This is a genomic window from Variovorax sp. GW822-FHT04E09 (assembly GCF_058800845.1).
In genome coordinates, this window is sequence record NZ_JBXAMR010000002.1 from 395,372 (window position 1) to 615,140 (window position 219,769).

The following is a 219,769-nucleotide window of genomic DNA, read 5'->3' on the forward strand; positions in this document are numbered from 1 at the left end:
CACCGACAAGATCCAGCTGAAGCAGCCGCTGGCGGCGCTGGGGCTGGGCAAGTCGTACGTCAACTGCCAGCAGGACACGGCGCTGCCGCACAGCCTGCCGTGGCATCCGCGGCTGTCGGAGCGGCTGGGGTTGTTCAGGCTCGTGGAGTGCCCCGGCAGCCACGAGATGTTCTTCTCGAACCCGCAGCGGCTGGCGCAGGCGATCCTCGAAGCGGGGCGCGACTGAGGGCGGAGGTTCAGCCGTTCGGAAAGAGCGCGTCGAACACGCGCAGCGACGCATAGGCATCGTTGGCCGCGTAGCGGATCTGCGATTCGCTGAGCTGCTTGTGCGCCCAGTTCGAGGTGGTCGCCTTGCGCGACTTGGCGAAGCGGCGGTTGAACATCAGCGCCACCGCCGTCTTCACGCCGACCGAGCGGCGGTAGCCGCGTCGGCGGAACTCGTCGTCGATGTCGAACACGGCCTGCGGCGCAATGGCCAGCCGCAGGCGGATCAGCGACAGGTCGCTCGAAAGGCCGAAGCCGACCTTGCGCAGTTCGGTGGACGCGAGCAGGCCCGCGACCACGGGGTTGCATTCGTCGCGGTGCAGCTGGAACAGCCAGGCCGTGTCGCGCGTGGCGAACTGCACCACGTGCGGGCCGGTCGACACTTCGTTCTTTGCAAAGGTGGGGCGCGACTCGGTGTCGAAGCCTGCCACGCCGGCGTCGAGCAATTCGTCGGCGGCGCGCTCGGCTTCGGCGAGCGAGGTGACGACCACGATGTCTTTCAGGTCGAGGCTGTCGAAGGGATCGAGCAGTGCGATCTGTTCGCGCTCGGGAAGCGGAGGGAGTCGGTGGCTGTGGGTGTTGTTGTTCTGTTCGTTCACCGGGTCTTCGCTTTCGCGGCCTTGGGGGTTGTCTTGGGTTTGGGTTTCTTCGGCTTCGGCGGCTGGCCCGAGCGCAGCGCGGCTTCGTAGGCCAGGCGGCCCCAGCGCGCGGCTTCCTCGCGGTCTTCGAACAGGTCGGCCGGCGCGAGGCGGTACGACATCGGCATCTCCTTGCCCTCGCGCACGTAGGTGAAGGGCGGCAGGTTCAGCGCGTCGAAATGCGCGGCGCTGCCGGCATCGGACTTGAGGTACAGCGTGTCCTTGGCGACGAGCGCGATCATGCGGCCCTCGTGCCACACGCCGTGGCCGCCGAACATGCGGCGGGTCTCGATGCGGCCGAGGCGTTCGAAGGTCTCGTGCAGGCTCTGGACAAAAACGCTCATGACGTGATCTCGATGCGGTTGCCGTCCGGGTCGAGCACCACGCTCTCGTAGTAGCCGTCGCCGGTGCGGCGCGGGCCGTCGAGCAGCGGGTAGCCGTCGGCCTTCAGCCGCTGCGTGAGCGCATCGACCTCGGCGTCGGAGCCGACCGAGATCGCCAAGTGCGTCCAGCCCATGCGCTGCGCGCCGGCCTCGGCGACCACGGGCGAGAGGGTGCTCGTGGTCATGGCCTCGATGCGCGCGCCGTCGCCCAGGCTCAGGAAGCACGAGGCGAAGCCCTTGGCTGGGTTGGCGTAGCCGGCGCCGGCGGTGGCGCCGAAGTAGTCGACGTAGAAGCGCTTGCAGCGTTCGAGGTCGGTGGTCCAGAGGGCGATGTGGTCGATGCGGATGCGCATGGGGCAGGAAGGAGGTGCGGAGGGTGTCAGCCCGTGCGCCAGGGCGCGCGGCTGGGCGACCAATGGTAGGCGATGCGTTCGCGCCCGCTGCCCGGGTGGCGGTCGACCAGGCCGCGCACGAGGCCGTAGCGTTCGTAGAAGCGCTGCGCCTCGGTGTTGGTGACGGCCACGTGCAGCCGCCAGCCGTGCGGCATGCGCACGCAGGCCTCGTCGAGCAGCGCCTTGCCCAGGCCCTGGCTGCGCAGGTGCGGTTCGACGAAGAGCTGGGCCACGTACTCGCGCGCCGTGAGCAGCACCATGAAGGCCAGCACCTGGCCGTCGCGCTCGGCCAGCACCACGTCGGCGGGCGGGATGAATTCGGTCTGCACGCGCCGCAGCCAGTGGCCGATGGGCTCGACGTGGACGGCGCTGCGGTTGGCCGACACCCAGGCGCGGCGCCAGATGCCCGCGAGCACCATGTTCTCTTCGGCGCCGCCATCGCGCGAGCGCAGCTGGAAGGCAGGAATCTGGGCGGCAGACATGCGGACCATGATAGCCACGCCGGGTGCGAACCGCACCCCCTTGTAGTCAGGCGTTCAGCGTCTGCGCGTGGTGCGCGATGTGGTCGGCCATGAAGCTCTGGATGAAGTAGTAGCCGTGGTCGTAGCCCGCATGGCGGCGCAGCGTGAGCGGCTGGCCGGCGGCGAAGCAGGCGGCCTCGAAGACGTCGGGGTGCAGCTGCTCGGCGAGGAATTTGTCGGCCAGGCCTTGGTCGATGAGGATGCCTTGCGGATAGGGCGCCACGGTCTGCGATTGCATCAGCGCGCTGGCGTCGTGCGCGAGCCACTGCGCGCGGTCGTCGCCCGGTTCGCCCAGGTAGCCGGCGAAGGCTTTCTGGCCCCACGGGCACTGGGTGGGCGCACAGATCGGCGCGAAGGCCGAGAGCGACTTGAAGCGCCCCGGATGCCGCAGCGCCAGCGTGAGCGCGCCGTGGCCGCCCATCGAGTGGCCGAAGATGCCGATGCGCTCGCCGTCGACCGGAAAGTGACGGGCCACCAGCGGCAGCAGCTCGTGCACGATCCAGCTTTCCATGCGCCAGTGCGTGGCCCAGGGCTCGGCGGTGGCGTCGAGGTAGAAGCCGGCGCCGATGCCGAAGTCCCAGCTGTCTTTTGCGCCCGGCAGGCTTTCGGGTTCGGCGCCGCGCGGGCTGGTGTCGGGCGCGATGAGCGCAACGCCCAGGCTCGCGGCCATGCGCTGCGCGCCGGCCTTCACCGCGAAGGTCTCTTCGTTGCAAGTCAGGCCGGCAAGGTAGAGCAGGGCGGGCACGCGCGTGTGTGCGGCCTGCGGCGGCAGGTAGACCGAGAAGCGCATCGGCAGGCCGATCTCGTGCGAGCGGTGCTCGACGAAACGCTGCACGCCGCCGAAGGCGTGGTGTTCGGAAAGGAGGGTGGGGGCGGTGTCGGTCATGAAGAAGAGGTCGTCTGGCTGCGCAGTGCGGGCACGAGTTCGAGCACGGCGTCGGCGAAGGTGCGCGGCGCTTCCTGCGGCAGGTTGTGGCCCGCGCCGGGCACGAGGCGGTGCGAGCGCGGCCCGCTGAAGCGGTGCGCGTGGGCCGAGGCATCGGCGGGCGGTCGCACGCCGTCGTCGATGCCGTCGAAGGTGATGGCGGGCACGGTGATCGTCGGCTGCGCGGCAAGGCGGCGTTCGATGTCGGCACAGGCCGGGTCGCCGGGCACGAGGCCGAAGCGGTGACGGTACGAATGGATCACCACGTCGACGAAGTCGGGGTGGTCGAAGGCGGCGGCGCTGCGTTCGAAGGTGGCGTCGTCGAAGCGCCAGGTCGGCGACCACAGCTGCCACAGCAATTTGGTGAGGGCCTTGCGGTCCTTCGCAAGGCCGGCGCGACCGCGTTCGCTGTGGAAGTAGTACTGGTACCAGAGGCTGTGCTCGTTGGCGGGCGTGTCGGGTTCCATCGCCTGGGCGATGTTCTGGATGTTGTAGCTGTTGAGCGAGACCAGCCCCGCGCAGCGTTCGGGCCACAGCGCCGCCACCACGCAGGCGGCGCGGCCGCCCCAGTCGTAGCCGGCGAGCACGGCGCGCTCGATCTTCAGCGCGTCGAGCAGCGCGAGCAGGTCGGCGCCGAAGGCCGCCTGTTCGCCCGAGCGCGGCGTGGCGTCACTCAGGAAGCGCGTGGCGCCGTAGCCGCGCATGTACGGCACGATCACGCGGCAGCCTTGGGCGGCCAGCATCGGCGCGACTTCGGCGTAAGTGTGAATGTCGTACGGAAAGCCGTGCATCAGCAGCACGGGCGGGCCGTCGGCCGGGCCGGCTTCGTAATAGGCGATCTCGAGGACGCCCGCTTCGATGGTGCGCAATGGTTCCATGCGGTTCATGGCGGGCGCCTCCTCGGGCTCAGTACAGGACCACGCCGCGGATCGATTCGCCGCGCTTCATGAGGTCGAAGCCCTTGTTGATGTCTTCCAGCGGCATGGTGTGCGTGATCAGGTCGTCGATGTTGATCTTGCCTTCCATATACCAGTCGACGATCTTCGGCACGTCGGTGCGCCCGCGCGCGCCGCCGAAGGCCGAGCCTTCCCACTTGCGGCCGGTGACCAGCTGGAACGGGCGCGTGCTGATCTCGGCGCCGGCCTCGGCCACGCCGATGATGATGCTGCGGCCCCAGCCCTTGTGCGTGCATTCGAGCGCCTGGCGCATCACCTGCGTGTTGCCGATGCACTCGAAGCTGTAGTCGGCGCCGCCGTCGGTCAGCTGCACGATGGCGTCGACCACGTTCTCGGTGGTCTTGGGGTTGATGAAGTGGGTCATGCCGAACTGGCGCGCCATGGCTTCGCGCTCGGGGTTCAGGTCGACGCCGATGATCTTGTCGGCGCCCACCATCTTGGCGCCCTGGATCACGTTCAGGCCGATGCCGCCCAGGCCGAACACTACGACGTTCGCGCCGGCTTCGACCTTGGCCGTGAAGATCACCGCGCCGATGCCGGTGGTGACGCCGCAGCCGATGTAGCAGACCTTGTCGAAGGGCGCGTCTTCGCGGATTTTGGCCAGCGAGATCTCGGGTGCCACCGTGTAGTTGCTGAAGGTGCTGGTGCCCATGTAATGGAAGATGGGCTTGCCGTCGAGGCTGAAGCGGCTGGTGGCGTCGGGCATCAGGCCCTTGCCCTGCGTGCCGCGGATCAGCTGGCACAGGTTGGTCTTGCGGCTCAGGCAGAACTTGCACTGGCGGCATTCGGGCGTGTACAGCGGAATGACGTGGTCACCCTTTTTCAGGGTGGTGACGCCGGGGCCGACGTCGACCACGATGCCCGCGCCTTCATGGCCCAGGATGGCGGGGAAGATGCCTTCGGGGTCGGCGCCCGAGAGCGTGTAGTAGTCGGTGTGGCAGATGCCGGTGGCCTTGATCTCGACCAGCACTTCACCGAACTTCGGGTCCTGGAGGTCCACGGTTTCGATGGTCAGGGGTTGGCCTGCTTGCCAGGCGACGGCGGCTTTGGTTTTCATGGGATTCGGTTCTTCAGAGAGCGGAGGGGGACAAGGATACTCAGGCGAGCCTTCAGGCGGGGCCAGCCGGGAAGATACCCGACATGCCCACAAAGCCCGGCAGGTGACGAAAGTCCCAGACCCAGCGGCGCAGCGCGGGAAACTCGTCGAGCGAGATGCCGCCTTCACCCGCCAGCGCCACGTACGGGAAGCAGGCGAGGTCGGCAATGGTCGGCTCGGGCGCCGCCACGAGCCAGCGCAGGCCGGTGGCGGCGTGCTGCTCGGCCAGGTGGTCGTCGAGCACGCGGAAGGCCGCGCGCGCACCGCGCCGGCAGGCCTCGATGTCCAGGTGGGTGTAGCCCAGCGCGTCGTGCAGCCGGGCGGCCGAGGCGGTGCGCGTGATCTCGTCGGCCATGGCGAGCCACATCGCGACCTGGCCGCGCAGCTTCGGGTCGGCGGGGTACCAGCGCTGCCGTGGGTCGTCGTAGCGGCTCGCGAGGTAGACCAGGATGGCCTGCGCGTCGCGCAGCACGAAGCCTTCGTCGTCGATCACCGGGAGCTGGCCGAGCGGGTTGACCTGCTCGAGGAATCTGGCGGACTTGTGTTCGCGGCCCGGATGGAAATCGACCGGCACGCTCGCGTGGTCCACGCCGAGCCACAGCAGCATCTGCCGCACCTTGAAGCAGTTGCCAGAGAGCGGGTAGTCGTAGAGCTGGACGGTCATGCGGCGGCCCTCGCGGTGCCGAAGCGCATGCCGCGCTCGCGCAGCCAGCGGCGGTAGGTGACGGAGGTGGTGTCGCCGCGCGTGGGCGTCTCGGCGCGGCCTTCGAGCGGCATGCGCTTGAAGGCGTGGTTCTCCAGGATTGGCTTGTCCTGCCCGAAGATCGTGTGCTGGAAGGCGATGAGCTCGGCGTCGCTCGACACGTCGTCGAAGTAGGCCAGCAGCGTGTGGGCGATGACGTGCTCGTCGTCCACCGGTTGCAGGAAGAGGCCGATGGCGTCGAGCTTGTCGGGCCGGTGGCTCGACTTGTAGAGCATGGCCGAGAAGGGCTGCATCACGCGGTACTTGTAGAACACCTCGCTGCCCGTGTCGTGGGCGGCGGAGGCGCGGGGTTGCCAGAAGCGGCAGTCGGTGGCCCAGATCTCGTCGGTGGCGGCATCGACCTCGACGTTGTACTTGGCCACTTCGGTGTGCGGCACCTTGCCGAGGTAGTCGGGGTGCACGAAGGGAAAGTGCGCCATGTCCAGGAAGTTCTCGATCACGCGCAGGCCCGACACGGCCACGCCGAGCCCGCCGCAATCGACGATGCGGCGGCCGGGTTCGTCGTATTCGGGGAAGGCGAACAGCGGGCGCGCCGGGCGGCCGCTGGGGCAGACCCAGAGGCAGCCGTAGCGCGATTGCACGGTCAGTTCGTCGGTGCCGAGAAGGGCGTGCGGCACGCCGTCGGCATCGGTGTGCAGGTGCAGGGTTTCGCCAAGCAGCCGCGCCGTGCGTGGCAAGCCGCCGGCGGGGCCGACGACGAGCCAGTCGTCGAGCATGTTGGGATCGTCGGTGACGAAGGGCATGTTGCTTCTTTCTTCTTGTTCAGTGCGATGCAGCGGCTTCGATGTCGCTGCGCAACTGGCGCGCCGCGCGATGCACCCGGGCCATCGCGTCGGAGCCGGGGGCTGCGTCGGTCCACAGGTGCAGGAAGCTCAGCTGCGGTTGGGCGTCGAGCAGCAGCGCGGCGACGGGCGATTCGCCCAGCGTGCCTTGCCATGCGTCGGGCGTTCCTGTCGACGCGAAGCCATGCGGCGCCAGCGCAGCGCGCACCTCGGAGGCGGCCACGCGCAGGGTCAGCGTGCGGGCGAGGTGCCAGCCGGCGGGCACGGCGTCGGCCAGCTCGGGCGGCGCATCTGCGCCGTCGGCCGCGAGGCGCACCCACAGCATGCCCGCCGCATCCGCCGTGGCGAACACCTTCGCGCAGACATTGCGCGGCGCCGGCATGGCCGGGTGCGCCGGGATGCGCACGCAGGCGCCGCTGCCGGCCTCGTACTGCCAGCCGTGGTAGGCGCAGGCCAGGCGGTCGCCGCCGGTCACCTGGCCGAGCGTGAAGCGCACGCTGCGGTGCGGACAGCGGTTCTCCCAGGCCTGCGGCGAGCCATCGGCTGCGCGCCACAGCGCGAGCTCCTGGCCTTGCGCAAAGCCGGCGACGATGTTGGCGCCGGCGCGCACCTCGGCGGAGGGCGTGACGGGATGCCAGGTGGCTGAGGGATTCATGGGTCTTGATCGTGGGGGCGGCGGGAAAGGGCGCCACAAATCGGCATAGCATCGGCCATGCCCTTGTTGGCGGTGCCGCCTACCGTAGCGTGTCCGCCGCACCGATGAAAGCCCCATGCCAAGACGCTCCTTTTCATTCCTGCAACGACGACTTCCACAGCGGGGGCATTCATGAGCGCAGGGCGCATCGACCTCGCGCTGGTCGAGGCCTTCGTGCTCGTGATGAAGAGTGGCAGCCTGACCAAGGCCGAGAGCCTGTCGGGCGTGTCGAAGGCCACGCTGAGCCGGCAGCTCACCCGGCTGGAGGAACTGCTGGGCGCCCAGCTGCTGCTGCGCAGCTCGCGCCGCATCGCGCCCACGGAGGCCGGGCGTGCGTTCTTCGCACGCTGCGAGGGGCTGCTCGGCGAGGTGAGCGGCCGGCTGGAAACGGCGCGCACCGAGGTGCAGGAGCTCACGGGCGGGGTGTCGGGGCGGCTCACGCTGCTGTCCGACACGCAGTTCAGCACCTCCTTCGTCTGCCATGTGGTGCGGATCTTTCTCGAATCGCACCCGAACGTGCGCTGCCAGCTCGACGTGGCGAACGGCGCGCAGGCCCCGCAGATCGGCGAGGTCGACTGCTATGTGGGCTCGGCGCCGCCCGACCTGCCGGACCTGGTCGCCAAGCTGCTGGGCCGGCTGGCCTACGGCCTGTACGCCAGCCCGCAGTACCTGGCGCGGCACGGCACGCCGCAGACGCCCGAAGCGCTGGCGCAGCACCGGATGATCGCGATGCGCGAGCCGTCGGGGCCGCCGTCGCCGCTGCGGCTGGTGTCGCAGCAGGCCTCGGGGCGCCACGTGGTGCGCACGGAGCCGGCCTTCGAGACCAACGACCACTGGGTGATGAAGACTTTCTGCATCGACGGCCTGGGCATTGCGCCGCTGCCGGTGTTCTTTGCCGGCCCCGAGGTGGCGCAGGGCGTGCTGGTGCCGGTGCTGCCGCAGTGGCCGCCGGAGGCGCGGCGGCTGTACTGCGCCTACCAGCGGCAGCGCTACATGGGGCAGAAACTACGGGCCTTCGTCGACCTGATGGCGCGCTGCGTGGCGGACATCGGGTCGTACAACCACTACGTGGGGTCGACGGCGGCGGTGTCGTCTTCGGCGCGTCGGGCGCGGTCTGCAGCGCGACCATAATCGGCCTTCTTCCTGCATCCGTCTGCTTCCTTCACCGATCCATCATGAAGAAAATCCTCGTTCTCAACGGCCCCAACCTCAACCTGCTCGGCACGCGCGAGCCCGAACAGTACGGCCGCGACACGCTCGCCGACGTGGAGCGCCTGTGCAAGGAGACGGGCGCGAAACTCGGCGTCGAGATCGAGTGCCGCCAGTCGAACCACGAAGGCGTGCTGATCGACTGGGTCCAGGAGGCGGGCCGCGAAGTGGCGGCCGGCAACATGCTGGGCGTGGTGATGAACCCGGGGGCCTACACCCACACGTCGATCGCGCTGCACGACGCCATCAAGGGGGCGAGCGTGCCGCTGATCGAGCTGCACATCTCGAACGTGCATGCGCGGGAAGAGTTTCGCCACCACTCGTACATCTCGCCTGCGGCGCGCGGGATCATCGTGGGGCTGGGGGTGAAGGGGTACACGCTGGCCATCGCCGCGCTGGTTCCCTGAGGTTGCCTTTCGGGGGCGTGCGCAGGGCACCGGGTACTTCCCTCCGCGAATGTCCCCCGCCTTCGGCTCCTCCTTGATTTCGCTGCGGGAAGCACCCAGTGCCCTGCGCACGGGGGCACGCTTCGGGTGGACGGCTGATCAACAGCCGCTCTGAGCAGCAGGTTTCTCAGTAGGTTTGCTTCGGCGCCGCGGCCTTCCAGCTGCGGCTGACCCGGCCTGCGCTGTCGACGCTTTCCAGGTGCACGTCGAAGCCCCAGAGCCTTGCGACGTGCTTCAGCACTTCTTCGGCGTTGTCGTTCAGCGGCAGGTTGTTGCGCTGCGTGTGGCGCAGCGTGAGCGAGCGGTCGCCGCGCGTGGCCACGCTCCAGACCTGGATGTCGGGCTCGCGGTTGCCGATGTCGTACTGGCGTGACAGCGATTCGCGCAGCGCCTGGTAGCCGCTGTCGTCGTGGATGGCCGACACCTCGAGCTCCGATTCGCTCTGGTAGTCGCGGATCGAGAACAGGCGGAAATCGCGCATCGTCTTCGGGCTCAGGAACTGGCCGACGAAGCTCTCGTCCTTGAAGTTGCGCATCGCGTAGTCGAGCGTCTTGACCCAGTCGGTGCCCGCGAAGTCGGGGAACCAGCGGCGGTCTTCGTCGGTCGGCTTTTCGCAGACGCGGCGCAGGTCGGTGAACATCTTGAAGCCCAGCGCATACGGGTTGATGCCGCTGTAGGCGCGGTGGCCCACGGGCGGCTGGAACACCACGCTGGTGTGCGAACTGAGCCATTCCATCATGAAGCCGTCGTCCAGCTGGCCGCGGTCGTACATGGTGTTGAGCAGCGTGTAGTGCCAGAAGGTGGCCCAGCCTTCGTTCATGACCTGGGTCTGGCGCTGCGGGTAGAAGTACTGCGCGATCTTGCGCACGATGCGCACCACCTCGCGCTGCCACGGCTCGAGCAGGGCGGCGTTCTTCTCGATGAAATAGAGCAGGTTCTCCTGCGGCTCGGGCGGAAAGCGGCGCGCGGCTTCCGACTCGGCGGCTTGTTCGCTCTTGCGCGGCAGCGTGCGCCACAGGTCGTTCACCTGCTGCTGCATGTGGCGCTCGCGGTCGGTGCGCTGCGCGCTCTCTTGCGCCAGCGAACGCTTCTGCGGGCGGCGGTAGCGGTCGACGCCGTAGTTCATGAGCGCATGGCAGGAGTCGAGCAGGTCTTCCACCGCATCGAGGCCGTGGCGTTCCTCGCACTCGGCGATGTAGTGCCGCGCGTAGACGAGGTAGTCGATGATCGACGACGCGTCGGTCCACATGCGGAACAGGTAGTTGCCCTTGAAGAAGCTGTTGTGGCCGTAGGCCGCGTGCGCGATCACCAGGGCCTGCATGGCCATGGTGTTTTCTTCCATGAGGTAGGCAATGCACGGATCGGAGTTGATGACGATCTCGTAGGCCAGCCCCATGTGACCGCGCTTGTAGTTCTTCTCGGTGGAGATGAACTGCTTGCCGTACGACCAGTGCCTGTAGATCATGGGCATGCCCACGCTGGCGTAGGCGTCCATCATCTGTTCGGCCGTGATCACCTCGAGCTGGTTCGGGTAGGTGTCCAGGCCGAAGCTCCTCGCGGTCTTGGCGATTTCGGTGTGGTACGTCTCGATGAGCTCGAAGGTCCAGTCGGACGGGCTGGGCAGGCGCTCGAGGCGGGAGGTGGGCAGGTCGGTGCTGCGCGGCAGGACAGGGGCCCCGGGAGGGCGTTCGGTGGTGATCATGTGGGCACCCCTTCCTTCTTGAACAGGTCGCGGAACACCGGGTAGATGTCCTGCGCGTCCGATACCTTGCGCATGGCGAAGTTGGGCGCCACGCCTTCGAGCTGCTGGTACTCCTGCCACAGGTTCTGCTCGGTCTCGGCCACCTGCACGTAGGCGTAGTAGCGCACCACGGGCAGGATGTTGTCGACCAGCAGTTCGCGGCAGCGGCCGCTGTCCTGGTGCCAGTTGTCGCCGTCGCTGGCCTGGGCGCCGTACACGTTCCATTCGCCGCTGGCGTAGCGGGCCTTGATGATCTCGTCCATGAGCACCAGTGCGCTCGACACCACGGTGCCGCCGGTTTCTGTGGCGTGGAAGAACTCTTCTTCGGTCACTTCCTGCGCCTGCGTGTGGTGGCGCAGGAACACGAGGTCGATGCGCTCGTAGTGCCGCGTGAGAAACAGGTACAGCAGCATGAAGAAGCGCTTGGCCATGTCCTTGCGCGCCTCGTCCATCGAGCCCGACACGTCCATGAGGCAGAACATCACGGCCTTGGCGCTGGGCACGGGCGTCTTCACGCGGTTGCGGTAGCGCAGGTCGATCGGGTCGATGTAGGGCACGTGCCGCATGGTGCGGCGCAGCTCGGCGATGAGGTCCTCGGTCTCGCGGATTTCCTTCTGGATCAGTGCAGTCTCGACCTGTGGATGCGCTTTCAGGACCAGGAGGTGCGCCTCCAGGCGCTTGAGCTCCTTGCGCGGTTCGCCGCCCAATGCAATGCGCCGCGCCAGCGCGCCGCGCATGGAGCGCACCACGTGCAGGTTGTTGGGCGAGCCGTCGCTGGTGAAGCCGGCGCGGTGGCTCTTCCACTCGGGCACTTCGGCGATCTGGGTGCGCACGAGGTGGGGCAGCGCAAGGTCGTCGAAGAAGACGCGCATGAACTCCTCGCGCGTGAGGCGGAAGACGAAGTCGTCCTCGCCTTCGCCGCTGTCGCTGGCCTCGCCGCTGCCCGAACCACCGCCGCCCTGGCCCTCGGGGCGCGCGATGCGGTCGCCCTTGAGGTATTCCTGGTTGCCGGGGTGCACGTACTCGCGGTCGCCGCCGCGCGCATGGCCGAACACCGGCTCGGAGACATCGTGGCGCGGCAGGGTCACGTCTTCGCCTTGCTCCAGTTCGCGGATGTTGCGCCCACTGACCGCGCGCCGCACCGCCTCCTGGATCTGCCCCTTGTAGCGCCGAAGGAAGCGCTCGCGGTTGCCGATGGACTTGTTCTTGCCCGAGAGCCGACGATCGATGATCTGCTGCAGGATGGCCACGATGTTTTCAAAGCTCCTTGCAAAACGGTGGGTGGTGCGCTGGTTAGGTCCTGCGCACGCGCCCGTTGTTCCCGCTGTCCGCTATGAACTCTTGCGCACCCGCAGGTACCACTCGCACAGAAGCCGGACCTGCTTGGCGGTGTAGCCCTTCTCGACCATGCGGGTCACGAAGTCTTCGTGCTTCTTCTGCTCGTCGGCGCTGCTCTTGGTGTTGAAGCTGATCACCGGCAGCAGCTCTTCGGTGTTGGAGAACATCTTCTTCTCGATCACTGCGCGCAGCTTCTCGTAGCTGGTCCACGCCGGGTTGCGCCCTGCGTTGCCGGCCCGTGCGCGGAGCACGAAGTTGACGATCTCGTTGCGGAAGTCCTTCGGGTTGCCGATGCCGGCGGGTCGCTCGATCTTCTCGAGCTCGCCGTTGAGCGAGGCCCGGTCGAACACTTCACCGGTGTCCACGTCGCGGAACTCCTGATCTTGAATCCAGTAGTCGGCGTAGGTCACGTAGCGATCGAAGATGTTCTGGCCGTACTCGCTGTAGCTTTCCAGGTAGGCGGTCTGGATTTCCTTACCGATGAACTCGGCATAGCGCGGTGCCAGCAGCTCCTTGATGTAGCTGATGTACTTCTGCTCGGTTTCCGGCGGAAACTGCTCGCGCTCGATCTGCTGCTCGAGCACATACATCAGGTGCACCGGGTTGGCGGCCACCTCGGTGCTGTCGAAGTTGAAGACCTTGGAGATGATCTTGAAGGCGAAGCGCGTGGAGACGCCGCTCATGCCTTCGTCGACGCCCGCGTAGTCGCGGTACTCCTGGATCGACTTGGCCTTGGGGTCGGTGTCCTTCAGGTTCTCGCCGTCGTACACCTGCATCTTGCTGAAGGTGCTGGAGTTCTCGGGCTCCTTCAGGCGCGTGAGCACCGACAGCTGCGCCATCATGCGCAAGGTGCCGGGCGCGCACGGCGCCTTGGCCAGCGAGGAGTTGCGCACCAGCTTCTCGTAGATCTTGATCTCTTCGGAGGCGCGCAGGCAGTACGGCACCTTCACGATGTAGATCCGGTCGAGGAAAGCCTCGTTGTTCTTGTTGTTGCGGAACGCCTTCCACTCGCTCTCGTTGCTGTGGGCCAGCACGATGCCGTCGAAGGGAATGGCGCCGAAGCCTTCGGTGCCCTTGAAGTTGCTTTCCTGCGTGGCCGTGAGCAGCGGGTGCAGCACCTTGATGGGCGCCTTGAACATTTCCACGAACTCGAGCAGGCCCTGGTTCGCCAGGCACAGACCGCCGGAGTAGGCGTACGCGTCGGGGTCGTCCTGGGCGTAGGTCTCGAGCTTGCGGATGTCGACCTTGCCGACCAGTGAAGAGATGTCCTGGTTGTTCTCGTCGCCGGGCTCGGTCTTGGCGACCGCGATCTGGCGCAGCACCGAGGGGTAGCGCTTGACCACCTTGAACTGGCGGATGTCGCCGCCGTACTCCTCGAGCCGCTTCACGGCCCAGGGCGACAGGATGCGGTTCAGGTAGCGCACGGGGATGCCGTACTCTTTTTCGAGGATCTCGCCGTCTTCGAGGGTGTCGAAGAGCCCGAGGGGCGATTCGTTCACCGGGGAGCCGTGGATCGCATAGAAGGGCACGTGCTCCATGAGCTGCTTCAGGCGCTCCGCGATCGAGCTCTTGCCGCCGCCGACGGGCCCCAGCAGGTAAAGGATTTGCTTCTTTTCTTCCAGTCCCTGCGCGGCGTGGCGGAAATAGGACACCACCTGCTCGATGGCATCTTCCATGCCATAGAACTCCTTGAACGCCGGATAGATCTTGATGACCTTGTTCGCGAAGATCCGCGAAAGACGGGGGTCATTGCGGGTATCTACCAGTTCCGGCTCGCCAATGGCCTGGAGCATTCGTTCGGAGGCCGTTGCATATGCCGTCGGATCGCGTTTGCAGATATCCAGATATTCCTGCAGCGAGAGAACTTCCTCGCGGGTGCGTTCGTAGCGGGCTGCAAAGTTGCTGATCACGTCCATGGTCGCGCCTCCTTCAGGTCGGCGGGGCTTTTGACCCCGATGCCTACAGCCAGAGACTGCGTCGCTCCTCTTGGAAGAGGGGCCCCGCCCATGGCCGTATGCCGTGGAAAACTCCCTTACACACTATCTACACAATCGGTTCAATCAGCATAAAGCAAAGAATGAACCGGGCAAATGTTTTATTTATTCTGAACCCCTCTGCCGAGTAAAGTTCCTCGGAAAACAAGGAACTTCTATTCGTGTTTCTGTTAAATTGAAAAGCTCGCGCTCGCGTAATTGTCCCCGGATGAAATGACTATGCCGAATGGCTATCGTCCTCATTGAAATTCTGTGGCGAACACCTTTCCTAATTGAACCCGGGTTCAATAAAGCCGATGCCTTTCAGCAATAACGCGCGACCTGTCGTTTGGTTTATTGCATATCCAAAAAAACATTAAAGCAATCCCCGCGCCACTCCTGTGGCGAGTGGCTGGCGCATGGCAACGTGGGAAGACAACGCGGGCGCCGGTCGGCGGCGTTCCGCAACGGTGCGGGGAGCACCGTTCGCGTGCCTGGCGCGCCGCCACAGGGCGGCAGCGGCCGAAAGAGGGCACGCTGCGGGCCGACAGGGCGTCGGCCCGGCGCTGACGAAGGCCGTCAGCGCGTCAGCATCATCAGCTGAAGAATTCCTTGGCCTTGTCGAACCAGCCCTTGTCGGTCGGGCTGTGCTTCTCGCCACCCTTCTTGAGCGATTCGTCGAGCTCCTTGAGCAGCTTGCGCTGGTGCTCGGTGAGCTTCACGGGCGTTTCCACGCGCACGTGGCAGTACAGGTCGCCCGGGTAGCTCGAACGCACACCCTTGATGCCCTTGCCGCGCAGGCGGAACTGCTTGCCGCTCTGGGTGCCGTCGGGAATGTCGATGGCGGCCGCGCCCTTGAGCGTGGGCACGTTGATCTCGCCGCCGAGCGCCGCCGTAGTGACGCTCACGGGCACCACGCAGTGCAGGTCGTCGCCGTCGCGTTCGAACAGGTCGTGCTTCTTGAGGCGGATCTCGATGTACAGGTCGCCGGGCGGCCCGCCGTTGGTGCCGGGCTCGCCGTTGCCGGTGCTGCGGATGCGCATGCCGTCGTCGATGCCGGCCGGAATCTTCACCTCAAGGGTCTTGTTGTTCTTGATCTTGCCCTGGCCGTGGCACACGGTGCAGGGCTCGGGAACGATCTTGCCGCTGCCGTGGCAGGTCGGGCAGGTCTGCTGCACGCTGAAGAAGCCCTGGCGCATCTGCACCGCGCCCGCGCCGTGGCAGGTGGTGCAGGTGATGGGCTTGGTGCCGGGCTTGGCGCCAGAGCCGTGGCAGGTGCCGCAGTCGTCCCAGCTCGGGATGCGGATCTGCGCGTCCTTGCCGTCGGCGGCTTCCTCGAGCGTGACTTCCATCGCGTAGCTCAGGTCGCTGCCGCGGAACACCTGGCGCCCGCCGCTGGTGCGGCCGCGGCCGCCGCCGAACACGTCGCCGAAGATGTCGCCGAAGGCCTCCGCGAAACCGCCGAAGCCTTCCGCGCCGGGGCCGCCGCGCATGTTGGGGTCGACGCCGGCATGGCCGTACTGGTCGTAGGCCGCGCGCTTCTGGCCGTCCGACAGCATTTCGTACGCTTCCTTCACCTCCTTGAACTTGGCCTCGGCGTCCTTGCTGGTGTCGCCGTGGTTGCGGTCGGGGTGGTGCTTCATCGCAAGCTTGCGATAAGCCTTCTTGATTTCTTCCTCGCTCGCGTTCTTGGGAACGCCGAGGGTTTCGTAGTAGTCGCGTTTGGTGGCCATGGCAGCAGATTCGGTCGGGCGGCGGGAACTCGTCGGGGAACTGGAAGCGAGAAAGGCTGGAGCACCTGTTCAGGTGTTCCAGCCTTGCATGAAGGGCAGGGGATCAGCCCTTCTTCACTTCCTTGACTTCGGCGTCGACCACGTTGTCGTCAGCCTGGGCATGCGCCGCAGCTTCCGCGCCTGCCGGGCCGCTGGCTGCCGAGGCGCTGGCCGCTGCAGCCTGCGATTCGGCATACATCTTCTCGCCGAGCTTCTGGCTCGCGGTCATCAGCGTGTTGGTCTTTTCCTCGATCGCGGCCTTGTCTTCACCCTTGAGGGCTTCTTCCAGGTCCTTGATCGCGGCTTCGATCGCGTCCTTCTCGGCAGCTTCGAGGCTGGCGCCATGCTCGCCGAGCGACTTCTTCACGCTGTGCACCATGGCTTCGCCCTGGTTGCGCGCCTGCACGATTTCGAGCTTCTTCTTGTCTTCGTCGGCGTTGAGCTCGGCGTCCTTGACCATCTTCTGGATCTCGTCTTCGCTCAAGCCCGAGTTCGCCTTGATGGTGATCTTGTTTTCCTTGCCGGTGCCCTTGTCCTTGGCGCCCACGTGCAGGATGCCGTTGGCGTCGATGTCGAAACTCACCTCGATCTGCGGCGTGCCGCGCGATGCCGGCGGAATGCCTTCCAGGTTGAACTCGCCCAGCAGCTTGTTGCCCGAGGCGATCTCGCGCTCGCCCTGGAACACCTTGATGGTCACGGCCGGCTGGTTGTCTTCGGCGGTCGAGAAGGTCTGTGCGAACTTCGTCGGGATCGTGGTGTTCTTCGTGATCATCTTGGTCATCACGCCACCCATGGTCTCGATGCCCAGCGACAGCGGGGTCACGTCCAGCAGCAGCACGTCCTTGCGGTCGCCCGAGAGCACCTGGCCCTGGATGGCGGCGCCGACAGCCACGGCTTCGTCGGGGTTCACGTCCTTGCGCGGTTCCTTGCCGAAGAAGGCCTTCACCTTTTCCTGCACCTTGGGCATGCGGGTCATGCCGCCGACCAGGATCACGTCGTTGATGTCGTTCACGCTGATGCCGGCGTCCTTGATGGCCAGGCGGCAGGGCGCGATGGTGCGCTCGACCAGCTCGTCGACCAGGCTTTCCAGCTTGGCGCGGGTGAGCTTGATGTTCAGGTGCTTCGGACCGGTGGCATCGGCCGTGATGTACGGCAGGTTGATGTCGGTCTGCGCGCTGTTCGACAGCTCGATCTTGGCCTTTTCAGCGGCTTCCTTCAGGCGCTGCAGGGCCAGCACGTCCTTGCTCAGGTCGACGCCTTGTTCCTTTTTGAACTCGCCGATGATGTAGTCGATGATGCGCTGGTCGAAGTCTTCGCCGCCCAGGAAGGTGTCGCCGTTGGTCGACAGCACTTCGAACTGCTTCTCGCCGTCGACGTCCGCGATCTCGATGATCGACACGTCGAAGGTACCGCCGCCCAGGTCATACACGGCGATCTTGCGGTCGGCCTTGTCCTGCTTGTCCAGGCCGAAGGCCAGGGCTGCAGCGGTGGGTTCGTTGATGATGCGCTTGACGTCCAGGCCCGCGATGCGGCCGGCGTCCTTGGTGGCTTGGCGCTGTGCGTCGTTGAAGTAGGCCGGCACCGTGATCACGGCTTCGGTCACGGCTTCGCCGAGGTAGTCTTCGGCGGTCTTCTTCATCTTGCGCAGGATGTCGGCGCTGACCTGCTGCGGGGCCATCTTCTTGCCGCGCACTTCCACCCATGCGTCGCCGTTGTCGGCCTTGGCGATGGTGTAGGGCATCAGGTCGATGTCCTTCTGGACTTCCTTTTCCTCGAACTTGCGGCCGATCAGGCGCTTGATCGCGTACAGCGTGTTCTTGGGGTTGGTGACGGCCTGGCGCTTGGCCGAGGCACCGACCAAGACTTCACCGTCTTCCTGGTACGCGACGATCGACGGCGTGGTGCGCGCACCTTCCGAGTTCTCGATCACACGCGTGGTGTTGCCTTCCATGATCGACACGCACGAGTTGGTGGTGCCGAGGTCGATGCCGATGATCTTTGCCATGTTCTTACTCCTGAAATTCGGAAAAATATGTTGTTATGAACTTGTGGATAACCCGGTGCGATTCAAGGGACGACGCGGGGATTTCCTGTGGGAATCTTGTGGGGCAGTGCCGATTTACTTCGGGGCGGCCACGGTGACCAGCGCCGGGCGCAGCACGCGCTCGTTGATCGTGTAGCCCTTTTGCAGCAGGCCGACCACGGTGTTGGCGTCCTGGTCGGCGGGCACCATCGAGATGGCCTGGTGCAGGTGCGGGTCGAACTTGTCGCCGGCAGCGGGGGCCACTTCGATCACCTTGTTGCGTTCGAGCGCGCTCTTGAGTTGGCGCAGCGTGGCTTCGGCGCCTTCGCGGATCTGCTCGGGCGTGGCGTCCTTGACGGCCAGGCCGGCTTCGAGGCTGTCGGTCACCGGCAGCAGGCTCTCGGCAAAGGCTTCGACCGCGAACTTGCGGGCCTTGGTGATCTCGTCGTCGGCGCGGCGGCGGGCGTTCTGCACGTCGGCCTGGGCGCGCAAATACTGGTCGGCCAGTTCGGCATTCTTGGTCTGAAGGGCAGCCAGTTCGCCTTGCGCCACGGCCAGGGCGTCGAGCGCCTCGGCTTCGTTGGCGGCTTGCGCGGCCTCCAGTTCTTCGGGACTGGGCTCGCCTTGCAGCATTTGAGAATTCTGTGCGGATTGTTGCGGGTCAGACATTTTTCAAAGAACCGGCGTGCGCCGGAAAACAAACACAGCCAGCCACTTGGGGCTGCTCTAGGGCTTTTCAAGCGTAAAAATGCGGCCAAAGCGGCCGCAAGAGGGGTGCGAAGTGGCTTTCGCGAGAGACACCGCGGAACCGGCTTCGCCGGGCCGCAGGTGTCGCCCCCGCTAGGGGGGTGGCGAAGCGGACACGAAGTGCCGCGCAGCCTGGGGGCGAGCCTCAGTGTGCGTCGAGGAGCTCGACGTCGAACTTCAGGGTGGCGTTCGGGGGAATCACGCCGCCGGCGCCGCGGGCACCGTAGCCCAGCGAGGCGGGGATGATCAGCGTGCGCTTGCCGCCGATCTTCATGCCGGCGACGCCTTCGTCCCAGCCCTTGATGACCTGGCCGGCGCCCAGCGAGAACGCGAAGGGGTCGTTGCGGTCGCGGCTGGAGTCGAACTTGGCGCCTTGCACGCCGTCGTTGTAGAGCCAGCCCGTGTAGTGCACGTGCACGTGGTGGCCGGCCTTGGCTTCGGCGCCGGTGCCGACTTCGGTGTCTTCGTATTGCAGGCCGGAGGGGGTGGTGGGCATGGGAAACGCTCCTTGCGTCGATGAAATGGGAGAGGAATCGGAGGCGCGGAGTTTACCGAGGCCCGCGAGGACCCCGCTTCAGCCCTGGCTGTCGGAGCCGGGCGGCGTGGTTGCGGGAGGTGCTGCGTCGGGGGCAGAAGGCGTCGGCGCCGCAGGCGCCACGGGCGCGGAGGCATCGGCCGATGCGGGCTGCGCGGCGGCCGGCCCCGCGGCCTTCTTGCTCTGCCCGAGTTGCCACTTGGCGGCGAAGGCCTGCAGGTCGGACAGGCGCTTGAGCAGGTCCTGCCCGCTCAGCGTGAGGCAGTAGCCGTCGCTGCCGTGGCTCACGACGCCGGCTTCGCGCAATTCCTTGATGCGGGTGTTGAGGGTGTTGGGAGTGATGCCGCCGACGCTGTCCTGCAGCAACCGGAAGGTCTGGGCGTGGCCGTCGCGCAGGGCCCACAGCACACGCAGCGCATAGCGGGCTTCGAGCAGGGCGAGCAACTGGCTGATGGCTGCGTTTTCCTTGGTACTCATCGACATCATCTCCTCGAAGCTGGGCGGACCGTCGGCCGGGGGCGGGCCGGGGCGGCGCACTCTTGTTTGTGATTGGTCGTCATGGACCGTCTGGCTGGCCGACGACTATAGCGCGAAGGATCAGGATGCTACTGGTTTTATAGCTGTACAGGCATGCAGCATGCGGGTTTCGAGACAAAGCTTCACAAATCAGGCGTAGTTGGCCATGGCTTCGCCCAGGCGGATCGCGCGGGTGGGCGACCAGTCCGGGTTGAAGGCCAGCGCGGGCGCCGGGAACAGCATGACGACGGTGGAGCCCAGCAAGAACCGGCCCATCTCGTCGCCTTTCTTGATGTCGATCTGCTGGTCGTTGTAGTGCCACTCGCGCAGCTCGCCCACGCGCGGCGGGTTGACCACGCCGTGCCACACGGTGGCCATGCTGCCGACGATGGTGGCGCCCACGAGCACGAGCACGAAGGGGCCGTTGGCTGATTCGAAGACGCACACCACGCGTTCGTTGCGCGCGAACAGGCCGGGCACGCCGCGCGCGGTGGTCGGGTTGACCGAGAACAGGTCGCCGGGCACGTGGATCATGCGCACCAGCCGCCCGTCGCAGGGCATGTGGATGCGGTGGTAGTCCTTGGGGCTCAGGTACAGCGTGGCAAAGCTGCCGTGCGCGAACTTGGCGGCCAGCGCCGCGTCGCCGCCGACCAGCGCGGTGGTCGTGTAGTTGTGGCCCTTGGCCTGGAAGATCTGGTCGCCCTCGATGGCACCGAACTGGCTGATGGCGCCGTCCACGGGGCAGACGAGGTCGGCCTGTGCGAGCGGGCGCATGCCGGGCTTGAGGGCGCGCGTGAAGAACTGGTTGAAGCTCTTGTAGTGATGGATGTCGGACTCGAGCGCCTCGCCCATGTCGACGTTGTACTTGGCAACGAAGCGGCGAATGATCCAGGTGGTGACCGCGCCTCGTTCCTTGCCTGCGACCCAGCCGGCGAAATTGGTCAGGGCCTGCTTGGGGAACAGGTATTGGGGCAGAACTGCGGAGCGATCGGACACGTTGTGGAAGGCCTGGAATGCGGAATCGGACGGGCATTCTATAAAGCGCTTCTCCTTGGGGACGTAGGAAGCTTCCCTTGGTTGCTTGCTTGTTCTTTACCTGTGTGGATGCGCGCCCGGCGGGCGGTGCGGCGCGGGCGGCCCCACTGTGCCGGCCGCTTCGCGGCTGCCCTGCGGTGCTCGCGTTTCGCGGGGTCTCGCAGAACTCGCTTCGCTCAAACAGCTGCGAGCCCTGATCCGCGAAACGCTGCGCGCCTCGGCGGCACAGAGGGGCCGCCCGCACCACACCGCCCACCGGGCGCTTGTGGGGGTGTGGATGTTGTCGGATTCGGGGTCAGTCCGCTTTGATGCCTGCAGCCTTGATCACCAGCGCCCACTTCTCCACTTCCGTCTTCTGGAAGGCGGCGATCTGCGCGGTCGTGAGGTCGGCGGGCTCCATCCCGAAGCCCTTGAGCTTGTCCTGCATCTCGGGCGTTGCAAGGATCTTGCGGATCTCGGTGTGCAGGCGATCGACGACGGGGGGCGGCGTGCCCGCGGGCACGAAGATCGCCTGCCACGACACCACCTCGAAGTCCTGCAGGCCGGGCACGCCCGACTCGGCCACCGTGGGCACATCGGGCATCGAGGCCAGTCGCTTGGCCGAGGTGACCGCGATGGCGCGCAGCTTGCCGCTCTGGATGTGCGGGCCGGCCACCACGGTGGTGTCGAACATCATGTCGACCTGCCCGCCGATCACGTCCTGGATCGCGGGGCCGCTGCCCTTGTACGGGATGTGCGTGAACTTCACGCCCGACTTGTAGCCCAGCAGTTCCAGCGCCAGGTGCTGCGAGGTGCCCGTGCCCGCCGAGGCCGACGAGAGGCCGCCGGCCTTGGCCTTGCTCGCGGCGATCACGTCCTTCAGCGTCTTGTAGGGGCTGGCCTGGTTCACCACCAGCACGACCGGGTTGGTGCCGATGAGCGTCACGGGCGCGAACGACTTCTGCGGGTCGTAGCCCAGCTTGGGGTACAGGCTCACGTTGATCGCGTGCGAGCTGATCGTGCCGCCCACCAGCGTGAAACCGTCGGGCGCGGCGCGCGCGCCGATCTCGGAGCCCACGCTGCCGCCGGCGCCGCCCTTGTTGTCGATGATCACGCTCGTGCCCAACACGGTGCCGAGCTTCTGACCGATGAGGCGGCCCAGCACGTCGGTGGTGCCGCCCGCGGGGAAGGGCACGAGGTAGGTGATGGCCTTGCCCGTGGGCCAGGCGGTGCCGCCCTGCGCGAAGGCGGGCAGGGCCGCGGCCAGCGAGGTGGCGAGGGCGGACTGGATGAGTGTGCGGCGTTGCATGGTCGTGCTTCCTTGTCGTGTCGCGCTCACGGCTTGATGTTGAGCTTGGTGATCAGCGCCTTGAAGTAGGCGTTGTCCTTGGCCAGCGTTTCCTTGAACACCGCACCGTCGGTGTAGACGTAGCCCAGGTTCTGCTTGTCCATCACCTCGTGCATCAGCGGCTCGGCGGCGGTCTTGGCGGTGATCTCGCGCAGCTTGGCCATCACTTCGGGTGGCGTGTTCTTCGGTGCGCCGAGGCCGCGCCAGGTGCCGATCGACAGGTCGATGCCGCGCTCCTTGGCGGTCGGGATCTTCTCGAAGCCCTTCACGCGCTTGTCGGCCATCACCATCAGCACCTTGAGCTTGCCGCCCTGCACATGCGTCGTGACTTCGGCGGGGCTCACGGCCACGGCCTCGATGTGGCCGCCCAGCAGCGCCAGCACGGCGGGCGCGGCGCCCTGGAACGGGATGTGTCCGAACTTGGTACCGGTCTTGTCTTCGAGCGCGGCGGCGGCCAGGTGCCAGATCGAGCCGTTGCCCGAGTTGCCCACGCGGATGCTCTCGGGCGACTTCTTTGCGGCGGCGAGGAATTCTTCGATCGTGTTCCACGGCGCATCGGCCTTCACGGTGATCGCGGCCGGGTCGGCGTTGAGCTGCGCAATGGGCTGGAAGTCGTCGTAGTTGAACTTGGCCAGGCCCAGGTGCGGCAGCGTGAGCAGCTCCACCGTGAGCACGGCGAGCTTGTAGCCGTCGGGCTTGGCGTTGATCACCTCGGTCCAGCCGATGGCGCCGCCCGCGCCGGGGCGGTTGACGATCACGATGCTCTGCGAGATGTGCTTGCGGCTGGCTTCGGAAAACGCGCGCGCCAGCCCGTCGGTGCCGCCGCCGGGCTGGTAGGGCACGAGCAGCTCGATGGTGCGGTTCGGGAAGTCGTTGGCTTGTGCCGCGGCGGGCGCGGCCAGGCCGAGCGAGAGGGCGGCGGTGGCCGAAAGGGCGGCAAGGCCGCGGACGAACTGGCTTCTTTGCATGGTGTCTCTGTCTCCGTTGTTGATCTGTTGTGTGGTGTGGCGCAGGCGCAGGCGTCAGGGCATGTACTGCCCGCCGTTCACCTCGAGCACCTGTCCCGTCACGTAGCCCGAGAGCTGTTCGGAGGCCAGGTACAGGAAGGCGCCCACGCATTCGTCGGCCGTGCCCAGGCGCCCCATCGGGATGCCGGTCCTGAAGGTCTCGAGCATCGCGGGCGTCGAGAAGCGGTCCTGGAACGGCGTCTGGATCACGCCCGGCGCGACCGCGTTCACGCGGATGCGGTCGCCCACGAGTTCCCGTGCCAGGCCGTGTGTCGCGGTACTCACGAAGCCCTTGGCGCCCGCGTACAGGTAGGCGCCGGGGCCGCCACCGGTGCGCGCGGCCACCGAGGTCACGTTGATGATGGCGCCGCCACCTTGCTTGCGCATCTGCGGCACGGCTTCGCGGCAGAAGGCCAGTACCGAGCGCGCGTTAATGTGCATCACCTCGTCGAACAGCGCATCGTCGAACTCGGCGATGGGCATGCGCTTGACGAGGCTGCCGGCGTTGTTCACCAGCACGTCGATGCGGCCGAACTGCGCCGTCGTTTCCTGCACGCAGGCGCGGATCGCGGCGGTGTCGCGCACGTCGGCCTGCAGCGCGAAGGCCGTGCCGCCGGCCGCGCGGATGGTGTCGACCACGCGGGCCGCCGCATCGGCCGAGCTGTTGTAGTGCACGGCCACGCGCATGCCGCGCGCGGCGAACGCGATGGCCACCGCCGCGCCGATGCCGGTGCTGGCACCGGTGACGAGGGCGGTCTTGTCCTTGAGGTCTTCCATGGCTGTGCTCCGTGAGGGTGGTTCGATCAGGTGACCGGTGCCGGGTTGAACAGCACCAGCGCGTTGTGCAGCTTCCAGTGCTCGGCCCAGGTCTTCTTGCGGCCGCTGGCCACCTCGAGCATCAGGCGGAACATCTCCCAGCCGATGTCCTCGATGCTGGCCTCGCCGTCGGCGATGCGGCCCGCGTTCACGTCCATCAGGTCGTGCCAGCGGCGTGCGAGGTCGCTGCGTGTGGCGACCTTGATCACCGGCACCTCGGCCAGCCCGTAGGGCGTGCCGCGGCCGGTGGTGAACACGTGCAGGTTCATGCCGGCGGCCAGCTGCAGCGTGCCGCAGATGAAGTCGCTGGCCGGCGTGGCGGCGTAGATCAGGCCCTTGTGCGTCAGCTTCTCGCCGGGCGCGAGCACGCCGGTGATCGGCGCCGAGCCTGATTTGACGATCGAGCCCATCGCCTTCTCGACGATGTTCGACAGCCCGCCTTTCTTGTTGCCCGGCGTGGTGTTGGCGCTGCGGTCGACGCGGCCCTTGTCGAGGTAGGCGTCGTACCAGGCCATCTCGCGGATCATCGCGTCGGCCACTTCGGGTGTGGACGCGCGCGAGGTGAGCTGGTCGATGCCGTCGCGCACCTCGGTGACTTCCGAGAACATCACGGTGGCGCCCGCGCGCACCAGCAGGTCGGTGCAAAAGCCCACGGCCGGGTTGGCGGTGACGCCCGAGAAGGCGTCGCTGCCGCCGCACTGCACGCCCACGACGAGCTCGCTCGCGGGCACGGTCTCGCGCCGGCGCTGGTTCAGGCGCGCGAGGTGCACGTCGGCCTGGCGCATCACCGAATCGATCATCGACATGAAGCCCACGTGCGCGTCGTCCTGCAGGCAGACCACGTCGAGATCATCGGCGGGCGCGCCGCGCTGGTCGGTGATCGGGATGGTGCCGGGCGGCAACAGCCGCTCGGGCTGCAGCTTCTCGCAGCCCAGGCTCACGACCATCACCTCGCCGCCGAAGTTGGGGTTGAGGCTGATGTTGCGCAGGGTGCGGATCGGCACGATGGCGTCGGGCGCGTCGATGGCCACGCCGCAGCCGTAGCTGTGTTCGAGCGCCACCACGTCGTCGACATGCGGGTACTTCGGCAGCAGCTCGGCCTTGATGCGCTGCACGGCGAACTCGGTCACGCCGGCCACGCACTGCACGGTCTGCGTGATCGCGAGGATGTTGCGCGTGCCCACCGAGCCGTCGGCGTTGCGGTAGCCCTCGAAGGTGTAGCCCTCGAGCGCCGGTAGGGCAGGGGGCTTGACCGTGGCGATGGGCAGGCCGTGGAGCTCCGGCGCGACCGGCATGCGCATCACGCGCTCGTGCACCCAGCTGCCGCGCGGCAGCGCCTTGAGCGCGTAGCCGATCACCACGTTGTAGCGGCGGATGGCGTCGCCTTCGGCCAGGTCGACGAGTGCCACCTTGTGGCCCTGGGGCACGGTGTCGACCAGCACCAGGCCGTCGTCGAAGGCCGTGCCGGCCTTCAGGCCGCCATCGTTCGCGACGATGGCAACGTTGTCGGCCGCGTGGATGCGGATGTACAGCGGCGGTCGGGTGTTCGCATCGGCCATCGGGAGGCCCTTTCTCTTTTCTTTACTTCACCACCATGAACAGGCTGGGCAGCCAGGTGGAAAACGCGGGCACGAAAGTGACCACGCCGAGCGCGAAGATCAACGCGCCGTAGAAGGGCCAGATCGTGCGCATCACCGTGCCCACCGACACCCCGCCGATGGCGCAGCCGACGAACTGGGTGGTGCCCACCGGCGGCGTGTTCAGGCCGAGCGCGCAGTTGATGAGCATCACCACGCCGAATTGCACCGAGGTCATGCCGTACTGCTGTGCAATCGGCAGGAAGATCGGCGTGCACAGCAGGATCGTCGCGGCCATGTCCAGGAAGGTGCCCAGCACGAACAGGATGATGTTGATGAGCAGGAAGATCATCCACGGCGTGGTCGTCACCTGCGACAGCATCTGGCCCGTGAGCTCGGCCACGCCGTACAGGCTGATGAGGTAGCCGAAGGTGCTCGAGATGCCGATGAGCAGCAGGATCACGCCCGTGGTGCGCACGGCCTTCGAGGCGGCCTTGATGAAGTGCTCCCACTTCAGAGTGCGGTACACGAAGATCGTGAGCGCCAGCGCATAGAGCACCGCCACCGCCGCCGATTCGGTCGCCGTGAAGATGCCCGACAGGATGCCGCCGAGGATCAGCACCACGATGAACAGGCCCGGCAGCGCCGCCGCGAACGAGCGCGCCACGATGGCCCAGCCCGGGAAGCTGCCGGCCGGGTAGCCGCGCTTCACGGCCACGAGGTAGGCGGCCGCGAGGTTGCTCAGCGTGAGCACGGCCGCTGGCAGCAGCGCCGCCAGGATCAGCGCCGCGATCGACACTTTGCCGCCTGCTGCGAGCGAATAGATGATCAGGTTGTGGCTGGTCGGCATCAGCGCGCCCACCAGTGCCGCATGGGTCGTCACGTTGACTGCGTAGTCGGCGTGGTAGCCCTCCTTCTTCATCATCGGGATCATCACGGCGCCCATGGCCGAGACGTCCGCCACGGGCGAGCCCGAGACGCCGCCGAACAAGGTGCAGGCCACCACGTTCGACATGCCCAGGCCGCCGCGCACGTGGCCCACGAGGTTGCGCGCGAAGTTGACGATGCGGTCCGCGATGCCGCCGTAGAGCATCAGCTCGCCGGCGAAGATGAAGAAGGGAATGGCCAGGAACGAGAAGATGCCCATGCCCGAGGTCATCTGCTGGAAGCCCACCGCGAGCGGCAGCCCTTCGTACAGCAGCGTGGCCAGGGCCGAGAGGCCGATCGAGAACGCCACCGGCACGCCGAGCAGCAGGAACAGCGTGAACGAGAGGCAAAGAATGAGAAGAGGGGTCGTCATGATGAGGTTCAGCCCCAGGCGGGTTCGACTTCGCGGCCTTGAGCGAGCGCGATGATGTGTTCGATCGAGAACATCACGATGAGGACGCCCGACACGGCGGCGGGCACGTACTTCCAGCCTTCGGAAATCCACAGCGTGGGCAGGCGGTAGTCCCACACCGATTCGGCGAGCGAGGCGCAGTTCCAGGCCATGGCCAGGCCGAACAGCAGGATCAGCGCGTGGATGAGGTATTCCATCTTCAGGCGCAGCCAGTCGGGCGCGAGCACGAGGAACGATTCAAGTCCGATGTGGCCCGCATCGCGCACGCCCACGGCCACGCCCAGCATGGTCACGTAGAGCACCAGCAGCAGCGCGAGGCTCTCGGCCCAGGTGGGGGTGTTGTTGAGCACGTAGCGGCCGAACACCTGCCAGCTCACGGCGCAGATCACCGCGACGAGACCGAGGATGCCCAACCACATGCAGGCACGGGCGAGCGTGCGGCAAAGTTTGGTGTACATATTTCCAGCGCGAAAAATGGAGAGGCTCCGCCTCTTCGTGGCCCCTGGCAGGGGTGCAGGGTCACGAAGTGCGCGAAGCCTGGGGGCGAGCCCTGTTTACTTCGTGTCCTGGACGCGCTTCACGAGGTCCTTGAGCTTCGCGTCCGTGATGAACTTGTCGTATACCGGTTTCATTGCGGCCTGGAACGGGGCCTTGTCGACGTCGATGATCTCGGCGCCGCCGGCCTTCACCGTGGCCAGCGACTTCACTTCACGCTCCTGCCATTGCTTGCGCATGTAGGGCACCGATTCCTTGGCGGCCTGGCGCAGCCAGCCCTGTTCTTCGGCGGAGAGCTTGTCCCACGCGCGCTTGGAGAACAGCAGCATCTCGGGCGCCATCGAGTGCTCGGTCTTGCTGTAGTACTTGGCGACCTCGAAGGCGCGCGCGCTTTCGTAGGTGGGGTAGTTGTTTTCGGCGGCGTCGATGAGGCCGGTCTTCAGGCCCGTGTAGACCTCGCCCATCGGCATCGGCGTGGCGTTGGCGCCCATGGCTTCGAGCATCGACACCCACAGGTCGGACTGCTGCACGCGCACCTTCAGGCCCTTCATGTCGGCGAAGTTGCGCACCGGCTTCTTGGCCGTGAACATCGAGCGCGCGCCGCTGTCGTAGTAGGCCAGGCCCACGAAGCCCTGCTTCTCGCACGACTTCAGGATTTCTTCGCCAACCGGGCCGTCGAGCACCTTGTGCAGGTGCTCCACCGAGCGGAACAGGAAGGGCATGGTCGGCACCTGCGTTTCGGGGCAGATGTTGTTCATGGGCGCGATGTTCACGCGCACCATCTGCAGCGCGCCGATCTTGGTCTGCTCGATCGTGTCCTTCTCGTTGCCGAGCGCGCTGTTGTTGAAGACCTTGATGCTGTGCTTGCCCCCGGACAGCGCCTTGAGCCGTTCGCTCATGAACTTCACGGCGGTCACGGTGGGGTAGTCGTCGGGGTGGATGTCGGCCGAGCGGAACTCGGTGGCGCCGGCGGTCAGCGTGGTCAACGCGGCCGCCGCGCCGGCAGCAAGTGCGATGAGTGTCTTGTAGAGCTTCATTTGTCTCGTCCTCTTGGTGGTTGTCGTAAACAGAAAGAAAAGGGTCAGCCGAACGCCGGCTCGGGCACGCCCGCCACGCCGGGGCGCAGCGCGAACACGCCGCCGGCCAGCGGCTGGTCCGACAGGTCGATGCCGCCGGGGCGGATCGAGGTGACGAACAGCGTGTCGAGGTTCGCGCCGCCGAAGGCGCACATGGCGGGCTTCTTCACCGGCACGGCGAGCGAACGGTCGAGCCGGCCGTCGGGCGTGAAGCGGTGCACCAGGCCGGCGTCGTTGCCGCAGATCCAGTAGCAGCCGTCGACGTCCATGGCCGCGCCGTCGGGTCGGCCGGGCAGGGGATTCATGTCGATGAACAGGCGCCGGTTGTGGGGCGTGCCGGTGTCGGTGTCGTAGTCGAAGGCCCAGACGGCCTGCACGCTCGGGTGCGAGTCCGACAGGTACATCGTGCGGCCGTCGGGGCTGAAGGCCAGGCCGTTGGGCACGATCAGGTCGTCCAGTTGCAAGGCCGCGCCGTCGTCGCTGGGGCCGTGGCGGTACAGGCGTCCGACGCGTGCACCCGCGGCCATGTCCAGCAGCATCGTGCCGGCCCAGAAGCGGCCTTGCCGGTCGCAGCGACCGTCGTTGAAGCGCATGCCCGGCGCGGCGTGCGCCACCGGAGCGAGCGGCGTGGCCGCGAGCGTGCCGTCGGCGCGCTCGCGCAGCGAGAACAGGCCGCTTTCCATGCCGGCGATCCATTCGCCGGGCCGGTCGGCGCGCGGTGCGATGCAGGCGATCATTTCGTCGGCGCGCCACTGCGCATGGCCTTCGCCGGCGTGCCAGCGGTTGAGCGTGCGTGCGGGGATGTCGACCCAGTACAGCGCCTGCTGCGCGGCCAGCCACACCGGGCTTTCGCCCGTGCCGTTGCGCGCGTCGAGAACGAGTTCGGCTTGCATGCGGTGCGGCCCGTTCAGTCGCCGAACGGGCCTTGCGCGGTGAAGGCGCCGCCCTGGTAGATGGCGTTCGGGTCGGTGGAGGCCACCGGCGGCTGTGCCTCGACCTTGTCGCGGAACACCTCGGAGCTGTCCTGTGGCACGAAGCCCAGGTGCGCGGCGGCGGCGTTGTCCCACCACAGGTCGCGGTTGGCCGACATGCCGTAGACCACCGTGTGCTTCACGTCGGGCGTGAAGAGCGACTTCTGGATCAGCGCCGTGAGGTCGCGGTAGCTGAGCCAGGTGCTCATCATGCGGCGGTTGAGCGGCTCGGGGAACGACGAACCGATGCGGATGCTCACCGTCTCGATGCCCCAGCGGTCGAAGTAGAACTGCGCCATGTCCTCGCCGAAGGACTTCGACAGGCCGTAGTAGCCGTCGGGCCGGCGCGCGGCGTGCGCGTCGATGTGTTCGTCCTGCTTGTAGAAGCCGATCACGTGGTTCGAGCTGGCGAACACCACGCGCTTCACGCCGTGGCGGCGCGCGGCCTCGTACAAATTGAACACGCCCTTGATGTTGGCTTCGAGCACTTCCTCGAACGGGCGCTCGACCGACACGCCGCCGAAATGGGCGATGGCGTCGCAGCCGGCCACCAGCGCGTCGACCGCGGCCTTGTCGGACAGGTCGCAGGGCACGACTTCCTCATGCGCGCCCGTGGCCGGCGCGATGTCGGCGATGTCAGAGAGGCGGATCACGTTCGCAAAAGGCGCGAGCCGTTCGCGCAGCACGTGGCCCAGGCCGCCGGCGGCGCCGGTCAGCAGCAGGCGGCCGAGCTGGGGGGAGGGGGCTTCAGGCGTCGACATGTCTTCGGATGTGTGAGGGGAAGCAGAGGAGGTGGACAACGTCGTCACCGTTTTTAGGTGATAAGTTATCTGTTGTCGTACAACTGTGAGGGGATTATGATCGTCGTCATGGCCTCAACGACTGCGGGTAATCCCGAAGTTCAGACAACGACCGCTGACAACCCGGCGGGCAACGCCGCTTTCGTGGGGCGGCCGCGCCAGCGCGCGCGCGGCCTGGCGAACGGGCTGGTGGAAGACCTGGGCGAGAAGATCCGCAGCCAGTCGCTGCGCCCCGGCGACAAGCTGCCGACCGAGTCGGCCATCATGCAGGCCTACGGCGTGAGCCGCACCGTGGTGCGCGAGGCGCTGTCCAAGCTGCAGGCGGGCGGGCTGGTCGAGACGCTGCACGGCGTGGGCACCTTCGTGCTGCAGCCGCGTCCGGGCGGCATGGGCGGGGTGTTTCGCCTCGATCCCGGCGAGATCGCGACCTCGGTCGACGTGCTCGCCGTGCTCGAGCTGCGCATCAGCCTGGAGACCGAATCCGCCGGGCTGGCCGCGAGCCGGCGCACCGACGAGCAGCTGGTGGCGATGCGCCAGGCGCTCGACGCGTTCGAGCAGAACGTCAAGGTGGGCGGCGACACCGTGGCGCCCGACTTCGCCTTCCACCTGGAGATCGCGCAGTCGACCGGCAACCCCTACTTCGCCGACATCATGCGGCACCTGGGCACGACGATCATCCCGCGCACGCGCATCAGCGCGATTCGCGTGCAGGACGGCAGCTACCTGAGCCGCGTGAACCGCGAGCACGAGGAAATCTACGCGGCCATCGCGCGCCGCGACCCCGAGTCGGCACGTGCCGCGATGCGCATCCACCTGACCAACAGCCGCGAGCGGCTGCGCATGGCGCAGGAAGCCGCGCAACAGCAGAAAGCCAGGGCGGAGGCGGCCGGCCACGGCACCGCCTCGTCCGACAACACCCCTTCGCGCTGAGTTCTCCCCGGGTTTTCGGGGTTCAAGTCTGGACAAGCTGATTTTCTAGTTGTACGATGACTGATAACATGCGGCGCCATCGCGGCCCCGCATGCCTGCATCGAACTTCAGGAGACAGCCCCCATGACCGTCAACCGACGCGGCGCGCTCGGCGCCGCCCTCGCCACCACACTGGCCGCCAGCCTGCCCTTGCACGCGTTCGCGCAAGGGGCGGGCGGCACCTGGCCTTCCAAGCCCATCCGTCTCATCGTGCCGTACCCGCCGGGCGGCTCGTCGGACATCATTGCGCGCGCCATCGGCCAGCCGCTGTCCGAAGCGCTGGGCCAGCCCGTGGTCATCGAGAACCGCGCGGGCGCCAACGGCAACCTCGGCGCGGACATGCTGGCCAAGGCGCCGGCCGACGGCCACACGCTCATGCTGTGCGACCTCGGCGCGCTGGCCATCAGCCCGTCGCTGTACCCCAAGCTGCCGTTCGATCCGTCGAGGGACCTGCGCAGCGTGGCCATGCTGGCCTACTCGCCGCACCTGCTGGTGGTGCACCCGTCGGTGCAGGCCAACACGCTGAAGGAACTGGTCGAGCTGTCGAAGAAGAGCGACCTCAACTTCGCCGTCACCGCCAGCGGCAGCACCGCGCACCTGGCCGGCGTCGAGCTGCAGCGCAAGAGCGGCGCCAAGTGGGAGTACGTGCCCTACAAGGGCGGCGTGCAGGCCGTGCTCGACACCGTCGCGGGCCAGACGCAGGTGCTCATGAACGGCATGCTGGCCACGTACCCGCATGTGCAAAGCGGCAAGCTCAAGCTCATTGCTGTTTCGAAATCGACGCGCATGCCGCTGATCGGCAGCGTGCCGACCATCGCGGAGCAGGGCGTTCCCGGCTACGAGTCGGGCACATGGCAGGGCATGGTCGCGGCGCGCGGCACCCCTGACGCGGTGATCGCCCGGCTCAACAAGGAACTGGTCCGCATCATCCGCACGCCCGACATCCGGGCGCGGCTGGCGGGGCAGGGCGCCGAGGTCGTGACCATGACCGCGCCCGAGCAGGACCAGTTCTTCGCCAAGGAACGCGCGCGCTGGGCGCAAGTGATCCAGCAGGCCAATCTCAAGCTCGATTGAGCGGCCCCTTCTTCTTCTCTCTTCTTTTCCTCATTTCTCTTTTTTCACTGGACGACTTCCGATGAACCCGCAAGAACTCAAGACCATCATGGGCTCCGGCCTGCTCTCGTTCCCGCTGACCGACTTCGACAGCAACGGCGACTTCAACAAGAAGGGCTACATCGAGCGCCTCGAATGGCTGGCCCCCTACGGCGCGAGCGCGCTGTTCGCCGCGGGCGGCACGGGCGAGTTCTTCTCGCTGACCGGTGACGAGTACCCCGGCATCATCCAGACCGCGGTCGACACCTGCCGCGGCGTGGTGCCGATCATTGCCGGCGCCGGCGGCCCGACGCGCTTTGCCATCCAATGCGCACAAGCCGCAGAGAAGGCCGGCGCGCACGGCATCCTGCTGCTGCCGCACTACCTCACCGAAGCCGGCCAGGAAGGCCTGGCCGCGCACGTCGAGGCCGTGTGCAAGAGCGTGAAGTTCGGCGTGATCGTCTACAACCGCGCCAGCAGCCGCCTCAAGCCCGACACGCTGGCCCGCCTGGCCGAGCGCAACCCGAACCTCGTCGGCTTCAAGGACGGCGTGGGCGACATCGAAGCGATGGTCGCGATCTTCCAGAAGATGGGCGACCGCTTCGCCTACCTGGGCGGTCTGCCCACGGCCGAGGTGTATGCCGCGGCCTACAAGGCGATGGGCACGCCCGTGTACTCGTCGGCGGTCTTCAACTTCATTCCGAAGACGGCGATGGATTTCTATCACGCAGTCGCCAACGACGACATGGCCACGCAGCACCGCTTGCTGAAGAACTTCTTCATGCCTTACCTGGAGCTGCGCAACCGCGTGCCCGGCTACGCCGTGAGCATCGTGAAGGCGGGCGCCAAGCTCGTCGGCCACGACGCCGGCCCCGTGCGCGCGCCGCTGACCGACCTGAAGCCCGACGAGATGGACGCACTGAAGGCGCTCATCGACACGCTCGGCCCGCAGTAAGCCGGCACTGATCGCAGTAGTCGCCAGCACCACAGAACAACAGGAGACAACGACATGCTCATCAGGAAATTCCTGCTCGCCGCCGCAGCGACCGCCGTGTTCGCGGGTTGCGCCGCCAGCGGTGGCAGCAGCAGCAGCGGCGCAGCGGCCGAACCCGCAGTTGCGGCGGCCGCCGAGCGGCTGCGCGTCGCCATGGTCGACCCGACGCCGGCCGCGCTGCGCGCGCTGGTGGCCGACGACCTGAGCTACGGCCATTCGGGCGGCAAGGTCGACACGCAGGCCAGCTTCATCGCCGACCTGCTCGACCGCAAGTCGGACTTCGTGACCATCGCGATCACCGACCAGACCATCAAGGTCGTCGACGGAAACACCGCCATCGTGCGCCACACGCTCACGGCCGACACCAACGACTCAGGCAAGCCCGGCAAGGTCGCGCTGAAGATCCTTGGCGTCTGGCAGAAGCAGGGCGGCGAATGGAAGCTGCTCGCGCGCCAGGCTGTGCGCCTTCCTTCCTGATCGGACCACCGCGCATGAAGAGAACGCAATTCCTGGCGACGGGCCTCGCGCTCGCCGCCACCGCGCTGCTGTCGCCGCTGCACGCCTCGGCGCAGGCCGATGCATGGCCGCAGCAGAAACCCGTGACGATCATCGTGCCGTTCCCGGCCGGCGGTTCCACCGACATGGTGGCGCGCGCGCTGGCGCAGCAGCTGCAGGGCAAGCTCGGCGGCAGCTTCGTGGTCGACAACCGGCCCGGCGCCACCGGCACCATCGGCACCGGTTTCGTGAAGCGCGCACTGCCCGACGGCTACACGCTGCTGGTGTCGTCGCTGGGCGCCTTCGTCGTCACGCCGCACCTGCAAAAGAGCGTGCCCTACGACGCCACCAAGGACTTCGACTACATCAGCGTGCCCGTGCAGGCGCCCAACGTGCTCGTGGCGAACGTCGCGCGGCCTGAACACACCGTGGCCGACGTGCTCGCGCTCCTGCGCAAGACGCCCGGCAAGGTCTCGTTCGCGAGCTCGGGAAACGGCTCGTCCGACCACCTGTCGGCCGAACTCTTCTGGCAGCAATCGAAGACCGAAGGCGTGCACGTGCCCTACAAGGGCGGCGCGCCGGCGGTGAACGACCTGCTGGGCAACCAGGTCGACTTCTCGTTCCAGAACGTGAACGCCGTGCTGCCGCACATCCGCGCCGGCAAGCTGCGCGCGCTGGCCGTCACCGGCGACAAGCGCTCGCCCGTGCTGCCCGACGTGCCCACACTCGCCGAGGCCGGCGTGAAGGGCGCGGAGGTCTATTCGTGGCAGGGCATGGCCGCGCCCAAGGGCCTGCCGCCCGCCACGAAGAAGAAGCTGAGCGACGCGGTCATCGCCGCCATGCAGGACCCCGAGACGAAGAAGCGCATGCTCGACCAGGGCCTGGAAATCGTCGCCAGCACGCCCGAGGACTTCACCGCCTTCCAGTTGCGCGAGTGGGCGCGATGGAAGACATTGATCGACACCCGCCACATCACTGCCGATTGAGGCCACAGCCCGAAGATGACAAGTCCTGAATCCGTTTCCCATGTCGTGTCGGGCGCGCCCGTCGTCACCGCCATGCGCGTCGTGCCTGTCGCGGGCCACGACAGCATGCTGATGAACCTCAGCGGCGCGCACGGCCCGTTCTTCACGCGCAACCTGCTGATCCTGACCGACAGCGCCGGCCACACTGGCGTGGGCGAGGTGCCGGGCGGCGAGAAGATCCGCCAGACGCTCGAAGATGCGCGCGACCTCATCGTGGGCCAGCCCATCGGCAACCACAACGCCGTGCTCAACCGCATGCGCAACGCGTTTGCCGCGCGCGACAGCGGCGGGCGCGGCCTGCAGACCTTCGACCAGCGCGTGACCATCCACGCCGTGACCGCCGCCGAAGCCGCGCTGCTCGACCTGCTGGGCCAGCACCTGGGCGTGCCCGTGGCCGCGCTGCTCGGCGAAGGCCAGCAGCGCGATGCGGTGCAGATGCTCGGCTACCTCTTCTACGTGGGCGACCGCACCAAGACCGACCTGCCGTACGAGACCGACCCCGGCGCCGACAACGACTGGTTCCGCCTGCGCCACGAAGAAGCCATGACCCCCGAGGCCATCGTGCGCCTGGCCGAGGCCACGCACGCGCGCTACGGTTTCACCGACTTCAAGCTCAAGGGCGGCGTGCTGCGCGGCGAGGAAGAGGTCGAAGCCATCCGCGCGCTGCACGCGCGCTTTCCGCAGGCGCGCGTCACGCTCGACCCCAACGGCGGCTGGCTGCTGGCCGACGCCATCCGCCTGTGCCGCGACCTGCACGGCGTGATGGCCTATGCCGAAGACCCGTGCGGCGCCGAGGGCGTGTTCTCGGGTCGCGAGGTGATGGCCGAGTTCCGCCGCGCCACGGGCCTGCCGACCGCCACCAACATGGTCGCCACCGATTGGCGCGAGATGGTGCACAGCCTCTCGCTGCAGTCGGTCGACATTCCGCTGGCCGACCCGCACTTCTGGACGATGCAGGGCTCGGTGCGCGTGGCGCAGCTGTGCCAGGCCTGGGGCCTGACCTGGGGCTCGCATTCGAACAACCACTTCGACGTGTCGCTCGCGATGTTCACGCACGTGGCCGCTGCGGCGCCGGGCAAGGTCACGGCCATCGACACGCACTGGATCTGGCAGGACGGCCAGCGCCTCACGAAGGCGCCGCTGCAGATCGAGGGCGGCCTCGTGCAGGTGCCCACGCGCGGCGGCCTGGGCATCGAGCTCGACATGGCCGAGGTCGAGAAGGCGCACCAGCTGTACCTGAAGCATGGCCTCGGTGCACGCAACGATGCGCAGGCAATGCAGTTCCTCATTCCGAACTGGACCTTCGACAACAAGCGCCCCTGCATGGTCCGCTGAGCGCCCGGTGCCTTCGTGCGCTGACGGCTGAAACATCCCAGGAGACCGTATGAACAAGCACATGGATCGCCGTCGCCTGCTGCAGGCAGCCGCCGGCTCGGCACTCGGCGCGGTGGCCGCCGCCGCGGGCGCCCAGTCGTTTCCCTACAAGCCGCAGCAGCGCTACCCCGACCCGTCGGTGCTGATCCTCGACCCCAGCTTTGCGAAGTACCGCATCTACAGCAGCACGCTCGAGCAGGTCGGCACCGGCATGCGCTGGGCCGAGGGCCCGGTGTACCTGCCGCGCGAGGGTTATCTCGTGTGCAGCGACATTCCGAACAACCGTCTGATGCGCTACGAGGAAAAGACCGGCGAGTTCAAGGTCCATAAGGCGAACGCCGGCTACTGCAACGGCAACACGCGCGACCGGCAGGGCCGCCTCATCAGCTGCGAGCACTCGGTGACGCGGCGCGTGGTGCGCACCGAATCCGACGGGCGCGTGACCGTGCTGGCCGACCGCTACCAGGGCAAGCGCCTGAACTCGCCGAACGACGTGGTCGTGAAATCGGACGACACCGTGTGGTTCACCGACCCGCTCTTCGGCATCTCGGGCACGTGGGAAGGCGAGAAGGCCGCGTCCGAGCAGGCGACGACCAACGTGTACCGCCTCACGCCCGACGGCCAGCTCTCGGCGGTGATCACCGACCTCGTGAATCCCAACGGCCTGGCCTTCTCGCCGGACGAGAAGAAGCTCTACGTCGTCGAATGGAAGGGCACGCCCAACCGCAGCCTCTGGAGTTATGACGTGGCGGCCGATGGCAGTGTGTCGAACAAGCTGAAGCTCATCGATGGCACGGGCGCCGCGGCGCTCGATGGCTTTCGCGTCGACCGCGACGGCAATCTCTGGATGGGCTGGGGCTGGAACGGCGCCGTCGCTCCCGAACCCATCGATGCCGGCAACGGCATGAAGGTCTATCAGCCGCAGGCGAAGTCCGAAGACCTCGATGGCGTCAAGATCTTCAATGCGCAAGGCAAGCCCATCGGTTTCATCCGCCTGCCCGAACGCTGTGCCAACCTCACCTTCGGCGGCCCCAAGAACAACCGCCTCTACATGGCGGCCAGCCATTCGCTGTACGCCCTCTACGTGGAGTCCGAAGGCGCCACCTAGCCTTGGGACTTTTCCAACCTCCTCACCGCAACACGCACACAAGGACATCGACGATGACTGAATTCAACAACCTCATCAACGGCGAATGGCTGGCCGGCAACAGCTACAGCCCCAACATCAACCCCAGCAACCTGGCCGACGTGCTGGGCCAGTACACGCAGGGCGACAAGGGCCAGGTCGACACCGCCGTGGCCGCCGCCACCGCCGCCTTTCCCGCCTGGGCGACGGGCAGCATCCAGGCGCGCTCCGATGCGCTCGACAAGATCGGCACCGAGATCCTGGCGCGCAAGGAAGAGTTGGGCACGCTGCTGGCGCGCGAAGAAGGCAAGACCAAGGCCGAAGGCATCGGCGAGGCCACGCGCGCGGGGCAGATCTTCAAGTTCTTCGCGGGCGAGTGCCTGCGCCTGTCGGGCGAGGTGCTGCCGTCGGTGCGCCCGAACATCGGCGTGGAGATCACGCGCGAGCCGGTCGGCGTGGTCGGGCTCATCACGCCGTGGAACTTCCCCATCGCGATTCCCGCCTGGAAGATCGCGCCTGCGCTGGCCTTCGGCAACTGCGTGGTGCTCAAGCCCGCCGACCTCGTGCCGGGCTGCGCGTGGGCGCTGGCCGAGATCATCAGCCGCTCGGGCATTCCGGCCGGCGTGTTCAATCTCGTGATGGGGCGCGGCAGCGTGATCGGCGATGCGCTGGTCAACCACCCGGGTATCCACGCGATCAGCTTCACCGGCTCGGTGGGCGTGGGTCGCAACATCGCCATCCAGTGCGTCACCAACCACAAGAAGGTGCAGCTCGAAATGGGCGGCAAGAACCCGCAGGTGGTGCTGGACGACGCCGACCTCGCGCAGGCCGTGGAGCTCAGCGTGCAGAGCGCGTTCTACTCGACCGGCCAGCGCTGCACGGCGTCGAGCCGCCTGATCGTGACCGAGGGCATCTACCCGAAGTTCATCGAGGCGATGAAGGCGCGCATGGCGAAGATCAAGGTCGGCGATGCGCTCGCGCAGGGCACCGACGTGGGCCCGGTGTCGTCGAAGTCGCAGCTCGACCAGGACATGGAATACGTCGCCATCGGCAAGGGCGAGGGTGCGACGCTGGCGGCCGGCGGCGAGTTGCTCAAGCTGGAGACGGACGGTTACTACATGTCGCCGGCGCTGTTCAGCGAGTCCGCCGCGAACATGCGCATCAACCGCGAGGAGGTGTTCGGGCCGGTGGCGAGTGTGATCCGCGTGAAGAACTACGAAGAGGCACTGGCGACGGCGAACGACACCGAGTTTGGTCTCTCGGCCGGCATTGCGACGACCTCGCTGAAGTACGCGACGCACTTCAAGCGCCACAGCCAGGCGGGGATGGTGATGGTGAACCTGCCGACGGCGGGGGTGGACTATCACGTGCCGTTCGGTGGTCGCAAGGGATCGAGCTATGGACCGAGGGAGCAGGGAAAGTACGCGCAAGAGTTCTTCACGACGGTGAAGACGGCTTACACGTTGGCCTGACGCCTCTTTCTGAATTGTTGGAAGCCCCCAGTCGGGGGCTTTTTTACGCCTGTGTTTTTCGGGGCGCGTGCGCAGGCCACCGGGTACTTCCCTCCGCGAATGTCCCCCGGGGCTTCGCCCCTCCTCCTTGATTTCGCTACGGGAAGCACCCAGTGTCCTGCGCACGGGAAGCGGCGGTGGTGCGCAGCCCATCAACGACCGCACTGAACACGCTCACGTCGATGCGGTGCCTTGCGCAGCGAAATCAAGGAGGAGGGCGAAGCCCGGGGGACATTCGCGGAGCAAGGCACCGCGTCGGCGGGAGCGTCGCCCTGAACAGCTCAGGCGAGCGGCGCCCTGCGACTGCGACGCATCAGAAATTCGATCAGCTCGAAAACCCCTTCGCTGATCAACGCCATGGCAGCAGCCGGCAACGCACCTGCCATCAACAGCTCGCGATCGTTCAGCGCCAGCCCCGTCACGATGCGCTCGCCAAAACCACCCGCGCCGATGAAAGCCGCGATGGTGGCCGTGCCGATGGCAATGGCTGTCGCGGTGCGAACGCCCGCCAGTAGCGTGGGCAACGCGAGAGGCAGCAGCACCAACTGAAGGCTCTGCGGCGGCGTCATGCCCAGCGCGGTGCCGGCCAGCCGAAGTCCATTCGGCACTTCGGCCAGCCCGGTCACGGTGTTGCGCATGATCGGCAGCAGCGAATACAGCGTGAGCGCGATCAGCGCGGGCAGGGCGCCGATCGCGCCGAGCAAAGAGATCAGCACCGCGAGCAGCGCCAGCGAGGGCACGGTCTGCATCACGCTCGCGAAGCCCAGCACCACGGCGCGCAGCCGCAGGTGCGGAAACACGAGGATCGCGAGCGGCACGCCGATGAGGATGGCCACGCCGACGGACACCGCCACCAGCAGCAGGTGCTGGCGCGCCAGCGGCCAGAGGTCGGGCCCGAAGAGCTTGGCCGTAAAGCCGCGCGTGGCGCTCGGCGGCGTCTTGCCGTCCTTGGTGGCGCCCGCGAGGAAGTCGCGCGCGATGGTGTCGAAGCGCACGCCCTGCAACTCGGCGCGCGCGTTCATCGCGATCATCGCGTGCTCGTCGATCTTGCCTTCGAGCGCCTGCAACGCAGCCCACGCCTTCGGCAGCCGCGCAGGCAGGTCGAGCTTGTAGAGCACCACCGCGTCGTAGCGCGGAAAGTACTGCTTGTCGTCCACCAGCACGCGCAGGCCGAGGTGTTCGATCTTGGCGTCGGTGGTGTAGATGTCGATGGCGTCGATCTGCTTGGCCGTCATCGCCTCGTAGGCCAGGCCATGGTCGAGCCCGGTGGGCGTCTGCGTGAAGCCGTAGCGCGCGGCCAGGCCCTTCCAACCGTCGGCGCGGCCGATGAATTCGTTCGACAGTCCGATGCGCAGCTCGGGGTGTTTGGCCAGGTCGCTCAGCGTGCGCAGCCCGAGCTTGTCGGCGTCGGCGGCGCGCACGGCCAGCGCATAGCCGTCGTTGAAGCCCAGCGGAATCGCCACGCCCAGCCCGAGCGGCGCGAGCGCGGTGTTCATGGCCTCGCGCGTCTCGGCGGGCGAGCCCTTGAGGATCTCGAGCGCGATGGTGCCGGTGTATTCGGCGTACAGGTCGATGGCGCCCGAACGCAGTGCCTCGTACACGATGGCCGTGTTGCCCAGCCCCTGCCGCACGACGGGCGGCGACGCGGTGTGCGGCGCGGCGGTCTGCGCCAGCACCTCGGCCAGGATGTACGACTCGGTGAAGCGCTTGGAGCCGACGCGCAGCGTCTCGTCGGCGGCCTGCGCGCGGGGCGCGGCGGCGGCCAGCCAGAGCATCGCGAAAAGCCACAGGGCGGCGCGCCAGAAGCTGCGAGGCAGGTGCATCCGGGTCAGTGTATCGGCATCGCCGCGCCAGCCGTACCCGTCCGTCTCCTACACGCCGTGGTGCGCGAAGCCGATGCGCCACGGGCGCGCAGCGGCCCATAGTGGCCGTCATGAAAAAAACCAGGCACGCGCCCCCCGGTCCCGACATCCACGGCCTGCGCGAGCTGCCCGGCCTGCGCGTGGACGGCTACAGCCTGCAGCTGCGCGACAAGAATGGATTCGTCGGCGACCAGGCCAGCCAGACGGCGTTTCGCGAACTGCTCGAGCGCTGGCGCAAGCGGCGCCGCAAGACCGGCCGCGACCCGCTGGGCGCGGCCCACTCGCGCGACCTGAGCAAGAAGCAGCTCGACCGCGCGCTGCAGGGAAAAACCGCCACGGCCGCCGGCGACGTGATGCATGGCGCCATCGAGGAGTTCGCGCAAGAGCTGGCCTTCGTGGTCCAGCGCTTCGTGCGCCAGCCCTCATGGCGCAAGGTGCAGCGCATCGTGGTCGGCGGCGGCTTTCCCGAGAGCGACGTGGGCGAGCGCGCGATCCTGGAGGCGGGCGCAATGCTCGAAGACCTGGGCGTGCACGTTCAGCTGGGCCGGCTGTCGCACAACGTGGACGACGGCGGGTTGATCGGCTGGGCGCACCTGACGCCGCCGCCGCTGCTGAAGGGGCACGACGCCATCCTGGCGGTGGACATCGGCGGCACGAACGTGCGCTGCGGCATCGTGAAGACGCGCCACCGCAAGGCGTCCGACTTCTCGCGCGCGAAAGTGGTCAAGCGCGAGAAGTGGCGCCACGCCGACGACGGCCCGAACCGCAGCCACATGGTCGAGCGCATCGCCGACATGCTCGAGGACATGGTGATCTACGCCGAGCGCCGCAAGATCCGGCTCGCGCCCTTCATCGGCATCGGCTGCCCGGGGTTGATCCGCTCCGACGGCTCGATCGCGCGTGGGGCGCAGAACCTGCCGGGCGATTGGGAGAGCCGCGCCTTCCACCTGCCGGCCGCACTGTGGCGGCGCCTGCCGATCATCGGCTCGGGCGCGACGCTGGTGCTCATGCACAACGACGCGGTGGTGCAGGGCCTGAGCGAGCTGCCCTTCATGCGCGACGTGCGCCACTGGGGCGTGCTGACCATCGGCACCGGGCTGGGCAACGCCAGCTTCACGAACCGGCGTTGAGCGCTACCTCTTACAGGTCTTCGGGCCGCAGTTCCGCGCCGACGCGCGCGGTGGCCGAGGTGGTGGCGACGTTGCCCGCTGCATCGGTGGCGCGCAGTTCGATGTTCGCCAGGCCGGCGCGCGCGGGCGTCCAGCTGCAGGCGTAGGGCGCGGCGCGCAGCGCGCAGACGGTCTTGCCATCGACGATGAAGGCCAGCTCGGCCACGCCGGTGTCGTCGGTCGCGCTGCCCGACAGCCGCACCGGCAGGCCGGCGGCCGACGAGGCCATCGGCGGCGCGTTCAGCGTGACGGTCGGCGCGGTGGTGTCGGCGGGCGCGCGCACGATCACCTGCGCCGACGCGACCTCGGCATTGCCCGCGGCGTCGATGGCGATCACGCGGACGATCTGCACGCCCGGCGCGGTCGGCGTCCAGTGGCAGGTGTAGGGCGGGGCGGTGAAGGTGCAGATCGGCAGGCTGTCGGTGCCGATCACCTTCACGCCGAAGACGCCGACGTTGTCGACCGCCACGGGCGCCAGCGCCACCGGTTGGCCCACGGTCGCCATCGCGGGCGCGGCCAGGGACACGGCCGGCTTCTGGCTGTCGGGCACGCCCAGCGGCAGGTCGATGGTGAAGGCTGCCTGCCCCTGCACGGCCTTCTGCTCGAAGGCGTCGAAGATGGTGAACCAGGTGGCGCCCGGCGCGCGGCCCGGGGCCTGCGCCTTCACGAGCAGCGTGGTCTTGCCGACGGCAAAGCAGCTGAAACCGCAGCGCCAGTCGAAGACGAAACGGCCGTCGGTATTCGTCGTGCCCTGCGCGATCGGCTCCAGCGGCTTGCCGGCACCCGGGTCGCGCCACACCGACACCGGCGCGCCGGCCAGCGCGGCGCCGCTCTCGCGTTCGGTCACGCGCACCTGCGTGGCGGTGGTCGCGGCCATGAATTTCGAGCTGCCGAGCTTGGGCCAGTCGCGCCAGTCGGTGTTGATCTGCGCCTTGGTGCCTTCGGTGAAACGGATCAGGCCGAGCGTGGCGACGCGGTTCGCGGCCGGGTCGTAGCGCTGCTCGAACACGGTGCCCAGCAGCGGGTCGAGGCGCCAGTGCTGGCGCGTCCACCAGTAGCGATCGGTGTGCTTCACGAGCGCGAGGTCGCTGGCGGGCGCGGTCTCGGTGGTGTCGGCGACGGCGATGGCGTTGTAGTACTCGCCGGAGCCGGCGCCGAACACGTGCTCCAGCTCGTGCAGCAAGGTCTTGAGCTGGCGGCCGAGGTAGTCCTTCTCGGTGGACTCGGGCGCGGCCGGCGTGATGGCGCGCGACAGGCGCAGCGGGTCGTGGATGGCGGTCCAGTTCAGGTTCCAGGTCACGCCGGTGGGTGGGAAGGTGGTGCTGGTGGTCAGGCCGCCGTGGCTGTAGCCGCGCTTCGAGGGGCCGACGCACAGCACGATCTCGCCGCCGGCCACGCCGTTGAAGCCGCAAGGCGGCGCCGCGCCGGGCGCGACGAGCTGCAGGTCTTTCGCGGGGTCGAAGGTGAAGCTGCGCACGGTCTCGCGCTGGAACACGGTGTTGAGGTCGGCCACGTACTGCGCGAGCCGGCGGCCGGCCTCGGGCGCGCCGATGTCGGCCGCCAGTTGCGGGTCGATGAAGAAGCGCAGGCGGTGCACGCTCGGCGTGGCGCGGCCGACTTCGTTCAGGGCCGCCCAGGCGGGAGCGGCGGACAACGGCAGCAGCACGGCCAAAACGACAGGCAAGGCTGCGCCCAGCCGGCGCGCGAGCGCCAGCAGCGAATCAATGAAAGGCATCGATTTTTCTCCCCGTGCTCAGGGGAATCCGGCAGTGATCGACAACAAAGGGGATCGCTTCGGGCCGCGCGAAGGTGTCGCCCGGCGCCCAGCACTCAAACCCCGCCGCGACCGCCTTTGCCGGTCACGCTCCTGCATCGCATCGAGGTCGCCGAAGGCGATACGCCCTGACGGGCGCCGATGCTTCTGAAGTGCGGGGGACTACTGGTTGCTCATTCAGTGCAGAGGGCGGGCGGACCGCTCATTCCTCCCCACGATGTGGCAACAATCAGTGAACCTTTATCTTAATTTCTGGGCTCGTAGGAAGGGAACTTGCTTCGCTGTAGTGGTGCCTGTTATTTGGGCACTTTCTCACGACAACGGCGGTACGAATGGCGCTTCGGTGGGCCCCATGAGGCCGGGCCGGAGCGGGCTGCCCCGCAATGCAGGGGGCTCCGGAAGAACGGTCATCCACCGGAACCGGTGGCGATTCTAGTGCGAATGTTCAATTGGTTGCAATTGTGTTGCATTCGTGCATCTTGGGCGATGCGCCGCCCGCCTACAGCTGGAAGGCGACGGTCAGCAGCAGCCCTTCGGCCACGTCGCGCAGCAGCCCCGGACGCCGCGCGCGGTAGGGCTCGCCGGCCGAGGCGGTGGTCTCGATCCATTCGGCCAGCCATTCGATGTCGTCGTGGCCGTAGAACACCACCGCCGCCTCGTGGTTCAGCAGCAGGCTGCGCAGGTCGAGGTTGATCGAGCCGCACATCGCCAGTTCGTCGTCGACCACCACGGCCTTGGCGTGGGCCATGAAGGGCAGCATGCGAAAACTCACGCCGGCGCGCGCGAGGTCGCGCATGGCGCGTGCGCGCACGAAGTCGGCCAGCCGGTGGTTCGACTGCGCCGGCATCGCGATCGTCACCTGCACGCCGCGCCGCGCGGCGAGGCGCAGCGCATCGCGCAGGCCGTCGCCGGGCACGAAGTAGGGCGTGATCGCGAGGATGCGGTGCTCGGCGCGAAAGCAGGCGTCGATGAGCAGCGCGTGCGCCGTGTCCTCGGTCTGGTCGGGGCCGCTCGGCAGGAACTGGGCCATGGCGCAGCCGGGCCCAGCGGGCACGTCGGCGGCGGTGATGGCGCGCGCCTTGCGCCCGCGCACCGAGCTCCAGTCGTGATCGAACTGGCGCGCGGCGGCGGCGGCCACGCTGCCCTGCAGGTCGAAGGACAGGTCGTGCCAGGCTTCGGGGTGCTTGTCGTTGCCGGAGAAGTACTCGCCCGCGAGGTTGCGCCCGCCCGACCACAGCCAGCGGTCGTCGGCGATGGTGAGCTTGCGGTGGTTGCGCAGGTTGCGCGGCCCGATGCGGCGCAGGCTGAAGAAGGGGCGGAACACCGCCACCTCGCCGCCGGCCGCGCGCAGCCGGTCGAAGTGATGGCGCGGCAGCGACAGCGCGCCGAAGCCGTCGAGCAGCACGCGCACCTTGACGCCCTCGCGCGCGCGCTGCGCGAGCCGCGCCAGCACGGCGTGGCCGAGCGCGTCGTCGCCGATGATGAAGGTGCACACGTCCAGGCGCTGGCGCGCGCCGTCGATCACCTCGAACAGCGCCTCGCGCGCGGCCTCGCCGTCGGCGTGCATGCGGATCGCGCAGCGCCCGGGCGGCGCCAGGCCGAAGCTCTCGATCAGGTCGGCCGCCCAGTGGCCCGGCGGCAGCGAACGCGGCGGCCGGGGCGCACCGGCCGGGCGCAGCTTGCGCTGGCCGAACAGCAGGTACATCGGCAGGATCGCGTAGGGCATGAGCACCAGCCCCATGACCCACGCGATGGCGGTGGTGGGGGCGCGCTGCTCGCGGCGCGTGCGCGTGGTCAGCACATAGACCAGCAACGCGAAAGTGACGGCAAGAAAATGCTGCGAAGGGGAGGGCAGCCAGTCGAAGAGGGTGTCCGGCATGGGCGGGTGATGCCTCGGTGCCCGCTCAGCGCTGCAGGAAGGCCGGCACGCCGCGCCCTTGCGAAGCCAGGAACCGCATCATCGGATCGACCACCGCGCGCACGGCGGGCCGCGCGCCCACGCGCTCGCGCCAGGCCACGAGGCGCGGCGTGGCGTCTGTCATGCCGGCGCCCTTGCGGTCGGCGAACACATGCGCCATGTAGAAGGCGATGTCGGCGAAGGAATAAGGGCCGGCCAGGTATTCGCGCGTGGCGAGCAGGCCTTCCATCTCTTCGTAGAAGCGCGCGCAGCCGGCGCATGCGGCCACGGCCGGCGCGCTCTGCATGGCGTCTTGCAAGCCGAAGAGCTTGATGACGTTGGGGAAGAACACCTCGTCCGACTTCTGCTCCAGCTGCCGCGCGCGGGCCCGGTCGGCGATGCCCTCGGGCCACAGCGCGGGCTGGGGGTAGCGGTCTTCGAGGTACTCGAAGATCTGCGTCGAGTCGAACAGCGCGACCTCGTCGTCGACCAGCACCGGCACCTGCTGCTTCACCGGGTTCACGCGCAGCACCTCGGGGTGCTTGGGCTCGTAGGCGTCGTCGGTGGTGAACGGCACCATGGTGAGCTCGAAAGTGATGCCTTTTTCGTACGCGGCGATCTGCACCTTCGCGCCGAACATGCTGAGGGGGCCGGAGTAAATCTGCGTCGTCGTCATGCCCCCGACTTCAACAGAAACCGCGCGTCAGGTCGAGCCCCAGACTTCCTGCGCGGTTTCGACGACAAGGCGCAGCTTGTTGCGCTGTGCTTCGACGGCGATGTTGTTGCCGTGCACCGTGCTGGAGAAGCCGCACTGCGGCGACAGCGCGAGCTGGTCGAGCGAGGCGTACTTGCTGGCGTCCTCGATGCGGCGCTTGAGCTCGTCCTTGTCTTCCATCTCGCCGAACTTGGTGGTCACGAGGCCGAGCACCACGGTCTTGCCCTTGGGCAGGTAGCGCAGCGGCTTGAAGTCGCCCGAGCGGGCGTCGTCGTACTCCATGAAGTAGGCGTCGAGGTCCATCTCCTTGAGCAGCGCCTCGGCCACCGGCTCGTAGTTGCCGGCCGCGGCGTGCGTGCTCTTGAAGTTGCCGCGGCACAGGTGCATGGCCAACAGCATGCCCGGCGGCTTCTGCGCCACCACCTTGTTGATGAAGGCCGCGTAGCGGTGGGGCAGCTCGTTCGGGTCGTCCCCGCGCTTGCGGGCGGCTTCGCGCATGTGCTCGTCGCACAGGTAGGCGAGGTTGGTGTCGTCCATCTGCACGTAGGTGCAGCCGGCCGCGGCCAGCGAGCGCAACTCGTCGCCATAGGCCTTGGCCACGTCGTCATAGAACACCGGGTCGAGCTCGGGGTACGCGTCCTTGCTGATGCCAGCGCGCCCGCCACGGAAGTGCAGCATCGTCGGCGACGGGATCGTCACCTTCGGCGTGCGGCCGGCCGACACCTGGCTCTTGAGGTACTGGAAGTCGGCGAGCTGGATGTCCTTCACGTGGCGCACCTTGTCGATCACGCGCATTGCGGGCGGCGCCAGTTCCTCGGTGCCGTCGGGGCGGCGGATGGTGACCGGGATGTCGGTCTTCACGCCGCCGAGCTGGTCGAGGAAATCGATGTGGAAGTAGGTGCGGCGGAACTCGCCGTCGGTGATGCTTTTCAGGCCGATGTCTTCCTGGAAGCGGACGATCTCGGTGATGGCCTTGTCTTCGACCTCGCGCAGTTGCTCGGGCGTGATCTGGCCCTTGGCTTTCTGCTCGCGTGCTTCGAGCAGGTACTGCGGACGCAGGAAGCTGCCCACGTGGTCGTAGCGGGCGGGCAGGGCGGCATGCTGGGACATGGAATGAACTCCGTCGTGACTGTGAACGAGCGGAATCCTAGCGCCTTCGTGAAAAGCCTGTTTGTATACGTAGACGTCAGTGTTTACCCTCGAATAAGGGGTTCAACTCTGGAATGTCTCTCTGTTCTGTATACATTGCGTATTCATGAAGACGCCCACGACCGCCTTTCCGCTCAACGCCTGGTATGCCGCCGCCTACGACGTCGAAGTGCGTCACGCGCTGCTGCCACGCACGATCTGCAACCAGAAAGTGGTGCTGTTCCGCCGCACCGACGGCCAGGTGGCCGCGCTCGAAGACGCCTGCTGGCACCGGCTGATGCCGCTGTCGCTGGGCCGCCTCGAGGGCGACGAGCTGGTCTGCGGCTACCACGGCCTGGTCTACAACAGCCAGGGCCGCTGCACCCACATGCCGAGCCAGGAAACGCTCAACCCCTCGGCCTGCGTGCGCAGCTTTCCGGTGGTCGAGAAGCACCGCTTCGTGTGGATCTGGCCCGGCGACCCGGCCAAGGCCGACCCCGCGCTGGTGCCCGACATGCACTGGAACGACGACCCGGCCTGGGCCGGCGACGGCAAGATGATCCGCGTCAACTGCGACTACCGACTCGTGGTTGACAACCTCATGGACCTCACGCACGAGACCTTCGTGCACGGCTCGTCCATCGGCAACCGCGAGGTGGCCGAAGCGCCCTTCGTGGCCACGCACGGCGACCGCTCGGCCACCGTCACGCGCTGGATGGAGAACATCGACGCGCCGCCGTTCTGGGGCAACCAGATCCGCCATGCGCGCGGCTACACGGGCAAGGTCGACCGCTGGCAGATCATCCGTTTCGAGGGGCCGTGCACGGTGAACATCGACGTCGGCGTGGCCGAGGCGGGCAGTGGCGCGGTGCCGTCGAACGACAACGCCGGCGACCGTAGCAAGGGCGTCAACGGCTACGTGCTCAACACCATCACGCCCGAGACCGACAAGACCTGCCTGTACTTCTGGGCCTTCGCGCGCAACTACTGCCTGGGCGAACAGCGCCTCACGCACGAACTGCGCGAGGGCGTGTCGGGCATCTTCCGCGAGGACGAGATCGTGCTCGAGGCGCAGCAGAAAGCGATCGACGAGCACCCCGACCACCAGTTCTACAACCTCAACATCGACGCAGGCTCGATGTGGGCGCGGCGCCTCATCGACCGCATGATCGAGAAGGAACGGCCCGCGCGCGCCGCGATCCCGATCCGTCCCGCCCCAGAGAGCCAGGCCGCGTGATGAAGGTCGCCACCGTCTCTCCCGCCGAGCCCGGCGACAGCGGCAGCTCGCAGGCCGTGAAGGCGCAGCTGCGGCTGCGCGAGATGATCCTGGCGGGCGAGCTGCCCGGCGGCGCGCGCATTGCCGAGGTCGCCATTTCCGAACAGCTCGGCGTATCGCGCACTCCGGTGCGCAGCGCGCTCATGCGACTCGAACAGGAAGGCCTGCTCGAAGCGCTGCCCAACGGCGGCTATGCGGTGCGCACGTTCTCCGAACGCGACGTGGCCGATGCCATCGAGCTGCGCGGCACGCTCGAAGGCCTCGTGGCGCGGCTGGCGGCCGAGCGCGGCGCGGCGCCCGTGGTGCTGCGCGAAGCGCGCGCCTGCCTCACGCGCATCGACGAGCTGCTGCGCGAGCCCGCGCTCGACGACGCGGCCTTCTCGCGCTACGTGACGCACAACGAGAAATTCCATGCGCTGCTGTGCGAGATGGCGGGCAGCCCCGTCATCGCGCAACAGCTCGAACGCGTGGTCAACCTGCCGTTCGCCTCGCCCTCCGGCTTCGTCATCGTGCAGGCCAATTCGCCGGCCGCGCGCGACATGCTCGTGATCGCGCAGGACCAGCACCTGCAGGTGCTCGACGCCATCGAGTCCGGCGAGGGCTCGCGCGCCGAAGCGCTGATGCGCGAGCACAGCCGCATCGCGCGGCGCAACCTGCGCGAGGCGCTGCACGGCACGCCGAGCGCCGAACAGCGTCCGCTGCCGGGCGTGCAACTGATCCGCCGTCGCGGCTGATCGACGACTTCTTTTTCTTCTCTTTCCCTGCTGGTGTTCCCCGATGAAAAGCGATCTTCAATGGATGCAGGCGCAGGTGGTGGCGCTGCGCGACGTCACGCCCACCGTGCGCGAGTTCACGCTGCGCCCCGACACCGACTTCGTTGCCGCGCATGAACCCGGCGCCCACCTGCAGGTGCAGGTGATGACCGAGCAGGGCCGCGTGCAGACGCGCTCCTACTCGCTGGTGGGCGAGGGCGACGGCAATTGCTGGCGCATCGCCGTCAAGCGGCTGGACGACGGCCGTGGCGGCTCGCGCGCGATGTGGCGGCTGGCCGAGGGCGACCGGCTGCAGGTGAGCGCGCCGCAGAACCACTTTCCGCTCGACCTCGCGGCGCCCGGCTACCTGCTCGTGGCCGGCGGCATCGGCATCACGCCGCTGGTGTTGATGGCGCAGCGCCTGGGCGCGCTGGCCCGACGCCGCGGCGTGCCGGTGGCCATGCTGTACGGCGCGCGCCACGCGGGCGAGTTCGGCTACCTCGACACCCTGCGCGACGCGCTGGGCGAGGCCGGCGTGCAGGCGCACGAAGGTGCCGCGCCCATCGACTTCGACGCCGCCATCGCCGCGCTGCCGCCCGGCGGCCAGCTCTACACCTGCGGCCCGGTGCCGATGCTCGAAGCCGTCAAGCGCGCCTGGGCCGCGGCGGGCCGGCCGCTCGCCGACCTGCGCTTCGAAACCTTCGGCAGCAGCGGCCGGCTTGCGACGCAGGCCTTCACCGTGCGCATTCCGCGCCACGACCTGTCGATCACCGTGCCGGCCGACTGCACCCTGCTCGACGCGCTCGATGCGGCCGGCGTGCAGACCCTGTCGGACTGCAAGCGCGGCGAGTGCGGCCTGTGCGCCATGGACGTGCTGGCTGTGGACGGCGAAGTCGACCACCGCGACGTGTTCCTGAGTCCGCACGAGAAGCAGGCGACCACGCGCATCTGCGCCTGCGTGTCACGCGCCGTGGGTACGCTCACGCTCGATTCCGCGTACCGCCCCGACCACTGAAAACATCGGTTGCGCGATCATCGCGCAACCATTCGACTGATCGCGCAACAAAGACCCGTGCGGCGGGCGGGTAGGTGGTTGCCTGCTCCGTCAATTGTTGCGAATTGTTCAAAATACGCCCCGTTTCGCGTTCCGTCCCTCAAAGGAAAAATTCCATGCAAAGACGCCATCTCATCCAGACCGCGGGCCTTTCGGCGATTGCGCTCGCCACCGCGCTGTCGCTGCCTGTGGCCAGCGCCCAGGACAACAAGTTCAAGATCGGCCTGATCCTGCCGATGACGGGGCAGTCGGCCTCCACCGGCCGCCAGATCGAGGCCGCCGCGCGCCTGTACATGGCACAGAACGGCGACACCGTGGCCGGCAAGAAGGTCGAGCTGATCGTGAAGGACGACACCGGCCTGCCCGACGTGACCAAGCGCCTGGCGCAGGAGCTCATCGTCAACGACAAGGTCAACGTGATCGCCGGCTTCGGCATCACCCCGGCCGCGCTGGCCGCCGCGCCGCTGGCCACGCAGTCGAAGACGCCGCAGGTCGTGATGGCCGCCGCCACCTCGAGCATCACCGAGGCCTCGCCCTACATCGTGCGCAGCAGCTTCACGCTGCCGCAGGTGTCGGTGGTGATGGGCGACTGGGCGCCCAAGAACGGCGTGAAGTCGGTGGTCACGCTGGTCACCGACTACGGCCCGGGCAACGACGCCGAGAAGTTCTTCAGCGACCGCTTCCAGCTCAACGGCGGCAAGGTGCTCGAGAAGCTGCGCGTGCCGCTGCGCAACCCCGACTTCGCGCCGTTCCTGCAGAAGGTGCGCGACGCCAAGCCCGACGCGCTGTTCGTCTTCGTGCCCTCGGGCGCGGGCGCGGCGGTGATGAAGCAGTTCCTGGAGCGCGGCATGGACAAGGCCGGCATCAAGATGATCGCCACCGGCGACGTGACGGATGACGATCAACTGAACGACATGGGCGACGGCGCGCTGGGCGTGGTCACCTCGCACCACTACTCAGCCGCGCACCCCTCGGCGCTGAACAAGAAGTTCGTCGAGGCCTTCCAGAAAGCCAACCCCAAGATGCGCCCCAACTTCATGGCCGTGGGCGGCTATGACGGCATGCGCGTGATCTACGAAGCCCTCAAGACCACCAAGGGCCAGGGCGGCGGCGAAGCGCTGCTGGCCGCCATGAAGGGCCAGGTCTTCGAAAGCCCGCGCGGCCAGGTGCTGATCGATGCGCAGACGCGCGACATCGTGCAGGACGTGTACCTGCGCAAGGTTGAAAAGAAGGACGGGCAGCTCTACAACATCGAGTTCGACGTGTTGAAGGGCGTGAAGGACCCGGGTAAAGCCAAGTAATTTCGCTTCGCCGGTGGGAGCGCTGCCGTTCAGGGCGGCGCTCCCGCCGACGGGGTGCCTTGCTCCGCGAATGTCCCCCGGGGCTGCGCCCCTCCTCCTTGATTTCGCTGCGCAAGGCACCCCGTCGACGTGAGCGTCATCAGTGCGGTCGTTGATCGGCCAGCACCACGACAGCGCTCAGTGTGCGCAGGGCACTGGGTGCTTCCCGCAGCGAAATCAAGGAGGAGGGCGAAGCCCGGGGGACATTCGCGGAGGGAAGTACCCGGTGGCCTGTGCACGCACCCCCGAATAGCAGCATCCTGAACGACCGCACCAGACCCAGACAACCGACATGCTGACCATTCTTTTCGACGGCATCGCCTACGGCATGCTGCTCTTCGTCCTCGCCGTGGGGCTGGCCGTGACGCTCGGGCTGATGAACTTCATCAACCTAGCGCACGGCGCCTTCGCCATGGCGGGCGGCTACCTCACCGTGTTCGCGATGCAGAAGTTCGGCGTGCCGTTCCTGGCCTGCCTGCCGCTCGCGTTCATCGTCGTCGCGCTGGCCGGCGCGCTGCTGGAGCGCACGCTCTACCGGCCGATGTACGGCAAGCCGCACCTGGACCAGGTGCTGTTCTCCATCGGCCTGGCGTTCATGGCCGTCGCGGCCGTCGACTACTTCGTCGGCTCGTCGCAGCAGAACCTGCAACTGCCCGAATGGTTGCGCGGGCGCAGCGAATTCGGCGACGGTGCGTTCCTGCTGGGCATGGGCCACTACCGCATCTTCATCATCGCCGTGTGCGCCGTGCTCACCGTGGTGCTGCAGCTCATCCTCTCGAAGACGCGCTTCGGCAGCCGCCTGCGCGCCGCCGTCGACGACCCGCGCGTGGCCGCCGGGCTGGGCATCAACGTCAATGTCGTGTTCCTGCTGACCTTCGCCGTGGGCTCGGGCCTGGCCGGGCTGGGCGGCGCGCTGGGCGCGGAAATCCTCGGGCTCGACCCGACCTTCCCGCTCAAGTACATGATCTATTTCCTCATCGTCGTCTCGGTCGGCGGCACCTCGTCGATCACCGGGCCGCTCGCCGCCGCGCTGCTGCTCGGCATTGCCGACGTGGCCGGCAAGTACTTCATTCCGAAGATGGGCGCGTTCACCGTCTACCTGCTCATGATCCTGATCCTCATGTGGCGGCCGCAAGGCCTGTTCACGCGCAAGGGAGGCCGCTGAGATGAGCGCGCCTGCCTATGAATCGGCCCTGCTGCGCACCGCGCGCTGGCGGCCCTGGGAGTTCGTGGTCTGGGCCGTGGCCTTCGCGCTGCCGCTGGCCATGCCCTCGCACTCGCTGCTGGTCAACGAGATCGCCATCGTCGCGCTGTTCGCGATGTCGCTCGACCTGATCCTCGGCTACACCGGCATCGTGTCGCTCGGCCACGCCGCCTTCTTCGGCTTCGGCGCATACGCCGCCGCGCTGTTCGCCAAGCTCGTCATGCCCGACCCGACCGTCGGCCTCGTGTTCGCCACCGTGCTGTCGGCCGTGCTGGGCCTCGTGGCCAGCGTGACCATCCTGCGCGGCAGCGACCTCACGCGGCTCATGGTCACGCTGGGCACCGCGCTGCTGCTGCTCGAACTCGCCAACAAGCTCGACTGGCTCACCGGCGGCGCCGACGGCCTGCAGGGCGTGGTCATGGGGCCGGTGCTCGGCCTCTTCGAGTTCGACCTGTATGGCCGCACGGCCGCCTGGTACTCGCTGGCCGTGATGCTCGTGCTGTTCCTCGTGATGCGCCGCATCGTGCATTCGCCCTTCGGCGCCACGCTCAAGGCCATCCGCGACAACCGGCTGCGCGCCATGGCCATCGGCATCCCGGTGGTGTCGCGGCTCGCCGTGGTCTACACCGTGGCCGCCGGCATCGCGGGCGCCGCGGGCGCGCTGCTGGCGCAGACCACCGGCTTCGCTTCACTCGACGTGCTGGCCTTCGACCGCTCGGCCGACGTGCTGCTGATGCTGGTCATCGGCGGCGTGGGCTGGCTGTACGGCGGCGTGGCCGGCGCCATCGTCTTCAAGCTGCTGCAGACCTGGCTGTCGTCGGTGACGCCGCAGTACTGGATGTTCTGGATCGGCCTCATCCTCGTGCTGCTGGTGCTCGTGGGACGCGACCGCCTGCTCAAGCCGTGGACATGGTTCGGCACTGCGAAGAAGAAGGGCGGTGCGGCATGACGACCGACACCGTGCTCTCGACCCAGGGCCTCGTGATGCGCTTCGGCGGCATCACGGCCACGAACAACGTCACGATGGAACTGAAGCGCGGCGCGCGCCATGCGCTCATCGGCCCGAACGGCGCCGGCAAGACCACGCTGATCAATTTGCTGACGGGCGTGCTCACGCCCACCGAAGGCCGCATCTCGCTGCTCGGCGAAGGCATCACCACGCTCGCGCCGCACAAGCGTGTGGCGCGCGGGCTGGTGCGCACCTTCCAGATCAACCAGCTCTTCGATTCGATGACGCCGCTGGAAACGCTGGCGCTCGTGGTGTCGCAGCACAAGGGCATCGGCGCGCAGTGGTGGCGCCCGCTGGGCGCGGACAAGCGCATCGCCGAGCGGGCCGGGCAACTGCTGGAGCAGTTCCACCTCGCCGACGTGGCGCAGCAGCAGACGAAATTCATGGCCTACGGCAAGCGCCGCCTGCTGGAGATCGCCATCGCGCTGGCCTGCGAGCCGCGCGTGCTGCTGCTCGACGAGCCCGTGGCCGGCGTGCCCGCCGGCGAGCGCGAAGAGCTGCTGCAGACCGTGGCCGCGCTGCCGGCCGACGTGTCGGTGCTGCTCATCGAGCACGACATGGACCTGGTGTTCAGCTTCGCCGACCGCATGACGGTGCTGGTCAACGGCGCGCTGCTGACCGAAGGCGACCCCGAGACGATCGCCAACGACCCGAAGGTCAAAGAGGTCTACCTGGGCCACGGAGAACATGCCCATGTCTGAACTGCTGCGCATCGAGAACCTGAGCGCCGGCTATGGCGAGGCCGTGGTGCTGCACGACGTGGCGTTCACGCTCGGCGAGGGCCAGACGCTCGCGCTGCTGGGCCGCAACGGCACGGGCAAGACCACGCTCATCAACACGCTGGCCGGCGCCACGCGCCAGCACGGCGGCACCATCGCGCTCGGCGGGCAGGCGGCGCTGCACAAGTTGCAGCCACACCAGCGCGCGGCGGCGGGCATCGGCTGGGTGCCGCAGGAGCGCAACATCTTCAAGTCGCTCACGGTGCACGAGAACCTCACGGCCGTGGAGCGCCCGGGCCAGTGGAACCCGCAGCGCGTCTACGAGATGTTCCCGCGCCTGGCCGAGCGCAAGACCAACCTGGGCACGCAGCTCTCGGGCGGTGAGCAGCAGATGCTGGCCGTGGGCCGCGCGCTGGTGCTCAACCCGAAGCTGCTGCTGCTCGACGAGCCGCTCGAAGGCCTCGCGCCCATCATCGTGGAGGAGCTGCTGCGCGCCATCCGCCGCATCACGCGTGACGAAGGCCTGGCCGCGATCATCGTGGAGCAGCACCCGCAGGCGATCCTCGCGATTTCCGACCAGGCCGTGGTGCTCGACCACGGGACCATCGTGCATGCCGACACCGCGGCGGCGCTGCGCGCGCAGCCGGAGGTGCTCGACCGGCTGCTGGGCGTGGCGCGGTAGCGGCGGCCGATCACAAAAAACAACCAGGAGACAGACAGATGGCGATCCCCCACACAGTGTTCAGCGGGGGCGCCATGCTGGCGACCGCCGCGTTGCTCGCCGCATGCGGCACAGCCCCGAACGGCCCCATGCGCCTCGGCCTCGGCGCCGATCCGGCCCAGTCTTGCGCGGCGCTCAGCGCGCCGGTGGCGGCCAGCGCCATCGGCCTGCCCAGCGGCGCGGCGACGATCGACTCGGCGGCGCTGGTGCCGGCGTCCGCGCTCGCCGTGGCCGAGCGCGGCCCCAGCCCCGCGTCGCGCATCACGCCGGCAATGCCTGCGTACTGCAAGGTGCTCGGGCGCATCGCACCGCTCGACGCGAGCGCGCCGCCGATCCTGTTCCAGGTCAACCTGCCGCTCGCATGGAACGGGCGCAGCGTGCAGTACGGCGGCGGAGGCTTCAACGGCACGCTGATCACCGGCCTGGCACTGGTGCCTGCCGCACGCTTCGACCTGCCCACGCCGCTCGCGCAGGGCTACGTGACCTACGGCACCGACTCGGGTCACCAGAACGTGCAGGGCCAGCCGCCGCAGGCCTTTGCGCTCAACGACGAGGCGCTCGTGAATTTCGCGCATGCCTCGTACAAGAAGGTGCGCGACGTGGCGGTGGCGCTGACGCAGCGCGCCTACGGCCACGCACCGCAGAAGCTCTACTTCATGGGCAGCTCCGAAGGCGGGCGCGAGGCGCTCACGATGGCGCAGCGTTATCCGCAGGACTTCGACGGCATCTTCAGCCGCGTGCCGGTGATCAACTGGACGGGGCTGCAGCATGCGGGCACGCGCAACGGCATCGCCACCTTCGGTGAAGGCTGGCTGCGGCCCGCGCAGGTGCAGCTGGTGCACAACGCGGTGCTCGCGTCGTGCGACGCGACGGACGGCGTGGCCGACCGCATCGTGTCGAACCCGGTGGCCTGCCTGCAGCGTTTCGACCCGGCCACCTTGCGCTGTGCGTCGGGCACGAGCGGCGACAACTGCCTCAACGACGCGCAGGTGCAGGCGGTGCGCACGCTGCGCTCGCCGTGGCGCTCGCCCGTGCCGCTGGCGCATGGCGTCACCGAGTACCCGGGCTGGGGCATCGGCGGCGAAGGCACGCCCGCCTTTGCGTCGATGGGCGGCTGGAACGCGTGGTGGACAGGCACTGCCGCACCGACCGTGCCGCCGCAGCCGAGCAACGGCATCGCGTGGTTCTACGGCAGCGGGGCGCTGCAGTATTTCTACGCGCGCAATCCGTCGCTCGACGTGCGCAACTACCGCGCCGAAGATTTCGCGGCGCGCATCGCCACCGTGTCGCAGCTGATGGACTCGACCAACCCCGACCTGAGCGCCTTCCATGCGCGCGGCGGCAAGCTGCTGATGCTGGAGCACATGGCCGACTACGCGCAGAGCCCGTTCGCGGGCATCCGCTATTACGAGTCGGTGGTGGCACGCATGGGCCGCGAGAACGTGGATCGCTTCATGCGCCTGTACACCGCGCCCGGTGTCGACCATGTGGGCAGCGGCGCACCGGCCAACGTCGACATGCTCGGCGCGCTGGCCGACTGGGTCGAGCGCGGGCGTGCGCCGGCCGGGCTGCAATTGCTTGAACAGGAAGTGCAGCCGCCATTCAAGACGACCCGCGCGCGTCCGCTGTGCGAGTGGCCGCTGTGGCCGCGTTATGTGAGTGGGGATGCGTCGCAGGCTGCGAGCTTCCAGTGCAGCCGGTAGCGCTCGCTTGAAGCGGTCGCGATCTTCAAGGAGCGGTTGAAGGAGTTTCGGGGCGAGGGGGCTTTTTCATGTGCGAGGGGCGCCGCAGACTGCAGGCTTCCGAACTTCACAACGCACCGACCCATGAGCACCACGCCCCTTATCAGCATCGCCGTCCTGAAGGCCAAGACCGGCCAGCGCGAGGCGCTGCGCGATGCCTTGAGCGCGCTGGTGACGCCCACGCGGCAGGAGCCCGGCTGCCTCGACTACACCTTGTTCGAACTGCGCGACGAGCCCGGCAGTTTCTACATGCGCGAGTCGTTCCAGGACCAGGCCGCGCTGGACGCGCATTTCGCCACGCCGTATTTCCAGGCCTTCGAAAAGCGGTTCGACGCGCTGCTGGACGCGCCGATCCGGCTGGTGTTCCTGGAGAAGGTCGCCTAGGCGTTGCGCCTCAGAACTGGTACTTGGCGCTCGCGACCACCGCGCGGTCGCTGCCGGGGTAGTACTTGCTGTACGCGCGCGATGCGGCGTACTGGCGGTTGGCCAGGTTCGTGGCGCTCAAGGCGAAGCGCCAGGGCCCGCGCTTGTAGTGCACCGTGGCGTCGAGCAGCGCGACGCCGCCTTCGGACGAGGTGTTGCCCACGTCGTTCCAGCGCTTGCCGATGTAGCGCACGCCGCCGCCGAAGCCGAAGCCGTTGCCCATCGTGTAGTCGAGCCAGAGCGAGGCCGTGTTGCGGGGCACCTGGATCGGTGTCTTGCCGCGCTCGGTTTCATTGGCGCTCTCGCGCACCTGGGTGTCGAGCCAGGTGTAGGAGGCCGTGAGGTTCAGGTCGCGCGCCAGCTCGGCCTTGGCTTCGAGTTCGAGCCCGCGCGAGCGGATTCGGCCGATCTGGCGCGCCTCGAAGGTGTTCTGGTCGTAGGTCACCACGTTGGATTTGCGCAGGTCGAACACGGCCGCGGTGAACAGCGCGCGCGTGCCCTCGGGCTGGAACTTGACGCCGGCCTCCACCTGCTTGCCACGGCTGGGCCGGAACGGCGTGCTGTTCAGGTCGACACCGCTGGTCGGCATGAAGGATTCGGCGTAGCTCAGGTACGGTGCCCAGCCGTTGCCGACGAGGTAGCTCAGGGCCGCACGGCCGCTGAACCTGTCGTCGGTCTGTGTCGTGCGCTCGCTTTTCAGCCGGTCGTAGGTGGCGGACTTGACGTGGTCCTGCCGTCCACCGAGCGTGAGCAGCCAGTGGGGGCCGAACTTGATCTGGTCCTGTGCGTACACGCCGAGCTGCTCGGTGGTCTGCGTGAAGTTGCTGTCGGGCCGGAACGGTTCCGCCACCGGCAGGCCGTTGACGGGAAAGCGCAGGTCCAGGCTCGGCGCCGGCCCCGAGAACTGCTTGGCCGTGTACCGGACGCGCGACCAGTCGACGCCGAACAGCAGCGTGTGCTCGACGTCGCCGGTGCGCACGCGGCCCTGCAGCTGCGTGTCGGCGGTCCATTGGTTGACCCACTCGGGGGCGAAGCGCGCGGTGCGCCGCAGCGTGTAGCCGTCGGGTGCGAGGTTGACGACCACGTGGTGCTTGTCGGTGTCGAAGCTGAAGTAGCGCGTGTTCTGGCGCACCGTCCAGTCGTCGTTGATGTGGTGTTCGAACAGGTAGCCGAGCGACGATTGCTGCTGCTTGATCCGGCTGTAGTTCGGTTCGCCCTGGATGAGCCCGGTGTCGCGCCCCTTCGCGTCGGTCACGTTGAAGGTGTCGTCGCTGGCATCGCTCTTCAGGAACTCGCCGAGCAGGGTGAACGAGGTGGCGGCCGACGGCTGCCAGCGCAGCGAAGGCGCGAGGTAGCTGCGCTTCACTTCGGCGGGGGCGCCGTTGGGATAGCGCTGCTGGCTGTTGCTGTCCAGCTCGACGCCCACGAGGCGGTAGCTCAGCGTGTCGCTCAGGGCGCCGCCCAGGTCCACGGCCAGCTGCTTGCGCTGGAAGCTGCCGTACTGCACTTCGATCTCGCGCGTGGGCGTGCTGCTCGGCATCTTGCTGACGCGGTTGACGATACCGCCCGCATCGCCCAGCCCGAACATCACCGACGACGGGCCGCGCAGCACCTCGACGCGCTCGACGCCGTAGGGCTCGGTCAGCGAGTAGGCGGGCAGCAGCAGGCCGTCGCGGTACATGGCGTTGCCCGCGGTGGCGTCGAAGCCGCGCAGCAGCAGCCAGTCGATGCCGCGTGCGTCGTAGCCCCAGTTGCCGGCGACCACGCCCGGTGCGTAGCGCACGGCTTCCATCACGGTCTGCACGCCGCGCGCTTCGAGTTCTTCGCGGCCGATGACGGAGATCGACTGCGGCACTTCGAGGATCGGCGTGTCGGTCTTGGTGGCGCTCTGGCTGCGCCGGGCGACATAGCCCGGCACCGGGCCCAGGCTGGTTTCGAGTTCGGCCGTGGCGCTCACGGTCACGGCCGGCAGGGTGGCGCCTGCGGCGCTTGGCGCTTTCTCGATCACCAGCGTGCTGCCCGCTACGCGCCCGGCCAGCCCGCTGCCCTGGAGCAGTTGCGCGGCGGCGGCCTGCACGCTGAGGCTGGCCTGGACCGGGCGGCCCTGCAATCCCTGCAGCAGGCCCGGCGCCGCCAGCAGCTGCACGCCGGCCTGGCGCGCAAGCTGGTTCAGCGCCTGGTCCAGCGGCTGGGCGGGGATCGAGAAGGCGATGGCTGCGCCGGCGGCGGGCGGTGTCGCGCTCTGGGCCCAGGCGGTCTGGCTGGCTTGAGCGACCAGGCACAGCACGGCCGCCGCGATCAGGTGGCGCCGGCCGGCGGGGAGAAGAAGGTGGCGGGAGGGCATGCGGTTCTCTCGGTTCAGGTCGGGGTCATGAAAATTCCGGGATGTCCGCAGGGCGGTTGTTCCGGGCTCCATGGACTGATACGACCGAGCGAGCGCAATCCCTCAAGCAGATCGCAAGAAAGACAAGGCAAGGCCAGCGGGCGGATGCCGGCGTCAGGAGATCGGGCGGCGCTCGATGACCAGGGCGCGTTCCGCCCCGTCGTCTTCGCGCACCCGCACCGGCAGGCTGTTGGGCAGCAGGCGCAGCCAGGTGCCCGCTTCGGCAATGCGCACGCGCCCGAACACCGGGAGTTGCGCGGCCTCGGGCGCCACGCGCAGGGGGCGCGGGCTGTAGCGCGCCAGGCGCTCCACCACCTCGCCGAGCGGCTGGTGATGAAAGTCGAGCCAGCCGTCGCGCCACGGGGCCACGGCGCTGTTCACAGCGTTCGCGGCCGGTTGGGCCGCAGACAGCTGCAGCGCCGTGTCGATGAAGGCGCGGTCGCCCGCGCCGAGCACGCGCGCGTCGCCGCTCGCGCTGCGCACCCGCACCCGCACCTGGCCCGATTCCACCGCGACGCGCACGCCGCCGTCCTGCAGCGCAACCTCGAAGCGCGTGCCCAGCACCGTGATCTCGTGGCCCAGCGCGCTGACGATGAAGGGGCGCGCCTCGTCGCGCGCCACGTCGAAGAAGGCGCTGCCGGCCAGCAGCCGCACGGTACGGCGCGTGGCGAAGTACTGGACCTCGGCGCGGCTCGCGGCGTCGAGCGTGAGACGGCTGCCGTCGGGCAGCGCCTGCGCCTGGATGCGTCCGATGGCGGTCGCCAGGGTGGCGCTGTAGCCGGGCATCCACTGGCGCCAGGCCTGCCAGAGCGCGGCGCTGCCGACGCTGAGGCCGCCCACGCCGAGCAGGGCCGACAGCGCGCGGCGCCGCCCGGTGCGTACCGGTGCCACGTCGCCGCGCCAGCGGTGCAGCGCGGCCTCGACGCTGTCGAGCGCCCGCATCACCTCGCGCTCCACGGTCTTGATCGACACGCCGTGGCGGCGCGCCAGTTCGGCATGGCAGGCGCCGTCGAGCCGGTCGGCCAGGAAGATGTCGCGGCTGCGCGGCGGCAGGGCCCGCAACGCGGCATCCACCGCGTCGAGTGCCTGCCGGTGGGCGACGCCGTCGGCCACGTCCCGTGTGCTGTGGTGGTCGTGTCCCGTCGTCAGCCCGGTGTCGAGGTCGACGGGGGCGGGGCTGAAGCGCTCCGCGCTGCGCTGGCGGCGGCGCAGGTGGTCGATGGCGAGGTTCTCTGCCACGGTGTAGACGTAGGCGCGCACGGCGGCCTCGGGCGGGGCGGGGTCGGCGGGGGTGTCGTCCCGCGCTTGCGCACGTTCGGCCAGCCGGACCCAGGTGTCGTGCGCCAGCTCCCGCGCCTCGTGCGGGCTGCCGGTGCGGCGCGCGATGAAGCGCACCAGTTCCTGGTAGCTGTCCTGGAAGGCTTTCAGCAGCGGGCTGGAGGAGAGTTGGGCGGACATGGGCTGGGGTGTGGCGCGCGAATCGCAGGAGAATTATTGTCGAGAATAGTTCTCATTTGATGGCGGCATACCCGAATCGGCCCCGTTCTGTGGTGAACGGGGCCACCGCCGGCCCAGACCGGCGATGCGGCTAGATCGCGCAGCCGTCGGGGCCGCAGGCTTCCGGCGCAGTTGCAGAAGGCGCCGGCGCGACGAAGGTGGCGAGCTGTGCCTTCCAGTCGTCCGCACGCCCCAGCCAAGGCCCGATGTCGATGCGCCCCGCGCTGCCATCGGCCTGCGCCAGCACGAAAGTCGGGAAGCCCTGGCCGCCCGCGCGCTGCAGCAGGTCGCGGCTCGCGGCGATGTGCCGCGCGGTGGCGTCGCCCGTGTGCTGCTGGAAAGCCGTGGCGAAAGCGTCGGCATCGAAGCCGAGTTCGACCGCCAGTTCGGCGAGCACGCCGGCCTCCGCGATGCGCCGGCCTTCGACATAGTGCGCCTGCTGCACGCGGTGCGCCATGTCCAGCCCGCCGCCTGCGCGCAGCGATTCGGCGGCGAGGATGGCGGTGATCGGCGGTTCGGAGTCCATCACCGCGCCGGTGTCGCGCAGCAGGCCTTCGAAGTAGGCCTCGCCGAACGGCTGGCCCGTGAGTTCGGCGATGCGCTTGTCGTGCGGGATCACGTAGTCGCGCCACTGCGGCGTGATGGGGCGGCGGTTGGCGCCGGTCATCATGCCGCCGGCGTGGAGCTCGACGCGCAGGCCCGGCACGGTGCGCGCGGCCTCGACCAGCGGCGCGGCGGCGTAGCACCAGCCGCACAGCGGATCGAAGATGCAGTGCAGCGTGGCGGAGTCGCCGTCGTTGCTGGTTACTGCGGCCACTTCATTTCTCCCTTGATGACCTTGGCGCCCAGTTCGAGCGACGAGGCGTCTTCGAGCTTCGGGTAGCGCTGCTTCATGGCGGCGATCAGCGCGCCCGAGTCCTTGGCCTTGGTGGCTTCGGTCTCGAAGGCCTTGAGGTAGTCGCGCGTGAACTTCACCGAGGCCACGCTGTAGGGCGCCGAGCCGTCGGCGTTCGGCAGGTAGTGGCCGGGCACGACGGTCTTGGGGTGCAGCGCGGCGATGCGGTCGAGGGTCTTGAGCCAGTCGCGGCGCGACTGCACCGTCTGCGTGTCGGCCACCCAGACGTGGATGTTGGCCGACACCGGAATGCCGCCGACCACCGCCTTCAGCGAGGGAATCCACGCGAACGTGCGCGCGGGCGAGGGGCCGTCCAGGCCGACGACCTGGATCTTCTTGCCTTCGAGCACGAGGCTGTCGCCGGCCAGCGGCTCGGGCACGACCAGCGCCTGGGGCGCGTTGTCCTTGAGGATCGGGCCCCAGTGCGCGAGCTTGCCGTCCTTGGAGGCCTGGATGGCGGCGACGGTCTGCGGCGTGGCGACGATCTTGGCGTCGGGGAAGGCGGCGCGGATCACGTCCAGGCCGAAGTAGTAGTCGGGGTCGCTGTGGCTGATGTAGACCGTGGTCAGCTTCTTGCCGCTGTCCTTGATCTTCTGCACCAGCGCCTGCGCGTCGTTGCGCTGGAACTGGGCGTCGACCAGCACGGCGTCGGTGGCGCCGGCGACCAGCACCGACGACACGGGGAACATCGACTTCGTGCCGGGGTTGTAGACGTCGATCTTCAGCGGCTGGGCGGCCTGGGCGGCGAAGGGCGCGAGGGCGAATGCGGCGGACAGGGCGGCGGCGGCAACGAGGGTTCTGCGGAACATGGCGGTGTCTTTCGGTCGATGAGGTTGAGGGTGACAGCGTGAACAGAGCGGATGTTAGGTTGCGCGAAACGAAACAAAAACCACCGCCAGCACAATGGATCGTTTCTGATATCGGACGAATCAGGTGGCTTCCGAGCGGTCCGTGGCACAGCGCTCGAGGTGCGCGACCAGCAACTGGGCCGAGGGCGACAGCGCCGCCTCCCTGCGAAAGCAGATCGCGAAGCGCCGGCGCGCCCAGTCGTCGGTGAGCGGCATCAGCCGCAGTCCGAAGGCCTCGGTGAAGGGCCGGGCGACCTCCGCCGGCACGACGCTGATGGCCAGCCCGGCGCGCACCACGCGCAGTGCCGCATCGAAGTTCGATACCAGCACGCGGTACACGAGCGGCTTGCCGGCCACGGCCGCTTCGCGCGCCAGCATCAACTGCACGGCGCTGAGCGCGGGCATGCCGACGAATTCGTGGTCGAGCACCTGCTCGAAGCGCACCGCGTCATGGCGGGCCACGGGGTGCGACGGGTGGGCCACGATGGCCAGGTGGTCGGAGCGGTAGTCGCGCCGCTCCAGCCCGTCGAGGTCGGCCGCGTCCCAGCACAGGCCGATGGACGCGATGCCCTCGCGGATGCCGCGCACGATCTCGGGGCTCACGCGCTCTTCCATGTCGACGCGGATGTTGCGGTGCGCCGGGTCCTGCAGAAAGCCCGCCACGTCCTCGGCCAGCGATTCGGCCATGACCGAGGCCGACGCCAGGATGCGCACATGTCCGCGTGCGCCGCCCGCGTAGGCGGCCATGTCGCGCTCGATGCGGGTGGCGCTGCCGAGCATGGCGCGCGCGTGTTCGAGCAGCGTTTCGCCGGCCGGCGTGGGCACCACGCCACGGCGCTTGCGCAGCAGCAGCGGCGTGCCGACCGTGTCTTCGAGCTGGGCCAGGCGCTTGCTGATCGCCGAGCCGACGATGTTCGCTTGCTCGCCCGCGCGCGCGATGCTGCGGCTGTCGCAGACGGCGACAAACAGGCGCAGGGTGGTCAGGTCGAGGTCTCTCATGAAGTTCCAATCTGGAAGCAAACGGCTTCCAAAATATACCTTCAGGACTGAATCGGAACTTCTACGATCGGCGTCATTCCCTCACGACGGAGACACGCTCTTGATTCATGCCTTCCTGCCGCCGCGCGCGGTCGTCCGCGAAGTGGGCCTGCGCGATGGCCTGCAAAGCATTGCCCGCGTGCTGCCTACCGCACGCAAGCTCGAATGGATCCGCGACGCGCACGCGGCCGGCCAGCGCGAGATCGAGGTCGGCTCGTTCGTGCCGGCGCACCTGCTGCCGCAGCTGGCCGACACGGCCGAGCTGCTGGCCTTTGCGAAGACGCTGCCAGGGCTTTTCGCCTCGGTGCTGGTGCCCAACCTGAAGGGCGCCGAGCGCGCCATCGCGGGCGAGGCCGACCTGATGATGGTGCCGCTGTCGGCCAGCCACGCGCACAGCCTGGCCAACCTGCGCAAGACGCCCGACGAGGTGGTGGCCGAGGTCGGCCGCATCCGCGCGGCGCGCGACGCGGCGGGCTCGAAGACGCTGATCGACGGCGGCGTGGGCACGGCCTTCGGCTGCACGCTGCAGGGCCATGTCGACCCCGACGAGGTGCTGCGCCTGATGCAGGCGCTGCTCGACGCCGGCGCCGACCGCGTGAGCCTCGCCGACACGGTGGGCTACGCCGATCCGGCCATGGTGCGCAGCCTGTTCGAGCGCGCGCTGCGCATCGCGGGCGACCGCTTGTGGTGCGGGCATTTCCACGACACGCGCGGGCTGGGCCTGGCCAATGTCTACGCCGCGCTGGAGGTCGGCATCACGCGTTTCGACGCCTGCCTGGCCGGCATCGGCGGCTGTCCGCATGCGCCGGGCGCGAGCGGCAATGTCGACACCGAAGACCTCGTCTTCATGCTCGAGAGCATGGGCGTGCAGACGGGTGTCGATCTGTCGAAGCTGCTCGATCTGAGGAAGCGCGTGGCCGGCTGGCTCGACGGCGAGACGCTGCAGGGCACGGTGTGGCGCGCGGGCTTTCCGAAGACCTTTGCACCGGTGGAGGGCGTCGCCGCATGAGCACCGAAGCCAAACGCCTGCCGCTCGCCGGCATCCGCGTGGTCGAGTTCACGCACATGGTCATGGGGCCGACCTGCGGCATGGTGCTGGCCGACCTGGGCGCCGAGGTCATCAAGGTCGAGCCCATCGACGGCGACCGCACGCGGCACCTGCTGGGCGCGGGTGCGGGCTTCTTCCCGATGTTCAACCGCAACAAGAAGAGCATCGCGCTCGACCTGCGCCATCCGCAGGGGCTCGAGGCCGCGCTGCGCCTGTGCGCCACGGCCGATGTGGTGGCACAGAACTTCCGGCCCGGCACCATGGACAAGTACGGCCTGGGCTACGCCGCGCTGGGCAAGCTCAATCCGTGCCTCGTGTACGTGAACCACACGGGCTTCCTGCCCGGCCCGTACGAGCACCGCACCGCGCTGGACGAGGTGGTGCAGATGATGGGCGGGCTCGCGTACATGACGGGGCGCCCCGGCGATCCGTTGCGTGCGGGCACCAGCGTGAACGACATCATGGGCGGCATGTTCGGTGCCATCGGCGCCATCGCCGCGCTGATGCAGCGCGCCGAGACCGGGCGGGGGCAGGAAGTGCAGTCGGCGCTGTTCGAGAACAACGTGTTCCTCGTCGGCCAGCACATGCTGCAGTACGCGATCACCGGGCAGGCGGCCGCGCCGATGCCCGAGCGCATTTCGGCGTGGGCGCTGTACGACGTGTTCACCGTGAAGGACGGCGAGCAGATCTTCCTGGCGGCCGTGAGCGACGCGCAATGGAAGACCTTCTGCGACGCGCTGGGCTTCGACGACCTGAAGGCCGACGCCACGCTGCAGACCAACAACGACCGCGTGCGCCTGCGCCCGACCTTGCTGGCCGCGTTGCGCACGCGCCTGGCCGACCGTTCGGCCGCCGAGCTGTCGGCGATCTTCGAAGCGCGCGGCCTGCCGTTCGCGCCGATCACGCGGCCCGAAGACCTGTATGCCGATCCGCACCTGCAGGCCACCGGCGGCCTCGCCGACATCCGCCTGCCTGATGGCGAGCGGGCCGGCGAGATGGCGCAGACCACGCTGTTCCCGATCACGCTCGGCGGCGAGCGCCTGGGCGTGCGCCTGCATCCGCCGACGCTGGGCGAGCACACACGCGCGCTGTTGGCCGAGCTGGGCTACGCGCACGAACAGGTCGAGGCGCTGCATGCCGAAGCGGCCGTGGCCTGATCCTTCAAGCACCGACAAAGACAAAGAGAGACAAGACCCATGAGCCCGATTCCGTTTTCCTCTTCTTCATTCAACCGCCGTGCGTTGCTCGGCTTGGGGGCGTCGGCGGTCGTGCTGTCGGCCGCCCGCCCGGTGTTCGCGCAGGGCGGCGACAAGCCCGTGCGCTTCATCCTGCCGATCAGCGCGGGCTCGGGCGTGGACGCCATCGCGCGCGCCGCCTCGGTCGCGCTCGGCAAGGCGCTGGGCCAGCCGGTGGTGATCGAGAACCTGCCGGGCGCCGGCGGCATCACCGGCACCTCGGCCGTGATCAAGGCGCCGCCCGACGGGTTCACGCTCGGCATGGTGTCGAACAACCATGTGATCAACCCGAGCGTGTTCAAGAAGATGCCCTTCGACGCCATCGCCGACATCACGCCCATCAGCGTGGTGGGCGCCACGCCGCTGGTGCTGGCCGTGAACCCGAAGCTGCCGGCCAAGAACGTGAAGGAGCTGGTGGCGCTGCTGCGGGCGAAACCCGAGGGCTACAACTACGCCTCGTCGGGCAACGGCACGATCATCCACCTCGCGGGCGAGATGTTCATGGACGAGGCCGGCGTGAAGGCGCGGCACATTCCGTACAAGGGCACGGGGCCGATGGTGACCGACATGATCGCGGGGCAGGTCGAGATGGGCGTGGTCGCGCTGCCGGCGGTGCAGCCGCATCTCAAGAGCGGCGCACTGCGCGCCATCGGCCTGTGCGGCCCGGCGCGTTCGCCGGCCGCGCCCGAGATTGCGACGATCGCGGAGCAGGGGCTGCCGAACTACGCGGTCGAAGGCTGGTTCGCGGTGATTGGCCCGCCGAAGATGCAGCCGGCCGACGTCAAGCGCGTGCACGAGGCCATCGTGGCCGCCTTTGCCGCGCCCGAGGTGCGCGAGGCGATGGACAAGCAGGGCAACATCGTCAAGCCCACGTCGCCCGAGCAGGCGGCGAGCTACTTTCGCAGCGAGGCCGCGCGCTATGCGGCGCTGGTGAAGAAGGCGAACGTGGTGCTGGAGTGAAGCCTTGCGCCTTCCCCTTCGGGAGAGGGGGAGGGCGACGTACGGGCGCTACGCCGGGCTCACCGCGCGGTACAGCGCCCGCACGAAATCCGACTGCGTGATCATCCCCGTCAGCCGCTTCTCTTCATCGATGATCGGAATGTGGTGATGCCCGCCTTCGGAGAACAGCGGCACCAGCTCGACCACCGGCCGGTCGGCGCTGGCCACGCGCACCTGGCGCGTCATGATCTGGCCGACCACCTCGGGCTTGTTCGACATCACCGTGCGCGTGGCGCGGATCAGGTCGCGCAGCCGGCCGGCGATGCCGTCGTGGTGCTGCAGGTCGAGCTGGCGGAAGAAGTCGGCCTGCGTGACGATGCCGACCACGCGGCGCGTGCGATCGGTGACGGGCAGGGCCTTGATGCGGTGCTGGTGCATCAGCGTCCAGGCTTCCTGCAGCGGCGTGCCGAACTCCACCGAGATCGGCGTGCGCGACATGATGTCGGCGCAGTGCAGCGTGCCCAGGCGGCGCTTGTACGACTCGAGCTCGGTCTGCTGGATGAGCGACTCGAGGTCGTCGCGGCTGATGTCGAGCACTTGGTTGTAGCGCGACAGCACGGCGTCGATGTCGGCCTGGCTGAAGCGCGCATCGGGCGAGGGCGGGCGCGCCACCTGCACGTGCGGATAGCGCCGCCCCGTGAGCGTGTTGTAGGCCACGCCGGCCAGCACCAGCAGCAGCGAGTTCACGAGCACCGGGAACAGCGCCGCCGAAAAATCGGTGGTGTGCGTGAGCACCGCCAGCAGCGCCGCCGCGCCGCCGGGCGGGTGCAGGCAGCGCGTGAAGAACATCAGGCCGATGGCCAGCGCCACAGCCACGGCAGCGGCCACGGCGGTGTCGGGAATCCAGCTGGCGCAGGCGATGCCCACCAGCGTCGACAGCGTGTTGCCGCCGATCACCGACCAGGGCTGCGCCAGCGGACTGGCGGGCACGGCAAACACCAGCACGGCGGTGGCGCCCATCGGTGCGACCAGCCACACCGCATGCTCGAGCGGGACGGCCAGCCAGCGGCACAGCAGGCCGGTGATCAGCAGCCCGATGCCTGCGCCGCCCACGGCGCGCAGGCGCTCGCGCGCGTTGACGTTGGAAGGGCCCGGGAGCCAGGCGCGCAGATAAGTCCACAGTGCGGCGAATCGCATCCCCCGTCCCCCTCAGGCTTCTTCGTGCGCCACCCGACGCCCGATGTCGGGCCAGCGGTGGTGCAGCCAGACCCAGGCGACCAGCCCGATCGTGAGCATCAGCGCGGAGGTGAGGGCCAGTGCCAGCGTGGAGTGCATCACCAGCGGCGCCACCGCGCCGGCCACCACGCCATTGGCGGTGGAGCCGATCACGGCCTGCAATGACGAGGCCATGCCGCGGCGCTCGGGGTGCAGGTCGAGCACCAGCAGCGTGACCACCGGCACCATCAGCGCCCAGCCGAAGGCGAACACCGCCAGCGGCCACACGGCCCAGGCCACATGCGCCTGGAAGAAGATGTTGGCCACCACGTTGACCACCGAGGTGACCATCATGATCAGGAAGCCGTCGCGGATCTGCCGCTTGGGCGCCACCTTGCCGGCCATGCGGCCGCTGGCGCGCGCGCCGAGCATGATGCCGCCGATGGTCAGCAGGAAGAACCAGAAGAACTGCTGCGGCTGCAGCGCCAGGTGGTCGCCCAGGAACGCGGGCGCGGCCAGCACGTAGAGGAACATGCCGTTGAACGGCACGCCGCTCGCGAAGGCCAGCAAGAGAAAGCGCGGGTCGGAGCACAGGTCGCGGTAGCCGCGCATCAGGTGGCGCACCTGGAAGGGCTGGCGGTGGTCCTTGTGCAGCGTCTCGGGCAGCAGCTTGTAGTTGGCGACGAACAGCACCACGCCCACGGCCACGAGGAACCAGAAGATCGAGTGCCAGCCCGCGTGCACGAACAGGAAGCCGCCCACGATGGGCGCGATGGCCGGCGCCACGCCGAAGTAGATCGTGACCTGGCTCATCACCCGCTGCGCCTCGGCCGGCGGGAACATGTCGCGGATGACGGCGCGCGACACCACGATGCCGGCGCCGGTCGACAGGCCCTGCAGGCCACGGAACAGCACCAGCTGCGTGATGTTCTGCGACAGCGCGCAGCCCAGCGAGGCCAGCGTGAACACCGCCAGCCCCCACAGCACCACGGGCCGGCGGCCGAAGCTGTCCGACAGCGCGCCGTGGAACAGGTTCATGAAGGCAAAGCCGAACAGGTAGGCCGACAGCGTCTGCTGCATCTCGGCCGGCGTGGCGCCGATCGATTTCGCGATGCCCGAGAAGGCCGGGATGTAGGTGTCGATGGAGAAGGGCCCGAGCATGCCCAGCACGGCGAGCAGCACGGCAAGCGCCCAGCGCGGGGCCTGCCAGAGTTTGTCTGCGTCGGGATTCATGGAAAGGCGGCTCCGTTGTACTTGTAGTGTGTCGGTGGAAAAACGAGAACGCCCGCCGCCCGGGTGAGGGGCAAGGCGGGCGCTTGGGCTTCAGCGAACCTGGATTACAGGGTGTCGATGAAGCTGCGCAGCTTGTCGGAACGCGACGGGTGCTTCAGCTTGCGCAGCGCCTTGGCTTCGATCTGGCGGATGCGCTCGCGGGTCACGTCGAACTGCTTGCCGACTTCTTCCAGCGTGTGGTCGGTCGACATTTCAATGCCGAAGCGCATGCGCAGCACCTTGGCTTCGCGCGGCGTGAGGGAGTCGAGGATGTCCTTGACCACATCGCGCAGGCCGGCTTGCATGGCGGCCTCGATGGGGGCCGTGTTGCTGCTGTCCTCGATGAAGTCGCCCAGGTGCGAATCGTCGTCGTCGCCGATGGGGGTTTCCATCGAGATCGGCTCCTTCGCGATCTTCATGATCTTGCGGATCTTGTCTTCCGGGATCTCCATCTTGGCGGCCAGGATGCCGGCGTCGGGCTCGAAGCCGAACTCCTGCAAGTGCTGGCGCGAGATGCGGTTCATCTTGTTGATCGTCTCGATCATGTGCACCGGGATGCGGATGGTGCGCGCCTGGTCGGCGATCGAGCGGGTGATGGCCTGGCGGATCCACCACGTCGCGTAGGTCGAGAACTTGTAGCCGCGACGGTATTCGAACTTGTCGACCGCCTTCATCAGGCCGATGTTGCCTTCCTGGATCAAGTCGAGGAACTGCAGGCCGCGGTTGGTGTACTTCTTGGCGATGGAGATCACGAGGCGCAGGTTGGCCTCGATCATTTCCTTCTTGGCATCGCGCGAGGACGATTCGCCCTCGTTCATGCGCTTGTTGATGTCCTTGAGCTCGGTCAGCGGCACCACCACGCGCGACTGGATGTCGGTGAGCTTCTGCTGCAGTTCCTGCACCGGCGGGATGTTGCGCGCGAGCACGGCGCTCCAGGGCTTGCCGGCCGCGGCCTGCTTCTCGACCCACTTGAGGTTCAGCAGGTTGGAGGCGATGCGGTTGCCGTTCTTGTCGAAGCCGCTGAAGTCGCGGATGAACTCGTCCTGCGGGAAGCCGCACTTGTCCACGATGATGCGGCGCAGTTCGCGTTCCTTCTTGCGCACGTCGTCCACCTGCGTGCGCACCAGGTCGCACAGCTTCTCGATGGTCTTGGCCGTGAAGCGGATGGTCATCAGCTCGTCGGACACGGCCTGCTGGGCCTTGGTGTACGCGGGCGTGCCGTAGCCTTCCTTCTCGTAGATCTTGTGGATCTTCTCGAACATCTCGGCGATGCGGTCGAAGCGCGAGAGGGCTTCGTTCTTGAGCTCTTCGAGCTTCTTGGTCAGGGCCTTGGAGCCGCCCTTGCCGTCGTCGTCGTCTTCTTCGTCGAATTCGTCGAAGTCTTCTTCGGCCACGTAGTCGTCGGCCTCGTTCGGGTTCGAGAAGCCGTCCACGATGGTCGAGATGACGACCTTGCCTTCACGGATGGTCGCGGCCATTTCGAGGATCGCGGCGATGGTGGCGGGGGAGGCCGAAATGGCTTCCATCATGGCCATCAGGCCGCCTTCGATGCGCTTGGCGATTTCGATTTCGCCTTCGCGCGTCAGCAGCTCGACCGTGCCCATTTCGCGCATGTACATGCGGACCGGGTCGGTGGTGCGGCCGAATTCGCTGTCCACCGTGGAGAGAGCTGCTTCGGCTTCTTCCTCGGCTTCTTCCACCGTGGTGGCGGTGGGCGCGGTGTTGTTCAGCAGCAGGGTCTCGGCGTCGGGCGTCTGCTCGTACACCGCCACGCCCATGTCGTTGAGCATGGTGACCACGACTTCCATGGTCTCGGCGTCGACCAGCTTGTCGGGCAAGTGGTCGGAAATTTCGCCGTGCGTGAGGTAGCCGCGGGTCTTGCCCAGCGTGATCAGGGTCTTCAGGCGCGAGCGGCGCTTGGCCAGGTCTTCTTCGGAGAGCACGGTCTCGTCGAGGCCGAACTCCTTCATCAAGGCGCGTTCCTTCGCCTTGCTGATCTTCATGCGCAGCGGCTTGACCTTCTCTTCGGTGGTCGCGACGGCCGCGGGCTCGTCACCGGCCAGGTCTTCCTCGATGTCCGACAGGTCGATGTCGCTCTCGCCGGCTTCCTTGGCGGCCTTGGGCTTGCGCCCGCGCTTGGCACCGGTGGCGGGCGCGGCGGCAGCGCCGGCGGCCTTGGGCGGACGGCCAACTTTCTTGGCGGCGGGGGCAGCCGTGGCAGTGGCCGCGGCTTTTTTTGGATCGTCGAGAGAGGTCGATTTCGTGGGCACGGTTTTCACTTTCGTTGCGGCTGCCGTTTTGGACGCGGCGGCAGCCGTCTTGGTTGCCGGTTTGGCACCGGCTTTCAGCGGTTTCTCTGCTGCGGGCTTGGTGGCAGCGCTCTTGGCGCTTTTGGCAAGTGAAGGAGCAGGCTTCTTTGAACTGGGCATACGACCTCGTTACGACAAGAAAAGACAAGCGGGATCACAGGCGCGCTGCCACGCGGACAGCACCACCATGCCCGTGCACAGGCACGGACAAAACAATTGGGAAACGAGGAATTAATTCCTCACCAGGCAAGATGTCGGGCGAACATTTGGTGTGCAGTCCTTGCGGTTATTGACCCTTTCCGCCGGAATTTACCGTTGGAGTGCGTTGCGCTAGGGGTCGGCCCGGAGGTGCTGCTGTCGCTCTTGCCTAATTTCGCCAGTTGCGAAGCCCTACATTATAGCCTGTTGCGCAAATTTCAAGCAGTATCTGTCCCCGACGCGCGAATGCGGTCACGCAATTCGAGCCGGCGGGCTTCCAGTGCCTTGTAGCGTTCCAGGGCTTTCGGGTCTTTTCCGACCGAAGCGATGGCCTCGCTCTGCTGGGCCTTGAGGCGGTCGTCGAGCATGAAGTCGAGCACGCTCCCCAGCTCCTTGGCGGCCTCGGCCAAGTGCTGTTCTTCCTCGCCCTCGGGCACCGGCCCGGCCTCGGAAACGCTCATGAGGCGCTCGGCCAGCGGCGCGAAATCGAGCCCGCGCAGGCCTTCGCGCAGCGCCGCCCAGGGTTGCACGCCGTGCTCGTGCAGCTGGCTGTCCAGCCAGGTGAAGAGGGCGCCGTGCTCGCCCGGCAGGTCGCACAGCATCACGTGCAGCTCGTGGGACAGCGCCTCCCACTGCGCCATGTTCGACAGCACCAGCCGCACCGCCACGTCGGGCCGGCTCGGCGGCTTGCCGCGTCCGCGCAGCGGCTCGATGGGCTCCTCGAACTTGCCGCCCCAGCGCTTGCCCTTGGTGAACTTGCGCGGCTGGAACTTGGGTTTGCTCTCGTTTTCGTAGCGCGGCGGCTCGTAGTCCTGCGTCGGCGGCATGTCCGGGTAGTAGTCGCCGGGGTCGTTGCCGTAGCTGTCGGGTTCGCTGTGGCGCTGTGGCGCCTGGGACGGTGCGCCGGCGCCCTTGCGCGGGCCGGGCGCGGCCGTGGCCGTGGCCCACAGGTCGGACAGCGCCGCGGCGTCGAGCTGCACCAGCGTGGCGATCTCACTGAGCAGCTGCCGCTTGAGCGCGCCGTCGGGCATGGCGCTCCAGAGCGGACGCACGTTGCTGGTCATGTGGGCGCGGCCCTCGGCGGAGCTCAGGTCGCAGCCTTCGCGGGCGGCCTCGAGCATGAAGCGCGACAGCGGCGTGGCCTCGGCCACGAAGCCCGCGAAGGCCTCGGCGCCGTGCGCGCGGATGTAGCTGTCGGGGTCATGCTCGGCCGGCAGGAACAGGAACTTGATGCTGCGCGTGTCGGTGGCGTAGGGCAGGGCGCCATCGAGCGCCTTGCGCGCGGCGCGGCGGCCGGCGGCATCGCCGTCGAAGCTGAACACCACCGATTCGGTGAAGCGGAAGAGCTTTTGCACGTGCTCCGTCGTGCAGGCGGTGCCAAGCGTGGCCACCGCATTCGGAAAGCCGAGCTGGGCAAGGGCGACCACGTCCATGTAGCCTTCGGTGACGAGCGCGTAGCCGCGGTCGCGGAAGGCGGCGCGGGCTTCGTACAGGCCGTAGAGTTCGCGGCCCTTGCTGAAGACGGGCGTCTCGGGCGAGTTCAGGTACTTGGGCTTTTCGTCGCCGAGCACGCGCCCGCCGAAGCCGATGCACTCGCCCTTGACGTTGCGGATCGGGAACATCACGCGGTCGCGGAAACGGTCGTAGCGCTTGGCCTCTTCGTCGCTGAGCTTGCCTTCCTCGTTGTTGACGATCACCAGCCCGCTCTCGGCGAGCAGCGGGTCGTCGTAGTCGGGGAACACGCTGGCCAGCGCGCGCCAGCCGGCCGGCGCATAGCCGATGCCGAACTGCTTGGCGATCTCGCCCGACACGCCGCGGCCCTTGAGGTAGTCGATGGCGCCGGGCGCCTGGCGCAGCGCCTTGCGGTAGGCGTCGCCGGCCTTCTCGAGCACGTCGGTCAGCGTGGCCTGCTTCTGGCGCTGGCTGGCGGCGCGGGCGCGTTCGGCGGGCGAGACGTCGTCCTCGGGCACGACCAGGCCGTACTGGCCGGCCAGGTCGTGCACGGCCTCGACGAAGCCCATGCCCGCATGTTCCATGAGGAAGCCGATGGCGTTGCCGTGCACGCCGCAACCGAAGCAGTGATAGAACTGCTTGGTCGGGCTGACCGAGAACGAGGGCGACTTCTCGCCGTGGAAGGGGCACAGCCCCATGAAATTGGCGCCGGCCTTCTTGAGCTGGACGTAGCGGCCGACGATTTCGACCACATCGGCGCGCGCGATGAGTTCCTGGATGAATGAAGCGGGGATGGTCATGGCTGCGGGGAGCGGCAAATCATACGCAAGCGCACGGGCGGCATACTGAACCCCGCCGCAAATCCACATCACGCATGAAGACGCCACTGCCTTTGCAACACGCCGCGCCGCTGCTGCGCCATCCGCTGCGCTTCGTCTGGGGCGCGCTCAAGGACTTTCGCGCCAACCAGGGCCTGCTGCTGGCGGGGGCGGTGGCCTACTACGCGCTGCTGTCCATCGTGCCGCTCCTGATCGTGAGCGTGATGGCGCTGTCGCACGTGATCGACCAGGCCGAGCTGCTGCGCACCATCGGGCGCTACCTCGAATGGCTGCTGCCGGGGCAGTCGAAAGCGATCGTGGCCGAGCTGTCGAGCTTCCTGGACCACCGCTCCGTGCTCGGGCCGGTGCTGCTGGTGACGATGATTTTCTTCAGCTCGCTGGCGTTCAGCGTGCTCGAAAGCGCGATGGCGGTGATCTTTCACCACCGCAAGGACGATCACAAGCGCCACTTTCTCGTGTCGGTGGCGATGCCGTACCTCTACATCCTGAGCCTGTGCGCGGGGCTGTTGCTGGTCACGCTGGTGTCGGGGGCGCTGCAGCTGGTGGGGCAGGAAAGCGTCGACCTGCTGGGGCGCAGCTGGTCGCTGTCGGGCATTTCGGGCCTGCTGCTGTACCTGCTGGGGCTGGGCGGCGAGATCTTCATGCTGACCTCGCTCTACCTCGTGATGCCGGCCGGGCGCATGTCGCTGCGGCATGCGCTGCTGGGCGGCGTCACGGCCGCGCTGCTGTGGGAGGCCACGCGGCGCGTGCTGATCTGGTATTTCTCGACGCTGTCGCAGGTGAACATCGTCTACGGCTCGCTCACCACGGCGATCGTGGTGCTGCTGAGCCTGGAAATCGCCGCCATGCTGGTGCTGATCGGGGCCCAGGTGATCGCGAACTACGAGCGCCTGGACCGCACCGGCAGCACGAAGCTGCCGGCGTCCGAGATCAGCGAGGGGCCAATCGAATCGCTCCGTCCAGACGAATCACCTCGCCGTTGAGCATGTCGTTCTCGATGATGTGCTTGGCCAGCTTGGCGTAGTCCTCGGGCGTGCCCAGGCGCGAGGGGAAGGGCACGCTGGCGGCCAGCGCGTCCTGCACTTCCTGCGGCATGCCGAACAGCATGGGCGTGCCGAAGATGCCGGGGGCGATGGTCATGTTGCGGATGCCGCTGCGCGCGAGGTCGCGGGCGATGGGCAGGGTCATGCCGACCACGCCGCCCTTCGAGGCGCTGTAGGCGGCCTGACCGATCTGGCCGTCGTAGGCCGCGACCGAGGCGGTCGAGATCAGCACGCCGCGTTCGCCGGTGGCTTCGGGCTCGTTCTTGCCCATGGCGTCGGCCGCCAGGCGGATCATGTTGAAGCTACCGATCAGGTTGACCGTGACGGTCTTGCTGAACACGGCCAGCGCGTGCGGGCCGTTCTTGCCCACGGTCTTCTCGGCCGGCGCGATGCCGGCGCAGTTGACCAGGCCCATCAGCTTGCCGAGCTTGACGGCGGCAGCCACCACGGCTTGGCCGTCGGCTTCCTGGCTCACGTCGCACTTGACGAACACGCCACCGATTTCCTTCGCAACGGCTTCGCCCTTGTCAGCCTGCATGTCGGCGATCACCACCTTGGCGCCGTTGGCGGCCAGCATGCGCGCCGTGCCTTCGCCGAGGCCCGAAGCGCCACCGGTCACGATAAAAACTTTGCCGTCGATCTGCATTGAGAGTCTCCTGAAATGAGACCCGCATTATCGAAGACGGCCGCCGGCCAAAAAAAAGGCCTCATCCGAAGATGAGGCCCTGAATTGGATCCGTGAGGACCCAAGGAGACAACTGGTGGTGGTCGGTGCTTAGCGCTTGCGCGAAGCGGTGGCCGTCTTGGCAGCGGCGACGGCTTGGGTCGACACGGCGTTGAAGTTGGCTTCGGCGACGTCCGACGCTTGCTTGACGGCCTTCTGGACCGATTCGAAAGCGTTGTTGGCGGCAGCCACGGCGCTCTTCAGCACGGCGACGGCGGTTTCCGAACCGGCGGGGGCGTTCTTGGAAGCGCTGTCGACGAGGCCGACGAAGGCTTGCTGGGCTTCAGCGGCCTTGGCTTCGAAAGCCTTCGAGAATTCGGTGCTGGTGCCTTGGGCGATGTCGTACAGGTGACGGCTGTAGGCAGCGGTCTTTTCGGCCAGGGGCTGGAACAGGCTGGCTTGCAGCGTCAGCAGCTCTTGGGCGTCCTTGACGTTCAGGGCAGCTTGAGCGGTGCTCTGAGCTTCGGTCAGGGCGGCCTTGGAAGCGGTCACGTTCAGTTCGACCAGCTTTTCAACGCCTTCGAAGGCCTTGGTGGTCAGGCCGAACAGGGTTTCGAGGTTGGCTTTTTGGGCGGCGAGGATTTGGTCAGCGGTCAGGGCCATTTGAGATCTCCAGAAAGGATGATGGGGTGGTCGATTCACGTTGCGCTGCGCCTCGTCGTCTATGTTGCGGTGCAGCATGGCCTCAAGTATAGGCAGCTGAACGCGGCGATCAAGTGGTTTTTGCTGCTCTGCAGCAATTTAGAAGCGGCCTTCTAAATCCGGCCTGCGCGGCCAGAATGCGGCCATGCGTGCTTTCTATTCCGGGCAGTTCGTCCTGCCCCTGCCGCCGGGCCACCGCTTTCCCATGTCGCGCTACGCGATGCTGCGCGATCGCCTGCAGGAGCAGCTGCCGGCCGTCGAGATGGACCCGGCCCCGCGCGCCACCGACGACGAGCTGGCGCTGGCCCACACCCCCGAATGGATCGCCGCCGTCAGCGAAGGCCGCGTGAGCCCGCAGGCCATGCGCGAGATCGGCTTTCCCTGGAGCGAGGCGATGGTCGAGCGCTCGCGCCGTTCCACCGGCGCCACCATCGCCGCCTGCCGGGCCGCCTTCGCGGGCGGCGTGGCGGCCAACATGGCGGGCGGCACGCACCACGCCTACGCCGAGAAGGGCAGCGGTTTCTGCGTCTTCAACGACGCGGCGGTGGCGGCCCGGCTGATGCAGGTCGAGCAGGCCCGTGCCGGGCGGCTGCTCAGGGTGGCCATGATCGACCTCGACGTGCATCAGGGCAATGGCACCGCCCGCATCTTCCAGGGCGACCCGAGCGTGTTCACGCTGTCGGTGCACGGCCAGAAGAACTTTCCGTTCCGCAAGGAGGCGAGCGACCTCGACGTGGAGCTGCCCGACGGCTGCGGCGACACCGACTACCTGGCGGCGCTGGAGCACGCGCTCGACGAGCTCGACCGGCGCTTCTCGCCCGGCCTCGTGATCTACCTGGCCGGCGCCGACCCCTTCGAGCGCGACCGGCTCGGCCGCCTCAAGCTGAGCTTCGACGGCCTGGAGGCGCGCGACCGCCGCGTGTTCGACTGGACCTGGCAGCGCCGCATCCCCACGGCCTTCGCGATGGCCGGCGGTTACGCCAGCGACATCGCCGAGACGGTGCAGGTGCAGCTGGGCACCTTCCGGGTGGCGCTCGATTACTGGCACCGCTGGCAAAATGCCGCGCGATGAGCGCTCCGACACCTACCCCCAAGCCCACGCCCCACACCCGCAGCGCCTACCGGGCGTTTCGCAGCATCCCGACGCGCTGGGCCGACAACGACATGTACGGCCACGTCAACAACGTCGTCTACTACAGCTGGTTCGACACCGCGGTGAACGCGCTGCTCATCGAGCGCGGCGCGCTAGACATCCACGGCGGCCAGACCATCGGCTTCGTGGTCGAGACGCAGTGCAACTACTTCGCGCCGGTGGCCTTCCCGCAGACGGTGGAGGCGGGCATCCGCGTGGCGCAGGCGGGCCGATCGAGCGTGCGCTACGAGATCGCGCTGTTCGCCGAGGGTTCCGACACGGCCGCGGCGCAGGGGCACTTCGTGCATGTGTACGTCGACCGCGCGACGCAGCGGCCGGTGCCGTTGCCCGAGGCGCTGCAGCAGGTGGTCGATTCGCTGCGCGCCTGAGCGCCCGCCCATGAAAAACGGCGCCCGCAGGCGCCGTTCGTGAGAGGGGCCGCAGCCCCGCTTACATCGTCTTCTTCATGGCCTTGATGTCGGCCTTGCCCTGGGCTTCATCAGCCTTGGCCTGCTTCACGCAAGCGTCCTTGGCTGCGCCATTCTGGTCGTCGCACTTTTCCTTCGCGACTTCATAGGCAGCCTTCACCTTCTCTTCGGCCACCTTGCGGGCATGGCTGTCGCTCGGCTGGTACTGCTGCTCCAACTCGGCCTTGGCCACTTCTTCCTTGCCCTTGGCGTCCTTCTGGCAGACGTCCTTGGCGTTGTCCTTCATCGTGTCGCACTGGGCCTTGGCGACCTTGTAGTCGGCCTCGACCTTTTCCTTGGCGACCTTGTACTCGTCCTTGGTCATCGCCCCGGCCTGGCCGGCGACGAAGAAGGTGGAGGCGAGGGCGAGCATGACGAGGTGTTGTTTTTTCATGGTGTGTGTCCTTTGCGGTGAATGACAGGGAAAGAGAAGAAAAGGGCGCAGGGCGCTTGCTTCTTTCTCAGTTCTTCTCGAACCAGAGTGCGTCCGGCGAGCGGCCGTCGCGAGATTCCCAGTCCTTGACCTGCTTCTCGGCCTCGTCGCGGCTGATGCCGTGGCGTTCCTGGATGCGGCCCAGCAGCTGGTCGCGCTTGCCGGCGATGACGTCGAAGTCGTCGTCGGTCAGCTTGCCCCACTGCTCGCGGACCTTGCCCTTGAGTTGCTTCCAGTTGCCTTCGATGGTGTCCTTGTTCATGCGAATCTCCTTGAGAAAGAGTGATGACCCGGCGGAACATGCCGCCGCCGTGAAATCAATGTCGCGTGAGTGATTCCCCCTGCCGGTAGGACGTGCAGGCCGGCCCTCGTAGGCACAGGCCGACGCAGGCCGTGATAATGGAACGGACGCCGACGACAGAGACCCGAGACACCGCGCACCGCACCATGATCATTCACAGCCTGCTCGACACCGACCTCTACAAGTTCACGATGATGCAGGTGGTCCTGCACCACTTTCCGGGGGCGCGGGTCGAGTACCGCTTCAAGTGCCGCAACCCGGGCGTCAACCTCGCGCAGTTCGCGGGACAGATCCGCGACGAGATCCGCAGCCTGTGCTCGCTGCAGTTCCGCGACGCCGAACTCGCCTACCTGCGCTCGATGCGCTTCATCAAGAGCGACTTCGTCGACTTCCTGGGCCTGTTCAGGCTCAACGAGAAGTACATCAACGTCATCCCCCAGCCCTCGGGCGAGCTCGAGATCCGCATCAAGGGGCCGTGGCTGCACACCATCCTGTTCGAGATCCCGGTGCTGGCCATCGTGAACGAGGTCTACTTTCGCAACACGCAGAAGAACCCCGACTTCGAGGAAGGCCGCCGCCGCCTCGACCTCAAGATCAGCCAGCTGCAGGAAGCCGGCCTGGGCGACCTGAAGATCGCCGACTACGGCACGCGCCGCCGCTTCTCGAAAGACTGGCATGAAGAGGTGCTGCGCACGCTGACGCAACGGCTCGGCGCCGTGGCCTCGCCGCCGGCGAAGTCGCCCGCCGGCGAGCACCTGCCACAGCTGGCGGGCACGAGCAACGTGCTGTACGCCATGAAGCTCGGGCTCATCCCGCTGGGCACCATGGCGCACGAGTACCTGCAGGCCTGCCAGGCGCTGGGCCCGCGACTGCGCGACAGCCAGATCTTCGGCTTCGAGAGCTGGGCCCGCGAATACCGCGGCGACCTGGGCATTGCGCTGTCCGACGTGTACGGCATGAGCGCCTTCCTGCGCGACTTCGACCTGTACTTCTGCAAGCTCTTCGATGGCGCCCGCCACGACAGCGGCGACCCGTTCCAGTGGGGCGAGCGCATGCTGGCGCACTACCACGCGAACCGGGTCGATCCGCTCACCAAGACGCTGATCTTCAGCGACGGCCTCACGGTGCCGCGCACCATCGAGCTGTACCAGCAGTTCCGCGGGCGCTGCCTGCTGGCCTTCGGCATCGGCACCAACCTCACCAACGACCTGGGCTACGAGCCGCTGCAGATCGTCATCAAGATGATCCAGTGCAACGACCAGCCGGTGGCCAAGCTGTCGGATACGCCGTCCAAGAACATGTGCGAGGACGAGAAATACCTGGCCTACCTGCGCCAGGTGTTCGAGATCGAACAACCCCCCGTTTGAAGGCTGTACTGACCTGTCTGGTACGGTACAGCCCCCATGAAGAAAACGATCCGACTGACGGCAGCCGCGGCGCTGCCGATGCTCTTTCCCGCCCTGGCCTTCGCCGCCGATTTCGACGGTGCCGCGCTCTCGCCGCTGTGGGGCGTGCCGTTCGCCGGCATCCTGCTGTCGATCGCGCTGCTGCCGCTGGCCACGCCTTCGTTCTGGCACCACCACTACGGCAAGATTTCCGCCGCCTGGGCGCTGGCCTTCCTGCTGCCTTTTGCCGCGACCTACGGCGCGGGGCTGGCGGGCGTGCAGCTGGTGCATGCGCTGGTGGCCGAGTACATCCCGTTCATCATCCTGCTCACGGCGCTGTTCACCGTGGCGGGGGGCATCCACATCCGCGGCAACCTGCACGGCACGCCCGGGCTCAACACGGCGATCCTGGCCATCGGCGCGGTGCTCGCGAGCTTCATGGGGACCACGGGCGCCTCGATGCTGCTGATCCGGCCGCTGATCCGGGCCAACGACAACCGGCAGCGCAAGGTGCACGTGATCGTGTTCTTCATCTTCATCGTGTCGAACGCGGGCGGCTCGCTCACGCCGCTGGGCGATCCGCCGCTGTTCCTCGGCTTCCTCAAGGGCGTGGGCTTCTTCTGGACCGCGCAGCACATCCTGCCCGAGACGATCTTCATCCTGGCCGTGCTGCTGGCGCTGTTCTATGCCATCGACCGCCACTTCTACCGCAAGGACGGCGTGCTGCCCGTCGACCCGACGCCCGACACCCCGCGCCTGGGCTTCGACGGTGCGGCCAACTTCTGGCTCTTGGGCGGCATCGTCGCGCTGGTGCTGCTGAGCGGCTTCTGGAAATCGCCCGTGGTGTTCGACGTGTTCGGCACCGAGGTCGGCCTGCCGGGCCTGGTGCGCGACGTGGGGCTGGCGCTGATCGCCATCGTCTCGTACAAGCTCACGGCGCCCAAGGTGCACGCCGACAACCAGTTCGAGTGGGGCCCGATGGCCGAGGTGGCCAAGCTCTTCGCCGGCATCTTCCTGACCATCATCCCGGTGATCGCCATGCTCAAGGCCGGCACGCAGGGCCCGTTCGGCGCCATCGTGGCGGCCGTGACGCGCGCCGACGGCCAGCCCGACCCGGCCATGTACTTCTGGGCCACCGGCATCCTGAGCTCGTTCCTGGACAACGCGCCGACCTACCTCGTGTTCTTCAACACGGCGGGTGGCGACCCGGCGGCGCTCATGACCACCTATGCCAGCACGCTGGCCGCCATCTCGGCGGGCGCCGTGTTCATGGGCGCCAACACCTACATCGGCAACGCGCCGAACCTGATGGTCAAGGCCATCGCCGAAAGCCGCGGCGTGCGCATGCCCAGCTTCTTCGGCTACATGGCGTGGTCGGGGGCGATCCTGGTCCCGCTGTTCGTCCTGTGCACCTTCATCTTCTTCCGTTGATCCTTCCAGCCCTTCAAAGAAAGAGACACGTTCCATGAGCAGCAGCAAGCCCAAGATCCTGGTCGCGCGCGCGGTGTTCCCCGAAACCCTCGCGCGCCTGGCGCAGCATTTCGAGGTCGAGTCGAACCAGGCCGACGAGACCTGGAGCAAGGACCAGCTGATCGCCAAGCTACAGGGCAAGCAGGGCGCCTTCACCACCGGCAGCGAGCGCATCGATGCCGCGGTGCTCGACGCCTGCCCCGAGCTGAAGATCTGCGCCAACATGGCCGTGGGCTACAACAACTTCGACGTCGACGCCATGGCCGCGCGCGGCGTGCTGGGCACCAATGCGCCCGACGTGCTGACCGAAACCACGGCCGACTTCGGCTTCGCGCTGCTCATGGCCACCGCGCGCCGCATCACCGAGAGCGAACACTTCCTGCGCGCGGGCAAGTGGGAAAAGTGGAGCTACGACATGTTCGCCGGCTCCGACATCCACGGCTCGACGCTGGGCATCATCGGCATGGGCCGCATCGGGCAGGGCATTGCCAGGCGCGGCGCGCACGGCTTCGGCATGAACGTGATCTATCACAACCGTTCGCGCCTCGATGCCGCGCTCGAGGCCGAATGCAAGGCCCGCTACGTCGGCAAGGAAGAGCTGCTCAAGACCGCCGACCACGTCGTGCTGGTCGTGCCGTATTCACCGGCCTCGCACCACACCATCGGCGCGGCCGAGATCGCGCTCATGAAGCCGACCGCCACGCTGGTCAACATCGCGCGCGGCGGCATCGTCGACGACGCGGCACTGGCCGTGGCGCTGCGCGAGAAGCGCATCGCCGCCGCCGGCCTCGACGTGTTCGAGGGCGAGCCCAAGGTCCACCCCGACCTGCTCACCGTGCCCAACGTGGTGCTCACGCCGCACATCGCCAGCGCCACCGTGCCCACGCGCCGCGCCATGGCCGACCTCGCGGCCGACAACCTCATCGCCTGGGGCACCGGCAAGGGGCCCTTGACCCCCGTCACGCCGATGCCGGCGGCCACGAAATAACCTGACAGCGAGAGCGACACGCCCCCCACCTTGGAACTGACGGATCTGATTCTTCTCGCACTGGCCGCACTCGCCGTGGTGCAGCTGGTGCTGGTCATCTGGCTGCTGGCCCGCCGGCCACCCCCACCTGATCACAGCGAAATGCTGGGCGTGCTCGCCGCCATGGGCCGCGCCAACGAACGCACCGAGCGCGAGCTGCGCCACGAGATCGGCGAAAGCTCGCGCGGCGCACGCCAGGAAACCGCGCAGGCCTTCGCCACCTTCCAGCAGTCGCTGGTGCAGCAGGGCGCCGAGGCCACGCGCACGCAGAACGCGCAGCTCGACGCCTTCGCGCTGCAGCTCGCCTCGCTGCAGAAGACCCTGGCCGACACGCTGAACACCCAGCTGCAGGGGCTGAGCGAATCGAACGCGCGGCGCCTTTCCGAGGTGCGCACGACCATGGAAACCCAGCTGGCCCAGCTGCAACAGAGCAATGCCGCCAAGCTCGACGAGATGCGCAAGACCGTCGACGAGAAACTGCAGAGCACGCTCGAGGCGCGCCTGGGCGAAAGCTTCAAGCAGGTGGCCGACCGGCTCGAGCAGGTGCACAAGGGCCTGGGCGAGATGCAGACGCTGGCCGTCGGCGTCGGCAGCCTGCAGCGCGTGCTGACCAACGTGAAGACGCGCGGCGTGTTCGGCGAGGTGCAGCTCGAGGCGCTGCTCGAGCAGGTGCTCACGCCCGAGCAGTACGCGCGCCAGGTCGAGACCAAGCCGCGCAGCGGCCAGCGCGTCGACTTCGCGATCCGCTTTCCGGGGCGCGGCGACGACGGCGCGCCGGTGTGGCTGCCGATCGACGCCAAGTTTCCGCGCGACGACTACGAACGCCTCATCGACGCCCACGAGCGCGCCGATGCCGCTGGCGCCGAGGCCGCGGCCAAGGCGCTCGAGACGCGCATCCGCGTCGAGGCCAAATCGATCGCCGACAACTACCTCGCAGCGCCGCACACCACCGACTTCGCGATCCTGTTCCTGCCGGTCGAAAGCCTCTACGCCGAGGTGCTGCGCCGCCCCGGCCTGATGGACGCGATCCAGCGCCAGCACCGCGTGACGCTGGCCGGCCCGACCACCTTGCTCGCCATGCTCAACAGCCTGCACATGGGCTTTCGCACGCTCGCGCTGGAGCGCCAGGCTTCCGAAGTCTGGAAGGTGCTGGGCGCGGTCAAGACCGAGTTCGAGCGCTACGGCGAATGGGTCGCGCGCATCAAGGAACAGGTGGCCAAGGCCTCCGACACCATCGACAAGGCCGACACGCGCGCCAAGCAGATGCGCCTGGCGCTGCGCAAGGTTGAGGCCCTGCCCGAGGCGCAGTCGCAGGCGCTGCTGCCGCCCACGGCCGACACTGACAGCGAGGCCGACGACACCCCGTGAAAGGTTCTGAACTGCTGCGCGTCATCGTGGCGCAGGTCTGTTTGCACGCCACGATGGCGGGCATGCGGCTCGCCACACCGCTGCTCGCGCTGCAGCAAGGCTACAGCGCAGCGGCCGTCGGCCTGCTGATCGCGCTGTTCGCGCTGACCCAGGTGTTTCTTGCGTTGCCGGCCGGGCGCTTCGCCGACCGGCATGGGCTCAAGCGGCCGCTGTGGCTGTCGGTGATCGCGGCCTCGGGCGGGGCAGGGCTGGCGCTGATTTTTCCGGTGTTCCCCGTCATGTGCATCGCCGCGCTGCTGACCGGCGGCGCCACCGGCGCGACCGTCATCGCGCTGCAGCGGCACGTGGGCCGCTCGGCCACCGACCCGACGCAGCTCAAGCGCGTGTTCAGCTGGCTGGCCATCGCGCCGGCGGCGGCGAACTTCGTCGGGCCCTTCCTGGCCGGGATGCTGATCGACCACGCCGGTCGCGCGCCGGCCGACCTGCTGGCCTTTCGCATCTGCTTCGCCGTGATGGCCTTTTTGCCGCTGCTGTGCTGGCTGCTGGCGCGCGGCGCGCACGAGCCGCCGCGGGTGGCGCCGGTGCCGGGCGCCGCGCCCACGCGCGCCTGGGACCTGCTGCGCGAGCCGATGTTCCGCCGCCTGCTGTTCGTGAACTGGCTGCAGTCGTCGAGCTGGGACGTGCACGCCTTCGTGCTGCCGGTGCTGGGCCACGACCGGGGCATCAGCGCCTCGGTGATCGGCTCCATCCTCGGCGCCTTCGCGATCGCCGCGGCAGTCATCCGCATCGTGTTGCCGCTGATCGCGTCGCGTGCGTCGGAGCGCAGCGTGATCCTGAGCTCGACCGTCGTCACTGCGGCCGTGTTCGCCATCTACCCGCTGCTGAATTTACCGTGGACCATGGGCATCTGCTCCGTGGTGCTGGGTTTCGCGCTCGGCGCGGTGCAGCCGATGGTGATGAGCATGCTGCACCAGATCACGCCGCACGCGCGGCACGGCGAGGCGCTGGGGCTGCGGCTCATGACCATCAACGCATCGAGCGTCGCGATGCCGATGCTGTTCGGCTCGCTCGGTGCGCTGATCGGCATTGCCGGCGTGTTCTGGGTGGTGGGCGGCGTGCTCGCGCTGGGCGCCAAGGCGACCTGGGGATTGAAGCTGTGACGGCGGTTTGAATCCCACGTTGCAAATGACAGTAATTCTCATTTGATTGACAAAATACTGACTCGAAGTCAGTATCGGCGCCTTCTTTCTTCCTGACCCGAAGGCGTCCATGGACTCCCATTCCCCGTCGGCGACTGCCGATCCGCGCCGCCGCCTGGCCCTGGTGGCGGCGGTCTACCTCGGCAGCTTCATCGCCACGCTCGACGTCAGCATCGTCAACGTCGCGCTGCCCACGCTGCAGCGCGCGCTCGCCACCGACCTAGCCGGGCTGCAGTGGGTGATCGACATCTACGCGCTGTGCCTGTCGGCCTTCATGCTGTCGGCCGGCCCCATCGGCGACCGCTACGGCCGCAAGCGCGCCTGGCTGGCCGGCGTGGTGGTCTTCACCGTGGGCTCGGCGATGTGCGCGATGGCGTCGGGCCTGCCGATGCTGCTCGCGGGGCGCGCGGTGCAGGGCGTGGCCGGCGCGCTGATGATTCCGGGTGCGCTGTCGCTGCTGGCGCACGCCTTCCCCGAGCCGGCGAGCCGCGCGCGGGTGATCGGCGGCTGGTCGTCGTTCACGGCGCTGTCGCTGATCCTCGGGCCGATGCTCGGCGGGCTGCTGGTGGACCACGCGGGCTGGCAGAGCATCTTCCTCATCAACCTGCCGATCGGCGTGCTGACCGTGGCGCTGGGCATGTGGGGTCTGCGCGAGTCCTCGCACCCCGAGCATGCGGCGCTCGACCCGGCGGGGCAGGTGCTCAGTGTGCTCTGGCTGGGCGCGCTGACCTACGGGCTCATTGCCGCGGGCGAACACGGCTGGGGCTCGCGCCACGCGGTGGTCGCGCTCGTCGCGGCGGGTGTCGGATTGGCGCTGTTCCTGGCCGTGGAGGCGCGCGTGGAACGGCCGCTACTGCCGCTCGCGCTGTTCCGCGATGCGCGCTTTTCGGTCACCAACTTCGCCTCGTTCGTGCTGGGCTTCTCGACCTACGCCAGCCTGTTCTTCTTCTCGCTGTTCCTGCAGCAGGTGCAGGGCTGGTCGGCCAGCGAGACCGGCTGGCGGCTGGTGCCGCAGTTCGTGGCGACCGGCCTCGTGGCCTCGCAGTTCGGCCGGCTGGCGCGCCGCTTCGAGGTGCACACGCTGATGGTCGCGGGCTACGGGCTGATCGGCGTGGCGATGCTGCTGCTGACGCTCTTCTCGGCCGACACGCCGTACCTGCCGCTGGCGCTGCTTTTCGTGGCGCTGGGGGCGGGCGCGGGCCTGGCCGTGCCGGCCACGAGCACGGCGGTGATGGCCTCGGTGCCCGCGCAGCGCTCGGGCATGGCCTCGGCGACCATGAACGCGCTGCGCCAGGGCGGCATGCTGATCGGCATCGCGTTGCTCGGCACGCTGATGCGCACGCGTGCCACCGCGCTGATGGCCGAGTCGCTTGCGCGTGCCGGCGTGGCCGATGCGCCGCAGGCGGCGGTGGCCGCGGTCTCGCGGCACGACCTCGGCGCGCTCGCAGCGCTCGACGCCGGCACCGCGCAGCGGCTGTTGAGCGATGCGCTCGCGGGCGGCTTCCATGCGGCGATGGCCTGTGCCGGCGTGGCGGGGTTGGTGGCGGCGGGGCTGCTGCTGCGCGTCAGGCCGCGTGCCGCCGCGCTGACCGCTGCCACGCGCGCCTGAGCTGTTTGCCATGCCCGCCGTCCGCATTCCCTTCCTGCGCCGCAGTGCCCGGCGCCTTCCGGTTATCTACAAGGAGTCTTTCATGATCCGTCACGAACTCAGTCAATGGCCGCTGGTCATCAGCGTGTCCGCAGGCCTGCAGACGCTGGAGAGCCTGCAGGCCTTCACCGAGGACTGGAACCGCTGGCTCGACCGCGGCGAGCCCTTTGTCTCGCTGCGCGTGTTCGCGGACGCCGACGCGCTGGTGCATCCCGAGGGCAGCGCCCAGAGTGCCAAACAGTGGCTGCAGGCGCGCGGCGCCGACATCCGCCGCCATATGATGGGCATGGCGAGCGTGGTGCCCGCCGACCAGTTCGAGAAGATCAGCAAGATGAACGTCGAAAAACTCTTCGGCATTCCCGCGAGCACCTTCGCCCGCACCGACGAGGCCCTGGCCTGGCTGCGCGAGCGCGTGCTGGCCCCGCGCGGCCTGCGTCTCGATGCCGCGGCGGTGCACGCCGCCATCGACACGGCACGCGCCGGTACCTGAGCATGACAAGCAGCAGCCCCGACGACGCTCCCGCCACCGCCGCACGCCGCCGCACCAAGGCGCCGCAGACCCGCGCCGTCGCGCTGATGGACGCCGCCGAGCAGCTGTTCATCGCCAAGGGCATCCCCGCCACCAGCATCGACGACATCGCCGCCGGCGCGCAGGTGGCCAAGGGCACCTTCTATCTGTACTTTCCGTCGAAGGAGGCGCTGCTCGGCGCGCTGCAGCAACGCTTCGTCGACACCTTCTGCGCCCGCCTGCAGGAGGCGATGGACCGCCACGCGCCGGGCAAGTACCGCGCGCGGCTCAAGGCCTGGGTGGAAGCGGGGCTGGAGACCTACCTGGACAACGTCGCGCTGCACGACGTGGTGTTCCACGAGTACCGGCCCGAGGACCGGTGCATGCGCAACGACAACGTCGTCATCACGCAGCTGGTCACCCTGCTGAAGCAGGGCGACGCCGCGGGCGTGTGGGAGGTCGAGGACGCGACGCTGACGGCCGTGATCCTCTTCAATGCGCTGCACGGCGTGGCCGACGATGCCGTGGCCATGGGGCCGCACGCGAACCCCGTGGCCGACCGCCGCCGCCGCGCCCGCGCGCTCACGCGCTTCTTCGAGCAGGCCCTGCGGCCCGACGACAGCGACGACGCCTGACCGGGGCGGTCAGAGTTTGTAGAAGCGCTTGATGGCATCCCACGCGTCTTCGGGCGCGTCGACGTATTCGAAGAGCTTCACGTCGCCGGGCGAGATCACGCCTTCGTCGACCAGGAAGTCGAAGTCGATCAGCTTCTTCCAGTAGTCCGAGCCGAAGAGCACGATCGGCACCGGCTTCGACTTCTTGGTCTGCACCAGCGTGATCACCTCGAACAGCTCGTCGAGCGTGCCGAAGCCGCCTGGGAACGCCACCAGCGCCTTCGCACGCATCATGAAATGCATCTTGCGGATCGCGAAGTAGTGGAACTTGAAACTCAGCGCCGGCGTGACGTAGGGGTTGGCTTCTTCTTCCATCGGCAGCGCGATGGCCAGGCCGACCGAGAGGCCGCCGGCTTCGTGCGCGCCGCGGTTGGCCGCCTGCATGATGCCGGGGCCGCCGCCGGTGCACACGAAGAGCTTGTCCTGCGGCTCCTTCTTCTCGCTGTATTGGGCGACCAGCTTGCCGAAGGTGCGCGCCTTCTCGTAGTAGTGCGAGTTGCGCGAGAGCCGGCGCCAGCGCTCGGCCAGGGCCGTGTCGCCGGCCGCCTCGGCCTGCGCGACCAGCGCGGCGGCTTCGTCTTCGCTGCGGAAACGCGCGCTGCCGAAGACCACCACCGTGTTCTCGATGCCGTGGGCGCGCTGCTCGAGGTCGGGCTTCATCAGCTCGAGCTGCATGCGGATGCCGCGCGTTTCGCGGCGCAGCAGGAATTCGGGGTCGGCAAAGGCCAGGCGCGAGGGATCGGGATCGAGGGGCAGGCCCCGGTCGGAATGGGACTGCAGCGTGGCCCAGGCATCGGCCAGGCGCTTGTCGTGAATGTTGTGCGTGTTGTTCATGAAACGGTCGTCGAACGGAATTGGCTTGGCATTGTGCGCCGATGCAACCCGCGTGCCCGCCAACGAAAAAGGCTCCTTGCGGAGCCTTCGTCGTGGTGGTGGTCAGCCGGGTGCAGACGCGCTCAGACGCGCTTGCGGTATTCGCCGGTGCGGGTGTCGATTTCGATCTTGTCGCCTTGCGACACGAACAGCGGCACGCCGACTTCGAAGCCGGTGGCGATCTTGGCAGGCTTCATGACCTTGCCCGAGGTGTCGCCCTTGACGGCCGGCTCGGTCCAGGTGATTTCGCGCTCGACGCTGGTCGGCAGTTCGACCGAGATGGCCTTGCCGTCGTAGAACACCACTTCGACGGCCATGCCGTCTTCGAGGTAGTTCAGGGCGTCGCCCATGTTCTCGGCTTCGACTTCGTACTGGTTGTACTCGGCGTCCATGCAGACGTACATCGGGTCGGCGAAGTAGGAGTAGGTGCACTCCTTCTTGTCCAGCACGATCTGGTCGATCTTGTCGTCGGCCTTGAAGACCACTTCGGTGTTGAAGTTGGCGATCAGGCTCTTCATCTTCATGCGCACGGTGGCGCTGTTGCGGCCGCCGCGGCTGTATTCGGTCTTGAGGACGACCATCGGGTCCTTGCCGTGCATGATGACATTGCCGGCGCGGATTTCTTGAGCGATTTTCATATCAGGTTCTCTGGATGTTGGCCGCTCGGTGCGCGGGGCCCTCGGCGCTGCATGCCGTCGTATCTGGCCCCGCCGTACATGTCCCGCGGCAGGTTTGGCGAAAGGCCTCCCCGACCGTGGCGGCCAGGGCTGAATTCCGCAAAGCCCGCTATTTTAGCTTTTTCCGGCGACCAACTGCTGCAACTGGGCCAGCAGATCGTCCTGCGCGAGCAGCCTGTCGCGCGCGGCACGGGTGGTGTCGCGCCAGGCATCCAGCGGGCCGAGCGCGGGCAGGGGCGCGTCGCCGAAGCCGTTCCAGGCGTGGTGAAAAAGCCGCAGCTCCGGGGGGGCGCCGAGCCAGTCGAGCCAGGCGTTGAGCTTGACGTGGTGCGCGTCGTCGTCCTGCGGGTAGATCTGCCAGACCAGCGGCGCGCCGGCCCAGAGGGCGCGCACCAGCGAGTCTTCGCCGCGCACGAAATTGAGGTCGCAGGCCCACAGCAGGTGGTCGAAATCCGCTTGGCTGAGGTAGGGGAGGTATGAAATTGATAGCGAACTTTGAACGTCCAACGGGCGATCTGGCATGCACGCCTGCACGGCACGCGCGGCCCGGCCTGCGGTGACCAGCAGCCGCGTGGGCACCGGGTCGGCGGCCAGCTGGGCGAGCAGTGCGGCCAGCGCGGGCGGCTCATAACAGAAGAGCGACACCAGGCGCTCGCCTTCCTGCCAGGGAATCTGCTGCGCCTCCAGCCAGCGCGCCCGGTCGAAGCGCGCCTGGCGCGCCATCAGGTCGGGCTCGCGCAGCAGGCCCCCGGTCGCGGGCGTGAAGCCCGGGTAGAAGAAACGTTTCGTCAGCCCGGCGCCCGGACCCTTGAACACGGGCGAGGGCAGCCGGTGGAGTTTCTCGACATAGGGCTCGGCCGACAGGTACTCGAGGTTGATCCAGGCCTGCGCGTGGTCCGGGGCTTGCGCGAAACGCGCGATGAGCTCGGGCTCCGGGTCGCAGCCGAAGGCCTCGACCAACACGTTTGGCGTCGGGTCGGCAACCGCGCGGCGCACGGCTTCGGCGTCGGACCAGTCGATCACCTGCACGCCGTCGCAGCCGGCCGGCGCCATCCAGTTCAGCGCCGTCGGGTCGTCGACCCACAGCCGCGCGCGCTTGCCCGCCGCCGCCAGCTGGCAGGCCAGGCGCCAGCAGACGCCCAGGTCGCCGTGGTTGTCGATGACCTTGCAGAAGATGTCCCATTGCATGCGCGTGCCCATGGCCGCGAGTGTGCCTGTCTTCGTGGTCGCTCAGGCGCGGGCGAAAACGTGGCCCGCTTGCTATGCTGCCCCTCGCCACGACAACCATCGGAGAGAGCCAGACCATGAGGATGCAGATCCGCCGCCGTTCGTCGTTTTCTTCTTCGCCCTTGAGCAGCGCCAAACGCGGCGTGCTCGCGCTCTCGCTGGCCCTGGCCGGCATCGCCGGCGCCCAGGCCCAGACCGCGCCGCTCACCGCGCAGCAGCAGCGCTTTCGCGAGATCTACAAGGAACTGATCGAGATCAACACCACCCACTCGGTGGGCGACAACACCGTCGCGGCGCGGGCCATGGAGAAACGCCTGGTCGATGCGGGCTTCGCGCCCGGCGACATCCAGATTTTCGAGCCCTTCCCGAAGAAGGGGAACCTGGTGCTGCGCTTCAAGGGCGACGGCAGCAAGAAGCCGCTCCTGCTGCTGGCCCACATCGACGTGGTCGAGGCCCGCCGCGAAGACTGGAAGACCGACCCCTTCAAGCTGCAGGAAACCGGCGGCTACTTCACGGCGCGCGGCGCCATCGACGACAAGGCCATGGCCGCGGCGCTGGTCTCCGTGCTCGGGCAGCTCAAGCAGGAAGGCTTCAAGCCCAAGCGCGACATCATCCTGGCGCTCACCGCCGACGAGGAGCGCGGCGACGCGCTGAGCAACGGCGCCTTCTGGCTCATCAACAACAAGCCCGAGCTGCTGCAGGCCGAGTTCGGCATCAACGAAGGCGGCGGCGGCGAGCTGCGCGGCGGCAAGCCGAACCTGCACCGCATGCAGGTGGCCGAGAAGATGTACACCACCTACATGCTCGAGGCGCGCGACGTCGGCGGCCACAGCTCGGTGCCCACCAAGACCAACCCGATCTATGCGCTCTCGGCCGGCCTGGAGCGCCTGGGCAACTACGCCTTCCCGATCAAGCTCGCGGACGTCACCAAGACCTACTTCGCGCGCAGCGCCCCCTTCGCCACCGGCCAGCTGGCCGACGACATGCGCGCCATCGGCAGCGGCAACCCCGACGCCGGCGTGCTCGAGCGTATGACGGCCAACCCGGCCTACAACGCGCAGCTGCGCACCACCTGCGTGGCGACGATGGTGCAGGCCGGCCATGCCGAGAACGCGCTGCCGCAATCGGCCAAGGCCACGGTCAACTGCCGCATCCTGCCGCACGACGATCCCGAGGAAGTCGAGCGCCTGCTGACCCAGGCGGTGGGCAACGACAAGATCGTGGTGCGCAACATGGGCAAGCCGCTGCGCAGCCCGGCCTCGCCGCTCAACGGCGATCTCGTGAAGACGGTCGAGACGCTCACGCAGCAGATGTGGCCCGGCGTGCCCGTGGTGCCCGCCATGAGCACCGGCGCCACCGACAGCCGCTTCTTGCGCAACGCCGGCATCCCGATGTATGGCGTGACCGGCATGTTCCTCGAGCCGGCCGATGCGCGCGCGCACGGGTTGGACGAGCGCATCGAGATCCAGCGCCTGTACGACGGGCGCGAGTTCCTGTACCGGCTGGTGTCGGAAGTCGCGAAGTAAATCAACAGGTGATCGGGCAAGGGGGCAGGCGCGGCGAAGGCGGCGCCAGCCCCCTTGTCGTTCAGGGCGTGAAGGTGTCGCCCAGCACGATGCCTTCGCGGCGTGGGTCTGCACCGCCGGTCAGCACGGGCTTGCCGCCGACGTTCGTGCGCAGGATGGTGCTCACGCCGCTGGACTGCGCCCCCAAGTTCACCGTGTGGCCGAGCGCGCGCAGGCCGGCAATCAGCGGGTCGTTGTTGCCCGAGTTGGAGGTGTCGATAGCCGGGTGCTCACCGCCCACGTTGGTGAGGCTGTAGGTGGCGCCAGGGGGCGTCGGTGGTGGGGTGTTGGTGGCACCGAAGTCGACCAGTGATGTGGCTTGTTGCGCATCGAGTCCCCAGTCGAGCGCGCCGACCAGTGTCTTGACCACGTACTGGATGATCGTGCCGCCGCCCGGCGAGCCGGTGCCCATCACGAACTCGCCCATGCTGCCGTCGGTGTTCTTCTTGAACACCAGCGTCGGCGCCATCGTGCTGCGCGGGCGCTTGCCGGGGGCGACGCGGTTGGCGAACTTCACGTTCGGGGTCACCGAGGTGTCGATCGGGTTGAGGGCGAAGTCGGTCAGCTGGTTGTTCAGCAGGAAGCCCTGGGTCATGTGGAACGAGCCCATGCTGCCTTCCACCGTCGTGGTCATCACGACCACGTTGCCTTGCTTGTCGACGACGGTGAAGTGCGTGGTGCCATGCTCTTCGGTCTTGTCAATGCCCAGCGGCACGTCGCCCCGATCGCCAGCCTTGGCGAGGTTCATGCTCTTCGTCAGGCTGATGAGGCTGGCGCGGCCCTGCAGGTAAGACTTGTCGATCAGCATGGCGGGGCTGCCGCCGGGCAGCGGCACGAAGTCGGTGTCGGCCACGTACTTGTCGCGGTCGGCATACGCCAGGCGCTCGGCCTCGCTCACCAGGTGCACGCCCATCACGCTCGGCCTGCCGCCTTCGAGGTCGATGGCGGTCGGCTTGTACAGGCCCAGGTTGAAGGTCTCGAGGATGCCGAGGGTCGCCACCACCGCGATGCCGCCCGAGGAGGGCGGCGACATGCTGCAGATGTAGTACTCGCGGTAGGTGCTGCAGACCGGGTCGCGGCGCTTGGCCTTGTAGTTGGCCAGGTCGGCCAGCGTGGTCTTGCCGGGGGTGATGGCCGAGCCGTCGCTGGCCGCCGTGGTGACGCCGATCTTGTCGACGATGCTCTTGGCGATCTCGCCCGTGTAGAAGGCGTTGGCGCCCTGTGTGGCGATGGTGTTCAGCGTCTTGGCGTATGCCGGGTTCGTGAGCCTGGTGCCCAGCGCCTTCGGCGTGCCGTCGGCGTTGAAGAAATAGGCCGTGGCGTCGGCGTCGCGCTTCAGGCTCGACGCGGAACCCGCGATGGCGGTTGCCATGCGGCCGCCGATCAGGAAGCCGTCGGACGCCAGCGTGATGCCATAGCCGAACAGGTCTTTCCAGGGCAGCTTGCCGTGGTCTTGATAAGCGATGTCGAGCATGCGCACGGCGCCGGGCGTGCCGATGGAGCGGCCGCTCGAGCGGGCGCCGCCGGGCTTGGGCGCGGTCTGGTCGTTCGTGTCGTCGATCCAGCGCAGGTAGTTCTCGGTGGCCGCGGCAGGCGCCGTCTCGCGACCGTCATAGGCCTGCACCTTCTTCGTCGCCGCGTCGTAGTGAAGCATGAAGGCACCGCCGCCCAGGCCGCTCGATTGCGGCTCGACCAGACCGAGCACCGCCTGCACCGCCACCGCCGCATCGACCGCGCTACCGCCGGCTTTCAGCACGTCGCAGCCGGCGCGCGTGGCCAGCGGGTGGTTGGCGACCACCATGTAGTTCTTGGCGTACACCAGCTTGTGGCCGGGCACGTAGCCCGACGCCGGCTCCGGCGCGGCCGGATCGCCCGGGTCGCCCGAGCCGACGACCACGGAGGTGCCGCTGCTCGGGATCTGGCAGCCGTTGTCGGCGGCGGGCGGGGCCGTGGGCGTGGGCTGGTTGGCCGCGTTGATCGCGGCAATGGCCGCGACCAGTGCGGCATTGTTCTGCGCGTTGTTGTTGCTGTTGCCGCCGCAGCCGGCCACGGCCAGGGAGAGCGCGAGGGGCGTCAACGCCCACCATGCGCGCACGGAGTTCTTCTTCATGAATATTTCCCTTTGCTGTTAATTTGAATGCCAAAAAAGACAATGGGCGCCCCCCGGCGCCCGCTGCGATCTTGAGCACATTCCGTTCCTGTCCGTGTCGCCTTTGCGTCGGGCCCAGCCGGCCCTCACGCCGCGCGCCACAATAGCCGCCATGTCCGACGTGCATTCCGATCAATTGCTCAGCGAAGTCGCGGCCCTGCCGCAGTTGCCGGGCGTCTACCGCTATTTCGACGCGGCCGGCGCCGTGCTGTATGTGGGCAAGGCGCGCAACCTGAAGAAGCGGGTCGCCAACTACTTCCAGAAGAGCCACGGGGGCACCCGCATCGGCCACATGATCTCGAAGATCGTGCGCATGGAGACCACCGTGGTGCGCTCCGAGGCCGAGGCGCTGCTGCTCGAGAACAACCTGATCAAGACGCTCAAGCCGCGCTACAACATCCTGTTTCGCGACGACAAGAGCTACCCCTACCTGAAGATCGCCTCGCACGGGTTTCCGCGGCTGGCCTACTACCGCGGCGCGGTCGACAAGAAGCACCGCTACTTCGGGCCGTACCCGAGCGCCTGGGCGGTGAAGGAATCGATCCAGCTGCTGCAGAAGGTGTTCCGCCTGCGCACCTGCGAGGACACGGTGTACGCCAACCGCACGCGGCCCTGCCTGCTGTACCAGATCAAGCGCTGCAGCGGCCCCTGCGTGGGCCTCATTTCGCCCGAGGCCTACGCGCAGGACGTGGCCAGCGCCGAGGCCTTCCTGCTCGGCGACACGCAGGGCGTGCTCTCCACGCTCGAACAGCGCATGACGGCGCACGCCGAGAAGCTCGAGTTCGAACAGGCAGCCGAGCTGCGCAACCAGATGTCGGCGATCTCGCGCGTGCTGCACCAGCAGTCGATCGAGGTGGTGTCCGACAAGGACGTCGACATCCTCGCGGTCAAGGTGCAGGGCGGCAAGGCCTGCGTCAACCTCGCCATGGTGCGCGGCGGGCGCCACTTGGGCGACCGCGCATACTTTCCGGTGCACGTGGACGACGCGGCGCAGATCCATCACGGCGAGCTCGACGCCGAAGAGGGCGCCGACCCGGTGGTCGCCGACCCGATCGAGGTGCAGGTGCTCGAGGCCTTCATCGCCCAGCACTACATCGACGTGCCGGTGCCCGCCACGCTGGTGCTGGGCCGGCAGGTGAGCCGGGCGCTCATCGAGGCGATTTCGCAGCAGGCCGGCGTGCGCGTCACGGCCGTGTTCCAGCCGCACGAGCAGCGCCGCCACTGGCTCGAGATGGCCGAGACGAATGCCGGCCTGCAGCTGGCACGGCTGCTGGCCGAAGAGGGCTCGCAGCAGGCGCGCACCCGTGCGCTGGCCGATGCGCTCGAGCTGGCGTCGGACGACCTGGACAACTTCCGCGTCGAGTGCTTCGACATCTCGCACACGGCGGGCGAGGCCACGCAGGCCTCGTGCGTGGTGTTCGCGCACCACACGATGCAGAACCGCGAGTACCGCCGCTACAACATCGAGGGCATCACGCCCGGTGACGACTACGCCGCCATGCGCCAGGTGCTGCACCGCCGCTACGGCAAGCTGGCCGAGGCGCTCGCGGCCGAGACGCAGGCGCTGGCCCCGGGCGATGCCGAGAGCGAAGGGGCCGAGGGCGTCGAGGCGCCGCCGCCCCGGACGCCGGCCGCGCGCATGCCCGACCTGGTGCTGGTCGACGGCGGCAAGGGCCAGGTGTCGATGGCGCGCGAGGTGTTCAGCGAACTGGGCCTGCCGCTGTCGCTGATCGTCGGCGTCGAGAAGGGCGAGGGCCGCAAGGTCGGGCTCGAAGAACTGGTGTTCGCCGACGGCCGCGAGAAGGTCTACCTCGGCAAGGATTCGGCCGCCCTGATGCTCGTGGCCCAGATCCGCGACGAGGCGCACCGCTTCGCCATCACCGGCATGCGGGCCAAGCGCGCCAAGGTGCGCGTGGGCGGCAGCCAGCTCGAAGACATTCCGGGCATCGGCCCGAAGCGCCGGGCGCGCCTGCTGCAGCGTTTCGGCGGCATCCGCGGCGTGGCGGCGGCGAGCGTCGAAGACCTCGCCTCGGTCGAGGGCATCGCCACCGAACTGGCCGAGGAAATCTATCGCGCGCTGCGTTGAAGCCGGGATTGCCCCCGTCCTTCCGGCGCTTCACGCGTGCATGACACAATCGCCCGCATGTTCTGGACCCTACCGACCATCATGACCTGGACGCGCATCGTCGCGATTCCGTTGATCGTCGGCGTTTTCTACCTGCCGATCAGCGAACCGACGCGCAACCTGATCGCCACGGTCATGTTCATCGTGTTCGCCGCCACCGACTGGCTCGACGGCTACCTGGCGCGCAAGCTCAACCAGACCTCTTCCTTCGGCGCCTTTCTCGATCCGGTGGCCGACAAGTTTCTCGTCTGCGCCGCGCTGCTGGTGCTGGTGCATCTGCAGCGTGCCGACGTGTTCGTGGCGCTCATCATCATCGGCCGCGAGATCGCCATCTCGGCGCTGCGCGAATGGATGGCGCGCATCGGCGCCGGCAAGAGCGTGGCGGTCCACATGATCGGCAAGGTCAAGACGACCGTGCAGATGGTCGCGATTCCCTTCCTGCTCTATGACGGGCACCTCTTCAAGGTGATCGACACCGGCCTGTGGGGCCAGTGGCTGATCTGGATCTCGGCGGTGCTTACCGTCTGGTCGATGGTCTATTACCTGCAAAAGGCCATTCCCGAGATCCGGGCCCACTCCAAATGACCGCGGCGGTCTCGGTCCGCAACGCAGGCTGGCTGCGGGCGATGCCGGCGGTCTTCGTGCTGATCTGGAGCACGGGTTTCATCGTTGCGCGCTATGGCATGCCCTATGCGCCGCCCCTCAAGTTCCTCGCCGTGCGCTATGCGCTGTCGCTCGCCTGCTTCGGCGTGTGGGTCATGCTCGCGCGCGTGGCGTGGCCGGCGAAGCGCGCGCAATGGGGGCACCTGGCGGTCACGGGCGTGCTGATGCAGGCCGGCTACCTGGGCGGCGTCTGGGCGGCGGTGCATGCGGGCATGGGTGCGGGGCTTGTCGCGCTGCTGGTCGGCATCCAGCCGGTGCTCACGGCGGTCTGGCTTTCTTTCAACGGTGGGCGCATTTCGGGACGGCAGTGGACTGGGCTGGCCCTGGGCTTCGCGGGGCTGGTCTTGGTGGTGTCGCGCAAGCTGGGGCAGGGCACCGAGGTCAACGCGCTGACGATGGGGCTGGCCGTGATGGCGCTGCTGTCGATCACGGCGGGCACGCTGTACCAGAAGCGCTTCGTCGCGCCCTGCGACGTGCGCAGCGCCAGCGCGGTGCAGATGGCCGCCGCGCTGCTCGTGACCTTGCCTTTCGCCGCGCTCGAGGCGCAGGCCATCGAATGGAACACGCACTCGATCGGCGCCATGGCCTGGTCGGTGCTGGCGCTGTCGCTGGGCGGCAGCTCGCTGCTCTATATGTTGATCCAGCGCGGCACGGCCACCGCCGTCACCAGCCTGCTGTACCTCGTGCCGCCGTGCACGGCGCTGATGGCCTGGCTGCTGTTCGCCGAACCGATCACCTGGACCACGGTGCTGGGCATCGGCCTGACGGCCGTCGGTGTGAGCCTCGTGGTGCGCGCAGAGCGCTGACGGCGCTTTCCTTCTTTCAGCGCCCGGCCGGCTTGGCCGGCTTCCAGGGCTCCGAGCGGAACTGCTCGACGAGGTGATCGACCAGCAGGCGCACGCGGCGCGGCGTCTTCGGTCGCCACGGCGCGACCCAGTGGATGTCGGCATCGGGCATGCTGTACAGCGGCAGCACGCGCACCAGTTCGCCGCTTGCGAGCTGCGGTGCGATGTCCCAGAGGCTGCGCAGCATGACACCGTGGCCCGCGAGGCACCAGTCGCGCACCATTTCTCCTGAATTGCTCGTGAGCGGACCCTGCACCCGCACGCGCGCCGTGCTGCTGTCGCGCGCGTGGCGCAGCGTCCAGAGCGCGAACTGGCGCGACTGCGCGGCGTCGCCGTTCTCGCGCGCGATCAGGCAGTCGTGCGTGGCCAGCGCTTCCACCGTGGCCGGCGTGCCGCGCCGTGCCAGGTAGTCGGGCGAGGCGGCCAGCACGCGCTGGTTGCGCGCGATGCGGCGCGTGGTCCAGTCGGCGGCGCGGTGCTGCTGCACCGCCCACAGCCAGACCGCGCCGTCGTAGCCTTCGGCGCCGAGGTCGGGCAGCTGCTCGGTCAGCAGCAGCTCGACCTGCAGGCCGGGGTGCTGCGCCTGGAAGTCCGCGAGTGCCGGGCCGAGCCAGTGTCGGCCGAAGCCGAAGGTGGCCGCGAGGCGGACCGTGCCGATCAGCGCGTTCTGCCGTTCGCCGAGTTCGCTCTCGAGCGCCGCGAAGCCTTCGAGCAGCGTGCGCGCATGCAGGCACACGGCCTCGCCTTCGGCCGTGACGCTGAGCCGCCGCGTCGTGCGGTCGAACAGCCGCTGCCCGAGCCGGGCCTCCAGCGCGCCGAGTCGCTTGGTGATGACCGAGGGCACCACGTCGAGCGTGGCGGCGGCGCCAGCCAGGCTGCCCTGGTCGCGGATGGCCAGCACCAGTTCAAGATCGCCGCGTTCCATCGCGTGGGGATTCATGCCAAAGTGGAAAGTATGAATTGGCTGATTGTTGCTTGATGGCCGCCGGGGTGCAACGCACAATCGCGGCGTGACGGCTTCCTTCCTCGACTTTCCCCGCTTCGACATCGCCCGCGATGGCGTGCGCATCCACGGTCGCATCGGCGGGCAGGGCGCGCCCTTGCTGCTGTTGCACGGTCATCCGCAAACGCACGCGATCTGGCACCGCGTCGCGCCCGCGCTGGCCGAGCGCTTCACGGTGGTTGCCGTGGACCTGCGCGGTTATGGCGACTCGGGCCGCCCGGCGGCCGACGCCGAACACGCGGTCTACAGCAAGCGGGAGATGGCGCGCGACGCGCTGGCCGCCATGCACCACCATGGCTTCGATCGCTTCGCCGTGCTCGCGCACGACCGCGGCGCGCGCGTGGCGCACCGGCTCGCGGCCGACCATCCCGGCGCGGTCGAGCGCATGCTGCTGCTCGACATCGCGCCGACGCTGGCGATGTACGAAGGCACCAGCGAAGCGTTTGCCAAGGCCTACTGGCACTGGTTCTTCCTGATCCAGCCGCCGCCGCTGCCCGAGGCGCTGATCGCGTCCGACCCGGTGCGCTACGTGCGCAGCGTGATGGGCGGGCGGCATGCGGGGCTCGCGCCGTTCGCGCCCGAGGTGCTGGCCGAGTACGAGCGCTGCATCGCCATCCCAGGCACCGCCGAATCCATCTGCGAGGACTACCGCGCCTCCGCCACCATCGACCTCGTGCACGACCGCGCCGACATCGCCGCCGGCCGCCGCCTCGCGCAGCCGCTGCGCGTGCTGTGGGGCGAGCACGGGGCGGTGGGGCGCGCATTCGATGTGCTCTCGCTGTGGCGCGAGCGCGCCGACGACGTGTCGGGCCGCGCGCTGCCATGCGGCCACTACATCCCCGAAGAAGCCCCCGACGCCTTGCTGGCCGAGGCGCTGAATTTTTTCGTTTCCCCCGAACACCCAGGAGCCATTTCATGAGCACCCACAGAATCGCAGTCATCGCCGGCGACGGCATCGGCAAGGAAGTCATGCCCGAGGGGCTGCGCGTGCTCGATGCGGCGGCGCGCAAATTCGGCATCGACCTGAAGTTCGACCACTTCGACTTCTCGAGCTGGGACTATTACGAGAAGCATGGCCAGATGCTGCCCGACAACTGGAAGGACCAGATCGGCGGCCACGACGCCATCTTCTTCGGCGCGGTCGGCTGGCCCGAGAAGATTCCCGACCACGTGTCGCTGTGGGGCTCGCTGCTGATGTTCCGTCGTGAGTTCGACCAGTACATCAACCTGCGCCCCGCGCGCCTGATGCCCGGCATCGTCGCGCCCGTGGTGCGCCGCGACGGCACGCCGCGCGAACCCGGCGAGATCGACATGTACATCGTGCGCGAGAACACCGAAGGCGAGTACTCGAGCATCGGCGGGCGCATGTACCAGGGCACGCCGCGCGAGATCGTGGTGCAGGAAACCGTGATGTCGCGCGTGGGCGTCGACCGCGTGCTGAAGTTCGCCTTCGAGCTCGCACAATCGCGGCCGAAGAAGCACCTGACCAGCGCCACCAAGTCGAACGGGATCTCGATCACCATGCCGTACTGGGACGAGCGCGTGGTGGAAATGGCCAAGGGCTACCCGGGCATCACGCTGGACAAGTTCCACATCGACATCCTCACGGCGCACTTCGTGCAGCGGCCCGACTTCTTCGACGTGGTGGTGGCGAGCAACCTGTTCGGCGACATCCTGTCCGACCTCGGCCCCGCCTGCACCGGCACCATCGGCATCGCGCCCAGCGCCAACCTCAACCCCGAACGCACCACGCCTTCGCTGTTCGAGCCGGTGCACGGCTCGGCGCCGGACATCGCCGGGCAAGGCGTCGCCAACCCGATCGGCCAGATCTGGTGCGGCGCGATGATGCTGGAGTTTCTCGGCCACAAGGACGCGCACGACGCGATCCTGGCGACCATCGAGAAGGTGCTCGCGCCCCAAAGCGGCGCACCGCGCACGCCGGACATTGGCGGACGGGCGGGCACGGCCGACCTCGGAAAGGCAATTGCCGAGGCCCTTTGAAAAGTACGTCGCGAAACGCCCCTAAAATCGCGCGCTCCGCTGGGCTGCAGTGCGTTGTGTCTTATTGACACCCCGCAGACCAGTGGTTGTAATCCTCGCTGGCAGTGCGCTGCCGAGGCGTCAGGCCTGCCATGTTCTTGAGTCGCTCCCGTCGCGGCCAGGTCGCAGCTGACGAAAGCCGACCAACTTTTTTTCGACAAGGGGCCCTTGTGAACAAGACCGAACTGATTGAGCACATCGCAAAGAACGCCGATATTTCCAAAGCCGCAGCGACCCGTGCGCTCGAATCCACCATTGGCGCCATTCGTACCACGCTCAAGAAGGGCGGTTCCGTGTCGCTCGTCGGTTTCGGCACTTTCGCAGTCGGCAAACGCGCAGCCCGCACCGGCCGGAATCCCCGCACCGGCGACGCGATTAAAATCAAGGCAGCCAAGATCCCGAAGTTCCGTCCCGGCAAGGCGCTCAAAGACGCGCTGAACTGAGGCTGTAGACTCGGAGAGTATTCCAGGTGGGGTGCTTAGCTCAGTTGGTAGAGCGGCGCCCTTACAAGGCGTAGGTCGGGGGTTCGAGCCCCTCAGCACCCACCACCACCCGATGCAAAGGCGAACACCGGTTCGCCTTTTTTATTGCCGTCCGGCGCCCGTCGAAAAAGAGTGTTCAAGCATGTTTGATACCTTCCGCAAGTACAACAAAGTCGTGATGATTTTCTTGTTCTTGCTGATCATTCCCTCGTTCGTCTTCTTTGGTGTCGAGCGCTACCAGGGCATGGGCGGCGACGAGAAGGTGGCCCGCATCCAGGGCCATGACATCACCAAGCCCGAGTGGGACCAGCAGCACCGCGTCGAGACCGACCGCATCCGCCAGCAGTCGCCCAACGTCGATCCGACACTGCTCGACTCCGACGCGCTGCGCTACGCCACGCTGGAACGCATGGTGCGCGATCGCGTGCTGGCGGCTGCGGCGGTCAAGACCAACATGTCGGTGTCCGAAGACCGCCTTACGCGCATGTTCGCGCAGGACGCCGGCCTGGCTGCGTTCCGCACGGCCGACGGCAAGTTCGACCGCGAAGCCTTCCTGCGCGCCACCGGCCGCACGCCCGAGCAGTACGAAGCTTCGGTGCGCGCCGACATGGCCTCGCAGCAGGTGCTGCTGGGCGTGACGGGCACGAGCTTCGCACCGGCGGCGCTGACCGCGGCCACCGTCAATGCGTTCTACGACCGCCGTGAAATCCAGGTGGCGCGTTTCGCGCCCGAGAGCTTCGCGTCGAAGGTCACGGTGAGCGACGCCGACATCGAGGCCTACTACAAGGACCACACGTCGCAGTTCCAGGCGCCGGAGCAGGCCAGCATCGAGTACCTCGTGCTCGATCTCGAAGCCGCGAAGAAGAACATCGTCGCGAACGAAGCCGACCTCAAGACCTACTACGAACAGAACACCGCGCGCTTCGGCACCAAGGAAGAGCGCCGTGCAAGCCACATCCTGATCACCGCGCCGGCCAGCATGTCCAGCGGCGACCGCGCCAAGGCGAAGGCCAAGGCCGAGCAGTTGCTGGCCGACGTGAAGAAGGCGCCGAACACCTTCGCCGACGTGGCACGCAAGAACTCGCAGGACCCCGGCTCGGCCGAGAAGGGCGGCGACCTCGACTTCGTCACGCGCGGCGCGATGGTCAAGCCTTTCGAAGACGCGATGTTCGCGCTCAAGAAGGGCGACATCAGCGACCTCGTCGAGACCGAGTTCGGCTATCACATCATCCAGCTGACCGACATCAAGCCGGCCGTGGTGCCGCCGTTCGAGAAGGTGCGCGCGACCATCGAGAACGACGTGCGCGCCCAACAGGCCACGCAGGAATTCGCGAAGGCTGCGGAAATTTTCACGGACACCGTCTATCAGCAACCCGAGAGCCTGAAGCCGGCCGCCGAGAAGCTGAAGCTCACGATCCAGACCGCCACCAACGTGCCGCGCACGCCCGCACCGGGCGCCACCGGCCCGCTCGCCAGCCGCAACTTCCTGCAGGCGCTGTATGCCTCCGACTCGCTCGACCGCAAGCAGAACACCGAAGCCATCGAAGTCGGTCCGAACCAGCTCGCATCGGGCCGCGTGACGCAGTACACGGCCGCGCATCCGATTCCGCTGGCCGAGGTGAAGGACAAGATCCGCGCACAGCTCATCACCGAGCGCGCCGCAGCACTGGCCAAGACCGAGGGCGAAGCCAAGCTCGCCGCCTGGAAGGTGAAGGCCGACGGCGCCACCTTCGGCGCGCCGGTCACGGTGTCGCGCATCGATGCGCAGTCGCAGCCCGCACCGGTGATCGACGCCGCACTGCGTGCCGACGGCGCCAAGCTGCCCGCGCTGCTCGGCGTGGACCTGGGCACGCAAGGCTATGCCGTGGTCCGCGTGACCAAGGTCGTGCCGCGCACGCCGCCGACGGCCGAACAGGCGCAGCAGGAAAGCATGCAGATCGCCCAGTCGGTGACTGCCGCCGAAGCCGCTGCCTACTACGAGCTGCTGAAGCAACGCTTCAAGGTGGAGATCCTCGTGCCGAAGCCGGCCGACACGCTGCCGACCGCTGCGGCGGCGCGCTGAGACAGACGGGCAACCGCTGCTCGCCACAAGCCCGGGTTCGACGACCCGGGCTTTTTTTTTGGTCGCACGAGGGACAAGCGCGTGTCGCGCTTCTTGCCAGAATCCGGCGCATGGGAACCCTTTACCTCGTGCGCCACGGGCAGGCCAGTTTCGGTGCTGCCGACTATGACAACCTGAGCGAACTCGGACACCGGCAGTCCGTGCGCCTGGGTGAATACTGGCGCGAGCGCGGCATGCGTTTCGATGCCGTCATCACCGGCACGCTGAAGCGCCACAAGCAGACCTGGGAGGGCATCGCGCAGGGGCTCGGGCTGCCGCGTGACGACGTGCTGCCATGGCCGGGGCTCAACGAGTACGACAGCGAGGCCGTCATTGCCACGGTGCACCAGGGCAAGCTCGAGAAGCCCGATTCGCCCGAGATGTACCGCCATCACTTCCGTCTGCTGCGCGATGGGTTGGGTGCGTGGATGCAGGGACGCACGGCGCCGGTCGGCATGCCGAGCTATGTCGACTTCCTGGCCGGCGTGACCACGGCGCTCGACCACGTGCGCGAGCGGCACCATGGCGCGAAGGTGCTGGTGGTGTCGAGCGGCGGGCCGATCAGCACCGCAGTCGGCCATGTGCTGGGCACCAGCGCCGAGACGACCATCGAACTCAACCTGCGCATCCGCAACAGCTCGGTGACCGAGTTCGCCTTCACGCCGAAGCGGCACATGCTCGTGACCTACAACACCTTGCCGCACCTCGACGGCCCGGCGTACGAGGACTGGGTCACCTACTCCTGAACCACGTCAGGCCTGCCAGACGCCGTAGCCGGCGCGGCGCAGGGCGATGCCCAGGTCGACCTCCATCAGCCGCGCGTCGTCGTACGGCATCGGGTTGTAGCGTTCATAGAGCGCGGGCAGCAGCCGCAGGCCGAATTCCTGCACGAAGCGGTTGGCCTGGATGCCGGCCTTGTGCTTGTCGAAACGGATGTCGGGGTCCAGGCCGGTCATGCCGACATAGACGAAGGGCTTGCCGAGCTGGTAGTCGGGGTTGGCGCGCCGGAAGCGGCCGTTGTTCCAGACGCGGTCGTCGAGTTCGACCACATAGACGTGGTGACGGGCGCGTGGTTTGCGGGGCATTGGCGGGAAGGCCTCGCGAGGCTGGCTGAAGAAGTGTGGGGCCAGGCAGCCGGAAGAACCGCCGGCCGTGTTGCGCGGCGCGGCGCCAGGGGCATCAGCTCTTGCGCTTGATGAGGCCGTAGAGAATCAGCAGCACGATCGCGCCCAGCACGGAGGCGATGAAGCCGGCGCCCTGGCCGGCGGTGTACCAGCCCATTGCCTGGCCGAGGTAGGTCACGCCCAGCGAGCCTGCAATGCCGATCAGCGTGGTCACGATGAAGCCGGCGGAATCGTTGCCCGGCTTGACGGCCCGCGCCACGAGACCCACGACGAACCCGATCAGGATAGTCCAGACGATGCTCATGAAGAAGTTCCTTTGATGAAGTGAAGTGGCGAAAGCCGGGCCCGGTCGGGCCGCTCGCATTCATGATAGCGGAGCCATTCGCGGCTCAGCGTCGACCAGGCACATCGAACGGGCGACTGCGAAGTTATGCCCATGGGGCAGGACGCATGTGTGGCGGCAGGCCATCGCGGACGGTCTCTGGAGGCGCTGGGTTGCATGTCAATGTGGCATTTCAGCGTCTTTGGTGATCGCGGGAGCGAAAGCCGCGATTTTTAACGCTACAATCAGAGGCTCTACGGTGGCTGTAGCTCAGTTGGTAGAGTCCCAGATTGTGATTCTGGTCGTCGTGGGTTCGAGTCCCATCAGCCACCCCAAAAAATTCAGTCCCAGCGCTATTTCTCAATAGCACCCAAGGGATTCCAACGCCGGGCTTGCCCGGCGTTGTCATTTCTGGCGTCGCCGTCGCTTCAAGCGCCTGGTTGCACGCCGCATTCTTTCCCCCACCGCCCCCGATTTTGAAAGTACCCAAAATGGTGCGCGTGTGTTGCGGGTTGTTGCATTCCGCCAATGCGCCTGCATTTTTCTGCTGAAAAGGCGCTTGTGGCAAAAGTGGTTTGAATTAGAATTCAGCCGTTTTCAATTCACAACAGGAGTCCAACAATGGCTTCGTCACTCGCCGATATCAATTCCCAGATCCAGAAGCACGACGAGCAGATTGCGCAATTGCGCAAGCAGGCCGAAGACCTGCGCAACCAGGAACGGGCCGGCGTGATCGAAGAAGTGCGCAGGAAGATTGCGGAATACGGTTTGACCGCTTCCGATCTGAAGCTGGGTGGCGGCCGTGCTGCTGCAACCAAGCGCAGCGCAGGTCCTGCAGCCGCCAAGGCCGCCGCCAAATACCGCGGCCCGACGGGCGAAACCTGGTCCGGTGGCCGTGGCCGCAAGCCGCGCTGGGTCACGGAAGCCCTGGCAGCCGGCAAGTCGCTCTCCGATTACGAGATCAAGTGATTGCCTGCAGAATCAGTTGGACATTCGCCCAATAAAAAAGCCCGCTTCGGCGGGCTTTTTTATTGGATGGCGCGCACGGCGATGCGCGAGCGTCCGATCAGTTCACCATCACCAGTTTTCCCTTGACGCCGCGCGATCCCATGTGCGCATAGGCAGCCTTCAATTCGGCCATCGGCATCGTGCTGTCGATCACCGGCTTGATTTTTCCCTGGCCGTACCACTGGGCCAATTCGGCCATCATCTGCGCATTGGCCTTGGGTTCGCGCTTGGCGAAATCGCCCCAGAACACGCCCACCAGCGACGCGCCTTTGAGCAGCGTGAGATTCAATGGCAGCGACGGGATCGGGCCCGATGCAAAACCGACCACCAAATAGCGACCGCGCCAGCCAATCGAGCGGAATGCGGGTTCTGCGAAATCGCCGCCCACGGGGTCGTAAATCACATCCGGGCCTTTGCCGTCGGTCGCGGCTTTGATGGCATCGCGGAAACCATTGGGCAGTGCGTGCGTCGTGTAATTGATCGTCGCGTCGGCGCCGATCGAGCGGCAGAGTTCGCACTTCTCGTCGGTCGATGCCGCTGCAATCACCTTGGCGCCTGCCGCCTTGGCGATCTGGATGGCCGCGGTGCCCACGCCGCCCGCTGCGCCGAGCACCAGCACGGTTTCTCCGGCCTTGAGCTGCGCGCGGTCCATCAGTGCGTGCCACGAGGTGGCGTAGATCATGATGAAAGCGGCAGCATCCACATGGCCAAAGCCTTCGGGCAGCGGCATGCACAGCGCAGCGGGTGCCAGCGTGTGGGTGCCGAAGCCGCCCGTGCCCGACAGGCACGCCACGTTCTGGCCGACCTTGAGGTGCGTCACACCTTCGCCCACCGCCTGGATCACGCCCGCATATTCCGATCCGGGAACGAAGGGCAGCGGCGGCTTCATCTGGTACTTGTTCTGCACGATCAGCAGGTCGGGGAAATTCAGGCTGGCCGCCTTGATCTCGATCAGCACCTGGCCCGGGCCCGGCGTGGGGGTGGGCAGTTCTTTCCAGGTCAGCGCGTCGACGCCGGTGGGGTTTTCGCAAAGCCATGCGTGCATGCTCGGGGTCTCCTTCGAATGAGTCGTGTGGGCAATGAATTCGGGGCGATGATAGGCGGCGCTGTGGTGTGGCGTTGTCCCTGCTGCGACGCACCCCGCACCTACAATCCGCTGCACCCAGAAGCACCATGAAGATACTTATTTCCAATGACGATGGCTTTCAGGCGCCGGGCATCGTCGCGTTGCACGACGCACTCAAGGACATCGCCGACGTCGAGGTGGTGGCACCCGAGCACAACAACAGCGCCAAGTCGAACGCACTCACGCTGGCCGCACCGCTGTACGTGCACAAGGCGCACAACGGTTTCCGCTACGTGACGGGCACGCCGGCCGATTGCGTGCACATCGCGCTCAAGGGCCTGCTCGACTACCGTCCTGACCTCGTGGTCTCGGGCATCAACAACGGCGCCAACATGGGCGACGACACCATCTATTCGGGCACCGTGGGTGCTGCGATGGAGGCCTATCTGTTCGGCATCCCGGCCATCGCCTTCTCGCAGATCGAAAAAGGCTGGGCGCACGTGGATGCGGCGGCCCAGGTGGCGCGACGGCTGGTGCAGCAGATCGAGCGCGAAAAGATGCTCGGCGGCCCCGCCTTCCTGCTCAACGTGAACGTGCCGAACCGCCCGTTCGACGAACTGAAACGGGTCAAGGTGTGCAGGCTCGGCCGTCGCCACGCCGCCGAAAAGGTGATCACGCAGGACAGCCCGCGCGGCGAAACCATGTACTGGATCGCCGGTGCAGGCAGCGCCAAGGACAGCGGGGAGGGCACCGACTTCCACGCGACCGCGGCCGGCCACATCGCGCTGACGCCCTTGCAGATCGACCTGACCGACCATGCCAACCTGGGCCAATGGCGCGAGACGGTGGCCCGTCTCGGCAATTGACGACATGGCGACCCCTCCACGGCCCAGTTTCCCGGTTCGACTGACCCCCACCGCTTCGGTCGCCACGCGCGGGCGCATGCCCGCCGTGCCGGTCAAGCCGATGGTCCCGTCCACGCCCTCGATGGCGTCCGACGCCGTGCGGGCGCGCATGGTGCAAAAGCTCGCGGCGCAGGGCATCACCGATGCGCGCGTGCTGCGCGCCATGGGCACTGTCGAGCGGCATCGCTTCGTCGACAGCGCGCTGGTCAACCAGGCCTATGAAGACACCAGCCTGCCGATCGGGCTGGGGCAGACCATTTCCAAGCCCAATGTGGTGGCCCGCATGATCGAGCTGCTGCTGGGCGCGCCGGCGCTGGTCGGCAAGCCGCAGGAGCGGCTGGGCCGCGTGCTCGAGATCGGCACCGGCTGCGGCTACCAGGCCGCGGTGCTGAACGAAGTGGCGGCCGAGGTCTACAGCATCGAACGCCTGCGCGGACTGCACGAGCGCGCGCGCACCAATCTGCGGCACTTCCGCCTGGCCACCGTCCACCTGATGTTGGGCGACGGCATGATCGGCTACGCGAAGGGCGCGCCGTACGCGGGCATCATCGCCGCGGCAGGCGGCGAGGCCGTGCCCGAGGCCTGGATCGCGCAGCTCGCGGTGGGCGGGCGCATCGTCGCGCCGACCCATTCCGCCACGGGTGGACAGGCCCTCGTCGTGATCGACAAGACCCCCCGTGGGCTCGAGCGGCGCATTCTTGAGGCGGTTCACTTTGTCCCCCTAAAATCGGGCATCGCTTGAAGGAATAATAAATGCAGGGTTTTGGCAATCGGAGTTTGTTCGCAGGCATCACGTTGGCTGTTGTGCTCGTGATCGCGGGCTGCTCCGCACCGCGCGGTCCCGCACCGGTCGAAGACCGGGGCACCATGACGCGCGCACCCGGGGCAACGACGCCCGGCGGTCCTCCCATCACGACCGACGCGTCCGGCAAACCGCTCCCCGGTATCGAGAACTACGGCAAGCCCGGCTACTACGCCGTGCGCCCCGGTGACTCCATCCGCCGCATCGGCAGCGAAACGGGCCAGCGCTGGCAGGACATCGTGCGCTGGAACAACCTCGACAACCCCGACCTGATCGAAGTCGGCCAGGTGTTGCGCGTGATTCCGCCGACCGGCGGGAGCACGGCGGTTGCCACGGCACCGTCCACCTCTGCGCCTGCCGCGGCCACCGAGGCGACGACCAAGCCGGTGGCCCCGCAGGCGTCCGTCACGCCGGCCGTGCCGGCCAGCGGCGCGAGCGGCACCACCAAGCCGCCGGTCACGGCCTCGCCTTCGGGTCCGAGCAGTTCGGGTGACGACGACCTGGGCTGGATCTGGCCTGCCAGCGGTTCGCTGATCGCCGGTTTCGACGAAGCCAAGAACAAGGGCTACGACATCAGCGGCAAGGCCGGCGACCCCGTGCTCGCCGCGGCCGACGGCCGTGTGGTCTACGCCGGTGCCGGCCTGCGCGGCTACGGCAACCTGATCATCCTGAAGCACAACAACACCTACCTCACGGCGTATGCGCACAACCAGACGCTGCTCGTGAAGGAAGACCAGTCGGTTCAGAAGGGCCAGAAGATCGCCGAAATGGGCAACAGCGACGCCGATCGCGTGAAGCTGCATTTCGAGATTCGCCGCCAGGGCAAGCCCGTCGACCCGTCGCGCTACCTGCCCAATCGGTGATGCCATGGCTGCCTCCCGCCCTCTTCGCACACTGCCCGTGCGTGGGCTGGCGGGGCAGGGCAGCCCTTCACCTCGAAGCAACGGTGGCCGCAATGGCCATCAGGACAGCGGCGACGAGCCGCTGAGCACGGACTCTCTTCCCGACGACCCCGCAGCGGACCCATCGACTCCCTCAGCAGCATCGGCGCCGCCCCACGGCACCGCCACCGAGGTCATGGGCGGCGAAGGCGCCGATGCCCTGACCATCTACCTGCGCCAGGTCCGCCGCACCGGACTCTTCACCCCGGCCGAGGAATACACCACCGCCTGCGCCGCACGCGCCGGCGACTTCGCGGCGCGGCAGTCGATGATCGAGCACAACCTGCGGCTCGTGGTCAACATCGCCAAGAACTACCTGGGGCGCGGCATGCCGCTGTCCGACCTCATCGAGGAAGGCAACCTCGGGCTGATGCATGCCATCACGAAATTCGAGCCCGAACGCGGGTTTCGCTTCTCTACCTATGCGACCTGGTGGATCCGCCAGTCGGTCGAGCGCGCCGTCATCACGCAATCGCGGGCGATTCGCCTGCCGGTGCATGTCGTGCGCGAGCTGCAGCAAGTCTTGCGGGCGCGCCGCACGCTCGAGGGCGACGCGGAGTTCCTCGCAAGCCGGCCGGACGGCGTGCGCGTCGAGGACGTGGCCGCGCTGCTCGGCCGCGAGGTGCAGGCGGTGGCCGACTTGCTGGCGCTGGCCGAGGCGCCGCGTTCGCTCGATGCAGGCGATGCGCGCGGCGAAGAAGGCTTCACGCTGGCCGACACCGTGGCCTCCGACGACGAGCAGGGCAACCCCGCCGGCGTGACGCACACGCACGAGGTGGAGCGCCTGCTCGACCAGTGGGTGCAGGCGCTCAACGCGCGGGAGCGCGAGGTGCTCGAAGGCCGCTACGGCCTGCACGACCGGGAGCCCGAGACGCTCGAGGTGCTGAGCGTGCGACTGGGCCTGACGCGCGAGCGTGTGCGCCAGATCCAGAACGAGGCCCTGGCCAAGATGCGCAAGCAGCTGGCGCGCTCCGGCGTCGGCCGCGACGCGCTGTTCTAGCGGTGTGAAGAAAAGAAGGTAACCCGTCGCGCCGGGACCGCCCCGGCCACGCTGAGACAATCGGGGGATGACGGAATCCATCGAAGAAAAGAAAGTCCCCGCGAGCCCCGCCGATGAATGGCTCCAGGTCGAGTCGCTCGACCTGGACGCGCAAGGCGTCTCCCACAAGTCCGACGGCATGGTCGTGTTCATCGAAGGCGCATTGCCCTTCGAGGAAGTGCAGTTCAACGTCCACCGCCGCAAGAACAACTGGGAGCAGGGCACGGTCACGCAGATCCGCCGCGAGTCCTCGCAGCGCGTGCGCCCCGGTTGCCCGCACTTCGGCCTGCACACGGGCGCGTGCGGCGGCTGCAAGATGCAGCACCTGGACGCCGCCGCCCAGGTGGCGGTGAAGCAGCGTGCGCTGGAAGACAACCTCTGGCACCTGGGCAAGGTCAAGCCCGAGAACCTGCTGCGCCCGCTCGAGGGCCCGGCCTGGCACTACCGCTACCGGGCGCGGCTGTCGGTGCGCCACGTGGTCAAGAAGGGCACGGTGCTGATCGGCTTCCACGAGCGCAAGAGCCGCTACCTGGCCGACATGCAGGTCTGCCCCGTGCTGCCCAAGCAGGTCAGCGCCATGCTGATGCCGCTGCGCGCGCTGATCGGTTCCATGGACGCACGCGACACCTGCCCGCAGATCGAGCTGGCCTGCGGCGACGCGCCGGATTCGACCGCACTGGGCACCATCGCCCTGGTGCTGCGGCACCTGGAGCCGCTGTCGGGCGCCGACATCGAGCGGCTCAAGGCGTTCGCGGCCGAGAACGAGGGTGTTCAATGGTGGCTGCAGGCCAAGGGCCCGGACACCGTGAAGCTGCTGGAAGAGGGCGGTACGCCGCTGGCTTATCGCCTGCCCGCGTTCGGTGTGACGATGCCGTTCAAGCCCACCGACTTCACCCAGGTCAACCCGCACATCAACCGTGCGCTGGTCGGCAAGGCGCTGCGCCTGCTCGATGTGCAGCCCGAGGAGCGCGTGATCGACTGGTTCTGCGGCCTGGGCAACTTCACGCTGCCGCTGGCCAGCCAGGCGCGCGAAGTGCTGGGCATTGAGGGCAGCGACACGCTGGTGGCACGCGCCACCGACAACTTCCAGAGAAACCAGCCTGCAACGCCCGAGCGGCGTGCGCTGTCGGCCACCCGGTTCGTGGCGCGCAACCTGTTCGACATGACGCCCGAGATGCTGGTGGCCGACGGCAGCGCCGACAAGTGGCTGGTCGACCCGCCGCGCGAAGGCGCCTTCGCGCTGGCCAAGGCCATGGCCGACCTGCACCAGCAGCCTGAACTGCGCACCGGTGGCTGGACGCCGCCCAAGCGCATCGTGTACGTGAGCTGCAACCCGTCGACGCTGGCACGCGACGCCGGCCTGCTGGTGCACCAGGCGGGCTACCGCTGCACCTTCGCGGGCGTGGTGAACATGTTCCCGCACACGGCGCACGTCGAGTCGATCGCGGTCTTCGAGCTGGAATGAAAAAAGGCCCCTCGGGGCCTTTTTTCCTGGGGTCGGAGCAAGCCGCTCAGTCGCGCTCGCCGCCGAAGATGCCCAGCAGGGCCAGCAGGCTCTGGAACACGTTGAACATGTCCAGGTACAGGGCCAGCGTGGCGCTGATGTAGTTGGTTTCGCCGCCGTCCATGATCTGCTTCAGGTCATAGAGCATGTAGGCCGAGAAGATGCCGATGGCCGCCACCGAGATCACCAGCATGCCGGTGCTCGAGCCCACGAAGACGTTGATGACCGCGCCGAGCATCAGCACCAGGGCGCCGACGAACAGGAACTTGCCCATGCCCGACAGGTCGCGCTTGATGACCGTGGCCAGCGAGGCCATCACGAAGAACACGCCGGCGGTGCCGCCGAAGGCCGTCATGATCAGTTCGGGGCCGTTCTTGAAGCCCAGCACCATCGCGAGCAGGCGCGACAGCATCAGGCCCATGAAGAAGGTGAAGCCCAACAGCACCGGCACGCCGGCGGCGGAGTTCTTGGTCTTCTCGATCGCGAACATGAAGCCGAAGGCGCCGCCGAGGAAGACGATCAGGCCGAGTCCGCCGGTGAGCGAGCGGGTGATGCCGGTGCTCACGCCGATCCAGGCGCCCAGCACGGTGGGCAGCAGGCTCAGCGCCAGCAGCCAGTAGGTATTGCGCAGCACGCGCTGGCGTTCGGCCTGCGGCAGTGTCTGGCCGTAGCCGGTGGAAGTGTCGAGGGTGGTCACACGGTCGTTCATGGCCGAAGCTCCTGAGGTTGCTGCATGCAATGACACGCAGTTGGGCGCATTCTAGGGGGCTGCAAGAGGGGGCCTTGCAAAGACCGTATGCCCGTTGTTCTTAAGCCCCCGTGGGACGCTGCGGCGCCCCGCCGTTATGCTGTCGGGTTTCGACGCAACCTGAGCCTATCCATGAAGACCAAATCATTCCTCGAACTCGCCGACGTCAAGGCCATCGCCGCTGCAGCGGAAGCCGAGGCCCTGAAGAACAACTGGGCCGTGACCATCGCCATCTCCGACGACGCCGGCAACCTGCTCTGGCTGCAGCGCCTGGACGGCGCCGCCGCGCTGTCCTCGCACATCGCCCCGGCCAAGGCACACACCGCCGCCATGGGCCGTCGCGAGAGCAAGGTCTATGAAGACATCATCAACGGCGGCCGCACCGCATTCCTGACGGTGCCCCTGGTGGAAGGCCTGCTCGAAGGTGGCGTGCCGATCGTGAAGGACGGCCACGTCATCGGCGCTGTGGGCGTGAGCGGCGTGAAGTCGAACGAAGATGCGCAGATCGCCAAGGCCGGCATCGCCGCGCTCGGCCTGTAAGCCTTTTCATTCGCCCAAAGCAAAACGCCGACCAGATGGTCGGCGTTTTCTTTTTCGGGGCTTCAGCGTGAAAAAAAGCTTGGCTAGTCGGCGAACCGTTGGCTAGCAAAAAACGACCCTTCGGAGATGAATCTCCTCGAGTCGCCCCACGATGAAACTTGCGCGAGGGGCGGGCTGAACGACCTACTTGGTCAGGATCAGCTTGCCGAGTTTGGTGGCCTGAAGCCGGTAGAGCGAGCCGTTGTGCATGATGCCCACGGTCTTGCTTCCCTTCAGAAGCTCCGTGCTTTCGACCATCGGCGCCGGACGCGCTGCCTGGATCGATGCATGACCGCCACCCGATTGGTCGAGCGAAGGGTGGTTCAGGACAGAAAAGGCATTCGGGGTGGCTGGCATCTGGAGTTCCCTTTATGGAAGCGATGAGTGAATGATAATGATTCTCAATATAAAGTCAATCGTCGCGATCAACTTTTTTTCGATCCGTCATTCACTCGTTCAGATCACTTCGTGTCGGGCTCGGTGATGAAGCCGATCTTGCGCACGCCGGCCTCACGCGCCTCGGCCATGGCCTTGGCCACGCGCTCGTAGCGCACGGCCTTGTCGCCGCGGATGTGCAGCTCGGGCTGTGGTTCCTTGGCCGCTTCGGCGGCCAGGCGGTTCGGCAGCTCGCTGTCGTCGATCTTCTGCTCGTTCCAGTAGTAGGCGCCGTCGGCCGTGACGCTGAACAGGATGTTCTGCGGCTTGGGCTGCTCGGGCTCGCTGCTGGCGCGGGGCAGGTCGATGTTGACCGCGTGCTTCATGACCGGCACGGTGATGATGAAGATGATCAGGAGCACCAGCATGACGTCGACCAGCGGCGTCATGTTGATCTCGTTCATCACCTCATCGGGTTCGTCTTGCGTTCCGAAAGCCATGATGCTGCTCAGCCCTTCTTGAGCGGAACCACGACGGCTTCACCGCTGCCGCTTTGCACGCGGGCGCCGGTCACGAAGTAGGCGTGCAGGTCGTGGGCGAAGCTGTTGAGCTTGGTCAGCACGAATTTGTTGCCGCGCACCAGGGCGTTGTAGCCCAGCACGGCGGGGATGGCGACCGCCAGGCCCAGGGCCGTCATGATCAGTGCTTCGCCGATCGGGCCGGCCACCTTGTCGATGGTCGCCTGGCCGGCCGAGCCGATGCTCATCAGCGCGTGGTAGATGCCCCAGACGGTGCCGAACAGGCCGATGAACGGCGCCGTCGAACCCACCGAAGCGAGGATGGCCAGGCCGGTCTGCAGGCGCGCCGTGAAGGCGTCGATGCCGTTGCGCAGGGCGCGCGTGATCCAGTCGCTCACGTCGAGCGCGTCATGCAGGTGCGCCTTCGTGTTGCGGTGGTGGGCGGCGGCTTCGCGGCCTTCGAGTGCCAGGGCGCGGAAGGGGTTGCTGTCGTCGGTGCCCAGCTTGTTCAGGGCGGTGGCGAAGTCTTCGCTGTGCCAGAAGTCCTGCGAGTGCTTGGCCAGGCGCTTGTATTTGATGACGTCGAGCGCCTTCACGATGATCACGATCCACGATGCGAGGGACATGCCGATCAACAGAACCGCGACAGCCTTGGTGACGAAGTCGCCCTGATTCCAGACGTTCATCAAGCCAAATTGGGAATCCATACGAAGTTGCTCCAGAGAAAAATTAGTTCAGGACGTAGTTGACGGGGGCGTCGTAAGACATGGCCTGCACCACGCCGTTGACCTTGCCGGGCACGAACCGGCATTTCATGATGTATTCGACGGCGGCCTCGTCGAGGCGGTCGAAGCCGCTGGATTTCTTGACCTCGGCGCTCTTGGGCAGGCCGTCGGCGCCCACGAGCACGCGCACGATCACCTTGCCCTGCTCGCCGAGCCGCTTGCTCATGGCGGGGTAGACCGCCTTCGGGTTCTGCAGGTAGTCGGCATTGCTCGACGGCAACTGCACGGCGGGCGGCGCCGGAGGCGACGGCGGCGGTGCGGGAGGGGCCGGCGGCGCGGGCGGTGCCGGGGGCGCGGGTGGAGGCGGCGGCTCGGTGGTGCCCGAGGTCGCGTTCGGCGCGGGCGTCGGCTTGGGTTCGCGGATGGCCTGCGGACGCGGCGGCGGCGGTGCCTTGCTCACCTTGGGTTGCGGCGGCGGAGGCGGTGGGGGCGGCGGATCGGCCTTGGGCTTCGGCGGTTCGACGAACTGGCTCAGGATCTCGACGGGAATCACCACTTCGGCGGCCCGGCGCAGCAGGCCGCTTTGCAGCGCCCACAGCGCGGCGCCGTGAAACAGGATCACGCCGCCGGCAATGACGACAGTACGCGACAGGCCAAGAAAGGAGGGAGGGGGGGCAAAGCGGTCAGACACGATCAACCATTCGAATGCGGGCACTACAAATCGTGCCCCGATTGCAGCAAAACCGCTACAGAGACGCTACTTGCGAAAAATCCACCAGACAGAGCCGGCGACGAGGATCAGGCTGCCGCCGAGAGCCGAGACGAGTTCCATGCTTTGCTTTCCTTGATGGAGTTGGCAAGCTGGATCGCTCTCGGCGCCGATTCGCAGTTCAGTGCGGCGACCGGGTGAGAGACACTGCACTGCGCCACGATGTCGCGGGCACAACCTTCACACTGGCCACACTGGGTGGCCACGCCGAGTTCGAACTGGACTTCGTCGAAAGTCATGCCCGCGCGCACATGACGTGCGATTTCACGGTCAGAGACTCGGCGGCAGACGCAAACGATCATGGCGGTGAAAGCGGCAGTTGGCTGGCTGTTGGATGTGACTCATTATAAATAAGAATCCATCGCATTTGCAATCACTATGACTGACATGCAGTCGGAGTTTGCAAGCCGGTGTTACACCTCGGCCCAGAGGCGCAGCAGGTTGTGATAGTGGCCGGTGAGCGCCACGGTTTCCTCGCATTCGCCCAGGCGGGCGCGCAGTTTCTGGATGGTCTGGTCGAGTTCGAACAGCATGCCGCGCTGGGCATCGCTGCGCACCATGCTCTGCAGCCAGAAGAAGGAGCACACCCGCGCCCCGCGCGTGACCGGGTGCACGCGATGCAGGCTGCTCGCCGGGTAAAGGATGAGGTCGCCGGCCGGCAGCTTGACCTCGTGGGAGCCGTAGGTGTCGATCACTTCCAGCTCGCCGCCGTCGTAATCCTCCGGATTGCTCAGGAAGAGGGTGCACGACAGGTCGGTGCGCAGCTGCTGGCTGCTGCCCGGCACCGCACGCACCGAGCCGTCGACATGCACGCCGTAGTGCTCGCCGCCCTCGTAGCGGTTGAACAGCGGCGGCACGAAACGCGCGGGCAGCGCGGCCGAGAAGAACAGCGCGTGGCGCGAGAGCGCGGCCAGGATGGTCGCGCCGAGTTCGCGCGAGACCGGCGAAGACTCCGGCAACTGGCGGTTGCGCTTCACCTGCGCGCCTTGGTCTCCCACGGTTTCGCGGCCGTCGACCCAATGGGTGGCATCGAGCGCGGCGCGCATCTCGCGCACCTGGTCCGGGCTCAGCACGTCGGGCACATGCAGCATCATTTCGGTGAACTCCACAAGAGAAAAAAGCCCCGGCGCAGGCCGGGGCTCGAGTGTCGCACCGCGCCTGCCGCAAGGGCCGGCACGGAGGCGACGCGGTCGTCGGGATCAGAACGCGAAGTTCGCGGTGATCTTGGCCGAGCGAGGGATGCCCGGCGTGTAGCGGTAGCCGCTCTTGTTGATGGCGGCCGCGTACTGCTTGTCGAACACATTGGCGATGTTCAGCTGGATGTCGACGTTCTTGTTGATGCGGTACGACGCCATGGCATCGAACACCCAGTAGGAGTCGATGTACGCCGGCGTGCCCACGGCGCCGTCGGTGCCGCGGTGCAGCTTGCCGTTGTAGCGCGCGCCGCCGCCGACCGTCAGGCCGAACGGGAACTGGTAGGTGGTCCAGGCCGTGAACGAGTTCTTCGGCGTGTAGGTCAGCACGTTGGTGCCGTCGGCCGTGACGTTGGGGCCGCTTTGCACCTTGGTGTCCATCGTGGTGAAGCCGGCGCTCATGCCCCAGCGTTCGGTGATGGTGCCCGCCACGCCCAGTTCGATGCCCTGCACGCGCTTCTTGCCGCTCTGGTAGTACAGCGCGGTGTTGGTCGGGTCCTGCACCACTTCGTTGGTCACGTCGGTGCGGTAGACCGCGCCGGTCAGCGACAGCTTGTCGTCCAGCACGTCCCACTTCGTGCCGACTTCGAAGGTCTTGGCCTTCTGCGGCAGGAAGTCGGTGCGCGCTGCGCTGTTGCCCGTGCCGGCGGCCGACAGCGAGAAGTTCGCGCCGCCCGGGGGCTGGGCCGAGGTGCCGTAGGCCGCGTAGATGCTGCCGTTCTTCGCGGGCTTGTAGACCACGCCGATCTTGCCGGTGAACAGGTTGTCGGAGAGCTTGAGCGACGAGGGCACCAGCGTGCCGACCGGCAGGCCGGGGTTGGTCGTTGCGGTCGACAGCGCCGCGCTCTGGAACGAGGTGCTGTAGTGATCGAAGCGCAGGCCGCCGGTGATCTGCCATTGCTCGTTGAGCTTGATCGTGTCGAAGGCGTACAGGCCGACCGTGTTGGTCACGCCCTTGCTGTCGGCGCCGCTGAGCATGCGGTTGTAGCCGTTCACGTACGGGTTCGGCGCGTACAGGTTGGCCACGGGCCATGCGCCGTTCTGCACGACCTTGCCGTTGAACGTGGCGCCGGGGCTGAAGTAGCCCAGGCTCGACTGCTCTTCACGGATCAGCTCGACGCCGGCGCTGAGCGAGTGGCTCAGGCTGCCGGTGTTGAACTTGGCGGTCACGTTCGTCTGGTTGACGAAGATCGTGTTTTCCTGGTTCTTGTTGGTCGGCAGGTTGCGCGTGGTCGTCCAGGTCGACGGCAGGCCTGGGATCGGCGTGCTGAGGAACGCGGTGTTGCCCGAGGGCGGCGGGTTGCCGTTGGTGCCCAGGCCGCCGAGCATGAACGCCGTCAGCATATAGTCCTGCTTCGTCTTGCCGTAGCGGGTCGTGTTGCGCAGCGTGATGTCGGGCGTGAAGTCGTGCTCCACGCGCGCGGTGAACATGTCGGCCGTCACCTTGTTGAAGTCGTAGGCGGTGCCGTAGAAGTTCTTCGGATCGACCGGCGCTGCGTAGTTCAGGAAGCTGCGGCGACGCGCACCGAGGGCGACCGGATCGGGGTTCGAGTAGCTGGGCAGGCCGATGGTCGGCACGCCGCCATCGGGCACGTTGTCCTGGTCGACGTGCAGGTAGTCGAAGTAAAAGCGCGTGGGCGAATTCAGGCCGAGCGCGATCGACGGTGCAATGGCCGTGCGCTTGTTCTTGACGAAGTCGCGACCGGGCACGCCCGAGTCTTCCATTGCCGCATTCAGGCGGAAGGCCGCGCCGATGCCGTTGGCGCTGCTGAGCGACTTGTTCCAGTCGATGCTGCCGCGCTTGTAGTCGGCGCTGCCGAAACCGAGCGAGCCCAGAAAGCTGTCTTCGAGCTTCGGCTTCTTGGTGACGAGGTTGATGTAGCCGGTGGGCGAGGTGCGGCCCACGTCGGTGCCCGACGGGCCCTTCACGACTTCGACCTGCTCGATGTTGAACATGTCGCGCGAGACCGAGCCCAGGTCGCGGATGCCGTCCACGAAGATGCTGCTGGAGCTGTCGAAGCCGCGCATGAACACGGCGTCGCCGGTGTTCGTGTTGCCGTTCTCGCCCAGGAAGAAGGTGCCGACGCCGGCGGTGTTGCGCAGCGCTTCGGTGAGCGTGGTCGCACCTTGTTCGCGAATGATCTGTTCCTTGATCACCTGGATGGTCTGCGGCGTGTTCACCAGCGGGGCCGTGAACTTCGGGTTGGCCGAGGTGTCGGTCTTGTAGTCGGCGGCGCTCGAATCCTGCACGCGGACTTCAGGCAGGGCCCGCCCGGTCTGGGCAAAGGCGGCGGGGGCTGCGATGGCCAGCAGCGTGGCTGCGGCGGCACCCGAAAGGTGAGGAACGGCGCGTGCGACGGCGTGTTTGCGGCTCTTGATATAGGCCATGTTGTTTTCTCCAGAAAGGGCGGGCGGGCAGAGCTCGACTGGCTGGGTCCGGGCGGCGCACTCTCGGGGAGAAAAAGGGCGGCAAGACTGGCTGGGTGAGCTGATTTGCGAAGGTTTTTGCAAATCGATGCAAATGATATTGCTTCTCAATACCAAGGTGCTCAACTGGCCGCTTTTAACCAGAAAGTTTCGCTCGCTCCGTTGCCGGCGCGCAACTGACGAGGCCGCGCGGGCCGTTCAATAGACGTCGCGGCGGTAGCGTCCGCTGGCCGACAGCTCGGCCCAGAGGTCGTCGCCGGCGATCTGGCGCAGCGCCGCGTCCACGCCCGATGCCATGCCCTGCAGGCTGCCGCAGACATAGACGGCGGCGCCATCGCGCAGCCAGGCTTGCAGCGTGTCGGCCACCTGCAGCAGGCGGTGCTGCACGTAGAAGCGCTCGGCCTGGTCGCGCGAGAACACCATGTCGAGTCGCGCGAGCGTGCCGTCGGCCTGCCAGGCTTCGATTTCCTGGCGGCAGAGGAAGTCGTGGGCGGACTGGCGCTCGCCGAACACGAGCCAGTTGTCCTTGCGGCCGGCCGCGGCGCGCGCGCGCAGGTGGGCGCGCAGGCCGGCCAGTCCGGTGCCGTTGCCGATCAGGATCAGCGGACGGTTCTCGTTGCCTTCGAGCCGGAAGCCGCGGTGCGGCCGCAGGCGCAGCGCCACGGAGTCGCCGACCGAGAGCGTCGAGGTGAGCAGGCCCGACGCGGCGCCCATCGAGCCGTCGGGGTGCTGCTCCTGCCGCACGAGCAGTTGCAGCTCGCCGTCGGCGGGCAGGGAGGCGATCGAGTAGTCGCGTGGCCGTGCCGGATCGCTTGCGATGGCGACCTGCACCAGGTCGCCCGACGCCCAGTGCGGCAGGGCGCCGGCTTGCGGCGTGAGACCGAGATGGAAGACCGGGCCGCCCGTGCTGCCGGCGTTGAGCAGTTCGCGCCGCGTGAGCCGCCAGGGCGCGAAGCTTGCCGGGGCGTCGTCTCTGCCCTCCGGCGCATCGCCCCAGCGGGCGTGCCAATCGGCGAGCGCGGCGGGGTCGCTGTTGTCGACCTCGATGGGATCGAAGTCGCGCACGGCGCCGGCCGTGTGGAGCCACGCGTCGAGCGCGCGGCCGAAACCGCAGAAGTGGGTGTACTGGCGGTCGCCGAGCGCCAGCACGGCGTAGCGCAGCGATGGCAGCGCCAGCGGCGCGCCCATCACGCGCTCGGCGAACACGCTGGCGCCGTCGGGCGCATCGCCCTCGCCGTAGGTGCTGGCCACGAAGAGGGCGCGGCGGGCCGAAGCCAGCGTGGCGCTGTCGAGGGCGTTGAGCGCCATCACGCGCACGGCCGTGCCCGCCGCGCGCAGCCGTCGCGCGGTCTGCCACGCGATGGTTTCCGCCTGGCCGGTCTGGCTGGCGAACAGCACGAGGGTGGGCGAGGCCTGCGCGCCGTCACCGGCCGACAGGGCCGCGGCTTCGCGGGCGGCCGTGGCGTGCAGCCGCCGCTGGCGTGCGTAGATGCCCAGGCACAGCGCGGCATAGGCCGCGACCGTCGCACTGGCGCCCAGCGCACGCCACAGGGTCTCGGTCATGCGCCCGCCTGCGCCTGCCACGCGGGCGTGGCGCGCTCGGAGATCGATCCGTCGTCGGCGCGGGAGATGAACAGGGCCGCGATGTCGCGCTGCTGCGCGAAGGTCAGCCCCTCGTCGGGGCCGAGCACGGTCAGCACGGTGGCGAGCGCGTCCGCCTGCATGCACTGCGGGTGCAGCACTGTGACGCTGGCCAGCGCATGCGCCACGGGCTCGCCGCCACGCGGATCGATGGTGTGGGACCAACTGCGGCCGTCGATGGCGCGCCGATGCCAGCGGTCACCCGAGGTGGCCACGGCCATGTCGGCCAGGGCGATGCGTTGCGGGGTCGGCAGCTCGGTGTCGACCTGCACCTGCCACGGCGCGCCGCCGGGTCGTCGGCCGATGCCGCGCAGCTCGCCGCCGATCTCGAACAGCAGGTCGGTGAGGCCGAGCGCACGCAGCGCGTCGACGCCATGGTCCACCGCGAAGCCCTTGGCGATGCCGGACAGGTCGAGCTGCACGCCACCGGGTTGCAGCAGCGTGTGGTCGGTCGCATCGAAGGTCAGCCGTTGCCAGCCGACGTTCGAGTGGATCGCGGCCAGCGCGTCGGGCGAGGGCAGGGCGTTGTCCTGCGACGCTGCGGGGCCGAAGCCCCAGCGCGCCACCAAGGCACCGATCGTCGGGTCGATCGCGCCGCCGCTGGCCTGCGCCCACGCGAGGGCGCACTGCATCACCTGTGCGAATTCGGCCGGCAGCGCATGGCGAGAGCCGGCGGGCGCGGCGTTGAAGCGGCTGATGAGGGAGTCGGGCTCCCAGTGGCTCATCTGGTCGATCACGCGCGCGAGCGCCGCCTCGACCGCCTCGCGCACCTGCGCGAGCGGCAGCATCTGCGGGTTGTCGAAGCGCAGCGACCAGGTCGTGCCCATCGTCTGCCCCCCGAGCTGCTGGAGGCTGGCGGGATCGGCGCGACGGGGAACGGCCGCGTTGGCGTAGCCGCCCGCGCGCCAGGTGCTGAAGGACAGGCCCAAGGAAAAACGCAGGGTCAGGGCATCACTTCCAGGGTGGCCGCGTAGCTCAGGCGGCGTTCCTTGGCTTGTGGCACGGTGGTCTTGCTGTCCTTGGTGCTGGCGTCGAGCCAGTACATGCCGGCGGCCGGCCAGGTCACGCTGAACTGGCCCTTGTCGTCGGTCTTGAGCTTGAGCTCGTCGAGCTTGTCGCGGTACTGGGTGTTGCCGGCGGTCACCGTCACTTCGAGGTCTTTGGCGGGCTTGCCGTCCAGGTGCAGCGTGAAGGTGGCCTTCTCGCCCTTGGCCAGGTCGGTCGGGCTGCCGGCCGAGATCAGTTCCAGGCCCTGGCCGATGGGCTTGAGCGTCGAGGGCTTGCCGACGGTCACGAAGGTCTCGATGCGGCCGGCCGATTGGGTGATGGTCACTTCCTGCGCATCGGCCGGGATTTCCTTGGCGATGGTTTCGGCCGTGCCGCGGGCGCGCTTGTTCTGGCCCGTGGCCTTGTCCTTCCAGGCGGCGAACGCGCCGTTGTTGACCACCGCGATGCGGTAGGTGCCCGGCTGCGCGACGTTCACGTCGAACACGTTGCGCAGCTTGAGCTTGGCTTCGGATTCCGGCTTGACCGTGCTGCCGTCGGGCGCGGTGATCTGCAGGCCGTCCAGGCGCAGCGGCGCATGGTTGGCAACGAACAGGTCGTTCGACACGGCGGCGTCGACGCTCACGGTGTCGGCCTTCGACAGCACGGTGGTCGAGGGCAGCAGCCAGGCGTTGTGCGCCTGGGTCACGGAGGCAACGGCCGAGAGGGCGAGGGCGAGGCCGGCGGCGCGCAGGGTGAAGCGGGTCATGGTGGTCCTTGGAATGAGCGGGTGGGCGGAGTGGGTGGCGGCGGCGTTCAGGGCTTGAGTTCGAGCTTGATTTCGCCGAGCTCTTCCTTGCCGGCAGCAACCGGTTGCGCGGCGGCGGTAGGCGGCCACTGGAACGGGATGGTCACGACCTCGCGGCCGCCGACTTCACGGGCGGCTTCCACCACCAGCTTGTAGGCACCGGGGGCGAGCTTGGGCATCGCGCCCGAGCCTTCGGTGAAGCTCAGCTGGTGCTTGCCCGCGGGCTTGGAGGCGCCGGTGACGCCATCGACCGGCACCGCCAGTTCACGGCCGCCGCGGCGCCACCACTGGCGCATGTCCTTGAGCCACTTGGTGCCTTCGCCCTCGGGGTTGTTGGTCTTGGTGCGCACGTCGTACCAGACGGCCAGCGTGCCGGCCATCGTGCTGTCGGCGCGTTCGATCCAGGTCGCCACGTAGGGGCGGTGGTACTCCGACACGTTGAGCCGGGGAATCTCGATGTTGACCGACAGGCCGGCGGCAATGGCCGGGGCCGCGAACAGCGCCGACATGGCGATCGGTGCGAGCGAGTAGCGAAGGTGCACGGGAAAACCTCTTTCTTCCTGAATCAGCAAAGACAACGCACCGGCCGATCCGTCGATCGGACCGGTCAGTGAATGAACAGCAACGCGAGCAGCACCGGCACCACCAGCCCCATGCCCACCATGGGCCAGGTGAAGGGGCGGTTGCCCGCATGCATCTTGAGAATGAACAGCCCGGTGACCGAGAAGACCAGCGTGGCGGCCGCGAAGATGTCGATGAACCAGCTCCAGGCGGTGCCGGTGTTGCGGCCCTTGTGCAGGTCGTTGAAGTAGGAGAGCCAGCCGCGGTCGGTGCGCTCGTACTCGACCTCGCCCTCGGGCAGGCTCAGCCGCAGCCAGGCGTCGCCGCCGGGGCGGGGGAGCGAGAGATAGATTTCGTCGTCGGACCACTCGGCCTGGCGGCCGGCGGTGTCGATGTCCCATTGCTTGCGCAGCCAGGCCTGCAGTTCGGCGGGCAGCGGGGCCTTGCCTTGCTGAGCCTTGGCGGCCGGCAACTGCTGTTCGAGGCGGGCGCGCAAGGCGTCGTCGACCGTGCCGTTGTGCGTGGTGACCACCGGCTTGGCCTCGATCTGGCCCGCGTGGTTGAGCGTGACGCCCGTGACGCTGAACAGGATCATCCCGACGAGACAGATGGCGGAACTGACCCAATGCCACTCGTGGAGGGTCTTGAGCCAATAGGCGCGGCGGCGGTTGTCGGAACGGGCGGGGGCAGTCATCGAAAGCGCGAATTGTAGTCGCGCGAATGAGAATGACTGCTATTCAGTGGCTATGAAGTTAAGTAAAGAGCAATAAAAAACGGGGCCGAAGCCCCGTTTGTTTGCAATGCCGTGGCAGCGTTGCGTTCTGCTTACTCGAGCTCGCCCACTTGCAACTGCAGGTAGTTCTGCAGGCCGACGCGGTCAATCAGGTCGATCTGCGTCTCGAGGAAGTCGATGTGCTCCTCGGTGTCGTCCAGGATCTCTTGCAGCAGGTCGCGCGAGACATAGTCGCGCACCGACTCGCAATGCGCGATGCCGTCCTTGATGGTCGCTTGCGCGCCGGTTTCGGCGCCGAGGTCGCAGCGCAGCAGTTCGGGCACGTCTTCGCCGATGTTCAGCTTGCCCAGGTCCTGCAGGTTGGGCAGGCCGTCGAGCATGAAGATGCGGTCCATGAGCTTGTCGGCGTGCTTCATCTCGCCGATGGATTCCTCGTATTCCTTCTTCGCCAGCTTGTCCAGGCCCCAGTGCTTGAGCATGCGGTAGTGGAGGAAGTACTGGTTGATGGCAGTCAGCTCGTTCTTGAGCTGCGCCTGCAGGTGTTCGATGACTTTGGGGTCGCCCTTCATGATTATTTTCCTTGTTCTGAAAGCGGTGATTGTCGGAGGGGCGAACACACGCTTGCAAGCAAACCCATGCTGCGCCGGTCTGCATGCGTGTGATGGTGATACACGTTCGTATTGACCCGGCGCAAGGCGATGCGCGAGGCGATGGCAAACATAGCGGGTTCCAATACTTTCAATAGTTGATATCTATCAAAAACGATATATTGGTAGTTATACTCATGGCTCACGCTTATTTTTCCAACCGCAGCATCCAAGGAATCACATGTCCCTGATCAACACCGCAGTCCAACCCTTCAAGACCCAGGCTTACCTCAACGGCAAGTTCATCGATGTGTCCGACGAGACGCTCAAGGGCAAGTGGTCTGTGCTGATCTTCATGCCGGCGGCCTTCACCTTCAACTGCCCGACCGAAGTCGAAGACGCGGCCGACCACTACCCCGAGTTCCAGAAGCTGGGTGCCGAGGTCTACATCGTGACCACCGACACGCACTTCTCGCACAAGGTCTGGCACGACACGTCGCCGGCTGTCGGCAAGGCCAAGTTCCCCCTGGTGGGCGACCCGACCCACACGCTGACCAACGCGTTCGGCGTGCACATCCCCGAAGAAGGCCTGGCACTGCGCGGCACCTTCGTGATCAACCCCGACGGCATCATCAAGACCGCCGAAGTGCATTCCAACGAAATCGCCCGCGACGTGAAGGAAACCCTGCGCAAGCTCAAGGCAGCGGTCTACACCGCCGAGCATCCGAACGAAGTCTGCCCGGCCAAGTGGAATGACGGCGACAAGACCATCGCTCCGTCGTTCGACCTCGTCGGCAAGATCTAAGCGCCCCGCGCAAAGCCCGGGCGCTCACGAGGCCCCGGGCTTTTTTGTCCCCAGTTGATAGTTTCCAGTTATCGAAAGAGAGTCCGCCATGCTTGACGCCAGCACCAAAGCCCAATTGAAGAGTTACCTCGAACGCGCCACGCAGCCGATCGAGATCGTTGCCTCGCTCGACGACAGCAAGGCTTCGGGCGAAATGCTGTCGCTGCTGAAGGACGTGGCCGAAGTCTCGCCGCTGGTCACGCTGACCGAAAGCCGCGACGACAGCCACCGCAAGCCCTCGTTCTCGGTCAACCGCCCGAGCGAAAACCACGGCCCGCGCTTTGCCGGCCTGCCGATGGGCCATGAATTCACGTCGCTGATCCTTGCGCTGCTGCAGATCGGCGGCTACCCCCCGAAGGTCGAGCAGGCCGTGCTCGACCAGATCAAGGCGCTCGACGGCGACTTCGAGTTCGAGATCTACGTCTCGCTCACCTGCCACAACTGCCCCGACGTGGTCCAGGCGCTGAACCTGATGGCCATCCAGAACCCGCGCATCCGCACCACGATGATCGAGGGCGGCACTTTCCAGGACGAAGTCAAGGAACGCCAGATCATGGCCGTGCCGACCGTGTTCCTGAACGGCACCGAGTTCGGCCAGGGCCGCATGAGCCTGGAAGAAATCCTGGCCAAGATCGACACCAGCGGCGTCGAGCGCGAAGCCGCCAAGATCGCCGCCAAGGACGCCTTCGACGTGCTGATCGTCGGCGGTGGCCCCGCCGGTGCCGCAGCCGCGGTGTATGCCGCGCGCAAGGGCATCCGCACGGGCGTCGCCTCGGAGCGCTTCGGCGGCCAGGTGCTCGACACGCTGGGCATCGAGAACTTCATCTCGATCAAGGAAACCGAAGGACCGAAGTTCGCCCACGCCCTCGAAGAGCATGTGCGCGACTACGACGTCGACATCATGAACCTGCAGCGCGCCAAGGCGCTGGTGCCGGGCAAGGACCTCATCGAGGTGCAGCTCGAAAGCGGCGCGTCGCTCAAGAGCAAGACGGTCATCATCTCGACCGGTGCCCGCTGGCGCAACATCAACGTGCCGGGTGAGCACGAGTTCAAGAACAAGGGCGTGGCCTACTGCCCGCACTGCGACGGCCCGCTGTTCAAGGGCAAGCGCGTCGCCGTCATCGGCGGCGGCAACTCGGGTGTCGAGGCGGCCATCGACCTGGCCGGCATCGTCGGCCACGTCACGCTGATCGAGTTCGACACGCAACTGCGCGCCGACGCCGTGCTGCAGCGCAAGCTCAAGAGCCTGAAGAACGTCGACATCTTCACCAACGCGCAGACCACCGAGATCACCGGCGACCAGAAGGTCAACGGGCTGGTCTACAAGGACCGCGCATCGGGCGAACTGAAGAAGGTCGAGCTCGAAGGCGTGTTCATCCAGATCGGCCTGGTGCCCAACACCGACTGGCTCAAGGGCACGGTCGAACTCACGAAACACGGCGAAATCGTCGTCGATGCGCGCGGCCAGACCTCGGTGCCCGGCGTGTTCGCGGCGGGTGACGTCACCACGGTGCCGTTCAAGCAGATCATCATCGCGGCCGGCGACGGCGCGAAGGCGGCGCTCGGCGCGTTCGACCACCTGATCCGCACGACGGCCCCTGCGTAAAGTAGGCCTTTGGCAAACATTGATATCTTTCAATTGAGAATTATTCTCATACAATAAATGAGCGGGCAATCACTGCCGATTGCCCCTCATTGCCAGCCAGGTCGCACACGCGCAGTGTTCTCTCTGCGCCTCAAGGTCCAGCAAGCAGTTCATCAACTGTTTCCTGGACCTTTTTCGTGGCCGCTCATTTCCCTCGACCGTCTTCCCATCGACCCGCGCTGCTGCCCTGGCTGATCGCCTCTGCCTTCGGCATGGCCGCCGCGCCCGCGTGGTCCCAGCAACTCGCGGCACTCGGCGAAGTGGTGGTGAGCGGATCGCGCTCGGAGCAGGCCAGGCACGACCTGCCGCTGAGCATCGAGGTCATCAACCGCCAGGACATCGAGAGCAAGCAGATCCACGACATCCGCGATGCCGTGCGCGACCTGCCCAACGTGTCGGTCAAGCGTTCGCCGGCGCGCTTCGGGTTGGCGCAGGGCAACACCGGCCGTGACGGCAATGCGGGCTTCAACATCCGCGGCCTGGACGGCAACCGCGTGCTGCTGCTGACCGACGGCATCCGCACGCCGCGCAGCTACGTGTTCAGCGCCAATGCGTTTGGGCGCGACTACTTCGACATCAGCCTCGTCGAGCGCATCGAGATCATCAAGGGCCCGGCGTCGGCGCTCTACGGTTCGGATGGCCTGGCCGGGCTGGTCAACTTCATCACCCGCGAGCCCTCGTCCTTCCTGCGCGAGGGCAAGACCTTCGGCGGCAGCGCGAACATCGGCTACAGCGGAGAAGACAACGGCGTGCGCGGCGGCGTCACGCTCGCGGGCAAGGCGAATGACGTGCTCGAGTGGCTGGTGTCCGCCAACCTGGGACGCGCCAGCGAACTCGAGAACCGGGGCTCGCTCAACGTGCCCAACCTCGACCGCACCACGCCCAATCCGCAGCGCGACCAGACCCGTTCGCTGCTGGCCAAGGCCATCCTCACGCCCAACGCCGACCAGCGCCACGCCTTCACCTTCGAACACGTCGAGAAGAGCAGCCGCTACAACCTGCTGTCGGGCGTCGCCAAGCCGCCGTATGCGTCCACCTCGGTGATCGGCCTCAATGCCAAGACCGACCTCGACCGCGATCGCCTGACCTACGAAGGCCGGCTGCGCCTGAACAGCGTCGTGGCCGACAACCTGCTCGCTGTCGTGAGCTACCAGAAGGCCGGCTCGCGCGAGTACATCTACGAAGACCGCTTCACCGCGGCCGACCGCACGCGCGACGTCACCTACGACGAGAACACCTGGCAGTTCGGTCTGCAGGCCGACAAGACGATCCGCATGGGCAGCTGGGCCCAGAAGATCACCTACGGCCTGGACTACACGCGCACCAATGTCGAGAACCTGCAGACCGGCCTCGTGCCGCCGGCCGGCGAGAGCTACCCGCTCAAGCGCTTCCCCGACACGCGCGAAACCTCGACCGCCTTCTATGTGCAGGACGAGTTCATTCACGACCGCTGGAGCATCACGCCCGGCATCCGTTTCGACCGCTTCTCGCTCGACGCGAAGCAGGCGGGCTTCAACGCGCAGGCCGTGTCGCTGTCGGGCTCGGCCGTGTCGCCCAAGCTGGGCGTGCTGTTCCGCGCCACGCCCCAGTTCAGCGTGTACGGCAACTACGCCTCGGGTTTCAAGGCGCCCAATGCGTTCCAGGTGAACAACTTCTTCGAGAACGTGATTTCGGGCTACAAGACGATCCCGAACCCCAACCTCAAGCCCGAGAAGAGCCAGAACATCGAGCTGGGCGTGCGTGGGCGCACCGGCCTCCTGAGCTTCGACGTGGCCGCCTTCACCGGCGACTACAAGGACCTCATCGAGAACGACAAGCTCGTGGGCGGGCGCGGCATTCCGCGCATCGACCCGCTGATCTACCAGACCGTCAACGTCGGACGCGCGCGCATCAGCGGCTTCGAGATCAAGGGCGAGCTCGATTTCACCGAGAACGGCAACGGCTTCTCCGTGCCCTTCGCCTACGGCCGCACGCAGGGCCGCGACCGCACCAACAACCGGCCGCTCAACTCGATCGATCCGCAGAAGTTCAGCGCCGGACTCAAGTACCAGGCGCCGGCCTGGAGCGTGCGCCTCGATGCGGTTCATCATGGCGCCAAGGAGTGGGAAGACGTCGATCGCAGCGAAGTGACCACGGGCCTGCAGTTCCGCACGCCGGCGGCCACCACGCTGGACATCAGCGCGCAGTGGCGCATCCGCAAGGACCTGCGCCTGAACGCGTCGGTGACCAACCTCACCAACAAGCGCTACTGGATGTGGAGCGATGTGCGCGGCGTGACGACCACCTCGGCCATCCGCGACGCCTACACCCAGCCGGGCCGCAGCTTCAACGTCTCGCTCGTGGCGGACTTCTGACGCGCGCCGCCACTTCTCTCCAAACAAAGGACACCCGATGAATGCCGAAGACATCCGCACCCGTTTTGCCGAACTGCGCGCCAAGGGCATGCGCCACAAGGACGCGGCCGCGGCCATGGGCCTGAGCGAAGGCGCTGCCATTGCGGCGCACACCGGCGCGCACGACAAGGCGCTGCGCGCCACGCGGCTGAAGGGCCCGTGGGTCGAGCTGCTGCAAGCCTTGGAGCTGTGTGGCCCCGTGCTGGCGCTCACCCGCAACGAGACCACGGTGCACGAGAAGACCGGCGTCTACGAGAAGGTGTCCGGCAGCGACGCGATGGGGCTCGCGCTGGGCGAGGTCATCGACCTGCGCCTGTTCTTCAGCCGCTGGCATGCAGGGTTCGCGGTCAGCGAGGCGGCGGCCAATGCCGGCGTGCCGCCGTCGCTGAGCCTGCAGTTCTTCAGCCCGCAGGGCGTGGCAGTGCACAAGATCTTCGTGCGCGATGCGACCGACCGCGATGCGTTCCAGTCGGTCATCGACACCTACACCGCCGCACCCGACGCACCGGTGCAGTTCGTGCCCGCCGAGAAGAAGGCGGCGCCACGCGACGACGGCGCTATCGATGCGGTCGCACTGGCCGACGCCTGGCGCGGCATGCAGGACACGCACGAATTCTTCGGCCTGCTCAACAAGTTCGACGTGGAGCGCCAGCAGAGCTTTCGCCTCACCGAAGGCGAGTTCACGCAGCGGGCCGAAACGGGTGCGGTGCGCGAACTGCTGCTCGAGGCTTCGTTCGACGGCACGCCGATCATGGTGTTCGTCGGCAGCCCCGGCTGCATCCAGATCCACTCGGGGCCGGTCGTGCGCATCGAGCCGATGGAGATGCATGGCATGCAGTGGCTCAACGTGCTCGACCCCGGCTTCAACCTGCACCTGCGCGAAGACCGCATCGCGAGCGTGTGGATCGTCCAGAAGCCGACCAGCGACGGCATCGTGACCTCGGTCGAGGCCTTCGATGGCGAGGGCGAGCTGATGGCGATGTTCTTCGGTGCGCGCAAGCCGGGCGTGCCCGAGCGTACGGAGTGGCGCCAGATCGTGGCCAAGCTCTCGCGCCTGGCCACTTCTGAGGTGCAAGCGCGATGAGTGCCGACGCCGTTCCGGGCGTGGTCGAGATCAAGGCCTTCGTGCCGGCGAAAGACTTCGCGCTCTCCATCGCCTTCTACCAGGACCTGGGCTTCACGCTGGCCTCGAACGAGGACGGCATTGCTTACTTCTTCTGTGGCGAGAGCAGCTTCCTGCTGCAGGACTTCTACGTCCAGACCCATGCAGAGAATTTCATGATGCATCTGCTCGTCGATGACGCGCTGGCCTGGTGGGACCGCGTGCAGGCGCAGCGGCTGACCGAACGCTACGCAGTGCAGACCACGCCGCCCGCCGAGCGCCCGTGGGGCATGGTCGATTTCACGCTGACCGACCCGACCGGTGTGCTCTGGCGCATCGCGCACAACATTCCCCGGCGCGGCTGACGCGCATCTTTCTCTTTCGCTGTCCGTGACCCCATGACTGAACAACGAGATTCCTCTTTTCTTTCTTCTTCCGTGCCGCGTCGCCGTGATGCGCTGCGCCTGCTGTCTGCTGCAGCGCTCGGCGCGGGCGCGTGGCCCGCGTTCGCGCAGGACAGCAAGCGCCTGCCGCGGCTGGTCACGGTCAGTGGCGCGATCACCGAGGTGGTCTATGCGCTCGGCGCCGAAGGCCAGCTGGTCGGCACCGACACGACCAGCCTGTTTCCCGCTGCGGCGCGCGCCACGCCCAAGGTGGGCTACATGCGCCAGCTGTCGGCTGAAGGGCTCCTGTCCCTGAAGCCTGACGCGATCATCGCGACCAACGAGTCGGGCCCGACCGTCGTGCTCGACCAGATCCGCACGGCCGGCGTCAAGGTCGAGATCATCGAGGCCGACCACAGCTGGGGCGAAGTGCAGCGCAAGGTGCAGGCCGTGGGCCGCGCCGCTGCCAAGGAGGCGCAGGCGCGCGAACTGCAGGCCCGGCTTGATGCCGAATGGGCGCAGGTGCTGCAGCGCATCGGCGGCGCGAAGGGCCGCAAGCCGAAGGTGCTGTTCGTGCTGTCGCACAGCGCGAGCCCGCAGGTGTCCGGCGAGAAGACCGCAGCGCATGCGGTGATCGGTTTCGCGGGCGGCGTGAATGCGCTGGGCGGCTTCCACGGCTACCGGCCGATGACGGCCGAGGCCATGGCCAGTGCGGCGCCCGACATCATCCTCACGAGCACGCAGAGCATCGAGGCGCACGGCGGCGTCGAGCGCTTCTGGCAGCGGCCTGAGCTGGCGCTCACGCCGGCGTACAAGAAGCGCGCGCTCATCACGCAGGACGCCTTGCTGCTGCTGGGCTTCGGCCCGCGCCTGCCGGCCGCCATCGGCGAGCTGCACGACAAATTCCGGGCCGCGCTGGCATGAGCCGCCGGGCCGCTCCCAAGGCGAATACCGCAGCGCGAAGCGCGAAGGCTACTCAATGAGTCAGCGCTTCGGGGCGCGTGCCGTGCTTTGCGGCAGCGCGGTGCTGCTCGTCGCGGCCTTCGCGGTGGGCGCCGTGTCGGGTGCCTACGCCATCAGTCTTTCGCAGCTCTGGAATGTGTTGACCTCGCTGGGGCAGGGTGCAAGCGGCCAGTCGCCCGAGCACCTCGTGTTCCTCAACATCCGCTTGCCGCGCCTGGTTCTCGGCGTGGCGGCGGGTGCGGGGCTCGGCATGGCGGGCACGCTGATGCAGGGGCTGTTCCGCAATCCGCTGGCCGACCCGGGGCTGATCGGCATCAGCAGCGGCGCGGCGCTGGCGGCCGGCGTCACCATCGTGCTGGGCGCCTCGTTCTGGCCGATGCTGCCGCGCACGCTCGGCAGCTGGACGCTGGTGCTCATGGCTTTCGGCGGTGGCTTCGTCGTGACCTTGCTGATCTACGGTCTGTCGCGCAGCGAAGGCGGTACGCGCATGGCGCTGATGCTGCTGGCGGGCATCGCGATCAACGCGCTGGCCGGCGCCGGCCTCGGCCTGCTGAGCGTGATGGCGACCGACGAGCAGCTGCGCAGCCTGCAGTTCTGGCTGCTGGGCAGCCTGGGCGGAGCGCGCTGGAGCGCGGTCATCCTGGTGGGGGTGGCGGTGTTGCTCTCGTGCTGGGCCGCGGCGTCGCTCGCTTCGCCCCTGAACGCCATCGCGCTCGGCGAGGCGCAGGCGGCGCTGCTCGGCGTGGACGTGGAGCGCACCAAGCGGCGCGCCGTGGTCATCACGGCGGTGGCGGTGGGTGCGGTGACGGCCACGACCGGGATCATCGGTTTCATCGGCCTGATCGCGCCGCACTGGGTGCGCATGGTGGCCGGGCCCGACCACCGCGTCGTGCTGCCGGCCTCGGCGCTGCTGGGCGCGGCGCTGGTGCTCGCGGCCGACACGGTGGCGCGCACGGTGATGGCGCCGGCCGAACTGCCGCTGGGCGTGCTCACGGCCTTCATCGGCGTGCCGATGTTCCTCTTGATGCTGCGGCATTTCAGGGGGCGCATATGACGACGGCGAGGGGACACGGGGCGCTGGCGTGCGTCGGCGTCGAGGTGCGCATCGGTGCCAAGACCTTGTTGGCCGACGCGTCGGTCGAACTGGCGCCGGGCCGCGTGACCGCGATCCTCGGCCCGAACGGCGCGGGCAAGTCGACGTTGCTGTCGGTGTTGGCCGGCCAGCGCGAGCCGACGCAGGGCAGGGCGATGCTCGACGGCCGGCCACTGTCAGACCACGGCATGCCCACGCTGGCATTGCGCCGGGCCCTGATGCCGCAGGAAAGCGCGGTCGCCTTCGACTTCACGGCGCAGGACATCGTCGCGCTCGGCCGCTACCCGCACCGTCGCGCGCCGACCCGCGACGAGGACGCGATCATGGCCGAGGCGATGGCGCTGACCGACGTCACGGCGCTGGCGCCGCGCATCCTCAACACGCTGTCGGGCGGCGAGAAGGCGCGGGTCCATCTGGCGCGGGCGCTGGCCCAGCTCTGGCATCCGCGCCCCGACGGCGCGAGCCGCTGGCTGCTGCTCGACGAGCCGACTGCCGCGCTCGACCTTGCGCACCAGCATTCGGCGATGCGCCTGCTGCGCGCCTGGGCGGCGCGGGGCGTGGGCGTGGTGGCCGTGCTGCACGACCTGAACCTGGCGCGGCGCTATGCCGATGAGGTCGTGGTGCTGGGTGCGCCCGGCGGCCTGCGCCAGGGGGCGACCGCCGAGGTGCTGCAGCCCGCGCTGATCGAGGCCGTCTGGCGCATGCCCTGCCAGCCGGTGGCCGGTGCGGACGGCGTCACGCAGTATCTGTTCGGATAGTCCGTCGGGCGGGTGGTGTTTGCTATTGAAAAGGTAGCAAATCAATAGACCAGCCGCTCCGGCCGCAACTCCTGCAGGATCGTCGTCGCGATTTCCTCGATCGACTTGGTGGTCGTCGAGAGCCAGCGGATGCCGGCGCGCCGCATCATGGCCTCGGCCTCGCTGATTTCGTGACGGCAGTTCTCCAGGCTGGCGTAGCGCGAGTTGGGCCGGCGTTCGTTGCGGATCTCGCTCAGCCGCTCGGGCTGGATCGTCAGGCCGAAGATCTTCTTGCGGTGCGGGCTCAGCGCCGGCGGGAGCTGGCGGCGGTCGAAATCTTCGGGAATCAGCGGGTAATTGGCCGCCTTCAGGCCGTGCTGCATCGCCAGGTAGAGCGAGGTGGGCGTCTTGCCGCTGCGGCTCACGCCGACCAGGATCACGTCGGCGCCTTCCAGGTCGCGGTGGCTCTGGCCGTCGTCGTGCTGCAGGCTGAAGTCGATGGCCGCGATGCGGTCGTTGTAGGCCTTGCTCTTGCTGACGTCGCTGAAGCGGCCGATGCGGTGGTTCGACTTCATGGCCAGCTCGATTTCGAGCGGCCGCACGAAGGTGCCGAACATGTCCAGCAGCATGCCCTTGCAGCCGGTTTCGATCACGCCCAGCACGTCCATGTTGGCCAGCGTGGTGAAGACGATGGGCCGAACGCCCTCGACTTCGGCCGTGTGGTTGATCTGCCGCACCGCCTGGTGCGCCTTGTCGACCGTGTCGGTGAACGGCAGCCGCACGTGGCGCGGCTTCATCTCGAACTGGGCCAGAACGGCATTGCCGAAGGTTTCGGCGGTGATGCCGGTGCCGTCGGAGACGAAGAAAACGGTGCGTGTATGCATGGTGTTGCTTTTGCGGCGGAGTCCTGCGGCGCGCGCGACCTGCCACGCCTACAATCCGGGCCATTATCGGGAATCCGCTTTCCCCACCCCCTCGAATTCTTTCCATGCACACCGCGACCGCACCCAAAGCAACGACAACGATCGTGCTGCGCCGTCTGCATGCAGCGCCGGTTTCAACTTCTGGAGCTTCCCCATGTCTGCACTTTTCGAGGCGACCGCACTGGTCGTGCCATTTGAAAACCTGAGGATGACCGACGTCGAGTCGGTTGGCGGCAAGAACGCCAGCCTCGGCGAAATGATCTCGCAGCTGCCACAGGGCGTGCGCGTGCCGACCGGTTTTGCGACCACGGCCCACGCGTTCCGCCAATTCCTGGCGCACGACGGCCTGGCCGACAAGATCAGCAAGCGCCTGGCTGCGCTGGACACCGAAGACGTGCGCGCCCTGGCCGCGGCCGGTGCCGAGATCCGCGCCATGGTCGAGGCCCAGCCATTCCCGGCCGACCTGCAGAAAGCCATCGGCGAGGCCTTCGCCACGCTGAGCGCCGGCAACCCCGCCGCCTCGTTCGCCGTGCGCTCCTCGGCCACCGCCGAAGACCTGCCCGACGCTTCGTTCGCCGGTCAGCAGGAAACCTTCCTGAACGTGGTCGGCATCGACGACGTGCTGCACAAGATGAAGGAGGTGTTCGCCTCCCTCTACAACGACCGCGCCATCAGCTACCGCGTGCACAAGGGCTTCGAGCACGACGTGGTCGCGCTCTCGGCCGGCGTGCAGCGCATGGTGCGCTCCGACCTTGGCGCCGCCGGCGTGATGTTCACCATCGACACCGAGTCGGGCTTCGACCAGGTCGTGTTCATCACTTCGAGCTACGGCCTGGGCGAGACGGTGGTGCAGGGCTCGGTGAATCCCGACGAGTTCTACGTGCACAAGCCGACCCTCAAGGCCGGCAAGAAGGCCGTCATCCGCCGCAACCTCGGCTCCAAGCTGATCCAGATGGAGTTCGCCACGCCCGAAGAGAAGAAGGCGAGCGGCAAGCTGGTCAAGACCACCGACGTCAAGGCCGAGCAGCGCAACCGCTACTCGCTGAGCGACGCCGACGTGGAGCAACTGGCCCGCTACGCGCTGGTCATCGAAGAGCACTACGGCCGCCCGATGGACATCGAATGGGGCAAGGACGGCACCGACGGCCACCTCTACATCCTGCAGGCGCGTCCCGAAACCGTGAAGAGCCAGCAGCAGGGCAAGGCCGAGCAGCGCTACAAGCTGCTGGGCAAGGGTGCCGTGCTGGCCGAAGGCCGTGCCATCGGCCAGAAGATCGGCACCGGCGCCGTGCGCATCGTGCACAACATCAGCGAGATGGACCAGGTGCAGGCCGGCGACGTGCTCGTCACCGACATGACCGACCCCAACTGGGAACCGGTGATGAAGCGCGCCGCCGCCATCGTCACCAACCGCGGCGGTCGCACCTGCCACGCGGCCATCATCGCGCGCGAACTCGGCATTCCGGCCGTGGTCGGCTGCGGCGACGCCACCGACCTGCTCAAGGACGGCACGCTCGTCACCGTGAGCTGCGCCGAGGGCGACACCGGCTTCATCTACGACGGCCTGCTCGAGACCGAAGTGACCGAAGTGCAGCGCGGCGTGATGCCCGAGATCGATCTGAAGATCATGATGAACGTGGGCAACCCCCAGCTCGCCTTCGACTTCGCGCAGCTGCCGAACCACGGCGTGGGCCTGGCTCGCCTCGAGTTCATCATCAACAACAACATCGGCGTGCACCCGAAGGCGATCCTCGACTACCCGAACGTCGACAACGACCTGAAGAAGGCCGTCGAGTCGGTGGCCCGTGGTCATGCCTCGCCGCGCGCGTTCTATGTCGACAAGGTGACCGAAGGCGTTGCGACCATCGCCGCTGCGTTCTGGCCCAAGCCTGTCATCGTGCGCCTCTCGGACTTCAAGTCGAACGAGTACCGCAAGCTGATCGGCGGCAGCCGCTACGAACCCGAAGAAGAAAACCCGATGCTGGGCTTCCGCGGTGCCGCGCGCTACCTGAGCGCCGACTTCGGCGAAGCCTTTGCCATGGAGTGCGAGGCGCTCAAGCGCGTGCGCAACGACATGGGCCTGACCAACGTGCAGATCATGGTGCCCTTCGTGCGCACGCTGGGCCAGGCCGAGCGCGTGACCACGCTGCTGGGCGAGCACGGCCTCAAGCGCGGCGAGAACGCGCTCAAGCTGATCATGATGTGCGAGGTGCCGAGCAATGCCGTGTTGCCGGAAGAGTTCCTGAAGTTCTTCGACGGCTTCTCGATCGGTTCGAACGACCTGACCCAGCTCACGCTGGGCCTGGACCGCGACTCCGGCCTCGAGCTGCTGGCGGCCGACTTCGACGAGCGCGACCCGGCCATCAAGGCGCTGCTGAGCCGCGTCATCAAGGCCTGCAAGGCCGAAGGCAAGTACGTCGGCATCTGCGGCCAGGGCCCCAGCGACCACCCGGACTTCGCGCTGTGGCTGGCGGAGCAGGGCATCGAATCGATCTCGCTGAACCCGGACAGCGTGATCGACACCTGGCAGCAACTGGCCCAGAGAGGCTGAGCCAGCGCGCGGCGGGCATGCCCCGCCGCGTGGTGCAGCGCGACGGATGGCGGAAATCCCCATGGGGGATTCCCCCGTGCCCGCCCGTGCAAGTGAAACAAAGTGCGTTTCCGGTGTCAGACTCGTGACATTCGCAGGCGGCGCAATCCGGCTGCCTGCCTGAGGTGATGCGGGCCCGTCAGGGCCCGTGTCAGCACTTCGCCGGAGACCCCCATGATTCTTGTCAAGACGGAAGCCGGACAGCAGGTCCTCAAGGACCGCTCGGTGCCGTTGACGCCGCGCCAGCGCTCGGCCTTCATCCAGTTCGACGGCAAGCGCTCGATCGACGACGTGCTGGCCTCGGGCTTGGGCATCGGGCGCGAGGAGGTCGATCAGATGGTCGCGCTGGGCCTGCTGGCGCCTCTGGCCGGCCAGCCGCCAGCCGCGGCGCCTGCAGTTTCGGCGGCCCCGCCGCCGGCTGCGTCTTCCGGTCGCAGCCGCCAGCAGCGCTACAAGGACGCATACCCCATCGCCACCCAGCTGACCGGCAGCCTGGGCCTGATGGGCTTCCGGCTCAACCTTCAGGTCGAAGGCACGACCAGCTACGAAGACCTCCTGGCACTGGCACCCAAGATCCGCGCCGCCGTGGGACCGGAGAAGGCCGCCGCCCTCGACAAGGCCCTCAACGACTGAGGTGCCTTGCCGGATCGCGCAACACAGGGCTATAATGGCCGGCTTTGCCTTGCCATACCGCGCCCGACGCTGCGGGTGGCTTTTCCTCTTCCACGGAAGAATCCACAAGGAGTGCCATGCGTCACTACGAAATCATCTTGCTCATCCACCCGGATCAGAGCGAACAAGTTCCGGCCATGCTGGAGCGTTACAAGGGCCTGATCACGGCCGGCGGCGGCAAGGTCCACCGCGTTGAAGACTGGGGCCGCCGTCAGCTGGCCTACCAGATCAACAAGCTCAACAAGGCCCACTACCTGTGCGTCAACATCGAAGCTGAACAAGCCGTGATGGGTGAACTGGAACACGCGTTCAAGTTCAACGATGCCGTGCTGCGTCACCTGACCGTTCAGAAGAAGAAGGCCGACACCGGTCCTTCGTCGATGATGAAGACGGTCGAGCGCGAAGAGGCCCGCAAGGCCCAGCAGGCCGAATACGCCGCCAACAACAACTGATGGCGTGACGGCTGCCGCTGCGGCGACCGGGGTCAACCAGCTTCTGCTGACCGCCTCTGTCGCCGAACTCGGAACCCTGCGATACACGCCAGCCGGCCTGCCCGCCCTCGATCTGAAGCTCGACCATGAGTCGACGCTCCAGGAGGCGGGAAAGCCCCGGCAGGTGAAGACGGCCCTCAAGGCCGTTGCGTTCGGCGCCATCGCCGAGCGGCTCGCAGCGCAGTCGATGGGAAGTCTCTGGCGATTCCAGGGGTTTCTCGCGACACCGGGCAACGGCAAGCATCCGGTCCTGCACATCCAGGATTTTCAGCAAGATTAATTTTCGACAAGAGGTCCCCCAATGGCCACGTTCAAGAAATTCAACAAAGACAAGCGCCCGAAGCGCAACACCCAGTCGCTGCTGTTCAAGCGCAAGCGCTTCTGCCGTTTCACCGTCGCTGGCGTCGAAGAAATCGACTACAAGGACATCGACACGCTGCGTGACTTCATCAGCGAAAACGGCAAGATCATCCCCGCACGCCTGACCGGCACGCGCGCGATCTACCAGCGTCAGCTGAACACCGCCATCAAGCGCGCGCGCTTCCTGGCCATGGTGCCGTACAGCGACCAGCACCGCGTCTAAGAAGGAGCACACACCATGCAAATCATTCTTCTGGACAAGGTTCTGAACGTCGGCGGCCTGGGCGACATCGTCAAGGTCAAGGACGGTTACGCACGCAACTTCCTGATCCCGTCGGGCCGCGCCCGTCGCGCCACCGCTGCCAACAAGGCCGAATTCGAAGCCAAGCGCGTCGAACTCGAAAAGGCTGCGGCCGCCAAGCTGGCCGAATCGCAAGCCCAGGGCGAGAAGCTCGCCGGCTCGACCGTCAAGCTGACCCAAAAGGCTGGCGTGGACGGCCGTCTGTTCGGTTCGGTCACCAACGGCGACATCGCCGAAGAGCTGAACAAGCAGGGCTACAAGGTTGCCAAGTCGCAAGTGCGTCTGCCCAACGGCCCGATCAAGGTCGTTGGCGACAACACCGTGAGCGTCTCGCTGCACACCGACGTGGTCGTTGAGATCACTGTCACGGTCTACGGCGAAACCGCCTGATCGTTCGCAGCGCCCGGTGCGCTGACGCAAGAAAGCCGCCTTCGGGCGGCTTTTTCTTTTCTGCGCGCGAGTTGTCCACCTCGCCGCACCGGAAGTTCACTGTTTATTAACAACCTTGTCCACACACGCCGCGCCCTGCGCGGCTTAGCATGCAGGGTTGCAAGGGAAGTCCATGTCCGCCGTTTTCTCCTATGCCGACAATGATTCGTCGGCCGACCGCCAGATCGCGCAATTGCGCATTCCGCCTCATTCCATCGAGGCCGAATCCAGCGTGCTGGGGGGCTTGCTGCTGGACAACGGCGCCTGGGACCGCATGGGCGACCTGCTGGTCGACGGCGACTTCTACCGCCACGAGCACAAGCTGATCTACGCAGCCATCGGCGGACTGATCAATGCCAGCAAGCCGGCCGACGTGATCACGGTCTTCGAGCAGCTGCAGAACCTCGGCAAGGCCGACGACATCGGCGGACTGGTCTACCTGAACTCGCTTGCGCAGTACGTGCCGAGTGCGAGCAACATCCGGCGCTACGCCGAGATCGTGCGCGAGCGCTCCATCCTGCGCAAGCTCGTGACCGCCGCCGACGAGATCGCGACCAACGCCTTCAATCCGCAGGGCAAGCCTGTCGACAAGATCCTGGACGAAGCCGAGCAGAAGATCTTCAACATCGGCGAAGAAGGCACGCGGATGAAGCAGGGCTTCCAGAGCATGGATTCCCTGGTGGTCGAGCTGCTCGACCGCGTGACCGAGATGGCCGAGAACCCGAACGACATCACGGGCGTGCGCACCGGCTTCAACGACTTCGACAAGATGACCTCGGGCCTGCAGCCGGGCGACATGATCGTGCTGGCCGCGCGTCCCTCGATGGGCAAGACCTCGCTGGCGATCAACATCGCCGAACACGTGGCGCTCGAAGAGGGGCTGCCGGTGGCGGTGTTCTCGATGGAAATGGGCGCCGCCCAGCTGGCGGTGCGTATCGTGGGCTCCATCGGCCGCATCGACCAGGGCCACCTGCGCACTGGCAAGCTCAGCGACGAAGAGTGGCCGCGCCTGACCGAGGCGATCGAGAAGCTGCGCACGGTGTCGCTGCACATCGACGAAACGCCGGGTCTCTCGTCCAGCGAGCTACGCGCCAATGCGCGCCGGCTGGCGCGCCAGTACGGGCGCCTCGGCCTGATCGTGGTCGACTACCTGCAGCTCATGTCCACCAGCAGCTCGGGCGACGAGAACCGCGCCACGGCCGTGGGCGAAATCTCGCGCGGCCTGAAGATGCTGGCCAAGGAACTGAAGTGCCCGGTGATCGCGCTGTCGCAGCTCAGCCGCGGCGTGGAAGCCCGTACCGACAAGCGCCCCATGATGAGCGACTTGCGCGAATCCGGCGCCATCGAGCAGGACGCGGACATCATCATGTTCATCTACCGCGACGACTACTACAACAAGGAGTCGAAGGAGCCGGGCGTGGCCGAGGTGATCATCAGCAAGCACCGGAACGGCCCGACCGGCACGGTGAAGCTGGCCTTCCTGAAGCCGATCACCAAGTTCGAAAACCTCGTCGGCTACAGCAACAACGACGAGTACTGACCGGCCCGCGCGGCAGGTCGTCAGCTGGCGTCGCTGCCGGGCTCGGACGTCGAGGCCGGCGGTTTCTGCTCCCACACCTTGTGGCGCTGTGCCTCGGCCTTCACCTGCCGCAGCAGGTCGGCGAGCGTCTTGCCGGGTTCGTCCTGGAAGCGTGTCGTGAGCACCTCCACGGCCTCCATGCGGTCGACCCGGAAACCGCGGAAATCGTTGCGCAGCTCGCACCACGTCGAGAGCGTCCAGACCTTGCCCCAATAGAAGCAGCCCAGCGGCCGCACGGTGCGCTCGCTGGCGTCGCCCGAGACGTCGCGGTAGTGCAGCCGCAGCTTCTGGTGCGCCTGCACGGCCTCGCGCAGCGTCTGCAGCCGGGTGCGCAGGGCGTCGTCGAGGCCGAGCGCGGGTGCATAGAGCGCCAGCGCCTCCGCCGAGACGCGCGCCGCCGGCGGCAGCACCGACAGGATCTTGCCCAGGCCCGTCTCGATGTTGCGCGCCATCGCCGGGTCGACCCAGCTCTGGGTCATGCGCGCGGCGGCCACGAGCGCCGATGCCTCGTCCTGCGTGAACATCAGCGGCGGCAGCTCGAAGCCCGCGCCGAGGCGGTAGCCGACGCCGGCTTCGCCCTCGATCGGCACGCCCTGGTGCTGCAGGTCGGCGACATCGCGGTACACCGTGCGCTCGGACACCTCCAGGCGCTGTGCCAGGAAGGCGGCCGTGGTGAGCCGGCGGCCGCGGATGAGCTGCACGAGCTGGAAGAGACGGTCGGCGCGGCGCATCAACGCGTTCCGACGAGCTTCCTGGCGAAGTCCTCGACAAAGTAGCGCTTGCCGCGCTGGACCACCGTGTGGCCTTCGGCCTCGAGCCGCGACATCTGGGCCTCGATGCCTCCCGGGTACTTCGGGTTGAGCTCGCCGCCGATCTTGAGCGTGCGCCAGTACGGCGTGCCCGGCGCGCGACCGGCGCCCGTCGTCATGGCTTCCTCGGTGGCGTGGGCCACCATGTGGGCGAAGATGGCCGTGGTCACGGTGCAGCCGATGGTGGCCTGGTGGCGCGCCGCGATGTCTTCGCCGATGCCGAGCACGGTCGCGAGCCGGCCTTCGGGCACGCCGCGCATGGCCTCCTCGACCTCGGCGGGCGAGGGTGTGGCGATGGTGCCCTCGCCATGCCGCGCGCGCATGGCCGGGGGAATGGCCTTCACGTTCGGCAGGTTCGGGTAGCCGGCCAGCCTGTCGCGCCAGCCCTTGCGTGTGCTCATGAGACTCCGATGTGGATCGCCACGGCGTCCGGCCCCTCGTAGGCTTCGAAATCGCTGCGGTAGCGGCGCACGATTTCCGGGTGCGCCTCGAAATACTGCCAGATGCGCTGCCAGGTGGCGATCACCATCTGCGGCATCTCGCCGCGGCCGGTGAACACGAGGTAGTCGCCGGCTTCGATGGTGACGCTGTTGGCGCCATCCGAGACGGCCACGCCGGCCGTCATGTCGAAGGCGCCGTGCGCGTCCGATTCGTAGGCGGAGTAGACGCTGAAGATGCGCGTGTCGCTGGTGCGGTGCGGCGTCGACTCGTAGGTCTGTTCGCCGAAGAAGCGGTTCCACAGCGCGCCGATGCGTGCGGTGGCGGGGTCGATCTCTTCGCGGTTGGTGGTGCGTACCGTGAGGCCGGAGACGCGGAAGGCGTCGTGGTGTTGGCGGATGGGGTCCATGCGTTGTTTCTCCGGAAGTGGCGGATGAGGAGGGCGAAAGCGCTCAAAACAGGAGCGCCTTCGGTTCGGCCTTCATCGTCTGCGCGATCAGTTTCATGTCGATGTCGGTGATGTCGAACAGGCCGAAGCGGAACTTGTAGCCCCATTGCTTCGGGGTTTCGATGAAGGCGAGGCGTTCGATCAGCGGGGCGATGGGTGCCTCGTGTGCGGCGACGTAGGCCACGTCGCGACGCCACGGGACGAAGCCGTTGCCCATGTCGAACTCGTACGGATCGCCCGGCTGCACGATGCCCAGCGCCACGAAGCTTTGCAGCCTGTCCGTGCCGCCGAACACCGTGGCCGGCGCGTAGTAGGCCACGCGGTCGCCCGCCGCCACGCGCTTGAGCGGCGCGAGCTTGCCGTGGCCCACCTGCATGAACCCGAGCGGCCGGTGGTCCCGGCCGCGCCGGGCGTGCTCGGCGCTGGCGACCGCAATCCAGTTGCGTTGTGCCATGGTGTCTCAGGCTGGGGCGTGCAGGCCGACTTCGTTGCCTTCGGTGTCGCGCAGATGGGCGATGAAGCCCATGCCCGGCGGCAGCGCGGACTTGGGCGCCACGATCTGCCCGCCGGCCATTTCGACGCGCGAGAGCACGGCATCGATGCCAGTGCAGTCGAGGTAGACGCGGATGCCGCTGCCCGCCTGCGCGCTGGTGTTGGCGCCGGGCTTCAGCGCGCCGCCGGTGGCGGGGTCGTCGTAGGGAAACACGGCCAGCGGGTTGCCACCGAAGTCTTCGCGGCGCAGCTTGCGCGCGAGCACGGTTTCGTAGAAAGCCTGGGCGCGGTCCAGGTTGGTGACCGGAATCTCGAACCAGGTGATGGCATGGGTGGTCATGAAATGCTCTCTTTCGTTCGTTGCGTTGGAAGGAGCCTGGATGGTGCGAGCCGCCTCCTGACAACGTCTTGTCAGTAGCCTGTCATGGTGGGCGAAAAAAAGCCCGCGATGCTCCGGGAGCATGCGCGGGCCGGTATCGGCCAGAGCCGATGAATTTAGAGCACGTCGCTTGCGAAATCGGCCAGGCGCGAGCGTTCGCCGCGCGCCAGCGTGATGTGCCCGCCGTGCGGCCAGCCCTTGAACTTGTCGACCGCGAAGGTCAGGCCCGACGAGCCTTCGGTGAGGTAGGGCGTGTCGATCTGCGCGAGGTTGCCCATGCAGATGATCTTCGTGCCGGGGCCGGCGCGGGTGATCAGCGTCTTCATCTGCTTGGGCGTCAAGTTCTGCGCCTCGTCGATGATCACGTACTTGTTCAGGAAGGTCCGTCCGCGCATGAAGTTCATGCTCTTGACCTTGATGCGGCTGCGGATCAGCTCGTTGGTGGCCGCGCGGCCCCACTCGCCGGCACCGCCGCCGTCGCCCTTGGCCAGGAACTCGAGGTTGTCGTCGAGCGCGCCCATCCAGGGGCCCATCTTTTCTTCCTCGGTGCCGGGCAGGAAGCCGATGTCTTCACCCACGCTCACCGTGGCGCGCGTCATGATGATCTCGGTGTAGCGGCGGTCGTCGAGCACCTGCGTGAGGCCGGAGGCCAGCGCCATCAGGGTCTTGCCGGTGCCGGCGGTGCCGGTCAGCGTGACGAAGTCGATCTCGGGGTCCATCAGCAGGTTCATCGCGAAGTTCTGCTCGCGGTTGCGCGTGTTCACGCCCCAGACCGCGTTCTTGCCCGAGCTGTAGTCCTTGAGCGTCTTGAGCACCGCGGTCTTGTCGCGGATTTCGGTGACGCGCGCGTACATGCTCGGCTCGCCGGGCGCCTCGAAGAAGACGAACTGGTTGATGTACAGGTTGGGCACCAGCGGGCCGCTGATCCGGTAGAAGGTGTTGCTGCCGCTTTGCCAGCTTTCGACCGTCTTGCTCTGGCGGGTCCAGAAGTCGGGCGGGAGTGCGAGCGAGCCGGCGTAGAGCAGGTCGCCGTCTTCCAGCGTCTTGTCGTTCTGGTAGTCGTCGGCGGCCAGGCCCAGCGCGCGCGCCTTGACGCGCATGTTGATGTCCTTGGACACCAGCACCACTTCCTGCTTCGGCTTGCCCGGGCGGTCCTTGGCGTATTCGTCGCGCAGCGCGTGCACCACGCCCAGGATCTGGTTGTCGGCCTTGCCCTGGGGCAGGCTGATCGGCAGCGAGTAATCGAGCGGGGCGGTCTGGAAGAAGAGGCGCCCGCCGGCCTCGCGGTGGCCGGTGGTGTCCAGCTTCAGGCCCTTGTCGATGTCTGCGTCCTGCGCGGCGGCCAGTGCGTCGAGCGTGCGGCTGGTCTGGCGGCCGTTGCGCGCGACTTCGGTCGTGCCTTTCTTGTGGCCGTCGAGCTCTTCCAGCACGATCATCGGCAGGAAGATGTCGTGTTCCTCGAAGCGGAACAGGCACATTGGGTCGTGCAGCAGCACGTTCGTGTCGAGCACGAACAGCTTGGCCGGACCGGTGGACTTGCGCTTGGGGCGTGCCGGGGTCTGCTGGGGCGCCGCGACGGGCGTGGCGGCTGCCGGGGCGGGCGTGGGCACGCGCGTCTCGACCTGCACCATCGCGGGTTGTTGCTGCTGCGGCGGTGCGCTCACCGGTGCCGACGTGGGCGCCGGGGCGGGTGCAGCCTTGGTTTTCGCGCGGCGTGCCGGGCGGGCGACAGGCGCATCGCCGCCGCCTTCCGTGCCGAGGTTGTCGAACAGTTCCAGTGGCTGGGGTCCGCTCTTGGCGGGGGCGTCGTCGCGCGAATCGCCGGAACGGCGCGAGTTTCTGTGCGAGGGACGGGCGGGTGCGTCGATGGCATCCGGCGAGAGCAATGCGGCGCGTTTCGTGGGGGCGGGAGGCAATGGCATGGGTCAGGTCGCTCGCAAGGAAGAAAGAGGAGGGCCGGAAAACGAAAAAGCCGCCTGTAGACCCAGGCGGCTTCGTTCGGAGGATGCGGTCGTGGAGCTCAACGGCATGAGGCCATTATGCACACCGCAAAAGACGCACCAGAGGCTCTTTGCACACTGCGTGGGGCAATTCCCACGACTTGATGCAAAAGCGCACGCCCGGTGCCTTGCGGCGTGATCAGGCGGCCTTCTTGAGTGCCTTGACGGCCTTGAGGACGTCTTCGACATGGCCCGGAACCTTGAGCCCGCGCCATTCGGCCTTCAGGATGCCGTCGGCGCCGATCAGGAAAGTGCTGCGCTCGATGCCCTTGACCTTCTTGCCGTACATGATCTTGTTCTTGACCACGCCGAACATGTGGCACATTTTTTCTTCGGTGTCGGCAATCAGTTCGAAGGGGAGTTCGAGCTTGGCCTTGAACTCGTCGTGCGACTTCATGTTGTCGCGCGAGACGCCGAAGACGGTGGCACCGGCTTTTTCGAAGTCTTTGTAGTGGTCGCGGAACTGCATCGCTTCGGTCGTGCAACCCGGAGTGTTATCTTTCGGGTAAAAATACATGACCATGACGTGGCCGAGGTGCGAGGTGTTCGAAACCTTGATGCCGCCCGTGGCGTTGGCGTCGAATTCAGGAATGGGTTTGTTGACAACGATCGCCATGAAACTTGTTTTCTCCGTTAGATTCCGTTCTCCGAGCCCTCTCAGCCTTTTTCGGGCTTGCTCGATGAACGGAGGATTGGTCGTTGCTAACTTGGGGTAGCTGGCCGGTTCGCAACCCGGTATTTTACCTCGAAAACCCCTCTCTCAGCCACCCGCCGGGCTCTCGACGAGCAGGGCGGCGATGACGTGCCGGCCTTCGCCGGCCAGGATGTTGTAGGTGCGGCAGGCCGCCGGGGTGTCCATGGTCTCCACGCCGGTGCGTTGCGCCATCAGGGGCTGCAGCCAGGCCGGCTGGGGAAATCGAATGCGGTTGCCGCTGCCGAAAATGACCAATTCGGCGCCCAACGACGCCAATTGCGCGAATTGTTCGGGGCCCAGCTGGTCGAAGCGCGTGCAATCCCAGGCAAAGCGTTCGCCACGCGAACCCACGACCACGCTGCCCTCCACCTTTTCGTTGTTGATCGCGACCCAGCCGGGGCCGTGTGCGGTGAGGGTCTGGACGTCGGATTTGTCGGGCTGGAGCTTCATCGGGGCACTGGGAACTGTGGTCAAATTATAGGTTTTCCCTAGTGACACGAGGCCCGCAGGGGCCTTTGACCTTCGAGTAAACCCGCCCGGGAGGGCCCCTTTGAAGCAGCTCAAGAAATCGGCCAAGCTGGCCAACGTCCTCTATGACATCCGCGGCCCCATCATGGACGCCGCCAAGCAGATGGAGGAAGAAGGCCAGAAGATCATCAAGCTCAACATCGGCAACCTGGCCGTGTTCGGCTTCGATGCGCCTGAGGAGATCCAGCAGGACATGATCCGCAACCTGCCGACCTCGGCGGGCTACTCGGACAGCAAGGGCGTTTTCGCGGCGCGCAAGGCCGTGATGCACGAGACCCAGAAGCAGGGCATCGCGGGCGTCACGCTCGACGACATCTACCTGGGCAACGGCGCCAGCGAGCTGATCGCCATGTCCACCAACGCGCTGCTCAACGACGGCGACGAGCTGCTGCTGCCGGCCCCCGACTACCCGCTGTGGACCGCCTCCACGAGCCTGTCGGGCGGCACGCCGGTGCACTACCTGTGCGACGAGGACAACGGCTGGATGCCGAACCTGGCCGACATCCGCGCCAAGATCACGCCGCGCACCAAGGGCATCGTGGTCATCAACCCGAACAACCCGACCGGCGCGCTGTATTCCGACGAGCTGCTCAAGAGCCTCGTCGAGATCGCCCGCGAGCACGGCCTCGTGATCTTCGCCGACGAGGTCTACGACAAGGTGCTGTACGACGGCGTCAAGCACACGGCCATCGCCAGCCTGTCGACCGACGTGCTCACGCTGACCTTCAATTCGCTGTCCAAGAGCTACCGCTCGTGCGGCTACCGCGCCGGCTGGCTCGTGGTGTCGGGCGACAAGCGCAGCGCACGCGACTACATCGAGGGCCTGAACATGCTCTCGAACATGCGCCTGTGCGCCAACGTGCCGGGCCAATGGGCCATCCAGACGGCGCTCGGCGGCTACCAGAGCATCAACGACCTCGTGTGCGAGGGCGGGCGCCTGCGCCGCCAGCGCGACTTGGCCTACGAGCTGATCACCGCCATTCCCGGCGTGAGCTGCGTCAAGCCCAGCGCTGCGCTCTACATGTTCCCCAAGCTCGACCCCGAGGTCTATCCGATCGCGGACGACCGCCAGTTCTTCCTCGAGCTGCTGAAGGAAACCCGCGTGATGCTGGTGCAGGGCACCGGCTTCAACTGGGCCACGCCGGACCACTTCCGCATCGTGTTCCTGCCCCACGAAGACGACTTGCGCGAGGCCATCAACCGCATCGCCAAGTTCCTGGAGCAGTACCGGTTGCGTCGCAAGACGGGACCATGAAATCCGCCTGCGTCGCTGCCGCGCTGTTGCTGGGCGCACTGTCTGTCGGCGCGGCCGGGAAGAAAGAGCCGGTCTCGTTCTCGCACAACGACTGGGAGCTGGTCTGCGACAACACGCTGACCTGCCGCGCCGCCGGCTACCAGGCGGACGGCGGGGAGCACCAGCAGGTGTCGATGCTGATCACCCGCGTGGCCGGGCCGAACACGGCCCTCGATATTCAGCTGCAGATCGGCGATGACGGCAGTGCCAAGGGGCCGCTGCGCTTCAAGGTCGGCAAGGCCGCCTTGTCCGGCCTCGACGCGGGAACCGCCAGCTTCGACCAGGGCCAGATCCGCGCCGTGCTGCCCGAGCTGCTCAAGAGCGACGACGCCATCGTCACGGCCAACGGCGGCAAGAAGTGGACGCTGTCGCTCGCCGGCCTCAACGCCGTGCTGCTGAAAATGGACGAAGCACAAGGCCGCGTCGGCACCCCGGGTGCGCTGGTGCGCAAGGGCGCCAAGCCCGAATCTTCCGTGCTGCCGCCGGTGCCCATGCCCGTCGTCCATGTGGTCAAGCCGCCGAAGGCTCGACCTGGCGACGACGCGCTGGCCGCGCGCATCTTCCCGTCGCTCGACCTGAAAGACGCGCGCGAGCGGTGCAACAACCAGGACCAGGTCAACGCCAAGTCGGTGGAGGTTCACCGCCTGAATGACCGCAAGGTGCTGCTGGCGCTGGGCTGCGGCGTGGGCGCGTACAACTACACCACGCTGCTCTGGACCGCCAACGACAAGCCGCCCTATGCGCCCGTGTCGCTCGAAGCGAGCGGCGAGTTCGACGAGAAGGATGCCAGCGTCACCTCTTCCATGAAGGGCCGCGGCATCGGCGATTGCTGGTCGAGCGAAACCTGGCACTTCAACGGCACGACCTTCGTGCGCACCGGTGCGGCCGGCGACGGCATGTGCCGTGGTTTCGCGGGCGGCGCCTGGAGCCTGCCGCGCTACGTCAGCCGCCTCGTGGACGCCGCAGCACCGTCTCTCACCCCATCCAAACCATGAACGCGACCCCTCCCATGAAATCCATCCAAGTAGGCCTGCTCGGCGCAGGCACGGTCGGCAGCGGCACCTTCAAGGTGCTCCAGCGCAATCAGGAAGAAATCAAGCGCCGCGCCGGCCGCGGCATCGAGATCACCATGGTGGCCGACCTCGACACCGCCCGTGCCCGCGAAGTGGCCGGCGAAGGCGTGAAGGTGGTCGCCGATGCGCGCGAAGTCATCGCCAACCCCGACATCGACATCGTCATCGAACTCATCGGCGGCTACGGCATTGCCAAGCAGCTGGTGCTCGAAGCCATCGCGGCCGGCAAGCACGTGGTCACGGCCAACAAGGCACTGCTCGCCGTGCACGGCACCGAGATCTTCGCGGCCGCGCACGCCAAGGGCGTGATGGTGGCCTTCGAGGCCGCGGTGGCCGGCGGCATCCCGATCATCAAGGCGCTGCGCGAAGGCCTCACGGCCAACAGCATCCAGTGGCTGGCCGGCATCATCAACGGCACCACCAACTTCATCCTGTCCGAGATGCGCGACAAGGGCCTGGACTTCGCCACCGTGCTGAAGGAAGCCCAGCGCCTGGGCTACGCCGAAGCCGACCCCACCTTCGACATCGAAGGCGTCGACGCCGCGCACAAGGTCACGCTGATGAGCGCCATCGCCTTCGGCATTCCCGTGCAGTTCGACAAGGCCCACGTCGAAGGCATCACCAAGCTCGCCGCGCAGGACATCAAGTACGCCGAGCAGCTCGGCTACCGCATCAAGCTGCTGGGCGTGACCAAGCGCACCGCCCAGGGCATCGAGCTGCGCGTGCACCCGTCGCTCGTGCCGTCCAAGCGCCTGCTGGCGAACGTCGAAGGCGCCATGAACGCCGTGGTCGTGCACGGCGACGCCGTGGGCACCACGCTGTACTACGGCAAGGGCGCCGGCAGCGAGCCGACCGCCAGCGCCGTGATCGCCGACCTCGTCGACATCACCCGCCTGCACACCGCCGACGCCGCACACCGCGTGCCGCACCTGGCGTTCCATCCCGACGCCATGAGCGATCTGAAGGTGCTGCCGATGGCCGAGGTCGTCACCAGCTACTACCTGCGCCTGCGCGTGGCCGACCAGGCCGGCGTGCTCGCCAAGGTGACGGGCCTGCTGGCCACCGCCGGCATCAGCATCGACGCCGTGCTGCAGCGCGAAGCCGACGAAGTGGGCGGCGAGGGTTCGACGCAGACCGACCTCATCATCCTCACGCACGACGCGCGCGAAGGCACCGTCAACGACGTCATGGCCGAACTGCAGGCGCTGCCGACCGTGCTCGAACCCATCGTGCGCATCCGCAAGGAAGAGTTGAAGTGAACTACCTGAGCACCCGCGGCCACGCCGACCGCAAGCGCTTCTGCGAAATCCTCCTCGAAGGCCTGGCGCCCGATGGCGGCCTGTACCTGCCTGAAACGTACCCGCAGGTCGACACCGCCACGCTCGCCAAATGGCGCACGCTGCCCTACGCCGAGCTGGCCTTCGAAATCCTCTCGCTGTACATCGACGACATTCCCGCGGCCGACCTGAAGGCGATCTGCGCGAAGACCTACACGGCCGAGGTGTTCGGCACCGACGAGATCGTGCCGCTGCGCGAGCTCGAAGATGGCGTGTACCTCGAAGCCCTGTCCAATGGCCCCACGCTGGCCTTCAAGGACATGGCGATGCAGCTCTTGGGCAACCTGTTCGAGTACGAACTGGCCCGCCGCGGCGCCGAGCTCAACATCCTGGGCGCCACCAGCGGCGACACCGGCAGCGCGGCCGAGTACGCCATGCGCGGCAAGAAGGGCGTGCGCGTTTTCATGACCTCGCCCGACGGGCGCATGAGCCCGTTCCAGCAGGCGCAGATGTTCAGCCTGCAGGACGCCAACATCCACAACATCGCCATCACCGGCGTGTTCGACGACTGCCAGGACATCGTCAAGGCCGTGTCGAACGACCTGGCCTTCAAGCGCAAGTACCGCATCGGCACGGTCAATTCGATCAATTGGGCGCGCCTGCTGGCGCAGGTCGTCTACTACTTCGCGGGTTACTTCCAGGCCACCGCAAGCAACGACAAGCCCGTGAGCTTCACCGTGCCCTCGGGCAACTTCGGCAACGTCTGCGCGGGCCACGTGGCACGCATGATGGGACTGCCGATCCAGACGCTGGTGGTCGCCACCAACGAGAACGACGTGCTCGACGAGTTCTTCCGCACCGGCGTGTACCGCGTGCGCGCGGCGGTCGATACGCACGAAACCTCCAGCCCGTCGATGGACATCAGCAAGGCCAGCAACTTCGAGCGCTTCGTGTTCGACCTCGTCGGCCGCGATGCAGACCGCCTGCGCCAATTGTTCGTGGACGACCTGGGCCTGACGGGCAGCTTCGACCTGAGCGCCGACCCGGCCTTCAAGCAGGCCGCCGAGCGCTTCGGCTTTCGCAGCGGCCGCAGCACGCACGCCGACCGGCTCGCGATGATCCGCGACACCGAGAAGCGCTTCGCCACGCTGATCGACCCGCACACCGCCGACGGCCTCAAGGCCGCGCGCGAGCAGCTCACGCCGGGCGTGCCGATGGTGGTGCTCGAGACCGCGCTGCCGATCAAGTTCGCGGCCACGGTGGTCGAGGCGCTGGGCGAGGAGCCCGCGCGCCCGAAGAAGTTCGAAGGCATCGAAGCCTTGCCCAAGCGCGTGGTCCAGCTGCCGGCCGATGCCGAGGCCGTCAAGGCCTACATCGCCCAGCACTGCGACTGACCGGGGCTACTGCGGCATGAAGGTCGTCGGCTTCGCCGGGTATTCCGGCGCAGGCAAGACCACGCTGGTGGAGCGCCTGATTCCCGTGCTCAAGCAGCGCGGGCTGCGCGTGTCGGTGGTCAAGCATGCGCACCACCGCTTCGACATCGACCACGTCGGCAAGGACACCTGGCGCCACCGGCAGGCCGGGGCCTTCGAGGTGGTCGTCGCGTCCGACCAGCGGCTGGCGCTGATGCGCGAGTTCGAGGTGCCGGTCGAGCTCACGGTGCACCAGCTGCTCGCCGAGTTGCATCCGGCGGTCGATTGGGCACTGGTCGAGGGCTTCCGGCACAGCGACGTGCTCAAGATCGAGGTCTGGCGACCGAGCGGCGACGGCGAGGCGCCGCGCCCCGCGCTGTACATCGACGACCCCTTTGTCACCGCCATCGCCACCGATGTGCCGGCCTGCCTGCCCGAGGCCACGGCGCGGCCGGTGCTCGACCTCAACGACGCCGAGGCCATTGCCACGTGGTTGATCGACAGCGGCGAGCGCTTCGACTACAACCCCGGACACCATGGCTGATTCCTCTCCCGTTCCCTTCGCCGCCTCGTCCTCGCGCCCGCCGTTGATGCCGCTCGATGAAGCGATCGCGGTGCTGCTCGCCAAGGCCCGGCCGCTGCTGCCGGCCGAAAGCGTCGGCACCTTCAATGCCGACGGGCGCGTGCTGGCGCAGGACCTCGTCTCGGGCCTCACCGTGCCGCCGCGCGACAACAGCGCGATGGACGGCTACGCCGTGCGCGCGGCCGATTGCGCCACGCCCGGCACCGAGCTGGCCGTGACGCAGCGCATTCCCGCCGGCACCGTCGGCACGCCGCTCGCGGCCGGCACGGCGGCGCGCATCTTCACGGGCGCGCAGATTCCCGAAGGCGCCGACGCGGTCGTCATGCAGGAAGACACGGCCGCCACGCCGCAAGAGGGCGGCCTGGGGTCGGTACGCATCGCCATCGCGCCCGTGGCCGGCCAGTGGGTGCGCCGCGCGGGCGAAGACGTGGCCTCGGGCGACGTGGTGCTCCAGCGCGGCGAACGCCTCACGCCCGCCGCGCTCGGCCTGGCCGCCAGCGTCGGCTTCGACAAGCTGCAGGTCGCGCGCAAGCCGCGCGTGGCCATGCTCTCCACCGGCGACGAGCTGGTGATGCCCGGCGAGGTCGCGCCCGACGCGATGAAGCCCGGTGCGATCTACAACTCGAACCGCTTCTTCATGCGCGCGCTGCTGCACCGCCTGGGCTGCGAGGTGAACGACCTGGGCATCGTGCCCGACAACCGCGAAGCCACCATCGCCGCGCTGCGCGAGGCGGCCGAGGCGAACGACCTGATCATCACCACCGGCGGCGTTTCGGTCGGCGAAGAAGACCACATCCGTGCCGCGCTGCAATCGCTGGGCGAGCTGCAGCTGTGGTCGCTGTCGATGAAACCTGGCAAGCCCTTCGCCTACGGCTCGATCGCGCGCACGAACGGGCAGGGCGCCTGCCACGTCACGGGGCTGCCCGGCAACCCGGTGTCGAGCTTCCTGACCTTCCTGATGCTGGTGCGGCCCTTCCTGCTCGCGCTGCAGGGCGCCACGCGCGTGGCACCGGCGGCCGTGCCGTTGCGCGCCGATTTCGACTGGCCGCGTGCCGACAAGCGCCGCGAGTTCCTGCGCGTGCGGCGCAACGCAGCGGGCGGTCTCGACCTGTTCGCCAACCAGAGCTCGGGCGTGCTCACCTCGATGGTCTGGGGCGACGGCCTGGTCGACAACCCGGCGGGCCGGACCATCCAGTCCGGCGACACCGTGAACTTCATTCCTCTCGCATCGCTGCTCGGCTGAATCTCCCCATGAAGGTCCGCATCCGTTATTTCGCCTCAGTGCGCGAGGCACTGTCCAACAGCGGCGAAACCGTCGACACGCAGGCCGGCACGCTCGCGTCCCTGCGCGACGAGCTCATCGCCCGCGGCGGGGCCTACGCCAGCGCGCTCGCACGCGGCAAGGCCGTGCGCATGGCGCTCGACCAGGCCATGAGCGACGAAGCCGCCGCGCTGAGCGACGACTGCGAAGTCGCATTCTTCCCGCCCGTCACGGGCGGCTGAGCCGCGCGTCCAGCGCCACGAGGCGCTCGCGCAGGCCGTCCGACGCGCGGGTCATCGGCGAGCGCAGCTCGTCCCGCAGTTCACCCGCATGCGCCAGCAAGGCCTTCAGTGGGGCCGGGTTGGGTTCGGCGAACAGCATCTCCAGCAGCGGTTGCAGAGGTTGCCATTCGGCGCGCGCTTCGGCCAGCCGGTTCTCGGCCAGCAGGCGCACCAGCCGCACGAGGCGCTTCGTCTGCACATGGCCGCTGGCCGCGATGGCGCCCACGCCGCCTTCGGCCATGGTGGCGAAGATCTGGTGGTCTTCGCCTGTGAGCACCTGCAGCCGGCCGTCGGCGATCACCGCGCGCGTCTTGGCCATGTCGCCGCCGCAGTCCTTGATGCCGCGGATGCGCGGGTGCTCGGCCAGCGCCAGCATCGTCTCGCGCGCGATGGTCACGCCCGTGCGGTAGGGAATGTCGTAGACCAGCACGGGCACCGTGCTGGCATCGGCGATGGCATGGAACCACTCGAGCACGCCGGCCTGCGACGGGCGGATGTAGTGCGGCGCGGCCACCAGCAGGCCCGCCAGCGGGCGTTCCGAGAGCTTGCGGGCCCAGGCCGTGGCCTTGCCCAGGTGGTAGCCCGATACGCCCATCACGACCGGCAGGCCACCCGCGGCGGTCAGCACGGTGTCGAGCACGGCGAGCTGTTCGGCCTCGTCGAGCGCGGCGGCTTCGCCGGTGGAGCCGCAGGGCACGAAGCCGGTCACGCCGTCGTCGGCGAGCCGGCGCACGAGCGCCGCCAGGGCGGTGTGGTCGACCGCGCCGTCGCGGAACGGGGTGACGAGGGCGACCCACAGGCCCGAGAAATCGGTGGCGGTGTCGGCGGTTGGTTGTTGATGTGGCACGCAGGCTTCCTTTCAGGAATCGACCGATGGAAAGAACCACCGTCCGATGCGCGCGCAACCCAAGAGGGGCCAAAGCCTTGGCAGGTTCCGTCGCTCATCCGACGACGGAACCTCGGCTCCGGTCAGACGAGCTTTGGTTTTTTGGCTTTGTTGCCCTGGCGCGCGCGTGCCTGACCTTCGAACGAAGGCGAGAGGCGGGTGGGCGTGCGGCGCGAAGGCATGGGCTGCATTGTCGCGCCTAGGCCGGCGGTGCGGTGGCGCTGCGTTGCAGGCTCACGACACGGCCGCCCTCGGCGGCGCGGGCATTGCCCAGGAACTCGACCGTGACCTGGTTGCCCAGCTGTGCGTCGGTCTTGAGGTCGAGTGCGCCGAACAGCTGGCCGTCGACCCGGAACCATCGCACCTCGGCCGTGTGCTTGCCCTGCGGCACCTGGGCCGTGAGGATTTCGGTGACCGGCCCGCTCACCGTGTGCAGGTGCGTGAACCGGCGTGCGCGCAGCAGCTGCGGCAGCACGCCGACCGCGAACACCAGCGCACAGATGGCGGCTGCGTACCTCGCCATGAACAGGCCGAAGCCCGGGCGAAAACCGTCGGCCCACGCCGTCCCGATCGCCAGGACCGCGCCGCCCGCCAGCACGACGCCCATGAAGCGGCGGTCCGAGCGCCCGGCGCGCCGACGGTCGCGCGAGGTGGCTGGCCGCTCGCTGCGCGTGGCCTGGCGTGCCATCGGATAACGCGTGCGCAGCAGCAGATGCACGGCGTTGTCGCGCGCCACGCATTCGATCTCGACGGGCGCCTGTGCCAGGTGCCGCACCGCCGTCAGCGGTCGGCCCGTGGCGTGGCTGCGAGGCGCGTCCAGGCCCAGCACCGGCACGACGTCGACGTGGAACTGGCCGTCGACCGTGTAGCGCAGCGCGCCGCCGGGCAGGGCGGCCACGTGGTCCACGGTGCCGGCCACGGTGAACTTGCTGTTCTTCGCCAGGGCCTCGCGGGTGGCCTGGGCCAGGCGCCGGTCGATCCGCGTCCGATGGGTGAACAGCCACACGCCCAGCAGCAAGGTGACCAGCGCCGCCGCGTTCATCGCCAGGGCCAGGCCCGCCGGGGCGCCGGGCAGCCGCCCGATCACCACGAAGACGAGGGCGCAGCCCGCCAGCAGCACGGCCAGCACCGCCAGGCCGGCGGCCGGGGTGCGCGCGGCAAGGTCGACGCGCCGCAGCATCTCGACATCGTCGGGCGTCAGGGGCTGCGACGTGGGGGCCGGCATCGGCGCAGTGTAGGGCGGCAGTGCCACAATTTGGGCATGTCCTCGCTCCCTCGCGTTTCCATCCAGACGGCCGACTTCGACGCCGGTGCCGAGATCGCCGCCCTGCGCGCGGCCGACGCGCGCGTCGGCGCCGTCTGCAGCTTCATCGGCACGGTCAGAGACCGCAATGACGGCAGCACCATCGCCTCGATGGAGCTGGAGCACTACCCCGGCATGACCGAGAAGGCCATCGAGGCCATGATCGACGAGGCTCACAAGCGCTTCGACATCCTGGATGCGCGCGTGATCCACCGCGTGGGGCTGCTGCAGCCGCTGGACCAGATCATGATGGTGGCGGTGGTGTCCGCCCACCGCGGCCAGAGCTTCCAGGCCTGCGAGTTCCTGATGGACTACCTGAAGACGCAGGCGCCGTTCTGGAAGAAGGAGCAGACGCCCGAAGGCGCCCGCTGGGTCGATGCCCGCGTGACCGACGACGAAGCGCTGGCGCGCTGGGGCATCGCGGCCTCGAACAGCGCCACCTGAGCGGCGCGGTCGAGACTTACGGTGCGATCAGCGCCGAGGCCGCCAGTGCCTTGGCTTCCGCACCGCAATCCTGAGCGGGCACGGCACCCGCCGCGCGTGCCTTCGCGATCTCCGACCGGGCACCCGCCATCTGCGCCTGGAACACCGGGTTCGTGTGCAGCCTGGCCACCGTCGCCGCGCCGACCAGCCGGCCGTTCTCGATGTCGCTCTGCCAGTGCACGCCGCAGATCGCGCGGCTCTGCGAGAAGGCCCGGCCGCGCTGCAGCAGTGCATCGGCGCGCTCGGGCGCGAGTTCCGTCAGCACCAAGGCCCAGGCCCAGCCCACGGCCGAGTGGCCCGAGGGGTAGGAGCCGTCCTTGGCCAGAAAGGCTTCTTCGGCGGGCGTGCAGCTGCCGGTCTTGAAGGCCACGAAGGGGCGCGTGCGGTTGTAGGTGTTCTTGGCCTTGTAGGTGGCCGTGCCGGCGTCGGCCAGCGTGCGGCGCAGCAGCATGTTCAGGTTCGGCGTGGCCTGCTCGGAGATGGGCATGCCCAGCGCGCACGAGAACACCTCGGCGGCCTTCGGGAACTTGAGGTTGGCGTCCTGCACCGCCAGTGCGCCGCGCGGCGTGCCCTGCAGGGCCGTGAGCGCACGGAAGGTGGCGCCGTCGGCCGCCAGCGCGGCCGAGCCCTCGGCCGGGGGCGCCGGCAGCAGGGCGAGGCTGTCGGGCAACTCGGCAGCGGGCAGGTAGCCCTTCAGGTAGCCCGAGCCCGGGCGCAATTCGCCGACTTCGGCGGGGGCAATGGGGGCTGTACTGCCGCAGGCGCCGAGCAGCAGCGCGGCCGCCAGCGAGGCGGCGAGGGTCGTGAATCGCATGGGGGATGTGTCTCCGGCTTTGTTGTTGGAAGGCGAGGGCCCATCGTAGACGGGCCCCGCCGGGCCGGAAGATCACCCAGGTGACGGCCGTGCTGGGCCGTACCAGGTCGCGCAGCTCAGGGCTTGAAGCCGCTCGCCTGGATGATTTTTTCCCAGGTCTGCGTGTAGGTGCGCACGCGGCCCGCGAACTGGCCCTGGGGCTCGTAGCCGACCGTCAGGCCCATCGTGGTGAGCTTCTGCTTCACGTCGGGCATGGCCAGCACCTTCTGCAGCGCGTCGCCGTACCTGTCGATGACGGCCTGCGGCGTGCCCACCGGCGCGAAGATGCCGTAGTAGGGCAGGTCTTCCAGGTTCGCAAAGCCCAGCTCGGTGAAGGTCGGCACGTTCGGCAGCAGCGCCTGGCGCTTGGCGCCGATGGAGGCCACGATGCGCACCTTGCCCGCGCGGTGGTTCTCGATGAAGTCGGGCACCGAGGCGATGCCCGCCGTGATCTGGTTGCCCAGCATGTCGGCCGTCATGGGCGCGCTGCCGCGGTACGGTGCGGGCTGCACGTCGATCTTGTACTTGTCCGAGATCATCTTCACCAGGAATTCGGGGATCGACGCGGGTGCCGGCACGCCGATGGTTTCCTTGCCGCCCTTTTGCGTGCGGATCCACTTCACGTACTCGTCGATGCTCTTGGCCGGCGTGCCGCCCGACACCGCCAGCACGTTGGCGAAGGTGGCAAAGCCGGCCACGGGCACGAAGTCGGTCGCGGGGTTGAAGCCCGGGTTCTTCACCACCTGCGGCAGGATCGAGATGGAGTGGTCATGCGACAGGAACAGCGTGTGGCCGTCGGCCGGCGCGGCCTTCAGCGCCTGCGCCGCGATCTGGCCGCCCGCGCCCGCACGGTTCTCGACCACCACGGGCACGCCCAGCACGTCCTTGAGCTTTTCGCCCAGGGTGCGCGCAATGGCGTCGGTGCCCGCGCCGGCGGGAAAGCCCACCAGAAGGCGCACCGGCGTGCCGCTCTGGGCCTGCGCCAGGCCGGCCATGCCCATGGCCGCTGCCAGGAGACCCACGCTGAACGCGCGGCGCATCGGTTGGACGCGCTGCATTGAAAAAACCATGATCGACTCCATTCGAAGAAAGAGAGAAATGCCTACGGCAGGACGGTGCGGGGCCCGGTGCAATACCCGTGCCCAGGGTGCAAATCCGATTCGCAACCTTGAATCGTGCCCGAACAGCCCTATTTTGGATGCAGGAATACCACCATGCGACAAGACAAACTCACCACCAAATTTCAGGAAGCACTGAGCGACGCCCAGTCGCTCGCCCTTGGCAGCGACAACGCCTACATCGAACCGGCCCACCTGCTGGTCGCGATGCTGCGCCAGGACGACGGCCCGCGCGCCCTGCTGGAGCGTGCCGGCGTCAACGTGCCCGGGCTGCTGCAGGCCGCCGAAGGCGCCATCAAGAAACTGCCCCAGGTGCAGGGCCACGACATCGTGCAGGTCGGCCCCGAGCTGGGCAAGCTGCTGCAGGCGACCGAGAAGGAAGCCATCAAGCGCAATGACCAGTTCATTGCGGGCGAACTCTTTCTGCTCGCCGTGGCCGACAGCAAGGCCGACATCGGCAAGATCGCCAAGGACAACGGCCTGAGCCGCAAGTCGCTCGAGGCCGCCATCGAGGCCGTGCGCGGCGGGCAGGGCGTGAACAGCGCCGACGCCGAAGGCCAGCGCGAAGCCCTCAAGAAATACTGCCTGGACCTCACCGAGCGCGCCCGCCTGGGCAAGCTCGACCCGGTCATCGGCCGCGACGAGGAAATCCGCCGCGCCATCCAGGTGCTGCAACGCCGCACCAAGAACAACCCCGTGCTCATCGGCGAACCCGGCGTGGGCAAGACCGCCATCGTCGAAGGTCTGGCCCAGCGCATCGTCGCGGGCGAGGTGCCCGAGTCGCTCAAGGGCAAACGCGTGCTGTCGCTCGACATGGCCGCGCTGCTGGCCGGTGCCAAGTTCCGCGGCGAGTTCGAAGAGCGCCTGAAGACCGTGCTCAACGAACTCGCGAAGGACGAAGGCCAGACCATCGTCTTCATCGACGAGCTGCACACCATGGTCGGTGCCGGCAAGGCCGAAGGCGCGATGGACGCGGGCAACATGCTCAAGCCCGCGCTCGCGCGCGGCGAGCTGCACTGCGTGGGTGCCACCACCCTGGACGAGTACCGCAAGTACATCGAGAAGGACGCCGCGCTGGAGCGCCGCTTCCAGAAGATCATCGTGGGCGAGCCCAGCGTCGAGGCCACCATCGCCATCCTGCGCGGCCTGCAGGAGAAGTACGAAGTGCACCACGGCGTGCAGATCACCGACCCGGCCATCGTGGCCGCGGCCGAGCTGTCTGATCGCTACATCACCGACCGCTTCCTGCCCGACAAGGCCATCGACCTGATCGACGAGGCCGCGGCCAAGATCAAGATCGAGATGGACTCCAAGCCCGAGGTCATGGACCGCCTCGACCGCCGCCTGATCCAGCTGCAGATCGAGCGCGAAGCCGTGCGCCGCGAAAAGGACGAAGCCTCGCAGAAGCGCTTCGGCCTCATCGAGGACGAGATCACCAAGCTGCAAAAGGAAATCGCCGACTACGACGAGATCTGGCAGGCCGAGAAGGCCCAGGCCCAGGGCAGCGCGCACGTGCGCGAAGACATCGACAAGATCAAGTTCCAGATCGAGGAATGGAAGCGCAAGGGCGACTTCAACAAGGTCGCCGAGCTGCAATACGGCCAACTGCCGGCGCTCGAGAAGCGCCTGAAGGAAGCCGAAGAGAGCGAGGCGAGCAAGGGCAAGTCCAGTGCGCCCACGCTGCTGCGCACGCAGGTCGGTTCGGAAGAAATCGCCGAGGTCGTGGCACGCGCCACCGGCATCCCGGTCGCCAAGCTGATGCAGGGCGAACGCGACAAGCTGCTCGTGATGGAAGACAAGCTGCACGAGCGCGTGGTCGGCCAGGACGAGGCCATCGGTGCGGTCGCCAACGCGATCCGCCGCTCGCGCTCGGGCCTGAGCGATCCGAACCGCCCCACGGGTTCGTTCCTGTTCCTCGGCCCCACGGGCGTGGGCAAGACCGAACTGTGCAAGGCGCTCGCGGGCTTCCTGTTCGACAGCGAAGACCACCTGATCCGCATCGACATGAGCGAGTTCATGGAGAAGCATTCGGTCGCCCGCCTCATCGGCGCGCCGCCGGGCTACGTGGGCTATGAAGAGGGCGGCTACCTCACGGAAGCCGTGCGCCGCAAGCCCTACAGCGTGGTGCTGCTCGACGAGGTCGAGAAGGCCCACCCCGACGTGTTCAACGTGCTGCTGCAGGTGCTCGACGACGGTCGCCTCACGGACGGCCAGGGCCGCACCGTGGACTTCAAGAACACCGTGATCGTGATGACCAGCAACATCGGCTCGCCGATCATCCAGGCGATGGTGGGCCAGCCGAGCGAGGAGATCAAGGAAGCGGTGTGGGACGAGCTGAAGAACTACTTCCGCCCCGAGTTTCTGAACCGCATCGACGAGACCGTCGTGTTCCACGCGCTCGACGCGAAGAACATCGAATCGATCGCCGCGATCCAGCTCAAGGTGCTGCAGGCGCGCCTGGCGAAGATGGACCTGGGCCTGCAGGTGTCGCCTGCGGCGCTGGCCGAAATTGCCAAGGTCGGCTTCGACCCGGTGTTCGGTGCGCGTCCGCTCAAGCGTGCGATCCAGCAGCGCATCGAGAACCCGCTCTCGAAGCTGTTGCTGGACGGCAGCTTCGGGCCGAAGGACACGATCGAGGTCGAAACCGACCCGATCCAGTCGCCGGGCCAGTTCTCGTTCCGCAAGGGCGGGGAACCAACGGCGGCTGCATCGGCCTAAAGTCGGATGATGAACTTCATTCTTCGCGTCATTCTTCTGCTCCTGGGGCTGGTCTTCGCGGCCAGCCTGGCCGTGGCGGCCCTGCTGCTGGCGGCGGTGTGGGGTGTGCGCTACGCCTGGGGGCGCCTCACGGGCAAGCCCGTGACGCCCTGGGTCATGCGTTTCAACCCGCGCTCGGGTTTCGACCGATTTCGCCATGCGGCACAACAGCCGGCCGAGCCCACGGCCGCCGACGTGGTCAGTGCCCGTGCGCGCGGCGAGTCGGTGCGCAGCCCGGTCGTGCTGGGCCCGGCCGACGATGTGACCGACGTGCGGGCCCGCCCCGTGCGCGGCGACTGAGCCTCTTTCTTCCCGATCAGGCGCTGTACAGCGCCTCGATCTCGTTGGCGTAGGCCTTGTAGATGCTGGAGCGCCGCACCTTCATGGTCGCGGTGACTTCACCGTCGTCATGGTCCAACTCTTTGGTGAGCAGATGAAAACGTCTGATCTGCGACACCTGCGCCAGCTTCCCATTGCCGCGCGCCACTTCGGCCTCGATCAGCGCGCGCACCTTGGGTTCTTCCACCAGCGAGCGGAAATGCGTGAAGGGCAGGCGCTGCGCCTCGGCCCATTTGCCGACGGTCTCGTAGTCGATCTGCAGCAGCGCGCCCACGAACTTGCGGCCGTCCGCCACCACGATGCATTCCTTGATGAAGGGGCTGCCCTTCATGGTGTTCTCGATCTCCGAGGGCGTGAGGTTCTTGCCGCCGGCGGTGATCATGATGTCCTTCAGCCGGTCGACGATGCGCAGCTGTCCGCCGGCTTCCTCGCGCACCACGTCGCCCGTGTGCAGCCATCCATCGCGGATCGATGAGGCTGTGGCCTCGGGGTTCTTGTAGTAGCCCTCGAAGACCATGTCGCCGCGCACCAGCAGCTCGCCGGCTTCGCCCACGCGGTGCTCGGTGCCCAGCGTGGGCGGGCCGACGGTGCCGATGGTCACGGCGTCGGCGCGGTGGCCCGAGACCATGCCGGTCGATTCGGTGAGCCCGTACACCTCGACCAGCGGCACGCCCAGCGTGCGAAAGAAGCGCACCACGTCCGCCGGGATCGGCGCCGCGCCCGTGAGCGCGATGCGCGCGCGGCGCAGGCCGATGAAGTTCTGCAGGGCGCGCAGCACGGTCCAGTAGGCGAGGGCGAAGCGGCCGCGCTCGGCCAGCGTCCAGGCGCTGCGCGGCTTCTCGGCCAGCGGCGCGCAGGCCTCGATGGCCTTGTGGAACAGCGCGCGCTGCAGCCGCCCGGTTTCCTGCATCTTGATGCTGATGCCCGCGTGCAGCTTTTCCCAGATGCGCGGCACGCCGAGGAACATGGTGGGCGCCACTTCGCGCAGGTCTTCCTGCACGGTGCGGATCGATTCGCCGAAGTTGACCTGCGAGCCCAGGTACAGCGGCACGAAGGCCGTGAGCATCTGCTCGGCCACGTGGCACAGCGGCAGGTACGACAGGTGCGTGGTGCTGCCGTCGAGCCCGAGCCGATCGACGATGCCCGGCACGACGCCGCGGATGTTGCGGTACGAAATCATCGCGCCCTTGGGCTTGCCCGTGGAGCCTGAGGTGTAGATCATCAAACCGATGTCGGCCAGCGTCTGGCGCTGCAGCGCGGCGTCGATCAGCGAGGTGCCGTCGCGTGCCAATACTTCGACGCCGGCCTGCTCGACCTCTGCAAAGGTCGCGATGCGCTCGCGCACGTCGGGTGGGTAGCTTGCGAGGCCCTTGGTCTCGATCACGACGATCTTGCGCAGGCGCGGCAATTGGTCGAGGGCGTCGAGCACCTTGTCGGTCTGCTCCTGGTCTTCGCAGACGATCACCTCGATGTCCGCATGGCCGACCACGTAGGCCACCTCGTTGCTCGGGCTCGTGGGGTACACGCCCACGGTCACGGCGCCGATGAGCCCCGCGCCCATCTGCGCGAGCAGCCACTCGACGCGGTTCTCGGAGATCACGCCCAGGTGCCCGCCGGGCGCGAGGCCCATCGCGTGCAGGCCCAGGCCGAAGCGGCTGGCGCGCTGCAGGTAGCCGGCCCAGTCCAGCGGATGCCAGATGCCGAAGTCCTTCTGCCGGATCGCGATGCGCTGCGGCTGCAGGCGTGCCTGCTCGCGCAGCATCTGCGGCAGCGTGAGCGAAGGGAGCGGGTTCGTCGTCATGACAGCCAGCGCTTGCGGCGCTTGTAGTGCTTCAGCTCGCGGAAGCTGCGCGATTCGCCGCTGCCGCCCACGCCCAGGTAGAACTCGCGCACGTCGGGGTCGGCCGCGAGGCGCTCGGCGCTGCCGTCGATCACGACCTTGCCGCTTTCCATGATGTAGCCCGTGTGCGCAATGGCCAGTGCCACGCTGGCGTTCTGTTCCACCAGCAGCATCGAGGTGCCGCGCTCGGCGTTGATGCGCGCGATGATCGTGAAGATGTCCTCGACCAGCTTGGGCGACAGGCCCAGCGAAGGCTCGTCGAGCAGGATCAGTTGAGGTTGCGCCACCAACGCGCGGCCGATGGCGAGCATCTGCTGCTCGCCGCCCGAGAGGTAGCCCGCGAGGCCCTTGCGGCGCTCGTGCAGGCGAGGGAAGTAGGCGTAGACGTCGTCGAAGTTGCGCGACGCGGGCGCAACGCCCGTGCGCCCGGTCAGCGCGTAGGTCGCAGCGACGAGATTCTCTTCGACCGTAAGGTCTTCGAACACGCGCCGGCCTTCCATCACATGGCTCAGGCCGCGCCGCACGAGTTGCTGCGGCGCGAGCCGCTCGGTGGGGGCGCCGTCGAACACGATGCGCCCGGCCTCGACCTCGCCGTCTTCCAGCGCGAGCAGGCCCGACACCGCCTTCAGCGTGGTCGACTTGCCCGCGCCGTTGCTGCCCAGCAGCGCCACGATCTGCCCGCGCGGCACGGCCAGCGACAGGCCGCGCAGCACCTGCACGACCTTGTTGTAGACCACCTCGATGTTGTTGACCTCCAGAACGAGGTCGGGCGGTGCCGCGCGCGCGTCCATCGTGTCGATCAGTTCAGTGCGATCCAGTCCGACGCCGGCACCATCTTCTGCGCCTTCATGTCGGCCTTGTAGACGCGGCCCACGGGGATGGAGTTGCCCTTGATGGTGATCGGCGTGCCGATGATCCCGCCGGTGTCGAAGTCCTTGATGGTGTTGAGCGCGGCCTTCAGGTTCTTGCCGTCCAGCGGCTTGCCGGCGTCGAGCGTGCGCTTGGCGGCCTCGGTGAACAGCATCGCCGTGAGGAAGCCCTGCGTGTAGGCCGTGCTCTGGTACTCGGGGCGCAGCGCGCGGATCTTGTCGAGCATTGGCGCCTTGGCCGAGGTGTCGTAGTAGTAGCGGTAGGGCATGACGCCCATGAAGCCGTCGCCGCCTTCGCCCATCTTCATGACGGTGGAGCTGTCCATGGTCCAGAAGGTGCCCATCCACTTGCTGGTCATGCCCATCTGCTTGCCCTGCTGCACGAACTCGGGAATGGGCGCCAGGATGTAGCCGTGGAAGATCGTGTAGTCGGGCGCGGCACGGCGCAGCTTGATGACCTCGGTCGACACGTCGACGCTGCCCGCGGGCGTCATGAGCTTCACCGGCACGCTCAGGCCCAGCTTCTTGGCAGCGGCTTCGCTGGCCTCGATGGGGTCGCGGCCGAACTCGGAGTCGGAGTACACGAAGGCCACCTTGGCGCCCGGCTTTTCCTTGGCGATGTGGCGCAGCAGGATGCCGATCTGCTCGGTGTAGTCGGGGCCCACCAGGAACTGGTTCGGGTACTTGGCCGGGTCGTTGAGCTCGGTGGCGAACGAGGCGCCCGCCATCAAAATCTGGCCGCCGCGGTCCAGCTCGGGGTTGATGGTCTTGGAGAAACCGGTGGAGTCGCCGTAGTAGAGGTTGACCTTGTTCTGGCTCGTGATCTTCTTGAAGGCCGCCACCGACACGTCGACCTTGTAGCCCGTGTCTTCCGGCACGTAGCGCAGCTTGCGGCCCTTGATGCCGCCCGCGTCGTTGACGATCTTCACGTAGTCGGCAATGCCGGCGTTGATGCCCACGCCCGCGAAGGCGAACACGCCGGTCATGGGGATCGAGCCGCCGATGACGATGTCCTCGTTGCCTTGCGCATTCGCCGCGAACGGCACGGCTGCGGCCAGGCCCGCGGCGATCAGCAGGGCGCGGCGCTGGGGGGAAAGCTTCTTCGTTGTCTTGGGCATGTGTGTCTCCTGGTTCTAGTTACGAAACGGCCATAGATGGAAAAAGCGGCGTATGCGCCGCCACACTTCTGCGAGCCCGTGCGGCTCGAACACCAGAAATCCGACGATCAGCAGGCCGAAGACGACGGTGCGCACCGGCGAGAGGAACACGGTCATCTCGACGCCGCCCGGCAGCAGGTCGACCACCAGCTTGAGCAGCTCGGGCACCATGGTCATGAACACGGCGCCGAAGATGCCGCCCAGGATGGTGCCCATGCCGCCGACGATGATGGCGGCCAGGAAGAAGATCGACATCAGGAGCGGAAAGCTCTCGGGCGTGACCACGCGGAAGAAGTAGGCCCACAGGCCACCGGCCACACCTGCGTAGAATGACGACAGCCCGAACGACAGCAGCTTGTAGCGCAGCAGTGGAATGCCCAGCACCTCGGCCGAGATGTCGCGGTCGCGGATGGCGATGAAGGCGCGCCCCACGCGCGTGCGAAACAGGTTGGCCGCGCCGAGCACCATGAGCACCATCACGGGCACGATCACCCAGTACAGGCGAAACGACGTGTCCAGCGGCAGGCCGAAGAGCTGCGCGGGCGGCAGCGAGATGCCCGTGGTGCCGCCCGTGAGCTTGAGGTTGGCGAACAGGAAGTGCGTGATGAACGACGCGGCGATGGTCGCGATGGCCAGGTACAGGCCCTTCACGCGCAGCGACGGGATGCCGACGACCAGCCCGCCGAGCATCGCGACCACGCCGCCCGCGAGGATGTTGAGCAGGAAGGGCGTGCCCAGCCGCGTCTGCATGATCGCGACGGTGTAGGCGCCCAGCCCCATGAACGCGGCCTGCCCGAGGCTCACGAGGCCTGTGTAGCCCGTGAGGATGTTCAGCCCCGTGGCGCTCGCCACGTTGATGGCGACGAGGCACGCGAGGTACAGCCAGTAGTCGCTGGCCATGAAGGGGAACAGCACGAGCAGCGCCGCGCCGATCGCGAGCCACACCTTCTGCGTGCGCGAATCGAACAGCGCCGCGTCGGCGATGTAGCTTTGCTTGAGGGTGCCGATGCGCATGGCTAGAGCCTCTCGATCTCGTGCGTGCCGAAGAGCCCGTAGGGCCGCACCATCAGCACGAACACCAGCACGATGAAGGTGGCGAGCAGCTTGTATTCGCCGCCCAAGTAGGAGCCGGCGAGCGCCTCGATCAGGCCGATGAGCACGCCGCCCACCAGCGCGCCGAGCACGCTGTCGAGCCCGCCGACGATCACCACCACCAGCACCGACAGCCCGAACACGCCCATCGACGACGAGATGCCGCCGATGGCGCCGACGATGATGCCGGCCACCGCCGCGATCATGGACGAGGCCACCCAGGCCAGCGAGAACACGCGCGGCACGTGGATGCCCATCGAGTACGCCGCCGCCTGGTCGGAGGCCGTGGCCCGCAGCGCCACGCCGCCGCGCCAGAAGCGGAACAGCAGCAGCACCAGCCCGATCAGCACCACGGCGATCAGCGCGCCGTAGGCGATCTTCGGTGCCAGGAAGGCCTCGCCGATCATCACGGGCGTGTTGGGCAAAAACTCGGGCAGGCGGCGCTGGTCGGCGGTCCAGATGATCTCGACCAGCCCGACGAGGATCGACGCCAGCCCCACCGTCACCATGAACACCGAGATCGGCGGCTCGCCCAGCAGCGGGCGGATCATGGTGCGCTCGATCACCGCGCCCAGCAGGCCGGTGCCGATCACCGAGCCCAGCACCGCCATCCAGATCGGCAGCGAGAAGCTCGCGGCGAAGGTGAAGAACAGGTAGGCGCCGACCATCAGCATCTCGCCGATGGCGATGTTGACCACGCGCGTCGCCTTGTAGACCAGCACGAAGGCCAGCGCCGCCAGCGCGTACAGGCCGCCGCCGGCGATGCCGGTGAGCGCGATCTCGAAGAGGTAGGCCCAATCCATCAGGCGGCTCCCACGGCAGCTTCGCCGCGCAGCCGGCGACGCAGCTCGCCCACGTCGCCTGCGCCGAGGTAGGCGCGGATCACTTCCGGGTCGGCCTGCACCTGCGCGGGCGTGCCTTGCGCGATGACCTGGCCGAAGTTGAGCACCACCACGTGGTCCGAGAGGTCCATCACCATGCCCATGTCGTGCTCCACCATCAGCACCGTGATGCCCCATTCGCGCCGCACGTCGAGGATGAAGCGCGCCATGTCTTCGGTCTCTTCGCGGTTCATGCCGGCCACGGGCTCGTCGAGCATCAGCACCTTGGGCTGCATTGCGAGCGCGCGCGCCATTTCGACGCGCTTCTGCAGGCCGTAGGGCAGGGCGGCCACCGAGGCGTGGCGGATGTGGTCGATCTCGAGGAAATCGATGATGCGTTCTTCCACGTCGCGGCGCAGCTCGGCCTCTTCGCGGCGCGCGCGGCCCAGGTAGAAGAGGGCGTCGAACACGTTGGTCTTCAGGTGGGTGTGGCGGCCGAGCTTGATGTTGTCGAGCACGGTCATGCCGCGGAACAGCGCGATGTTCTGGAAGCTGCGCGCCAGGCCCAGCGCGGCGCGCTTGGGGGCGGGCAGGCGGGTGATGTCGGCGCCCTCGAACAGCACGCGGCCCTGCGAAGGCTTGTAGAAGCCCGAGATGGTGTTGAACAGCGAGGTCTTGCCCGCGCCGTTGGGCCCGATCACCGCGGTGATGGAGCCGGGCGCGACGCTGAAGCCGACGTTGGTGAGCGCCTTCACGCCGCCGAATGCCAGCGTCAACGCCTCGGCCTGCAGCACCGGGGCCGTGGCGGAAGGTGCGGACATGGAGGTATCCCGTCGAGTCTCGTCAGGCATGGCTAAGGGGCGCGCCGCAAGGTCAGGGTTTGTGTCCAGCAGCGAAATGCTACTGGCCCGTAAAATTCCTACTGGCCGGTAATGTCCGTGTTCGCCGCAGTTCGCGGCATCGGGACTTTCCCCGCCCGCACAAACCCCATGCCCCGTTCCACCGCCGTTCCTGCTTCAGCCTCTCCGTGGGCGCCCGCCGACCGCCGTGCGCAGCAGCGCGAGGTCAAGCGCATGGCCGTGTTGCGCACGGCCGCCCAGCTGTTCAACGAGCGCGGCTTCCACGCGACCTCGCTCGACGACATTGCCGAGCGGCTCAACGTGAGCAAGCCCACGCTGTACTACTACATCGAGAACAAGGACCAGATCCTGCTCGAGTGCGTGAAGATGGCGCTGGACCTCATGCAGACCGGCATCGGCGAGGTGCGCGCCGCGGGCGGCAGTGCCATCGACCAGCTCAAGGCCTGCATGCGCATCTACTCGGGCGTGGTCACGCAGGACTTCGGCATGTGCGTGATCCGCATCGGCGAAGACCCGCTGCCCGATCCGCTCAAGAAGGAACTGCGCCGCCTCAAGGCCGGCATCGACGGGCATTTCCGCCGCCTCATCGAGGAGGGCGTGGCCGAAGGCGCGCTCGCCCCCTGCGACCCGAAGATGGCGGCCTTCATGCTGGCCGGCGCGCTGAGCTGGATCGGCCGCTGGTACCGCCCCGACGGCGACCTCACGCCCGACCAGATCGCCGACCAGGGCATCGAGCTGCTGCTCAACGGCGTGCTGCAGCGCGCCCCGACGAAAGCGAACCCATGACTTCAGAGACTTCTTCTTCGCCCCTGCTGGTGGGCCGCGAAGGCGCGGTGGCCACGCTGCGCTTCAACCGGCCGGCCGCGCTCAACGCCATCGACGTGCCGATGGCCACTGCCTTCCTCGCCGCCGCGCGCGCGTTGGCTGCCGACAGGAGCGTGCGCGCCGTGCTGCTGAGCGGCGCGGGCAAGGGCTTCATGGCCGGCGGCGACCTCGGCGTGCTCAGCGCCGACCCGAAGCAGGGCGCGGCCGACCTCATCGGCCCGCTGCACGAGGCGCTCACCGTGCTCGACGCCATGGACGCGCCGCTGGTCGCGCAGGTGCACGGCGTGGCGGCCGGCGCGGGGCTGAGCCTGATGCTGCAGGCCGACTTCGTGCTCGCGGCCGAGCGCACGCGCTTCAACCTGGCCTACGTGAACGTCGGCACCAGCTGTGACGTCGGCGCCTCGTGGGCGCTGCCGCGCCTGGTCGGCATGCGCCGCGCGCTCGAGATCGCGATGCTCGGCGACACCTACGACACCGCCGCCGCCGAGCGCATGGGCCTCATCAACCGCGTGGTGCCCGCGGCCGAGCTCGAAGCCGAGGCCATGGCGCTCGCGCAGCGGCTGGCCAAGGGCCCGACCGTGGCGCTGGGCCACCTGCGCCGGCTGATGCGCGGCTCGCTCGACCGCGACCTCGCGACCCAGCTCGATGCCGAGTCGGCCGCGTTCCAGTCGTGCGCCACCACCGCCGATTTCCGCATCGGCCTCGATGCCTTTTTCGGCAAGAAGCCCGCGGCCTTCACGGGCCGCTGAAGAATTCGCTGTTTTCGTTTTTTCAATCCAGGAGATCCATCCCATGACTTCACGCGACATCTTCGTGGTCGGCACCGCCCGCACCGCCATCGGCACCTTCGGCGGCGCGCTCAAGGACGTGCCCAACACGCAACTGGCCACCACCGCCGTCAAGGCCGCCATCGAGCGCAGCGGCGTGGCCGCCGACGCCATCGGCCATGTGGTCATGGGCAACGTGATCCCCACCGACGTGAAGGACGCCTACCTGAGCCGCGTGGCCGCGATCGACGCGGGCTGCCCGATCGAGACGCCGGCCTTCAACGTGAACCGCCTGTGCGGCTCGGGCCTGCAGGCCATCGTGTCGGCGGCGCAAGCCATTGCACTGGGCGACTGCGACATCGCCATCGGCGGCGGCTCCGAATCGATGAGCCGCGGCCCGTACTTCGACACCTCGGCCCGCTACGGCGCACGCATGGGCGACGCGGTGCTGGTCGACTACATGCTGGGCATCCTGCACGACCCGTGGGAGAAGATCCACATGGGCATCACGGCCGAGAACGTGGCCGCGCGCTACGGCATCACGCGCGAGCAGATGGACGAACTGGCCGTGACCAGCCAGCAGCGTGCCGCCGCCGCCATTGCCGCGGGCCGCTTCAAGGAGCAGATCGTTCCGGTCGAGGTGAAGACGCGCAAGGGCATCGTGCTGTTCGACACCGACGAGCACGTGCGCGCCGACACCACCGTCGACACGCTGTCGAAGATGAAGCCCGCGTTCAAGAAGGACGGCCTCGTGACCGCCGGCAACGCCTCGGGCATCAACGACGGCGCCGCCGCCGTGGTGCTGGCCGAAGGCGGCCGCGTGAAGGCGCTGGGCCTGAAGCCGCTGGCACGCCTCGTGGGCTACGCGCACGCGGGCGTCGAGCCGGCGTACATGGGCATCGGCCCGGTGCCGGCCACGCGCAAGGTGCTGGAGCGCACGGGCCTGAAGGTCAGCGACTTCGACGTGATCGAGTCGAACGAAGCGTTCGCCGCGCAGGCCTGTGCCGTCATCAAGGAGCTGGGCTTCGACCCCGCCAAGGTGAACCCGAACGGCTCGGGCATTTCGCTCGGCCACCCGGTGGGCGCGACCGGCGCGATCATCACGACGAAGGCGATCGCCGAGCTGCACCGCACCGGTGGCCGCTACGCGTTGGTCACGATGTGCATCGGCGGCGGCCAAGGCATTGCCGCCGTCTTCGAACGCGTTTGAGGGCACACTCGCGGGCATGCTCCGCCCCCCACTCCTGATCGACCCCGACGAGGTCGACTTCAGCGCCATCCGCGCGCAGGGGGCGGGCGGGCAGAACGTCAACAAGGTGTCGAGCGCGGTGCACCTGCGCTACGACATCCACGCCAGCTCGCTGCCCGCCGATGTGAAGGAACGGCTGCTCGCCTTGCGCGACAGCCGCATCACGCAGGAAGGTGTGTTCGTGCTCAAGGCGCAGCAGCACCGCACGCAGGAGATGAACCGCGCCGACGCGCTCGCGCGGCTGCAGGCGGTGATCGACAGCGTGGCCACGCCGCCGCGCGTGCGGCGCGCCACCAAGCCCACCTACGGTTCGAAGCAGCGCCGGCTCGAAGGCAAGAGCCAGCGCTCGCAGATCAAGAGCCTGCGCGGGCGGGTGCAGGACTGACCGGCTTGTCGCCGCGCAGCCGCTTGATCTGCAGTGTCACGCCGACCACGTACAGCGCGCCGAGCACCGCGGTGATCGCCTTCAGTTCGGGCGCCTCGGCGTTCGGCAGCAGCGGCGCGCCCAGCGGAAAGCGCGTCAGCGTTTCGGTGAAGGCCGGAATCCAGTGGAAGAGAAAGCTCGCCGAATAGGCGACCGCCTCGATGTAGCGCGACTTCGGCCCGAGCCGCCCATACCCCGCCAGCGCGCCGACGGCCAGCGCCACCAAAGTGATGATGCCCAGCGCATGCGGCTTGCCGAAGCCGCCGTGCTGGAAGATGCCGAAGCCCGTGAGGCAGGTCAGCACCGTGGTCCAGACGAAGACCTGGCCCAGGCCGGTGCGCAGGGTGATTTCCTTGTAGCGCAGCAGGGCCCAGATGCCTGCGAACACGGCGATCAGGCTGATCGCCGTGTGAACCGTGCCGAGTGACGTCAATCCAAGCCATCCTGTGGGTGCCATGCGGATCTCCTCGTGGTCGTGGTGCGGCATTCTGGCGCGGCGCCCGCCTTTTTGCCATGTGTGCCCATTCGTTTCAGGGCAGGTCTTCCAGCCCGCCCCGAGCGCTGTGTCACCTTCGGCAAGCACAATCGGGGCCATGAGTGTTTTTGTTCGTCGCACGGGAATGGTGCTGCTGATGGCGGTCGCGGGCAGCCTGCTGTCCGCCTGCAGCCCGGACGCGGCCCAGGGGCAGGGCGCGGCCAGCGCGCCGGCCGCGCAGGAGATGGCCTGGGACGCGCTGGTGCCCAAGGAGTGGGACCCGACCCAGCGCTACCGCAACATCAGCCTCGAGGCGCTGCGCGACAACGACCCGCGCGCGATCCAGATGCTCGACGAGATGCGCGCCGTCTGGGACAACGCGCCGGTCAACGTCGCGCTCGACGGCAAGCCCGCCACGCTCTCGGGCTTCGTCGTGCCGCTCGATGCCACGCAAGACGGCATCCGCGAGTTCTTGCTGGTGCCGTACTTCGGCGCCTGCATCCACACCCCACCGCCGCCCGCCAACCAGATCGTCCACGTGATCGCGCCCGCGCCCGTGAAGGGACTGCACGCCATGGACACGGTGCGCGTGAGCGGCACGCTGAAGGCGGCGCGCTACGCATCGGCCGACATGGGCGTGAGCGGCTACGAGATCGCGTCGGCGGCGGTCGAGCGGGTGGCTGTCACGCAGGGGCCGTGAAGGCCGCCAGTTCGCCCAGGGCCGGCTGCAGCAACCGATAGCTCAGTCGCTCCGCAACCTGGAAGGCGCCGAGCCCTTCATAGAACGCGATGCCCCGCGCATTCGTCGCCTTCACGGGCCAGTCGATGCGGTGGCATCCGTTGGCGATGGCGCGCGCGGCCACCCACGCCATGAGGGCGCGGCCCGCCCCGGCGCTGCGGTGGCCCGACTTCACGTAGAGCTCCTTGAGCTGGCAGTGCCTGCGTTGCTCCGGTGCGAAGTCGACCAGCGAAAAAACCCAGGTGATCGCGGCCAGCCCGACCACGGTGTGCGCGTCTGTCGATGCCACTACCAGCTGGTGCGGCGACCCGGGGGCGAGGAGATTGCCCAGCAGGTGCTCGCGCACCAGCTTGTGCGGCACGCGCGCGCCTTCGTTGTAGAAGGCGTGCAGCTCGGCCAGCAGCTCGATGAGCGAATCGTGTTGGGCTTCGGACACCAGATCGACGTGCATGGCATTTCCTTCGGATGGGGCTGCGTGACTGCCGGATTCTGGCCCGCCCCGGATTCACGACGATCTTGTTACTCCCCGCTCCAGCCCTCGCGCGACTAGATTGCCCTTCACCACTTCGAAAGGACAAGAACCATGAACCCGGCCTACACCGGCGGTTGCGCGTGCGGCGCCATCCGCTACGAGATTTCAGGGGAACCCGTGTTCCAGAACGACTGCCAGTGCCTCGACTGCCAGCACAAGAGCGGCACGGGCCACGGCTCGTACCTCAGCTTCGCGGGCGCCGAGGTGAAGCAGACCGGCGCGGCCACGCTGTGGAGCCTCAAGGGCGACAGCGGCAACACGAAGACGCGCGCGTTCTGCCCGACCTGCGGCTCGCCCGTGTACATGACCTTCGCGGCGATGCCCGGCGTCTTCACCGTGCATGCCGCCAGCCTGGACGACCCGGGGCGCTACCGGCCGCAGGCGGTCACGTACGCGGTGCGCGGGCACGCCTGGGACTTCCTCGACCCGGCGCTGCCGAAGTTCGAACGGATGCCGCCGGGCTGAACTCAGCCGGTCAGCCCATCCGCTGCGACAGGAAATCGAGGAACGAAGTGATGCGCGCCGACAGCTGCGTGTTGCGGTAGTACACGGCGTTGACGGGCTGGCGCACGTCGACCGTGTCCTTGGGCAGCACCTGCACCAGCGCGCCGCTGGCGCGGTCGGCGGCGGTCATGAAGTCCGACAGGCAGACGATGCCCACGCCGGCCAGCGCCAGTTGGCGCAGCGTCTCGCCGCTGGACGCGACCACGGTGGGGGCGATGGTCCATTCGTCGCCGTGCACGCCGCGCAGCGGCCAGCGGTTGAGCGACTCGGGCTGGGTGAAGCCCAGCAGCGCATGCCCGGCCAGCTCGTCGACCTTGCGCGGCTTGCCGTGGGCGTCGAGGTAGGCGGGGCTCGCGAGCACGCGCAGCCGGTGCGTGCCGAGCGGGCGCGCATGCAGCGTGGAATCGCGCAGCGGGCCGATGCGGATCGCCACGTCGGTGCGCCGCTCCAGCAGGTCGATGGGCAGGTCGTCGGTGTCGAGTTCCAGGCTGATCTGCGGATAGAGCCGGCGGAACTCCGGCACCAGCGGCACGATGGCGTGCAGCATGAAAGGCGAGGCCGCGTTCACACGCAGGCGGCCGGCGGGCTGCTGGCGGCGCGCGGCCATGTGTTCCTCGGCGTCGTCGATCGCGTCGAGGATGGCGCGCGTGCGCTGCAGGAAGGCGGCGCCTTCCTCGGTGAGTTCGAGCCGCCGCGTGGTGCGGCGCATCAGCGTGGTGCCGAGCTTCTGTTCGAGCCGGCTCAGCGCGCGGCTGATGCCCGACACCGTCTGGCCCAGCTGGTCGGCCGCGGCGGTGATCGAGCCGGTGTCCACCACGGCGCGGAAGGCGACCAGTTCTTCGATGGTGGTTTTCATGGCGCCCGTGTGGGGGAAGAGGCGCGCGCGGTCAGGCCGCGGCTTCGGCTTCTTCGGGCATGTCGATGCGCGGCATCAGCGCGGCCAGCGCCTCGGCGTCGGTGCGGTAGCTGAAGAGCATTGGCCCCGGTGCGAGCAGGCCGGCGCGCTCGAGCACCTGCATGGCCGGCAGCTTCATGCCGCTCAGGTGCAGGCGCACGCCCTTGGATTCCATCATCCGGCGGATCGAGCCGAACACCTCGGCACCGGTGATGTCGATGCGGTTGATCGGCTGTGCGAACAGGCACACGTCGGTCAGGTCGGGGCGCTCGGCCAGCGCGACCGTGAGCGCGCGCTCCAGCGTGGAGGCGGAGGCGAAGTCGAGCTCGGCGTCCATGCGCACCGCATACAGCTGCGGCGCGAGCGGCGGCAGCTTCCACAGGTGGCGGTCGCGCAGGCTGCCGTCGGGATGCAAGCCCACCTCGATGATGCGCGGGTGCAGGTGGCGGTACATGTAGTGCGCCAGGCTGGCGAGCAGGCCGCCCAGCACGCCCCAGTAGATGCTCGGTGCGGTGGCGATGGTGAGCACGAAGGTGCCGAAGGCGATGCCGGCCTCCAGCTTCGAGATGCGCCACAGCGCCGTGAAGCTCGACGGCTTCACCAGCCCGAGGATGGCCGTGACCACCACCGCCGCCAGCACCGCCTGCGGCACGTGGTACAGCAGCGGCATGAGCCACAGCAGCGCGCCGGCCACCACCGCCACGCTGAACAGCGTCGCCCAGCCGGTCTGCGCGCCCGCGTAGAGCGTGATGGCCGAGCGCGAGAACGACGAGCTGGTGGGGAACGACCCCGTGAAGCCCGAGGCCAGCTTGGCCAGGCCCTGGCCGATCAGGTCCTGGTTTTCGTTCCACAGCGTACCGGCGCGGCCGTTGTCGACCTTGGCGCTCGACGCGGTCTCCAGAAAGCTCACCAGCGTGATCATCAGCGCGGGCAGCACCAGCGCGCTGAAGGTGTGCGCCGGCAGCAGGCCGGGCCAGTAGAACGAAGGCAGGCCCGAGGGCAGGGCGCCCACCACGGCGCCGCCGCGCAGCGCGTAGTTGATGCTCCAGCTGATGGCGGCCGCGCCGGCCACCAGCGCCATCGTGGTCGGGAAGCGCGGCACCCAGCGCTTGCCCAGCCACAGCACGGCGATGCTGCCCAGGCCGAAGGCGATGGCCGTGAGGTCGGGCAGCGGCCCGCCCTGCAGCACCTGCGGAATGGTGCGGCCCGTGAAGCCCAGCAGCGCGGGCAGCTGCGAGATCGCGATCAGCACCGCCGCGCCCTGCGTGAAGCCGATCAGCACCGGCGAATTGACCAGCCGCAGCAGCCAGCCGAAGCGCCCCGCGCCGAGCACGATCTGGATCGCGCCCGACATCAGCGTGAGCCACACCGCCATCGCCACCCATTCGTCGCTGCCCGCCACCGCCAGCGGCGCGAGCGACGCGCCCACCAGCAGGCTGGTGAGCGCGGTCGGCCCGACCGACAGCCGCTGCGACGAGCTGAACATCACGGCGATGAGCGCCGGGAACAGCGCCGCGTACACGCCCGTGACCAACGGCATGCCGGCCAGCGCCGCATAGGCCACGCCTTGCGGCAGCACCATCAGTGCGACGGTGATGCCGGCCATGGCCTCGTTGCGCAGCAGCGCGGCGGAAGGGCGGGGCCAGCCGAGGCAGGGAACCCAGCGTGCGAGGCGCTGGCGAAGAGACGGTGCGGGGGGAGAGGAGGGAGAAGCCGGATTCATGAAGCGGGGCGCGCGCACGGCGGGCACGCCGCGCGCGGAGAGCGGGAGAGAGAGAAAGAGCCTAGATCAGTGAGGTCGCGTTTTTCAGGACGTAGTCGCAGGCCTTTTCCTTGACCTTCGACGACAGCCCCTTGAGGTTGAGCGACTTGCCGTCGCCGCCCTTGAGCAGGCCCTTGGCGCCGCTCGCGAAGTCGTTTTCCTGTTTCTTCTGGCCGGTGATCTTGGCGAGCAGCTTGTCCTTGACGGAGGCGGCATCGCCGCCGAGGTAGTTGTTCTTGACGCAGTACTCGAGCACGCCGGCCGCGCTGCCGATGGTGCTGGAGCCGATGGCGGGCATCTTGAAGCCGCCGAGGCTGAGGTTGCTGAGCGCCGAGCCGCCACCGCTGCTGTTGCTGCTGCCTTGCGAGTTGACCGCCGCGCCGGCCTGTTCTTTCAGCTGGTCGAGCAGGTTGTTGGCCTGCACCGAAGCGCCTGCGGCGAGCAGGGCAAGGGCGACGAATGTGGAGCGAACGTGCATGGTGGCCTCCTTGGACGGACATGGGGGGAGAAGCGCCCACCAGCATACCGGAGAGCCCGGAATGTCTCTATCGCGCGGGGCACAGCGCCACGGGGTGCGCACGGCCCGCAAGAGCACGCAGTTCAGCCTCGGCGGAACAGCAGCACGGAGTTCGTGCCGCCGAAGGCGAAGGAGTTGCTGATGGCGGCCTCGAGCCCGGGGGCGGCGCTGTCGCCGGGGGCGACGAGGTTCATCCGGCAGTCGGGGTCGACCTCGGCGCAGTTCGCGTTGGGCGGCAGCTCGCGCCGGTGCAGCGCCAGCACGGTGATGAGCGCCTCGATGGCCCCGGCCGCGCCCAGCATGTGGCCGTGCAGCGCCTTGGTCGAGCTGACGCGCAGGGCGTCGAAGTCGGCGCCCCAGACCTCGGCCAGCGCGTTGCGCTCGACCACGTCGCCGATGCGCGTGGCCGTGCCGTGGGCGTTGCAGTAGCCCACGTCGCGCGGCTGCAGGCCGGCCTGGCGCAGTGCGGCGCGCAGGGCGCGGGCCTGGCCCGGTGCGTCGGGCTTGGTGAGGTGGGTGGCGTCGCTGCTCAGGCCCCAGCCGGCCAGCGTGGCGTAGCGGCGGGCGCCGCGCGCGCGGGCGCGTTCGGCCGATTCGAGAATGAGGAAGGCCGAGCCTTCGCCCAGTGCGAAGCCGCTGCGGTCGGTGGCAAAGGGGCGCACCGCGCCGGCCGCTTCGCCGGGCTGGAAGCCGGCCAGGGTCTGCATGGCCTGCCAGGCCAGCACCACGCCCGGGACGATGAGCGCTTCGCTGCCGCCCGCGATGGCGATGTCGACCTCGCCGCGCTGCACCGCCTTGGCGGCCTCGGCGATGGCCACCGACGACGAGGCGCAGGCGACCGAGTACGTGAGCACCGGGCCTAGCACGCCGTTGCGCATCGCCACGTGGGCGGCCGGCGCGTTGGGCATGAAGGCGGGAATGGTGAGCGGCGAGACGCGCCCGTTGCCGCGGTAGGCGGCTTCGAGCGCGGCGGCGCCGCCCATGCCGCAGCCGGCGTAGACGCCGACGCGCTCGGCATCGATGCCGGCATCGCTCAGGGTCAGCCCCGCATCGCGCAAGGCGAGGTCGGCGGCGGCCACGGCCAGCTGGCTCACGCGGTCGACGCCCGCGAGCTGCAGCTTGGTGAACCAGCGCGTCTCGTCGAAGGCGACCGTGGCGGCGGCGGCGGGTTTGGGGAGTTCGGGAAAGACCGGGGCGATGGCCGAGCGGCCCTGCAGCAGCGCGTCGAACAGCGCGTCGGGCGCGTCGCCATGCGGCGCCATGACGCCCAGCCCGGTGACGGCGACTTCGTGCGTGCTCACGCTGTCTTGGCGGCCCGGACCTTGTCGACCAGTTGCGCGAGCTCGGCCAGGGTGTCGATGCTCGCGTCTTCGTCGGGCATGGTGATGCCGAAATGGTCTTCGATGGCGAACAGGAATTCGGCCAGGGCCAGCGAATCGAGTCCGCCGGTTTCACGCATCGAGGCGTGCGGGTCGAGCTTGGACGGTTCGATGCCGTACTTCTCGTGGATCAGGTCCTGCAATTCCTTCAGCGAACTCATCTGCGATGCCTGTCGTCTTGTGCCGCCGTTGATCGATGGGCTGCCTGTCCCTTGCGGGTGGCGGGCCACGGGGTCGATCCCTTCCTCGTTCGGCCTGTGTTGAATGTGATCAATGGTGTTTGATGATATCCGCTTCGACCTTAGGGAAATCCTCGGGGCGGCCTCGGATCAACGGGGGCCGGGGCGCCAGCGCAACGAGGGCAGCGCAAAGGCCAGACCAAGCAGCGCGCCGGCCACCGCGTCGAGCACCACATGCTGCTTGACCGCCAGCGTGGAATAGGCAATGGCTGCAAACCAGGCCCAGTTGATCGCCTGCAACAGCCACGGCGTGCGCGCCGCGCGCAGCACGTCGGCCAGGCGCATGGCGGTGAAGATGGCGACCGCCACGTGCATCGAGGGGCAGGCGTTGCCCGCCGCGTCCACGCCCTGCAGCATCGCGAAGCCGGGGTAGCCCGAGACGTCGATGTCCAGCGGCGGGATCTGCGTCGGCCAGAAGTAGAAGAGGCCCAGGCCGCTCAGGCACAGCGCGCCGATCCACAGCCCGTAGACCACCAGTTCGCGAAACGTGAGCTGCAGCCCCGGCGCAAAGCCCACGTACACCCACAGCGACAGGTAGGCGCCGAGCGTGTAGGGCTGGAACGGGATCAGGTGGTCCAGCGGCGTCAGCGGCATCACCGTGACCGGAAAGGCCGGGTTGCGCAGCAGGTGGAAGTAGCCGATGAAGAACAGCCAGGTGAAGGCCGTGGTGCCGACCGCCTTCAGCAGGAAATGGCGGCGGATGCGCAGCCAGATGTCGGCGGTCCACGTTGCAGGCCTGGCCTCGGCCGCGATGTGCAGGGGGATCGGTGAGTGCATGGTGTCGGTGTCGGTCGCCGATCTTGCCAGAGCACCATGGCGTGCCCCGTCCATGCCCTGCGGCATCAAAGGGTGGCCGGTCGCTTGCGGTGCTGGAACGACGTCGGCGAGCGCCCCGTGGCTGCCTTGAACATGGCGCAGAAGGCGCTGTCGGTGGCGTAGCCGCTGGCCGACGCCACTTGGCTCACGGCCATGCCGCGCGCCAGCAGCGGCAGCGCGTGCGCCATCACGGCCTGCTGGCGCCATTGCTGCCAGCTCATGCCGAGCTGGTCGCGGAACAGCCGCGCCACCGTGCGCTCGCTGGCGCCGATGGCGGCGGCGCGTTCGGCCAGCGTGGCGCGGTCGGCCGGGTTGCGCAGCAGCGTCTCGCACAGCTGGCGCAGGCGCTTGTCGGAGGGCAGCGGCACGTCGATGCGGATCTGCGTGGCGCGCTCGACCTCGTCGACCAGCAGCGGCGCGATCATGCGTTCGCGCTGCGGCGCGTGCGGGTCGGCCGGGGGCAGGCCGTCGGGCGTGGTGTCGAGCGCGAGCATCAGGGCGCGCAGCAGCGGGCTGATCTCGAGCACCTCGCACTTCTCCCAGGTGGGCGCGATCCAGGCGTGCAGGTAGACGGTGCGCAGCTCGGCGTCTTCGATCAGCGTGATGCTGTGCGGCATGTTGGCCGGCACCCACAGCGCGCGCGAGGGCGGCACGATGTAGCTGCCATCTTGCGTGCTCAGGCGGATCACGCCGCGCGTCGAGAACGTGAGCTGCGGCCACGGGTGCTCGTGCAGCTCGACCAGCGTGTCGGCGCTCAGGAAATGTTCCTTGGCGCGCAGCGGGCGCACCGCGTCGGGGGCGTACAGGTGCGGCGTGAGCGGGCCCACGCTGTTGGTCGGCGCGGTGGGCGTTCCGCGTGCCTTGGCGGGCTCGGGGGCGGGCGGAGCGTGGGGGGGAACGGCGCTTGGCATGGTTTCGACAAATGTTGTCGCTGTATCGCCATTCTGCCGCGTCGGTGCCGCATAGCATCGGTGCCCGCACCGGTTTTTTGTAGCAATCCATGTCATCCACTTCCTCGACAGCCGTTCCCGCCACCACTTTGCGCACCGACGCTCAACTGATCGGGCTGGTCGGCCTGGCGCATGCGGTGAGCCACTTCAGCCAGCTGATCCTGGCGCCGCTGTTTCCCTGGCTGAAGGACGCGTTCAACGTGAGCTACACCGAGCTGGGCGCGGTGCTCACGGTGTTCTTCGTGGTCTCGTGCATCGTGCAGGCGGCCTCGGGTTTCATCGTCGACAAGCTGGGCCCGCGCCCGGTGCTGTTCGTCGGGCTGGGCGCGCTGGGGCTCGCGGCCTTCGGCTATGCCATGGCGCAGAGCTACTGGATGCTGCTGGCGTGCGCGGTGGTCGGCGGCATCGGCAACGGCGTGTTCCACCCGGTCGACTACACGCTGTTCAACCGCAAGGTCGCGCCCACGCGGCTGGGCCATGCCTACAGCGTGCACGGCATCACCGGCAGCCTGGGCTGGGCGCTGGCGCCGGCCTTCGTGGTGCCGATCGCCATCGCCTTCTCGTGGCGCGTGGCGCTGGCCTCGGCCGGCGTGGTGGCGATCGTGGTGCTGCTGATCCTGTGGATCTACCGCAGCGTGCTGGCGCTCGATGCTGCGGCCGTGCACAAGGCCACGGGGCACGGCGGGCCCGCGCCGGTGGGCGGCGAGTTCGACTTCCTGCGCATCCCGGCCGTGTGGATGTGCTTCGGCTTCTTCTTTTTCTACGCCGCCGTGATCAGCGTGGTGCAGACCTTCGCGCCCGTGGCCGCGGGCCACCTGCACGCGGTGCCGGTGGCGCTGGTGGCGGTGTGCCTCACGGTCTACATGGTGGCGAGCGCGGCCGGCATGGTGGTGGGCGGCTTCCTGGCCTCCGACCCCTCGCGCTGCGAGCGCATCGTGGGCGCGGGCTTCGGCGTGGCGGCGGCGCTGGCATTGGTGCTGGCCTTTGCACAGTTTCCGCCGGTGATGGTGCCGGTGCTGTTCGGCGCGATGGGTTTCGTCTCGGGCATCGCCGGGCCGTCGCGCGACCTGCTGGTGAAGAAGTCGACGCCGCCCAACGCGACCGGGCGCGTCTACGGCGTGGTGTACGCGGGCCTGGACATCGGGCAGGCCGTGGCGCCGCTGGTGTTCGGCCGGCTGATGGACCACGGCCAGTACACGAGCGTGATTGTCGGGCTGGCGCTGGTGCAGGGCGTGCTGATCGCCAGCGCCTTCAATGTGCGGCGCGTGCGGCGCACGGCGCTGGTGCCTGCGTCGGCATAGATCTCCTCCGGGCGTGAGAGCTGCATGCGGCCCCTATCATCGGCCGCATGCAAGCCTTGTATGTCTATGTGATCGTCGGCGCTGTGCTGGCGGGGTTCGTGCAGGGCCTGTCGGGCTTTGCTTTCGGCATGGTCGCGATGTCTGTGTGGGCCTGGACGTTGGAGCCGCAACTGGCGGCGCTGCTCGCGCTGTTCGGGGCGCTGACGGGGCAGGTGATCGCGGCGCTCACGGTGCGGCGGACTTTCGACAAGCGCATCCTCTGGCCCTTCGTGCTCGGCGGCCTTGTCGGCGTGCCGTTCGGTGTCTGGCTGCTGCCGCACCTGGACATCGTGCTGTTCAAGGTGTGCCTGGGCACGCTGTTGGTGCTGTGGTGCCCGGCGATGCTGATGTCGCAGCACTTGCCGAAGATCACTTTTGGCGGTCGCGCGGCGGACGGCGTTGCGGGTGCCATCGGCGGTGTGATGGCGGGCATCGGCGGCTTCTCGGGTGTCGTGCCTACGTTGTGGTGCACGCTGCGGGGTTTCCAGCGTGACACGCAACGTGCTGTGATCCAGAACTTCAATCTCTCGATGCTGGCTGTGGCCTTTGCGGTGCATGTGGCGAGCGGGAGCATCGGGCGTTCGGTGGTGCCTCTTCTTGCATTGGTCGCGGCGGCTGTCGCGGTGCCGGTGTTGTTGGGGGCTCGGCTGTATATCGGGATCAGCGAAGCGGCGTTTCGCAAGATCGTGCTGAGCTTGTTGACGTTGTCTGGGGTTGCTATGTTGGCTTCGGCTTTGCCTGCCTTGCTGGCTCGTTGAACTTGGCGCGTGGGTTTGCCTTCCGGGGCCGGGAGTTCCGCCCGGCGGCGGACTCACTTTCTTTTGCTTCGCCAAAAGAAAGTAAGCAAAGAAAAGGCGACCCCACTGTCTGCGACCCTGCGCTTCGCTACGGGCAACCTGCGGTGCTCGCGTTTCGCGGGGTCTCGCAGAACTCGCTTCGCTCAAACAGCTGCGAGCCCTGATCCGCGAAACGCTGCGCTCCTCGGCGCAGCCAGAGGGGCTTTGATACCGGGCGGGCCATCGCTTCGCTCGGCCCGGCAGTTGCCAACAGCCGAAGCCTGCGTTTGTGCTCGTGGTGCTGGTGCTTGCAGGCATATCTGCGCCCGTGCCCGAGCTTGCGTTCATGTTCCAACCAACGTCGCGACCCATCCCAGCCGCAGCAGGCGCAAAGCGCCTGCTGCGGCCCACAGGCCGAGCGAAGCGATGGCCCGAGGGGTTCCCCAATCCCTTCTGTATGCGCCGAGGAGCGCAGCGTTTCGCGGATCAGGGCTCGCCCTTGTCTGAGCGAAGCGAGTTTGGGCGAGACCCCGCGAAACGCGAGCACCGCAGGTTGCCCGTAGCGAAGCGGAGGGACGCAGACAGTAGGGTCGCCTTTCTTTGCTTACTTTCTTTGGCGAAGCAAAGAAAGTGAGTCGCCTGCCGGGGCGAGACCCGGCCTCGGAACGTCCTACGACCAACTCAACGAGGCAGAGCCAACGCAAACGGCAAACTAACCACCCCCAAGATCGTAGACAGCGTCACCAGCCCCGCCACATAAGGCCCGTTGTATCCCATCCGAGCCGCCAACACATAAGCACTCGAAGCGGTCGGCACAGCAGAAAAAGCCATCAACACCGAAGCCTGCGTAGCGTCCAGCTTCAGTGCAAGCGACAACCCCCAAGCCACGAGCGGCAAGAAGAAATGCCGTATCGCCAGCACCGACACCGCCAACACCTTCCCCCGCCCCAACGTCGCGAACTGCATCCCCGCCCCCGCCGCCAGCAGCCCCAACGCCAGCGACGCAGCCCCGATCCGCGTGAGCGTCGGCGTCAACCAGCCAGGCACCGTGAGCCCCAGCACATTGGCCAGCAGCCCCGCCAGCGTCGCCACGATCAGCGGATTGCGCACCAGCTGCCGCACGAAGCCGGTCTGCGCGTGCCGCGTCATCGGCCACACGGCGGCGATGTTGAACATCGGCACGCACACGCCGATCAGCACCGCGATCAGCAACAGGCCCTCGGGCCCGGCCAGCCGCTCGGCCAGCGCCAGGCAGATGAAGGAGTTGAAGCGGAACGCGATCTGCGCGCTGGCGGCGTGGTCGTGGCGGTCGATGTGCGAGCGCAGGCCTGGCACGAAGGGCAGGGCGTAGGCCATCGCGATGCCGGCCAGCCCGACGCCGACACCCGCGGTCAGCAGGCTCGAGGTCGCACCGAAGTCGAGCGGGCTGCGCACGATCGAATGGAACAGCAGGACGGGAAATAGAAAGTAATACACCAGGCTCTCGACTTGGTCCCACACGCGGCGGTCGAGCGCGGTGTAGCGGCACAGGAGCCAGCCGATGGCGATGAGGGAGAAATCGGGGAAGAGCAGCTGCGCGTAGTTCACCGCTTCGAGCATAAACCGGCACAACCGTGGGTATTCCACAGCATGACGGAAAGCCCCGACCCGCTAGCATCCGGGCTTCGCTTTTTTCCGGCCGCCCCGGCCGGTCCCGTCAAGTCAAGGAGTTATCGATGCAACGTCGTCAATGGAGCGCGTTCGTGGGCGCTGCCGCGCTGGTCACAGTGGCAGGCCAGAGTTTCGCGCAGGGCTATCCCACCAAGCCGGTCGAACTGAGCGTGCCGTTCGCACCCGGCGGCACGACGGACATCGTGGCGCGCGTGATCGCCGACCCGCTGGGCAAGGTGCTGGGCCAGCCGGTGGTGGTGATCAACCGCGCCGGTGGCGGCGGCATCGTGGGTGCGGCCGAAACGGCGCGCGCACCGGCCGACGGCTACAAGCTGGGCGTGGCCACGGTGTCGAGCACGGCGGCCAACCCGGCCATCAACCCGAAGACGCCGTACGACCCGATCACCGACTTCACGCCGATCATCAACATCGCGGCCACGCCGAACGTGATCGCCGTGAACCCGAGCTTCCCGGCCAAGAACTACGCCGAGTTCGTGGCCGAGCTGAAGAAGAATCCGGGCAAGTATTCGTACGCCTCGTCGGGCACGGGCGGCATCGGCCACCTGCTGATGGAGCTGTACAAGAGCCTGACCACCACCTTCGTCACGCACATCCCGTACCGCGGCGCGGGCCCGGCGCTGAACGACGTGGTGGCCGGCCAGGTGCCGATCATCTTCGACAACCTGCCCTCGGCGATGCCCTTCATCCAGAGCGGCCGCCTGGTGCCGATCGTGGTGTCGGCCCCGACGCGCGTGGCCGGCCTGCCGAACGTGCCGACCTTCAAGGAAGTCGGCCTGGAGCCTGTCAACCGCATGGCCTACTACGGCATCCTCGGTCCGAAGGGCCTGCCGAAGGAAGTGGTCGACAAGATCAACGCCGGCGTGAAGAAGGCGGTGGAAGATCCGGCCGTGAAGAAGCGCATCGAAGACACCGGCTCGCTGATCGTGGCCAACACGCCCGACCAGTTCGCCGCGCAGATCAAGGCCGAGTTCGACGTGTACAAGCAGGTCGTGAAGAAGCAGAACCTCAAGCTCGACTGACCGGCTTCGCTCCCAATAAAAGCCGCCCGCGTTCCGGGCGGCTTTTTCTTTTGTTATCTTGCACCGCATGACCGAGGCCGCCGCCGCTCCCCCCACCGCCGACATCGACACCTTCATCGACGCCCTCTGGCTCGAGGACGGGCTGTCGAAGAACACGCTGGCCGCCTACCGCCGCGACCTCGCGCTGTTCGCGCAGTGGCTGCGCGAACAGCGGGGCGGCATGGGGCTGGACGCCGCGCGCGAGACCGACCTGCAGGCCTACATGGGCGTGCGCCTGTCCACCAAGGGCAAGGCGACCTCGGCGAACCGGCGGCTCACGGTGTTCAAGCGCTACTACCGCTGGGCGCTGCGCGAGCGCCGCATCACGGCCGACCCGAGCATCCGCCTCATGCCCGCGCGCCAGATGCCGCGCGCGATCAAGACGCTGTCCGAGAAACAGGTCGACGACCTGCTGGCCGCGCCCGATGTCGAGAGCCCGCTCGGCCTGCGCGACCGCGCCATGCTGGAGCTGATGTACGCGAGCGGCCTGCGCGTGAGCGAGCTGGTGGCGTTGAAGGCGATCGACATGAGCCTCAACGACGGCGTGCTGCGCGTGCTCGGCAAGGGCAACAAGGAACGCCTCGTGCCCTTCGGCGGCGAGGCGCGGCGCTGGATCGAACGCTACCTCGACGAGTCGCGCCCCGTGATCCTCGACGGCCAGCAGACGCCCGACCTGTTCGTGACCGCGCGCGGCGCGGGCATGACGCGCGTGATGTTCTGGGTCATCGTGAAGAAGCAGGCGGCTGCAGCGGGCATCCATGTGCCGCTGTCGCCGCACACGCTGCGCCATGCCTTTGCCACGCACCTGCTGAACCATGGTGTGGACCTGCGCGCGGTGCAGCTGCTGCTGGGCCACGCCGACATCTCGACCACCACCATCTACACGCACGTGGCGCGCGAGCGCCTGAAGCAGCTGCACGCGGCGCACCATCCGCGCGGCTGACGCGGCGTTCGTTCTCAGCTCTTGCGCTTGCGCGCCTCGATGGCCGGCACCAGCGTGTCGTAGAAAGCGCTCACCATGCGCATCTCGCGTCGCTCGGCCAGGCACAGCACGTGGGCGTAGGTGAAAATTTCGGTGTCGCTGAAGCCCACCATGTGCAGGTTGGGCCCCGGCACGAACTCCACGCCCGACACGGCCGCGATGCCCAGGCCTTGCGCCACGGCTTCGCGGATCACTTCGCGGCTGCTGATTTCCATCACCACGTCGACCTCGACCTTGGCTTTCGTGAGCGCCAGTTCGAGCGCCTTGCGTGTGGTCGAGCCTTGCTCGCGCAGGATGAGCCGTTCGCCCTGCAGCTCGGCGAGCCGGATGTTGCGCCGCTTCGCGAAGCGGTGCGTGGAGGGCACGAACATCACGACCGGGTGCTGGCTGAAGGGCACCGACAGAAAGCGGTCGTCGCGCACCAGCTGCGCGAGCACGCCGACGTCGGCGCTGTAGTCGAGCAGGCGGTCGAGCACGTCCTGTGAATTGCCGGTGCTCACCGTGACCTTCACGTCGGGGTAGCGCAGGCTGAAGTCGACCAGCATCTTGGTCACGTGGTACGGGCCCACGGCCGCCACGCGCAGGTGGCCGGTGCGCAGCTTGCCGGCGTCGCCGAGCAGCGCCACCGCATCGCCTTCGAGGCTGAAGATCTGCTGCGCGAGCTGCATGAGCTGCTCGCCGATCTCGGTGAGCTGCACGCGCCGGCCGCGCCGGTGGAAGAGCTCGACCTGGTAGGCCTCCTCGAGAAAGCGCACCTGCGTGGTGATGGTGGGCTGGCTCACATGCAGGTGCTCGGCAGCCCGCGTGAAGCTGCCTTCGCGGGCCACGGCATAGAAGGAACGCAACTGGGTCAGGCGCATCGCAAGAGCCTTTCTGATCTATAGCTTCAGTATATAGATCATCGAAAAAATTTGAATTTGATCGATATGAGTACCAGTGATGTACTCGCGATCAAGACGGACCAGGCCTCGACAGAAACACGCCGGACGTCCCGAATCCTCGCGTTGTCATGACCATGACACGCACGACTGGAAGACTCGAGACGGGTACTTTTGCCCTTCGAAACGACCTGAGGATTCCATGCAACGCAGACCACTGGAGACAACCATGATGAAGCGTAGAAAGCTGCTGCTCGGCACTGCCGCCGTGACAGCGTCCGCCTTCGTGCCGATGGCACGGGCACAGCAGGTTCTCACTGTCGGGCTGATTCCTTCCGAGGACTCGCGCGCCATGATTGCCAACAGCCAGGCCATGATGGACATGCTGTCCAAGGCCCTCGGTTTCGCGGTCAAGCCCTTCGTGGCGGCCGACTACAACGGCGTGATCGAAGCGCTGCGTTCCAAGCGGCTCGACGTGGCCTACCTCGGCCCCTTCTCGTATGTGCTGGGCACCACGGTGGCCGACATCGAGGCCTTCGCGGTGGCCGAGACCAAGAAGGCCGGGCGCACCTCGTACCACAGCCAGATCGTGACCCACAAGGACACCGGCATCAAGACGGTGGCCGACCTCAAGGGCAAGACCTTCGCCTTCGTCGACCCGAGCTCCACCTCGGGCCATCTGTTCCCGAAGGCCGGCCTGCTGAAGGCGGGCTTCAACCCCGACAAGGATTTCGGCCGCGTGATTTTTTCGGGCTCGCACGACTCGAGCGCGATCGCGGTGCAGAACAAGAAGGTCGATGCCGCGGCCATCGCCGACCGCATCCTCGACGCCGCCGTGTCCAAGGGACTGGTCAAGCGTGAAGACCTGGTCGAAGTCTGGAAGTCGGAACCCATTCCCGAGTCGCCCACCGTGTGGCGCAAGGACCTGCCCGCCGACCTGAAGACGCGCGTGCAGGCCGCCTTCCTGCAGGTGAAGGACATCCCCTGGTCCGACCAGGGCCTGCTCAACGGTTTCCACCCGACCAACGACGCGGCCTACAACATCATCCGCGACACGGCCAAGGTGCTGAACCTCGACCTGAGGAAGATGAAATGATCGAGATCCGCGGGCTGTGCAAGCGCTACGGCGACTTCACCGCGCTCCATCGTGTGGACCTCACGGTGGCCAAGGGCGAGTTCGTCGTCATCCTCGGCGCGTCGGGTGCGGGCAAGTCGACGCTGCTGCGTTGCATCAACCACCTGGCCGAGCCGAGCGAAGGCGAGATCCACGTGGACGGCGAGCGCTCGCGCGGCGACCGCGCCGGCCTGCGCAAGGTGCGCCGCGACGTGGCGATGATCTTCCAGCACTACAACGTGGTGCCGCGCCTGTCGGTGCTCAAGAACGTGCTGACGGGGCGGCTGGGTTCCATGCCCGCGCTCCTGTCGTGGTTCCAGGTGTTCCCCGCGAAGGACATCGCCATCGCCCGCGAATGCCTGCGCCGCGTCGAGCTCGACCCCAAGGCCGACCTGCGCACCGACACGCTCTCGGGCGGACAGAAGCAGCGCGTGGGCATTGCGCGCGCGCTGGCACAAAAGCCCAAGGTGATCCTGGCCGACGAGCCCGTGGCCAGCCTCGATCCGAAGACCTCGCGCAAGGTGCTCAACTACCTGAAGCAGGCCAGCCGGCAGGACGGCATCACGGTGATCTGCAACCTGCACCAGGTCGACTACGCGCGCGAGTTCGCGCAGCGCGTGATCGGCGTGGCGGCCGGACGCATCGTGTTCGAAGGCCGGCCCGACGAGCTGACCGACGAGGTGCTGCACCTCATCTATCCGGGCGGCGTGGAAGAGGGCACCGACGCCGCCGCTGCGGGCGCAGAGCCCGACACCGCAACGCCGAGCGTGCCCGCCGCCGCACTTCATGCGGCGCCGGTGCGCACCGCCCCGCAACTCGCCATGGAGCAATCATGATCGCCCTCGGACGCTACAACCTGCTGATCGCCAAGAGCGCCGGCAACCCCGGCTGGTGGAAGTACGCCGTGGCCGTGCTCGCCGGCATCGGCGTGCTCTGGTGGGCCGCCATCGGCAGCCAGGTGAGCTTCAGCGAACTCGGCAAGGGCATGCCCTGGATCGCCGACTTCCTGGGGCGCATGCTGCCGCCCAACTGGGAGTTCATGGGCAAGCTCGTGAAGCCGGCCATCGAGACCGTGCAGATCGCGCTGTGGGGCACGCTGCTGGCGGTGATTCTTGCGGTGCCGCTGTGCTTCTTCGCGGCGCGCAACATCTCGCCGAACGTCGCCGTGTTCCACGCGATGCGGCAGGTGCTGAACATCACGCGCGGCATCAACGAGATCATCCTGGCGCTGATCTTCGTGGCGGCCGTCGGTCTCGGTCCGTTCCCCGGCGTGCTGGCGCTGGCGCTGCATGGCGCGGGCATGCTCGGCAAGTTCTTCGCCGAGTCGATCGAGGAGATCGACCAGGGCCCGATCGAGGCGCTGCGCGCCACCGGCGCGGGGCCGATCCAGACCATCATCTTCGGCGTGATTCCGCAGGTGGTCACCGCGTGGATCGGCGTGATCGTCTATCGCTTCGAGACCAACCTGCGCCAGGCCACCGTGCTGGGCATGGTGGGCGCGGGCGGCATCGGCTTCGAGCTGGTGGGCAGCATGAAGCTGTTCCAGTACCAGGACACGGCGACCTGCATCCTGGTGATCGTCGTGATGGTCATGACGGCCGACTACCTCTCGACCCGGCTGCGCGGCTGGATCCAGCAGGGCGCGCGCTGATGGCCCGCTCTCTCCCTGCGGCGTTCGCCGCCTCCTGAACCCACTTCCCCATGAGCGCCAATTACCACAACCCCGTGCACAGCGTGTACGGGGCAGGGGCCCTGCTGTCCCTGCCGAAGCTGCTCGAAGGCCGGCGCGCCGCGCTGGTGACCTTTCCCGAAGCGCGCGCACTGGGCCTGCTGGACCGGCTGGCGTCGGTGCTCGGCGACGCGCTGGCCTGCACGCTCGACCAGACGCGGCCCAACCCTGACGTGGCGGAACTGGCCGAGACCTACGAATGGTTCTGGCGCACGCATGCCGACGTGGAGGTGATCGTCGCGGTCGGCGGCGGCAGCGCCATCGACACGGCCAAGGCGCTGATGGTGGCCGACGACCACGGGCGCTTCGCGGACCTGGTGGCGGGGCTCGCGGGCGAACGGCCCTTCGTCGCCACGCGCCACAAGACGCTCATCGCCGTGCCCACCACGGCCGGCACCGGCAGCGAGGTCACGCCCTGGGCCACCATCTGGGACCGCGAGCGGCAGAAGAAATACTCGCTGCATTTGCCGCAGACCTGGCCGACCTATGCGGTCATCGACCCCGAGCTGATGCTGTCGCTGCCGGCGGCCGTCACGCTGCAGAGCGGGCTCGATGCGCTGTCGCACGCGCTCGAAGCGATCTGGAACGTCAACGCCAATCCGCTGTCCGACACCTTCGCCGTGGCGGCCGTGCAGGACACGCTGGAGGTGCTGCCGCAGCTCATGGTGCGGCTCGACGACGTCGACCTGCGCGGGCGCATGGCACTCGCGGCACTGAAGGCGGGCATGGCGTTTTCCAACACCAAGACCGCGCTCGCGCATTCCATCTCGTACGAGATGACGCTGCGCTATGGCCTGCCGCACGGCATCGCCTGTTCGTTCCCGCTGCCGATGGTGCTGGCGCGCGCGATCGGCCGCCGGCCCGACCGCGACGCGGTGCTGGCGCAGGCGCTGCGCATGCCGCTGGCCGACGCACCGGCACAGCTCGCGGCCTTCATCGAATCGCTGGGCGTGAAGACGCGCTTCGCCGACTACGGCGTGGGCGAGGACGAGGCGCGCGAGATGCTGCGCCATGCGCAGGGCGGGGCGCGCGGGCGCAACTTCATCGGCAACGACGTGGAGGTGCAAGAAGCCTGAGCTGCGCGGGGGCTGCACGGGCCCGGGATGTTTCAAAATGGACGCTCCCCTTCAAGAGAGATTCAGAGACATCCATGAACCTTCGCAGACTCTGCACCGGCCTCGCACTGGCCACGACCGCCGGCCTCGCCATCGCCCAGGGCTTTCCCACCGCCAAGCCCATCCGCCTGATCGTCGGCTACCCGCCCGGCGGTGGCATCGACTTCGCGGCGCGCACGGTGCAGGTGCCGCTGCAAGAGGCGCTCAAGCAGCAGCTGGTGGTCGACTACAAGCCGGGTGCCAGCGGCATGATCGCGGCCACCGAGCTCACGCGCCAGCCGGCCGACGGCTACACGCTGCTGCTGGCCAACACCGGCCCCTTCGCCATCGCGCCGTACCTGCAGAGCAAGCCGCCGTACGACCCCATCAAGCAGTTCACCTACATCGGCCAGATCAGCCAGGGCAGCTACATCGCGGTGACGCGGCCCGACCATCCGGCGAAGAACCTCAAGGAGTTCGTGGCGTGGGCCAAGGGCCAGCCCGGCAAGGTCAACTTCGCCTCGGGCGGCAACGGCACCTCGACGCACCTGAACGGCGAGCTCATGAACCAGGTCACGGGCCTGGACATGACGCACGTGCCGTACAAGGGCAGCGCGCCGGCCGTGCAGGACCTGCTCGGCGGGCAGACGCAGATCCTCATCGACGCGGGCAGCGTGCTGCTGCCGCAGGTGAAGGGCGGCAAGCTCAAGGCACTGGCCGTGACCGGCCCGGTGCGCGACCCGCAACTGCCCGACGTGCCGACCGTGAAGGAGATGGGCTTCGCGGGTATGGAGGCGGTCGGCTTCCAGGGCCTGGTCGGTCCGGCCAACATGCCCAAGGAGGTGGTCGATCGCCTGTCGGGTGAACTCGCGAAGGCACTGGCGACGCCCGAGATCAAGGCCAAGTTCGCGACGGCCGGCGCCGAGGTGCATCCGCTCGGCCCGGCGGCCTTTGCGGCTTTCGTCAAGGCGGACAATGAGAAGTGGTCCAAGCTGATCCGCGAGCGCAAGCTGCAGCTGGACTGACCGATCTTTCTTCTTCTCCTCGACGCATGCCTTTCATCGACACCATGAACTTCCTCGCCGCCTCCAAGCCTTCGCGCCGCACCACGACCCGGCTGCTCGCCGCCGCGGCGCTGTGCGCGGCCAGCGGCGCGCATGCGCAGGCCGTGCCGCGCACCGTGCGGCTCATCGTGGCCTACCCGGCGGGCGGCGTGAGCGACGTGGTCGCCCGCGCGCTCGGCGACCGGCTCGCCGTGCAGCTGGGCACCACGGTGATCGTCGACAACCGCGCGGGCGCGAGCGGCGCCATCGGCATGGACGCCGTGGCCAAGGCCGCGCCCGACGGCGCGACGCTGGGCTTTTCGGCCATCAGCCCGCTGGTGCTGAGCCCGCACCTGGGCAAGCTGCCGTTCGACCCGCTGAAGGACATCGTGCCGGTGGCCAGCGTGATGTATTCGCCCGTGCTGCTGGTGGCCACGCCCGCCAGCAAGGCGAAGGACTTTCGTGCGCTGATTGCCGAAGCCAAGGCGCAGCCCGGCGCGGTGCGCTGGGCCACGTCGGGGCCGGCCTCGCTCGGGCACATCGTGCTCGAGCAGGTGCGCGCGACGGCCGGCGTGGACATCACGCACGTGCCGTACAAGGGCGGCGGCCAGCAGCTCAACGATGCGCTGAGCGGGCAGTTCGAGATCCTGTCGACCAATGCCAGCCCGACGCTGTCGGCGCACATCCAGTCGGGGAAGCTGCGCCCGCTGGCGGCGGGCGCACCCGCGCGGCTCGAGAGCCTGCCGCAGGTGCCCACGCTGGCCGAGCTGGGCTACAGCGCGGCCAACATCCATTCGCTGTTCGGTGTGTTCGCCCCCGCGGGCACGCCCGCGGCGCTGGTGGCGAAGTACAACGCCGAAATCAACAAGGCGCTCGCCAGCCCCGAGCTGCGCGCCAAGCTCACGGCCACCGACAACGTGCCTGCCCCGGGCACGCCGGCTGCCTTCGCCAAGGAAATCGCCAGCGAGTTCGAGAGCAACGGCCGCATCGTGAAGGCTGCGGGCATCAAGGCCGATTGACCCCGGCGCTTGCAGGGGCGGGTTTCCCTACCTTATAGTAGGTAGATGCACGACGCCTCCACCCTGGCCCCCGGCGGCACCCGCGATCAGATCCTCGCGGTGGCGCGTGGGCTCATCGAAACCCGTTCGTACCTGGGCTTCAGCTTCCAGGACGTGGCCAACGCGGTGGGCGTGCGCAAGGCGAGCCTCTACCACCACTTTCCCACCAAGGAAGCGCTGGGCATCGCGGTGATCCAGGGCGCCACGCAGGGCTTCAAGGACTGGGTGGCGGCGCGCGCGCGCGAGCCCAAGGACGCGCTCGAATCCTATTTCCGCATGTACCGCAACACGCTGAAGGCCGGCTCGGGCCTGTGCCCGGCGGGCGCGCTGGCACCGGGCTGGGACTGCATCAACGAAGACCTGCGCCAGGCCGTGCAGGCGCTGCGCAACACGCAGGTGATGTGGCTCACCGGCGTGCTCGGCGCGCTGGTGCCGGCGCAGGCGCAGAAAGACAACCCCGTGGCCTCGCTCGCGGCCTTCGTGTTCTCGTCGTGCCAGGGCGCGCTGCTCGCGTCCCGCATGACGGGCCGCGTCGAAGACTTCGACGACGCCATCGCGCAACTGCGGCGCGCGCTGCCGCTGGACTGACCGATCCGTTTCACCACGGGCACGCTGGACGTGCCTTTTTTTGAACCCCGAAGCCTACCGATTGGAAGGTAGTTTTTCTCCAAGGAGTATTCCCATGAAAGCCGTGATTTCCGCCTACGCCCGTTCCCCGTTCCACTTCGCCAAGAAGGGCGCGCTGGCCGAAGTGCGCCCCGACACGCTCGCCGCCGGCGTGGTGCAGGGCCTGCTGCAGCGCACCGACCTCGACCCCGCGCTGCTCGAAGACATCATCCTGGGCTGCGCCTACCCCGAGGCGTCGCAGGGCAACAACCTCGCGCGCATCGTCGGGCTGCTGGCCGGGCTGCCGCACGAGGTGGGCGGCATGACGGTGAACCGCTTCTGCGGCTCGTCGATGCAGGCCGTGCACATCGCGGCCGCGCAAATCGAGGCGGGCATGGGCGAGGCTTTCCTGTGCGTGGGCGTGGAGTCGATGACGATGGTGCCGCAGGGCGGCTTCAACTTCTCGCCCAGCCCCGAGCTGCTGGCCAGCACCGATGCCTACATCTCGATGGGCGAGACGGCCGAGAACGTTGCGCAACGCTGGAACGTGAGCCGCGCCGACCAGGAGACGCTGGCCGTCGAGTCGCACCGCAAGGCGGCCGAAGCGCGCGCGCAGGGCCGGCTGGCCGGCGAGATCGTGCCGGTGCGCCTGGCCTCCGGCGAGGTGGTCGATGCCGACGGCTGCATCCGCCCCGCGACCTCGGCCGAGGCGCTGGCCAACCTCAAGCCCGCGTTCCGCCCCGACGGCGTGGTGACGGCGGGCACTTCGTCGCCGCTGACCGATGGCGCGGCGGCCGTGCTGGTCACCAGCGACGCCTTCGCCGCCAAGCACGGCCTGAAGCCGCTGGCGCGCATCCGTTCGTTCGCGACCGTGGGCGTCGACCCGGCCGTCATGGGCATCGGACCGATTCCCGCCACGCGCAAGGCGCTCGCACGTGCGGGCCTGAGCGTGGCCGACCTCGACGTGGTCGAGATCAACGAAGCCTTCTCGTCGCAGGCGCTGGCCTGCATCCGCGACCTCGGGCTCGACCCGGCCACCGTCAACCTCGACGGCGGCGGCCTGGCCATCGGCCACCCGCTGGGCGCGACCGGTGCGCGCATCACGGGCAAGGCGGCGGCGCTGCTGGCGCGCGAGAACGGCCGCTATGCGCTCGCCACGCAATGCATCGGCGGCGGGCAGGGCATCGCCACCATCCTCGAGCGCGTCTGATCGCCCGAGAATGACGGGCAACGCAACAAGGAGACTTCCATGGACAAGCTGTATCTCGAAGACCTGAAGGTCGGCGACCGTTTCCAGAGCGGCGAACACCTGCTCGACGCGGCGCAGATCAAGGCCTTCGCGCAGCAGTTCGACCCGCAGCCCTTCCACACCGACGAAGAGGCCGCCAAGAACACCTTCTTCGGCGGGCTGGCCGCGAGCGGCTGGCACACGGCGGCGCTCACGATGAAGCTGCTGGTCGACAGCGGCATTCCGTTGGCGGACGGCATCATCGGTTCGGGTGGCGAGCTGCAGTGGCCCAAGCCCACGCGGCCCGGCGACGTGCTGCATGTGGTGAGCGAAGTGGTCGACATCACGCCCTCGCGCTCCAAGCCCGGCCGCGCGATGGTCTCTATGCGCTGCCAGACGCGCAACCAGCGCGGCGAGGTGCTTCAGTACTTCACGCCGAAGCTGGTGGTGCACAGCCGCACCGCGACGTCCTGAATCTCAGACGACGCGCAGGCCCAGTTCCTCGACCAGCGCGGCGGCCTGCCGGTGGGAGATGGTCGCGCCCTTGAACGGCGCGGCGTTGGCCAGCCGCAGGCCGCCCAGGTCCACGTCGCGCAGGTCAGCACCTTCGAAGCGCGCGAGCTTCAGGTGCGCGTTGCGCAGGCTGCCGCCTTCGAAGATGGTTTCGCGGAAATCGCAGCCCGACAGGTCGGCCTCCGACAGGTCGAGCTGCGCGAGCGTCTGCTTGCGGAACGACAGGCCGCGCAGGTGCGCGTCGACCAGCAGCGAATCCTTGAACACGACGCCCAGCGCCGACACCTCGCCGAAGTGCGCGCCTGTGAGCTTCACGCCTGTGAAGAGCGCCGAGGCCAGCTTGGCGCGCGCCCATTGGGTGTTGTTCAGGTCGCAGTCCTGGAAGCGTGCGTTCGTGAGGTCGGCCAGGCCGAAGTCGGCCTGGCGCGCACGGCAGCCTACCCAGCGCGTGTCGGCCAGCTGCGCGCGCTCGAACGAGGTTTCGGCGAAGCTGCACAGCGTGAACTGCGCGCCGCGCAGATCGAGGCGCGACAGGTCGGCCTCGTCGAAATGGCAGCGTTCGAAATGCGGCGGCGTGTCGCGGCCCTGCAGGCAGGCCTGCAGCTCGGCGCGTGACCAGGTCTGGTCGGAAATCACATCGGTCATTCGGGGCGGGAGTCGGTCAGCGCGCGCAGCTCTGCGGGGCTGAAGCCCGCCCGGCCGCGTGCTTCGAGGTTGAAAGGTGGCTTGTGGCGCGGCGCGTCGTAGCGCGCGACCAAGGCCGGGTAGTTGGCTTCGGCGTCGAGCCCGGCGCGCTCGCACAGCCAGCGGTACCAGTGGTTGCCGATGGCCACGTGGCCCACTTCGTCGCGCAGGATGATGTCGAGGATCTCGACCGCGCGCAGCGCGTCGGGCGTGTTCACGCGTTTCAGCTTTGACTGGATCAGCGGCGTGGCATCGAGCCCGCGCGCCTCGAGCGTGCGCGGCACCAGCGCCATGCGTGCGAGCACGTCGTCCTTGGTCTTCTCGCACATGTTCCACAAGCCGTCGTGGCCCGGAAAGTCGCCGTAGCGCCAGCCCATGGCCTGCAGGTGCGTGTGCAGCAGCGTGAAGTGCTGCGCCTCCTCGTCGGCCACGCGCAGCCAGTCGCGGTAATAGGCCTCGGGCATGCCGTCGTAGCGCCACACGGCGTCCAGCGCGAGGTTGATCGCGTTGAACTCGATGTGGCAGATCGAATGGATCAGCGCTGCGCGGCCTTCGGGCGTGAAGGGCGAGCGCTTCTGCACGGCGGTGGCGGCCACGCGCAGCGGGCGCTCCGGGCGGCCGGGCACACCGTCGTCGTCGCCGAGCGTGCGCAGGGGCTCGAGTGCTATGGAAATGGTAGCTGCCTGTGCAGCCGTGGCGCGCGTGGCGGCCACCTTGTCGTCGGGGTCTGTCAGGCGCAGCGCGGCCAGCGCGCTCAATCGGGGGTGCATCCCTACAATTCTAGTTTTGCCCCTCCGGAGACAACCACGATGGCGATTTACGAATTGGATGGCATTGCACCGCGCCTTGGCGAAGGCGCATGGGTCGCGGACAGCGCCCAGGTCATGGGCAATGTCGAACTGGCAGAGAACGCGAGCGTCTGGTTCGGCGCCGTGCTGCGCGGCGACACCGAGGTGCTGACCATCGGGCGCAACAGCAACATCCAGGACCTGTCAGTGCTGCACGCCGACATCGGCTGCCCGCTGACCATCGGCGACAACGTGACGGTGGGGCACCAGGTGATGCTGCACGGCTGCACCATCGGCGACAACTCGCTGATCGGCATCCAGGCGGTGGTCTTGAATAACGCCAGGATCGGCCGCAATTCGATCGTTGGCGCCGGCAGCGTCGTGACCGAGGGCAAGGAGTTTCCCGACAACTCCCTCATCATCGGCTCGCCCGCCAAGGTGGTGCGCACGCTCGACGATGCCGCCGCCGCCAAGCTGCGGCAAAGCGCCGAGCACTACGTAGAAAACGCCCATCGCTTCGCGAAGGGCCTCAAGAAAATCGCCTGACTCCGCGCAGGCACAGAGAGAAAGATTCCGTTTTGAGCGAGCTGCACAAATTCCTGTTCGATGGCCTGCCGGTGCGCGGCATGATCGTGCGCCTGACGGATGCGTGGCAGGAGATCCTTGCGCGGCGCGCCTCCAACACCGCCACCGGCCCGTACCCGCCGCCGGTGGCCGAACTGCTCGGCGAGATGACGGCCGCGGCCACGCTGATGCAGTCGAACATCAAGTTCAACGGCGCGTTGATCCTGCAGATCTTCGGCGACGGCCCCGTGAAGGTGGCCGTGGCCGAGGCCAAGCCCGACCTGAGCCTGCGTGCCACCGCCAAGGTGATCGGCGACCTGCCGGCCGACGCGCACCTGCCCGACATGGTCAACGTGAACAACAAGGGCCGCTGCGCGATCACGCTCGACCCGAAAGACAAGCTGCCGGGCGCCACGCCGTACCAGGGCGTCGTGCCGCTGTTCGGCGACGACGGCGAGAAGCTGGGCAAGCTCAGCGACGTGCTGCAGCACTACATGCTGCAAAGCGAGCAGCTCGACACCACGCTGGTGCTCGCGGCCGACGACAAGGTGGCGGCCGGCCTGCTGATCCAGCGCCTGCCGGTGAAGGGCGAGGGCAACCTCGAAGGCACCTCCGACAAGGACCGCGACCAAGCCAGCGAAGACCGCATCGGCCGCAACGAGGAATACAACCGCATCTCGATCCTCGCGTCGAGCCTCACGCGCGACGAGCTGCTCACGCTCGACGTCGAGACCATCCTGCGCCGCCTGTTCTGGGAAGAAAAGCTGCTGCGCTTCGAACCGCAGGCCGGCCTGCTGGGCCCGCATTTCGCGTGCACCTGCGGCCGCGAGCGCGTGGCGCAGATGATTCGCGGCCTCGGTGTGGAAGAGGCCGAGGAAATCCTGGCCGAGCGCGGCGACATCGAGGTCGGCTGCGACTTCTGCGGCAAGCAGTACCGCTTCGACGCGATCGACACCGCGCAGCTGTTCAAGCCGCTGGGCGACCAGCTGCCGGGCAGCCCGGTCGTCCAGTAGGCGGCCCCGTGCAGCCGGTCAGGCCGGCTGCCGCAGCACCTTGACCATCGCAGCCAGGCGCTCGTTGCCCAGGCCCGCGCCCAGCGCGCGGTCGAACTGCCCCTTCAGGAACTCCGGAAAGCTCGCATCGAGCTGCGCCTCGCGCGCCTGCTTCACGAACAGCCGGCCCGAGCCCGCGCAGGTGGCCATCGAGCTTTCGGGCTCGCCGTACTGGCCGGCGTGGATCGCCTCGCCCTCGGCCTGGATCATTTCGCCGAGCACCGGCGAGATCGCGCCGATCATCTGAGAGAACCCGTCCACCGGCAGTCCTTCGGCTTCGCAGATGCGCACGCCGTGGAAGAACCCGCTCATCGCGCCGAACATGCACGACAGCGTGGCCAGGTCCCAGGCCGCGGCGTTGCCGATCGGCTCGCCCATGTGCTGGATGTTGCCGGCGATGGCTTCGAGCAGCGGTCGGCAGGCGGCGAGGGCGCGTGCCTCGCCCGAGATGAAGAGCGGCGTGTCGGGCCGGCCGATCTGCCCCGGCGTGGCGAGCAGGGCGCCGTCGAGGTACGCCACGCCGCTCAGCGCGGCCCAGTCGTCGCGTGCGTCCTGCGGCGTGCCGGTGCTCAGCTGCACCAGCACCTTGCCGCGCAGCGCGTCGTGAACGCCGGGCGTGGCGAGGATAGCGCGCGACGCCGGGTAGTCGGCCACGCAGACCAGCACCACGGGGCTGGCCTGCACGGCGGCCAGGGCGGTTGGTGCGAGCACTGTGCCCTGGTTCAACAGAGGCTTTGCGCGCTCGGCGGTGCGGTTCCACACCGTCAGCGTGAACTTCGATGCTTGAAGGGCGCGCGCGAGGGCGATGCCCATGGGGCCGAGGCCGATGAGGGAAACGTCGGTCATGTTGTGAGGTCCTTGGTGAGAGATCGGATCAGACTGCGCCCGGCGTCAGGCCCTGGCCCAGCCCGCCGTCGACGGTGAGGCGCGCGCCGGTCGTGAAGGTCGCCTCGAAGGCGAAGAACAGCACCGCGCGCGCCACTTCGGCCGACGTGCCGTGGCGCCGCATCGGCGTGATCTGGTCGCCCAGGCGCATGAACTCGGCGCGCTCCTCGGCGCTCGCGTCGGTCACGCCGAGCGTGGGCGTGTCGATGAAGCCGGGGCTCACCACGTTCACGCGGATGCCGCGCGTCACCAGTTCGGCCGCGAAGCCCGAGGCCATCGAGCGCAATGCGGCCTTCGTGGCGCTGTACACGCTCATGCCGTGCATGCCGCCTTCGTCGGCAATGGACGAGGTGAAGACGATGGCGCTGCCCGCAGGCATCAGCGGTGCGAGGCGCTGAACCGTGAAGAACGGGCCCTTGGTGTTGACCGCAAAGGCACGGTCGTAGCCGGCCTCGGTCACCTGCTCGAAGGGCTCGAGCGACGAGATGCCCGCGTTGATGTGCAGCAGGTCGATGCGGCCGAAGCGCTCGCGCGCCGTGGCGGCGAGGGTGTCGATGTCGGCCAGTGAGGCCGTGTCGGATGCCAGCACGTGCGCGCGCGGGCCGAGCACGCGGCGCGCGGCCTCCAGGTTCTTCGGATTGCGGCCGGTCACGAGCACGTCGGCGCCACCGTCGAGCAGCGCCTGCGCGGTGGCCAGGCCCATGCCGAGGGTGCCGCCGGTGATGACGGCTTTCTTGCCTGCGTAGGGGGTGTGGGGTGTGGTGTTCATGGCCGTCGATGATCCGGATCGCACGGTTTGCGGTCGCGCACGTTCAGCCGTGGGGGAGCACAAACGGTCGACAGCATGCACGCCGCGCGCGGCCCATAATGTTTCGATGAGCGATACCGATCTGGACACCGATCTGCACGCGCACGGTGGTGTGGCGTGCGAGGTGGCGCTGTCGGCCGACAGCTTCGTCGCGCCGCCCGCCACCGACAGCCTGCGCGTCGACGTGCGCCAGACCCCCGGCGGGGTCGTTGGCTACGAGGCGCTGCCCGACCACCGCCTCAAGCTGCACGCGGGCGCACCGGTGGCAGGCGCCTGCCAGTTCCATCGCTTTCTCTACACGCGCGGCGACCTCGACATCCTGCCGGCCGGCAGCACCGACATCTGGCATGAAGAGTCGCCGAGCACCTCGGTCGTGGTGCGCATGGCGCCCGCACTGCTGGTGCGCACGGCCGACGAGATGGGCCTGCCGGCCGAGCGCGCGGTACTCGGCGAACGCCATCAGTTCCGCGACCCGCAGATCGAGCACATCGCCTGGGCGCTCGACGCCGAGCGGCGCGCGGGCTTTCCCAATGGCCGGCTCTACACCGACAGCCTGGGCACCGCACTCGCGGTGCAGCTGATCGCGGCGGGCCCGCAGGTGGCGCCGTCACCCGCGCAGGGGCTGACCCGGCTGCAACTGAAGCGCGTCACGGAGTTCATCGAGGCGCACCTGGACGGCGACCTGTCGCTGGCCGCGCTGGCCGAGGTCGCGGGCCTGAGCGCCTCGCACCTGAAGACGCAGTTCAAGCGCTCCACCGGCCAGGCGGTGCATGCCTACGTGGTGCACCGCCGCGTCGACCGTGCGCGCAGCCTGTTGCTGAACAGCGAGATGCCCGCGAGCCTCGTGGCGCTCGAGAGCGGCTTCTCGCACCAGAGCCACATGGCGCGCTGCATGCGCCGCGTGCTGGGCCTCACGCCCGGCGAGGTGCGGCGCGCGGCCTGAGCTCAGCGCGCTTCGTCGTCGAAGCCGCCGAATGCGATGTCGGGCGCGCTCGTGTTGTGCTTCGACGGCAGGCTGCGGCCGAAGCGCACCTGCGTGGCGTTCAGCGTCTTCACCTCGGGCAGCGGCAACGCCTGCTCGGCCGCCTTCGGCGAAGCCTGCCAGCGCACCTCGCTCATGTCGGCGTTGTCGGGCGCCACGTACATCGAGCGCAGCACCGCGAAGGGCTGCTTGGCGCTGGCTGTGGGCTTGGAGAGCGTCACGTCGAGCGCGGTGCGGGTGCGGCTGATCTCGGTCACGCGCGCCACGGCGCTGCCGCCGTCGGTGAAGCGCAGGTGGATGGCCAGCGGTTGCGGCACGACGCGGATCGACGCGATGTCCACCACCGGTCGCCCGGCCTGCACGACCGGGCCGAGCAGGAACGACGAGCCGTACACGCCATCGCCGAAGCGCGCTTCGGGCAGCGGCTTGAGGCGCCAGTAGCCATCGGAGGGGTAGAGCACGATGGCTTCGAGCGCCTTGCCGTTCTCCTTCTTGAACACCTGCAGCAGATGAAAGCCGCGGTCGTGGCGCGCGCCGACCTGCACCGGCACGCGCGCCGGCCGCCAGAAGGTCGGCAGCGTCATGCCGACGATGCGCCACTGCGCGTTGTCGAGCAGCACGACGGTGCGCTTCTTGAAGCGGTGCGCCGGGTCGGTGGGGTGGGCGCCGCCGTCGAAATTGCAGCCCGAGAAATCGGGCGCGGTGACGTCGTTGCCGATGGTGCCCAGGTAGCTGGGCTGCAGCGCTTCGATGCGCATTTTGCGGATGCCGTCGCCGCGCAGCACCATCGACACGTTGTCTTCCTCGGCGCAGGCCGTGGAGGTGGTGGCGTTCTCGACGGTGGCGGCAACGGGCGCCGCAGAAGCGGCACCGGCGGTCAGCAGCAGGGCGAGGAAAGCGGCGGCGGGAGTGCGCGAGGCAGAGCGCACAGCAATCGAAACGGGCATTGGGTCTCCGGTGAAGGGGAGAGGGCGCGCGAACGCGCAGGAGCCGGAAGGCTCAGGGCGGGTCGCGGCGCGCCATCAGGTCGCTGAAGAGCTTATGTTCGCATTCCGGGTCGGAACACTTCTCGCAAGGCCATGTCCACGAGGCGGGCTTGGCATCGCGGCGGGTGCGCGTGCGGGCGCGGCCTTCGTTGCCGGCGATGGTGTTGATCGCGTTCCAGGCGTTCGCCAGCCGCTCGCCGCCGCTGCCGTGCACGACCGAATACGAGAGCCCGGCGCGCGTGAGCGCGGCGCGCACCAGCGTGTCGGTCGGCTGGCGCGCATGCGGGCCGTCGCGCATGTCGTCGGCCACCCAGGGCAGGTCGAGCGCGGTGAGCAGCGTGATGGCGTAGCGCCGCTGCGCGGCCAAGGCGCTGTCGTACAGCGAGGTGTCGGCGAACAGCTGCTCGCTGTAGACCGCCGTCATGAGCGCCGTGGTGTCAGCCACCACCACGCCCGTGGCGGCAGCGGCGTCGATGCGGCGCATCTGTTCGTCGGCGATGGCTTGTTGTTCGTCGGGGCGCGGCGTGCGGCCTTCGCGTTCGCACCATTCGCGCAGGTACTCGCCCACCAGCGTGACGGGCGTGCCGCGGTCCTGCAGGCGCTGTGCGATGGCGCGCGAGAGCTCGGTCTTGCCCGTGCTCTCGGCGCCCACGAGCGCGATGACGCAGCCGGTCGGCAGGTTCGGCGTCATGCCGGCACCGCCTTCGCCGTGGCCTTCGGCAGGCGTCGCTGCCATGCCAGGAAGCCGGCCACGCTGAGCACGGCGAACACCGCGTACAGCCCCGTCGTGAGCCACAAGCCCTTGTGGATGAACAGGCCCACGCTGACCACGTTCACGGCCAGCCAGATGAGCCAGTTCTCGATGAACTTGCGTCCGAGCAGGAACTGCCCGACCAGGCTCAGGCCGGTGACGAAGCCGTCCCACCAGGGCACGTCGGTGTTGGTGAAGCGACGCAGGAAGAGGGCGACCACAGGCCACGCAATGGCGCAGGCCACGAGGGCGTATGCGGTGCCGCGCGGCGACAGCCGGCTGACCCGCAAGGCGCTGCCGTCGGCGCGAAAGCCGCGCAGCCATTGCGCCCAGCCCCACAGGGCGACGAAAGCGAAAAAAACTTGAAGGGCGGCGTCGCCGTAGATGCGCGCGTTGGCGAACACCACCACGTAGAGCAGCGAGCTGACGATCGCCAGCGGCCAGCCCCAGTGGATCTCGCGCATGTTGCAGCCGACCATCGCGAGCGCGAGCACGGCGGCGACGAGCTCGAGCCAGGTGACGGGAGAACCCCACAGCGCAAAGGCGGAGGCCGAGAGAAGCTCTGGCATCGAGAAGCGGCGAAAGAAAGGATCAGTGCGCGATCTGCACGAAGACTTCGTTCGGTTTGACCATGCCGAGTTCCGCGCGGGCGCGTTCCTCGACCATCTCGAGGCCGTCTTTCAGGTCATTGACTTCGGACGCGAGCCGCTCGTTGTTGAGGGCGGCCTTGGCGTTGGCGTCCTTCTGGTCGGCCAGCTGGGTCCTCAGCTGGGCGACCTCGCGCACGCTGCCGCGCCCGTTCCACAGCTGCCACTGCAGGATGACCAGCAGCAGCACCAGGATGAGAGGAGGGACGAAGCGCGCGCGCATGCAGGCTGCGAGGCGCTACTTGAGGTTGTAGAACGCGCCGCGGCCCGGGTAGACGGCGATGTCGCCGAGGTCTTCTTCGATGCGCAGCAGCTGGTTGTACTTGGCGATGCGGTCCGAACGCGACAGCGAGCCGGTCTTGATCTGGCCGGCGTTGGTGCCCACGGCGATGTCGGCGATGGTGCTGTCTTCGGTTTCGCCCGAACGGTGCGAGATGACGGCCGTGTAGCCCGCGCGCTTGGCCATCTCGATGGCGGCGAAGGTCTCGGTCAGCGTGCCGATCTGGTTGATCTTGATCAGGATCGAGTTGGCGATGCCCTTGTCGATGCCTTCTTGCAGGATCTTGGTGTTGGTGACGAACAGGTCGTCGCCCACCAGCTGCACGCGCTTGCCCAGGCGTTCGGTCAGGTGCTTCCAGCCGTCCCAGTCGCCTTCGTGCATGCCGTCTTCGATGCTGATGATCGGGTACTTGTCGACCCAGGTCGCGAGCATGTCGGTCCAGCTTTCGGCCGTGAGTGACAGGTTTTCGCCCGACAGCACGTACTTGCCGTCCTTGTAGAACTCGCTGGCCGCGCAGTCCAGGCCCAGGGCGATCTGTTCGCCGGCGGTGTAGCCGGCCTTGTCGATGGCTTCCAGGATCAGCTGGATGGCCGCTTCGTGGCTCTCGACGCTGGGGGCGAAGCCGCCTTCGTCGCCCACGGCCGTGCTGATGCCGCGGTCGCCCAGGATTTTCTTCAGGGCGTGGAACACTTCGGCGCCGTAACGCACGGCCTCGCGGAAGCTCTTGGCGCCCACGGGGATGATCATGAACTCTTGCAGGTCCAGGCTGTTGTTGGCGTGCGCGCCGCCGTTGATGACGTTCATCATCGGCACCGGCAGCTGCATGCCGCCCATTCCGCCGAAGTAGCGGTACAGCGGCAGGCCCGACTCTTCGGCCGCGGCGCGGGCCACGGCCATCGAGACGGCGAGGGTGGCGTTGGCGCCCAGGCGGGCCTTGTTGTCGGTGCCGTCCAGGTCGATCATCGTGCGATCGAGGAAGGCCTGTTCGCTGGCGTCCAGGCCCAGCACGGCTTCCGAGATCTCGGTGTTGATGTTCTCGACGGCCTTCAGCACGCCCTTGCCGAGGTAGCGGCTCTTGTCGCCGTCGCGCAGCTCGATGGCCTCGCGCGAACCGGTCGAAGCGCCCGAGGGCACGGCCGCACGGCCCATGGTGCCCGACTCGAGCAGCACGTCGCACTCGACGGTGGGGTTGCCTCGGCTGTCGAGAATTTCGCGGCCGACGATGTCAACGATTGCACTCATCTCTATCTCTTTCTCTGGGTCTCTTGGTGGAGTGGACTGGCAAAAAACGGAATCAAAGGCCTTCGACCGCGATCATGTTCATGATGGCGGCGCCGGCACGCGCTTCACGCGCCTTCAGGTATTCGGGCGTCTCGTAGAAGGCCTTGGCCTTCTCGAAGCTGGGGAATTTGAGCACGACGACGCGGGTGGGCTTCCAGTCGCCTTCGAGCGGCTGCACCTGGCCGCCGCGCACGCAGACTTCGGCGCCGTGCGCCTGCATCGCGACGCTCGACCACTTCTTGTATTCCTCGTACTGCGTCGGATTGGTAACTTCGACGTGGGCGATGACGTAACCGCTGCTCATGCTTGAAAACTGTCCTCGAGGAAAGCGTTTTTCTTGGTGACCCGGTCGAGCGCGACGAGCGTCTCGAGCAGGGCCTTCATGTGCTTGAGCGGCACGGCGTTGGGGCCGTCGCTCAGGGCTTTGTTCGGGTCGGGGTGCGTCTCCATGAAGAGACCGGCCACGCCCACGGCCACGGCCGCGCGCGAGAGCACCGGCACCATTTCGCGCTGGCCGCCCGAGCTGGTGCCCTGGCCGCCGGGGAGTTGCACCGAGTGCGTGGCGTCGAACACCACGGGCGCCTTCGTCTCGCGCATGATCGCGAGCGAGCGCATGTCCGAGACGAGGTTGTTGTAGCCGAAGCTGGCGCCGCGCTCGCAGGCCATGAAGCTGTCTTCGTCCAGGCCGGCTTCCTTGGCGGCAGCGCGGGCCTTGTCGATCACGTTCTTCATGTCGTGCGGTGCGAGGAACTGGCCCTTCTTGATGTTCACCGGCTTGCCCGACTGCGCCGCGGCGTGGATGAAGTCGGTCTGGCGGCACAGGAAGGCGGGCGTCTGCAGCACGTCGACCACCTTGGCGGCCTCGGTGATGTCTTCATGGGTGTGCACATCGGTCAGCACGGGCAGGCCGAGTTCGCGCTTCACCTTGGCCAGGATCTCGAGGCCCTTGTCGCGACCCGGGCCGCGAAAGCTCGTGCCCGAGGAGCGGTTGGCCTTGTCGAAGCTGCTCTTGAAGATGAACGGGATGCCCAGCGACGCCGTGATTTCCTTCAACGTGCCGGCCGTGTCCATCTGCAGCTGCTCGGATTCGACCACGCACGGGCCGGCGATCAGGAAGAAAGGCTGGTCCAGCCCGATGTCGAATCCGCAAAGCTTCATGCCACTGCCTTGAGCGTCTTGTTGGTGCTGCCAGCGCCCTTGTCCTTGTGGTCGAGCGCCGCCTTGATGAAGGCGTTGAACAACGGATGGCCGCCCCACGGCGTTGACTTGAACTCGGGGTGGAACTGCACGCCCATGAACCACGGGTGCACGTTCTGCGGCAGCTCGACGATCTCGGTCAGGTGCTCGCGCTGCGTGAGCGCCGAGATCACGAGGCCGGCATTGCGTAGCTCGTCCAGGTAGTTGACGTTGGCTTCGTAGCGGTGGCGATGGCGCTCGGTGACCACGTCGCCGTAGATGCTGTGCGCCAGCGTGCCCGGCGAGACGTCGGAGCTTTGCGCGCCCAGGCGCATGGTGCCGCCGAGGTCGGACTTCTCGTCGCGCGTCTTCACGGTGCCGTCGCGGTCCTTCCACTCGGTGATCAGCGCGATCACGGGGGTGGGCGTTTCCGGGTCGAACTCGGTGCTGTTGGCGTTCTTGAGGCCGGCCACGTGGCGGGCGTACTCGATGGTCGCGACCTGCATGCCCAGGCAGATGCCCAGGTAGGGCACCTTCGATTCGCGGGCGAAGCGGGCGGCCGAGATCTTGCCTTCCACGCCGCGCTGGCCGAAGCCGCCCGGCACAAGGATGGCATCGTATTTCGCCAGGCGCGACACGTCTTGCGCCGTGATGGTCTCGGAGTCGATGTAGTCGATCTTCACGCGCGCATGGTTCTTCATGCCGGCGTGGCGCAGCGCCTCGTTGAGCGACTTGTAGCTGTCCGACAGGTCGACGTACTTGCCAACCATGGCAATCGACACTTCCTGTTGCGGATGCTCGACCTCGTACACCAGCTCGTCCCAGCGCGTGAGCTTGGCCGGCGGGGTGTTGATGCGCAGCTTGTCGCAGATCAGGCCGTCCAGGCCCTGTTCGTGCAGCATGCGGGGCACCTTGTAGATGGTGTCCACGTCCCACATCGAAATGACGCCCCATTCGGGCACGTTCGAGAACAGCGAGATCTTGGCGCGCTCGTCGTCGGGAATCGGCCGGTCGGCGCGGCACAGCAGGGCGTCGGCCTGGATGCCGATGGCGCGCAGTTCCTTGGCGGTGTGCTGCGTGGGCTTGGTCTTGAGCTCGCCAGCAGCGGCGATCCAGGGCACATAGCTCAGGTGCACGAAGGCCGAGTTGTTCGGGCCCATGCGCAGGCTCATCTGGCGCACGGCTTCCAGGAAGGGCAGCGACTCGATGTCGCCCACGGTGCCGCCGATTTCGACGATGGCCACGTCCACTTCATGCGCCGTGCCGATGCCGGCGCCGCGCTTGATGTATTCCTGGATTTCGTTGGTGATGTGCGGAATGACCTGGACGGTCTTGCCGAGGTAGTCGCCGCGGCGTTCCTTCTCGAGCACGGTCTTGTAGATCTGACCGGTCGTGAAGTTGTTGGCCTTGCGCATCCGCGTGTTGATGAAGCGCTCGTAGTGGCCGAGGTCGAGGTCGGTCTCGGCGCCGTCATCGGTGACGAACACTTCGCCATGCTGGAACGGTGACATCGTGCCGGGGTCGACATTGATGTACGGATCGAGCTTGATGAGGGTGACTTGGAGGCCGCGCGATTCGAGGATCGCGGCGAGCGAGGCGGAGGCGATTCCCTTGCCAAGGGAAGATACGACACCACCGGTGACGAAGACAAATTTGGTCATGCCAGTTCCGGACGCGTGAATCCGGGCAGTGGGAAATTGCGATTATAGGTGTCCCCTTTGTGCCTCCACGGCCGAAGGCCATCCGGTTCCTGATCTTGTCGGTATGTGAGCAACAATATGTCCCATGCAAGATCTCGCCGGCAAACACATCGTCCTCGGACTAACAGGGGGCATCGCCTGCTACAAATCGGCCGAGCTGTGCCGCCTGCTCGTGAAGGCGGGCGCCACCGTCCAGGTCGTGATGACCGAGGCGGCCGAGCAGTTCATGACGCCGGTCACCATGCAGGCGCTCTCGGGGCGCACCGTCTACACCTCGCAGTGGGACGCCCGCGAGCCGAACAACATGCCGCACATCAACTTGAGCCGCGAGGCCGATGCGATCGTGCTGGCGCCCTGCAGCGCCGATTTCATCGCGCGGCTGGTGCAAGGGCGCTCCGACGAGCTGCTGAGCCTGCTGTGCCTGGCGCGTCCGACCGACCGCGTGCCGCTGTTGATCGCCCCGGCCATGAACCGCGAGATGTGGGCCCATCCGGCCACGCAGCGCAACCTGATGCAGGTGTCGGCCGACGGCGCGACCGTGTTGGGCGTGGGCAGCGGCTGGCAGGCCTGCGGCGAAACCGGCGACGGGCGCATGCTCGAACCGGCGCAGCTGCTCGAGGACATCACCGCCTTCTTCCAGCCCAAGCTGCTGGCAGGGCAGAAGGTGCTCGTCACGGCCGGCCCGACCTTCGAGGCGCTGGACCCGATCCGCGGCATCACCAACCATTCGTCCGGCAAGATGGGTTTCGCCATCGCCCGCGCGGCGCGCGAGGCCGGTGCCGAGGTCACGCTGGTGGCCGGCCCGGTGCACCTGCCGACCCCGCGCGGCGTGAGCCGCATCGACGTGCTGTCGGCGCAGGAGATGCTCGAAGCCACCACCCGCGCTGCGCAGGCAGCTAGCATTTTTGTAGCAACGGCCGCCGTGGCCGACTGGCGCCCGGCGACGCACAGCGACCAGAAGATCAAGAAAGACGGCAGCGGCCAGACGCCGGTGCTGCACTTCGTCGAGAACCCCGACATCCTGCTCACGGTGGCCAAGAGCGAGCGCGCCCAGGCCAGGAAGCTGTTCTGCGTGGGCTTCGCCGCCGAGAGCGAGAACCTCGCCGAGCACGCCAAGGCCAAGCGCGAGCGCAAGGGCATTCCGCTGCTGGTGGGCAACATCGGCCCGCTGACCTTCGGGCAGGACGACAACGCCTTGCTGCTCGTGGACGCGAAGGGCGTGCGCGAACTGCCCCGTGCGCCCAAGCTCCGGCTGGCGCGCGAGTTGATGACGGAGATTGCCGCGCGACTTCCTGATTGGAGGGCCTGATGAACACCGAATCCAACACACCGCCCAACGGCGACTTCGCCCGCTACGTGGAGCAGCTGTCGGCACGGGCCGGCCAGTCCGCCCGCGTCCCCGGCAAGGAGTCCGAGCACGGGCTGGACGTCGGCATGACGCCTTCGCCCGGTGCGCAGGGCACCGTGGCCACGCGGCGTGAATCGCCGGGTGGCGAGGCCGCGAAGGCGGACGGCACCAAGGCCATCCCCCTGGGCACGCTCAAGGTGCTGGCCGGCATGGGGGCGATGGTGTTCCTGGTGCTGTGGGCCATCGGCGTGCCGCTCTCCGTGCTCGTCCTCGGCGCCGCCGCGGCGGCCTGGTTCGGCAAGCGTTTTCTCAAGGGGCTCAATCTGAGGCCCGGGGTCGCCAAGTGGCAGCAGGTGCTCGAAGAGGCCGCGCGCAGGCAAAAAGAACAGCAACAGAAATAAACAAGGCAGCAAGTCAGTGAAAGTAGACGTCCGAATCCTCGATCCGCGCATGGTGGATCAATTGCCCGCGTATGCCACCCCCGGAAGCGCCGGCCTCGACCTGCGGGCCTGCCTCGATGCCCCGGTCACGCTCGAACCCAATGCCTGGCAACTGGTGGGCACCGGCATCGCGATCCACCTGGCCGATCCGGCCTATGCCGCGCTGATCCTGCCGCGCTCGGGCCTGGGCCACAAGTACGGCATCGTGCTGGGCAACCTCGTCGGCCTGATCGACAGCGACTACCAGGGCGAGCTGAAGGTCAGCGCCTGGAACCGCAGCAACACGCCCTTCGTGCTGCAGCCGATGGAGCGGCTTGCGCAGCTGGTGATCGTGCCAGTGGTGCAGGCGCAGTTTCGCGTGGTCGCCGAGTTCGAGGCCTCGCAACGCGGCGAGGGCGGCTACGGCTCGACCGGCAAGCACTGAGTTCGTGGGGATGCTCCGGCAAAGCTGAAGGGCACCTGAGTATCCAAGGCGTAAAGAACGGAACCGCCGGCGCGTGGTTCGTCTCGGAAGGTTTCAGCGTGTGTCTTTCGTCATCGCGGCTTCGGCTGAGGCGTTAGACACAGGCAGGCATGCAGCCCGTCCGGGCGCGTGCTGTTTTCTTCGAGGAGCCTCTTTCATGAACATCTCAATGCGCTTCATTTCCGTCACGGCGTCCGTGCTCGCACTGGCCACGCTCACGGCCTGTGTCGCGCCGGCCCCGGTTTACCAGACCTCGCGCTATCCCTACCAGGCCCCGCCGCGGGCGATCCAGTACCAGGAAGCGGCCTACGTCGAGTACGGCCACGTCGCCAACATCGAGGTACTGCGCAGCGAAACCGCGGGCGTGGGCACCACGGGTGGTGGTGCCATCGCGGGCGGCCTCATCGGCGGCGTGGTGGGCAACCAGTTCGGACGCGGCAACGGCCGTGCCGCAGCCACTGCGCTCGGCCTCGTGGGCGGCGCCTTGCTGGGCAACACCATCGAGGCCCAGCAGAACGGGCCGCGCGCCTACGAGAGCTACCGCGTCTCGGTGCAGACCGACCGCGGCGGCTACCGCGCCTTCGACGTGCAAAACCCGGGCGACCTGCGCATCGGCGACCGCGTGCGCATCGACAACGGGCACATCTCGCGCATGTAAGCGGTCGGCCGCGCGCGCAAAGAAAAAAGCCGGGCACTGCCCGGCTTTTGCTTTGTGGGATGGCTGGGTGTCAGTGCAGCATCTGGCCGCCCGGTGCCATCGGCGGCACCTTGAAGAAGGCGGTGCCCGCCGTGCCCCGGCCGACTTCTTCTTCGGTGGCTTCGCGCACCGAACGCACCGTGATGTCCAGGCGGATCGCGATGCCCGCCAGCGGGTGGTTGCCGTCGAGCACGAGGTGGTCGGGGTAGATCTCGGCTACGGTGTAGATCGCGTCCTTGGGGATGCCGTCGCTCACGCCCTTGGGCAGGGCGGAGCCGTCGAAGGTCATGCCTTCCTCGGTGCCTTCGGGGAACAGCGCGCGCGGCTCCAGGAAGAGCAGCTGGTCGTTGAAGTCGCCGAAGCCCTGCTCGGGTTCGATCTGCAGTTGCACGCGCGCGCCGGGCTCATGGCCTTGCAGGGCGGCCTCGATCACGTCGAAGAGGTCGTCGCCGCCCACCATGAATTCCACCGGCTCGTCGAGCACGTCCAGCACATCGCCGAGCGTGTCTTTCATGGTCCAGGTCAGGCCGACCACGCATTGTTCAGAGATTTCCATTGCAGAATTCTCCCATGGAGATCAATCAACCGCTGCCCTTGCTTGGCGGCCTGAGTCCCGCGCAGTTCATGCGCCGGTACTGGCAAAAGAAGCCCCTGCTGATCCGGCAGGCCGTTCCCTCGATGGTGCCATCGATCGACCGCCAAGCGCTCTTCGCGCTGGCGGAGCGCGAGGGGGTCGAGTCGCGCCTCATCCGGCATGGGAAGGCCGGCTGGTCGCTCAAGCACGGCCCGTTGCCCCGCCGCGCGCTGCCGCCGCTGAAGCAGCCGGGCTGGACGATGCTGGTGCAGGGGGTCGACCTGCATCACGACGGCGTGCACGACCTGCTGCGGCAGTTCCGCTTCCTGCCCGACGCGCGCCTGGACGACCTGATGATCAGCTACGCGAGCGACACCGGCGGCGTCGGCCCGCATTTCGACAGCTACGACGTGTTTCTGCTGCAGGCGCAGGGCCGGCGCCGCTGGTCCATCGGCAAGCAGTCCGACCTGCGGCTGCAGCCCGACGTGCCGCTCAAGGTGCTCGAGCACTTCGAGCCCGAGCAGACCTTCGTGCTCGAGCCCGGCGACATGCTGTACCTGCCGCCCAAGTACGCCCACGACGGCGTGGCGGTGGGCGGTGAGTGCATGACGTATTCCATCGGACTGCGCTCGTCCGCCGTGGGCGAGCTGGGTGCGGACCTGCTGGCGCGTGTGGCGCAGGCCTATGCCGAAGACCTGGAAGACGCGGGCCCGGCTGAACTCGCGCGCTACCGCGACCCGTCGCAGCCTGCCGTCGAGACCCCGGCTGCAATGCCGACCGCGCTGCAGGACTTCGCGCGCAAGGCCGTCGAAGCCGCGCTGCGCGACCCTGACGCCATCGACCGCGCGCTGGGCGAATCGCTCACCGAGCCGAAGGCCAACGTCTGGTTCGGCGAAGGCAATGAAGTGCCCGAGGTGCTGCGCGAGGTCGCGCTCGACCGCCGCACGCGCATGCTCTACGACGCGCGGCACATCTACATCAACGGCGAGAGCTTCCGCGCCGGCGGGGCCGACGCCACGCTGATGCGGCGGCTGGCCGACCAGCGCGCGCTCGGTGCGCGCGAACTGGCCCGCGCCAGCGAGGGCGCGCGGGCGCTGCTGGGCGAGTGGTGCGAGGCGGGCTGGCTGCATGCCGAATGAAGGCGCCGCACCGGTCCTGAGCGAAGGCCGCTTCGACGGCCGCGAGGCCTTCGCCGACCTCGTTCGCGGGGCTTTGTCCGCCGCCGCGCACCAGGGCTGGAACGAGATCGTCTTCAGTGACCCCGACTTCGCCGACTGGCCACTGGGCGAGCGCGCCAGCATCGAGGCGCTTCAGGCGTGGTCGGCCAGCGGGCGCCGCCTGCTGCTGCTGGCAGGGCGCTTCGACCTGATCGAGCGCGGTCACGCGCGTTTCGTGACGTGGCGCCGCACCTGGGACCACATCGTCGAATGCCGCGCGGCAGGCCGCTCAGGCACGGCAGAGGAGGCGCCCAGTGCCTTCTGGACGCCCACCTGGTGCCTGCACCGCATCGACCCCGAGCGCAGCCGCGGCGTCTGCAGCAGCGATACGCGTGCGCGGCGCGACCTGCGCGAAAGCTTCGACGAGCGCTGGCGCCAGGGGCGACCGGCTTTTCCCGCCTCCACGCTCGGCTTGTAAGCCAATGCCGCAAATACACCCCCGCGACATATCCAGGCGGGGTTGGCGGTCTAGAATTTTTTGGTTCCAGACCTTCATTGCCAAAGGAGTCCTCATGAAGAAGTCGTCGTCCGTCCTGATTGCCTCGCTGATCGCCGCTGCCGCCCTGGTGGCCTGCGGAAAGAAAGAGGACGCCGCCCCCGCGGTCGTGACCCCGCCGCCCGCTCCCGTGACCGAACCCGCACCCGCCGCTCCGCCGGCCGCCGCACCTGCGTCGGCACCGTCGGCCGCCGCCTCGTCGGCCCTGGACGCCGCCAACGCCGCGACCGAGGCCGCCAAGAAGGGCGAGGCACCGAAGCAGTAATTCCGCTGCAGGTCCGCACCATGCAAAAAGCCGCCCTCGGGCGGCTTTTTCATTGGGGGAGGGCGATGCCCCGCCTGCTCAGACGTCGAGCCAGGGCGAGCCCTCGGCGGCGGTCGCCGTGAGCATCTCGGCCTCGTCGCCGCCCAGTGCCTCGGCCATGAGGCGTCGCACGATCTCGGGCCGGTTGTTCTGCTCGCTCAGGTGCGCCGCGACCACGTGGCGCAGCCCGTCGTGAAGCACGGCACGCGCGATCTCGGCGGCCGCGGTATTCGACAGATGGCCGTAGTTGCCGCCCACGCGCTGCTTCAGGAACGACGGGTAGGCCGAGCCGGCGAGCAGGTCGCTGTCGTGGTTGAACTCCAGCAGCAGCGCGTGCGCGCCGCGCAGCCGGGCCAGCACGTGGCTGGTGGCGTGGCCCAGGTCGGTCAGCACGCCCAGCGTGCGGTTGCCGTCGGTGCAGCGCAGCTGCAGCGGCTCGCGCGCGTCGTGGGGCACGGTGAAGGGCTGCAGGCAGAGGTCGCCGACCGTGAACTCGGCGTCGTCGCGCGCCAGGTGCAGGCGGCCTTCGTAGTCGCGGCCGCCGGTGGCAAGCCACGTGCCTTCGCTCATCCAGACCGGAATGCGGTCGCGCAGCGACAGGGCATGGGCGCAACCGATGTGGTCGCCATGCTCGTGCGTGATGAAGACGGCGTCGAGGTCCGCTGCGGCAAGGCCCGCCTGGGCCAGCCGCCGGTCGAGCTGGCGGATGCCGAAGCCGCAGTCGACGAGGAGGCGGGTGGTGCGGCCGGCGCTGGTCGTTGCTTCGACCAGCGCGGCGTTGCCCGTGCTGCCGCTGCCGAGGCTTCGGAAGCGGAGCATGGGGCTTACTTCAGGTCGTCGGCGATGACCTTGACGATGCGCTGCGCGTTGGCCGAGGTTTCGGGCGCGCCGGCGTCGTTCAGGACCGAGACCGTGGTGGCTTCGCCCTGGCTCTTGACCGAGATGCGGAACTTGATCGGCGCTTCGTCCTTCTTGGAGCTGAACAGCTTGCCGAAGAAGCCGTCGTCCTTCTTGTCGGGGTTCGGTGTCACGTAGCGCACGTAGTAGGTGCCGGCGCTGCGATCGCGGTCTTCGACGGTGAAGCCGGTGCGGTCCAGGGCCAGGCCGACGCGGCGCCATGCGCGGTCGAAGCCTTCGCTGATCTGCACGACCGGCTGGTTGCCGACGGTGGCCACGGTGGCGGTCTTGGGCGCTGCGGTGGTCGCAGCGAGGATCTTCGACTGCTCTTGCGACACACCGAGCTTGACCATCAGGCGGCGCAGGAATTCGGTCTCGAGCTCAGGATCGCTCGGGCGGGGCTGCCACACGGTCTGGTCCTGGCGGGAGTTGTTGTAGACCTCCTGCATGCCGCGGTGGCTGACGAAGATCTCGGTGCCGTTGGTGCTGCGCTCCAGGCGGGTGCGGAAGCGATCGAGTTCGCCGGTCGAGTAGACCGAATCGACCAGCTTGCCCAGCGTGCCGCGGATGATGTCCTGCGGCAGCTTGGCGCGGTTCTCGGCCCAGTCGGTTTCCATGATGCCCAGGTTGCGCTGGTCGGTGGTCAGCAGGAAGCCGTTTTCCTGCCAGAAGTCCTTGACGGGCTCCCAGAGCTGGTCGGGCGTGCGGTTGATGACGATCCAGCGCTGCGTGCCCGAGCGTTCCATGCGCACGTCGCCGATGTTGGCCACGGCGGTGGGGATGCCCGGTGCGTTCGCGATGCCGGCCTGGTAGGCGTTGGCGGTGACGGCGCCGCCCGGCACTGCGTAGCGGTTGTCGCGCGAGAGCTGGGACAGGTCGGGTGGGACTTCGAGCGTCGGGGCCTTGCCGGCGCTCTTGTAGTCGATCTTGTCGCTCTCGAGGACGGAGCAGGCGGCGAGGCTGGCAACGAGGGCCAGCAGTGCAAGTCGCGAAATGTTCTTCAACGTCGTCTTCCTTGGTGGAATGGTTCGGTCAATCGATGGGCCCCAGCGCCCCGCCCTCTCTGAGCACCGTTGCGGCAAAAGGTTGCTTGACCTTGCTGCGAACAGGGGGAAAGGGCAGGCGGGAACCGGTGTGATCGGTGGGAAGCTCGGTCAGTCCTTGAGCAGGCCGGTGGCGCGCAGGGCGCCCTCGACCGCCGGGCGGCTCGCTTCGCCGAGTTCCGTGAGCGGCAGCCGCAGGGCGCCGCCGCACAGACCCAGGCGGGCCATGGCCCACTTGAGCGGGATCGGGTTGGGTTCGACGAACAGGTTGCGGTGCAGCGGCATCAGTTCGAACTGCAGCTGCATCGCGCGCTTGACGTCGCCGGCCAGCGCGGCCACGCACAGCTCGTGCATCTTGCGCGGCGCCACGTTGGCCGTGACGCTGATGTTGCCCTGGCCGCCGCACAGCATGAGCGCGACCGCGGTCGGGTCGTCGCCGGAGTAGACGGCAAAGCTCTTCGGCAGGTCGCGGATGAGCCACTGGGCACGTTCGATGTTGCCGGTGGCTTCCTTGATGCCGATGATGCCGGGCACCTGCGCCAGGCGCAGCACGGTGTCGTGCGCCATATCGGCGACGGTGCGGCCGGGCACGTTGTACAGCACGACGGGCAGGTCGCCGACGGCTTCGGCGATGGCCTTGAAGTGTTGGTACTGGCCCTCTTGCGTGGGCTTGTTGTAGTAGGGAACGACCTGCAGCTGCGAGTCGGCGCCCACGCCCTTGGCGAACTTGGCGAGCTCGATGGCTTCCTTGGTCGAGTTCGCGCCGCAGCCGGCCATCACGGGCACGCGGCCCCGGGCCTGCTCGACGGATACGCGGATGATTTCGCAGTGCTCTTCCACATCGACCGTCGGCGATTCGCCGGTGGTGCCGACCACGCCAAGGCAGTCGGTGCCTTCGTCAATGTGCCAGTCGATGAGCCGCCGCAGGGCGGGGTAGTCGACACTGCCGTCGTCGTGCATCGGCGTGACGAGCGCGACGATGCTGCCTGTCAGTTGCTCCAAGGGAATCTCTTTGTCGGTGGACGAAAGCGGCCATTCTACTGACTCCGGCCGGGCCGGAGACAGTTGTGTCGGCCAGCTCAGCTGGCCTTCAGGAAGTGGCGCGGCGGGGCGCCCGCGGCCGCTTCGCCGGGCCGCACGGCGGCAATGCGCTGGACGAAGCGCGCCGGCTCCGGCAGGAAGCCGTCTTCATAGGCGATCACCTGCAGGCTGGCGCAGGCCCCGAGCAGTTCGCCCGGCTGCAGCAGGAAATCGGGCCGCGAGGGTTTGCCGACGGTCTCGTTGCCGGCGGCGAAGGTCTCGTACAGCAGCACGCCGCCCGGCGCCACCGCGGCCACGATGTCGGCCATGCGCGGGCGCCAGAGGTAGTTGGTGACGATCACCGCGCCGAAGCGCTGGGCCGTGAAGGGCCAGGGGCCCGACTCGATGTCGGCCGCCACCACGCGACCGAAGGCGGCGGCCGCCTCGACGGCCTCGGGCGCCCGGTCGACGCCGGTCGCTGCATGGCCGCGCCCGGCGAACCACTGCATGTGCCGCCCGGACCCGCAGGCCACGTCGAGCACCGTGGCGTTCGGGGCGAGCAGGTGCGACCAGCGCACGATCCATTCGGAGGGCGCCGTGCTCGCATGCACGGGAATTGCTACATCTTTCATAGTGGCCTGGGCCCGACTTGCGGGTGTTTCGGGGCGAAGTCGTTCAGAAACAGGACCACACTTGGTCGACCAGCGTGACCAGGAACGTCGGATGCACGTACAGCGCGAACACGCCGCCCAGCGCCGCCAGCACGGCGGCGAGCCAGGCGGCCTGGGCCAGGTAGTGGTTGCGTGTGCGGGGCGTCATGGCGATGGCTCCTTGCGAACAAAGAAAGGAAAAGCGCGGACCGTCAGCCCGCCACGGCGGCCGGCCGGACGCCGCGCGCAATGGCGCTTTCCTTGACCGGCAGGTTGATCAGCGCCGCGAACACGCCCAGCGCGATCGAGATGTACCAGACGATGCTGTAGCTGCCCGTCGTGTCATACAGGAAGCCGCCCAGCCACACGCCCAGGAACGACCCCACCTGGTGGCTCAGGAACACGAAGCCGCTGAGCATCGACAGGTGCGCCACGCCGAAGATGCCCGCGACGATGGCGTTGGTGGCCGGCACGGTCGACAGCCACAGGAAGCCCATGGCCGCCGAGAACACGTACACGCTCAGCGGCGAGATCGGTACCAGCAGGAAGAGGGCGATCGACACCGCCCGTGCAAAGTAGATGGCCGCCAGGATCTTGGGCTTGGACAGCTTCTGCCCCAGCAGGCCGACCGTGTAGGTGCCGAACACGTTGAACAGCCCGATCAGTGCCAGCGCGTAGCCGGCCACTTCGGCCGACAGGCTCTGGTCGCGCAGGTAGGTCGGCATGTGGATGCCGATGAACGCCAACTGGAAGCCGCAGACAAAGTAGCCCGCCATCAGCAGCCCGAAGCTCGGGTAGCGGAAGGCCTCGCCCACGGCCTGCAGCACCGACTGGTCGCGGTGGCCGGCCAGCGCCGCGGTCTTGGGTTCGCGCAGGCCGAAAGCCAGCGGGACGATCACGAGCACCACCACCGCCAGCACCGCCAGTGCGGTCTGCCAGCCGAGGGCGCCGATCAGGCGGCCTTCGATGGGCGCCATGAGGAACTGCCCGAACGAGCCGGCTGCCGCCGCGACGCCCATCGCCCACGAGCGGCGCTCGGCCGGGATCTGCCGGCCGATCACGCCGTAGATCACCGCATAGGTCGAGCCCGCCTGTGCCGCGCCGATCAGCACGCCCGCGCTCAGGGTGAAGAGCAGCGGCGTCGGCGAATGCGCCATGCCGAACAGGCCCAGCGCGTAGAAGATTGCGCCGCCGA

The 219,769-nt window shown here is 67.7% G+C and carries 221 protein-coding genes, 2 tRNA genes and 2 pseudogenes (2 of these 225 cut by a window edge); 108 read left to right on the forward strand and 117 right to left on the reverse strand.

All coding sequences use genetic code 11. From position 1 onward, the window contains the following. Positions 1-226, forward strand: partial view of an alpha/beta fold hydrolase gene (locus AC1RL8_RS09195; RefSeq protein WP_492685109.1) — the end only. It extends 503 nt beyond the left edge of the window; only the last 226 of its 729 coding nucleotides appear in the window; its start codon lies off the left edge, out of view; it ends in the stop codon at positions 224-226. Positions 227-236: 10 nt separating this feature from the next. Here AC1RL8_RS09195 and AC1RL8_RS09200 read toward each other — a convergent pair whose 3' ends face one another. The 10 genes from AC1RL8_RS09200 to AC1RL8_RS09245 are packed head-to-tail and all read right to left on the reverse strand — an operon-like array spanning position 237 to position 7,375. After that, on the reverse strand, positions 237-863 hold the full coding sequence (locus AC1RL8_RS09200) for a 3'-5' exonuclease (protein ID WP_492685110.1): 627 nt from the start codon (positions 861-863) through the stop codon (positions 237-239). Further along, positions 860-1,246 carry a TfoX/Sxy family protein gene (locus AC1RL8_RS09205; RefSeq protein WP_139706473.1) on the reverse strand — a complete coding sequence of 129 codons (387 nt, stop codon included), beginning with the start codon at positions 1,244-1,246 and terminating at the stop codon, positions 860-862. Before AC1RL8_RS09205 ends, AC1RL8_RS09200 begins: the two co-directional genes overlap by 4 nt. Next, positions 1,243-1,638, reverse strand: a complete 396-nt coding sequence (locus AC1RL8_RS09210; protein WP_492685111.1) for a VOC family protein — start codon at positions 1,636-1,638, stop codon at positions 1,243-1,245. Before AC1RL8_RS09210 ends, AC1RL8_RS09205 begins: the two co-directional genes overlap by 4 nt. Before the next feature lie 26 nt (positions 1,639-1,664). Continuing rightward, complete coding sequence (locus tag AC1RL8_RS09215) at positions 1,665-2,168, reverse strand: GNAT family N-acetyltransferase (RefSeq protein ID WP_492685112.1); 504 nt, start codon at positions 2,166-2,168, stop codon at positions 1,665-1,667. Between the two features lie 37 nt (positions 2,169-2,205). Beyond that, positions 2,206-3,084 carry an S-formylglutathione hydrolase gene (gene fghA / locus AC1RL8_RS09220; protein ID WP_492685113.1) on the reverse strand — a complete coding sequence of 293 codons (879 nt, stop codon included), beginning with the start codon at positions 3,082-3,084 and terminating at the stop codon, positions 2,206-2,208. Next, positions 3,081-4,010 carry an alpha/beta fold hydrolase gene (locus tag AC1RL8_RS09225; protein WP_492685114.1) on the reverse strand — a complete coding sequence of 310 codons (930 nt, stop codon included), beginning with the start codon at positions 4,008-4,010 and terminating at the stop codon, positions 3,081-3,083. Before AC1RL8_RS09225 ends, fghA begins: the two co-directional genes overlap by 4 nt. A gap of 19 nt (positions 4,011-4,029) precedes the next feature. Next, positions 4,030-5,136: an S-(hydroxymethyl)glutathione dehydrogenase/class III alcohol dehydrogenase gene (locus AC1RL8_RS09230; protein ID WP_492685115.1), complete on the reverse strand. Its 1,107-nt coding sequence runs from the start codon at positions 5,134-5,136 to the stop codon at positions 4,030-4,032. 52 nt (positions 5,137-5,188) lie between these two features. Continuing rightward, on the reverse strand, positions 5,189-5,839 hold the full coding sequence (locus AC1RL8_RS09235; protein ID WP_492685116.1) for a glutathione S-transferase family protein: 651 nt from the start codon (positions 5,837-5,839) through the stop codon (positions 5,189-5,191). Beyond that, complete coding sequence (locus AC1RL8_RS09240; RefSeq protein WP_492685117.1) at positions 5,836-6,681, reverse strand: aromatic ring-hydroxylating dioxygenase subunit alpha; 846 nt, start codon at positions 6,679-6,681, stop codon at positions 5,836-5,838. Before AC1RL8_RS09240 ends, AC1RL8_RS09235 begins: the two co-directional genes overlap by 4 nt. Positions 6,682-6,700: 19 nt before the next feature. Next, a complete protein-coding gene (locus AC1RL8_RS09245; RefSeq protein WP_492685118.1) occupies positions 6,701-7,375 on the reverse strand; it encodes a Rieske 2Fe-2S domain-containing protein in 675 nt (224 codons plus the stop codon). 171 nt (positions 7,376-7,546) lie between these two features. On the opposite strand from AC1RL8_RS09245, the gene AC1RL8_RS09250 reads away from it, so the two are divergent. Continuing rightward, positions 7,547-8,545: a LysR family transcriptional regulator gene (locus AC1RL8_RS09250; protein ID WP_492685119.1), complete on the forward strand. Its 999-nt coding sequence runs from the start codon at positions 7,547-7,549 to the stop codon at positions 8,543-8,545. 44 nt (positions 8,546-8,589) lie between these two features. Next, positions 8,590-9,030, forward strand: coding sequence for a type II 3-dehydroquinate dehydratase (gene aroQ, locus AC1RL8_RS09255; RefSeq protein ID WP_062470706.1), 441 nt, complete (start codon positions 8,590-8,592; stop codon positions 9,028-9,030). Between the two features lie 166 nt (positions 9,031-9,196). On the opposite strand, the gene AC1RL8_RS09260 is transcribed toward aroQ, so the two are convergent. The 18 genes and pseudogenes from AC1RL8_RS09260 to AC1RL8_RS09345 form a co-directional block, all read right to left on the reverse strand. Beyond that, positions 9,197-10,771, reverse strand: a complete 1,575-nt coding sequence (locus AC1RL8_RS09260; protein ID WP_223301264.1) for a SpoVR family protein — start codon at positions 10,769-10,771, stop codon at positions 9,197-9,199. Then, complete coding sequence (locus AC1RL8_RS09265; protein ID WP_095744575.1) at positions 10,768-12,060, reverse strand: YeaH/YhbH family protein; 1,293 nt, start codon at positions 12,058-12,060, stop codon at positions 10,768-10,770. The genes AC1RL8_RS09260 and AC1RL8_RS09265 overlap by 4 nt, the downstream gene beginning before the upstream one ends. A gap of 81 nt (positions 12,061-12,141) precedes the next feature. Then, a complete protein-coding gene (locus tag AC1RL8_RS09270) occupies positions 12,142-14,064 on the reverse strand; it encodes a PrkA family serine protein kinase (protein WP_062470701.1) in 1,923 nt (640 codons plus the stop codon). Positions 14,065-14,717: 653 nt separating this feature from the next. Next, a complete protein-coding gene (gene dnaJ, locus AC1RL8_RS09275) occupies positions 14,718-15,854 on the reverse strand; it encodes a molecular chaperone DnaJ (protein WP_062470698.1) in 1,137 nt (378 codons plus the stop codon). A 103-nt stretch (positions 15,855-15,957) separates the two neighbouring features. Beyond that, a complete protein-coding gene (dnaK, locus tag AC1RL8_RS09280; RefSeq protein ID WP_492685120.1) occupies positions 15,958-17,898 on the reverse strand; it encodes a molecular chaperone DnaK in 1,941 nt (646 codons plus the stop codon). Between the two features lie 114 nt (positions 17,899-18,012). Beyond that, on the reverse strand, positions 18,013-18,585 hold the full coding sequence (grpE, locus tag AC1RL8_RS09285) for a nucleotide exchange factor GrpE (protein ID WP_082817966.1): 573 nt from the start codon (positions 18,583-18,585) through the stop codon (positions 18,013-18,015). Between the two features lie 223 nt (positions 18,586-18,808). After that, positions 18,809-19,159 carry an FKBP-type peptidyl-prolyl cis-trans isomerase gene (locus AC1RL8_RS09290; protein ID WP_019655816.1) on the reverse strand — a complete coding sequence of 117 codons (351 nt, stop codon included), beginning with the start codon at positions 19,157-19,159 and terminating at the stop codon, positions 18,809-18,811. Between the two features lie 213 nt (positions 19,160-19,372). Beyond that, a pseudogene (locus AC1RL8_RS09295) lies at positions 19,373-19,675 on the reverse strand (winged helix-turn-helix transcriptional regulator); the annotation flags it as partial. Between the two features lie 189 nt (positions 19,676-19,864). Further along, the gene (gene asd / locus AC1RL8_RS09300; RefSeq protein ID WP_070059678.1) at positions 19,865-20,710 is read right to left on the reverse strand and encodes an archaetidylserine decarboxylase; all 846 of its coding nucleotides are present in this window, start codon (positions 20,708-20,710) and stop codon (positions 19,865-19,867) included. A gap of 334 nt (positions 20,711-21,044) precedes the next feature. Beyond that, the gene (locus AC1RL8_RS09305) at positions 21,045-22,037 is read right to left on the reverse strand and encodes a Bug family tripartite tricarboxylate transporter substrate binding protein (protein WP_492685121.1); all 993 of its coding nucleotides are present in this window, start codon (positions 22,035-22,037) and stop codon (positions 21,045-21,047) included. Positions 22,038-22,063: 26 nt separating this feature from the next. Next, a complete protein-coding gene (locus tag AC1RL8_RS09310; protein ID WP_139706642.1) occupies positions 22,064-23,044 on the reverse strand; it encodes a tripartite tricarboxylate transporter substrate binding protein in 981 nt (326 codons plus the stop codon). A 54-nt stretch (positions 23,045-23,098) separates the two neighbouring features. Next, on the reverse strand, positions 23,099-23,860 hold the full coding sequence (locus AC1RL8_RS09315) for an SDR family NAD(P)-dependent oxidoreductase (protein ID WP_492685122.1): 762 nt from the start codon (positions 23,858-23,860) through the stop codon (positions 23,099-23,101). 26 nt (positions 23,861-23,886) lie between these two features. Further along, positions 23,887-25,458, reverse strand: a complete 1,572-nt coding sequence (garD, locus tag AC1RL8_RS09320; RefSeq protein WP_492685123.1) for a galactarate dehydratase — start codon at positions 25,456-25,458, stop codon at positions 23,887-23,889. A gap of 22 nt (positions 25,459-25,480) precedes the next feature. Continuing rightward, positions 25,481-26,776 (reverse strand): TRAP transporter large permease, encoded by a 1,296-nt coding sequence (locus AC1RL8_RS09325; RefSeq protein ID WP_070059673.1) that lies wholly within the window; start codon positions 26,774-26,776, stop codon positions 25,481-25,483. A gap of 8 nt (positions 26,777-26,784) precedes the next feature. Next, complete coding sequence (locus tag AC1RL8_RS09330; RefSeq protein ID WP_062470671.1) at positions 26,785-27,273, reverse strand: TRAP transporter small permease; 489 nt, start codon at positions 27,271-27,273, stop codon at positions 26,785-26,787. A gap of 96 nt (positions 27,274-27,369) precedes the next feature. Further along, positions 27,370-28,347, reverse strand: a complete 978-nt coding sequence (locus AC1RL8_RS09335; RefSeq protein ID WP_492685124.1) for a TRAP transporter substrate-binding protein — start codon at positions 28,345-28,347, stop codon at positions 27,370-27,372. A 44-nt stretch (positions 28,348-28,391) separates the two neighbouring features. Continuing rightward, complete coding sequence (locus AC1RL8_RS09340; RefSeq protein ID WP_492685125.1) at positions 28,392-29,279, reverse strand: SMP-30/gluconolactonase/LRE family protein; 888 nt, start codon at positions 29,277-29,279, stop codon at positions 28,392-28,394. Positions 29,280-29,293: 14 nt separating this feature from the next. After that, on the reverse strand, positions 29,294-30,118 hold the full coding sequence (locus tag AC1RL8_RS09345; protein WP_492685126.1) for an NAD-dependent epimerase/dehydratase family protein: 825 nt from the start codon (positions 30,116-30,118) through the stop codon (positions 29,294-29,296). A gap of 108 nt (positions 30,119-30,226) precedes the next feature. Here AC1RL8_RS09345 and AC1RL8_RS09350 point away from each other — a divergent pair, with 108 nt between their 5' ends. From AC1RL8_RS09350 to AC1RL8_RS09385, 8 genes are all read left to right on the forward strand, one after another. Continuing rightward, the gene (locus AC1RL8_RS09350) at positions 30,227-31,087 is read left to right on the forward strand and encodes a FadR/GntR family transcriptional regulator (protein WP_159272613.1); all 861 of its coding nucleotides are present in this window, start codon (positions 30,227-30,229) and stop codon (positions 31,085-31,087) included. Between the two features lie 123 nt (positions 31,088-31,210). Next, complete coding sequence (locus AC1RL8_RS09355; RefSeq protein WP_492685127.1) at positions 31,211-32,200, forward strand: Bug family tripartite tricarboxylate transporter substrate binding protein; 990 nt, start codon at positions 31,211-31,213, stop codon at positions 32,198-32,200. Positions 32,201-32,261: 61 nt separating this feature from the next. After that, positions 32,262-33,173 carry a 5-dehydro-4-deoxyglucarate dehydratase gene (gene kdgD / locus AC1RL8_RS09360; RefSeq protein WP_062470656.1) on the forward strand — a complete coding sequence of 304 codons (912 nt, stop codon included), beginning with the start codon at positions 32,262-32,264 and terminating at the stop codon, positions 33,171-33,173. Positions 33,174-33,227: 54 nt separating this feature from the next. Continuing rightward, a complete protein-coding gene (locus AC1RL8_RS09365; RefSeq protein ID WP_492685128.1) occupies positions 33,228-33,689 on the forward strand; it encodes a nuclear transport factor 2 family protein in 462 nt (153 codons plus the stop codon). 14 nt (positions 33,690-33,703) lie between these two features. After that, positions 33,704-34,693 carry a Bug family tripartite tricarboxylate transporter substrate binding protein gene (locus AC1RL8_RS09370; RefSeq protein ID WP_492685129.1) on the forward strand — a complete coding sequence of 330 codons (990 nt, stop codon included), beginning with the start codon at positions 33,704-33,706 and terminating at the stop codon, positions 34,691-34,693. A gap of 15 nt (positions 34,694-34,708) precedes the next feature. Further along, the gene (gene gudD, locus AC1RL8_RS09375) at positions 34,709-36,067 is read left to right on the forward strand and encodes a glucarate dehydratase (RefSeq protein WP_492685130.1); all 1,359 of its coding nucleotides are present in this window, start codon (positions 34,709-34,711) and stop codon (positions 36,065-36,067) included. A 49-nt stretch (positions 36,068-36,116) separates the two neighbouring features. After that, positions 36,117-37,214: an SMP-30/gluconolactonase/LRE family protein gene (locus tag AC1RL8_RS09380; RefSeq protein WP_492685131.1), complete on the forward strand. Its 1,098-nt coding sequence runs from the start codon at positions 36,117-36,119 to the stop codon at positions 37,212-37,214. Positions 37,215-37,267: 53 nt separating this feature from the next. Further along, positions 37,268-38,704 carry an aldehyde dehydrogenase family protein gene (locus tag AC1RL8_RS09385; protein WP_492685133.1) on the forward strand — a complete coding sequence of 479 codons (1,437 nt, stop codon included), beginning with the start codon at positions 37,268-37,270 and terminating at the stop codon, positions 38,702-38,704. Between the two features lie 320 nt (positions 38,705-39,024). Here AC1RL8_RS09385 and AC1RL8_RS09390 read toward each other — a convergent pair whose 3' ends face one another. Next, the gene (locus tag AC1RL8_RS09390; RefSeq protein WP_492685134.1) at positions 39,025-40,566 is read right to left on the reverse strand and encodes a glycine betaine ABC transporter substrate-binding protein; all 1,542 of its coding nucleotides are present in this window, start codon (positions 40,564-40,566) and stop codon (positions 39,025-39,027) included. Between the two features lie 110 nt (positions 40,567-40,676). On the opposite strand from AC1RL8_RS09390, the gene AC1RL8_RS09395 reads away from it, so the two are divergent. After that, positions 40,677-41,735, forward strand: coding sequence for an ROK family protein (locus AC1RL8_RS09395; RefSeq protein ID WP_492685135.1), 1,059 nt, complete (start codon positions 40,677-40,679; stop codon positions 41,733-41,735). 10 nt (positions 41,736-41,745) lie between these two features. On the opposite strand, the gene AC1RL8_RS09400 is transcribed toward AC1RL8_RS09395, so the two are convergent. From AC1RL8_RS09400 to AC1RL8_RS09415, 4 genes are all read right to left on the reverse strand, one after another. Next, on the reverse strand, positions 41,746-43,509 hold the full coding sequence (locus AC1RL8_RS09400; RefSeq protein WP_492685136.1) for an Ig-like domain-containing protein: 1,764 nt from the start codon (positions 43,507-43,509) through the stop codon (positions 41,746-41,748). 538 nt (positions 43,510-44,047) lie between these two features. Then, a complete protein-coding gene (locus AC1RL8_RS09405) occupies positions 44,048-45,427 on the reverse strand; it encodes a phospholipase D-like domain-containing protein (protein WP_492685137.1) in 1,380 nt (459 codons plus the stop codon). A gap of 25 nt (positions 45,428-45,452) precedes the next feature. Then, entirely contained in the window at positions 45,453-46,121 is a 669-nt protein-coding gene (locus tag AC1RL8_RS09410; protein ID WP_139705393.1) for a glutathione S-transferase family protein, read from the reverse strand. A gap of 27 nt (positions 46,122-46,148) precedes the next feature. Then, positions 46,149-47,270 (reverse strand): 5-methyltetrahydropteroyltriglutamate--homocysteine S-methyltransferase, encoded by a 1,122-nt coding sequence (locus tag AC1RL8_RS09415; RefSeq protein ID WP_062470629.1) that lies wholly within the window; start codon positions 47,268-47,270, stop codon positions 46,149-46,151. Positions 47,271-47,415: 145 nt separating this feature from the next. Here AC1RL8_RS09415 and AC1RL8_RS09420 point away from each other — a divergent pair, with 145 nt between their 5' ends. The 10 genes from AC1RL8_RS09420 (at position 47,416) to AC1RL8_RS09465 (ending at position 57,489) form a co-directional block, all read left to right on the forward strand. Then, positions 47,416-48,525, forward strand: a complete 1,110-nt coding sequence (locus AC1RL8_RS09420) for an aromatic ring-hydroxylating dioxygenase subunit alpha (RefSeq protein ID WP_159277589.1) — start codon at positions 47,416-47,418, stop codon at positions 48,523-48,525. After that, entirely contained in the window at positions 48,525-49,298 is a 774-nt protein-coding gene (locus tag AC1RL8_RS09425) for a GntR family transcriptional regulator (protein WP_062470623.1), read from the forward strand. The genes AC1RL8_RS09420 and AC1RL8_RS09425 overlap by 1 nt, the downstream gene beginning before the upstream one ends. Positions 49,299-49,341: 43 nt before the next feature. Further along, a complete protein-coding gene (locus AC1RL8_RS09430) occupies positions 49,342-50,331 on the forward strand; it encodes a PDR/VanB family oxidoreductase (protein ID WP_492685138.1) in 990 nt (329 codons plus the stop codon). 155 nt (positions 50,332-50,486) lie between these two features. Beyond that, positions 50,487-51,671, forward strand: coding sequence for an ABC transporter substrate-binding protein (locus AC1RL8_RS09435; protein ID WP_070059658.1), 1,185 nt, complete (start codon positions 50,487-50,489; stop codon positions 51,669-51,671). A gap of 331 nt (positions 51,672-52,002) precedes the next feature. After that, positions 52,003-52,875 carry a branched-chain amino acid ABC transporter permease gene (locus AC1RL8_RS09440; protein ID WP_119555745.1) on the forward strand — a complete coding sequence of 291 codons (873 nt, stop codon included), beginning with the start codon at positions 52,003-52,005 and terminating at the stop codon, positions 52,873-52,875. 1 nt (position 52,876) lies between these two features. After that, a complete protein-coding gene (locus AC1RL8_RS09445) occupies positions 52,877-53,863 on the forward strand; it encodes a branched-chain amino acid ABC transporter permease (RefSeq protein WP_369644033.1) in 987 nt (328 codons plus the stop codon). Continuing rightward, positions 53,860-54,624, forward strand: a complete 765-nt coding sequence (locus tag AC1RL8_RS09450) for an ABC transporter ATP-binding protein (RefSeq protein ID WP_492685139.1) — start codon at positions 53,860-53,862, stop codon at positions 54,622-54,624. The genes AC1RL8_RS09445 and AC1RL8_RS09450 overlap by 4 nt, the downstream gene beginning before the upstream one ends. Continuing rightward, on the forward strand, positions 54,617-55,324 hold the full coding sequence (locus AC1RL8_RS09455; protein ID WP_095744599.1) for an ABC transporter ATP-binding protein: 708 nt from the start codon (positions 54,617-54,619) through the stop codon (positions 55,322-55,324). Before AC1RL8_RS09450 ends, AC1RL8_RS09455 begins: the two co-directional genes overlap by 8 nt. A gap of 38 nt (positions 55,325-55,362) precedes the next feature. Then, positions 55,363-57,066, forward strand: coding sequence for a tannase/feruloyl esterase family alpha/beta hydrolase (locus AC1RL8_RS09460; RefSeq protein WP_492685140.1), 1,704 nt, complete (start codon positions 55,363-55,365; stop codon positions 57,064-57,066). 123 nt (positions 57,067-57,189) lie between these two features. After that, positions 57,190-57,489: a putative quinol monooxygenase gene (locus AC1RL8_RS09465; protein WP_492685141.1), complete on the forward strand. Its 300-nt coding sequence runs from the start codon at positions 57,190-57,192 to the stop codon at positions 57,487-57,489. 10 nt (positions 57,490-57,499) lie between these two features. Here the strand turns inward: AC1RL8_RS09465 and AC1RL8_RS09470 are convergent, their stop codons facing one another. From AC1RL8_RS09470 to AC1RL8_RS09490, 5 genes and pseudogenes are all read right to left on the reverse strand, one after another. After that, a complete protein-coding gene (locus AC1RL8_RS09470; protein WP_492685142.1) occupies positions 57,500-59,872 on the reverse strand; it encodes a TonB-dependent siderophore receptor in 2,373 nt (790 codons plus the stop codon). Positions 59,873-60,025: 153 nt separating this feature from the next. After that, positions 60,026-61,369, reverse strand: coding sequence for a sigma-70 family RNA polymerase sigma factor (locus tag AC1RL8_RS09475; protein WP_492685143.1), 1,344 nt, complete (start codon positions 61,367-61,369; stop codon positions 60,026-60,028). Positions 61,370-61,499: 130 nt separating this feature from the next. Then, positions 61,500-62,225: a DsbA family protein gene (locus AC1RL8_RS09480; protein ID WP_492685144.1), complete on the reverse strand. Its 726-nt coding sequence runs from the start codon at positions 62,223-62,225 to the stop codon at positions 61,500-61,502. Next, a pseudogene (locus tag AC1RL8_RS09485) lies at positions 62,219-63,112 on the reverse strand (MBL fold metallo-hydrolase); the annotation flags it as partial. The pseudogene AC1RL8_RS09485 and the gene AC1RL8_RS09480, both read right to left, overlap by 7 nt. A 120-nt stretch (positions 63,113-63,232) precedes the next feature. Beyond that, a complete protein-coding gene (locus AC1RL8_RS09490; RefSeq protein WP_492685145.1) occupies positions 63,233-64,150 on the reverse strand; it encodes a LysR family transcriptional regulator in 918 nt (305 codons plus the stop codon). Positions 64,151-64,250: 100 nt separating this feature from the next. On the opposite strand from AC1RL8_RS09490, the gene AC1RL8_RS09495 reads away from it, so the two are divergent. Genes AC1RL8_RS09495 through AC1RL8_RS09505 form a run of 3 tightly spaced genes read left to right on the forward strand, consistent with a single transcriptional unit; the run spans position 64,251 to position 67,432 of the window. Next, positions 64,251-65,198: a hydroxymethylglutaryl-CoA lyase gene (locus AC1RL8_RS09495; RefSeq protein ID WP_492685146.1), complete on the forward strand. Its 948-nt coding sequence runs from the start codon at positions 64,251-64,253 to the stop codon at positions 65,196-65,198. Further along, complete coding sequence (locus AC1RL8_RS09500) at positions 65,195-66,394, forward strand: CaiB/BaiF CoA transferase family protein (RefSeq protein ID WP_492685147.1); 1,200 nt, start codon at positions 65,195-65,197, stop codon at positions 66,392-66,394. Before AC1RL8_RS09495 ends, AC1RL8_RS09500 begins: the two co-directional genes overlap by 4 nt. Positions 66,395-66,433: 39 nt before the next feature. Continuing rightward, on the forward strand, positions 66,434-67,432 hold the full coding sequence (locus AC1RL8_RS09505; RefSeq protein WP_095950667.1) for a Bug family tripartite tricarboxylate transporter substrate binding protein: 999 nt from the start codon (positions 66,434-66,436) through the stop codon (positions 67,430-67,432). Positions 67,433-67,480: 48 nt separating this feature from the next. Here AC1RL8_RS09505 and AC1RL8_RS09510 read toward each other — a convergent pair whose 3' ends face one another. The 4 genes from AC1RL8_RS09510 to dnaG form a co-directional block, all read right to left on the reverse strand. Continuing rightward, positions 67,481-68,608, reverse strand: coding sequence for an HPP family protein (locus tag AC1RL8_RS09510; protein WP_492685148.1), 1,128 nt, complete (start codon positions 68,606-68,608; stop codon positions 67,481-67,483). Positions 68,609-68,620: 12 nt separating this feature from the next. Then, positions 68,621-69,859, reverse strand: a complete 1,239-nt coding sequence (locus AC1RL8_RS09515) for a multidrug effflux MFS transporter (protein WP_062470580.1) — start codon at positions 69,857-69,859, stop codon at positions 68,621-68,623. Positions 69,860-69,963: 104 nt separating this feature from the next. Continuing rightward, positions 69,964-72,327, reverse strand: coding sequence for an RNA polymerase sigma factor RpoD (gene rpoD / locus AC1RL8_RS09520; protein ID WP_095950669.1), 2,364 nt, complete (start codon positions 72,325-72,327; stop codon positions 69,964-69,966). A gap of 296 nt (positions 72,328-72,623) precedes the next feature. Continuing rightward, positions 72,624-74,657: a DNA primase gene (dnaG, locus tag AC1RL8_RS09525; RefSeq protein ID WP_492685149.1), complete on the reverse strand. Its 2,034-nt coding sequence runs from the start codon at positions 74,655-74,657 to the stop codon at positions 72,624-72,626. A gap of 74 nt (positions 74,658-74,731) precedes the next feature. Between dnaG and AC1RL8_RS09530 the strand changes: the two genes are divergently transcribed. Continuing rightward, positions 74,732-75,679, forward strand: coding sequence for a YihY/virulence factor BrkB family protein (locus AC1RL8_RS09530; protein WP_139705423.1), 948 nt, complete (start codon positions 74,732-74,734; stop codon positions 75,677-75,679). Here AC1RL8_RS09530 and AC1RL8_RS09535 read toward each other — a convergent pair. Beyond that, on the reverse strand, positions 75,627-76,385 hold the full coding sequence (locus AC1RL8_RS09535) for a 3-hydroxyacyl-CoA dehydrogenase (protein ID WP_354347228.1): 759 nt from the start codon (positions 76,383-76,385) through the stop codon (positions 75,627-75,629). The two genes, AC1RL8_RS09530 and AC1RL8_RS09535, sit on opposite strands and share 53 nt — an antisense overlap. 129 nt (positions 76,386-76,514) lie before the next feature. Further along, a complete protein-coding gene (locus AC1RL8_RS09540; protein ID WP_095950673.1) occupies positions 76,515-77,066 on the reverse strand; it encodes a phasin family protein in 552 nt (183 codons plus the stop codon). A 184-nt stretch (positions 77,067-77,250) separates the two neighbouring features. Here AC1RL8_RS09540 and AC1RL8_RS09545 point away from each other — a divergent pair, with 184 nt between their 5' ends. Both AC1RL8_RS09545 and AC1RL8_RS09550 read left to right on the forward strand, forming a co-directional pair. Continuing rightward, entirely contained in the window at positions 77,251-78,177 is a 927-nt protein-coding gene (locus AC1RL8_RS09545; protein ID WP_492685150.1) for a histone deacetylase family protein, read from the forward strand. Beyond that, positions 78,174-78,626, forward strand: coding sequence for an acyl-CoA thioesterase (locus AC1RL8_RS09550; protein WP_354347224.1), 453 nt, complete (start codon positions 78,174-78,176; stop codon positions 78,624-78,626). The genes AC1RL8_RS09545 and AC1RL8_RS09550 overlap by 4 nt, the downstream gene beginning before the upstream one ends. A 61-nt stretch (positions 78,627-78,687) precedes the next feature. Here AC1RL8_RS09550 and AC1RL8_RS09555 read toward each other — a convergent pair whose 3' ends face one another. Together AC1RL8_RS09555 and AC1RL8_RS09560 are read right to left on the reverse strand one after the other, a co-directional pair. Then, a complete protein-coding gene (locus AC1RL8_RS09555) occupies positions 78,688-79,098 on the reverse strand; it encodes a hypothetical protein (protein ID WP_492685151.1) in 411 nt (136 codons plus the stop codon). Between the two features lie 67 nt (positions 79,099-79,165). Further along, positions 79,166-79,399: a CsbD family protein gene (locus AC1RL8_RS09560; protein ID WP_062470554.1), complete on the reverse strand. Its 234-nt coding sequence runs from the start codon at positions 79,397-79,399 to the stop codon at positions 79,166-79,168. A gap of 185 nt (positions 79,400-79,584) precedes the next feature. Between AC1RL8_RS09560 and pncB the strand changes: the two genes are divergently transcribed. From pncB to AC1RL8_RS09600, 8 genes are all read left to right on the forward strand, one after another. After that, positions 79,585-80,805, forward strand: a complete 1,221-nt coding sequence (gene pncB / locus AC1RL8_RS09565) for a nicotinate phosphoribosyltransferase (RefSeq protein ID WP_062470551.1) — start codon at positions 79,585-79,587, stop codon at positions 80,803-80,805. A gap of 36 nt (positions 80,806-80,841) precedes the next feature. Then, positions 80,842-82,254 carry a sodium:proton antiporter gene (locus tag AC1RL8_RS09570; protein ID WP_159277575.1) on the forward strand — a complete coding sequence of 471 codons (1,413 nt, stop codon included), beginning with the start codon at positions 80,842-80,844 and terminating at the stop codon, positions 82,252-82,254. 34 nt (positions 82,255-82,288) lie between these two features. Continuing rightward, the gene (locus tag AC1RL8_RS09575; protein ID WP_492685152.1) at positions 82,289-83,281 is read left to right on the forward strand and encodes a 2-hydroxyacid dehydrogenase; all 993 of its coding nucleotides are present in this window, start codon (positions 82,289-82,291) and stop codon (positions 83,279-83,281) included. Between the two features lie 36 nt (positions 83,282-83,317). Further along, entirely contained in the window at positions 83,318-84,688 is a 1,371-nt protein-coding gene (locus AC1RL8_RS09580; RefSeq protein WP_492685703.1) for a DNA recombination protein RmuC, read from the forward strand. Further along, positions 84,685-85,848 carry an MFS transporter gene (locus AC1RL8_RS09585; protein ID WP_492685153.1) on the forward strand — a complete coding sequence of 388 codons (1,164 nt, stop codon included), beginning with the start codon at positions 84,685-84,687 and terminating at the stop codon, positions 85,846-85,848. The genes AC1RL8_RS09580 and AC1RL8_RS09585 overlap by 4 nt, the downstream gene beginning before the upstream one ends. A 109-nt stretch (positions 85,849-85,957) precedes the next feature. Then, a complete protein-coding gene (locus AC1RL8_RS09590) occupies positions 85,958-87,496 on the forward strand; it encodes an MFS transporter (protein WP_492685154.1) in 1,539 nt (512 codons plus the stop codon). Positions 87,497-87,578: 82 nt separating this feature from the next. Continuing rightward, entirely contained in the window at positions 87,579-88,025 is a 447-nt protein-coding gene (locus tag AC1RL8_RS09595) for a hypothetical protein (RefSeq protein WP_139705435.1), read from the forward strand. Positions 88,026-88,027: 2 nt separating this feature from the next. Further along, positions 88,028-88,678 (forward strand): TetR/AcrR family transcriptional regulator, encoded by a 651-nt coding sequence (locus tag AC1RL8_RS09600; protein WP_492685155.1) that lies wholly within the window; start codon positions 88,028-88,030, stop codon positions 88,676-88,678. Between the two features lie 9 nt (positions 88,679-88,687). On the opposite strand, the gene AC1RL8_RS09605 is transcribed toward AC1RL8_RS09600, so the two are convergent. From AC1RL8_RS09605 to earP, 3 genes are all read right to left on the reverse strand, one after another. Then, positions 88,688-89,551: an LOG family protein gene (locus tag AC1RL8_RS09605; protein WP_070059745.1), complete on the reverse strand. Its 864-nt coding sequence runs from the start codon at positions 89,549-89,551 to the stop codon at positions 88,688-88,690. Positions 89,552-89,673: 122 nt separating this feature from the next. After that, a complete protein-coding gene (gene efp, locus AC1RL8_RS09610) occupies positions 89,674-90,228 on the reverse strand; it encodes an elongation factor P (protein WP_062479082.1) in 555 nt (184 codons plus the stop codon). 153 nt (positions 90,229-90,381) lie between these two features. Further along, the gene (earP, locus tag AC1RL8_RS09615) at positions 90,382-91,467 is read right to left on the reverse strand and encodes an elongation factor P maturation arginine rhamnosyltransferase EarP (protein WP_492685156.1); all 1,086 of its coding nucleotides are present in this window, start codon (positions 91,465-91,467) and stop codon (positions 90,382-90,384) included. Between the two features lie 104 nt (positions 91,468-91,571). Here earP and AC1RL8_RS09620 point away from each other — a divergent pair, with 104 nt between their 5' ends. Continuing rightward, positions 91,572-93,020 (forward strand): M20/M25/M40 family metallo-hydrolase, encoded by a 1,449-nt coding sequence (locus AC1RL8_RS09620; RefSeq protein ID WP_492685157.1) that lies wholly within the window; start codon positions 91,572-91,574, stop codon positions 93,018-93,020. A 61-nt stretch (positions 93,021-93,081) separates the two neighbouring features. Here the strand turns inward: AC1RL8_RS09620 and ggt are convergent, their stop codons facing one another. Further along, positions 93,082-95,169, reverse strand: coding sequence for a gamma-glutamyltransferase (gene ggt / locus AC1RL8_RS09625; protein WP_492685158.1), 2,088 nt, complete (start codon positions 95,167-95,169; stop codon positions 93,082-93,084). 151 nt (positions 95,170-95,320) lie between these two features. Here ggt and uvrC point away from each other — a divergent pair, with 151 nt between their 5' ends. Genes uvrC through AC1RL8_RS09640 form a run of 3 tightly spaced genes read left to right on the forward strand, consistent with a single transcriptional unit; the run spans position 95,321 to position 98,802 of the window. After that, on the forward strand, positions 95,321-97,294 hold the full coding sequence (gene uvrC / locus AC1RL8_RS09630; RefSeq protein ID WP_492685159.1) for an excinuclease ABC subunit UvrC: 1,974 nt from the start codon (positions 95,321-95,323) through the stop codon (positions 97,292-97,294). Between the two features lie 57 nt (positions 97,295-97,351). Continuing rightward, entirely contained in the window at positions 97,352-97,918 is a 567-nt protein-coding gene (gene pgsA, locus AC1RL8_RS09635; protein WP_062479069.1) for a CDP-diacylglycerol--glycerol-3-phosphate 3-phosphatidyltransferase, read from the forward strand. After that, positions 97,915-98,802: a DMT family transporter gene (locus tag AC1RL8_RS09640; protein ID WP_062479066.1), complete on the forward strand. Its 888-nt coding sequence runs from the start codon at positions 97,915-97,917 to the stop codon at positions 98,800-98,802. Before pgsA ends, AC1RL8_RS09640 begins: the two co-directional genes overlap by 4 nt. A 16-nt stretch (positions 98,803-98,818) precedes the next feature. Here AC1RL8_RS09640 and AC1RL8_RS09645 read toward each other — a convergent pair whose 3' ends face one another. Further along, the gene (locus tag AC1RL8_RS09645) at positions 98,819-99,781 is read right to left on the reverse strand and encodes a LysR family transcriptional regulator (protein WP_139706107.1); all 963 of its coding nucleotides are present in this window, start codon (positions 99,779-99,781) and stop codon (positions 98,819-98,821) included. 70 nt (positions 99,782-99,851) lie between these two features. Between AC1RL8_RS09645 and AC1RL8_RS09650 the strand changes: the two genes are divergently transcribed. From AC1RL8_RS09650 to AC1RL8_RS09675, 6 genes are all read left to right on the forward strand, one after another. Beyond that, complete coding sequence (locus AC1RL8_RS09650) at positions 99,852-100,763, forward strand: alpha/beta fold hydrolase (RefSeq protein WP_492685160.1); 912 nt, start codon at positions 99,852-99,854, stop codon at positions 100,761-100,763. Beyond that, positions 100,760-101,845, forward strand: a complete 1,086-nt coding sequence (locus tag AC1RL8_RS09655) for a tartrate dehydrogenase (RefSeq protein WP_492685161.1) — start codon at positions 100,760-100,762, stop codon at positions 101,843-101,845. The genes AC1RL8_RS09650 and AC1RL8_RS09655 overlap by 4 nt, the downstream gene beginning before the upstream one ends. A gap of 209 nt (positions 101,846-102,054) precedes the next feature. Then, the gene (locus AC1RL8_RS09660; RefSeq protein WP_007830705.1) at positions 102,055-102,327 is read left to right on the forward strand and encodes an HU family DNA-binding protein; all 273 of its coding nucleotides are present in this window, start codon (positions 102,055-102,057) and stop codon (positions 102,325-102,327) included. A gap of 29 nt (positions 102,328-102,356) precedes the next feature. Next, positions 102,357-102,432 (forward strand) — tRNA-Val (locus AC1RL8_RS09665). Positions 102,433-102,508: 76 nt separating this feature from the next. Then, positions 102,509-104,428, forward strand: coding sequence for a SurA N-terminal domain-containing protein (locus AC1RL8_RS09670; RefSeq protein ID WP_159272578.1), 1,920 nt, complete (start codon positions 102,509-102,511; stop codon positions 104,426-104,428). 110 nt (positions 104,429-104,538) lie between these two features. Then, entirely contained in the window at positions 104,539-105,213 is a 675-nt protein-coding gene (locus AC1RL8_RS09675) for a histidine phosphatase family protein (protein WP_492685162.1), read from the forward strand. Between the two features lie 6 nt (positions 105,214-105,219). Here the strand turns inward: AC1RL8_RS09675 and AC1RL8_RS09680 are convergent, their stop codons facing one another. After that, the gene (locus AC1RL8_RS09680) at positions 105,220-105,552 is read right to left on the reverse strand and encodes a hypothetical protein (protein WP_095744681.1); all 333 of its coding nucleotides are present in this window, start codon (positions 105,550-105,552) and stop codon (positions 105,220-105,222) included. A gap of 94 nt (positions 105,553-105,646) precedes the next feature. Beyond that, positions 105,647-105,895, reverse strand: coding sequence for a GlsB/YeaQ/YmgE family stress response membrane protein (locus AC1RL8_RS09685; protein ID WP_062479046.1), 249 nt, complete (start codon positions 105,893-105,895; stop codon positions 105,647-105,649). 277 nt (positions 105,896-106,172) lie between these two features. Here AC1RL8_RS09685 and AC1RL8_RS09690 point away from each other — a divergent pair. Beyond that, a tRNA-His gene (locus AC1RL8_RS09690) sits at positions 106,173-106,248 on the forward strand. 286 nt (positions 106,249-106,534) lie between these two features. Next, entirely contained in the window at positions 106,535-106,882 is a 348-nt protein-coding gene (locus tag AC1RL8_RS09695; RefSeq protein ID WP_056583066.1) for an H-NS histone family protein, read from the forward strand. 97 nt (positions 106,883-106,979) lie between these two features. Here the strand turns inward: AC1RL8_RS09695 and AC1RL8_RS09700 are convergent, their stop codons facing one another. Beyond that, complete coding sequence (locus AC1RL8_RS09700) at positions 106,980-107,966, reverse strand: NADPH:quinone oxidoreductase family protein (RefSeq protein WP_095744683.1); 987 nt, start codon at positions 107,964-107,966, stop codon at positions 106,980-106,982. Between the two features lie 128 nt (positions 107,967-108,094). Between AC1RL8_RS09700 and surE the strand changes: the two genes are divergently transcribed. The 5 genes from surE to rlmD all read left to right on the forward strand — a co-directional run bounded on the left by surE (position 108,095) and on the right by rlmD (position 113,139). Continuing rightward, entirely contained in the window at positions 108,095-108,853 is a 759-nt protein-coding gene (gene surE, locus AC1RL8_RS09705) for a 5'/3'-nucleotidase SurE (RefSeq protein ID WP_492685163.1), read from the forward strand. Between the two features lie 4 nt (positions 108,854-108,857). Continuing rightward, a complete protein-coding gene (locus tag AC1RL8_RS09710; RefSeq protein ID WP_492685164.1) occupies positions 108,858-109,634 on the forward strand; it encodes a protein-L-isoaspartate(D-aspartate) O-methyltransferase in 777 nt (258 codons plus the stop codon). An 11-nt stretch (positions 109,635-109,645) separates the two neighbouring features. Continuing rightward, positions 109,646-110,557, forward strand: coding sequence for a peptidoglycan DD-metalloendopeptidase family protein (locus AC1RL8_RS09715; protein ID WP_062479036.1), 912 nt, complete (start codon positions 109,646-109,648; stop codon positions 110,555-110,557). Between the two features lie 4 nt (positions 110,558-110,561). After that, on the forward strand, positions 110,562-111,635 hold the full coding sequence (locus tag AC1RL8_RS09720) for a sigma-70 family RNA polymerase sigma factor (protein ID WP_492685165.1): 1,074 nt from the start codon (positions 110,562-110,564) through the stop codon (positions 111,633-111,635). A gap of 67 nt (positions 111,636-111,702) precedes the next feature. Beyond that, positions 111,703-113,139, forward strand: a complete 1,437-nt coding sequence (gene rlmD / locus AC1RL8_RS09725) for a 23S rRNA (uracil(1939)-C(5))-methyltransferase RlmD (protein WP_492685166.1) — start codon at positions 111,703-111,705, stop codon at positions 113,137-113,139. A gap of 46 nt (positions 113,140-113,185) precedes the next feature. Here the strand turns inward: rlmD and AC1RL8_RS09730 are convergent, their stop codons facing one another. Further along, positions 113,186-113,887, reverse strand: a complete 702-nt coding sequence (locus tag AC1RL8_RS09730) for a Bax inhibitor-1/YccA family protein (protein ID WP_062479032.1) — start codon at positions 113,885-113,887, stop codon at positions 113,186-113,188. A gap of 171 nt (positions 113,888-114,058) precedes the next feature. On the opposite strand from AC1RL8_RS09730, the gene AC1RL8_RS09735 reads away from it, so the two are divergent. Continuing rightward, complete coding sequence (locus tag AC1RL8_RS09735; protein WP_492685167.1) at positions 114,059-114,466, forward strand: GlcG/HbpS family heme-binding protein; 408 nt, start codon at positions 114,059-114,061, stop codon at positions 114,464-114,466. A 183-nt stretch (positions 114,467-114,649) separates the two neighbouring features. Here AC1RL8_RS09735 and hemP read toward each other — a convergent pair whose 3' ends face one another. From hemP to bfr, 13 genes are all read right to left on the reverse strand, one after another. After that, positions 114,650-114,862, reverse strand: a complete 213-nt coding sequence (gene hemP / locus AC1RL8_RS09740) for a hemin uptake protein HemP (protein WP_062479029.1) — start codon at positions 114,860-114,862, stop codon at positions 114,650-114,652. A gap of 104 nt (positions 114,863-114,966) precedes the next feature. Next, the gene (locus tag AC1RL8_RS09745) at positions 114,967-115,380 is read right to left on the reverse strand and encodes an ExbD/TolR family protein (protein ID WP_062479026.1); all 414 of its coding nucleotides are present in this window, start codon (positions 115,378-115,380) and stop codon (positions 114,967-114,969) included. Between the two features lie 8 nt (positions 115,381-115,388). Beyond that, positions 115,389-116,105 carry a MotA/TolQ/ExbB proton channel family protein gene (locus AC1RL8_RS09750; protein WP_062479023.1) on the reverse strand — a complete coding sequence of 239 codons (717 nt, stop codon included), beginning with the start codon at positions 116,103-116,105 and terminating at the stop codon, positions 115,389-115,391. A 22-nt stretch (positions 116,106-116,127) separates the two neighbouring features. After that, a complete protein-coding gene (locus AC1RL8_RS09755) occupies positions 116,128-116,817 on the reverse strand; it encodes an energy transducer TonB (RefSeq protein WP_070059744.1) in 690 nt (229 codons plus the stop codon). Between the two features lie 104 nt (positions 116,818-116,921). Beyond that, on the reverse strand, positions 116,922-117,194 hold the full coding sequence (locus AC1RL8_RS09760) for a (2Fe-2S)-binding protein (protein ID WP_062473051.1): 273 nt from the start codon (positions 117,192-117,194) through the stop codon (positions 116,922-116,924). A gap of 111 nt (positions 117,195-117,305) precedes the next feature. After that, the gene (locus AC1RL8_RS09765; protein WP_492685704.1) at positions 117,306-117,986 is read right to left on the reverse strand and encodes a Fe2+-dependent dioxygenase; all 681 of its coding nucleotides are present in this window, start codon (positions 117,984-117,986) and stop codon (positions 117,306-117,308) included. A 105-nt stretch (positions 117,987-118,091) separates the two neighbouring features. Beyond that, entirely contained in the window at positions 118,092-120,473 is a 2,382-nt protein-coding gene (locus AC1RL8_RS09770; protein WP_369647658.1) for a catecholate siderophore receptor Fiu, read from the reverse strand. Between the two features lie 237 nt (positions 120,474-120,710). Continuing rightward, positions 120,711-122,075 carry a sulfite reductase subunit alpha gene (locus tag AC1RL8_RS09775; RefSeq protein WP_492685168.1) on the reverse strand — a complete coding sequence of 455 codons (1,365 nt, stop codon included), beginning with the start codon at positions 122,073-122,075 and terminating at the stop codon, positions 120,711-120,713. Further along, positions 122,072-123,082: an FAD:protein FMN transferase gene (locus AC1RL8_RS09780; protein WP_492685169.1), complete on the reverse strand. Its 1,011-nt coding sequence runs from the start codon at positions 123,080-123,082 to the stop codon at positions 122,072-122,074. Before AC1RL8_RS09780 ends, AC1RL8_RS09775 begins: the two co-directional genes overlap by 4 nt. Positions 123,083-123,096: 14 nt before the next feature. After that, on the reverse strand, positions 123,097-123,906 hold the full coding sequence (locus tag AC1RL8_RS09785; protein WP_492685170.1) for a DUF4198 domain-containing protein: 810 nt from the start codon (positions 123,904-123,906) through the stop codon (positions 123,097-123,099). Positions 123,907-123,953: 47 nt separating this feature from the next. Continuing rightward, positions 123,954-124,454 carry a DUF2271 domain-containing protein gene (locus tag AC1RL8_RS09790; protein ID WP_174543631.1) on the reverse strand — a complete coding sequence of 167 codons (501 nt, stop codon included), beginning with the start codon at positions 124,452-124,454 and terminating at the stop codon, positions 123,954-123,956. Positions 124,455-124,552: 98 nt separating this feature from the next. Then, the gene (locus AC1RL8_RS09795) at positions 124,553-125,200 is read right to left on the reverse strand and encodes a PepSY-associated TM helix domain-containing protein (protein ID WP_492685171.1); all 648 of its coding nucleotides are present in this window, start codon (positions 125,198-125,200) and stop codon (positions 124,553-124,555) included. A gap of 131 nt (positions 125,201-125,331) precedes the next feature. After that, entirely contained in the window at positions 125,332-125,808 is a 477-nt protein-coding gene (gene bfr / locus AC1RL8_RS09800) for a bacterioferritin (protein WP_062473038.1), read from the reverse strand. 259 nt (positions 125,809-126,067) lie between these two features. Between bfr and ahpC the strand changes: the two genes are divergently transcribed. The 8 genes from ahpC to AC1RL8_RS09840 all read left to right on the forward strand — a co-directional run bounded on the left by ahpC (position 126,068) and on the right by AC1RL8_RS09840 (position 135,007). Further along, positions 126,068-126,631 carry an alkyl hydroperoxide reductase subunit C gene (ahpC, locus tag AC1RL8_RS09805; RefSeq protein ID WP_062473036.1) on the forward strand — a complete coding sequence of 188 codons (564 nt, stop codon included), beginning with the start codon at positions 126,068-126,070 and terminating at the stop codon, positions 126,629-126,631. An 88-nt stretch (positions 126,632-126,719) separates the two neighbouring features. Continuing rightward, positions 126,720-128,276: an alkyl hydroperoxide reductase subunit F gene (ahpF, locus tag AC1RL8_RS09810; protein WP_095950792.1), complete on the forward strand. Its 1,557-nt coding sequence runs from the start codon at positions 126,720-126,722 to the stop codon at positions 128,274-128,276. Between the two features lie 176 nt (positions 128,277-128,452). Next, complete coding sequence (locus AC1RL8_RS09815; protein ID WP_492685172.1) at positions 128,453-130,669, forward strand: TonB-dependent hemoglobin/transferrin/lactoferrin family receptor; 2,217 nt, start codon at positions 128,453-128,455, stop codon at positions 130,667-130,669. Positions 130,670-130,706: 37 nt separating this feature from the next. Continuing rightward, the gene (locus AC1RL8_RS09820) at positions 130,707-131,792 is read left to right on the forward strand and encodes a hemin-degrading factor (RefSeq protein WP_492685173.1); all 1,086 of its coding nucleotides are present in this window, start codon (positions 130,707-130,709) and stop codon (positions 131,790-131,792) included. After that, entirely contained in the window at positions 131,789-132,175 is a 387-nt protein-coding gene (locus AC1RL8_RS09825; protein ID WP_062473030.1) for a VOC family protein, read from the forward strand. The genes AC1RL8_RS09820 and AC1RL8_RS09825 overlap by 4 nt, the downstream gene beginning before the upstream one ends. Before the next feature lie 33 nt (positions 132,176-132,208). After that, positions 132,209-133,117, forward strand: coding sequence for a heme/hemin ABC transporter substrate-binding protein (locus tag AC1RL8_RS09830; protein WP_492685174.1), 909 nt, complete (start codon positions 132,209-132,211; stop codon positions 133,115-133,117). 55 nt (positions 133,118-133,172) lie between these two features. After that, positions 133,173-134,210, forward strand: coding sequence for a FecCD family ABC transporter permease (locus AC1RL8_RS09835; protein WP_492685175.1), 1,038 nt, complete (start codon positions 133,173-133,175; stop codon positions 134,208-134,210). Next, positions 134,207-135,007 carry a heme ABC transporter ATP-binding protein gene (locus tag AC1RL8_RS09840; RefSeq protein WP_492685176.1) on the forward strand — a complete coding sequence of 267 codons (801 nt, stop codon included), beginning with the start codon at positions 134,207-134,209 and terminating at the stop codon, positions 135,005-135,007. The genes AC1RL8_RS09835 and AC1RL8_RS09840 overlap by 4 nt, the downstream gene beginning before the upstream one ends. A 41-nt stretch (positions 135,008-135,048) precedes the next feature. On the opposite strand, the gene ppsR is transcribed toward AC1RL8_RS09840, so the two are convergent. Continuing rightward, complete coding sequence (gene ppsR / locus AC1RL8_RS09845) at positions 135,049-135,870, reverse strand: posphoenolpyruvate synthetase regulatory kinase/phosphorylase PpsR (protein ID WP_062473023.1); 822 nt, start codon at positions 135,868-135,870, stop codon at positions 135,049-135,051. Positions 135,871-136,063: 193 nt separating this feature from the next. Between ppsR and ppsA the strand changes: the two genes are divergently transcribed. From ppsA to dnaB, 7 genes are all read left to right on the forward strand, one after another. Further along, complete coding sequence (ppsA, locus tag AC1RL8_RS09850) at positions 136,064-138,460, forward strand: phosphoenolpyruvate synthase (protein WP_062473021.1); 2,397 nt, start codon at positions 136,064-136,066, stop codon at positions 138,458-138,460. Positions 138,461-138,673: 213 nt separating this feature from the next. After that, positions 138,674-139,132: a hypothetical protein gene (locus AC1RL8_RS09855; protein ID WP_492685177.1), complete on the forward strand. Its 459-nt coding sequence runs from the start codon at positions 138,674-138,676 to the stop codon at positions 139,130-139,132. Positions 139,133-139,248: 116 nt separating this feature from the next. After that, on the forward strand, positions 139,249-139,623 hold the full coding sequence (gene rpsF / locus AC1RL8_RS09860) for a 30S ribosomal protein S6 (RefSeq protein WP_062473016.1): 375 nt from the start codon (positions 139,249-139,251) through the stop codon (positions 139,621-139,623). 4 nt (positions 139,624-139,627) lie between these two features. Next, entirely contained in the window at positions 139,628-139,942 is a 315-nt protein-coding gene (priB, locus tag AC1RL8_RS09865) for a primosomal replication protein N (RefSeq protein ID WP_062473014.1), read from the forward strand. A 21-nt stretch (positions 139,943-139,963) separates the two neighbouring features. Next, positions 139,964-140,245: a 30S ribosomal protein S18 gene (gene rpsR / locus AC1RL8_RS09870; RefSeq protein WP_007830781.1), complete on the forward strand. Its 282-nt coding sequence runs from the start codon at positions 139,964-139,966 to the stop codon at positions 140,243-140,245. A gap of 15 nt (positions 140,246-140,260) precedes the next feature. Beyond that, positions 140,261-140,713, forward strand: a complete 453-nt coding sequence (rplI, locus tag AC1RL8_RS09875; RefSeq protein ID WP_056583114.1) for a 50S ribosomal protein L9 — start codon at positions 140,261-140,263, stop codon at positions 140,711-140,713. Between the two features lie 172 nt (positions 140,714-140,885). After that, a complete protein-coding gene (dnaB, locus tag AC1RL8_RS09880) occupies positions 140,886-142,292 on the forward strand; it encodes a replicative DNA helicase (protein WP_062473012.1) in 1,407 nt (468 codons plus the stop codon). A gap of 20 nt (positions 142,293-142,312) precedes the next feature. Here dnaB and AC1RL8_RS09885 read toward each other — a convergent pair whose 3' ends face one another. The 8 genes from AC1RL8_RS09885 to AC1RL8_RS09920 form a co-directional block, all read right to left on the reverse strand. Beyond that, entirely contained in the window at positions 142,313-143,062 is a 750-nt protein-coding gene (locus AC1RL8_RS09885; protein ID WP_447743055.1) for a helix-turn-helix transcriptional regulator, read from the reverse strand. Next, positions 143,062-143,541: an MGMT family protein gene (locus tag AC1RL8_RS09890; RefSeq protein ID WP_139706141.1), complete on the reverse strand. Its 480-nt coding sequence runs from the start codon at positions 143,539-143,541 to the stop codon at positions 143,062-143,064. Before AC1RL8_RS09890 ends, AC1RL8_RS09885 begins: the two co-directional genes overlap by 1 nt. Next, positions 143,538-143,987 carry a GyrI-like domain-containing protein gene (locus AC1RL8_RS09895; RefSeq protein WP_492685178.1) on the reverse strand — a complete coding sequence of 150 codons (450 nt, stop codon included), beginning with the start codon at positions 143,985-143,987 and terminating at the stop codon, positions 143,538-143,540. The genes AC1RL8_RS09890 and AC1RL8_RS09895 overlap by 4 nt, the downstream gene beginning before the upstream one ends. Positions 143,988-144,030: 43 nt before the next feature. After that, the gene (locus tag AC1RL8_RS09900; RefSeq protein ID WP_492685179.1) at positions 144,031-144,480 is read right to left on the reverse strand and encodes an EVE domain-containing protein; all 450 of its coding nucleotides are present in this window, start codon (positions 144,478-144,480) and stop codon (positions 144,031-144,033) included. Positions 144,481-144,486: 6 nt separating this feature from the next. Continuing rightward, the gene (locus tag AC1RL8_RS09905; RefSeq protein ID WP_492685180.1) at positions 144,487-144,858 is read right to left on the reverse strand and encodes a VOC family protein; all 372 of its coding nucleotides are present in this window, start codon (positions 144,856-144,858) and stop codon (positions 144,487-144,489) included. Positions 144,859-145,013: 155 nt separating this feature from the next. Then, positions 145,014-146,819 (reverse strand): PhoH family protein, encoded by a 1,806-nt coding sequence (locus AC1RL8_RS09910; RefSeq protein WP_492685181.1) that lies wholly within the window; start codon positions 146,817-146,819, stop codon positions 145,014-145,016. Between the two features lie 217 nt (positions 146,820-147,036). Beyond that, complete coding sequence (locus AC1RL8_RS09915) at positions 147,037-147,513, reverse strand: peroxiredoxin (RefSeq protein ID WP_062472998.1); 477 nt, start codon at positions 147,511-147,513, stop codon at positions 147,037-147,039. Positions 147,514-147,657: 144 nt separating this feature from the next. After that, on the reverse strand, positions 147,658-148,041 hold the full coding sequence (locus AC1RL8_RS09920) for an Mth938-like domain-containing protein (protein ID WP_062472996.1): 384 nt from the start codon (positions 148,039-148,041) through the stop codon (positions 147,658-147,660). Positions 148,042-148,141: 100 nt separating this feature from the next. Between AC1RL8_RS09920 and AC1RL8_RS09925 the strand changes: the two genes are divergently transcribed. The 7 genes from AC1RL8_RS09925 to AC1RL8_RS09955 are packed head-to-tail and all read left to right on the forward strand — an operon-like array spanning position 148,142 to position 155,261. After that, a complete protein-coding gene (locus tag AC1RL8_RS09925; protein WP_095950778.1) occupies positions 148,142-149,374 on the forward strand; it encodes a pyridoxal phosphate-dependent aminotransferase in 1,233 nt (410 codons plus the stop codon). Continuing rightward, positions 149,371-150,408, forward strand: a complete 1,038-nt coding sequence (locus AC1RL8_RS09930) for a DUF1176 domain-containing protein (protein WP_492685182.1) — start codon at positions 149,371-149,373, stop codon at positions 150,406-150,408. Before AC1RL8_RS09925 ends, AC1RL8_RS09930 begins: the two co-directional genes overlap by 4 nt. Positions 150,409-150,422: 14 nt before the next feature. After that, positions 150,423-151,745: a homoserine dehydrogenase gene (locus AC1RL8_RS09935; RefSeq protein ID WP_062472989.1), complete on the forward strand. Its 1,323-nt coding sequence runs from the start codon at positions 150,423-150,425 to the stop codon at positions 151,743-151,745. After that, positions 151,742-153,157 (forward strand): threonine synthase, encoded by a 1,416-nt coding sequence (gene thrC, locus AC1RL8_RS09940; RefSeq protein ID WP_492685183.1) that lies wholly within the window; start codon positions 151,742-151,744, stop codon positions 153,155-153,157. The genes AC1RL8_RS09935 and thrC overlap by 4 nt, the downstream gene beginning before the upstream one ends. 16 nt (positions 153,158-153,173) lie before the next feature. After that, entirely contained in the window at positions 153,174-153,719 is a 546-nt protein-coding gene (gene mobB / locus AC1RL8_RS09945; RefSeq protein WP_492685184.1) for a molybdopterin-guanine dinucleotide biosynthesis protein B, read from the forward strand. Beyond that, positions 153,712-155,001, forward strand: coding sequence for a molybdopterin molybdotransferase MoeA (locus AC1RL8_RS09950; RefSeq protein ID WP_492685185.1), 1,290 nt, complete (start codon positions 153,712-153,714; stop codon positions 154,999-155,001). The genes mobB and AC1RL8_RS09950 overlap by 8 nt, the downstream gene beginning before the upstream one ends. Positions 155,002-155,009: 8 nt before the next feature. Beyond that, positions 155,010-155,261 (forward strand): MoaD/ThiS family protein, encoded by a 252-nt coding sequence (locus AC1RL8_RS09955; protein WP_492685186.1) that lies wholly within the window; start codon positions 155,010-155,012, stop codon positions 155,259-155,261. Here AC1RL8_RS09955 and dapA (AC1RL8_RS09960) read toward each other — a convergent pair. Both dapA (AC1RL8_RS09960) and AC1RL8_RS09965 read right to left on the reverse strand, forming a co-directional pair. Then, on the reverse strand, positions 155,248-156,147 hold the full coding sequence (dapA, locus tag AC1RL8_RS09960; RefSeq protein ID WP_492685187.1) for a 4-hydroxy-tetrahydrodipicolinate synthase: 900 nt from the start codon (positions 156,145-156,147) through the stop codon (positions 155,248-155,250). The two genes, AC1RL8_RS09955 and dapA (AC1RL8_RS09960), sit on opposite strands and share 14 nt — an antisense overlap. 238 nt (positions 156,148-156,385) lie before the next feature. Next, positions 156,386-157,411: a hypothetical protein gene (locus AC1RL8_RS09965; RefSeq protein WP_492685188.1), complete on the reverse strand. Its 1,026-nt coding sequence runs from the start codon at positions 157,409-157,411 to the stop codon at positions 156,386-156,388. Between the two features lie 36 nt (positions 157,412-157,447). On the opposite strand from AC1RL8_RS09965, the gene AC1RL8_RS09970 reads away from it, so the two are divergent. Then, the gene (locus AC1RL8_RS09970; protein ID WP_492685189.1) at positions 157,448-157,933 is read left to right on the forward strand and encodes a molybdenum cofactor biosynthesis protein MoaE; all 486 of its coding nucleotides are present in this window, start codon (positions 157,448-157,450) and stop codon (positions 157,931-157,933) included. Positions 157,934-157,949: 16 nt separating this feature from the next. Here the strand turns inward: AC1RL8_RS09970 and AC1RL8_RS09975 are convergent, their stop codons facing one another. Together AC1RL8_RS09975 and AC1RL8_RS09980 are read right to left on the reverse strand one after the other, a co-directional pair. Next, the gene (locus AC1RL8_RS09975) at positions 157,950-158,786 is read right to left on the reverse strand and encodes an acid phosphatase (protein ID WP_492685190.1); all 837 of its coding nucleotides are present in this window, start codon (positions 158,784-158,786) and stop codon (positions 157,950-157,952) included. Between the two features lie 116 nt (positions 158,787-158,902). Continuing rightward, positions 158,903-159,883 carry a Bug family tripartite tricarboxylate transporter substrate binding protein gene (locus tag AC1RL8_RS09980; RefSeq protein WP_307694197.1) on the reverse strand — a complete coding sequence of 327 codons (981 nt, stop codon included), beginning with the start codon at positions 159,881-159,883 and terminating at the stop codon, positions 158,903-158,905. Between the two features lie 156 nt (positions 159,884-160,039). On the opposite strand from AC1RL8_RS09980, the gene clpB reads away from it, so the two are divergent. Then, positions 160,040-162,661, forward strand: a complete 2,622-nt coding sequence (gene clpB, locus AC1RL8_RS09985) for an ATP-dependent chaperone ClpB (RefSeq protein WP_159272522.1) — start codon at positions 160,040-160,042, stop codon at positions 162,659-162,661. 9 nt (positions 162,662-162,670) lie between these two features. Further along, positions 162,671-163,000, forward strand: a complete 330-nt coding sequence (locus tag AC1RL8_RS09990; protein ID WP_223301262.1) for a hypothetical protein — start codon at positions 162,671-162,673, stop codon at positions 162,998-163,000. A 16-nt stretch (positions 163,001-163,016) separates the two neighbouring features. Here the strand turns inward: AC1RL8_RS09990 and AC1RL8_RS09995 are convergent, their stop codons facing one another. The 6 genes from AC1RL8_RS09995 to AC1RL8_RS10020 are packed head-to-tail and all read right to left on the reverse strand — an operon-like array spanning position 163,017 to position 169,639. Next, entirely contained in the window at positions 163,017-164,840 is a 1,824-nt protein-coding gene (locus AC1RL8_RS09995) for an AMP-dependent synthetase/ligase (RefSeq protein ID WP_492685191.1), read from the reverse strand. Beyond that, complete coding sequence (locus tag AC1RL8_RS10000; RefSeq protein ID WP_095744716.1) at positions 164,837-165,670, reverse strand: ABC transporter ATP-binding protein; 834 nt, start codon at positions 165,668-165,670, stop codon at positions 164,837-164,839. Before AC1RL8_RS10000 ends, AC1RL8_RS09995 begins: the two co-directional genes overlap by 4 nt. Positions 165,671-165,678: 8 nt before the next feature. Continuing rightward, positions 165,679-166,866 carry an ABC transporter substrate-binding protein gene (locus AC1RL8_RS10005; RefSeq protein ID WP_487849224.1) on the reverse strand — a complete coding sequence of 396 codons (1,188 nt, stop codon included), beginning with the start codon at positions 166,864-166,866 and terminating at the stop codon, positions 165,679-165,681. A 15-nt stretch (positions 166,867-166,881) separates the two neighbouring features. Continuing rightward, positions 166,882-167,919, reverse strand: a complete 1,038-nt coding sequence (locus tag AC1RL8_RS10010; protein ID WP_307694195.1) for a branched-chain amino acid ABC transporter permease — start codon at positions 167,917-167,919, stop codon at positions 166,882-166,884. A gap of 2 nt (positions 167,920-167,921) precedes the next feature. Continuing rightward, the gene (locus tag AC1RL8_RS10015; protein ID WP_307586126.1) at positions 167,922-168,800 is read right to left on the reverse strand and encodes a branched-chain amino acid ABC transporter permease; all 879 of its coding nucleotides are present in this window, start codon (positions 168,798-168,800) and stop codon (positions 167,922-167,924) included. After that, positions 168,800-169,639 (reverse strand): ABC transporter ATP-binding protein, encoded by an 840-nt coding sequence (locus AC1RL8_RS10020; RefSeq protein WP_139140279.1) that lies wholly within the window; start codon positions 169,637-169,639, stop codon positions 168,800-168,802. The genes AC1RL8_RS10015 and AC1RL8_RS10020 overlap by 1 nt, the downstream gene beginning before the upstream one ends. Before the next feature lie 168 nt (positions 169,640-169,807). On the opposite strand from AC1RL8_RS10020, the gene AC1RL8_RS10025 reads away from it, so the two are divergent. Genes AC1RL8_RS10025 through arfB form a run of 4 tightly spaced genes read left to right on the forward strand, consistent with a single transcriptional unit; the run spans position 169,808 to position 172,904 of the window. Further along, complete coding sequence (locus AC1RL8_RS10025) at positions 169,808-170,464, forward strand: TetR/AcrR family transcriptional regulator (RefSeq protein WP_235926668.1); 657 nt, start codon at positions 169,808-169,810, stop codon at positions 170,462-170,464. After that, complete coding sequence (locus AC1RL8_RS10030) at positions 170,461-171,252, forward strand: enoyl-CoA hydratase/isomerase family protein (protein WP_492685192.1); 792 nt, start codon at positions 170,461-170,463, stop codon at positions 171,250-171,252. Before AC1RL8_RS10025 ends, AC1RL8_RS10030 begins: the two co-directional genes overlap by 4 nt. Positions 171,253-171,295: 43 nt before the next feature. Next, entirely contained in the window at positions 171,296-172,480 is a 1,185-nt protein-coding gene (locus tag AC1RL8_RS10035) for an acetyl-CoA C-acyltransferase family protein (RefSeq protein WP_492685193.1), read from the forward strand. A gap of 16 nt (positions 172,481-172,496) precedes the next feature. After that, positions 172,497-172,904 carry an alternative ribosome rescue aminoacyl-tRNA hydrolase ArfB gene (gene arfB / locus AC1RL8_RS10040; RefSeq protein WP_095744721.1) on the forward strand — a complete coding sequence of 136 codons (408 nt, stop codon included), beginning with the start codon at positions 172,497-172,499 and terminating at the stop codon, positions 172,902-172,904. Here the strand turns inward: arfB and AC1RL8_RS10045 are convergent. Then, positions 172,873-173,400 carry a DUF2306 domain-containing protein gene (locus AC1RL8_RS10045; protein WP_070059738.1) on the reverse strand — a complete coding sequence of 176 codons (528 nt, stop codon included), beginning with the start codon at positions 173,398-173,400 and terminating at the stop codon, positions 172,873-172,875. The genes arfB and AC1RL8_RS10045 overlap by 32 nt on opposite strands. A 136-nt stretch (positions 173,401-173,536) precedes the next feature. Between AC1RL8_RS10045 and AC1RL8_RS10050 the strand changes: the two genes are divergently transcribed. Further along, positions 173,537-174,118 (forward strand): DUF3299 domain-containing protein, encoded by a 582-nt coding sequence (locus AC1RL8_RS10050; protein WP_159272505.1) that lies wholly within the window; start codon positions 173,537-173,539, stop codon positions 174,116-174,118. On the opposite strand, the gene AC1RL8_RS10055 is transcribed toward AC1RL8_RS10050, so the two are convergent. Next, positions 174,102-174,608, reverse strand: a complete 507-nt coding sequence (locus tag AC1RL8_RS10055) for a GNAT family N-acetyltransferase (protein ID WP_492685194.1) — start codon at positions 174,606-174,608, stop codon at positions 174,102-174,104. The two genes, AC1RL8_RS10050 and AC1RL8_RS10055, sit on opposite strands and share 17 nt — an antisense overlap. Positions 174,609-174,740: 132 nt before the next feature. Here AC1RL8_RS10055 and AC1RL8_RS10060 point away from each other — a divergent pair, with 132 nt between their 5' ends. Then, entirely contained in the window at positions 174,741-175,154 is a 414-nt protein-coding gene (locus AC1RL8_RS10060; protein ID WP_492685195.1) for a GFA family protein, read from the forward strand. 10 nt (positions 175,155-175,164) lie between these two features. Here AC1RL8_RS10060 and AC1RL8_RS10065 read toward each other — a convergent pair whose 3' ends face one another. The 7 genes from AC1RL8_RS10065 to AC1RL8_RS10095 all read right to left on the reverse strand — a co-directional run bounded on the left by AC1RL8_RS10065 (position 175,165) and on the right by AC1RL8_RS10095 (position 181,712). Next, a complete protein-coding gene (locus AC1RL8_RS10065) occupies positions 175,165-176,049 on the reverse strand; it encodes a LysR family transcriptional regulator (protein ID WP_095744724.1) in 885 nt (294 codons plus the stop codon). 31 nt (positions 176,050-176,080) lie between these two features. Continuing rightward, entirely contained in the window at positions 176,081-177,811 is a 1,731-nt protein-coding gene (locus AC1RL8_RS10070; RefSeq protein WP_492685196.1) for a SulP family inorganic anion transporter, read from the reverse strand. Between the two features lie 61 nt (positions 177,812-177,872). Next, complete coding sequence (locus AC1RL8_RS10075) at positions 177,873-178,328, reverse strand: DUF2501 domain-containing protein (protein WP_070059578.1); 456 nt, start codon at positions 178,326-178,328, stop codon at positions 177,873-177,875. 122 nt (positions 178,329-178,450) lie between these two features. Next, positions 178,451-179,668 (reverse strand): beta-ketoacyl-[acyl-carrier-protein] synthase family protein, encoded by a 1,218-nt coding sequence (locus AC1RL8_RS10080; protein ID WP_492685197.1) that lies wholly within the window; start codon positions 179,666-179,668, stop codon positions 178,451-178,453. Then, positions 179,665-179,907, reverse strand: a complete 243-nt coding sequence (locus AC1RL8_RS10085) for an acyl carrier protein (protein WP_070059577.1) — start codon at positions 179,905-179,907, stop codon at positions 179,665-179,667. Before AC1RL8_RS10085 ends, AC1RL8_RS10080 begins: the two co-directional genes overlap by 4 nt. 168 nt (positions 179,908-180,075) lie before the next feature. Beyond that, positions 180,076-180,762: a phosphatase PAP2 family protein gene (locus AC1RL8_RS10090; protein ID WP_492685198.1), complete on the reverse strand. Its 687-nt coding sequence runs from the start codon at positions 180,760-180,762 to the stop codon at positions 180,076-180,078. A 65-nt stretch (positions 180,763-180,827) separates the two neighbouring features. Continuing rightward, positions 180,828-181,712 (reverse strand): AraC family transcriptional regulator, encoded by an 885-nt coding sequence (locus tag AC1RL8_RS10095; protein WP_253252587.1) that lies wholly within the window; start codon positions 181,710-181,712, stop codon positions 180,828-180,830. Between the two features lie 89 nt (positions 181,713-181,801). On the opposite strand from AC1RL8_RS10095, the gene AC1RL8_RS10100 reads away from it, so the two are divergent. Both AC1RL8_RS10100 and AC1RL8_RS10105 read left to right on the forward strand, forming a co-directional pair. Beyond that, the gene (locus tag AC1RL8_RS10100) at positions 181,802-183,052 is read left to right on the forward strand and encodes an MFS transporter (RefSeq protein ID WP_492685199.1); all 1,251 of its coding nucleotides are present in this window, start codon (positions 181,802-181,804) and stop codon (positions 183,050-183,052) included. A gap of 47 nt (positions 183,053-183,099) precedes the next feature. Further along, complete coding sequence (locus tag AC1RL8_RS10105; RefSeq protein WP_492685200.1) at positions 183,100-183,849, forward strand: sulfite exporter TauE/SafE family protein; 750 nt, start codon at positions 183,100-183,102, stop codon at positions 183,847-183,849. Between the two features lie 699 nt (positions 183,850-184,548). Here the strand turns inward: AC1RL8_RS10105 and AC1RL8_RS10110 are convergent. Next, a complete protein-coding gene (locus tag AC1RL8_RS10110) occupies positions 184,549-185,466 on the reverse strand; it encodes an AEC family transporter (RefSeq protein ID WP_070059542.1) in 918 nt (305 codons plus the stop codon). Between the two features lie 116 nt (positions 185,467-185,582). Between AC1RL8_RS10110 and AC1RL8_RS10115 the strand changes: the two genes are divergently transcribed. Both AC1RL8_RS10115 and xerD read left to right on the forward strand, forming a co-directional pair. Further along, a complete protein-coding gene (locus tag AC1RL8_RS10115; protein ID WP_070059541.1) occupies positions 185,583-186,557 on the forward strand; it encodes a tripartite tricarboxylate transporter substrate binding protein BugE in 975 nt (324 codons plus the stop codon). Positions 186,558-186,624: 67 nt separating this feature from the next. Then, on the forward strand, positions 186,625-187,539 hold the full coding sequence (xerD, locus tag AC1RL8_RS10120) for a site-specific tyrosine recombinase XerD (protein ID WP_070059540.1): 915 nt from the start codon (positions 186,625-186,627) through the stop codon (positions 187,537-187,539). A gap of 14 nt (positions 187,540-187,553) precedes the next feature. On the opposite strand, the gene AC1RL8_RS10125 is transcribed toward xerD, so the two are convergent. Then, positions 187,554-188,438: a LysR substrate-binding domain-containing protein gene (locus AC1RL8_RS10125; protein WP_487849210.1), complete on the reverse strand. Its 885-nt coding sequence runs from the start codon at positions 188,436-188,438 to the stop codon at positions 187,554-187,556. 250 nt (positions 188,439-188,688) lie between these two features. Here AC1RL8_RS10125 and phnD point away from each other — a divergent pair, with 250 nt between their 5' ends. The 9 genes from phnD to AC1RL8_RS10170 all read left to right on the forward strand — a co-directional run bounded on the left by phnD (position 188,689) and on the right by AC1RL8_RS10170 (position 196,802). Continuing rightward, positions 188,689-189,552, forward strand: coding sequence for a phosphonate ABC transporter substrate-binding protein (phnD, locus tag AC1RL8_RS10130; RefSeq protein WP_139705648.1), 864 nt, complete (start codon positions 188,689-188,691; stop codon positions 189,550-189,552). Continuing rightward, positions 189,549-190,406: a phosphonate ABC transporter ATP-binding protein gene (phnC, locus tag AC1RL8_RS10135; protein WP_159272477.1), complete on the forward strand. Its 858-nt coding sequence runs from the start codon at positions 189,549-189,551 to the stop codon at positions 190,404-190,406. The genes phnD and phnC overlap by 4 nt, the downstream gene beginning before the upstream one ends. Continuing rightward, positions 190,403-191,221 (forward strand): phosphonate ABC transporter, permease protein PhnE, encoded by an 819-nt coding sequence (gene phnE / locus AC1RL8_RS10140; RefSeq protein WP_139705634.1) that lies wholly within the window; start codon positions 190,403-190,405, stop codon positions 191,219-191,221. Before phnC ends, phnE begins: the two co-directional genes overlap by 4 nt. Positions 191,222-191,271: 50 nt before the next feature. Next, the gene (gene psrA, locus AC1RL8_RS10145) at positions 191,272-192,375 is read left to right on the forward strand and encodes an iron-containing alcohol dehydrogenase PsrA (protein ID WP_492685201.1); all 1,104 of its coding nucleotides are present in this window, start codon (positions 191,272-191,274) and stop codon (positions 192,373-192,375) included. 74 nt (positions 192,376-192,449) lie between these two features. Then, complete coding sequence (locus AC1RL8_RS10150; protein ID WP_492685202.1) at positions 192,450-193,418, forward strand: Bug family tripartite tricarboxylate transporter substrate binding protein; 969 nt, start codon at positions 192,450-192,452, stop codon at positions 193,416-193,418. A 44-nt stretch (positions 193,419-193,462) separates the two neighbouring features. Further along, complete coding sequence (locus AC1RL8_RS10155; RefSeq protein WP_487849342.1) at positions 193,463-194,455, forward strand: Bug family tripartite tricarboxylate transporter substrate binding protein; 993 nt, start codon at positions 193,463-193,465, stop codon at positions 194,453-194,455. A 45-nt stretch (positions 194,456-194,500) separates the two neighbouring features. Continuing rightward, positions 194,501-195,082, forward strand: coding sequence for a TetR/AcrR family transcriptional regulator (locus tag AC1RL8_RS10160; RefSeq protein ID WP_095947288.1), 582 nt, complete (start codon positions 194,501-194,503; stop codon positions 195,080-195,082). 94 nt (positions 195,083-195,176) lie between these two features. After that, positions 195,177-196,310, forward strand: coding sequence for a thiolase family protein (locus AC1RL8_RS10165; protein ID WP_492685203.1), 1,134 nt, complete (start codon positions 195,177-195,179; stop codon positions 196,308-196,310). Between the two features lie 39 nt (positions 196,311-196,349). Beyond that, positions 196,350-196,802, forward strand: a complete 453-nt coding sequence (locus AC1RL8_RS10170) for a MaoC family dehydratase (RefSeq protein WP_062474638.1) — start codon at positions 196,350-196,352, stop codon at positions 196,800-196,802. Positions 196,803-196,805: 3 nt separating this feature from the next. Here AC1RL8_RS10170 and AC1RL8_RS10175 read toward each other — a convergent pair whose 3' ends face one another. Further along, the gene (locus AC1RL8_RS10175; RefSeq protein WP_139705628.1) at positions 196,806-197,486 is read right to left on the reverse strand and encodes a pentapeptide repeat-containing protein; all 681 of its coding nucleotides are present in this window, start codon (positions 197,484-197,486) and stop codon (positions 196,806-196,808) included. Further along, positions 197,483-198,295 (reverse strand): ferritin-like domain-containing protein, encoded by an 813-nt coding sequence (locus AC1RL8_RS10180; protein WP_095744738.1) that lies wholly within the window; start codon positions 198,293-198,295, stop codon positions 197,483-197,485. The genes AC1RL8_RS10175 and AC1RL8_RS10180 overlap by 4 nt, the downstream gene beginning before the upstream one ends. A gap of 39 nt (positions 198,296-198,334) precedes the next feature. On the opposite strand from AC1RL8_RS10180, the gene AC1RL8_RS10185 reads away from it, so the two are divergent. Together AC1RL8_RS10185 and hslO are read left to right on the forward strand one after the other, a co-directional pair. Continuing rightward, entirely contained in the window at positions 198,335-198,859 is a 525-nt protein-coding gene (locus AC1RL8_RS10185; RefSeq protein WP_099796276.1) for a gamma carbonic anhydrase family protein, read from the forward strand. A 32-nt stretch (positions 198,860-198,891) separates the two neighbouring features. Then, positions 198,892-199,890, forward strand: a complete 999-nt coding sequence (gene hslO, locus AC1RL8_RS10190; RefSeq protein ID WP_492685204.1) for an Hsp33 family molecular chaperone HslO — start codon at positions 198,892-198,894, stop codon at positions 199,888-199,890. 18 nt (positions 199,891-199,908) lie between these two features. On the opposite strand, the gene AC1RL8_RS10195 is transcribed toward hslO, so the two are convergent. Continuing rightward, a complete protein-coding gene (locus tag AC1RL8_RS10195; protein WP_492685205.1) occupies positions 199,909-200,775 on the reverse strand; it encodes an NAD(P)-dependent oxidoreductase in 867 nt (288 codons plus the stop codon). Positions 200,776-200,803: 28 nt separating this feature from the next. Then, entirely contained in the window at positions 200,804-201,583 is a 780-nt protein-coding gene (locus AC1RL8_RS10200) for an SDR family oxidoreductase (RefSeq protein WP_492685206.1), read from the reverse strand. 106 nt (positions 201,584-201,689) lie between these two features. Between AC1RL8_RS10200 and AC1RL8_RS10205 the strand changes: the two genes are divergently transcribed. Then, the gene (locus AC1RL8_RS10205; protein WP_492685207.1) at positions 201,690-202,565 is read left to right on the forward strand and encodes an AraC family transcriptional regulator; all 876 of its coding nucleotides are present in this window, start codon (positions 201,690-201,692) and stop codon (positions 202,563-202,565) included. 2 nt (positions 202,566-202,567) lie between these two features. Here the strand turns inward: AC1RL8_RS10205 and AC1RL8_RS10210 are convergent, their stop codons facing one another. Genes AC1RL8_RS10210 through pyrG form a run of 8 tightly spaced genes read right to left on the reverse strand, consistent with a single transcriptional unit; the run spans position 202,568 to position 209,386 of the window. After that, on the reverse strand, positions 202,568-203,551 hold the full coding sequence (locus AC1RL8_RS10210; RefSeq protein ID WP_492685208.1) for a hypothetical protein: 984 nt from the start codon (positions 203,549-203,551) through the stop codon (positions 202,568-202,570). Between the two features lie 52 nt (positions 203,552-203,603). Further along, on the reverse strand, positions 203,604-204,281 hold the full coding sequence (locus tag AC1RL8_RS10215; protein WP_492685705.1) for an AAA family ATPase: 678 nt from the start codon (positions 204,279-204,281) through the stop codon (positions 203,604-203,606). Beyond that, positions 204,278-204,910, reverse strand: coding sequence for a nicotinamide riboside transporter PnuC (gene pnuC / locus AC1RL8_RS10220; RefSeq protein WP_159272454.1), 633 nt, complete (start codon positions 204,908-204,910; stop codon positions 204,278-204,280). Before pnuC ends, AC1RL8_RS10215 begins: the two co-directional genes overlap by 4 nt. A 22-nt stretch (positions 204,911-204,932) precedes the next feature. Continuing rightward, positions 204,933-205,211, reverse strand: coding sequence for a cell division protein FtsB (gene ftsB, locus AC1RL8_RS10225; RefSeq protein ID WP_070059525.1), 279 nt, complete (start codon positions 205,209-205,211; stop codon positions 204,933-204,935). Between the two features lie 15 nt (positions 205,212-205,226). Beyond that, positions 205,227-206,510, reverse strand: coding sequence for a phosphopyruvate hydratase (eno, locus tag AC1RL8_RS10230; protein ID WP_062474653.1), 1,284 nt, complete (start codon positions 206,508-206,510; stop codon positions 205,227-205,229). 52 nt (positions 206,511-206,562) lie between these two features. Beyond that, complete coding sequence (locus AC1RL8_RS10235; protein WP_062474654.1) at positions 206,563-206,853, reverse strand: DUF1330 domain-containing protein; 291 nt, start codon at positions 206,851-206,853, stop codon at positions 206,563-206,565. Beyond that, on the reverse strand, positions 206,850-207,707 hold the full coding sequence (gene kdsA / locus AC1RL8_RS10240) for a 3-deoxy-8-phosphooctulonate synthase (RefSeq protein WP_062474657.1): 858 nt from the start codon (positions 207,705-207,707) through the stop codon (positions 206,850-206,852). The genes AC1RL8_RS10235 and kdsA overlap by 4 nt, the downstream gene beginning before the upstream one ends. Further along, on the reverse strand, positions 207,704-209,386 hold the full coding sequence (pyrG, locus tag AC1RL8_RS10245; protein ID WP_062474658.1) for a CTP synthase: 1,683 nt from the start codon (positions 209,384-209,386) through the stop codon (positions 207,704-207,706). The genes kdsA and pyrG overlap by 4 nt, the downstream gene beginning before the upstream one ends. A 124-nt stretch (positions 209,387-209,510) precedes the next feature. On the opposite strand from pyrG, the gene coaBC reads away from it, so the two are divergent. From coaBC to AC1RL8_RS10265, 4 genes are all read left to right on the forward strand, one after another. Continuing rightward, entirely contained in the window at positions 209,511-210,734 is a 1,224-nt protein-coding gene (gene coaBC / locus AC1RL8_RS10250; RefSeq protein ID WP_095947300.1) for a bifunctional phosphopantothenoylcysteine decarboxylase/phosphopantothenate--cysteine ligase CoaBC, read from the forward strand. Further along, complete coding sequence (locus AC1RL8_RS10255) at positions 210,734-211,174, forward strand: hypothetical protein (protein WP_492685209.1); 441 nt, start codon at positions 210,734-210,736, stop codon at positions 211,172-211,174. The genes coaBC and AC1RL8_RS10255 overlap by 1 nt, the downstream gene beginning before the upstream one ends. A 16-nt stretch (positions 211,175-211,190) precedes the next feature. Then, positions 211,191-211,637: a dUTP diphosphatase gene (gene dut, locus AC1RL8_RS10260; RefSeq protein ID WP_492685210.1), complete on the forward strand. Its 447-nt coding sequence runs from the start codon at positions 211,191-211,193 to the stop codon at positions 211,635-211,637. Between the two features lie 196 nt (positions 211,638-211,833). Beyond that, positions 211,834-212,334 carry a glycine zipper 2TM domain-containing protein gene (locus AC1RL8_RS10265; protein WP_062474665.1) on the forward strand — a complete coding sequence of 167 codons (501 nt, stop codon included), beginning with the start codon at positions 211,834-211,836 and terminating at the stop codon, positions 212,332-212,334. A 70-nt stretch (positions 212,335-212,404) separates the two neighbouring features. Here the strand turns inward: AC1RL8_RS10265 and AC1RL8_RS10270 are convergent, their stop codons facing one another. Next, positions 212,405-212,929, reverse strand: a complete 525-nt coding sequence (locus AC1RL8_RS10270) for an FKBP-type peptidyl-prolyl cis-trans isomerase (protein ID WP_070059521.1) — start codon at positions 212,927-212,929, stop codon at positions 212,405-212,407. 14 nt (positions 212,930-212,943) lie between these two features. On the opposite strand from AC1RL8_RS10270, the gene AC1RL8_RS10275 reads away from it, so the two are divergent. The 3 genes from AC1RL8_RS10275 to AC1RL8_RS10285 all read left to right on the forward strand — a co-directional run bounded on the left by AC1RL8_RS10275 (position 212,944) and on the right by AC1RL8_RS10285 (position 214,925). Then, positions 212,944-214,086, forward strand: a complete 1,143-nt coding sequence (locus AC1RL8_RS10275) for a JmjC domain-containing protein (RefSeq protein WP_492685211.1) — start codon at positions 212,944-212,946, stop codon at positions 214,084-214,086. Next, positions 214,076-214,582, forward strand: a complete 507-nt coding sequence (locus tag AC1RL8_RS10280) for a hypothetical protein (protein WP_492685212.1) — start codon at positions 214,076-214,078, stop codon at positions 214,580-214,582. Before AC1RL8_RS10275 ends, AC1RL8_RS10280 begins: the two co-directional genes overlap by 11 nt. 94 nt (positions 214,583-214,676) lie before the next feature. Next, positions 214,677-214,925 (forward strand): hypothetical protein, encoded by a 249-nt coding sequence (locus tag AC1RL8_RS10285; protein WP_056583267.1) that lies wholly within the window; start codon positions 214,677-214,679, stop codon positions 214,923-214,925. A gap of 78 nt (positions 214,926-215,003) precedes the next feature. Here AC1RL8_RS10285 and AC1RL8_RS10290 read toward each other — a convergent pair whose 3' ends face one another. The 6 genes from AC1RL8_RS10290 to AC1RL8_RS10315 form a co-directional block, all read right to left on the reverse strand. Beyond that, entirely contained in the window at positions 215,004-215,783 is a 780-nt protein-coding gene (locus AC1RL8_RS10290; protein ID WP_062474678.1) for an MBL fold metallo-hydrolase, read from the reverse strand. 5 nt (positions 215,784-215,788) lie between these two features. Then, positions 215,789-216,865: an NlpB/DapX family lipoprotein gene (gene bamC / locus AC1RL8_RS10295; RefSeq protein ID WP_062474681.1), complete on the reverse strand. Its 1,077-nt coding sequence runs from the start codon at positions 216,863-216,865 to the stop codon at positions 215,789-215,791. A gap of 150 nt (positions 216,866-217,015) precedes the next feature. Then, positions 217,016-217,912: a 4-hydroxy-tetrahydrodipicolinate synthase gene (gene dapA, locus AC1RL8_RS10300; protein WP_409574630.1), complete on the reverse strand. Its 897-nt coding sequence runs from the start codon at positions 217,910-217,912 to the stop codon at positions 217,016-217,018. Between the two features lie 71 nt (positions 217,913-217,983). After that, positions 217,984-218,556, reverse strand: coding sequence for a class I SAM-dependent methyltransferase (locus tag AC1RL8_RS10305; protein ID WP_492685213.1), 573 nt, complete (start codon positions 218,554-218,556; stop codon positions 217,984-217,986). Positions 218,557-218,599: 43 nt separating this feature from the next. Continuing rightward, positions 218,600-218,743, reverse strand: a complete 144-nt coding sequence (locus AC1RL8_RS10310; RefSeq protein WP_167395003.1) for a hypothetical protein — start codon at positions 218,741-218,743, stop codon at positions 218,600-218,602. Between the two features lie 43 nt (positions 218,744-218,786). After that, positions 218,787-219,769: the 3' portion of an MFS transporter gene (locus tag AC1RL8_RS10315; protein ID WP_492685214.1), read on the reverse strand. 244 nt of this gene lie beyond the right edge of the window; 983 of the gene's 1,227 nt are visible here — the last part of the coding sequence; its start codon lies off the right edge, out of view; it ends in the stop codon at positions 218,787-218,789.

Bases quoted from the DNA above. Each gene is read 5' to 3' on its own strand.
- AC1RL8_RS09205 (WP_139706473.1), bottom strand. From the start codon at position 1,246: ATGAGCGTTTTTGTCCAGAGCCTGCACGAGACCTTCGAACGCCTCGGC.
- AC1RL8_RS09210 (WP_492685111.1), bottom strand. From the start codon at position 1,638: ATGCGCATCCGCATCGACCACATCGCCCTCTGGACCACCGACCTCGAA.
- AC1RL8_RS09215 (WP_492685112.1), bottom strand. From the start codon at position 2,168: ATGGTCCGCATGTCTGCCGCCCAGATTCCTGCCTTCCAGCTGCGCTCG.
- fghA (WP_492685113.1), bottom strand. From the start codon at position 3,084: ATGACCGACACCGCCCCCACCCTCCTTTCCGAACACCACGCCTTCGGC.
- AC1RL8_RS09225 (WP_492685114.1), bottom strand. From the start codon at position 4,010: ATGAACCGCATGGAACCATTGCGCACCATCGAAGCGGGCGTCCTCGAG.
- AC1RL8_RS09230 (WP_492685115.1), bottom strand. From the start codon at position 5,136: ATGAAAACCAAAGCCGCCGTCGCCTGGCAAGCAGGCCAACCCCTGACC.
- AC1RL8_RS09235 (WP_492685116.1), bottom strand. From the start codon at position 5,839: ATGACCGTCCAGCTCTACGACTACCCGCTCTCTGGCAACTGCTTCAAG.
- AC1RL8_RS09240 (WP_492685117.1), bottom strand. From the start codon at position 6,681: ATGCCCTTCGTCACCGACGATCCCAACATGCTCGACGACTGGCTCGTC.
- AC1RL8_RS09245 (WP_492685118.1), bottom strand. From the start codon at position 7,375: ATGAATCCCTCAGCCACCTGGCATCCCGTCACGCCCTCCGCCGAGGTG.
- AC1RL8_RS09250 (WP_492685119.1), top strand. From the start codon at position 7,547: ATGAGCGCAGGGCGCATCGACCTCGCGCTGGTCGAGGCCTTCGTGCTC.
- aroQ (WP_062470706.1), top strand. From the start codon at position 8,590: ATGAAGAAAATCCTCGTTCTCAACGGCCCCAACCTCAACCTGCTCGGC.
- AC1RL8_RS09260 (WP_223301264.1), bottom strand. From the start codon at position 10,771: ATGATCACCACCGAACGCCCTCCCGGGGCCCCTGTCCTGCCGCGCAGC.
- AC1RL8_RS09270 (WP_062470701.1), bottom strand. From the start codon at position 14,064: ATGGACGTGATCAGCAACTTTGCAGCCCGCTACGAACGCACCCGCGAG.
- dnaJ (WP_062470698.1), bottom strand. From the start codon at position 15,854: ATGGCCACCAAACGCGACTACTACGAAACCCTCGGCGTTCCCAAGAAC.
- dnaK (WP_492685120.1), bottom strand. From the start codon at position 17,898: ATGGCAAAGATCATCGGCATCGACCTCGGCACCACCAACTCGTGCGTG.
- grpE (WP_082817966.1), bottom strand. From the start codon at position 18,585: ATGTCTGACCCGCAACAATCCGCACAGAATTCTCAAATGCTGCAAGGC.
- AC1RL8_RS09290 (WP_019655816.1), bottom strand. From the start codon at position 19,159: ATGCCCACCACCCCCTCCGGCCTGCAATACGAAGACACCGAAGTCGGC.
- AC1RL8_RS09305 (WP_492685121.1), bottom strand. From the start codon at position 22,037: ATGCAACGCCGCACACTCATCCAGTCCGCCCTCGCCACCTCGCTGGCC.
- AC1RL8_RS09310 (WP_139706642.1), bottom strand. From the start codon at position 23,044: ATGCAAAGAAGCCAGTTCGTCCGCGGCCTTGCCGCCCTTTCGGCCACC.
- AC1RL8_RS09315 (WP_492685122.1), bottom strand. From the start codon at position 23,860: ATGGAAGACCTCAAGGACAAGACCGCCCTCGTCACCGGTGCCAGCACC.
- garD (WP_492685123.1), bottom strand. From the start codon at position 25,458: ATGGCCGATGCGAACACCCGACCGCCGCTGTACATCCGCATCCACGCG.
- AC1RL8_RS09325 (WP_070059673.1), bottom strand. From the start codon at position 26,776: ATGACGACCCCTCTTCTCATTCTTTGCCTCTCGTTCACGCTGTTCCTG.
- AC1RL8_RS09330 (WP_062470671.1), bottom strand. From the start codon at position 27,273: ATGTACACCAAACTTTGCCGCACGCTCGCCCGTGCCTGCATGTGGTTG.
- AC1RL8_RS09335 (WP_492685124.1), bottom strand. From the start codon at position 28,347: ATGAAGCTCTACAAGACACTCATCGCACTTGCTGCCGGCGCGGCGGCC.
- AC1RL8_RS09340 (WP_492685125.1), bottom strand. From the start codon at position 29,279: ATGCAAGCCGAACTCGTTCTCGACGCGCGCAACGGCACGGGCGAAAGC.
- AC1RL8_RS09345 (WP_492685126.1), bottom strand. From the start codon at position 30,118: ATGTCGACGCCTGAAGCCCCCTCCCCCCAGCTCGGCCGCCTGCTGCTG.
- AC1RL8_RS09350 (WP_159272613.1), top strand. From the start codon at position 30,227: ATGGCCTCAACGACTGCGGGTAATCCCGAAGTTCAGACAACGACCGCT.
- AC1RL8_RS09355 (WP_492685127.1), top strand. From the start codon at position 31,211: ATGACCGTCAACCGACGCGGCGCGCTCGGCGCCGCCCTCGCCACCACA.
- kdgD (WP_062470656.1), top strand. From the start codon at position 32,262: ATGAACCCGCAAGAACTCAAGACCATCATGGGCTCCGGCCTGCTCTCG.
- AC1RL8_RS09365 (WP_492685128.1), top strand. From the start codon at position 33,228: ATGCTCATCAGGAAATTCCTGCTCGCCGCCGCAGCGACCGCCGTGTTC.
- AC1RL8_RS09370 (WP_492685129.1), top strand. From the start codon at position 33,704: ATGAAGAGAACGCAATTCCTGGCGACGGGCCTCGCGCTCGCCGCCACC.
- gudD (WP_492685130.1), top strand. From the start codon at position 34,709: ATGACAAGTCCTGAATCCGTTTCCCATGTCGTGTCGGGCGCGCCCGTC.
- AC1RL8_RS09380 (WP_492685131.1), top strand. From the start codon at position 36,117: ATGAACAAGCACATGGATCGCCGTCGCCTGCTGCAGGCAGCCGCCGGC.
- AC1RL8_RS09385 (WP_492685133.1), top strand. From the start codon at position 37,268: ATGACTGAATTCAACAACCTCATCAACGGCGAATGGCTGGCCGGCAAC.
- AC1RL8_RS09390 (WP_492685134.1), bottom strand. From the start codon at position 40,566: ATGCACCTGCCTCGCAGCTTCTGGCGCGCCGCCCTGTGGCTTTTCGCG.
- AC1RL8_RS09395 (WP_492685135.1), top strand. From the start codon at position 40,677: ATGAAAAAAACCAGGCACGCGCCCCCCGGTCCCGACATCCACGGCCTG.
- AC1RL8_RS09400 (WP_492685136.1), bottom strand. From the start codon at position 43,509: ATGCCTTTCATTGATTCGCTGCTGGCGCTCGCGCGCCGGCTGGGCGCA.
- AC1RL8_RS09405 (WP_492685137.1), bottom strand. From the start codon at position 45,427: ATGCCGGACACCCTCTTCGACTGGCTGCCCTCCCCTTCGCAGCATTTT.
- AC1RL8_RS09410 (WP_139705393.1), bottom strand. From the start codon at position 46,121: ATGACGACGACGCAGATTTACTCCGGCCCCCTCAGCATGTTCGGCGCG.
- AC1RL8_RS09415 (WP_062470629.1), bottom strand. From the start codon at position 47,270: ATGTCCCAGCATGCCGCCCTGCCCGCCCGCTACGACCACGTGGGCAGC.
- AC1RL8_RS09420 (WP_159277589.1), top strand. From the start codon at position 47,416: ATGAAGACGCCCACGACCGCCTTTCCGCTCAACGCCTGGTATGCCGCC.
- AC1RL8_RS09425 (WP_062470623.1), top strand. From the start codon at position 48,525: ATGAAGGTCGCCACCGTCTCTCCCGCCGAGCCCGGCGACAGCGGCAGC.
- AC1RL8_RS09430 (WP_492685138.1), top strand. From the start codon at position 49,342: ATGAAAAGCGATCTTCAATGGATGCAGGCGCAGGTGGTGGCGCTGCGC.
- AC1RL8_RS09435 (WP_070059658.1), top strand. From the start codon at position 50,487: ATGCAAAGACGCCATCTCATCCAGACCGCGGGCCTTTCGGCGATTGCG.
- AC1RL8_RS09440 (WP_119555745.1), top strand. From the start codon at position 52,003: ATGCTGACCATTCTTTTCGACGGCATCGCCTACGGCATGCTGCTCTTC.
- AC1RL8_RS09445 (WP_369644033.1), top strand. From the start codon at position 52,877: ATGAGCGCGCCTGCCTATGAATCGGCCCTGCTGCGCACCGCGCGCTGG.
- AC1RL8_RS09450 (WP_492685139.1), top strand. From the start codon at position 53,860: ATGACGACCGACACCGTGCTCTCGACCCAGGGCCTCGTGATGCGCTTC.
- AC1RL8_RS09455 (WP_095744599.1), top strand. From the start codon at position 54,617: ATGTCTGAACTGCTGCGCATCGAGAACCTGAGCGCCGGCTATGGCGAG.
- AC1RL8_RS09460 (WP_492685140.1), top strand. From the start codon at position 55,363: ATGGCGATCCCCCACACAGTGTTCAGCGGGGGCGCCATGCTGGCGACC.
- AC1RL8_RS09465 (WP_492685141.1), top strand. From the start codon at position 57,190: ATGAGCACCACGCCCCTTATCAGCATCGCCGTCCTGAAGGCCAAGACC.
- AC1RL8_RS09470 (WP_492685142.1), bottom strand. From the start codon at position 59,872: ATGCCCTCCCGCCACCTTCTTCTCCCCGCCGGCCGGCGCCACCTGATC.
- AC1RL8_RS09475 (WP_492685143.1), bottom strand. From the start codon at position 61,369: ATGTCCGCCCAACTCTCCTCCAGCCCGCTGCTGAAAGCCTTCCAGGAC.
- AC1RL8_RS09490 (WP_492685145.1), bottom strand. From the start codon at position 64,150: ATGAGAGACCTCGACCTGACCACCCTGCGCCTGTTTGTCGCCGTCTGC.
- AC1RL8_RS09500 (WP_492685147.1), top strand. From the start codon at position 65,195: ATGAGCACCGAAGCCAAACGCCTGCCGCTCGCCGGCATCCGCGTGGTC.
- AC1RL8_RS09505 (WP_095950667.1), top strand. From the start codon at position 66,434: ATGAGCCCGATTCCGTTTTCCTCTTCTTCATTCAACCGCCGTGCGTTG.
- AC1RL8_RS09510 (WP_492685148.1), bottom strand. From the start codon at position 68,608: ATGCGATTCGCCGCACTGTGGACTTATCTGCGCGCCTGGCTCCCGGGC.
- AC1RL8_RS09515 (WP_062470580.1), bottom strand. From the start codon at position 69,859: ATGAATCCCGACGCAGACAAACTCTGGCAGGCCCCGCGCTGGGCGCTT.
- rpoD (WP_095950669.1), bottom strand. From the start codon at position 72,327: ATGCCCAGTTCAAAGAAGCCTGCTCCTTCACTTGCCAAAAGCGCCAAG.
- dnaG (WP_492685149.1), bottom strand. From the start codon at position 74,657: ATGACCATCCCCGCTTCATTCATCCAGGAACTCATCGCGCGCGCCGAT.
- AC1RL8_RS09530 (WP_139705423.1), top strand. From the start codon at position 74,732: ATGAAGACGCCACTGCCTTTGCAACACGCCGCGCCGCTGCTGCGCCAT.
- AC1RL8_RS09535 (WP_354347228.1), bottom strand. From the start codon at position 76,385: ATGCAGATCGACGGCAAAGTTTTTATCGTGACCGGTGGCGCTTCGGGC.
- AC1RL8_RS09540 (WP_095950673.1), bottom strand. From the start codon at position 77,066: ATGGCCCTGACCGCTGACCAAATCCTCGCCGCCCAAAAAGCCAACCTC.
- AC1RL8_RS09545 (WP_492685150.1), top strand. From the start codon at position 77,251: ATGCGTGCTTTCTATTCCGGGCAGTTCGTCCTGCCCCTGCCGCCGGGC.
- AC1RL8_RS09550 (WP_354347224.1), top strand. From the start codon at position 78,174: ATGAGCGCTCCGACACCTACCCCCAAGCCCACGCCCCACACCCGCAGC.
- AC1RL8_RS09555 (WP_492685151.1), bottom strand. From the start codon at position 79,098: ATGAAAAAACAACACCTCGTCATGCTCGCCCTCGCCTCCACCTTCTTC.
- AC1RL8_RS09560 (WP_062470554.1), bottom strand. From the start codon at position 79,399: ATGAACAAGGACACCATCGAAGGCAACTGGAAGCAACTCAAGGGCAAG.
- pncB (WP_062470551.1), top strand. From the start codon at position 79,585: ATGATCATTCACAGCCTGCTCGACACCGACCTCTACAAGTTCACGATG.
- AC1RL8_RS09570 (WP_159277575.1), top strand. From the start codon at position 80,842: ATGAAGAAAACGATCCGACTGACGGCAGCCGCGGCGCTGCCGATGCTC.
- AC1RL8_RS09575 (WP_492685152.1), top strand. From the start codon at position 82,289: ATGAGCAGCAGCAAGCCCAAGATCCTGGTCGCGCGCGCGGTGTTCCCC.
- AC1RL8_RS09590 (WP_492685154.1), top strand. From the start codon at position 85,958: ATGGACTCCCATTCCCCGTCGGCGACTGCCGATCCGCGCCGCCGCCTG.
- AC1RL8_RS09595 (WP_139705435.1), top strand. From the start codon at position 87,579: ATGATCCGTCACGAACTCAGTCAATGGCCGCTGGTCATCAGCGTGTCC.
- AC1RL8_RS09600 (WP_492685155.1), top strand. From the start codon at position 88,028: ATGACAAGCAGCAGCCCCGACGACGCTCCCGCCACCGCCGCACGCCGC.
- AC1RL8_RS09605 (WP_070059745.1), bottom strand. From the start codon at position 89,551: ATGAACAACACGCACAACATTCACGACAAGCGCCTGGCCGATGCCTGG.
- efp (WP_062479082.1), bottom strand. From the start codon at position 90,228: ATGAAAATCGCTCAAGAAATCCGCGCCGGCAATGTCATCATGCACGGC.
- earP (WP_492685156.1), bottom strand. From the start codon at position 91,467: ATGGGCACGCGCATGCAATGGGACATCTTCTGCAAGGTCATCGACAAC.
- AC1RL8_RS09620 (WP_492685157.1), top strand. From the start codon at position 91,572: ATGAGGATGCAGATCCGCCGCCGTTCGTCGTTTTCTTCTTCGCCCTTG.
- ggt (WP_492685158.1), bottom strand. From the start codon at position 95,169: ATGAAGAAGAACTCCGTGCGCGCATGGTGGGCGTTGACGCCCCTCGCG.
- uvrC (WP_492685159.1), top strand. From the start codon at position 95,321: ATGTCCGACGTGCATTCCGATCAATTGCTCAGCGAAGTCGCGGCCCTG.
- pgsA (WP_062479069.1), top strand. From the start codon at position 97,352: ATGTTCTGGACCCTACCGACCATCATGACCTGGACGCGCATCGTCGCG.
- AC1RL8_RS09640 (WP_062479066.1), top strand. From the start codon at position 97,915: ATGACCGCGGCGGTCTCGGTCCGCAACGCAGGCTGGCTGCGGGCGATG.
- AC1RL8_RS09645 (WP_139706107.1), bottom strand. From the start codon at position 99,781: ATGAATCCCCACGCGATGGAACGCGGCGATCTTGAACTGGTGCTGGCC.
- AC1RL8_RS09655 (WP_492685161.1), top strand. From the start codon at position 100,760: ATGAGCACCCACAGAATCGCAGTCATCGCCGGCGACGGCATCGGCAAG.
- AC1RL8_RS09670 (WP_159272578.1), top strand. From the start codon at position 102,509: ATGTTTGATACCTTCCGCAAGTACAACAAAGTCGTGATGATTTTCTTG.
- AC1RL8_RS09675 (WP_492685162.1), top strand. From the start codon at position 104,539: ATGGGAACCCTTTACCTCGTGCGCCACGGGCAGGCCAGTTTCGGTGCT.
- AC1RL8_RS09680 (WP_095744681.1), bottom strand. From the start codon at position 105,552: ATGCCCCGCAAACCACGCGCCCGTCACCACGTCTATGTGGTCGAACTC.
- AC1RL8_RS09685 (WP_062479046.1), bottom strand. From the start codon at position 105,895: ATGAGCATCGTCTGGACTATCCTGATCGGGTTCGTCGTGGGTCTCGTG.
- AC1RL8_RS09695 (WP_056583066.1), top strand. From the start codon at position 106,535: ATGGCTTCGTCACTCGCCGATATCAATTCCCAGATCCAGAAGCACGAC.
- AC1RL8_RS09700 (WP_095744683.1), bottom strand. From the start codon at position 107,966: ATGCACGCATGGCTTTGCGAAAACCCCACCGGCGTCGACGCGCTGACC.
- surE (WP_492685163.1), top strand. From the start codon at position 108,095: ATGAAGATACTTATTTCCAATGACGATGGCTTTCAGGCGCCGGGCATC.
- AC1RL8_RS09710 (WP_492685164.1), top strand. From the start codon at position 108,858: ATGGCGACCCCTCCACGGCCCAGTTTCCCGGTTCGACTGACCCCCACC.
- AC1RL8_RS09715 (WP_062479036.1), top strand. From the start codon at position 109,646: ATGCAGGGTTTTGGCAATCGGAGTTTGTTCGCAGGCATCACGTTGGCT.
- AC1RL8_RS09720 (WP_492685165.1), top strand. From the start codon at position 110,562: ATGGCTGCCTCCCGCCCTCTTCGCACACTGCCCGTGCGTGGGCTGGCG.
- rlmD (WP_492685166.1), top strand. From the start codon at position 111,703: ATGACGGAATCCATCGAAGAAAAGAAAGTCCCCGCGAGCCCCGCCGAT.
- AC1RL8_RS09730 (WP_062479032.1), bottom strand. From the start codon at position 113,887: ATGAACGACCGTGTGACCACCCTCGACACTTCCACCGGCTACGGCCAG.
- AC1RL8_RS09735 (WP_492685167.1), top strand. From the start codon at position 114,059: ATGAAGACCAAATCATTCCTCGAACTCGCCGACGTCAAGGCCATCGCC.
- hemP (WP_062479029.1), bottom strand. From the start codon at position 114,862: ATGCCAGCCACCCCGAATGCCTTTTCTGTCCTGAACCACCCTTCGCTC.
- AC1RL8_RS09745 (WP_062479026.1), bottom strand. From the start codon at position 115,380: ATGGCTTTCGGAACGCAAGACGAACCCGATGAGGTGATGAACGAGATC.
- AC1RL8_RS09750 (WP_062479023.1), bottom strand. From the start codon at position 116,105: ATGGATTCCCAATTTGGCTTGATGAACGTCTGGAATCAGGGCGACTTC.
- AC1RL8_RS09760 (WP_062473051.1), bottom strand. From the start codon at position 117,194: ATGATCGTTTGCGTCTGCCGCCGAGTCTCTGACCGTGAAATCGCACGT.
- AC1RL8_RS09765 (WP_492685704.1), bottom strand. From the start codon at position 117,986: ATGATGCTGCATGTGCCCGACGTGCTGAGCCCGGACCAGGTGCGCGAG.
- AC1RL8_RS09770 (WP_369647658.1), bottom strand. From the start codon at position 120,473: ATGGCCTATATCAAGAGCCGCAAACACGCCGTCGCACGCGCCGTTCCT.
- AC1RL8_RS09775 (WP_492685168.1), bottom strand. From the start codon at position 122,075: ATGACCGAGACCCTGTGGCGTGCGCTGGGCGCCAGTGCGACGGTCGCG.
- AC1RL8_RS09785 (WP_492685170.1), bottom strand. From the start codon at position 123,906: ATGACCCGCTTCACCCTGCGCGCCGCCGGCCTCGCCCTCGCCCTCTCG.
- AC1RL8_RS09790 (WP_174543631.1), bottom strand. From the start codon at position 124,454: ATGTCGGCGCTGTTCGCGGCCCCGGCCATTGCCGCCGGCCTGTCGGTC.
- AC1RL8_RS09795 (WP_492685171.1), bottom strand. From the start codon at position 125,200: ATGACTGCCCCCGCCCGTTCCGACAACCGCCGCCGCGCCTATTGGCTC.
- bfr (WP_062473038.1), bottom strand. From the start codon at position 125,808: ATGAAGGGCGACCCCAAAGTCATCGAACACCTGCAGGCGCAGCTCAAG.
- ahpC (WP_062473036.1), top strand. From the start codon at position 126,068: ATGTCCCTGATCAACACCGCAGTCCAACCCTTCAAGACCCAGGCTTAC.
- ahpF (WP_095950792.1), top strand. From the start codon at position 126,720: ATGCTTGACGCCAGCACCAAAGCCCAATTGAAGAGTTACCTCGAACGC.
- AC1RL8_RS09820 (WP_492685173.1), top strand. From the start codon at position 130,707: ATGAATGCCGAAGACATCCGCACCCGTTTTGCCGAACTGCGCGCCAAG.
- AC1RL8_RS09825 (WP_062473030.1), top strand. From the start codon at position 131,789: ATGAGTGCCGACGCCGTTCCGGGCGTGGTCGAGATCAAGGCCTTCGTG.
- AC1RL8_RS09830 (WP_492685174.1), top strand. From the start codon at position 132,209: ATGACTGAACAACGAGATTCCTCTTTTCTTTCTTCTTCCGTGCCGCGT.
- AC1RL8_RS09835 (WP_492685175.1), top strand. From the start codon at position 133,173: ATGAGTCAGCGCTTCGGGGCGCGTGCCGTGCTTTGCGGCAGCGCGGTG.
- AC1RL8_RS09840 (WP_492685176.1), top strand. From the start codon at position 134,207: ATGACGACGGCGAGGGGACACGGGGCGCTGGCGTGCGTCGGCGTCGAG.
- ppsR (WP_062473023.1), bottom strand. From the start codon at position 135,870: ATGCATACACGCACCGTTTTCTTCGTCTCCGACGGCACCGGCATCACC.
- ppsA (WP_062473021.1), top strand. From the start codon at position 136,064: ATGTCTGCACTTTTCGAGGCGACCGCACTGGTCGTGCCATTTGAAAAC.
- AC1RL8_RS09855 (WP_492685177.1), top strand. From the start codon at position 138,674: ATGATTCTTGTCAAGACGGAAGCCGGACAGCAGGTCCTCAAGGACCGC.
- rpsF (WP_062473016.1), top strand. From the start codon at position 139,249: ATGCGTCACTACGAAATCATCTTGCTCATCCACCCGGATCAGAGCGAA.
- rpsR (WP_007830781.1), top strand. From the start codon at position 139,964: ATGGCCACGTTCAAGAAATTCAACAAAGACAAGCGCCCGAAGCGCAAC.
- rplI (WP_056583114.1), top strand. From the start codon at position 140,261: ATGCAAATCATTCTTCTGGACAAGGTTCTGAACGTCGGCGGCCTGGGC.
- dnaB (WP_062473012.1), top strand. From the start codon at position 140,886: ATGTCCGCCGTTTTCTCCTATGCCGACAATGATTCGTCGGCCGACCGC.
- AC1RL8_RS09885 (WP_447743055.1), bottom strand. From the start codon at position 143,062: ATGCGCCGCGCCGACCGTCTCTTCCAGCTCGTGCAGCTCATCCGCGGC.
- AC1RL8_RS09890 (WP_139706141.1), bottom strand. From the start codon at position 143,541: ATGAGCACACGCAAGGGCTGGCGCGACAGGCTGGCCGGCTACCCGAAC.
- AC1RL8_RS09895 (WP_492685178.1), bottom strand. From the start codon at position 143,987: ATGGACCCCATCCGCCAACACCACGACGCCTTCCGCGTCTCCGGCCTC.
- AC1RL8_RS09900 (WP_492685179.1), bottom strand. From the start codon at position 144,480: ATGGCACAACGCAACTGGATTGCGGTCGCCAGCGCCGAGCACGCCCGG.
- AC1RL8_RS09905 (WP_492685180.1), bottom strand. From the start codon at position 144,858: ATGACCACCCATGCCATCACCTGGTTCGAGATTCCGGTCACCAACCTG.
- AC1RL8_RS09910 (WP_492685181.1), bottom strand. From the start codon at position 146,819: ATGCCATTGCCTCCCGCCCCCACGAAACGCGCCGCATTGCTCTCGCCG.
- AC1RL8_RS09915 (WP_062472998.1), bottom strand. From the start codon at position 147,513: ATGGCGATCGTTGTCAACAAACCCATTCCTGAATTCGACGCCAACGCC.
- AC1RL8_RS09920 (WP_062472996.1), bottom strand. From the start codon at position 148,041: ATGAAGCTCCAGCCCGACAAATCCGACGTCCAGACCCTCACCGCACAC.
- AC1RL8_RS09930 (WP_492685182.1), top strand. From the start codon at position 149,371: ATGAAATCCGCCTGCGTCGCTGCCGCGCTGTTGCTGGGCGCACTGTCT.
- AC1RL8_RS09935 (WP_062472989.1), top strand. From the start codon at position 150,423: ATGAAATCCATCCAAGTAGGCCTGCTCGGCGCAGGCACGGTCGGCAGC.
- mobB (WP_492685184.1), top strand. From the start codon at position 153,174: ATGAAGGTCGTCGGCTTCGCCGGGTATTCCGGCGCAGGCAAGACCACG.
- AC1RL8_RS09950 (WP_492685185.1), top strand. From the start codon at position 153,712: ATGGCTGATTCCTCTCCCGTTCCCTTCGCCGCCTCGTCCTCGCGCCCG.
- AC1RL8_RS09955 (WP_492685186.1), top strand. From the start codon at position 155,010: ATGAAGGTCCGCATCCGTTATTTCGCCTCAGTGCGCGAGGCACTGTCC.
- AC1RL8_RS09965 (WP_492685188.1), bottom strand. From the start codon at position 157,411: ATGCCGGCCCCCACGTCGCAGCCCCTGACGCCCGACGATGTCGAGATG.
- AC1RL8_RS09970 (WP_492685189.1), top strand. From the start codon at position 157,448: ATGTCCTCGCTCCCTCGCGTTTCCATCCAGACGGCCGACTTCGACGCC.
- AC1RL8_RS09975 (WP_492685190.1), bottom strand. From the start codon at position 158,786: ATGCGATTCACGACCCTCGCCGCCTCGCTGGCGGCCGCGCTGCTGCTC.
- AC1RL8_RS09980 (WP_307694197.1), bottom strand. From the start codon at position 159,883: ATGCAGCGCGTCCAACCGATGCGCCGCGCGTTCAGCGTGGGTCTCCTG.
- clpB (WP_159272522.1), top strand. From the start codon at position 160,040: ATGCGACAAGACAAACTCACCACCAAATTTCAGGAAGCACTGAGCGAC.
- AC1RL8_RS09990 (WP_223301262.1), top strand. From the start codon at position 162,671: ATGAACTTCATTCTTCGCGTCATTCTTCTGCTCCTGGGGCTGGTCTTC.
- AC1RL8_RS09995 (WP_492685191.1), bottom strand. From the start codon at position 164,840: ATGACGACGAACCCGCTCCCTTCGCTCACGCTGCCGCAGATGCTGCGC.
- AC1RL8_RS10000 (WP_095744716.1), bottom strand. From the start codon at position 165,670: ATGGACGCGCGCGCGGCACCGCCCGACCTCGTTCTGGAGGTCAACAAC.
- AC1RL8_RS10005 (WP_487849224.1), bottom strand. From the start codon at position 166,866: ATGCCCAAGACAACGAAGAAGCTTTCCCCCCAGCGCCGCGCCCTGCTG.
- AC1RL8_RS10010 (WP_307694195.1), bottom strand. From the start codon at position 167,919: ATGCGCATCGGCACCCTCAAGCAAAGCTACATCGCCGACGCGGCGCTG.
- AC1RL8_RS10015 (WP_307586126.1), bottom strand. From the start codon at position 168,800: ATGGATTGGGCCTACCTCTTCGAGATCGCGCTCACCGGCATCGCCGGC.
- AC1RL8_RS10020 (WP_139140279.1), bottom strand. From the start codon at position 169,639: ATGTCCGCACCTTCCGCCACGGCCCCGGTGCTGCAGGCCGAGGCGTTG.
- AC1RL8_RS10025 (WP_235926668.1), top strand. From the start codon at position 169,808: ATGCCCCGTTCCACCGCCGTTCCTGCTTCAGCCTCTCCGTGGGCGCCC.
- AC1RL8_RS10030 (WP_492685192.1), top strand. From the start codon at position 170,461: ATGACTTCAGAGACTTCTTCTTCGCCCCTGCTGGTGGGCCGCGAAGGC.
- AC1RL8_RS10035 (WP_492685193.1), top strand. From the start codon at position 171,296: ATGACTTCACGCGACATCTTCGTGGTCGGCACCGCCCGCACCGCCATC.
- arfB (WP_095744721.1), top strand. From the start codon at position 172,497: ATGCTCCGCCCCCCACTCCTGATCGACCCCGACGAGGTCGACTTCAGC.
- AC1RL8_RS10045 (WP_070059738.1), bottom strand. From the start codon at position 173,400: ATGGCACCCACAGGATGGCTTGGATTGACGTCACTCGGCACGGTTCAC.
- AC1RL8_RS10050 (WP_159272505.1), top strand. From the start codon at position 173,537: ATGAGTGTTTTTGTTCGTCGCACGGGAATGGTGCTGCTGATGGCGGTC.
- AC1RL8_RS10055 (WP_492685194.1), bottom strand. From the start codon at position 174,608: ATGCACGTCGATCTGGTGTCCGAAGCCCAACACGATTCGCTCATCGAG.
- AC1RL8_RS10060 (WP_492685195.1), top strand. From the start codon at position 174,741: ATGAACCCGGCCTACACCGGCGGTTGCGCGTGCGGCGCCATCCGCTAC.
- AC1RL8_RS10065 (WP_095744724.1), bottom strand. From the start codon at position 176,049: ATGAAAACCACCATCGAAGAACTGGTCGCCTTCCGCGCCGTGGTGGAC.
- AC1RL8_RS10070 (WP_492685196.1), bottom strand. From the start codon at position 177,811: ATGAATCCGGCTTCTCCCTCCTCTCCCCCCGCACCGTCTCTTCGCCAG.
- AC1RL8_RS10075 (WP_070059578.1), bottom strand. From the start codon at position 178,328: ATGCACGTTCGCTCCACATTCGTCGCCCTTGCCCTGCTCGCCGCAGGC.
- AC1RL8_RS10085 (WP_070059577.1), bottom strand. From the start codon at position 179,907: ATGAGTTCGCTGAAGGAATTGCAGGACCTGATCCACGAGAAGTACGGC.
- AC1RL8_RS10090 (WP_492685198.1), bottom strand. From the start codon at position 180,762: ATGCACTCACCGATCCCCCTGCACATCGCGGCCGAGGCCAGGCCTGCA.
- AC1RL8_RS10095 (WP_253252587.1), bottom strand. From the start codon at position 181,712: ATGCCAAGCGCCGTTCCCCCCCACGCTCCGCCCGCCCCCGAGCCCGCC.
- AC1RL8_RS10100 (WP_492685199.1), top strand. From the start codon at position 181,802: ATGTCATCCACTTCCTCGACAGCCGTTCCCGCCACCACTTTGCGCACC.
- AC1RL8_RS10105 (WP_492685200.1), top strand. From the start codon at position 183,100: ATGCAAGCCTTGTATGTCTATGTGATCGTCGGCGCTGTGCTGGCGGGG.
- AC1RL8_RS10110 (WP_070059542.1), bottom strand. From the start codon at position 185,466: ATGCTCGAAGCGGTGAACTACGCGCAGCTGCTCTTCCCCGATTTCTCC.
- AC1RL8_RS10115 (WP_070059541.1), top strand. From the start codon at position 185,583: ATGCAACGTCGTCAATGGAGCGCGTTCGTGGGCGCTGCCGCGCTGGTC.
- xerD (WP_070059540.1), top strand. From the start codon at position 186,625: ATGACCGAGGCCGCCGCCGCTCCCCCCACCGCCGACATCGACACCTTC.
- AC1RL8_RS10125 (WP_487849210.1), bottom strand. From the start codon at position 188,438: ATGCGCCTGACCCAGTTGCGTTCCTTCTATGCCGTGGCCCGCGAAGGC.
- phnD (WP_139705648.1), top strand. From the start codon at position 188,689: ATGAAGCGTAGAAAGCTGCTGCTCGGCACTGCCGCCGTGACAGCGTCC.
- phnC (WP_159272477.1), top strand. From the start codon at position 189,549: ATGATCGAGATCCGCGGGCTGTGCAAGCGCTACGGCGACTTCACCGCG.
- phnE (WP_139705634.1), top strand. From the start codon at position 190,403: ATGATCGCCCTCGGACGCTACAACCTGCTGATCGCCAAGAGCGCCGGC.
- psrA (WP_492685201.1), top strand. From the start codon at position 191,272: ATGAGCGCCAATTACCACAACCCCGTGCACAGCGTGTACGGGGCAGGG.
- AC1RL8_RS10150 (WP_492685202.1), top strand. From the start codon at position 192,450: ATGAACCTTCGCAGACTCTGCACCGGCCTCGCACTGGCCACGACCGCC.
- AC1RL8_RS10155 (WP_487849342.1), top strand. From the start codon at position 193,463: ATGAACTTCCTCGCCGCCTCCAAGCCTTCGCGCCGCACCACGACCCGG.
- AC1RL8_RS10160 (WP_095947288.1), top strand. From the start codon at position 194,501: ATGCACGACGCCTCCACCCTGGCCCCCGGCGGCACCCGCGATCAGATC.
- AC1RL8_RS10165 (WP_492685203.1), top strand. From the start codon at position 195,177: ATGAAAGCCGTGATTTCCGCCTACGCCCGTTCCCCGTTCCACTTCGCC.
- AC1RL8_RS10170 (WP_062474638.1), top strand. From the start codon at position 196,350: ATGGACAAGCTGTATCTCGAAGACCTGAAGGTCGGCGACCGTTTCCAG.
- AC1RL8_RS10175 (WP_139705628.1), bottom strand. From the start codon at position 197,486: ATGACCGATGTGATTTCCGACCAGACCTGGTCACGCGCCGAGCTGCAG.
- AC1RL8_RS10180 (WP_095744738.1), bottom strand. From the start codon at position 198,295: ATGCACCCCCGATTGAGCGCGCTGGCCGCGCTGCGCCTGACAGACCCC.
- AC1RL8_RS10185 (WP_099796276.1), top strand. From the start codon at position 198,335: ATGGCGATTTACGAATTGGATGGCATTGCACCGCGCCTTGGCGAAGGC.
- AC1RL8_RS10195 (WP_492685205.1), bottom strand. From the start codon at position 200,775: ATGACCGACGTTTCCCTCATCGGCCTCGGCCCCATGGGCATCGCCCTC.
- AC1RL8_RS10200 (WP_492685206.1), bottom strand. From the start codon at position 201,583: ATGAACACCACACCCCACACCCCCTACGCAGGCAAGAAAGCCGTCATC.
- AC1RL8_RS10205 (WP_492685207.1), top strand. From the start codon at position 201,690: ATGAGCGATACCGATCTGGACACCGATCTGCACGCGCACGGTGGTGTG.
- AC1RL8_RS10210 (WP_492685208.1), bottom strand. From the start codon at position 203,551: ATGCCCGTTTCGATTGCTGTGCGCTCTGCCTCGCGCACTCCCGCCGCC.
- AC1RL8_RS10215 (WP_492685705.1), bottom strand. From the start codon at position 204,281: ATGACGCCGAACCTGCCGACCGGCTGCGTCATCGCGCTCGTGGGCGCC.
- pnuC (WP_159272454.1), bottom strand. From the start codon at position 204,910: ATGCCAGAGCTTCTCTCGGCCTCCGCCTTTGCGCTGTGGGGTTCTCCC.
- ftsB (WP_070059525.1), bottom strand. From the start codon at position 205,211: ATGCGCGCGCGCTTCGTCCCTCCTCTCATCCTGGTGCTGCTGCTGGTC.
- eno (WP_062474653.1), bottom strand. From the start codon at position 206,510: ATGAGTGCAATCGTTGACATCGTCGGCCGCGAAATTCTCGACAGCCGA.
- AC1RL8_RS10235 (WP_062474654.1), bottom strand. From the start codon at position 206,853: ATGAGCAGCGGTTACGTCATCGCCCACGTCGAAGTTACCAATCCGACG.
- kdsA (WP_062474657.1), bottom strand. From the start codon at position 207,707: ATGAAGCTTTGCGGATTCGACATCGGGCTGGACCAGCCTTTCTTCCTG.
- pyrG (WP_062474658.1), bottom strand. From the start codon at position 209,386: ATGACCAAATTTGTCTTCGTCACCGGTGGTGTCGTATCTTCCCTTGGC.
- coaBC (WP_095947300.1), top strand. From the start codon at position 209,511: ATGCAAGATCTCGCCGGCAAACACATCGTCCTCGGACTAACAGGGGGC.
- AC1RL8_RS10255 (WP_492685209.1), top strand. From the start codon at position 210,734: ATGAACACCGAATCCAACACACCGCCCAACGGCGACTTCGCCCGCTAC.
- AC1RL8_RS10265 (WP_062474665.1), top strand. From the start codon at position 211,834: ATGAACATCTCAATGCGCTTCATTTCCGTCACGGCGTCCGTGCTCGCA.
- AC1RL8_RS10270 (WP_070059521.1), bottom strand. From the start codon at position 212,929: ATGGAAATCTCTGAACAATGCGTGGTCGGCCTGACCTGGACCATGAAA.
- AC1RL8_RS10275 (WP_492685211.1), top strand. From the start codon at position 212,944: ATGGAGATCAATCAACCGCTGCCCTTGCTTGGCGGCCTGAGTCCCGCG.
- AC1RL8_RS10280 (WP_492685212.1), top strand. From the start codon at position 214,076: ATGCCGAATGAAGGCGCCGCACCGGTCCTGAGCGAAGGCCGCTTCGAC.
- AC1RL8_RS10285 (WP_056583267.1), top strand. From the start codon at position 214,677: ATGAAGAAGTCGTCGTCCGTCCTGATTGCCTCGCTGATCGCCGCTGCC.
- AC1RL8_RS10290 (WP_062474678.1), bottom strand. From the start codon at position 215,783: ATGCTCCGCTTCCGAAGCCTCGGCAGCGGCAGCACGGGCAACGCCGCG.
- AC1RL8_RS10305 (WP_492685213.1), bottom strand. From the start codon at position 218,556: ATGAAAGATGTAGCAATTCCCGTGCATGCGAGCACGGCGCCCTCCGAA.
- AC1RL8_RS10310 (WP_167395003.1), bottom strand. From the start codon at position 218,743: ATGACGCCCCGCACACGCAACCACTACCTGGCCCAGGCCGCCTGGCTC.